This is a genomic window from Actinoplanes sp. NPDC051475 (assembly GCF_040689425.1).
In the GTDB taxonomy this organism is placed as follows: domain Bacteria; phylum Actinomycetota; class Actinomycetes; order Mycobacteriales; family Micromonosporaceae; genus Actinoplanes.
Window position 1 is genome coordinate 55,751 of the sequence record NZ_JBFAZZ010000005.1, and the last position, 230,686, is coordinate 286,436.

Sequence of the window (230,686 nt, forward strand, 5' to 3'; positions counted from 1 at the left end):
CGATGATGAGGCCGTCGAGCAGATGCCGCAGGGCCGCGCGGCGGTTCTCCGCGGCGCCGGGCAGCATCAGCGTGCCCACCAGCAGGGTCAGCGTGCCGAGCGCCATCGCGGCGGCGACGGCCTGGCCGAGGGTCCGGCGGTGGTCGCCCATCGCGTCGTGCGCGAACAGCGCGCTGAGCAGGCCGGCCAGGGCGGCGCCGGTGACCGCGGCACCCCCCGCGGCCAGGATCAGGTGGGCACGGCGGGCGGCGCCCGTGTGCCGGCGACCGGAGTTGCCCAGCAACGCCACGGCCGGGACCGCGACCACGAGGCTCGCCAGCCCGGCCAGCTCCACGCCGGACGGTGAGTGCACGGGAACACTCTGCCGCACCCGGATCATTTTCGGTATCCCGAGGGATGGGCAACCTGGATGCCGGTTCGCCCCCGGCCCTCACCGGCGGTGGCACTATGTAGTAATGCCTGAGCTGCGCTCCCGGACCTCGACCCACGGTCGGACTATGGCCGGCGCGCGCGCCCTGTGGCGCGCCACCGGCATGACCGACGACGATTTCGGCAAGCCCATCGTGGCGATCGCCAACAGTTTCACCCAGTTCGTACCCGGGCACGTGCACCTCAAGGACCTCGGCGGCCTCGTGGCCGACGCGATCGCCGAGGCGGGTGGCGTCGGCCGCGAGTTCAACACGATCGCCGTCGACGACGGCATCGCCATGGGCCACGGCGGCATGCTCTACTCGCTGCCCAGCCGCGAACTCATAGCCGACGCGGTCGAGTACATGGTCAACGCGCACTGCGCCGACGCCCTGGTCTGCATCTCGAACTGCGACAAGATCACCCCGGGCATGCTGATCGCCGCCCTACGGCTCAACATCCCGACGGTGTTCGTCTCCGGCGGCCCGATGGAGGCCGGCAAGACGGTCGCCATCGAGGGCATCGTGCACGAGAAGCTCGACCTGATCGACGCCATGTCGGCCAGCGCCAACGAGAACGTCACGGATGCGCAGCTCGACACCATCGAGCGCTCGGCCTGCCCGACCTGCGGCTCCTGCTCGGGCATGTTCACCGCCAACTCGATGAACTGCCTCACCGAGGCCATCGGCTTGGCCCTGCCGGGCAACGGCTCGACGCTGGCCACGCACGCCTCCCGCAAGGCGCTCTTCGAGCGGGCCGGGGCGCTGATCGTCGACATCGCGAAGCAGTACTACGAGAACGACGACACCAGCGTGCTGCCGCGCAGCATCGCCAGCCGGGACGCCTTCGAGAACGCGGTCGCCCTCGACGTGGCGATGGGCGGCTCCACCAACACGGTCCTGCACCTGCTGGCCGCGGCCCGCGAGGCCGAGCTCGACTTCAGCGTGGCGGACATCGACGCGGTCTCCCGCCGGGTGCCCTGCCTCAGCAAGGTCGCCCCCAACAGCGTCAAGTACCACATGGAGGACGTCCACCGGGCCGGCGGGATCCCCGCCCTGCTCGGCGAACTCCACCGCGGCGGCGCGCTGAAGACCGACGTGCGGGCCGTGCACTCCCCCGACCTGAGCAGCTGGCTCAACGCCTGGGACATCCGCAGCGGCTCGCCCACCCCGGAAGCCGTCGAGCTCTTCCACGCGGCGCCCGGTGGCGTACGCACCACGCAGCCGTTCTCGACCACCAACCGCTGGGCCACCCTCGACACCGATGCCGCCGAGGGCTGCATCCGCTCGGTCGAGCACGCGTACACGGCCGACGGCGGCCTCGCCATCCTCTTCGGCAACCTCGCCCCGGACGGCTGCGTCGTGAAAACCGCCGGCGTCTCCGAAGAGCTGTGGAAGTTCACCGGCCCGGCCCGCGTCTTCGAAAGCCAGGACGCGGCGGTCGACGGCATCCTCGGCAAACAGGTCGTCGAAGGCGACGTGGTGGTCATCCGCTACGAGGGCCCCCGAGGCGGCCCGGGCATGCAGGAAATGCTCTACCCGACGTCCTTCCTCAAGGGCCGCGGCCTCGGCAAGGCCTGCGCGCTGATCACCGATGGCCGCTTCTCCGGCGGCACCTCCGGCCTGTCGATCGGCCACGTCTCCCCGGAGGCGGCATCCGGCGGCCTGATCTCCCTGGTCCAGACCGGCGACGAGATCACCATCGACATCCCGGGCCGCTCGATCACGCTCAACGTTTCCGACGAGGAGCTCGCCCAGCGCCGCCACGAGGAGGAGCGCCGGCCGAAGCCGTACACGCCGGTGGATCGGGAGCGCCCGGTCTCGGCGGCCCTGCGGGCCTACGCCTCGATGGCCACCAGCGCCAGTGACGGGGCCTACCGGAAGGTTCCGGAGTAAGACCCTTTTCCAGGTACGCGCACACCCGACGACAGAAGCAACACCGGCCGGCCCGGTCACACACGGATCCCCGTGGGTGACCGGGCCGGTCGCTTGTCCGCCGGGCGAGGGGCCGGGCCGCCCGAGCACGCAAAGCCGGGTCGCCCGAGCGGGAAATCGTTCGATTCCGGCGAGGAACGCGGGCATGCTGACCGCATGAACACCAGCCACGCCGCCATGATGGGCCCCTCTGCGGGCTCTGTCGGCGTGTTCTAGACCGATCAGTCCCCGCTTCGGCGGGGCGACCGGTCGCAGCGGGGCGGAAAGAGGGGCCATGACCTTCTACGTCACCACCGCCATTCCGTACGTGAACGCGGCACCGCATCTGGGGCACGCGCTCGAGCTCGTGCAGGCCGACGTGCTCGCCCGGCAGCGGCGCGCACGAGGGCAGGACGTCCGCTTCCTCACCGGCACCGACGACAACGCGCTCAAGAACGTCGCCGCAGCCCGGAACGCCGGCGTGCCCGTACGGGACTTCGTCGCGGCGAACGGCGACCGGTTCGCCGCCTTGCGCGGGCCGCTCGAGCTCTCGTTCGACGACTTCATCCGCACGTCCGAGGCCCGCCATACGCAAGGCGTCGCGGACCTCTGGAAACGCTCACGCAACGACTTCTACCGCCGCGAGTACACGGGTCTCTACTGCGCCGGCTGCGAGCAGTTCCTGGACACAAACACATGCGCGGAACACGTGACGCCACCGGAGCGGGTCAGCGAGGAGAACTGGTTCTTCCGGCTGTCGCGCTACCAGAAGCGGATCCGGCAGGTCCTAGAGGACGGCGCCGTCCGCATCGAGCCTGCCGCACGGCGAAACGAGGTGCTGGCCTTCGTCCGGGCGGGTCTGCGGGACATCAGCGTCTCCCGATCCGCCGCCCGGGCCGAGGGCTGGGGCATATCAGTTCCCGGCGATCCGGATCAGGTCGTCTACGTGTGGTGGGACGCCCTCGCGAACTACGTGACCGCCCTCGACGAGGAGGCGTACCGGCGGTGGTGGGCCGGTCCCAGCGAGCGGGTGCACGTCATCGGCAAAGGAATCGTGCGGTTCCACGCCGTCTACTGGCTGGCGTTGCTGTTGTCCGCGGGTGAGCCCCTGCCGACCGCGATCCTCGTCCACGACTACCTGACCGTGGACGGCGCGAAGCTCTCGAAGAGCGCCGGCAACAGCGTCGACCCGGTGGACCTCGCCGACCGCTTCGGCGTCGACGCACTGCGGTGGTGGCTGCTGCGCGACGTCGCCACGCTGGGCGACACGGACTTCACGGTCGCCCGGCTGGTCCGCCGCCACGACCTCGATCTCGCCAACGGCGTCGGGAACCTCGTCAAACGTACGGTGAGCCTCGCGTACCGGGACGGCATCCGGCCCACGCCCCACCGCAGCGACCTGCCGCAACGCGTCGACCAGGCGCTGGACAAGGGTGACTTCCGGGCCGCCACCGAAGCCATCACCGACGAGGTCGCCCACGGCAACCGCCTCGTGGAGACGAAACAACCCTGGAAACTCACCGGGCCGCGCCGCACCGCGGTCGTGGGCGAACTGCTCGGCCGGTGTCAGATCATCGCGGCCGAACTCGAGCCGTTCCTGCCATCGGCCTCCCGACGGCTGCGCAACGAATTGGCGCTGGAGGGGCCGCCGCGTCCCGCCTTCGCCAGGCTGGGCGCGGCGGGATCGCTCACACCAGATCGTTGACGCAGCGCAGGACCGGCCGGGTCGTCAGCCCGGCCGGGTTCAGGCCGGTCGCGCCGCGTACCCGGAAGGTCGCCGATTCGCCCGGCAGGAGGGTTATGCCGGCCTCGTCGCTCTCGGCTGCCGGGTCGAGGCGGTCGGGCTGCAGGGTCAGGTCGCGGAGGATGGTCTGTGCCGTCACCGACACGTGGGTCTCGTCGCCCGCGGTCGTGACGGTCGCGTCGAACTTCGCGGGTGGCCAGGCGATGTCCTTGTCCTCGGCGAAGAACCACCACGCCCGCTGGTCCCCCGCCTCGGCGACCAGGACCTCGCCCGTGGCGTCGCCGACCGTCCCGACCTGCGTCGGGATCGGCAGCGTCGTGGCCGAGCCCGGTGCGACCGTCATGCCGAGCGGGGCTTGCGCTTTCACGACCCCGGCGAGGGTACGGCGGGCAACCGTCGCCGAGAGCGTCCACGGCTCGGACGAGTCGTTGACCGCCACGAGGGCCGGGACACCGTCGCGGGGTTGCACCGTCAGCAGACGGGGGGCGTAGGAGCGGCGGAGGGCGTACCAGAGGGGCTTCTTGTGGCCGTCGCCGTCGATTGCGGCCCAGGATGTGACGGGCCAGCAGTCGTTGAGCTGCCACATGATGGTGCCCATGCAGTGCGGACGGAGCGCGCGGAAGTGTTCGATGCCCAGGGACAGGGCTCGGGCCTGGTTGAGCTGTGTCAGGTAGTGCCAGTCGTCGAAGTCGCGGGGTGCGGGCAGGTGCGCGTCCAGGCCTCGCTGGAGCTTGGCGTCGCCGTCGGCGGCTTTCTGGTGGGCCCGCATGCCGGGTGAGTCGTGGGCGAGCGGCTCGTCCGACAGCGCCCGGCGCAGGGTGGCGTAGGCCGGCGGTGCCTGGTAGCCGAACTCGGCCACGAACCGCGGCCGGTAGTCGCGGTACTTCGTGTAGTCGTCGCTGTTCCAGACGTCCCAGATGTGCGTGGTGCCGTACGCGGGATCGTTGGGGTGCCTGTCCTCCCGCCCGGACCAGGGACTGCCGGGCCAGTAGAACCGGCTCGGGTCCTCCTCGGCGAGGATGCGGGGCAGCAGGTCGAAGTAGAAGCCGGCGCCCCACGTCTTTCCGTCGAGGTCCTGCTTCCAGCCCCAGTCCTCGTGGCCCCAGATGTTCTCGTTGTTGCCGGTCCACATCACCAGGCTCGGGTGCGGCGACAGCCGGACGACGTTCTCCCGGGCCTCGGCCGCCAGCTCGGCGGCGAACGGCTCCTCCTCCGGGTACGCGGCGCAGGCGAAGAGGAAGTCCTGCCCCACCAGCAGACCGAGGGAGTCGGCGAGGTCGTAGAAGTCCTCGGACTCGTAGCGGCCGCCGCCCCAGACGCGCAGGTAGGTGACGTTGGCGTCGATCGCCTCCCGGAACCGGGTGGTCAGCCGTTCCCGCGTGACCCGGTTCACGAACACGTCGTCGGGGATCCAGTTGACGCCGCGGACGAAGACCGGGACGTCGTTGACGACGAGGGTGAACGCGCTGCCGTCGGCGTCCGGCGTGGTGTCGACGCGTACCGAACGGAAGCCGACCTTGCTCGTCCAGGCGTCGAGCTGCTGCCCGTCGCCGCCGCGCAGGGTCACGTCGAGGTCGTGACGTGCCGGATCCCCGTACCCGATGGGCCACCAGAGCTCGGGATCCGCGACGGTGACCGTCATGACGGCCTGGTCGCCGTCGGTTGTGGTCTCCACCCGCTCGCCGGCGATCTCCGCGGCGACGGTGACCGGCCCGGGGGTGTCGCGCTCGATCCGGACACGGACCTCGACCGTGCCGGTGCCGCCGTCGACCGCCACCTGTGGCCGGACCTCAGCGAGGCGCGCCGCCGACCAGGTGTGCAGGCCGATCGGCTGCCAGATGCCCGCGGTGACCAGCGTCGGCCCCCAGTCCCAGCCGAAGTTGCACGCCATCTTGCGGATGAAGTGGAACGGCTCGGGATAGGCGTTGGGCCGGTCGCCGAGCCGGTCCCGCTGCGCCTCGGCATAGCTGTACGCGGACTCGAACCGCACCCGCAGCTCGTTGTCGCCGTCGCGCAGCGCCTCGCTGACGTCGTACCGGTAGCTCCGATGCATGTTGGCGGTGCGGCCCAGCTCGATGCCGTTGAGGGTGACCCTCGCGACCGTGTCGAGGCCGTCGCAGACGAGGTCCACCCGGCCCGGCTCCCGGTCGTGGTGGAAGGTGGCCACGTACTCCCAGTCGGTACGGCCGATCCAGGCGAGTTTCTTCTCGTTCTCGTCGAGGTACGGATCGTCGATGATCCCGGCGGCGAGCAGGTCGGTGTGCACACAGCCCGGCACGGTGGCGGCGACGCTTTCGACGTCGCCGCCCCTCACGGTCCAGCCCTCGTGCAACGGTCGGTACGAGGTCACGTGACTCCCTAAGACTTGACAGCACCTTCCATGATTCCCCGAACGATCTGCCGTCCGCCCAGCATCAGCAGGACCAGCAACGGAACGGTTGCCATGAAGGCACCCGCCAGCACCCGGCGGTAGATCACATAGTTGCCGCTGGCCAGGTCGGACAGGGCGACCATCGATGTCGGGAACTCCGTACCGTTCAGGGTGATCAGCGGCCACTGGAACTCGTTCCAGGTTGCCACGAAGGTGAGCAGTCCGAGCACCGCCAGCGCCGGGCGGATCGCAGGAACAACAATGCTCCAGTAGATGCGCAGCGTCAGCGCACCGTCCACGCGGGCCGATTCCACCAGCTCGTCAGGTACGGCGTGCAGGATGAACTGTCGCATGTAGAAGACGCCGAACGCGCTGACCAGGAACGGCGCGATGACGGCGAGCAGGGTGCCGTTCCAGCCGAGCTTGCCCATGAGGATGTAGAGCGCGACCACGCCGAGCTGGCTGGGCACGGTGAGGGTCAGGATCACGACGACCATCAGCGGGTCGCGGCCGCGGAAGCGCAGCTTGGCGAAGGCGAACCCGGCCAGCGAACAGAAGAACAGCGTCGACACGGTCACCACGCCCGCGACGATGAAGCTGTTGATCAGGGACGCGGTGAAGTAGACGTCCTGCATCGTGAAGACTTCGCGCAGGTTGGTCAGCAGCTGGTCGCCGGGCACCACGGACGGCGGGGTCTGCGCGACGGCCTCGTCGGTGCTGGTGGCGATGACGAACATCCAGTACAGCGGGAACGCGGAGACCGCGAGGAACGCCGACAGGGCCAGGTAGGTGCGCCAGGTTCCGCTGGTGTCCTGGGGTGCGCTTACGGTGGTCATCGCCGGCCTCCTCCGAGACGGTTGGTGGCGAAGGCGTTGAGGGCGGCGACGATCAAGATGATCAGGAACAGCGCCCACGACATCGCGGCCGCGTACCCGAGGTTGAGGTCCTTCCAGCCGACCTTGTAGATGAGCTGCGCGATCGTCTGCCACTGGCTGTCCGATCCGCCGGTCGCCGCGGCCGGGTTCTCCTCGAAGAGCATCGGCTCGTTGAAGAGCTGGAGCCCGCCGATGGTGGACAGCACCACGGTGAAGATCAGGACAGGCTGGATCATGGGTACGGTGATGCGCCACAACTGCCGCCAGGGGCCGGCACCGTCGACCGCGGCCGCCTCGTAGACGTCTTTCGGAATCGACTGCATGGCCGACAGGTAGAGCAGGGCGTTGTAGCCGATCCACTTCCAGTTGACCATCGTGGCGATGGCGATCCAGGCGCTCCACTTCTGTGCCCGCCAGTCCAGCGGCTCCCCGAGCAGCCAGTTCGCCAAGCCGTTGTCGCGGGAGAAGAACACCGCGAACACCAGCGTCGAGGCGGCGACCGGCGTCACGTACGGCACCAGCACGCCGACCCGCCACCAGGTCGTGGCCCGCAGCTTACGGTTGAGCAGGTTCGCCACCATCAGCGCGATCAGCAGCTGCGGCACGGTGGAGAGGATGAAGATGCCGAACGTGTTGCCCAGCGCGTTCCAGAAGTCCTCGTCGTGCAGCAACCGCTCGAAGTTGGCGAAGCCCGCCCACCCGTTGGCGTCCGGATCGTCGAGGCGCCACGTGCGCAGGGCGACGACGCCGTTGAAGACGATCGGGAAGAGCCCGAAGACGGCGAAGAGGATGAAGAACGGCGAGATGAGTACGTACGGCGTGCGCTTGGTGTCGAACCGGTAGAACCACAGCTTGCGCTTCGGCGGCGTTGCCGAAGCGCGCGGTTCCTTGGCCGGCCGGACGACCGGCGGGGCGTTGCGGGTGAGGGACACGGCGACTCCTTCCACCCGGGTGGCGGCCCGGCTCGGGCCGCCACCCGGTCACAGTCCGATCAGGAGCCGGCGACCTTCTGGGCCTCCTTGACCGCCTCCGGCCACGCCTTGTCCGGGGCTAGCGTGCCCTGCTGGACCCGCGTGATCACGTTCTCGACCGCGACCCGGGTAGGGCCGTTCTTCTTGCCGAGGTACTGCGGCTTCAGGTTCTCGGCGGTCGACGCGAAGATCTGCCCGGTGGGCGCGTTGCTCATGAACTCCTTCTTGTAGTCCAGGACCGCCGGGTCCTTGTAGAGCGCGGGCTGCGAGGGCAGGTTGCCGACGGTCTTGAAGACCTCGATCTGCTGCTGCGGCTGGATCATCCACTCGACGAACTTGTACGCCTCGTCGACGTTCTTGCCCTGCTTCGGGATGGTCCACCAGGAGCCGCCCCAGTTACCGCCGCCGCCGGGGATCGTGGCGATGTCCCACTTGCCCTTCTGCTCGGGCGCGGTGTCCTGGATGTGGCCGAGCATCCACGCCGGGCAGGCCAGCACGGCGAACTGGTCCTTCTTGAACCCCTGGTCCCAGTTGGGCTGGAAGCTGGCGAGGTTCGCGGAGAGCCCGGCCTGGATCGCCTTCATGCTGACGTCGAACGCGACCTTGGGGCCGCCGTCCATCTGCAGCTGCTCCTGCTCGTTGTAGAAGCCCTGCGGCTGCTGGGCGAGCACGGGGTTGAACATGTTGGTGCCGGAGTCGACGAACTTCTTGCCGGTCTTCGACACGTACGTCTTGCCGACGTTGATGAAGTCGTCCCAGGTCGTCCAGAGCTTGGAGACCTCGGCGCGGTCGGTCGGCAGGCCGGCCTTCTTGAACAGGTCGGTGCGGTAGCACATCGCCAGGCCGCCGACGTCGGTGCCGAGCCCGATCTGCTTGCCGTCGGCGGACTGCGACTGCTGCCACTTCCAGGGCAGGTACTTCGACTCGTACGAGCCGGCGCCCTTGTCGAGCAGGTTGACGAACTTGTCGGCCTGGCCACGGAACTGCACGACGAAGCCCTCGTCGACAGCGGAGATGTCCGGGGCGCCGCTGCCGGCCACGAGCTTCTTCTGCAGGTCCTCGTGCTGGGCGTTGTACTCGCCCGAGTTGAGCACGATCTTGATGTTGGGGTGGTCCTTCTCGTACGCGGCCTTGAGCTTGTCCAGGCCCATGTCGCCCCAGAAGTTGACCTTCAGCGTGACCTGGCCGTCGGCGGCTTTGTCGCTGCCGCCTTCGAGGCTCTGACCACTACAACCCGAGATCACCAGCGCGCCGGCGGCCACGAGCGCCGCGCCCCGCTTGCCGAACCGTGACATGACTCCTCCACCCGAGGGGAAACTGCGAGAGAATGTACTGAACCGGATAAGTGACGTGACCGTATGCCGCGTCACATCCACTGTCAATACCGTGTTACGAGTCGATGCCCTACGCCTTGCTGCCTGCGCAAATCGGGCAATCTCTGGCGCTGTCCTGCTGTGGGCTGGAACACTTAACCGATCAAGCGATCGGTCGTTGCGGCGGAAGTTTCGGAGCGAGGTAGCGTGAAAGCGCTCCACCAGGCATTTCTCCGGGAGTGGACCCGCGTGCGGCTCACTCCTTCAGGAGCGGTTCACTTTCACGGAGAAGTACCTCCACGGCGGCAGGGGAAGGCGAGGCAGTGAAGCGGCCCACGATCGCCGACATCGCCCGGCGGGCCGGCGTGTCCAAAGGGGCGGTGTCGTACGCCCTCAACGGCCAGCCCGGCGTCTCCGAGGCGACCCGGCAACGCATCGTCGCAATCGCCCGCGAGATCGGTTTCAACCCCAACAGCGCCGCCCGCGCCCTGTCCGGCGCCAGCGCCCGCGCCGTGGGGCTCACCCTGTGCCGGCCCGCGCGCATCCTCAGCATCGAGCCGTTCTTCATGGGCCTGATCAGCGGCTTCGAGCAGGAACTCGCGGCCCGGTCGTACGCGCTCACCCTCCAGGTCGTGGCCACCCCGCAGAACGAGACCGAGGTCTACCGCCGCTGGTGGGGCGAACGCCGCGTCGACGGCGTCTTCGTCACCGACCTGCGGGAGAACGACATCCGCATCCCGGTCCTCAACGAACTCCAGCTCCCGGCGGTGGTCATCGGCGGCCCCGGCGAAACCGGCAACGTCCCGCAGCTCTGGTCAGACGACGCCGGCGCAATCACCGAAGCGGTCCGCTACCTGATGGCGCTCGGTCACCGTCGCATCGCGCGGGTCGGTGGTCTGCCGGATCTGCTGCATACGCGTACGCGCACCAAGGCGTTCACCGAGGTCTGCGCGTCCCTGGGCCTGAGCGAGGCGGTCACGGTCCCCTCGGACTACACGGGCGAGGAGGGCGGCCGGGCGACCCGCCGGCTGCTGATCACCGCGGAGCGCCCGACGGCGATCATCTACGACAACGACGTGATGGCGGTGGCCGGGCTGTCGGTGGCCCAGGAGATGGGTCTGTCGGTGCCCGGGGATCTGTCGATCGTGGCGTGGGACGATTCGCCGTTGTGCTCGCTGGTCCATCCGCCACTGACGGCGTTGAGCAGAGATATCGCGGCGTACGGGGCGCACGCTGCCCGTCAGCTGCTGGCGGCTGTTGCGGGTGAGCCGGTGCAGGATGTTGAGGAGGGCACCGCGCATTTGACGCCGCGGGGCAGTACCGCTCCGCCACGCGAGTCCTGAGTCTTTCCTGCAGCCGGGGCGGCACCGCTCTCCCCGTGCGGCCCCGGCAGCACCCGCTCCCCGTGCGACCCCGGCACCGCTCCCCGTGCGACCCCGGGAGCACCGCTTCGCGCGCTCCACCGCCGCCCATGTCTGGCTCCCGGGCAAGCATCATCCGCCGCGGCGGTGCTCCCGGCCACCGCGCGGGCGCCGGTGGATCTGGCGTTGCCTTGGCAGGCCGCTCCGCTTCGGATGACTCCCCACCTCAGGCCCCGCACGATGGCGTTTCCGGTCATTGCCGGCTAGCCGCGCGTTGCCTCGGGAGTGAAGCGTGTGCCGCTCGGGCCGGTTATGCGGGATAGAGCCGAGCCATCGCCTGAATCGTGGCTGTCATGTGGGCGACGAGCTGCGCGGGGGCGAGAACCTGGACGTCCGCGCCGAGCCGGAGGAGGGCCGCGGTGGCATGCGTCAAATTCTCCAGCGGGATGGTGGCCTGGTGCCAGCCGTCCGCGCCGGCTGGGGTGAGGGTGCGCAGCGCCAGCCGTGCGGCCTTCGGGCCGAGGACGTCCCGCAGCGCGGCGACGCCGATCGAGGTGAGACGTACCGTGGCGACCTCGTCGGTGTCGGCCTCCTCATAGCGTTGGACGTGCGCCTGCCAGAACGCGACGAGGTCGAACCCGTCCGGCCGGGCGAATCGCTCGGGCAGCGGCCGTAGCTTCGTGATCCCGGAGACGCGGTAGGCGCGTGGCCGGCCATGCCCGGAGGCGATCAGATACCAGACGCCCGCCTTGAGGACCAGCCCCAGCGGCTGCAGCCGCCGGGTGACCTCACCGGGCCGGGGAGACCAGCGCCGGTACCGGACTTCGACGGCCTGGTCCTGCCAGAGCGCGTCAGCGACGGCGAGCAGATGCGGCACCACATCAGGCTCCCGATACCAGCCGGGAGCATCGAGGTGGAAGCGCTGCCGGATACGTGTCGACGCCTCCCGGTACGGGGTCGGCAGCGCGGCCATCAGCTTGAGCTCAGCAGCGGCCAGGTGAGCGCCCAGACCGAGTTCGGCGGCCGGTTGCGGCATACCGGTCAGGAACAACGACTCGGCCTCGCCGGCGGTCAGCCCGGTCAACCGGGTGCTGTAGCCGTCCATGAGCTGATATCCGCCGCTCGGGCCATGCTCGGCGTAGACAGGAACGCCCGCCGCGGAGAGGGCCTCGACGTCGCGGTAGACCGTCCGGGCGGTCACACCGAGTTCAACAGCCAGTTGCGCCGCGCTCATCCGGCCCCGGTTCTGCAGCAACAGGAGCAGAGACAGGAGTCGACTGGCACGCATCCGCGAGAGTTTGCCACCCCCTGACAGAAGTTGTCAGGGGTAGTCCTCCAAGATCAATGCATGAACGACTTCGACTTCCTCACCGGCTCGTGGAACGTGACCAACCGCCGGCTCAAAACCCTGTTCGCAGGCAGCGACGAGTGGGAGACCTTCCCCAGCACGACGACCTGCCAACCGATCTTCAACGGCGGCGGAAACACCGAGGAGATCGTCTTCCCGACGCTCGGCAGCCGCGGCTTCACCCTGCGCCTGTTCGGCATCGAGCGGCAGGAATGGTCGATCTACTGGGCGAGCAGCCGCACAGGCCTGCTCTACCCGCCGGTGGTGGGCACCTTCACCGACGGCCGCGGCGACTTCTACGGCGACGACACCTACGAGGACAAGCCGATCAAGGCACACTTCATCTGGTCCGACATCACACCGACCTCGGCCCGCTGGGAACAGGAATTCTCCGCCGACGGTGGGCAGACGTGGGAATCGAACTGGGTCATGGAGTACAGCCGCGCATGACTTGGCTCACGCGAAGCGCCAGGTCGCGCGGAGCGTGGGCTAGCGCGGAGCGTGGGCTGGCACGAAGCGCGAGGGTGGGCGCGCGGCGCGGAACGCGGAGACGCGTTTCGCGCCGAGGGCGGGTGCGCGCTCGCGCGAAGCGGAATCCGCTTAGCGCGGAGCAGAGGCCGGGCTCGGCGCGGAGTGCGCGCGCGAACCTGCCTCGCGCAGACCACGAACGCGGGTCTGGCCCGCAAAGGCCGGCTCCGCTCTCAGCCCGGCGGCCGCTCAACGGGCTTGTGTCCCACACCATCCGTTCGTGGGGGCTCAGGCCCGGTGCTGCGTCTGGCCGCCCCGCCGCCCGCACCTGTAAAAGCTCCCGGATGTACCTATGAACCTACGACCGATGGCTGTCCAGATAGGCCTCCATGCGCTCGGCCGGCGCGGGCCGGGCCAGTACGAAGCCTTGGCCGTAGTGGCAGCCGGCCTGGCGGGCGCGGTCGATGTGGTCCTGGGATTCGAGGCCCTTGGCGACGATTTCGAGGCCGAGCCGGCGACCGAGGCTGACCACGACGTCGATCACCGCCGGCGTCGTGCCCTGCTCTATGGGCTGGTTGACCAGTGACTGGTCCAGCTTGAGCATGTCGACCGGGAGGCGGCGCAGGTGGGCGAGTGACGCGTGGCCGGCGCCGAAGTCGTCGAGGGCGGCGCGGACGCCGAGTTTGCGCAGGCCTGCCAGCGAGGCCACGATCGCCGGTACGTCCTCCGCGATCCACGTCTCCTGGACCTCGACGACCAGGCGCTCCGGTTCGATGGCGTGCCGGCGCAGGGTTTCGGCGACGCGTTCGGGGAAGCGGGCCGTGAGCAGCTCGCGGGGAGCGACGTTCACGGAGAGCCAGAAATCGCTGCCGCCGGCGGTCCATCCGGCGAGGTGGCGGCAGGCCTGGTCGAGGACCCACTCGTCGAGCTCGGCTGCGCAGCCGACCGCGCGGGCGATCGGCAGGAGTTCCGCCGGCATGATCGTGCCGAGTTTCGGGTGGCGCCAGCGGAGCAGTGCCTCGACGCCGACCGGTTGGGTGTCGCGCAGGGAGACGACCGGTTGGAAGACCACGTCGAGCTCGCCGCGTTCTGCGGCGTCGAGCAGTTCGCGTTCGAGGTCCATGCGGCGGTGGAGTTGGATCTCGACGTCGGTGTCGTACCACTCGACGCGGTCCTTGCCGAGCTGGCGGGCGCGGCTGCGGGCGAGGTCGGCGTGGCGCAGGACCTCCTCGGAGTCCTTGCCGCCGGTGAGCTCTGCCAGGCCGACGCTGGTGTGCAGTTCGACGATCATGCCGGGCAGCTCGTACGGCTCCATCACCGAGGTGACGATCCGGGTGGCCAGCGCGTATGCCAGCACCGCGCCGTCCGGTGTGAGCACGGCGAACTCGTCACCGCCCAGTCGCGCCGCGACGTCGTCCTCGCCGAGCAGGCTCTTGATCCGGCGGCCCACCTCGATGAGTACGGCGTCTCCGGTCTCCCGGCCGCGGCTGTCGTTGATCTCGGCGAGTCCGTGCAGGTCGATGACGAGCAGGGTGCCCTGCTGGCCCGCGCGCCGCCGGAATTCCAGGAGGTCGCGCATGAGGGCGCGGCGGTTGGCGAGGCCGGTCAGCTGGTCGGTGTACGACAGGCGGTGCAGCGTGCGTTCCAGGTGGCGCCGTTCGCCCACGTCGCGGACGTGCACCACCAGTGCGGCCACCTCGGGGACCGAGCGCTGGTCGGCCACCGTGGACTCGGTGTCACGCCAGATGCCGTGGCCGTCGCGCAGCCGCGCGTTGATCAGGGCCGGTGGGCCGTCGGCGTGCTCGCCGGCGATCAGCGCCTCGATGCCGGCCCGGGCGCCCGGCACGTCGTCGGGGTGGATCAGTTCCAGGAACGTACGCCCGACCACCTGCGACTCGGCGAGCCCGAACAGGCGTGCGGCGGCCGGCGACTGCCACCGGATGGTCAGCCGCTCGTCGAGTACGAGCGTGAGGTCGGTGGCGCCCGCGACGAGCGACCGGAAGTGCGCCTCCTTGACCCGCAACTGGGCCGTGTAGCGGCGGATGTCGCTGACCACGAGCAGTTCGCGCATCGTCAGCACGGCGACCATGGAAACGCCGAGCACGATGGCGGTGGTGTTGAACGGGCCGACCACGACCAGGTGGATCAGAGCGGCCACGACGCCGACCCCGGCCGGCACAGCGAGCAGGGGGTAGCTGGACAGATACTGGTCCTGCTCCTTGGGCTCGAGGTGTTCCGGCAGGTTGCGCCGCGAGCCACCATCCGCCGCCAGCGTGAGCCCGGCGGCGATGACCAGGCCGAAGAGCGGCAGGAGCCGGCCCTCGACGCCGGAGATCTGCAGGTTGACCACCGTGCAGAGCGCGATGATCACGGTCATCACGCCGAAGCCGCAGCGCAGCGCCGCCGGCCGGTGCAGCCGGGCCCGCAGCACGATGACGGTGACGATCGAGACGCCGGCCGCGGCCAGCAGTGTGCTCGCCAGACCGGGCCAGGGTGAGCGGTGCATCGGGGTGATCAGGTACGCCGCGAAGCCGAGGCTGACGCCGAGCCCCAGCCCGTCGAACGCCCGCCGCAGCCGCACGGCGACCGTGGCCGCGGCCCCGGGCAGCATCATGGTGCCGAGCACGGCGAAGGCGCCGGTGACACCGACCCCGGCCGCCGCCCAGATGTCCGCGCCGGGCGGACCCAGCAGCTGCACGGCGCAGGTCAGCGCGGCGGCCACGGCGGACATGCCGATGAACCCGGCGCCCCGGCAGGCGGCGAAGGCTCCCTCGTCGTGGTGGATGGCCACGGCGGTGTGCCACAGCACGGCGGTGGCGAAGAGCGCCACGATCCCGACGCCGGCGATCAGCGCGGGAAGCGGTGGGACCAGCCCGGCGACTCCGGCGGCCAGCACGAGGCCACCGGCTGTCGGGGCGAGCAGGAACGTCACCCGGGTGCCGGCCCGGGTGGCGAGGCGTGCGGGGGGCGGCACAGCCACGTCGGCGGGATCCTCTACGGACGGTGTGGGGGTGGAGCACGGGAGCGGCGCAGGGGACGCAGCTTCCACAGCGGACAACGATCGTCCCCCGGACAGGTTACGTGCGGCCTGTCGTGCTTCGCATCCGCGGATCGTCGGGTATGGGGTCGCCGTCCCGGCGCGGATCACCGAACCGACCCGCGTGGATCTCCGAGCCGCCCCGGCACGGCTCACCCTCCGGCGACGGACGGCAGGACCTGAATCTCGGCTCCGGCCGGCACCGGCGTCTCCAACCCGCCCGAGCGCCGGCAATCCTCGCCGTCCACGTAGACGTTCACATAGCGCCGCAGCACCCCGCTCTCGTCCCGAATACGCCGCTCCAGCCGGGGCCACCGCTGTGCCACCTCCTCGAGAACAGCCCGCAGGCTCCCTTCGGCCGTCACCTCCAGCCGCGCCGCCCCGCCCGCTTCGGCGCGCAGCACGCCCGGGACCAGCACCGTGGGCATCAGACCTGCACCGCGCGTACGCAGAGGACGTCCGGCAGGTGAGAAGCCACCGTTGACCACGTCTCCCCCTCGTCCCGGCTGGCGAAGACGTCTCCGGCACGCGTACCGAAATAGACCCCGGCGGGTGCCGCGTTGTCCGCGCACATCGCGTCGCGCAGCACGACGGGGTAGTAACGCCCGTCCGGCAGTCCGGAGTGCAGCGGCTGCCAGACGGCGCCGGCGTCCGTCGACCGGAAGATCTGGCACGTCAGGTCGACCGGATGGCGCTCGCCGTCGCTGGCCAGCGGAAAGTTCCACACCGTGCCGCCGCGGGAGGGGTGCGCCACCATGGCGAAGCCGAAGTCGGTGGGCAGGGTGTCGGCGATCGACTGCCAGGAATCACCACCGTCGGTGGAGCGGTAGACCCCGTGGTGGTTCTGGGCGTAGTAGTGGTCGGGATCGGCGCCGTCGCGGGCCACCTTGTGCACGCACTGACCGAACTCGGGCCACGGGTCGGGCAGGAAGTACGCCTTGATGCCCTGGTTGGCCGGCGCCCAGGTCCTGCCGCCGTCGGAGGTGCGGTAGACGCCGCCGGTCGACATCGCGACCAGGATCCGCTCGGGGTCGTCGGGGTGCGGCAGGATGGTGTGCACCGCCTGCCCGCCGAAGCCGGCTCCCCAGTCCGGCCGGTGCGGGTGGTCCCACAGGCCTCGGACCAGGTCATAGGTCTGGCCGCCGTCCTCCGAGCGCCACAGCGCGGACGGCTGGGTGCCCGCGTAGACCACGCCGGGTTCGCCGGGGCCGGCGGGAACGATCTGCCACACCCGCTCGACCGCCGCGCCGGCGTCGGACGGGAAGGCGAGCGGTGCCGTGTCGGGCTCCTGCCAGCTTTCGCCGAGATCATCGCTGACGGCCACGCTCGGGCCGAAGTGGGAGCTGTGGACGCCGGCGAGCAGGCGCGGGGCCGGCCCGCGGGTGTCGAACGCGGCGGCGTAGACGGCTTGCCCGGGGAAGTGCGCAGAGCTGACCTGCCAGCTCTGCCTGTCGTCGTTGCTCGTGGCCAGGAACAGGCCTTTCTGGGTGCCGATGGCGAGCAGTTCGGTCATGGGGAGCAGTATGGCCGCCGGGTCCGACAAAAATCCTCGATCCGGCGGGTGCGAGGATGACGACCGTGAGTCGAAAGCCCGTCCTGCGCGTCCGCAAGCCCGGCGCCCTCCTCGTCGCGGCCTTGATCGCGTTCATCGGCACGGTGCCCTTCGCCGGGGCGCGCTGGCAGCTCGCGCCGATCCTGCTGATCCCCCTCGTCGTCCTGTTCTGGGCCTGGCGCGCCGGCACCGACGTCGATGCCGAAGGGCTCCGGGTCCGGGCGCTGGCCGGGTCGACGTTCGTACCGTGGTCGCGGGTGGCCGAGCTGGCCCCGGACCGGCGCGGGCGGATCTCGGCCCTGCTCACCGGCGGCAACGTCCTGCGCCTGACCGGCGTCACCACGGCGAATCTGGAGGCCGTGCTCCGGGCCGGCGGCCAGGAGGTCAGTAACCCCCCGACACCTGATTGATCAGCGGTTCCCCCGCCGCGAAGCGCCGGAGCTGGGCCCCTACCAGCCCGTACGCGCGCGGCAGCAGCCCCACGACGGACCCGGCGGTGTGCGGGGTGATGAACGCGCCGGGCAGCTGCCACAGCGGGTGGCCGCCGGGCAGCGGCTCCGGATCGGTGACGTCGAGGGCGGCCTCGATCCGCCCCGACGCCAGCTCGGCGACCAGCGCGTCGGTGTCCACGACCGGCCCGCGCGCGGCGTTGATCAGCAATGCTCCGTCCGGCATCGCGGCGAGGAAGGCCGCGTCCACCAGCCCGCGGGTCTCGTCGGTGAGCGGGACCACGACGACCACCACTTCCGCGTACGGGAGCAAGCGGGCCAGCTCGTCCACCCCGTGCACGTCTTCGGCCGGGCGGCCCGTACGCGCGACCCGGGTGACCGTCACGCGGAACGGCGCCATGTGTTCTTCGATGGCCCGTCCGATGGACCCGGCCCCCACGATGAGCACCCGTTTGCCGGTCAGCTCGGGGGTCGGCGTGTACTGCTTGGTAGCCCAGTCCTCACGCTCCTGGGCACGAGCGAAGGCGGGGAACCTTCGCAACACCCCGATCGCAGCCCCGAGGACCCATTCGGCCACCGGCTTGTCGTGTACGCCCCGGGCGTCGCACAGCTGAACACCGGGAGGTACGCGGTCGGTCCAGGCGTCCGCCCCGGCCGACAGCAGCTGGACCACCCGTACGCCCGGAAGCTTCGCGAGCTGATCGGCGGCGCGTACGGTCGCCAGGAACGGCGGCACCCAGAAGTCGACCTTCGCGGGGTCGGAAGGCCAGGTCGCGGCGTCTGTGCAGACCTCCACCCGGACGCCCGCCGGCAGCTCACCGAGCAGCTCACGGCCCGCTTCGTGAGCAATCCATACCATCACGTCACCAAACTAGTCGCGAGCCCAGAAGGCCGCCGGACCACGGCTACCCTGGGTCTGGTGAACGAGGAGGTCCTGTGATCAAGCGCCGTCGGCTGATCGTGCGCAAAGCGCGTTTACGGGCGAGCGCCCTGTCGCTCGGCGCTGTGCTGGCCCTGACCACCGCGTGCAGCTTCGGACCGCCGGACCCGGACGTCGCCGGTGAGCCGCCCAACCTGCCGACGCCATCGGTCTCCGCGAGCGCCCAGGGCGGCGGCGAGCGCGAGGTGGCGATCACCGTGCTGGCGAAGGGACTCGAGGTGCCGTGGGGCATGGCCTTCCTCCCCGACGGGTCCGCCCTGGTCACCGAGCGCGACACCGCCCGCATCCTGAAGGTCGGCCCGGAGTCGGATGCGGACGGCCTCAAGGTCACCGAGGTGCAGCGGCTCACCGAGGTCACCGCCGGCGGCGACGGCGGCCTGCTCGGCATCGCGGTCTCCCCGAAATACAAGACCGACGAGACGCTCTTCATCTACTACTCGACGCCCAAGGACAACCGCGTCGCGAAACTCAAGCTCAAGGGCGAGCCTCAGCCGATCCTGACCGGCATCCCGCACTCCCACGACGCCAACGGCGGCCAGCTCGCGTTCGGCCCGGACGGTCAGCTCTACGTGACGACCGGCGACGGCACGACCGGCACGCAGGCGCCCGACCCGAAGAGCCTGGGCGGCAAGATCCTGCGGATCACCACGGCCGGCAAGCCCGCCCCCGGCAACCCGGTCAAGGATTCCCCGGTCTGGTCGTCGGGCCACCGCAACGTGCAGGGCATCGCCTGGGACTCCGGCAAGCGGATGTACGCGAGCGAGTCCGGCCAGAAGACGACCGGCGAACTCAACCTGATCGCGAAGGGCAGGAACTACGGCTGGCCCACTGTCGAGGGCGAGGGCACCGACGCCAAGTTCACCAACCCGCTGGTGAGCTGGCCCGCCACGGAGTCGTCCTGCTCGGGGGTGGCGGTGCTGGAGCGCATGATCGCCACCGCCTGCCTGCAGGGCCGGCGGCTGTGGATGGTCGACGTCACCGGCAACGGCACCCTGATCGGCCAGCCGCAGGAGCTCCTGAAAGGCGAGTACGGCCGGCTCCGCGCACTCGCCGCCGCCCCGGACGGCTCGTTCTGGGTGACCACGTCCAACCAGGAGGAGGGCGGCGAGCCGGCGCCGGACGACGACCGCATCATTCGGCTGGTCTTCTCGGATGGGGGAGCCGGCCGCAGCTGACCGGCGTTCACCGTTTGACGACCGGCGCACGGGGGCAGGTGAGCCGTTGACCATGACAAACAAGATCTCTCAGCTGACGGCCGCGGCCGGCCGGGTGTGGAGCCACCCGTGGGGCCACCGCATCCGCATCTGGGCCGCCGTGGTGCTGGTGAGTCTTGCCGGCGTCGTGATCGGCACCATGCTGCTCGCACAGTCCCAGATCCCCGTCGGCCCGTTCCGCGCGGACATGTCGATCAGCCCGTCCATCCAGGGCGGCACCGAGGTCGACATCCCACCGCTGGGCTCGCTGCACCTCGACAGCCACGACGGCCCCATCCACCTCAAGGTCGCCCTGGGCTCGCTCGACCAGCAGCGCACCGAGGCCCTGATCGAGGACCCGACGGCCATCAGCGCGGCAGGCCAGTCGGCGGTCGACGACGTGACCAAGGGCGTGCTGAAGCTCGGCCTGCGCGCGCTGGGCGCGGCTATCGGATGCGCGCTCCTGCTGTCGGCGCTGATCTTCCGCAACGTCCGCCGGGTCGCCCAAGCGGGTGTGCTCGCCCTGGTCGTCACCGGCGGCAGCCTCGGCCTGGCCGTGGGCACGATCCGCCCCGACTCGATCAGCGAGCCGCGCTACGAGGGCCTGCTGGTGAACGCCCCGGCCGTGGTGGGTGACGCCCGCCGCATCGCCGACAACTACGGTCGCTACGCCGATCAGCTCGCACAGCTGGTCAGCAACGTGAGCCGCATCTACACCACGGTCTCGAGCCTGCCGGTGGAGCCGTCCGGCAACACCACCCGCATCCTGCACGTCTCCGACCTGCACTTGAACCCCACGTCCTGGAACGTCATCAAGACGGTGGTGAAGTCGTGGGACATCGACGCCGTGGTGGACACCGGCGACATCGTCGACTGGGGCAGCAGCGCCGAGACCACTTACGTCAACTCGATCGGCCAGCTCGGCGTCCCGTACATCTACGTCCGCGGCAACCACGACTCCTCGGCCATCCAGGCGGCGGTCGCCCGGCAGCGAAACGCCCAGGTCCTGGACAACTCGATCACCACCGTCAACGGCGTGACCATCGCGGGCATCGGCGACCCCGAATTCACACCGGACAAGAGCGAAACCCCGCCGGCGGCCGACGCGAACCCTGCCGACGTCCCGCTGCTGGCAAGCGGCCAGCGCCTCGCCACCACGATCAGCCAATCGAAGACCAGGGTGGGAGTCGCCATGGTCCACGACCCGGCAATGGCCCCACCCCTGTCGGGTGTCGTCCCGGTGGTCCTGGCCGGCCACACCCACAAGCGCGAGGTCTCGCTGCTGCCCCCACCCCCCACCACGACCGACGGCGCCTCGGCCTCCCCCGCGCCGTCCACCCCGTCGACCCAGCCCCCAGAAAAGACCCGCCTGCTGGTCGAAGGCTCCACGGGCGGCGCCGGCCTCCGCGGCCTGGAAAAGGAGGACCCCACGCCCCTCCAACTCTCGGTCCTGTACTTCGACGAGAACCAAACCCTCAAGGCCTACGACGACATCCAGCTCGGTGGCACAGGCCAGTCGAACGTGGAGATGCAGCGAAAGGTCATCGGTTTGGAGCCCGAACCCACGACGGACCCCTCGGTCTTCAACGGCGTCACGCCGGGCATCGTGCCGAGCCGCTGAAATTCTTCGACGGTACGGACACAGCACCGCACTGCCGCGACATGGCCAGCTCGCTGCCGTGCCCGGCCTTGTGCCGCCAGCATCCGGGCCGACCTGCCAGGCAAGCCCGCCTCGCCCGGCCACGTGCCGCCCGCATCCGGGCCGACCTGGCAAGCCCGCCGTGCAATGCACCCCCAGGGGTCCCGCCGAGCGGGCCGGTCGCAGATCGGAAAGCAGGCCCGGCTCATCGGCGGCGCTGGCGCACGACCTCGGGCACCCGCCGATCGCGCGCCGCGGGCGACAGCCGTCAGAGTTCCGGCGTTGCTCGGGGCCCGCACCGAGGGACCAGCACCGGCGGTGGAACCCGCGGCTGATGCCTTGCAACGCACGGCCGGGCGGCAGCGTGCCACCCGACCGTCGCTGCTGCTACTGCGACCGTCCGCCTCTGTTCTGCTGTGCGGGGCCCCCGTAGCCCCGGCCGCCTCCGTAGCCCTGACTCCCGTGGCCCGGAGCCCCGTAACCCGGAGCCCCGTAACCCGGACCCCCCTGGCTGTTGCCTCTGTAAGCCGCCGCCGAGCTGTACGGATTGGAATAGTCGGGAGGAGCGGGGTTGGCACTCTGGCGCGGTGTCGTGGTCGTCCGGGCACCCGCGGCGGCCTGGCCGTTCTGCGCGCTCTCGATCCGGTCCGTTGGGCTTTCGCTTCCCCGGACGTAAGCACGCTGGATATCCCGGTCCGAGTACTGGCCACTGCCGACTGCGTTGCGCACGGCCTCGGTGTCTCTCCCGTAGACCATGCCGCGCCGCCCGGGGAGACCTCCGGTCCGGAAGTCGAGGCCGGTTGCGCTTTGCGTCATGTACTCCGTCATACCCTCGACAGTGGAGTCGGTGAGACGACTGCCCGGCGCCTGAAGGCTCGGGTGCTCGACGCGATGAAAATTCTCGTGAGCCTGCGTGAACATGGTGTGGTTGTTCGGGTTCAAGTAGACGTCGCGTCCACCGATGGGACCGCGCGTGGTGATGGCCTCGACGTCTTGGGCCCGCTCGAATGCCTGCGCAGGGGCACCGCCACCGTGAGCCACCACTTGCGAAGCAAAGTCAGGATAGTCCGGTCGGTGAACCCTGCTGTCGTCGGCCAGCGCGGACTGATGCTCACCGGTATACATCCCGCTCTGCTGCAGGTAGTTGCTGACGACGTTCCGTGCGCGCTGGTTGTTCTGCTGCGGCGTCGGGCTCATCGCCAAGTCCGGTTCAGGGGACGGCGTCGACGCGGTCGGCCGCCGGCTGGAGAGATGGATCTTGTCGGACGCCGCGTTGCTGATCCGGATGTTCGTCCGATTGGCATCCTTCACCTGCATGGCTGCCCGGATTTCCCGTTTCCAGGCATCGTTCACCGTGAACGGCATCAGCACCGTGGTCTTGGAAGAGTCCGTGTTGCTGTGCACGTACTCGACCCGGACGCTTTGGTCGTTCCCGTAGGGCAGGTAAAGGTGCCCTCTTTGCGCTGGCATGGCACTCCTCTCGAAGGTCCCCATCCAACGGACGGATCTCCCCGGAGGTTCACGCGTACAAGAGGGGGCGTTCAGGATCATCGGCAGGGACGCGGCAAACAAGGTGGATACGGCGGAGGCGGTGGGGCGGGCGCCACGGCGGGCCGAACTCGAGACAGTGAGACACCCGCGGATGACATCATCGCGCCGCGCCGTGCGGTCAGGGAGTGCGTCGGGCGACCCTCAGTTCGGTCAGGTAACGCTTGACCACCTGTCCGCCGTGGACCCCGTCGATGAGTCCTGTTATGCAGTCCAGCAGCCCGCTCCGCTGAGCGTCCGGCAAGGCGCGGTGACCCGAGTACGTCAGCAGCACGTCGAGGTATTCCGCCGTGGAGTAGGGCTGCTCCCACTCGTACCGATGGAAGGTCGCGGGCCCGAAGCGCCTGGACTGAACCAGTTCTGTGTCGTCCTCCGGGATCGTGGAGGCCTCCTCGAGCCGGAGATCCGGCGGGGTCGCCGGGTCGAAACGCTCGTAGCAGTCCTGCGCCGCGGCGAAGAACGGGCCCGTGCCGCCGGCGATGTGGTGGGTGCTGACGGTGGCCAGAATGCCGCCGGGCCGCAGGGCGTCGGCCGACTTTGCCACTCGGACGGCGGGATCGATCCAGTGGAAGGCGGTCGCCGCGATGACCACGTCGAACGGTTGCTCGGGCAGCGGCCAGTTCTCGAAAGCGGCCGTGACCACCTCGACGGAGTCGAACCGGGCCAGGTTCCGGCGCGCCCCCGCTGCCATGGCGGCGCCGAGCTCCACCGCGACGATGTGGCAGCCGCGCTCGGCCAGTGGCACGGTTGCCTTGCCGGTGCCGCAGCCGATCTCCAGCACCCTGGCACCGGGCTCGGCGCCCGCGGCGGCCAGGTCGTCGAACAGCTGCTCGGGGTATCGCGGCCGGGCCCGGTCGTACCGTTCGGCGTCCTCGTTGAAGGTCGTCCGCAGTCTCACGTAGTCGGCGCTGTCGGTCACCCGGCGAGACTAGGGCGCACGCTGAAGAGTGCGAAGCCAATTACGGACGCCGCGCTCCCGCGCCGCCGGCCACGACGTGAGCGCAGCGTGGCCCCCGTCTGATCCACCCGCGCTTCGCGCGAGGCAGCCTAAAGCCAGGTCCGGGCGGCTCTTGCCGGTGGTCAGCTCAGGCGGGCGAGGATCAGCTCGCGGACTGTCTTGGCGTCGGCCTGGCCGCGGGTCGCTTTCATGACCGCTCCGACCAGGGCGCCCGCCGCTGCTACCTTGCCTTCGCGGATCTTGTCGGCGATGTCCGGGTTGGCGGCGATGGCTTCGTCGACCGCGGTCTGGAGGGCGCCGGTGTCCGAGACGACGCCGAGGCCTCGGGCACTCATCACCTCGGCCGGGTCGCCCTCGCCGGCCACGACGCCTTCGAGGACGGCACGGGCGAGCTTGTCGTTGAGCTTGCCCTCGTCGACCAGGGCCTGGAGCTGCGCGACCTGCGCCGGTGTGGCACCGACCTCGGCCAGGTCGACGCCGGTCTCGTTGGCGCGGCGGGCGAGCTCGCCCATCCACCACTTGCGGGCGCCGGCCGGGTTGGCACCGGCCGCGATGGTCTCCTCGATGAGCTCGACCGCGCCGGCGTTGGCTACCGACTGCATGTCGAGCTCGCTGATGCCCCAGTCCTCGCGAAGGCGGGCGCGCTTGGCGCTCGGGCGCTCCGGGAGGGCGGCCTTGAGCTCGGCGACCCAGGCGGGGTCCGGGGCGATCGGGACGAGGTCCGGCTCGGGGAAGTAGCGGTAGTCCGTGGCCTCCTCCTTGGAGCGGCCCGGGCGGGTGTCGCCGGTGTCCTCCTGGAAGTGGCGGGTCTCCTGGATGATCCGGCCGCCGTCGTCCAGGAGGCCGGCCTGGCGGATGATCTCGGACCGGACCGCGCGTTCGACCGAGCGCAGCGAGTTGACGTTCTTGGTCTCGGTGCGGGTGCCCCATTCCTCGCCGGGCTTGTTGAGCGAGGTGTTGACGTCGCACCGGAGCGAGCCCTGCTCCATGCGGACGTCGGAGACGCCGAGCGAGCGGATGATGTCCCGCAGCTCCGTCACGTAGGCGCGGGCGACCTCGGGGGCCTTCGCGCCGATGCCGGGTACGGGCTTGGTGACGATCTCGACGAGCGGGATGCCGGCGCGGTTGTAGTCCACGAGCGACTCGGTGGCGCCGTGGATGCGGCCGGTGGCGCCGCCGACGTGCAGCGTCTTGCCGGTGTCCTCCTCGAGGTGGACCCGCTCGATGCCGATGCGGACGGTCTCGCCGTCGATGTCGACGTCGACGTAGCCGTCGGTGCACAGGGGCTCGTCGTACTGGGAGGTCTGGAAGTTCTTGGGCATGTCCGGGTAGAAGTAGTTCTTGCGGGCCATGCGGCACCACGACGCGATGTCGCAGTTGAGCGCGAGGCCGATCCGGATGGTGGCCTCGATGCCGGCGCGGTTGGCGACCGGCAGGGCTCCGGGCAGGCCCAGGCAGACAGGGCACACCTGGGTGTTGGGCTCCGCGCCGAACTCCGTCGGGCAGCCGCAGAACATCTTCGTGTTCGTGCCGAGCTCGACGTGCGTCTCGAGGCCGATCACCGGCTCGTAGCGGGCGGTCGCGTCCTCGTACGAGGGCAGCACAGTCGTACTCATGCGGTGAACTCCAGGTGGCAGAGACATTCCGACGGGGACAAGCCTATTACGATCCGACGGCGTCCGGCCGGGCGCGGGGCCAGGCCGGAGAGCCGGTCAGAGCTCGGGCGGCGTGAGGGTGCCGACCGCCGACTCCAGCGCCGCGGCCACCCGGTACATCCGGTCGTCCGCCATCGTCGGAGCCATGATCTGGAAGCCGACCGGCAGCCCCTCGGACAGCCCGCACGGCACCGAGATGGCCGGCCCGCCGTACAGGTTGGTCGGGATCGTGAAGAGGTCGGCGAGATACATCTGGTACGGGTCGGAGGTGCGCGACCCGAACGGGAACGCCACGAACGGCGTCGTCGGCGAGATGAGCACGTCCACCCGCTCGAACGCCGAGGTGAAGTCCCGCGTGATGAGCGTGCGGACCTTCTGCGCCTGGCCGTAGTACGCGTCGTAGTAGCCGCTGGAGAGCGCGTACGTACCGAGGATGATGCGCCGCTTGACCTCGGGGCCGAAACCCTCGTCGCGGGTCAGCGACATGACCTCCTCGAGCGAGCGGCGGCCGTCGTCGCCGGAGCGCAGGCCGTAGCGGACGCCGTCGAAGCGGGCCAGGTTGGACGACGCCTCGCTGGGCGCGATCAGGTAGTAGGCCGGGAGCGCGTACTCGAAGTGGGGGCACGAGACCTCGACGACCTCGGCCCCGAGCTTGACCAGGGCCTCGACCGACTCGCGGAAGGCGGCGGCGACACCGGGCTCGGCACCGTCGCCCGCGAACTCCTTGACCAGGCCGAGCTTCACGCCGGTCAGGTCGCCGGTCGCGCCCAGGCGGGCCGCGGCGACGACGTCCGGCACGGGCTGCGGGATCGACGTCGAGTCGCGCTCATCGTGGCCGGCGATGACGGCGTGCAGCAGGGCCGCGTCCTCCACCGTACGGGCGCAGGGGCCCGGGGTGTCCAGCGAGGACGAGAAGGCGATGAGGCCGTAGCGGGAGGTGCCGCCGTACGTGGGCTTGGCGCCGACCGTGCCGGTCACCGCCCCGGGCTGACGGATCGAACCGCCGGTGTCGGTGCCGATGGCCAGCGGCGCCTCGTACGCCGCGAGCGACGCCGAGCTGCCGCCACCGGAGCCACCGGGGATGCGCCCGAGGTCCCACGGGTTGTTGGTGGGCCCGTACGCCGAGTATTCGGTGGAGGAGCCCATCGCGAACTCGTCCATGTTGGTCTTGCCGAGCATGACCGTGCCCGCGGCGCGGAGCCGTTCGACGATCGTCGCGTCGTACGGCGGGCGCCAACCCTCGAGGATCTTGGAGGCGGCGGTGGTGGGGACGCCCTTGGTGGCGATGACGTCCTTGACCGCGACGGGCACACCGGCCAGCGGTCCGAGCTCCTCGCCCCGGCCGCGGCGCGCGTCGACGTCGGCCGCGGCGGCGAGCGCGCCCTCCCGGTCGACGTGCAGGAACGCGTGGACGCGCTCGTCGACGGCGTCGATCCGGTCGAGGTGCGCCGTCGCGACCTCGACGGCGGAGACCTCGCCCGTGGCGATGAGGCCGGCGATCTGCTTCGCCGTCATCCTGGTGACGTCACTCACGGTGCTCAGGCCTCCTCGTCCAGGATGCGGGGCACGCGGAACCGGCCCTCGGCGGCATCGGGCGCGCCGGACAGCACCGCGTCCTGCGTGAGGCCGGGCCGCACGACATCGTCGCGGTAGACGTTGGTCAGCGGCACGGAGTGCGAGGTGGGCGGGATGTCCTCGGCGGCTACGTCACCGATCCGGGCGACCGACTGGAGGATGACGTCGAGCTGACCGGCGAACTTGTCCAGCTCCTCCTCGGTCACGGCGAGCCGCGACAGGCGCGCGAGATGCGCGACCTCTTCGCGGGAGATGGCGGCCATCGTGCCCCCTGGTTTCCGTCGGTGATGCTGACCGGGGAAGTCTATTTGCCGCCGCGAGGGGTTTGTCGGGCGGCTCCCCGGTCTGTGGACAAGGGGCGGGCGGTGGTGCGGTCTGTGGACAACCCGTCAGGTGGTCGCCAGCGGCTCTCGCCCGGGACGCAGCGGACGGTACCGAGCCAGCCACTCGTCGAAGTCCTCCGCCGGCATCGGGCGGGCGTGGAACCAGCCTTGAGCTGCGTGGCAGCCGTCGGCCGCGAGCAGGCGCCAGGTGCGCTCGTCCTCGACCCCCTCGGCCACCACGCGGAGCCCGAGCGAGCCGGCCAGCGCGATCACCGAGCGGACGATCGCGGCGTCGCCGGCGTGGGCGGCCATGCCCAGCACGAACGACCGGTCGATCTTCACCTCGGCCAGCGGCAGCCGGCGGAGGTGCTGCAGCGAGGAGTAGCCGGTGCCGAAGTCGTCCAGCGAGATCGCCACGCCGATCCGGTCCAGCCGGGTGATGGTGTCGAGGACCCGGTGCGGGTCGGCCATCAGCGCGCTCTCGGTGATCTCGAGCTGGAGGAGGTCGGCCGGCACGGCGTACCGGAGAAGAAGGTCGTGGATCTCCTCGGCGATGTCCGTCGCATGCAGGTCGCGCACGCTGACGTTGACCGAGGCCCGGACGGGGCGACCACCGTCCCGCCAGGCGGCGAGCCGGCCGATCACCTCGCGCAGCACCCGGCTGGTGAGCAGGCGCATGACGGGCGTCGGCTCCACCACGCGAAGCAGCTCCTCGGGACCGACCACGCCGCGCTCCGGATGCCGCCACCGCAGCAGGGCCTCCACGCCCACCACCTCGCCGGTCGCGATGGCGATCTGCGGCTGGTAAAAGAGCATCAGGCCTTGGGCCGGCTCCTGCCGCAGCGCATGCCGCAGGTCGGCGAGGAGCGTGAGATCGGGCGTGTGGTGCTCGGCGTCTCGCGTGTAGACGGCCACCTGGGCACCGCGTTGCTTGGCGTCGTACATCGCGGCCTCGGCCTGCCGGAGCAGCGAGGCACCGTCGCCGCCGCGCTCGGACTGCACGGCGATGCCGATGGACGCGCTCACATCGATCGCCAGACCGTCGAGCGCGAACGGCGAGTCCAAGGCGTCGGCCAGGTGCGCGGCGATCCGGCGGGCCGATCCCAACCCGTCGACCCGGGTCGCCAGCACCGCGAACTCGTCACCCCCGAGCCGAACCACAAGATCATGCGGGGGTACGACGGCAGCCAGGCGCTGTGCCACCTGGACGAGCAACCGGTCACCGTGGGCATGTCCGAGCGCGTCGTTGACCGTACGGAAGCGGTCCAGATCCAGAAGCAGCAGCGCGAGCCGCCGCTCGGGCCGATGCGCACCGGGGCCGGCGTCCCGCTCGGCGACCGATGCCTGGAGCGCACGCCGATTGGGCAGCCCGGTCAGCGCGTCGACGCGGGCGGCCCGCTCATACTCCCCCGCCGACCGGACCATGCGGTGCACAGCGTGCAATGCCAGCAGGACCAACGGTACGAGCGCGAGCCCCACCTGCGCGGCGGCCAGCACCACGGGCCCGAGGAGCAGCAGCGCGGCCGTGGCGAACAGCTCGAGTCCCCATCGCTGCACGTGTCGCGGCTTGCGGTCGCCACTGAGGACCCAGGCGGCGATCGCATCGAGCCCGTAGCGCGAGCCGATCCACGCGGCCGCGGCGGCCACCGTGACCAGCGCGTCGTCCCAGTCCGGCTCGGCGTCGAGGCGCAGCCCGGCCAGCCCGGCGACGAGCGCGGCCCCGGCGAGCGCGACCGCGTGCTGAACGGCGAGGTGCAGGGCCCGCCGCGGCGACTGACGCATCCGCATCCCGGCGACCGCCATGGCCGCGAGCTGCACCGCCAGCGCGGGCACGAGACCCCAGGCCAGCGCGATGCCGAAGGTGAAGCAGATCGACGGCAGGATGATGGAGCTGGCCCGCCGGTTCGCGACCACGTAAGGACGGGCGTCGACCGCGAGCGCCAAGGCCGCCATCACCCAGAAGGCGGTCGGCAGCACAGCGAAGGTGTCGGAGAAAAGCGCCCACAACATGGCGTCGACGACCACGGCCCCACCGACGGCGGCGACGGCACCCCGACGGGCCACGACGGCCCGGCGGACACCCGGCATGGAGCTGCGCTGCTCTGCGGCACCCATGCGACCTCCACGATGGCGTCGACCGACCGAGTCCTCCTCACCCTAGATCCATATCGACGGAACTACGCTAAACAGACTTGCCGTTATCAAATTGGCATAAGTCGCAGAAGCGGCATACCCCTGGGATTCACCCTTTGGAGATCCCCTTCTCCTCGGGTTTCTCCTTGCCGGACTCCTCGGGTTTCTCCTTGCCGGGCTCCTCGGCCATCTCGGCCACCGCACGGGCGGCGTCCGGACCCTCGGCCAGCAGCACGCCGAACGCGTCCTCGTCCAGCACCGGCACCTTCAACTGCAGCGCCTTGTCGTACTTGCTGCCGGGGTTGTCCCCCACCACCACGAACGCCGTCTTCTTCGACACCGAGCCGCTGACCTTGCCGCCCCGCGACGTCACCGCCTCGGTCGCCGCATCGCGCGAGTACGACGCCAGGGTCCCGGTCACCACGACGGTCAGCCCCTCCAGCGGCCGCGGCCCCTCGTCCTTGCGCTCGTCCGCCATCTGCACGCCGGCGTCCCGCCACTTCGTGACGATGTCGCGGTGCCAGTCGACGGCGAACCACTCCTGCAGGCTCTCGGCGATCGTCGGGCCGACGCCCTCCACGGCGGACAGCTCCTCGACCCGCCCCTCGGTCACGGCCGCCTCGATGGCGTCCATGGTGCCGAAATGGCGTGCCAGCGCCTGAGCAGCGGTCGGGCCGACGTGCCGGATCGACAGGGCGACGAGCACCCGCCACAGCGGCCGGTGCTTCACCTCCTCGAGGTTCTCGAGCAGCTTGGTCGCGTTGCTGCCGAGGCTGCCGTCCTTGTTGACGAAGAACGGCGCCCGCTGCAGGTCCTCGGCGGTGATCCGGAACAGGTCGCCCTCGTCGGCGATGATCTGCGACTCGAGCAGCGCCTGCCCCGCCTTGTAGCCGAGCACCTCGATGTCGAACGCCCCGCGCCCGGCCAGGTGGAACACCCGCTCCCGCAGCTGAGCGGGGCACGAGCGCGTGTTCGGGCAGCGGATGTCGACGTCGCTCTCCTTGGCGGGAGCCAGCGTGGTGCCACACGCGGGGCACTCGGTCGGCATCACGAACTGCCGGGCGTCGTCGGGCCGCAGGTCCATCACCGGCCCGAGCACCTCGGGGATGACGTCGCCGGCCTTGCGCAACACGACGGTGTCCCCGATCCACACCCCCTTGCGCTCCACCTCACGCGCGTTGTGCAACGTCGCCAGCGCCACGGTCGACCCCGCTACGCGCACGGGCTCCAGCACGGCGAAGGGCGTGACCCGCCCCGTCCTGCCGACATTGACGTCGATGTCGAGCAGCTTGGTGGTGACCTCCTCGGGCGGATATTTGTACGCGATGGCCCAGCGCGGCGCCCGGCTGGTGGAGCCGAGCCGCCCCTGGATCGCCACCGAGTCCACCTTGATGACCACCCCGTCGATCTCGTGCTCGACGTCGTGGCGGTGCTCGGCGTAATAGGCGATGTACTCCCGCACGCCCGCCATGTCGTCGACGAGCTTCCACCGTTCGCTGGTCGGCAGGCCCCAAGCCTTCAAAGCCTCGTACGCATGCGACTGGGACTGGGGCGTGAACCCCTTGCGCGCCCCGATCCCGTGCACGACCATGCGCAAGCCCCGGGTGGCGGTGATCCGGGGATCCTTCTGCCTCAGACTCCCGGCGGCGGCGTTGCGCGGATTGGCGAACGGCGCCTTCCCCTGCTCCACCAGAGACGCATTGAGATCGGCGAACGCGGAACCCGGGAAGTAGATCTCCCCGCGCACCTCGAGCAGGTCGGGCGGGTCATCGCCGGCGAGCCGCTCGGGGATCTCGCGGATCGTGCGGACGTTCGGCGTGACGTCCTCACCCGTGCGCCCGTCACCCCGTGTCGCACCGCGGACGAGCCGGCCCTTCTCGTACGTGAGATTGATCGCCAGTCCGTCGACCTTGAGCTCGCAGATGAACTGGACCGGCCCGCCGGCGTCACGCACCGTCCGCTCGGCCCACGCGCCGAGCTCGGCATCGTCGAAGACGTTGTCGAGCGACATCATCCGCTCGGCGTGCTCGACCGGGGTGAACTGGGTGGAGAAGGTGCCGCCGACGTTCTGGGTCGGCGAATCCGGGGTGCGCAGCGCCGGGAATTCCTCCTCCAGCGCCTCCAGCTCCCGCAGCAGCTTGTCGAACTCGGCGTCGGAGATCGTCGGCGAGTCGAGCACGTAGTAGCGATACTGGTGGCCGCGAACCTCGTCGCTCAGCTCCGCATGGCGCGAACTGGCCTCCGGCGTCGGCTCCGCCCCGGCGGCAGCGACCTGCTCGGCGGTGGGTCGCCCGGTGACGAGCTCCTCGGCCGCCGCGGCGTCGGCGGGCGACTCGGCATCTGGACTCTGCTTCTCGGGCACCGGTGACCTCCGTGTTCGTCTTTCAGGTGGCACGTTAGTCGGCCCCTCTGACAAAAAACGCCGACCCGCAGACGGTGGTTCTTCGAGGGTCGGGTGCGGGGGTCAGGCTCGCAAGCCGCCGCCTCCGGCCCCGCTCCCATCGCCGGTCGTGCCCGCCGGTGTCTCACGCGGAGCACGGTGGCGCGCCCGCGATCCACTGCGCCCGGTCGCGCACCCCGGAAGTCACGGGTACGGTCTGCCGATGGCTGACGGGCGATGGTGGCTGGTCGTGGCGCTGGTCACCGGAATCGTGGCGTTGGCCGCCGGGGTAGCGGCCGGGCTGGTGCGGCGGCGCGTACGCGGCACCCGCCCGTCGCGTGGCGACATCTGGTGGGCCGACGTGCCGTTCGCCCGCGGCCAGGGAGCCAAGCTCCGGCCCTGCCTGGTGCTGCTGAACCACCGCAACGGCATCGTGGTGTTGAAGATCACGAGCCAGGACAAGAGCCACCGCCGCGACCACGTACGCATCCCGACCCGCTCCTGGGACACCCGGGCCGAGCACGACTCGTACCTGAATCTGGGCGAACCGATCCTGGTCCGCCACACGGCATTCCACCGCCGGGCAGGCACAGCGGCGTGGTCCACCCGGCGTCAGGTCGCGGCGAGGCGCGGGCTGTCACGGGCGGACCTCACCCGGGTAGCGACGAGACAGCCCAGGAATCGGCGGGCACAGGGCGCAGGCCGCCGGTCCAGCACACGCTGAAGGATCGGCCGCGCCGGAGGTCAGCAGCGCCTCTGGACGGAGCCGACATCATCGGCCCGTGGGTTCGAGGCGTCGCCCTCCGGCTCACCAGACCAGGCAGAACGGGTGGCCGACCGGATCGGAGTACACCCGGAACTTTTCGCCGCCGCCGTCCAGACGCTTGGCGCCCGCCGCGAGGGCTCGCTGCTCCGCCTTCTCGATGTCGTCCACGCGGACGTCGAGGTGGAACTGCTGGGGGCGGTCGTGGTCGGGCCACTGCGGAGGGAGCAGGTCGGGGGCCTTCTGGAAGGCCAGGCTGGGCGCGTCGGAGTCGGTGCGGATGGTCACCCACTCGTCGTCCTCGTGGACGACGTGCATTCCGAGCAGTCCGGCATAGAAGCCGGCCAGGGCGAGAGGATCGGGGCAGTCGATGACGACGGTGTCGAGACGTCCAATCATGCCTGCATGATGCCTGCCGGGTACGACAGAAAAGTCCCGAACGATCAGACTTTCCGCCCGCCGACGGACCCCGCCCGGATCGCCGATCCACATCGGCCACGAGCCGGCCCAGGCATGCCACCGGGCAGGCATGCCACCGGGCAGCGGGCGAGGGCTAGCCGAGTGAGGCCGGACAGGCGAGGCCAGGCAAAGCCGACGCGAGACCGATACCCGGGCAACGAGGGCCGGGCCGATGAGCAGGGCGCGGCTCAGGCCTCTGCGAGCCGTCGCCCCGCCTCGCGGCAGGACTTCAGCACCGCGCGTACATATGCCGGCGTGGCACCGGCGAGGCCGCATGCCGGCGTCACCACGACCTGCTCCGGGAGCCTTGCCGCCGGGAAGCCGAGTTTGCTCCACAATCCGCGTACCTGATCGGCGACCTGGGCCGACGTCAGCGCGAGACCCGCGGACGGTGGCCGGGTCGGCGCGGCGCCGGCGAAGAGGCCGAGACCGGCCTCGATCGCTTCGCCCAGCGGGTCGAGATCCCTCAGCAGCGCCAGGTCCAGCGAGACGGCGGCGGCTTGTGCATCCCGAACGACCTGCAACGGTACGCCCGGAGCACAGCTGTGCACGATCACGGGCACCCCGACAGCCTCGACCACGGTCCGCAGAGCGGTCGCCGCGTCCGGGCCGTCGACGGCTCGGTAGGCGCTCAGCCCGCTCTCAGTCGGCACGTGTCCGGCAAGAACCGCCGCTAGGGCGGGCTCGTCGAGCTGCAGCAGCACACTCGCACCCGGCAGTCGCCTCTGCACGTCGGCGACGTGGCGGCGCAGCCCCTCCGCGAGCGAGTCGGTGACATCGCGCACGGCGCCGGGGTCGCGCAGCATCCGGCCGCCGATCGGCAGGTCGAGGGTCGCGGCCAGCGTCCACGGGCCGGGCGCCTGCACCTTGATGGGTCCGGTGTAGCGGTCGCCCTGCTCGGTCATCTGGTCCAGGTCGCGTTCTAGCAGGTCCGAGGTGCGCCGCAGGTCGCTGCCGGGCCGGGGCGCCATCTGCCACCTGCCGGCGTAGAGCTGCACGGGAAGCTCGACGAGGAACCCCGCACCGCGTCCGATCATGTCGGCGCCGGGGCCGCGTTCGGGCAGCTCGGGGAGGTGGGGCAGCTCGGGCAGCTCGCCGAAGACCAGCCGCTGCGCCTCGGCGACGTCGGTGCCGGGCAGCGAGCCGATGCCGGTCGCGGCCCCGGCGGGCCAGGGGAAGTCAGGCACCGCGCCGCACCGAATCGCCCGAAGCCACAGCCACCGCAGCGGCGCCGGAGGACTCCGAAGCGGCGTCCGAGGCCTTCGTCTGCGGAGAACCCGCCTCGTCCCGGTGGCCCGCGCTGATCGTGGCCGAGCCGAGCACGATGTCCCCGTCCGCATCACGGCGGTAGGCGACGATCGCCTGACCCGCGGCGACACCCCGCGCCGGCGTGCGGAGGCGGGCGGTGAGTCCGTTGGCGTCCACCGTCACCTCCGCCTCCACCACGTCGCCGTGCGCACGCAACTGGACGTCGCACTCCACCGCTGTCTGCTCGATGTGCCAGATGGGACGGTCGGCCGTCACCGTGTCGACGGCCAGGTCTTCCCTCGGGCCCACGGTGACCGTGTTGGTCTTCGGCGTGATGGACAGGACGTAGCGGGGACGGCCGTCTGGGGCTGGGACTCGCAGGTCGAGACCCTTGCGCTGACCCACCGTGTAGGCATATGCGCCCGCGTGCTGCCCGAGCACCGCGCCCGTGTGGCTGTCGACGATGTCTCCGGGGGCTTCGCCGAGGCGGTCGGCCAGGAAGCCGCGGGTGTCGCCGTCGGCGATGAAGCAGATGTCGTGCGAGTCGGGCTTGTCCGCGACGGCGAGGCCGCGGGCGGCCGCCTCCTCGCGCACCTGGGCCTTCGTCGAGTCGCCCAGGGGGAAGATCGCACGGTCGAGCTGGGCGCGGGTGAGGACGGCCAGTACGTACGACTGGTCCTTCCCCAGGTCGACGCTGCGCCGCAGTAGGCCGTCGGGGCCGAGGCGGGCGTGGTGGCCGGTGACCACGGCGTCGAAGCCGAGGGCGACCGCGCGGTCCAGGACCGCCGCGAATTTGATCTTCTCGTTGCAGCGCAGGCAGGGGTTCGGTGTGCGGCCGGCCGCGTACTCCGCGACGAAGTCGTCCACGACGTCCTCGTGGAACTGCTCGGCCATGTCCCACACGTAGAACGGGATTCCGATGACGTCGGCGGCACGGCGGGCGTCGCGGGAGTCCTCGAGGGTGCAGCAGCCCCGCGCCCCGGTTCGGAAGGTCTGGGGATTCCGCGACAGCGCCAGGTGCACGCCGGTCACGTCATGGCCGGCGTCCCGGGCGCGCGCGGCAGCGACGGCGGAGTCGACACCGCCGGACATTGCTGCAAGCACTCGCACGCCGGCAAGCCTATCCGCCGGCACCGACGATTCCCCACCGGCCGCCCGAACCCGCCGACGTGCACCGGCTCACCAAAGAAGCCGGCCCACCAAAGAAGCCGGCTCAGGAAAGAAGCCGGGCCAAGAAAGAAGCCGGCCCGAGAACTACGCCTGACGCGGGGTCTTCCAGGCGGTCGCCCGGCGAGCCCGCTCGACCGCCCCCGGCAGCGAGGCCAGCAACTCGTCCACATCCTTCGCCGTCGACGTGTGCCCCAGCGTGAAGCGCAGCGACGACCGGGCCCGATCGTCGTCGGCGCCCATCGCCAGCAGCACGTGCGAGGGCTGAGCGACCCCCGCGGAACACGCCGACCCGGTCGAGCATGAGATGCCCTGCGCGTCCAGGAGCAGCAGCAACGCGTCCCCTTCACACCCGGGGAAGGAGAAATGCGCGTTGCCCGGCAGCCGGTCGGCCGGGTCACCGTTGAAGACCGCATCCGGTACGGCCACCCGCACGCGCGCCACCAGGTCGTCCCGCAGGGTTGCGACGCGGGCCGCGTACTCCTGCTGGTTCTTGACCGCGGCCTCGACCGCGACGGCGAACGCCACCACTCCCGGGGTGTCCAGGGTGCCGGAGCGTACGTCTCGTTCCTGGCCGCCGCCGTGCAGCAGCGGTGTGGCGGCGACGTCGCGTCCCAGCAGCAGCGCGCCCACGCCGACCGGGCCGCCGAGCTTGTGGCCGCTGACGGTCATCGCCGCTGCCCCGCTTGCTGCGAAGTCGACGGGGACCTGGCCGACGGCCTGGACGGCGTCGGTGTGGAAGGGGATGCCGGCGGCCGCCGCGAGCGCCGCCAGCTCGGCGACCGGCTGGACGGTGCCCACCTCGTTGTTCGCCCACTGGACGCTGATGAGGGTGATCTCGTCGCCGTGCATCTCGATGGCCGCGGCCATCGTCGCCGGGTCGACCCGGCCGGCCTCGTCGACCGGGAGCCAGCCGACGATCGCGTTCTCGTGGGAGCCGAGCCAGTCGACCGAGTCCATGACGGCGTGGTGCTCCACTGCCGAGGCGACGACGCGGTTCCGCCGTGCGTCCGCGGTGCGGCGCGCCCAGTGGACGCCCTTCAGGGCCAGGTTGTCGCTCTCGGTGCCACCGCTGGTGAAGATCACCTCGGACGGGCGCGCCCCGAGCACCGCGGCGATCCGCTCGCGGGACTCTTCGACCAGCCGGCGGGCACTGCGGCCGGCAGCGTGCAGGGACGACGGGTTGCCGATCTGCCGGGCCGCTGCGACGTACGCGTCGAGCGCCTCGGCGAGCATCGGCGTGGTCGCCGCGTGATCCAGGTAGGCCATCGCCCTGAAGCTTATGCCTTGAGCCGTCAACCGATACGCCGCGCCCGGCAACCCGGAGCGGACGGGGCGGACGGACGACCCCCCGGCACCGGCACGGGGACGAGCGCACGGCCGTAGCGGCGTGAGCAAAGACATACGAAACGGCCCGGCGCGTGCACGCCGGGCCGTTCCTGAAATCGAGGGTGGATCACTTGCGCTTGCGGATCTCCTCGTCGGCCTGCGGCACGATCTTGAACAGGTCGCCGACCACGCCGAAGTCGGCCAGCTCGAAGATCGGGGCCTCGGGGTCCTTGTTGACCGCGACGATCGTCTTCGAGGTCTGCATGCCGGCCCGGTGCTGGATCGCGCCGGAGATGCCCAGGGCGACGTACAGCTGCGGGGAGACCGTCTTGCCGGTCTGGCCCACCTGGAACTGGTGCGGGTAGTAGCCCGAGTCGACCGCCGCGCGGGACGCGCCGACGGCGCCGCCGAGCAGGTCGGCCATCTCCTCGACCAGCTTGAAGTTGTCCGCGTTGCCGACGCCGCGGCCGCCGGAGACGACGATCGACGCCTCGGTGAGCTCGGGGCGGGAACCCTTCTGCTCGGCGACGCGTTCCACGACCTTGGTCAGCTTGTCCGCGTCCGTCGCCGTGACCGTCAGCTGCTCGACCTGCGGGGTGGCCGGCGCCGGGGCGGGGGTCAGCGAGTTCGGGCGGATGGTGACGATCGGCAGGCCGCGGGTGACCTTGGACTTGACGATCGTGGAGCCGGCGAAGACGACCTGCGTGGCAGTGCCGTCAGCGGCGACCTCCACCGCGTCGGTGAGCAGGCCGTTGTCCAGCTTGACCGCGAGGCGGCCGGCGATCTCCTTGCCCTCCTGGGTGGCGGCGAGCAGGACCGCCGCCGGCTGGACGCGCTTGACCAGCTCGGCGACCGCGGTGGCCTTGGGCGCCACCAGGTAGCCGTCGATCTCGTCGCCCTCGCCTGCGTAGATCTTGGTGGCGCCGTACTCGCCGAGCTTGCCGGCGAACTGCTCGGCGGCGCCCGCGCCGCCGAGCACGACAGCCGAGACGTCACCCAGCGTGCGGGCGATCGTCAGCATCTCGAGCGTGACCTTCTTGACGCCGGCAGCCTGCGAGGCCTCGACGACGACCAGTACTTCAGCCATGGTGGGGCCCCTTCTCAGACGAACTTCTCGGTGGCGAGGTACTCGACGAGCTGCACGCCGCCGTTGCCCTCGTCGGTGACCTTGGTGCCGGCGCTGCGCGGCGGGCGCTTGGCGAACTCGACCACGGCCGACGTCGCGCCGGCGGCGCCGACCTCGTCCGCCCCTACGCCGAGATCGGCGAGCGACAGACTCTGCACCGGCTTCTTCTTGGCCGCCATGATGCCCTTGAAGGAGGGGTAGCGCGGCTCGTTGATGGTGTCCCAGACGCTGACCACGGCCGGGGTGGCCGCGGTGACGACCTCGTAGCCCTCGTCGGTCTGGCGCTCGGCGGTCAGCTGCGAACCGTCGACGGTGAGCTTGCGGGCGCCGGTCAGGGCCGCGATGCCGAGGCGCTCGGCCAGCATGTGCGGCATGACCTGGACCCGGCCGTCGGTCGACTCGGCGCCGCAGATGATCAGGTCCGCGTTCAGCGTGCCGAGGGCAGCGGCGAGGACCTTCGAGGTCGCGACGGCACAGGACCCGCGCAGGGCGTCGTCCTGCACGTGGACCGCCTTGTCGGGACCCATCGACAGGGCCTTGCGGATCGACTCGGTGGCGCGCTCGGGGCCCATCGTCAGGACGGTCACCTCGCCACCGTGCGCCTCCTTGATCTTCAGCGCCTCCTCGATGGCGTACTCGTCCATCTCGTTGATGACGTTGTTCGCCGAGCCGCGCTCGACCGTGTTGTCGCTCGCGCTCAGGGTGCGCTCGGCACCGGAGTCGGGCACCTGCTTGACCAGTACGACGATGTTCATCGCGCTTCGACGACCCTCCTGTTTATGGACGCACGCCTGCAGCCGGTTCGCGTTTCCCTCGAATGTTACCCATCAGTAGCTTGAGCGTCCCCGCCACTGTGAGTGACTCACCTCACCACCGGTGTCGCGACATGTCCGGCGAAAACACTCTTCGCGGAACGGATCAAGCCCGCTAGACCCCCATCCTGCCCCACCGGCTGCGCTCGCCGGGCCCGGGGAGCCGTCCTTGTTCACCGCGTAGGTCGATAATCGGTCTCGTGCTCACCCAGTGGTTCGACCCCCAGAAGACCCCGATGGCGGGCGAGAAACCCGACTACCGGTTCTCGCTGGCCAACGAGCGCACCTTCCTGGCCTGGATCAGAACCGCACTCGCCCTGGTGGCCGGCGGCCTGGCGTGCGCACAGTTCCTTCCCCCGCTGCCGATCGACCACCTCCGGGAGGTCATCTCGGTGGCCCTGCTCCTGCTCGGCGGCGTGGTCGCGGTGCGGGCGGTGGACCACTGGGCGCGTACCGAGAAAGCCATGCGCCTGGGCACCGACCTGCCCCGGTCCCGCTTCCCCGCCGTCCTCGCGCTGATCGTGGCGGTCGGGGCGGTCCTCCTCGTCGTGGCCGTGCTGATCAAGGCGTGGCAGTGAGAGGCGTGAAGCATTGAGAGGCGTGCGGTGAGCGACCCCGGCGCCTCAGCGGAACGCACCCGGCTGGCCTGGCGGCGTACCGGACTGTCCGCGACCGCCGTCGCCCTGCTCGCCGCGCGCCCCGCCTTCGTGCCCGGCGCCGGGCTCGCGGTGACCCTGGGAGCGGGACTCGCGATGGCCGGCTGGGCCGCCCTCGTCGGGCTCGCCTACCGGCGGGCGCACGGGCTGAGCGCCTGGCCACCGCGCCCGGGCCGACGCACCGTGACCACGTACGCACTCGTCACCGCGGCCTTCGCCGTCCTGGGCACCGCGCTTGTCATGCTCTGATCGTCGCCGTTCCCGGTGCGGCGCGTCATCATTGCCTCATGGTCCGGTTGTTCGTCTTCCTGGCTGCGGTGCAGCTCGTCCTTCTGGTGCTCGCGCTCATCGGCTCGCTGTCCGCCGATCGGGTACGCAACATGCCACGCGCGCTGTGGGTCCTGGTGATCCTCGCCGTCCCCCTGCTGGGCCCGCTCGCGTACTTCCTCCTGGGCCGGCCGCTACCTCCTCCTCAGGAGGGCAGCCCCGTCCGCCGGACCGGCCGCCGCCCGTCCTCCCCGGACGACGATCCCGAGTTCCTCCGCTCGATGAACACCGAGCAGTCCCGCCGCGACCGCGAACTGCTCGCCCAGTGGGAACGCGACCTCGACAAGAACGACGAGAGCTAAGCCAGGTTCGAGGAGCGCGGGTACGCGTCCGCCGGGTCAGTGAGCACGTTGACCAGATACGGCACTCCTGAGTCGAACGCCCGCGTGAGGGCCGGGCCGAGGTCGGCGGCCTTCTGCACGGTCTCGCCCGCGCCGCCCAGCGCCCTGACCACGTCGTCGTAGCGCAGGCCGGGCTGGAGGTCGGCGGCCACGTCGTAGCCGTACATGGCCTGCATCGGGTGCTTCTCCAGTCCCCAGATGCCGTTGTTGCCGACGACGATCACGACGGGCAGGTTCTGCCGGACCAGCGACTCGGCGTCCATCAGGGAGAAACCGGCCGCGCCGTCGCCCATGAGCACGCAGATCTGGCGGTCCGGGTAGGTCACCCTCGCACCCATCGCGTAGCCCATGCCGGTGCCGAGGCAGCCGTACGGGCCCGGGTCGAGCCAGGTGCCGGGCCGGGCGGGCTCGAGGTAGCGGCCCGCGTACGAGACGAAGTCGCCGCCGTCGCCGATCGTGACGGCGTCCGGGGCGAGGACCTTGCGCAGTTCGCCGTACACGCGGGCGGGCCGGATCGGGTCGCTGTCGGCGGCCATGGCCTCGCCGTCGCGGGCCTTGCCGGCGTCCTCGGCGGCCCGCAGGCCGCTCACCCACTCGGCGTGGTCGGTGCGCTTGCCCCGGTGGTTCGCGATGGCGGTGAGGATCTGCCGCAGGTCACCGGCGGGAGAGACGGCCGCCTGCACGTGGGTGGCGCGCTGGCCCGGCGCGTCGACGATGTGCACCACCTGCGCCGGGTCGAACTCACCGAAGTTGAGCCGGAAGTCGAGCGGGGTGCCGATCACGGCGACGACGTCGGCCTCGCTGAGCGCAGGGCGGCGCGCCTTGGCGAAGGCGAGCGGGTGGCCGGGCGGCAGCGCACCCCGGCCCATGCCGTTGGCGAACACCGGGATCTGCAGCGCCTCGGCGGCGGCCCGCAGCTCGTCGATCGCGGCGCCACCCCAGACGTCGGAGCCGGCGATGATCACGGGCCGTTCGGCCTCGGCGAGCAGCGCGGCGGCGCGGGCCACCTCGTCGGGGTCGGCCTCGATCACCGGTACGGCCGGGGCGGCCGGCGCCTCGACGTCCTCACTGGAGAAGAGAACCTCGAGGGGCAGGTCGAGGAACGCCGGACCGCGGTGGGCGGTGAGCGCGGCGGTGAGCGCCTTGCCGACCTCCGCCGGGACCGCGTCGGTGCTGGTGACGGTGGCGGCGTACTTGGTGACGGGCGCGACGAGCGGGATGTGGTCGATCTCCTGGAGGCTGCCGGAGCCCCAGCGGAAGGCCGGCGCCCTGCCCCCCATCACCAGCACCGGGGAGGCGTTGAAGAAGGCGCTGGTGAGCCCGGAGATGCCGTTGGTCACGCCGGGGCCGGCGGTCAGCACGGCGAGGCCGGGGCGGCGCTGCAGCTTGGCGACCGCCTCGGCGGCGAAGACGGCGGACTGCTCGTGGCGCACGTCGTAGATCGGAAATCCGGCCTTGTGCGCGGCGTCGTAGATCGGGAAGACGTGACCGCCGGAGAGGGTGAACATCTCCGTGACCCCGTACGCCCGCAGTGCCGCCAGCGCGAGATCCCCGCCGTGTCCCTCAATCGTCTCCGCCATGCCGAGCACGCTACCGGCCGGGGCGGGCAACGTGAACCGGACTCACCCCAGGATGCGCTGCAGATCCTCGATCATCTCGCGCGCGCTCGACTGGACCGGCACCCCGGCGCTGGCGCTGTACGCCACCAGCAGCGCGGCGACCGGCGCGGTGACGAGCAGGATCACGCTGAGCACCACCTGCACCGCCCGCAAGGCCCGGCCGGTGCGCCGCCGCGGGCGAGTCACCGCCGCAGGCGCGGAAGGCGGGGGCGCCTGCCACTGCGCGGTGCGGGACGGCCGCTTCGTCGCGGTCGGCGGCGAGACCGGCCGTGACGACACACCCCGGGCGGGCGACACCGGGCGTGCCGGCGACACCGGCTGGACAGGTGGTGACACGGGATGCACGGCTGCGACCGTCGCGTCCGGGTCGGGCACCCAGTGGTGTTCCGCGTCGGGCCACGGGTCGACCGCCGGCGGCATGGCGCCGGTCAGCTCGCTTCGCGACGTCCGTACCGTCTCCATGTCGTCGATCGAGACCGGGCCCGCCGGCGTGCCGCCGGTTCGCGAGACCAGGCGCATCTCGGCCGTCGGACCCGGCGCCGCCGGCTCGGACGCCAGCAGCGCGGCGTCGGCCAGGATGCTGCCCTCGGCGACCACCAGCTCCGGCTGCTCGATCACCACGGGGGCCTCGCCCAGCGCCCGGTGCAGCAGCGTCGCGACGAGCGGGATCCGGCTCGCCCCGCCGACCAGGAACACCCCGGCCAGCCGCCCCTCGGCCAGCTTGGCCCAGCGCAGCAGGTCGCGGGTCACCTGGACGGTCTGGTCGAGGACCGGGCGGGCCAGTTCCTCCAGCTCCTCGCGGGTGACGTGCAGCTCGAGGTCGAGCAGCGGCACCATCACGTCCGCCGACTGGGTCCGCGAGAGCCGCTCCTTGGCGATCCGGGCGTCGTCCCACAGCTGCCGCTGGGCGCGGCGCTCCTCCAGCGTCGCGGGCTCGGTGAGCCGCTTCCAGGCCGCGGGATCCTCCCGGGCGCAGATCACGCCCAGGTGCTCCACCAGGGCCGCGTCGACGTCCAGCCCGCCGATGTCGTCACGGCCGTCCACCGCCATGACCTCGAAACCCTCGGCTGTACGGGCGACGACGCTGGCGTCGAACGTGCCGGCGCCGAAGTCGTGCACGACCACGACCGAGCCGATGGGTACGTCCCGGCCGAGCACCTCGGCGAAGTACGTGGCGGCGGCGACCGGCTCGGCGACCAGGCGTGCCCGTTCCAGCCCGGCCCGGGCGGCGGCCTCGGCGAGCAGCCCGCGCCGGGTGGCGCCCCAGGTGGCGGGGCAGGTCAGGGTCACGTCGGGGCGTACCGGGCCGACCGCGCGGTGCCATTCCTCGGCCACCCGGACCAGCACGGCGGCGACGAGGTCGACCACCGGCAGCTCCTGCTCCCCGAGCAGGACGAGACCGTCGTCGATCCGGCGCTTCGGGTTGGGCTCGAAGCGGGCCGGGTCCCGGCGGGCGCTGTGCACCGCGTCGCGGCCGACCACGAGCAGGCCGCCGGGTTCTGCGTACACGGCCGAGGGCAGCAGCGGGGAGCCGTCGACGAGGATCGGCCGGGCCCGGCCGTCGGGCCACCGGGCGACCGCGACGGTGTTCGAGGTGCCGAAGTCGACGCCGAGCGAGTGCCGACCCTGGTCGATGGACATGGCCGCCAGTGTAGGCGCTCGGCCGGCGGAGTTGATCAGTGCGGACGGGGATCAGACAGGGCGCCACCGCAGGTCGCCGTGGCGGTCCGGTTCGCAGCGCACGGCCCGGCCGCCCCGGGTGATGCCGATCGCACCCTTCTCGTCGCACGGCTCGCCGGCCACGGGAGCCGCGCCGGTCTCATCCGGCGGCCGCGGCGGCAGCATCGAGATCGGGGACGGCAGCGCGGCCGACGGCTTCGTCGCCGGCTTCGCCGGGAGGGTCGCGATCGTCTCCGGGGCGCCCGCGACGCGAGAGCGCGGCGGCGCGGACGATCGCGGTACCGGCCGCGCCGGCCGGGCGCTGCTCGAGACGAACGCCTTGCCGTGCCTGCGCGGCGCCCGGGAGGACCCTCGGGGCTGCGGCACGGTCGGCGCCGGCACGACGATCGGCGGACCGGCGATCGTGTCGGCGGCCCGCGCACGGGGCGGCGCCGCCCCGCCGTGATCGCCGAAGGTGACGAACCCGATGACCGCGCAGAGCAGCGCCTGCCCGGCCACGAGGACCACCGCGACGATCACGGAGCGGCGTACCGACGTCCCCCGCAGCCCCGGCATGGTCACAGAGGGGAACTTTATGGCAACAGATCGATATCCGCGAGATCCCTGTCGGGTTCGCGGCGGTCGCGTCAGCTGCCGGTGAAGCCGGGCTTGCGCTTCTCCACGAACGCCTTCGTGCCCTCCAGCCGGTCGTCGGTGGCGAACAGGCCGGCGAAGAGGTGGCTCTCCAGCGCGAGACCGGAGGCGAGATCCATGCTCAGGCCGCCGTCGATCGCCTGCTTGGCGGCGCGCAGGGCCAGTGCCGGGCCGGTGACGTACGGCTGGACGAGCTCCACCGCGGCGGCGTACACGTCGGCGGCGGGCACGACCCGGTCGGCCAGGCCGATCCGCAGCGCCTCCTCCGCATTCACCATCCGGCCGGAGAAGACCAGGTCCTTGGCCTTCGCGGGGCCGACGAGCCGGGCCAGCCGCTGGGTGCCGCCGGCGCCCGGGATGATGCCGAGCTTGATCTCCGGCTGGCCGAGCTTGGCGTCGTCGGCCACCACGCGCCAGTCGCAGGCCAGTGCCAGCTCGCAGCCGCCGCCCAGGGCGTATCCGGTGATCGCCGCGACGACCGGCTTCGGGATGCGCGCCACCGCGTCGAACGCGCTGGAGAGCGCCGCCGCCCGTACGGTCATCTCCTGGAACGTGGTGGTCGTGAACTCGGTGATGTCGGCGCCGGCGGCGAACACCTTCTCCCCGCCGTACACGATCACCGCCCGGACCTCGGGCCGCGCCGCCGCATCCTGGGCAGCCTCCCGGAGCTCCTCCTGCACCTGCGTGTTGAGGGCGTTCATCGGGGGTCGCCGGAGCCGGATGGTGCCGATGCCGTCGCCGATCTCCAGCTTCACGAACTCGCTCACGCGGACTGCCTCCTGATCGATCGTTCAAGTGCCGACAGCGTAAGGCTTGCGGCACTGGGTAAGTACCATTGCACGCGCGGAGGGAGGGATCATGGTCACCTACTACCGGGACCGCGACGTTCAGGTCACGTCGGCCGGAGTCCGGATCGGCGCCCGCGACTACCGGCTCGGCGACTTCGTCCGGGTCTGGCACGAGCGCGGACGCCGCCAGTGGAAGGCGGTCGCCGGCCGCGGCGTCCTCGGCCTGGCCATGATGACCCCGCTCGTCGTCGGCGCGCTGGGCGTGGTCGTCGCCCTGGTCATCGACGCGTCGATCGCCACCACGATCGCCCTGGTCGGCGGCAGCATCCTGATCGGCCTCGCCGCCGCGCCCCTCGCCGACGTGCTGCTCGAGTTCATCGACCGCTCCTACGACCGCGGCAGCCGCCGCCTGGAGATCTGGGCGGACGTGCGCGGCGACCGGACGCTGCTCGTACGCACGGAGGACGCGCAGCGCTTCGGTCAGATCTATCGCGCCCTGCAGCGGGCCCTCGACCACAGCGCCGTCGCCCGGTGAGGTCGGCCCGCGCCCTGGCCGGCCTGCTGGCCACCTCGGGGGTGCTGCATTTCGCTCAGCCCCGCCCGTTCGACAGCATCGTGCCGCGGTCCCTGCCCGGCAGCCCGCGCACGTGGACGTACCTCAGCGGCGCCGCCGAGCTCGCCGTCGCCGCGGCGGTCGCGCATCCGCGCACCCGCCGCCTGGGCGGGCTGGCCGCGGCCGGTCTGTTCGCCGCCGTGTTCCCGGCGAACGTCAAGATGGCGGTCGACTGGCGGCACGCCTCACCGGCCCGGCGGGCGGTCGCGTACGGCCGCCTGCCCCTTCAGGTCCCCCTCGTGATGTGGGGCCTGCGCGTGGCTCGTCAGGCGTAGCGCGCGTACAACGCGTCGATGTCGGCGCGGGCCGGCAGGGAGTTCGACGCCCCTACCTGGCGCACGCACGCGGCGCCCGCGGCGTTGGCCCAGCGCACCGCGGCGATCAGGTCCCGGCCCTCGCCCCAGGCCACCGCCAGCGCGCCGGTGAAGGCGTCGCCGGCCGCGGTGCTGTCGGCCACCTCCACGGAGAACGCCGGGATGCGCTCGTCGCCGCCGTCGCGGTCGGCGTACCAGGAGCCATTGCCGCCGAGCGTGAGCACCACCCGCGGCACGAGGGCGAGCAGAGCGGGCAGGGCGGGCTCCGGCGTACCGGTGATCGCCGTCGCCTCGCCCTCGTTGACGACCAGCAGGTCGACGGCCTCGAGCAGCTCCGGCGACAGCTCCCGGGCGGGTGCGGCGTTGAGGATCACCTTCGTGCCGCCCGCCTGGGCCGCGCGCGCCGCGGCGAGGACGGTGTCCGCGGGGATCTCCTGCTGGCACAGCAGCACGTCGCTGTCCGCGATGACCGCGGTCTCCGCCGCGCTCAAACCGGCGAAGGTGTTGTTCGCGCCGGGGCTCACGAGGATGGAGTTCTCGCCCGCGCGGTCGACCATGATGACCGCCACCCCGGACGAGCCGTAGCTGGTCCGCAGGTTCCCGGTGTCCACACCGGAGGCGTTGAGCCGGGCCTTGATGGTCACGCCGAAGGCGTCGGAGCCGATCGCGCCGAGCATCGTGCAGGCGCCGCCCGCCCGGGCGGCGGCGATCGCCTGGTTGGCGCCCTTGCCGCCCGGGGTCATCACGAAGTCGTCGCCCAGCACGGTCTCGCCCGGGCGGGGCAGCCGCTCGGCCAGTCCGACGAGGTCCATGTTGGCGCTGCCCGCGACGACGATGCGCGGTGGCGACAAGTCGGCCATGTCGTGCTCCTCAGGCCGCCCGGGCCGTGTACCGGTCCCCGGTGCGCTGCACCACGAGCGGCAGCCCGAACGTCTTCGACAAGTTGTCTGCGGTCATCGTCTCCCCGAGCAGACCCGCGGCGACGACGGTGCCCTCGCGCAGCAGCATCGCGTGCGTGAAGCCCGGCGGGATCTCCTCGACGTGGTGGGTCACCAGCACCATCGCCGGGGCGTCCGGATCCTCGGCGAGCTCGGACAGCCGGGCCAGCAGGTCCTCGCGGCCGCCGAGGTCGAGGCCCGCGGTGGGCTCGTCGAGCAGCATCAGCTCGGGGTCGGTCATCAGCGCGCGGGCGATCTGGGTGCGCTTGCGCTCGCCCTCGGACAGCGTGCCGAACTCGCGGTCGAGCAGCGCGCCCATGCCGAGCTGGTGCAGCAGCGCCCGCGCCCGCCGCTCGTCCTGCGGGTCGTAGCTCTCCCGCCACCGCCCCACGACCGACCACGCGGCGGTGACCACCACGTCGAGCACCCGCTCGGCCGGCGGCACCCGGTCGGCGAGCTGTCCGGTGGTGATGCCGACCCGGGTCCGCAGCTCGTTGATGTCCGTACGGCCGAGCCGCTCCCCCAGCACCCACGCCTCCCCGCGGGACGGGTGCATCCGCGCGGAGGCCAGGTTGAGCAGGGTGGTCTTGCCGGCGCCGTTCGGGCCCAGGATCACCCACCGCTCGTCCAGTTCGACCTGCCAGGAGAGGCCCCGCAGCAGGAAGTTGCCGCCGCGGATGACACTCACCCGGTCGAAGGAGATGACGGTGTCGTCGTCGGGGCGTGTGGGGGTCTCTGCCTCGGGCACGCGTCCATCCAACCACGCACGTGGAGAGCGGCCCGACGGCCCGCCGGGCTCAGCCCGTGGTGGAGCCGAAGACCTCGTCGCGGACGGCGTCGAGCGCGGTCAGCAGCGCGCCGTTCAGGACGGGCTCGACGGCGACCTCGCTGACCACCACCCTGGGCGCGACCAGGGTGATCGAGGCGACCTCCGCCTCGACCCGCTCGGCCAGCGCGGTGCCGCCGGCCTGGCTCACCTCGCCGGCCAGCACCACCAGCGGCGGGTCGAGCACGACGCAGGTGGCCGCGACGCCCAGCGCGAGCCGCCGGGCCAGCTCGTCCAGCACGGGCTCGCCCGCCGCCCCGGCCTCGGCGGCCTCCCGGACCACGTCGGCCGAATCGTTGCCGCGGAAGCCGTGCTGCCTGCCGATCGCCTTGGCGGCGTCGGAGGCGACCAGGGTCTGGAACGCGCCCTTCACGCCGCGCTTCGACGCGTTGTGCGGCACCTCGGCCCCGGCGACGGGCAGGTAGCCGATCTCGCCGGCGGCGCCGCTGCTGCCCTGGTGGAGCCGGCCGCCGATGACCGTGGCGAGGCCGACGCCGCGGCCGACCCAGATCAGCACGAAGTCGTCGACGCCCTTCGCGGCGCCGGTGTGCTGCTCAGCGATGGCGGCCAGGTTGACGTCGTTGCCGAACACCACCGGGATGCTGAGGTCCTTGCGCAGCTCGGCCAGCAGCCCGCGGTGCCACCGCGGGAGGTCGAAGGCGAAGGAGACCTCGCTCGTCTTCGGGTCGACCAGGCCGGGGGTGCCGAGCACGACGCGGCGGATCGAGGCGAGGTCGGTGCCCGCCTCGGTGGCGGCCTGCATCACGGCACTGTGCACGGCTCGTACGGGATCGTCGCTGTCCTGGGTGGATTGTTCGCTGCGTCCCACGATCTCGCCGGTGATGTCGGCGCACGCAGCGATCACCCGATCGGGCAGCACCTCGACGCCGATGACGTGCGCGCTGCCGGGGCTGACCGCGTAGAGCTGGGCGTTGGGCCCGCGCCCGCCGGCCTGCTCCCCCACGCGCCGCACCAGCCCGCGTTCCTCGAGCCGCTCGACCAGCTGCGACGCGGTGACCTTGCTGAGGCCGGTCAGCTCGCCGAGCTGCGCCCGGGTCAGCGGACCCTTGCTGAGCAACAGTTCCAGCGCGGCGCGGTCGTTGAGCGCACGCAGCAACCGGGGCGTGCCCGGAAGGCGGGTGGCGGCCATAACTACGTCCCCTAGTATTTAGGCTTGTTTCCTATAACGGTGTTCGCCCACATCACGTAGCCGCAGCGTAACGGGCGGCTTGCATACTGACCGCGTCGCGTGTCCGATCGACACCCAGCGATCATGGCAGCTCGCCGCGGTCCAAAACAGTGGCTGAACCGAGGAAGGAAACCATGGCGATCGACCCGGGCCTCCGCCGCCTGGCCCTCGGCACCCTGCTTGCGGCTTTTGCGGGGAATTCGGCGCCGGACTGGGCCGGTGCCCTGCTCGCCGAGGGCCTCGCCGGCCACACCCTCTTCGGCACCAACGTCACCGACGCCGACCAGGTCGTCCGGCTCACGGCAAGCTTGCGAAGCGCACGGGCGGACGCGCTGATCGCGATCGACGAGGAAGGCGGCGACGTCACCCGGCTCGCGCACCGCACCGGCAGCCCGTACCCGGGGAACGCCGCCCTGGGTGCGGTCGACGACCCCGAGCTCACCCGCGGGGTCTATGCCGCGATCGGCGCCGATCTGGCCGCCGCGGGCATCAACCTGGACCTTGCCCCCACGGTCGACGTCAACACCGCCGAAGACAATCCCGTCATCGGTACGCGGTCCTTCGGCGCCCAGCCCGCACTCGTGGCCCGGCACGCGGCCGCCGCGATCGAAGGGCTGCAGTCCACGGGCGTCGCCGCGTGCGCGAAACACTTCCCGGGCCACGGTGCCACGACCACCGACTCGCATCTGGCGCTGCCGACTGTCGACGTACCGATGAAGATCCTGCGGGAACGCGACCTGCCGCCGTTCGCCGCGGCGATCGCCGCCGGGGCCCGGTCGATCATGACCGCCCACATCCGGGTGCCGGCCCTGACCGGGGACGCCCCGGCCACCTTCAGCCGCGCGGCCCTGCACGACCTGCTCCGGCGCGAGTACGGCTTCGAAGGGGCGATCGTGACCGACGCACTGGAGATGAGAGGCGCACTCGGAGCGGCGGGCGGCATCGGAGCAGCGGCGGTGAGCGCGCTGGCGGCGGGCGCGGACCTGCTGTGCATCGGGGCCCGGGTCGATCACGAGCTGGTCGACCAGGTGGCTGCCGAGATCGTCGCCGGGGTGAGCGACGGCCGGCTCGCGCGGCGCCGGCTGGAGGACGCGGCGAAACGTACGGCGCAGTTGGCCGCCTGGACCCACCACCCGCCTCGGCAATCCGCCCACGACGCCGGCCTCGCCCACGACGCCGGCCTCGGCTACGTGGCCGCCCGGCGCGCGGTCCGGGTCGAGGGCTCGCTGGCGGACCTCACTGATCCGCTCGTCGTGCAGCTCGCGTCCGGTCACTCGATCGCCGAGGGGCGGGTGCCGTGGGGTCTGGCGCCGCATCTGAACGGCACGGAGTCGGTCACCGTCGTCGCGGCGGATACGTCGGCGGAACGGCTGGCGGAACGCGCCGGGGCTCGCCCGATCGTGGTCGTCGGGCGACACACCCACCGCAGTGAGTCGGCGCGCGCGCTGATCTCGGCACTGGCGGCGCGCCATACTGTTGCCGTGGTGGAGATGGGCTGGCCGTCGATGTGGCGGCCCGCCGGGGCACGGGCTTTCCTGATCACGTACGGCGCCAGCCACGCCAACGGCCGCGCGGCGGCGGAGGCGCTGGGACTGGTGCGCTGACCCCACCCACGAGCTGAGGCAGCGACGGGCCGCCACCCGCCGCTGCCTCTTTCTTTGTGCTCCACATCTCTCTTGAACACGTTCAACTCTCCCCCTACAGTGAGCACGACAGCAGTTGAACGTGTTCAAGAAAGGGTGGAGGCCCGATGGACCACAAGGTCTGGATGTATCTGGCGTACCTCATCATCAGCGTGGGGCTGACGATCTGGGTCGCGACGACTCTCTCCCGTAACGGGCTGGTGTTCCTCGAGGACGTCTTTGCGGACAGCCGCCTCGCCAAGGCGGTCAACCACCTCCTGGTGATGGGCTTCTACCTGCTCAACCTCGGTTATGTGGCGGTGGCGATGCGCTCCGGCGCCCGGATCCCGGACGCGGCGCGGGCCCTGGAGACGCTGTCGTTCAAGATCGGGTTCGTGCTGCTCGTGCTCGGGGGGCTGCATGTGCTGAACGTCGTGGTGCTGGGGCGCTACCGGCGGGGACGGCTGCGTCAGCAGCAGGCGATGCCGCCGCTGCCGCCGGCGGGGCGGCTGCCGATGTACCCGCCCGGGCCGGGACCGCAGGGCCCGTTCGGCGGGGCGGGCACGGCGCCCGGCGGCCCGGTCCCGACCGGCCCGATCCCCGGAGGTCCGGCCCAGGGCGGTCCGGCCCACGGCGGCCCGGCCCACGGCGGCCCGGCCCACGGCGGCCCGGCCCACGGCGGCCCGGTGCAGAAGGGTCCGGCCCAGGGCGGCGCCGGCAAGGCTCAGGCCGGCGGGAGTGACGGGACTCTGACGTGGCCCGGGCAGGGCATGGCCGGGCCGGTTCCGCCGCCGGCGCGGGCGTGAGCCAGGACGTCGATCCGGCCGGGTTCGGGGCCGGCCGGGTCGGGTCCCTCACGGTGCTCTACGACGAGGGCTGCCCGATCTGCCGGGCCGCTCACCGGTGGCTCGAGGGCCGGGCTCAGCTCGTACCGTTGATGTTCGTGCCGGCCGGGTCCGCGGAGGCCCGGACGCGCTTCCCCGGGCTGGACCACTCCGCCACGCTGCGGGATCTGACGGTCATCGCCGACAACGGCTTGGTCTACGTCTCCGACGGGGCCTGGCTGGCCTGCCTGTGGGCGTTGGCCGACTACCGCGGCATGGCGGACCGGCTGAGCACCCCGGCCCTGCTGCCGGCGGCCCGGCGGTTCATCGCGGCGGCGGCCGCCGTCCGGCAGTCCACGCGCGCGGAAGACTACGGTGACGGGTGTGACGACCGCTGCCGCTGACTCCGCCGCCGGGGAACCCGCGGCCCAGGACACGACGAGCGTGGGCGAGCGCCCACGGCGGGCTCGGGGCGAGCAGACCCGGCAGCTCATCCTCGAGACGGCGCTGCGGTTGTTCCGGGAGCGGGGCTACACCGAGACCACCATGCGGGCCGTCGCCAAGGAGGCCGGGGTCGCGGTCGGGAACGCCTATTACTACTTCGACTCCAAGGAACACCTGATCCAGGGTTTCTACGACCGGAACCAGGCCGCGCACCGGACCACCGCCGCGCCGGTGCTGGAGCGGGAGAAGGACTTCGCCGCGCGGTTGCGGGGGGTGCTGCATGCCGGGATCGATGTCAACGAGCCCTATCACTCGTTCGCCGCGACGTTCTTCAAGACCGCCGCGGAGCCGTCGTCGCCGTTGAGTCCCTTCTCGCGGGAGTCGTCGCCCGCGCGGGAGGCCGCCATCGCGATCTTCCGAGACGTGGTCGAGGGGTCGTCGGCCAAGATCGATCCGGAGCTGCGCAAGGAGCTGCCCGAGCTGCTGTGGCTGGGCTGGATGGGCGTGGTGCTCTTCTGGGTCTACGACCGCTCGCCCGGGCAGCGGCGCACCCGCCGGCTGATCGACGGCATCGTGCCGCTCATCGACCGGCTCGTCGGGCTGTCGCGGCTGCGCGTGCTCCGGCCCGCGCTGCGCCAGGTCCTGGCTCTCGTCGACTCGATCCGGCACGACGACTGATCACGCTCCGCATCGTCAGATCACTCACCGACGGTAATGTTCCTGTTGCCGCAACGGGTGCGGATCGCCGCCTATGTCGTGATCCTGCCTGGTCAGACGAATCCGTCGCCCGATATGGGGCCGACCGAACGGCTATTTCCCGTACGCTGCGCTTCCGCTGTCTGGCAATCATCACGTAGCGTCATGTCCGCAGGTGGATCTGGGGAATGCCGCCGCGGAGCCTCGGACCTCGGGACCGGTCCGGGTGCCTCGACGGCGGTACAGATGGTGAGCCGGGCGCCCCGGAAGCTTCGGGAGCGGCCGAAGGGAACAAGCGCCCGGCTCACACTGCGCCGGTCAGGCCACGGGGCTGAACCGGCGCAGCCGCAGGCTGTTCGCCACGACGAAGATCGAGCTCAGTGCCATCGCCGCGCCCGCGATCATCGGGTTGAGCAGGCCGGCCGCCGCCAGCGGCAGCGCCGCCACGTTGTAGGCGAACGCCCAGAACAGATTGCCGCGGATGATCTGCACGGTGCGGCGAGCCAGGCGTACGGCGTCGACCGCCGCCGTCAGGTCGTCGCGCATCAGCGTCAGGTCGGACGCCTCGATCGCCACGTCGGCGCCCGCTCCCATCGCCACGCCGAGGTCGGCCTGGGCGAGCGCGGCCGCGTCGTTCACCCCGTCGCCGACCATCGCCACCGAGCGGCCGTCCGCCTGGAGCTGCTTGACGGCGTCGACCTTGCCGGCCGGCAGAACGCCCGCGATCACCTCGGTGATCCCCACCTCCGCGGCGACCCGGTCCGCCACCGGCCGGGCGTCGCCGGTGACCAGCACCGGTTCCAGGCCGAGGCGGCGCAGGCGGGCGATGGCGGATGCGCTGGTCGGGCGTACGGCATCGGTCAGGGCCAACCGCCCCCACAGCGTGCCGTCGGCCCGGACCTCAATCCACGTCTGGGCGGTGTCGCCCGTGCCCCGGGAGATCTCGACCTTCGCGCCGCCGACCGTGCCGCGGACGCCGACGCCCGCCGTGGCATGGAAGTCCGTGACCGGTGGCAGCGGCCCGTGCTCGGCCGCCGCCCGGGCGATCGCCCGGCCCAGCGGATGCTCGGACGCGGCCTCGACCGCACCCGCGAGCCGCAGCACCTCATCGGCGTCGCACCCGGGCTCCGGCACGACGTCCGCGACCGTCATCACGCCGGTCGTCACCGTGCCGGTCTTGTCCAGCACGATGGTGTCGATCCGCCGCGTCGACTCCAGCGCCTCGACGCCGCGGATCAGGATCCCGAGCTGGGCGCCGCGGCCCGTGCCGACCAGCAGGGCCGTCGGCGTGGCCAGGCCGAGGGCGCAAGGGCAGGCGATGATGAGTACGGCCACAGCAGCCGTGAACGCCGCCGCGGCACCCCGCCCGGAGCCGAGCCAGTAACCCAGCGTGCCCGCCGCCAGGGTGATGACCACGGGCACGAAGACGCCGGAGATCCGGTCGGCGAGGCGTTGCACGGCCGCCTTGCCGTCCTGGGCCTCCTCGACCAGCCGGGCCATCTGGGCCAGCTGGGTGTCGGCACCGACCCGGGTGGCGCGGACGACGAGCCGGCCGCCGGCGTTGACCGTGCCACCGGCGACGGCGTCGCCCACTGTCACCTCCACCGGCACCGACTCGCCGGTGATCAGGCTTCGGTCGAGGGCCGAGGCGCCGTCGACCACCTCGCCGTCCGTGGCGACCTTCTCGCCCGGGCGTACCTGAAAGAGGTCTCCGGCCTGCAGCTGGTCCACCGGGATCTCGCGGCCGTCGGGAAGCGCCACCGAGCGGGCGCCGAGCTCGAGCAGCGACCGCAGGGCGTCTCCGGCGCGCCGCTTCGCCCGCGCCTCGGCGTAGCGGCCGGCGAGCAGGAACGTGGTCACGCCGGCCGCGGCCTCGAGATAGATCGCGTCACCGTCGGAACCCGCCCGCAGCTCGAACGGATGGGTCATGCCGGGCATGCCGGCGTCGCCGAGGAACAGCGCCCACACCGACCAGAGGAACGCAGCAAGGGTGCCCACCGAGACCAGGGTGTCCATGCTGGCGGCGCCGTGCCGCAGGTTGACCAGGGCGGAGCGGTGGAACGGCCACCCGCCCCACGCGACGACCGGCGCCGCGAGGGTCAGTGACAGCCACTGCCAGTAGTCGAACTGCCAGGCCGGGACCATCGCAAGCACCACGACCGGCACGGTGAGCGCGGCGGAGACGAGCAGCCGCGTCCGCAGCGGATCAGCCGGCGGCTCCCCGGGCGCTTCCGCGGCCCGCGGCTCGGTCGCGGTGTAGCCGGTCTTCTCGACCACGGCGATCAGGTCGGCGACGGTGAGGCCGGTCGGGACCGTGGCGCGCGCCTTCTCGGTCGCGTAGTTCACCGTGGCCGTGACGCCGTCGAGCCGGTTCAGCTTCTTCTCGATGCGGTTGGCGCAGGCCGCGCACGTCATGCCGCCGATCTCGAGCTCGATCTGCCGGGTCATGCGGACCATCATATACCCCTCGGGGGTACCTGCCGACTAGGGTGCGCGTCATGGAGATGCTCCGCCGGGCTCGCGTCGCCACCTCCGTGATCTTCGCCGTCCACGGCGCGGTGACCGGCACCTTTGCCGCCCGCGTGCCGTGGATCGCCGACCACGTCGGCACCGGCGCGGGCGGGCTCGGCGTGGCGCTGCTCATGCCCGGCATCGGCGCCCTGCTCGCGATGCCGCTCTCCGCCCGGCTCGCCCACCGGTACGACCTGCGCAGCCTCACCCGCGTCCTGATCTTGTGCTGGTGCGCCGCCCTTCTCCTGCCCGCGCTACCCACATCCATCGTGGTGCTGTGCCTGGTGCTCGTCGCGTACGGCGCGGCGGCCGGCGTCGCCGACGTGGCCATGAACGCGCAGGCCGTCGTCATCGAGGAGCGGTACGGCCGCTCGGTCATGTCCAGCTTCCACGGCTTCTGGAGCGTCGGCGGCCTGGCCGGCTCGGCGGTCGCCGCCCTGGCCGCCCGGGCGGGTCTCGACGCCCGCATCCACTTCCTCGTCGCGGCGGTGGCGCTGGCGGTGATCACGCTGGTCGCCTCCGCCTGGCTCCTGCCCCACCGGCCCGAGCCCGAAGTCGACGCCCCGCCCGCCTTCGCCCTGCCGTCGCGGGCCGTGCTGCCCATCGGCCTGGTGGCACTCTGCGCGGTGTTCGCCGAGGGCGCCGGCCTGGACTGGTCCGCGGTCTACGTCCGCGACCTGCTCGGCGACACGGCGAGCACCGCGGCGCTGACGGTGTCGGTGTTCTCGGTGAGCATGGCGCTGGCCCGCTTCGCGGGAGACCGGGTGATCCACCGCCTCGGTCCGGTCCCGACGGTCCGCCTCGCGGGTGCCGCCGCCAGCGCCGGCGCCCTGATCGTGGTGCTGGGCGGCCGTACGGTGCCCGTCATCCTGGGCTTCGGGCTGCTGGGCGTCGGCATCGCCGTCGTCGTGCCGCTGGTCTTCGCGACGGCCGGGCGGATCGGCGACCACCCGGGGCGCAGCCTGGCGGGAGTCGCCGGCATCGCGTACGGGAGCGGCCTGATCGCACCCGGGATCATCGGCGGCATCGCTCACCTGTCGTCGCTGACCGCGTCGTTCGCCCTGGTCACGGCGCTCACGGTGGCGATGGGTCTGGGCGCCGGCGTGCTGCGACCGGCTCCGGCCCCGGCCGTTCAGCAGGAGTGACCCGGCCCGGAATCGGACATCGCGGCCCGATGCCCTTCTAAGTTCGTTCTAGCGGGCGCTGAGGAGGCGGAGCGATGAGGGCAACGGCGATCGACAGGTCGGTGGCAGAGGCGATCGACGAGGGGCACGGCACACCGATCCTCGTGATCCACGGCGGCATGGGCGACAGTACCGCCTGGTCCCGGGTCACCGACCAGCTCAAAGACCGCTTCCGGACCGTACGGCTGCACCGCCGCCAGTACCGGCTCGACCTGCCCCGCCCTATCACCATGGCGGACGAGGTGGAGCACGTGGCCGCCATCACCGCGGAGCTCGACCGCCCGGTCCTGGTAGGGCACTCCTCGGGCGGGGTGCTCGCCCTCGAGGCGCTGCTCGCCGAGCCGGAGTCGTACGCGGGAGCCGTCCTCTACGAGCCCCCGGTGGTGATCGGCGAACCCCTCGGCGGCGACCAGGCGCGGGCGGCCCTCGACGACGGGAATCCGGGGAAGGCGCTGACCATCTTCCTGCGGGAGGTGGTGGGCCTGTCGCCGGCGGCCTCGACCCTGGCCGGCTTCGTCATGGGCCGCACCCACTACCGCGACCGGGTGATCAGGCAGCTCGACGACAGCGACGCGATCGATGCGCTGGGCAACCGCCTGCCGGTGTACGCGACGCTCGACGTGCCGATGCTGCTGATCGGCGGCGACCGGTCGCCACGGCATCTGAGTGAGCGCCTGGACGCGTTGGAGCGGGCGCTGCCCCGGACGCGGCGCCTGCTGATGCACGGGCAGGGGCACAACGCCGAACGGGAGGCCCCGGGCCGGCTGGCCGCCGCGATCGCGCGATTCATCGACGAGGACTTGGGGAAGCTCAGGCACGGCGGCACGACTTAGCCCGTCGACGGACGGCGTGCCTCGGAAACGCGACGGGTCTTCGCCGGCGGGCGCCGCGCAGCGATGGGCGCGGGCCGACGCGGACGTGATCGCCATGAACAGGCCGTCGGAGCATCCAGTGGCGCTGGGTCGTCCGATCAGCCGACCCCGACCGGCCGGCCATCGGGGGACGGTCATGATCGCCCTGCACCCGATCTGCAACCGTGCACGCTAAGTGTGAGGTCGGTTACAGCCGATTGTCCCCGGGGAGGCCTGGACCGGCGACAGGATGAGGACGGGGCGCATGGCTGCGGTAGCGACGGACGGTTCGGTGCGGGAAGCGGTCACCGCGGAGCCCGCCGCCGGCACGATTGCCGGGCCGCGCGCGTTCGTCGGAGCCGGCGTGATCGTTGCGGCGTACCTCGCCGTCGTGACCCTGCAGCCGTTCGGCGAACGGGGAATGACCGCCTTCGGCGACCTGTCGCTGGCCGTGGCGGCATTGTTCGCGGCCGTGGCGTCGTTCGTCATCCGGGCCCGGACCCGCGGGGCAGCCCGGCGCGGCTGGACGCTGATCGGCGCCGGCATGGTGTCCTGGACGCTCGGGCAGCTGGCCTGGAGCTACTACGAGGTGGCGCTGGAGGTCGAGTCGCCGTTCCCGTCCGTGGCCGACCTCGGCTACCTGGTGACCGTCCCGCTCGTGCTGGGCGGGATGGCCGCCCTCATCACGGCCCGGCGGGGCGCCCTGCGCACGCTCCTCGACGGGATGATCATCAGCGGTTCGCTGCTGTTCGTCAGCTGGGCCTTCGTGCTCGGGCCCATCATCCACATCGGCGGCAACACGCCGCTGGAGTGGGTGGTCGTGCTGGCCTACCCGATCGGCGACGTCGCCATGGCCAGCATGGCGCTCATCCTGCTCGGGCACGTCCATGCCCGGGAGCGCGGCGCGGTCGCGTTGATCGGCGTCGGGGCGCTCGGCCTCGCCATCGGGGACAGCTTCTTCGCGTACCTGGTCAACATCGACGCGTACACCGCCGGCGGCCTGCTCGACCTGGGATGGTTCGGCGGGTTCATCCTCATCGGGCTCGGTGCGCTACGGGCCCGCGCGGGCGAGGCCCGAGGCGACACCGACCTCCACGCGCCGCTGTGGGTGGCGCTGCCGTACGTGCCGCTGGCCATCGCCGTCTCCACCTCGGTCACCCTGACCCTCCTGCACGGCTGGATCGGGCCGTTCCTGTACCTGCTCGGGGTTGCGGTGCTGCTGTTGGTCGTCGTCCGGCAGCTGGTCAGCGTCCGGGACAACCTCGTACTCACCCGCCAGCTGCAGCATCTGGCGTTCCACGACCCACTGACCGGCCTGGCCAACCGGGCGCTGTTCCGGGACCACTCCGAGCTGGCGGTGGCCCGGCAGAGCCGTACCGGCGAAATCCTCGCCGTCGTCTACGTCGACCTCGACGGCTTCAAGCAGGTCAACGACCGGCTCGGCCACTCCGCCGGCGACGCGCTGCTGACCGCCGTCGCGAACCGGCTGCGCGACTGTGTACGCACGTGCGACACCCTGGCCCGGCTCGGCGGCGACGAGTTCGCCGTGCTCGCCGACCCGATCAGCAGGCCCGCAGACGCCGAGCACATCGCCCAGCGCATCGTCGAGGCGCTGCGCCGACCGTTCGACATCGACGGCCACCCGGCGGTCATCGGCGGCAGCGTCGGCATCGCCATCGGCCGCCCGGGTGGGGCGAACGCCGACGAGCTGCTCCGCCGCGCCGACCACGCCATGTACGAGGCGAAGGTCGACGGCAAGGGCCGCTACACCGTTTCCCCGGAGCCGCTCGCCGACGCCGCGGCCCGCGGCCTCTGAGAGCGCCGTCCGTCATTGGACTGATGGGGAAGGCGCTCCCTGCACCAGGGATTGCCCCGCCATGAGGCGCTTGGAGCGCGCTGCTATGGCCGAGCCGGCTCAGCGCCGGCCCGGCCCTGGGCTCACCCCGCGGCGGCGGACGTCTTCACCAGCGTGCGGATCTGCCGCAGCAGCACCGACAGCGCCGCGAGATCGGCCGGGGTCTCGTCCACGTTGCCCATGGCGTTGCCCGCCCGGGCGATCGACGCCGCGTTGACCTGCTCCCACTCCGAGACCCGGTCCTCCGGCGACTCCTCCGACGAGGTGGACTGCAGCACCTCCGCGGTGAGCGCCGCCAGTGCCGCATACAGGTCGTAGCGCAGCGCCATGCGGGCGAGTGTCTGCCAGCGGTCGCCGCGCGGGAGGCGGGAGATGTGGGACAGCAGGAGGTCGATGTGGAAGCGCTCCGAGAGGACGAAGTAGACGTCGGCCACCTCGGTCGCGTCCTTGCCCGTCGCCTTGGCCGTCTCCAGAATGTCCAGGACGCCGAAGCCGTAGACCACTCGGGCAACCCCACGGGCCAGGTCTTCGGGGATACCCTCACCGACCAGCGTCTCGACGAAGGTCTCGACCTCGCGGCGCTCGCCGCCCACGACGACCTGTTGCAGCTGCGGGAGCAGGGCGCCGATGCCGGGGCGCAGGTGCTCGATCTCGCCCGCCACGTCGATCGGCGAGCGGCGGTTGCTGACCAGCCAGCGGACCGCGCGGTCGAGCAGGCGGCGGGTCTCCAGGTAGACCAGCGTCTGCGAGGGGGTCGGCACCTCGTTGTCGAGCCGCTCCGCCGCCTCCCAGATGTCGCGCAGGCCGAACACGTCGCGGATCACCACGTACGCCCGGATGACGTCCGCCGCCGAGGCGCCGCTCTCCTCCATCGCGCGGAAGACGAACGACGTGCCGCCCCGGTTGACCACCTCGTTGACCAGGGCGGTCGAGATGATCTCGCGGCGCAGCCGGTGGCCGGCCATCCGTGCGGCGAACCGCTCGCGCAGCGGCGTCGGGAAGTAGCGGGCGAGCACCCCGTGGGTCCACTCCTCGTCGACGATGGCGTCGGCGAGGACCTGGCGTTCGAGCGAGATCTTCACGTACGCGAGCAGCACCGCGAACTCCGGCGGCGTCAAGCCCTCGCCGGCCTCGTACCGGACGGCGAGCTCCTTGTCGGTGGGCAGCGCCTCCAGCTCGCGGTTGAGCTGGCCGGCCTGCTCCATGTCGACCAGCATGCGGCGATGCACGGGCAGCAGCGAGTGCGCCTGCTGCCGAGCGTTGCCGAGCGCCGTGGCCTGCTCGTAGTTGTCCCGGAGCACCAGCGCCGCGACCTCGTCGGTCATCGCCGCGAGCAGCTCGTCCCGGTCGGGGACGGTCAGTTCGCCGTCCGTCACCGCCCCGCCGAGCAGGATCTTGATGTTGACCTCGTGGTCGGAGCAGTCCACGCCGGCGGTGTTGTCGATGAAGTCGGTGAAGATGCGGCCGCCGACCGTGTTGCCCTCGTCGTCGCGGGGGCCGCCGGTGCGGGCGTACTCGATGCGCCCGCGCTGGGTCAGGCCCAGGTTGCCGCCCTCACCGACCACCTTGGCCTGCAGGTCGCGGCCGTTGACCCGGATGGCGTCGTTGGCCTTGTCGCCGACGTCGGCGTGGGTCTCGGACGCCGCCTTCACGTAGGTGCCGATGCCGCCGTTCCACAGCAGGTCGACGGGCGCGACGAGGATGGCGCGCATCAGCTCCGGCGGGCTCACCGCCGTCGCCTCGCCCAGGCCGAGCGCCGCGCGCACCTGCGGCGACACCGGGATGGACTTGGCCGTCCGCGGGTAGACGCCGCCGCCCTCGCTGATCAGCGCCGGGTCGTAGTCGGCCCACGACGAGCGCGGCAGGTCGAAGAGCCGGCGGCGCTCGGCGAAGGAGGTCGCCGGGTCCGGATCGGGGTCGAGGAAGATGTGCCGGTGGTCGAACGCGGCCACCAGCCGGATGTGCTCGCTGAGCAGCATGCCGTTGCCGAAGACGTCGCCGGACATGTCGCCGACGCCGACCGCGGTGAAGTCCTGCGTCTGGGTGTCGGTGCCCAGGTCGCGGAAGTGCTTCTTGACCGACTCCCACGCGCCGCGCGCGGTGATGCCCATCTTCTTGTGGTCGTAGCCGGCCGAGCCCCCGGAGGCGAACGCGTCGCCGAGCCAGAACTCCTTGGCCACCGAGATCTCGTTGGCGATGTCGGAGAACGTCGCGGTGCCCTTGTCCGCCGCCACCACCAGGTATGGGTCGTCGGCGTCGTGCCGCACGACGTCACTGGGCGGGACGATCTTGCCGCTCAGGATGTTGTCCGTGACATCCAGCAGCGCGGTGATGAAGAGGCGGTAGCACTCCACCGCCTCGTCGCGGTCGCCCGGCTTCTGCTTGAGCACGAAGCCGCCCTTGGCGCCCACCGGCACGATCACCGCGTTCTTGACCATCTGCGCCTTGACCAGGCCGAGGACCTCGGTGCGGAAGTCCTCGCGCCGGTCGGACCAGCGCAGGCCGCCGCGCGCGACCGTGCCGAAGCGCAGGTGCACGCCCTCGAACCGCGGCGAGTAGACGAAGATCTCGAACTTCGGGCGAGGCTGCGGCAGGTCCGGGATCGCCTGCGGGTCCAGCTTGAACGCGACGTAGGACTTGGGTCGCGCGTCGCTGCCGCGCTGGAAGAAGCTGGTGCGCAGGGTCGCCTGTATGAGCGTCAGGTACGACCGCAGAATGCGGTCCTGGTCAAGGCTGTCCACGCCGTCGAGCAGACCGGTGATCTGCTCGACCAGGTCGGCGGAGCGACGGTCGCGCTCCTCCTCGCCGATCTCCAGCTTAGGGGCGAACCGTGCCTCGAAGAGCTGCAGGAGCAGGCGGGCGATCTCCGGGTAGGCGATGAAGGTCGACTCCACGTAGCGCTGGGAGAAGACGATGCCGGTCTGCCGCTGATATTTCGCGTACGCCCGGAGCACCACGACCTGCCGCCAGGTCAGCCCGGCGCGCAGCACCAGCTCGTTGAAGCCGTCGACCTCCGCCTCGTTCTGCCATGCGGCGGCGAAGGCGTTCTCCACCTGCGGACGTACCTCGGAGAGCTCCCGGTGCGCCGCCGGCGGCAGCAGGCCGAAGTCGTACAGGTAGACCGTGCCGTCGGAGCGGCGGATCTCGTACGGCCGCTCGTCGACGACCTTCACGCCGAGCGAGTGCAGCACCGGCAGGACCGCCGACAGCATCATCGGCTCGCCGTATCGGAAGACGTTGAACCGGACGTCGTGGTCGTCGGGCTCGGCGGCGCCGTCACGGTTGACCCGGCGCTTGCGGTACAGGTGCAGCTCGAGCTGGCCGGACTCTTCCAGCAGCTCCAGCTTGGCGATGTCCTGGACCGCTTCGTACGGCGTGTGCCCGTCCTTGTAGCTGTCGGGGAACGCGGCCGAGTAGCGGTGGAACAGCTCCTTGGCCGGCTCCTCACCGAGCTTGCGCTCCAGCACCAGCGAGAAGTCGTCGTCCCACATGCGGGTCGCGTCGGCGAGCATCTCCGCGAGGGCGTTCGGGTCCACGGCGCCCGGCGGGTCGGCCGGATCGGTGCGCACGATGAAGTGCACGCGGGCGAGCATCCGCTCGGTGACCCGGGTCGTGTAGTCGACGCCGACGCCGTTGAGCTCGCGCAGCAGGATCTCCTGCATGGCCTGGCGGTTGCCGGTGGTGAAGCGGTCCCGCGGCAGGTAGATCAGGCAGGAGATGAAGCGGCCGTAGCCGTCGCGGCGCAGGAACAACCGCAGCTGACGGCGGCCCGCCATGCGCAGCACGCCGATGACGGCCTCGTACAGGTCGTCGGTCTTGATCTGGAACAGCTCGTCGCGCGGATAGGTCTCGAGGATCTGCAGCAGGTCCTTGCCGGAGTGCCCGCGCGGGGACAGGCCGGAGCGGTCGAGCACCTCCATGACCTTGCGCCGCACCACCGGCAGCTCGCGCACGCTGGTGCGGTAGGCCGAGCTGGAGAACAGGCCCAGGAACCGGCGCTCGCCGCACACCTCGCCCTGGTCGTTGAAGACCTTCACGCCGATGTAGTCGAGGTAGGCCGAGCGGTGCACGGTGGCGCGCGAGTTGGCCTTGGTGATCACGAGCAGGCGCTTCTCCAGCGCGCGCTGGTGGGCCTCGGGCGCCATCGACGAGAGCTTGCGGGGCGTGCTCTGGTCGCCGCGCATGATGCCGAGCCCGCTGCCGGTCACCGCCGACAGCGTGTCCCGGTCGTCGCTGAGCTGGTATTCCCGGTAGCCGAGGAACGTGAAGTGGTCGTGCGCGAGCCACTTGAGCAGCTCGATGGAGTCGGTGACGTCCTTGTCCGGCACCGGCAGCTTGCGATCGGAACCGCGCGCCGCGGCCAGCTCGTCGGCGATGACGACGGCCCGCTGGCGCATCCGCGGCCAGTCGTCGACCGCGTCCCGTACGTCGGTCAGGATCCGGCGCAGCTCGTTGTGCAGCTGCTCGCGGGCCGCCTCGGTGCGTACCGGATCGATCTCGACCCGGATCCAGCTCTCCACCAGGTCGCCGTCGATCGCGTCATCGGGCTCGACGTCGGCCTCGACCTGCGCGAGCGCGCCCAGCGGCTCGCGGCGCACCACGATGAGCGGGTGCACCAGCAGGTGGACCTGGAGCTGGTGGGCGGTGAGCAGGGCGGTCACCGAGTCGACCAGGAACGGCATGTCGTCGGTGACGATCGAGATCACCGTGTGGCTCCGGCCCTCGCCCGGGGCGCTGATGTCGAGCTTCAGCTCCCCCGGCAGCCGGGTGGCGGCGAGCTCGCGGTGCTCGCGGGCGGCGGCGAACATCTCCGCCGGCGTGTAGCCGACCAGCTCCTCGTCCGGCGCGAAACGCCAGAACCGGCCGACCAGAGTCGCGGTGGCGTGGTCCTCACCCGCCAGGGCCACCGCGTCGGCGACCAGGCGCTCGGCGTTCGGCAACGGCTCGTCGAGCTCGTCGTCGGACGTACCCAGCCGGCCCGTCAGGGCCAGCCCGGGGCCAGGCCCGAAATCGAGCTCGGGATCGGATTCGGTAGCTGCCTCGTCGGTCACAGGCATGGCAGACGGCTCCCCTCACCCACGACATTGTGGGTTCGACGTGTCGGCACCAGCCTAGAGCCTGGCTCCGACGGGCCGGGCGGACCCGGGGTCCTCCGGGCGACGATCCGGCAACGAATTCGACACATCTCACGCAGGCCGGGTCATCGGAACGAGCCCCGGGAGGTTACCGTTCCGTACGTTTCCAGTTTCGTACCCGGGGAGGGGCCTTCCATGCACCCGAGCGGACGCGCTCGCCGAGCTGTCGCAACACTGGCCGGCCTCGCGCTCGCCGCCTCCGGCCTGGCGGCCTGCTCGGGTTCGGACGGGCCCGGCAAAACCCTGGACGCGTTCCTCGACGGCTGGCGCGGCGGCGACCTGAGCAAGGTCGGCTTCGTCACGGCGGCCGGTGGCAAGATCTCCGCCAACGACGTGTACGCCCAGCTCCAGGGCCTCGCCGGCGACCTCGCCAAGTCGTCCGTACTGCTGTCGAAGCAGAGCGACCCGAAGGCGACGGGCGACATCGCCTCGGCACCGATCAAGATCGACTGGACGCTGCCGGGCGGCGCCGCGTGGTCGTACGAGAGCACGGTCCGGCTGACGGAGAAGAACTCCGACGGCTGGCGCATCGTCTGGGAGCCGGCCGTGGTGCACCGCGAGCTGACCGAGGGCGACCGCCTCGAGCTGCGCCGCAAGACCGCCGACCGGGCCGACATCCTGGGCCCCGACGGCAAGCCGATCGTCACGAAGCGCGCGGTCACCGTGGTCGGCGTCAGCCCCGAGCGCGTCGAGGATCAGGACAAACTCCTCGAGTCCCTGATCAAGGAGCTGAAGAAGGTCGACGTCACCATCGATGTGAAGGACCTGACCACCCGCATCGAGGGCTCCAAGCCCGACGCGTTCGTCGACGTCGTCACCCTGCGCCAGGCCGACTTCGAAAAGGTGGCCGGCAAGGTACGCGCCCTCACCGGCACGGTGACCCGCGAGGAGCAGCGCGAGCTGGCTCCCACCCGGCCGTTCGCCCGCGCCACCATCGGCACGGTGGACCACGCCACCCGCGAGGACCTCGACGCCAACCCGGAGACGCTGGGCCGAGGCGACCAGGTCGGCCACGGCGGGCTGCAGGAGCGCTACGACGTCCAGCTGCGCGGCACGCCCGGGCAGTCCGTGGTCATCGCCCGCAAGACCCCGGACGACAAGATCGAGGACGCCCAGGTCTACAGCATCGAGCCGGTCGCCGGAAAGCCGATCAAGACGACGCTGGACGTCCGCACCCAGAACGCCGCGGACCGGGCCGTCGCGACCCAGAAGCAGCCCAGCGCCCTGGTCGCCGTGCGGATCAGCGACTCGTCGGTGGTGGCCGTGGCCAACGGTCCCGGCGGCGGCGGGGTCGACACCGCCATGACCGGCCAGGTCCCGGCCGGCTCGACCTTCAAGATGGTCTCCACGCTGGGCCTGCTGGACAAGAAGGCGGTCACCCTCGACGGGCGGGTCGACTGCCCGAAGACCAAGCAGGTCAGCGGCCGGACGTTCAAGAACTCCCACGACATGGAGCTCGGCTCGGTGCCGTTCCGCACCGACTTCGCCAAGTCCTGCAACACCGCGTTCGTCAACCTGGCCCCCACGCTGGGCGCTGACGGCCTCCAGGACGCGTCGGCGAAGCTCGGTCTGGGCGCCAAGTGGGACCTGGGCGCCGACTCGTTCAGCGGCAAGATCTCCCCGGCCGACAGCCCGACCGAGCTGGCGGCGGCGACCTTCGGCCAGGGCGCGACCGCGGTGAGCCCGCTCGCGATGGCGGGCGCGACGGCGGCGGTGGCCCGGGGGCAGTTCAAGCAGCCCCGGCTCGTGCTCGACCCGGCGCCGACCAACCCGGTCGCGGACGGCGCGAAGCTCGCGGACGACTCGGTCAAGCCCCTGCGGACGATGATGCGCGAGGTGGTCACCCGCGGCACCGGCACGGCGCTGCGGGACGTCCCGGGAGACCCGGTGTACGGCAAGACGGGCACGGCGGAGTTCGCCGACGGCTCCAAGGAGACGCACGCCTGGTTCGTGGGCTGGCAGGGCGACATCGCGTTCGCCGTGATGGTGCAGAAGGGCGGCGCCGGCGCGGAGGCAGCGGTCCCGATCGCCGAGCACTTCCTGACCGATCTCCGCCCGTGAGCGCTCAGGTGATGTCGGCGGGGGTCTCCGGGCCGAGCTCGAACGCCGGGCGCTGAGCCGGCAGGGAGAAGTCCTCCCCGTGCCGGGGTCGCAGCATGCCGGGCATGGTCGCCGGCAGCGGCTCGGAGTCGAGCAACGGCGCGGAGCCGAGCGGCCGCAACGGCAGATCGGCAGCCCCGTCCTCCACGAGCTCCGCATCGACGGCATCGTTCTCCCCGTTGGCGGCGTCGTTCTCCGCCTCGACGGGATCGCCGATCGCATCGACGGGGTCGTCCACCACATCGACCGGGTCGCCCGCTTCCTCGACCGGCTCGCCCTGGACGACGGCCACCTCGACCGGCTCGCGGCCGGCCTCGGCGGGACCGGCATCCACCGGCTCGCCCTCGACCGCCTCGATGCCGGCGTCGACCGGTTCCCCGCCGGAGTCCGAGAGATCGTCGTCGTCCGCCGGCTCCACGGGCCGAGCGTCCACCGCGGCCGACTGCTCGACGGCGAGCAGGGTCGTGGCCGGCACCGCGATCTGCTCCGCATCCCCGACCGCGGATGAGACACCGGCCGAGACACCGGCCGCCGCCACGGCAACGTCCGCCGAGGCCGCCGCTGCACGCCGGGCGACGAACCGGTCCTCGTGCTGGGCGGCCGGGGCGAGCTTGCCCGGCGCACCCGGAGCGAGCAGGTCGGCCCGGGCCGCCACTAGATCCGGCCGCACGTCCACCGTGTGCGCGGACTTCAGCCCCGCCACGATCGCCTCCGTGATGTCCTCCGCGTACGAGCCGTCGGGGTCGTAGTCGGGGTCGAAGACGGTGATCTCCACGCCCAGGCAGTGCGGCGACTCGACGAGGCCGGCCAGCAGCAGTTCCAGCTCCGGGAAGGCGATGCCGCCGGGCTCGGGCGCGTCCACCGCGGGCATGACCGCCGGGTCGAGCACGTCCACGTCGAGGTGCACCCAGTAGCCCGCGCAGTCGACGAGCTGCTCCCGGGCCCACTGGGCACTGCGGGCCGCGCCCTCCACGCGCAGGCTCGGGACCGGGCGGGTCACGATGCCGGCCGCCTGGAGGTCGAGGCGGTATTCGTCCTGGGCCCGGATGCCCATCACGACCACGTCGATGTCGCGGTAGTACGGCCGCCGGCCTTCGATCGCCGCCAGGTCGGGCTGGCCGCGGCCGGTCACCAGCGCGAGGTCCTCCCCCGCGGCCGCGCCGACGTACGAGGCGTTGCCGGGGTGGCGGAAGTCGGAGTGGCCGTCGACGAAGACGAGCCCGATGCGGCCGCCGACCGCCTCGCCCAGGCGGTGCATCGCCAGCGCCGAGCCGAGCACGATCGAGCAGTCGCCACCGAGGACGACCGGGAACTCGCCGTGGTCGATGATCGCGCCGATCCGGTCGGCCAGCCGGCGGGAGTAGAGCGCGATCTCGGCCGCGTGGCACACGCCGTCGCCGGGGCGCCAGTCGCCCGGGTCGTAGCGCGGCGGCGTCAGGCAGCCGGCGTCCCGGGCGTTGAGCCGGCGCAGCAGGCCCTGGTCGCGCAGGGCTCCAGGCGCCTTGGCGCAGCCCGGCACCGAGGTCTCGGTCGGCGGGCGCAGACCGAGGTTGGACGGCGCGTCGAGCACGGCTATGCGGCGCATGGAGCCCCCCGTACCTTGCCTAGAAGAGCGCGCGGGCGAGCGCGCGGCGGGCGCTCGCGACGGCCGGGTCGTCCGGGCCTGCGACGGCGAACAGCGACAGCAGGTGCTTGCGGACGGCGTCGCGGTCGTCCCCGGCGGACCGCTTCACGGCGGCGACCAGCCGCTCGTACGCCTCCGGGGCCTGTCCGCTGAGGACCTCGATGTCGGCGGCGAGCCGCTGCGCCTCGAGGTCGTCGGGGTCGGCGGCCCGGGCCATCACGGCGCCCGCGTCCACCCCGGTGACTCGGCGGTAGAGCTCCACCTGGGCGAGGCCCGACTCGGCGGCGTGGTCCTGCGGTGTCTCGGCGAGGATCTTCTTGTACGCCGCCTCGGCCGCGTCGAGGTCCCCGCTCATCAGGGCGTCGTCGGCCGCGTCCATCCGGGGGTCCTCGGGCGCGGCGACCTGGACGCCGCCGGCCTTGAGCACCGCGTCGACGTAGCGGCGCACCTCCACCTCGGGCAGTACGCCGGTGAAGCCCTCCACGAGCTGCCCGCCGACCAAGGCGACCACCATCGGGATGCCCTGGACGCGCAGCGCCTGGGCGAGCCGCGGGTTGGCGTCCACGTCGACCTTGCCGAGCACCCAGCTGCCGCCGCCCTCGGCGGCGAGCTTCTCCAGCACCGGGGAGAGCTGCTTGCAGGGCTCGCACCACTCGGCCCAGAAGTCGAGGATGACCGGGGTCGACATGGACAGCTGCAGCACCGTCGTCTGGAAGTTTGCTTCGGTCACGTCGATCACCGCGGCGGGGGCGCCGGCCGGGCTCGCGGGTGCCGCAAACGCGGGGGCCTCGGGCTCGGCCGGGCCGGCACCGGAGGCGGCCGGGCCGGAGGGCGCCGGCTTGCTCGCGGGGCGCAGCGCGCCGAGGTCGACCGCGCCGCGGGTGAAGATCGACGGAGTGGTCCGTGGGTCGCTCATGGTTATCTAGTCTCGCACGCAGTCCGGCCTGTCCGCCGCGCCGCCGGGCAGGCGATATCGGACGTCACAGACCCGGCGGCGGAGGGCGGCACCACGCCACGCCTCAGAAGCGGGCGGGCTCCCGATAGATGCCCCACTCGTCCTTGAGAACGCCGCAGATCTCGCCCAGCGTCGCCTCGGCCCGGGCGGCGTCGAGCATCGCGGGAATCATGTTCTCGTCGGTGCGGGCGGCCTCGACCAGGCGCGTCAGCGCCTGCTGGACGCGTACCGGATCGCGGTCGGCCTTGCGCTCACCCAGCTCGCGCTTCTGCGCGACCTCGACCTCGTGCGAGACCCGGAGGATCTCCAGATCCTTGGCGACCGTGCCGGTGTGCACGTTGACCCCGACGATCCGCTTCTCGTTCTTCTCCAGGGCCTGCTGGTAGGTGAACGCCGCCTCGGCGATGTTGGCGGTGAACCAGCCGTCCTCGATGCCGCGCAGGATGCCGGAGGTCATCGTGCCGTCGTGGCCGAGGTCACGGATCCGGGCGAAGATCTCCTCGGCTTCCGCCTCGATCCGGTCGGTGAGCGCCTCGACGTACCAGGAGCCGCCCAGCGGGTCGGCCACATTGGTCACGCCGGTCTCCTCCATGAGCACCTGCTGGGTGCGCAGGGCGATCTCGGCCGATTCGTCGGTGGGCAGCGCCAGCGTCTCGTCGAGGGCGTTGGTGTGCAGCGAGTTGGTGCCGCCGAGCACCGCAGCGAGGGCCTCGACGGCCGTACGCACGACGTTGTTCACCGGCTGCTGCGCGGTGAGCGACACCCCGGCGGTCTGCGTGTGGAACTTGAGCCAGAGCGCCTTCTCGCTGGTGGCGCCGTACTCGTCGCGCAGGTGCCGGGCCCAGATGCGGCGGGCGGCGCGGAACTTGGCGATCTCCTCGAAGAAGTCGACGTGCGCGTCGAAGAAGAAGCTCAGCCCGGGCGCGAACGTGTTGACGTCCAGGCCGCGGGACAGGCCGAGCTCGACGTACCCGAAACCGTCGGCGAGCGTGTACGCGAGCTCCTGCGCGGCGGTCGAGCCGGCCTCGCGGATGTGGTAGCCGGAGACCGACAACGGCTTGTAGCGCGGGATCTCGCGCGCGCAGTACTCCATCAGGTCGCCGATCAGGCGCAGGTGCGGCTCCGGGGCGAAGAGCCACTCCTTCTGCGCGATGTACTCCTTGAAGATGTCGGTCTGCAGCGTGCCGTCGAGCTTGCTCAGGTCGGCGCCCTGCCGCTCGGCCGCGACGAGGTACATCACGAAGACGGGGACGGCCGGGCCGGAGATCGTCATGCTGGTCGTGACGTCCTGCAGATTGATGCCGTCGAAGAGCACGTCCATGTCGGCGGCGGAGTCGATCGCGACGCCGCAGTGGCCGACCTCGCCCAGCGACTGCGGGTCGTCGGAGTCGCGGCCCATCAGCGTCGGCATGTCGAACGCCACGCTCAGCCCGCCGCCGCCGGCGGCCAGGATCATCTTGTAGCGCTCGTTGGTCTGCTGGGCGTTGCCGAACCCCGCGAACTGCCGGATGGTCCAGGTCCGCCCGCGGTATCCGGTGGGATAGAGGCCCCGGGTGTACGGGAATTCGCCCGGCCATGCGATCCGCTCGAAGTCGGTGACGGTGTCGCCCGGAGCCGGCCCGTAGACCGGATCGAGGCTCGTCCCGGAGAGCGTGGTGAAGTCGGCGTCCCGTTTGCGGGCGTCGTCGTAGCGCTTCTGCCAGCGCTCGCGACCGGCGGCGATGTCGGCTGCGTCCATGGCGCACATCGTATGCGCAAAGCTGAACGATCGCTAAGGGCCTGTCGAAGCTATGACGTTTTCAGGATCTTCACAGTGGTTCCTACCGATCGGTAGATATAACTGCGTGGCTAACCGCCGCGATCCCCACCGGTCAGGAGACCCAGTGAAACGATCTCTCGCCGCCGTCGGCTCCGCCCTCCTGCTGGGTGGCGTGCTGGCGGGTACCGGCGCCTCGGCCGCGCTCGCGGCCCCGGCGCCTGATCCGCTCAGCCCGTCCGCCCACCGCGCCGCGGTCAAGGCGAGCCTCGCCGACGCTTTCGCCGTGCTTGCCACGACGAAGGACGCCGACGGGACCACGCACGTGCGCTATGGCCGTACTTATGGGGGTCTGCGCGTCCTCGGCGGGGACTTCATCCTGCACGGTGCGAAGAACGGGGCCCTGCGCAGCGCGTCGGTGGGCCTGGCCGCGCCGCTCAGCCTGAGCACCACCCCGCAGCGCAGCGCCGCATCGGCCGCCTCCGCCGCGAAGGCGCGCTTCGCCGGCAAGGTCAGCCTGCTGAACCCGCCCGAGCTGGTCGTCGACGCGACGGCGGGCACCGGCACGCTGGCGTACGAGACCGTGGTCGAGGGCTTCGGCACGGACGGCCAGACGCCGTCGCGGCTGCACGTGGTCACCGACGCCACCTCCGGCAAGGTGCTGAGCTCCTGGGACACGGTCGAGACGGCGGCCGGCAGCGGCCGCAGCCTGTACTCCGGCACGGTCACGATCAACACCACGCAGGCCTCCACGAGCAGCTACAGCCTCAAGGACGCCACCCACGGCAACGGCACCACCTGCGACATGAACAACCGGACCTCCGGCACCTGCTCGCTGTTCACCGACGCCGACAACGTCTGGGGTACGGGCAGCACCAGCAGCCGCCAGTCCGCCGCGGTCGACGTGCACTACGGCGCCGCCAAGACGTACGACTACTACAACTCGACGTTCGGCCGGCGGGGCATCTTCAACAACGGCACCGGCGTGCCGTCGCGGGTGCACTACGGCAACGCGTACGTCAACGCGTTCTGGGACGGCTCGCAGATGACGTACGGCGACGGCTCCGGCAACTCCCACCCGCTCGTCTCCCTGGACGTGGCCGCGCACGAGATGTCGCACGGCGTCACCGAGCGCACCGCCAACCTGACCTACTCCGGTGAGTCCGGCGGCCTCAACGAGGCGACCTCGGACATCTTCGCCACGATGGTCGAGTTCTCCGCCGGCAACAGCACCGACGCGGGCGACTACCAGATCGGCGAGAAGATCAACATCAACGGCAACGGGACGCCGCTGCGCTACATGTACAACCCGTCGCTGGACGGCCGGGGCAGCCAGAACTGCTGGTCGACCAGCACGAAGAACGTCGACGTGCACTACTCCTCGGGCGTCGGCAACCACTTCTTCTTCGACCTGGCGGAGGGCACCGGCGCCACCGCGTACGGCACCTCGCCGGTCTGCAACTCGGCGCCGGCGGTCACCGGAGTCGGGCGCAGCAAGGCGGCGGCGATCTGGTACCGGGCGCTGACCACCTACTTCACCTCCAGCACCACGTACGCGAAGGCGCGCACGTACACGCTGTCGGCCGCGACCGACCTCTACGGCCGGTGCAGCACCGAGTACAAGGCCGTGCAGAAGGCATGGACCGCGGTCAACGTGGCAGGCACCGACGCCGCCTGCTGAGCGGCTGGTTACTCTCCCGTACGTGAGAATCGTGCGGATCGCGGGCCTGGTGGCCGTCATCGCCGGTGTGGTGCTGACGGCCGCCGGGCCCGCCACCGTGACCGGCCTGCTCCCCTACTTCACGATCCAGAGCAATGTCGCGTACGGCATCTTCGCAGCCTGGACCGCCTTGCGTGACCGCCCGTCCCGGCCCGCGCTCAAGGGCGCCGTCACCCTGTACGTGTCGATCACCGGCCTGGTCTACCACCTCGTGCTGGCGAACCCGGCCAGCGGCTTCTCGATGGGCCCGGTGCACCGCACGGTGGCCGAGGCGATCGGCAACCAGCTGCTGCACACGGTCGTCCCGCTCATCGCGATCGCGGACTGGCTGGTCCTCGACGAGCGCCGCCTCTTCCGCTGGCGGTACGCCGCGTACTGGCTGGCGTTCCCGCTCGGCTACCTCGCCTTCGCGCTGCTCCGCGGCCTGATCACGGACACGTATCCGTACCCGTTCATCGACGTCGACGACCTCGGCTACCGCGGGGTGGCGTTCAGCACGCTCTTCTTCGCGGTCGCGTTCTGGCTGCTCGGGCTGGCGTTCGTGGCCGTCGACCGGCTGCCTATCGCCGTTCCATCCCGGGGTTCACGACCTCGCGGATGATCAGCTGGACCGCGGCCACCATCGGGATCGCGATCAGCGCGCCCAGCACGCCGAAGAGCCCCACCCCCAGCAGCGCGGCCGTCACCGCCGCCACGTCGCTGACCTTCACCGAGCGCCGCATGACGTTCGGGTAGATCAGGTAGTTCTCCACCTGCTGGTAGACGATGAAGAAGACCAGGCAGACGATCCCGTTGGTCAGCGAGTCGGCGAAACCCACCAGGCTCACGATCACCGCGCCGAGGGTGGCGCCGATCTGCGGGATGAGGTCGCAGACCGCGACCACGACGGCGAGCGCGAACGGGTACCCGAGCCCGATGATCAGCGCCAGCACCCACGTGGAGATCCCGGCCAGCACGGCGATGGCGATGGCGCCCACCATGTACGCGCCGACCTTGGTGAGGATCTCGTCGGTCAGCAGCCGCACCCGGGTCCGCCGGGAGGCCGGGACCAGGGCGTACGCCCCCTCCTTGATCCGGTCGAACGCCGCCATGAAGTAGATGACCAGCACCAGCACGGTCAGCACGTTGAAGATCGTGCCGAACAGCAGCTTCGCGCCGCCGACGACACCGCCGAGCGCACTGGTCACCGTGCCGGGCCTGATCGCGCCCTGCACCTTGGTCAGGATGTCGTACCGCTGGATCAGCTCGTTGATCGTCTGATTGCGTTGCAGGCTCTGGATGAAGCCGGGGACGTTCTCGATCAGCTGCCCGGTCTGCGTGACCAGCGGCGGGATCAGCGCGAAGACACCGCCGCAGAGCAGCAGCACGACGGTCAGCGCCATCACCGTGACGGCCAGCCAGCGCGGCAGCCCCCAGCTGCGCAGCCGCACGATCGCCGGGTTCAGCCCGATGGCCAGGAACAGCGCGATGAAGATCAGCACCAGGATCGAGGCGGCGTTGCGCAGCCCCAGGAAGATCCCGTACGCGACCAGCACCCCGAGCCCGCCGAGCAGCCCGATGAGGAACGGGTTCCGCCGGTTCAGCGGCGGGCCGGGCGTGCCGTACTCGCCGCTGTAGTGAGCCTCCTCGGCCGCGTCCTCCGGGTGGTCCGACGGCGAGGAGACGACGGCGGTCGCGTCCTGCGGGCGGTCCGGCGGCGGGGAGTCGACGGCCGTCGCGGGTGCTGCGGCCGGATCTTGCGAGCCGGCGCGGTCGGCGGGCACCTCGTCCGGGCGGGGCTCGTCGGCCGTCACCTTTACCTCCACGCGCGAACAGGGAGGTCACCCGCGGCGACCGGACATCCCGGCGGGCAATTTATCGGTACGCGCGCATGCCCGCCACCCGCCGTGCCGCACCCGGGACGATGATCCACACCAGCTCCCGCACCCGCCGCGATCAGCGGCCAGCGTCCACCCGCCGGCTTGAGGCCGGCGTTCACCCGCCGGCTTGGGGCCGGCCGAGCTGACGCCGGCACGGCCGGTGTCAGTCGGCGTCGACGCCGACGCGGCTGCCGGGCCGGGCCGTCACCTTGGCCGAGGCGGTGATCTTGCCGGTGCTGCCGCCCGGTGCCGGGGACTTGTCCGCCGCCTGCTGCCCCGGCGGCGTCTTCCCCGGCGCGGGCTGCGGAGCGACCGCTGCCGTCCCCGTCGCCGATCCCGAACCGCCTTGCCCCGCCGCTACCGCTCCGGAAGCCGGCGCAGCCGCGCCGCCGCCGGTAGAACCACCAGGTGCGGGCGCAGGGGCAGGGGCGGTAGCCCCGCCGGGTGCCGGCGCAGTCCCGGTGGCCACAGCCGGGGGCTCGTCCTCGAGGTCGCTGTCGTCGGCCGGCGACGCGGCCGCCGCCAGCACCGCCGCCGAGGCCAGCTCGGCCACGCGCTTGGCCTCCCGCTGCACCTGCCGCCGAACCTCCGTGGCGTGGCGCTCGGCCGCCTCGCCCGCCCGCTTCGCCTCCGCGACCCGCTGGAGCTCGGTCTCGAGCTCGCGCTGCACCTCGGCCAGCCGCTGCTGCACCCGCTCGGTCTCGCGCTCTGCGGCCGCCGCGCGCTCGGTGGTGTCGGCGACCTTCTTCTCCGCCGCGGTGGCCTTGGCCTGGGCCGCTTCGAGGTCGCGGGCGGCCGCCGCGATCCGGTCCTGCTGGCCGGCGATCTCCTTGCGGACCGCGGTGGCCTGCTCGTCGGAGCGCCGCAGGACCTCCTCGGCGTACTTGTCGGCCTCGCTGCGCAGGTCGGAGCACTGCTTCTCGACGGCGGTGCGCATCTGGCCGAGTTCCTGGACGACCTCCTGGCGGCGCTGGCCGACCTCGCGCTCGATCTTCGCCCGCAGCTCCGTCACCTCGCGGTCGGTGTCGGCGCGCAGCTTCGCGATGTCGTGCTGCGCCTTGTCGCGCAGCGCCTTGATCTCCTGGTCGGCCTGCACGCGGGTGGACTTCGCGTAGCCGTCCGCCTCGGAGCGGATCCGCTGGACCTCCTGCGCGGTGCGGTCGGCGAGCTGCTGGGCCTCGGCGCGGGCCCGGGTGAGGGTGGACTCGGCCTCGGCGCGCATCTGCTCGGCCGACTGGCGGGTGGCGGCCAGCGACTTCTCGACCCCGGCGCGGCGGGCGACGTCGGCCTTCTCCTCCTCGGCGCGGCGGGCGGCGAGGGCGATCTCGAAGTCGCGGATGCCGTCGTGCGCGTGGGCCTCGGCCTCGGCGCGGATGCGCTCGGCCTCGGCGAGCCGCGCGGCGATGTCCTCGGTGGCGGAGCTCTTGATGTCCTCGGCGACCTCCTCGGCCTTCGCGAGGATCTCCTCGACCTTGGGGCCGAGGTGGCGGAAGGACACCTCCGCGCCCATGCCGGGCTGGCGGCGGGCCTGGGCCAGCTCCTGCTGAAGCCGGTCGATCTGGCCCATCATCGCCTGGTTCTGCAGCTGGGCGTTGTCCCGCTCGCTGATCAGTGTGGCGATCTCGGTCTCGGCCCGGGCGACGTACCGCTCGACCTGTTTCTTCTCGTAACCCCGCAGGGCGGTCTCGAAGCTGGGCTCCGGAGGCGTCTCTCCACCGAGGCCGAAGATTTCCCCGCCGTGCGACATGCTGTCCATCCTCACATACGTATCGTCCCGGAGCGGGTGGATAAACACCTGCCCGGCAGGACTGGTACGTCTGATTGCAGTTTGTCTGGGATCAGGCTACGCGCGGATGCAAATCGGGCCGCACCGGAGCACTCCGGCACGGCCCGTACAGGTCTCGCACACAGCCCACCCGGTCCTCTAACCGTGGCCCACCCGTCGGGGTGGCGCAACCGGGCGTCCGAGTGGCGAAAGACTCAACTCGTCTTCGCGGCCACCCCGGGCTTGTCCGCCTCGGCGTCACCTTCCGGCGCCCGCTGGGCGGGCGCGTCGGGCTTGGCGGCCTCGGCCTTCTGCGCGGTCTCGGCGGCCTTGGCCGCGGAGCCGACCGTCGGCACCAGGCCGGAGAGGCCCGAGAGCATCTGGCCGAGCTGGTTGGTGACCTGGTCCTTCTGCCGGGTCAGGTCTTCGACCTCGCGCTTGGCGGCCTGCGTGGTCAGCTCGGACTCCTGACGGGCCTCGATCAGCAGCCGCTGCGACTCGGTGCGGGCCTCGGTGACCATCTTGTCGGCGTGGGCGCGGGCCTTCTCGACCATCTCGACCGCGTTGCGCTCGGACTCGACCCGGCGGGTCTCGGCCCGCTGCTCGATCTCCTTGGCGCGGTCCTCCGCGGCGCGGGCCCGCTCCTCGGCCTCGGCCACCATCCGCTGGGTGGCGCTGACCTGGGCGGCGTGCCGCTCGGACTCCTCGCGCTCGGCCTTCTCGCGGCGTTCTGCTATCTCCAGCGCCAGGGCCTGGAGGTCCTTGTCGCGCTTGTCGCGGGCGTCGGTCAGCAGCTTGGTCGCCTCGGCGCGCTTCTCCTCGGCCTCCCGGGCCGCCTTCGCGCGCAACTGGGTGATCTCCCGCTCGGCGGTGGCCCGCAGCGAGGCCACCTCCCGCTCCACGGTCGACTTGAGCTCGGCGACCTCGTGCGCGGTGACCGTACGCAGCTGCTTGGTCTCGCGGTCGGCGTCGGAGCGCAGCGTGTCGGCCTCGCGCCGGGCCTGCACCCGGGCCTCGGCGGACTCGCGCTCGGCGTGCGTCCGGACCTGTCCCGCCTCGCGCTCCGCGGTCGCCTTCATGGCGGCCGCCTCGGCACGAGCCTTGTCCGTGATCTCCCGCGCCTCGAGCCGCGCCGCGGAGAGGATGCCCTCGGACTCCCGCTTGGCCTCGCTACGGTGGTCGTTCGCCTGTTCCTCAGCCAGCCGCAGGATCTGCTCGACCCGGGTGCCCAGCCCGGAGAGGGTCGGCCGGTTGTTCTCCTCGAGCAGCTTGTTGCTGTCGGCGAGCTTCTGCTCGAGCGCGTTCAGGCGCTGCTCCGCCTGCCGGAGGCGGCGCTGCGCGTCGTTCATCCGCTGCTCGGCCTCGCCGCGGGCCTGCTCGGACTGGTTCAGGGCGGCGACCAGCCGGCCGAGGTGGGCGTCCACCTGCCCGCGGTCGTATCCACGCAGGACGACGGTGAAGTCGTGCTGTGAATTTGCGGACTCGAAGAACGCGAGATTGGCATCCTGCTGCTGGGGCATTGCGACATACTGGCAGACCCCCCAGGGGGCTACGCAAGAGCGTACGGGCCGGGTATTCCGGCCTAAGATCACCTTCGCCCCGGTCGCTGAGGGGGTACGTCGGCCGTTCGGGTGGCGCCGTCCGAGCGATGCCAGCGGAGCGTTGTCGCGCCGCTACCTGCTGTGCAGCACGGGGCCGGAAGATCGTCTCATAGGGGCACCGCGCGGCGCCCCTCGATGCCGACGATCCTGCCAGTCCGCAGCGGCGGCGTCAGGACGTTTCACCCTCAAGGGGTACGAATCAGGCCGGCTCGACCAGCTCCACGAGCACCCCGCCGGCGTCCTTGGGGTGAACGAAGTTGATCCGCGAGCCGGCCGTACCGCGCCGCGGCTCGTCGTAGAGAAGCCGGAGTCCCCGGGCGCGCAGCGCGGCACTGGTCTCCTCGACGTCCCGGACCGTGTACGCGAGCTGCTGCAACCCCGGCCCGTTGCGGTCGAGGAACTTGGCGAGCGCGGAATCCGGACGAAGCGGGGCGAGCAGCTGGATGCGGGCGCCGGTGCCGTCCGGCTCGGCGGCCACCATCGCCTCCCGTACGCCCTGATCCTCGTTCGTCTCCTGATGCACGCAGCGCAGCCCGAAGGCGCGCTCGTAGAAAGCGAGCGCCTCGTCGAGGTCGGCGACGGCGATGCCGACGTGGTCGACGCGCAGGAGACCAACGGCCGGGAGCGAGTCCATGTCGGAGAGTGTGACATTCTCGCGGTTGTTCCCGCTGGGTCCCGTAGCGCTCATCCGGCTAGGCTAACCCTAACCATCGTTCAGGCGCTGCGGCCGGGTCACGAGGGGCGCTGTCTGTGCGCCTGCGCCCCCGTCGTAGCCAGTCGAAAGCGAAGATCCGTGACCAGTTCGGTGATCGTCAGCGGCGCCCGTACCCCCATGGGCCGCCTTCTCGGCAACCTCAAGAGCGTCCCGGCGACCGCCCTCGGCGGCTACGCGATCTCCGCGGCCCTCGAGCGCGGCGGGGTGAGCCCGGAGCAGGTGCAGTACGTGATCATGGGTCAGGTGCTCCAGGCGGGCGCCGGGCAGATCACCGCGCGGCAGGCCGCCGTCGCCGCCGGCATCCCGATGACCACCCCGGCGGTCACGGTCAACAAGGTGTGCCTCTCCGGCCTGGACGCCATCGCCCTGGCCGACCAGCTGATCCGCGCGGGCGAGTTCGACATCGTCGTGGCCGGCGGCATGGAGTCGATGACCAACGCTCCGCACCTGATGCTGGGCCAGCGCCAGGGCAAGAAGTACGGCGACATCCTGGTCCGTGACCACACCGCGTACGACGGCCTGATGGACCCGTGGGACGGCGTCTCCATGGGCGAGTCGACCGAGCGCAGCGGCGAGAACCTCGGCATCTCCCGCGCGGAGCAGGACGCCTTCGCCGCGCTCAGCCACCAGCGCGCGGCCGCGGCGCAGCGCGAGGGTCGCTTCGCCGAGGAGATCGTGCCGGTCAAGGCGGGCCTGCGCGACGTCGACGGGATGATCGACACCGACGAGGGCGTACGCCCCGACGCCACGGCGGAGTCGCTGGGCCAGCTGCGGCCGGCGTTCGCCAAGGACGGCACCATCACCGCCGGGAGCGCCTCGCCGATCTCCGACGGCGCCGCCGCGGTCGTGGTCATGAGCCGGGCCAAGGCCGAGGAGCTGGGCCTGACCTGGCTGGCCGAGATCGGCGCGCACGGCAACGTGGCGGGCCCGGACAACTCGCTGCAGGCCCAGCCGGCCAACGCGATCCGGCACGCGCTCGGCAAGGCCGGCCTGTCCGTCGGCGACCTCGACCTGATCGAGATGAACGAGGCGTTCGCCCAGGTGGTCATCCACTCGATGCGGGAGCTCAAGGTCAACGAGGACATCGTCAACGTCAACGGCGGGGCGATCGCTCTCGGGCACCCGATCGGCATGTCCGGCGCGCGGCTGGTGCTGACCCTGGCGCTCGAGCTGAAGCGCCGCGGCGGCGGCACCGGCGCGGCGGCCCTCTGCGGCGGCGGCGGGCAGGGCGATGCATTGATCATCAAGGTGCCCGGGGCATGATGGAGAGCATGCCGACGGACAACCCAGCATGAGACCCGGCCGGGACGTGCCGACGCTGGTCGCCCGGGCGCGCGAGGGCGACCCTCGGTCGGTGGCCCGGCTGATCAGCATGGTCGAGAACGGCGACCCGAAGCTCGCCGAGGTCGCCGCCGCCCTCGCCCCGTATTCGGGCCGCGCCCAGGTCGTCGGCCTCACCGGCTCGCCCGGGGTGGGCAAGTCGACCACCACCAACGAGCTGGTCCGCGCCCTGCGCCGGGCCGGCCACCGGGTGGGCGTGCTCGCCGTCGACCCGTCCAGCCCGTTCACCGGCGGCGCGATCCTCGGCGACCGGGTCCGGATGCAGGAGCACACCACCGACCCGGGCGTCTACATCCGGTCGATGTCCAGCCGCGGCCAGCTCGGCGGGCTCTCCGCGGCCACGCCGCAGGCGGTCCGGGTGCTCGAGGGCGCCGGCTGTGACGTCGTGCTCGTCGAGACCGTCGGGGTCGGCCAGGCCGAGGTGGAGATCGCCTCGCTGGCCGACACCACCCTGGTGCTGCTCGCGCCCGGGATGGGCGACGCCATCCAGGCGGTCAAGGCCGGCATCCTGGAGATCGCCGACGTCTTCGTGGTCAACAAGGCGGACCGACCGGGCGCCGACGCCACCTACCGCGACATCCAAGGGATGCTCGGCCTGGGTGAGCGGGCGCCCGGCGACTGGCGACCGCAGGTGGTGCGCGCGACCGCCGTCAAGGGCGAGGGCATCGACGACGTGGTCGCCGCGATCGGGAAGCACCGCGACTGGCTCGAGAGCTCCGGCACGTTGCGCCTTGCCCGGGAGAAGCGGGCCGCCGTCGAGGTCGAGGCGATCGCCCTGGGCACGCTGCGTGCCCGCATGGGAAACCTGCACGACGGTACGGCGCTCAGCAAGCTCGCGTCCCAGGTGGCCGACGGCGGGATCGACCCCTACGCGGCGGCCGACGCCCTACTGGCCGAACTCGGCGAGCGTCTCTGAGATCAGCGCCTCGTCCCAGGTCAGCCGCCCGGCGGCCAGGTCGTCGATCAGCGCGCGCAGCCAGGTGAGCTCGGCGCGCAGCATCGCCGCCCGGTATTCGTCCTCGATGAGGAACAGCCGGGGCAGGCCCGGCGGCGCCTGCCCGGCGATCCGGGCGAGCTTGTCGTCGAGGGCCGTGACCCGGCGCTCCAGCAGCGCTCGTACGTCCGCCGGCTCGAGGATCGCCAGGAACGCGAGCGCGACGGGGAACTCGGGGAACTCGCGCGCCGGCGTCGGCAGCATGTCCACCAGCCAGCGACGCAGCGTGTCCGCGCCTTCCTCGGTGATCTCGTAGACCGTCCGCTCCGGCCGTCCCGCCTCGCGCGCCGTGCCGCCGGGCCGGGCGAGCCCGTCCCGGACCAGCCGGTCCAGGGCCTGGTAGACGCTGTTGCGCTGGGCGACGTTGACCAGCTGGTCCTGCCCGCGCTCCTTGATCATCTGCTGCATCCGGTACGGGTGCATGGGCGCCTCGGCGAGCAGCGCCAGCAGGACCATCGCCAGCGGGGAGCGGCGCGGCGATGCGTTGGTCATGACCCACACCCTAAGGGCTTGCCGATTCATAGTCATAAGATGCATAGTCATTTCATGACTAGAAGCGTTATCATCGCGGGCGGCGGCATCGCCGGTACGGTCGCCGCCATCGCCCTGCACGACGGCGGGTTCGCGCCGGTGGTCCACGAGGCGCACGAACGCGGCGCCGACGAGCGCGGCGCGTTCGTCACCCTGGCGGTCAACGGCCTCAACGCCCTGCGCGACCTCGGCCTCGACCCCGGCGTGCTGCTGGCCGCCGGCTTCCCGACGCCGCGGATGGTGCTGCGGGGCGCGAGCGGACAGCCGCTCGCCGAGCTCCCCCTGGGCGGACCACTGCCCGACGGCACCACCACGACGACGATCCGCCGGGCCGACCTCTATGCCGCGCTGCGGACCGAGGCCGAGCGGCGGGGCATCCCGGTGGCCTACGGCAAGCGCCTGGTCCACGCCGCCACCGACGGGCCGGGAGTGTCCGTACGGTTCGCCGACAGCACCTCGGCAGGCGCGGACCTGCTCGTCGGCGCCGACGGACTGCACTCGCGGACCCGCCGGGCGCTCGACCCCGCCGCGCCCGCCCCTCGCTACCTCGGCCTGCTCAACGCCGGTGGGTTCACCGCGGGCCCGGTCGATCCGGCGCTGCGGCCCGCCCTGGGAGTCATGCAGATGGCGTTCGGGCGCCGGGCGTTCTTCGGCTGGGCGGCCGCTCCCGACGGCTCCGTGTGGTGGTTCGCGAACCCGCCCCGCCGTACGCCGGCCGAACCGGGCGAGTTCACGCCGGACCGGTGGCGGGCCCACCTTCTCGAGCTGCTCGCCGGTGAGGCGTTCCCGGCGGCCGCGCTGATCGAGGCGAGCACAGAGGTGATCGGCCCGTGGAACACCTGGGATGTGCCCCGGCTGCCGGTGTGGCACAGCGACCGCATCGTGCTGGTCGGTGACGCCGCTCACGCCGTCTCGCCGTCGTCCGGGCAGGGCGCCTCGATGGCGATCGAGGACGCGGTCACCCTCGGCCGCTGCCTCGCCCGCACCACCGACATGCCCGCCGCGCTCGCCGCGTACGAGGCCGCGCGGCGCAAGCGGGTGGAGAAGGTGGTGGCGTACGGCCGGCGCAGCAGCTCGACCAAGACCGCGGGCCCGGTCGGCGCCCGGATCCGCGACGCGATGATGCCCGTGGTGATGCGGATGCTCCATCGCAACGGCGACCCGCAGGCCTGGATCCTCGAGCATCGGGTCGCGTGAATTGCTCAACCCGGTGCTCCGCCCGCCGATGGTGGTTCTCGTTAGGTAGCAACTCGGGAGCGAGGTACCGATGAATCGGCGGCAGGCAGCGCACCCTTCGCGGCGCGCCGATCCGCTGACCGCGGGCCTGATCGTCCTCGTGCTCGCCGCGATCCTCGGCTTCGGGTCGGGCCGCTTTCCGGTCACCGCCCAGGTGTTCTCGTTCTGGACGCTCCTGATCGTGGTGCAAGGCAGCTTCGTCCGGTCCAGCCGGCGGGTCGCCCGGTTCATCCGCTCCGGCCCGGCGGCCACGCCTGCCGCCGCGGCGCGCACCCGGGCCCGCGGCAGGACATGGCGGTACTTCGCGGTCGCCGGGGCCGTGCTGGTGCTGGGCAACATCATCCAGCTCTGGACGGTGGTCCGGGACCCGCTCGCCCCCGAGTCGATCGTCGGCACGGACGCCCAGATCGCGTCGATCGCAGTGAGCATGATCCTGCTCGTCGCCGGCATGCTCCGCCATCCCATGGACGACATGGGTGGGGCCGAACGGCTCCGGATGCGCATCGACGTCGCGACCCTGATGGCCGCCGCGGTCACCTACGGGCTGTGGATCGCCGACCTGCCGTCTGGCCCGCACGACGCTGCCTGGGCCCTGGAGGCGACGGTCAGCCTGCTGGTCCAGCCCGGCCTGTTCCTGGTGGTCATCTTCGCGGTCCTCAAGGTCATCCTGAGCGGCTCGTCGCCGTTCACCCGTACTGCCGGCATCCTCAGCGGCGCGGCGGCCGTGCTGCAGGCGGTGTTCCAGGCCGTCCCCGTTCCCCTGTACGTCGAGCCGCCCACGAGGTCCTGGATGTTCGCGGCCAACGTGCTGACCAGCGCCCTCATCGCCATCGGCGCCCGGGTGCAGGAGCGCGACGTCCGGGCCGCCCCGGCGTCCGGCCGGCGCGAGGCGAAGCGGCCGTACAGCCTGCTCCCGTACGGCGCGCTGGCCGCGGTCTGGGCCCTCGCGATCATGGTCCTGGCGGTCGACGGGCTCTCCGGCCGCGGCTGGGTCATCGCGATCGGCGCGATGACCACGACCGTGCTGGTGATCGGCCGTCAGGTGGCCGCCTTCCGGCACGTCGCCGAACTGCTGCGGGAGCGCGACGAGCTGGCCGCACAGCTCACCGAGCTGGCCTTCTACGACGGGCTCACCAAACTCGCCAACCGCGGCCTGTTCATGCAGCGGCTCCAGGACGCCCTCGCCGCCGGCCCGGTCACGGTCTTCCTCATCGACCTCGACGACTTCAAGCCGGTCAACGACAGGTACGGCCACGCCACCGGCGACCAACTGCTCATCGAGGTCGGGCAGCGCCTGCGGGACTGCGTACGCGACGGCGAGACGGTCGCGCGGCTCGGCGGCGACGAATTCGCCGTACTGGTGGACGGGTCGTCCGCCGATCGGCGGGCCGAGGTGGCGGACGGCCTGGCGCGGGCACTGAGCGGCTCGGTCCGCCTCGCCGGCACGGAGGTGCCGCTGCGCGCGAGTATCGGCATGGCCACCGGAAGGCACGGGGTGCACAACCCGGACAGTCTGCTGCACGAGGCCGACATGGCGATGTACGCGGCCAAGAACCGCCACCGGCCCCTGATCGACAGTGACCTTGTGTAGCCACGACCTTGCTGGTCGTTGCGTGGCTCGTTTGCCAGGGTGGCGCAACGGACCTGCCTGGTAGCCTTGCCGCCCTCTGGCCTGGAGGAACACGCGATGCGCACGAAGTTGTCCGTCCTTGCCGCGGTCGGCCTGATAGCCCTCTGCGGCATGTCCGCCTGCACCGACGACAAGGGTGACACCGGCAGCTCCCCCGCCGGCGGCGTCCGCGCGGCGGGCAGCGGCAAGGTGGGCGTCATCCTTCCCGACACCACCACCTCGCAGCGGTGGGGCACCGACGACCCGAAGCTGCTGAAGGCGGCCTTCGACGCGGCGGAGGTGCCGGTCGACATCCAGAACGCCGAGGGCGACAAGGCCCAGTTCCAGCGCATCGCCGACAGCATGATCGCGGGCGGCGTCCGGGTGCTCATGACCGTCAACCTCGACTCCGCCACCGGCAAGGTCGTCCTCGACAAGGCCAAGGCGGCCGGGATCAAGACCGTCGACTACGACCGGCTGACGCTCAACGGCGGCGCGGACTACTACGTGAGCTTCGACAACGAGGCGGTCGGCAAGCTCCAGGGCAACGGCCTGGTGCAGTGCCTCAAGGAGAAGCGCTACGCAACTCCGCTGATCGCCGACCTCAACGGCTCGCCGACCGACAACAACGCCACCCTGTTCAAGGCGGGCTACGAGTCGGTCCTGCAGCCCCGGTACGACGACGGCCTGTACCTCAAAGGCCCCGACCAGTCGATCGCCGACTGGGACAACGACGAGGCCGCCGTGGTCTTCCGCGAGATGTGGAGCCAGACCGGCAAGAAGATCAACGGGGTGCTCGCGGCGAACGACGGCCTGGCCAACGCGGCCATCTCGGTCCTCAAGCAGGACAAGATGAACGGCAAGGTCCCGGTCACCGGCCAGGACGCCACCGTGCAGGGCCTGCAGAACATCCTCGCCGGCGACCAGTGCATGACCGTCTACAAGCAGATCAAGCAGGAGGCCGACGCGGCCGCCGCCCTGGCCATCAAGCTGTACAAGGGCGAGCAGCCCAAGCTCGGCGAGGACGACCGGGTGAAGGACCCCGAGTCGGGCTCCTACGTCCCGGCGGTGCTGCTGGCGCCGAAGCCGATCTTCCTGAAGGACGTCAACTCGGTGATCGCGGACGGCTTCGTCGAGAAGAAGGCGGTCTGCGCGGGCCGTTTCGCGCCGCTCTGCACCCAGAACGGCATCAAGTAGCCCTACGAGTCGGCAAGCGGCTTCGGGACGGGGACGTCCGCGAAGGCGGCGACCGTGCGGTCCGCGTACGCGTTCATGTCACCGGACTCGATCGGCCCGTCCCACTCGCGCGGCAGCGGCACCGACACGTCCGGGGCCACCCGGCGCACGATCTCGTCCAGGACCGTCTCGGCGTCCCCCACCCACAGGTGCTTGGCGCCGGGGACGCCGACCACCTCGGCCTGCGGGATCGCCCGGAAGCGCTCGACCGCCGCGTCCGGGCGCAGGTAGTCGTCGAACTCCGGGACGAGGGCGGTCACCGGCTTACCGGACTCCGCCCAGGCCGCCAGGTGTTCCGGCCCGGAGAAGCGCAGCGGCGGCGACAGCAGGATCGCGCCCGCGACGGCCGGGTCCAGCCCGTGCATGAGGGTCAGGTCGGTGCCGAAGGACCAGCCGAGCAGCCAGACGTTCGGCAGGTCGGCGAACTCCGCGTACTCGATCGCGGCGGCCACGTCGTACTTCTCGTCGACCGCCGACGAGAAGGCGCCCTGGCTGGTGCCGCGGACGCTCGACGTGCCACGGGTGTTGAAGCGCAGCACCGCGATGCCGGCCAGCGCGGGCAGCCGCCAGGCCGCCTTGCGGAAGACATGGCTGTCCATCATGCCGCCGTGGGTGGGCAGCGGGTGCAGGCAGACCAGCGTCGCGACCGGGTCGCGGTCGAGCGGCCGGGCCAGCTCCCCGACGAGCGTCAGCCCGTCGGCGGTCTGCAGGTCGATGTCCTCACGGCGAGCCGGCAGGACGGAATTCGCGCGAATCTGGTTGGTCACGTCCATGATCCTTACCCATAGCGGGGTGCGTTGCGCGAGCGCTCTACTGCCGGGCCACGGCGGTCACGGGCGCGCCAGCAGCCGGTGTGCCAGTGACGGCGGTCGGACGCGTCGCCACGATCATCGGCCGGCCACGCCACGACGTGCGCGACGCCGGGCTGGATGTCCTGGACACAGCCGGGGCACCGGTAGGTCTTGACCGCGGCCCCGCCGAAGATCGAGCGCACCATCCACTCGCCGTCCTGATACTGCTGGACCCCCTCGACACCCTTGCGAACCCGCTCGTCCGGCATGGCGGACGGCGCATCGCGTCGGGGACGGTTACGGCGGGGACTCACAATATCCAGCCTACGTGTGGGCCACAGCACCCCCGACGCGACCTAAACTCACGTTCATGACGGCTACGCGTACCCCCGGAATGCCCGTGGTCGAGGACGGCGTCCTCATCTCGACCAGCCCTGCGACCGGGGCGGAGGCCGGCCGGCTGCCGGTCGCCGACGCCGCCGCCGTGACCGCCGCGGTCGAGCGGGCCCGCACGGCCGGCGCCTGGTGGGCCGGGCTCGGCTTCGACGAGCGCAAGAACCGCATGCTGCGGTGGCGGGCGCTGCTCGCCGAGCGGATCGAGGAGCTGGCCGCGCTCACCCACACCGAGACCGGCAAGCCGGTCGCCGACGCGATCGTCGAGGCCAGCGCCGCGATCGAGCACACCGACTGGGCGGCCCGCAACGCCAAGCGGGTCCTCGGGCCGCGCCGGGTCAAGTCGCGCCTGCTGGTGGCCGAGCACGCCGGCCACCTCGAGTACCAGCCGTACGGCGTCATCGGCGTCATCGGCCCGTGGAACTACCCCATCCTCACGCCGCTGGGCCCGATCTCCGGCGCGCTCGCCGCGGGCAACGCCGTCGTGCTCAAGCCCAGCGAGTACACGCCCGCGGTGGGCCAGTGGCTGGTCGACACGTTCGCGGAGGTCGTACCCGAGCAGCCGGTGCTGCAGGCCGTGCACGGCCTCGGCGACGTCGGCGCCCTGCTCTGCCGCTCCGGCATCGGCAAGCTGGCCTTCACCGGCTCGACCGCCACCGGCAAGAAGGTCATGGCCGCCTGCGCGGAGACGCTCACGCCCGTCCTCATCGAGGCCGGCGGCAAGGACGCGCTGATCGTCGACGCCGACGCGGACGTCTCCGCGGCGGCCGAGGCCGCCGTCTGGGGGGCCATGACCAACGCCGGGCAGACCTGCATCGGCATCGAGCGCGTGTACGCCGTGGCGCCCGTCTACGACGCTTTCGTCGAGGCCGTGGTGGCCAAGGCCGGCAAGCTCAAGGTCGGCGAGGACATCGGCCCGATGACCATGCCCGGCCAGCTCGACGTGGTCCGGCGGCACATCGACGACGCGCTGGCGAGGGGCGGCAGGGCGGTGCTCGGCGGGGCGGACGGGGTGCAGCCGCCGTACGTGGCGCCGACCGTGCTCGTGGACGTACCGGAAGATTCTGCCGCTATCAGGGAGGAGACGTTCGGGCCGACGATGACGATCACCAAGGTCGCGGATGCGAACGAGGCGGTGGAGAAGGCCAACGCTCTGCCGTACGGGCTGGGCGGTGCGGTCTTCGGCAAGGCCAACGCGGTCCGGATCGCCCGGCGGCTCCGCACCGGCATGGTGGCGGTCAACTCGACGCTGAGCTTCGTCGGCATGGCCACCCTGCCGTTCGGCGGCGTCGGCGACTCCGGCTTCGGCCGGATCCACGGCGAGGACGGGCTGCGGGAGTTCGGCATCGCCAAGGCGATCACTGTGCGCCGGGCGCCCTCGCTGCTGCCGGCGATGACCTTCGAGCGCACCCCGGCCCAGGTGCAACGCATCGTCAAAGCGCTGAAGCTCCTGTACGGCCGCCGCCCCTGAACCCATTTGTTAGCGTCAACCGGTGGATCAACCCGCGATCGACGTCCGCGGCCTGTCGGTCAGTTACGGCTCGACGCCGGTGCTGGTGGACGTCGACCTGACCGTGCCGGTCGGCGCCGGCGTCTGCATCACCGGCGAGAACGGCATCGGCAAGTCCACGCTGCTGCGCTGCATCGCCGGCCTGCAACGGCCCGACGCGGGCGAGATCGAGGTCTTCGGCGGCCTGCCGGGCGCCACTCCGGAGTTCTGGCGGGCCGTCGTGACCACCGTGGAGCCGCCGACCTGGTATCCGGGCCTGACCGCGCGCGAGCACGCCGAGCTGGTGTGCCGCGCGCACGGCCTCGACCCCGCGGATGCCGGAGTGGACGACGCCCTCGACCGCTTCGGCATCGCCTCGCACGCGGACGCTATTCCGCCCTCGATGTCGTCGGGTCAGAAGCAGCGGCTCACCCTCGCCCTGGCCCTGCTGCGGCCGAGCCGGCTGATGGTCCTCGACGAGCCCGAGCAGCGCCTCGACCCGGAGGCCCGTACGGCGGTGGCGGCGCTGCTGGCCGCGTACCGGGAGGACGGCGGCACGATCCTGATGGCCAGCCACGACGACTCCTTCGCGGCGGCGGCCGGAACCGCCGTGACCGGCATGGCGGACCTGGTCACCGCATGACCACCGCGGTCAGCGTCGTCGGCGTCCGCCGCTGGGTACGCCGCACGCAGTCGGCCCACAAGGAACGCGGCGAGACGCTCGGCAACTTCTACTTCGCGCTGCTCTTCGTCGTGATCGTCGGCGGCATGGTGCACGAGCAGCTGGCGGCCGTCTTCTGGCCCGGCTCACCGCACGCCTCGGCGCTGGCCGGCACCGGCCTGGCGCTGGCCCTCACCGGCGGCCTCTACCTCGTCCTGCGCCGCCTCGGCCCGCTCGGGCTCAGCCGCCCGGCCGCGTCCTGGCTGCTCACCGCCCCGGTCAGCCGCCGCCGTCTGCTGCTGCCCTCCCTGGGGTGGGCAACGGTCGGCGCGGCCGCGGCGGGCGCTCTCGGCGGCTTCGCGATCCTGGGCCACACGGTCTCCCGCCCGCTGCCGGACGCGGCGGCCCGCCTGCCCGCGTTCGGCGCCCTGGTCGGCGGCATCCTGCTCCTGGTGGCGCTGGGCGCGCAGGCGGACCGCTGGTGGTCGGCCCGTTCGGACGACGTGGCGTACCTGCTGCTGGCCGCCGGCCTGGCCGCCCTGGTCGCGGACTCGGCCGGGGCCGCCGTCCCGATGTCCGCCGGCCGGCCCTCGACCGCGGTCGTCACCGCGAGCATGACCGCGCTCACCGTGCTCACGGCGGCGTTCTGGCTCGCCGCCGTTCACCGGCTGGAGCGGACACCTCACGACCGCATTCTCGAGGCGTCGAAGACCGCGGGAACACTCGCCGACTCGGCCTTCGGCGTGGAACCGTCCTTCGTGACCGAGATGGTGGAACGGCGCTACTGGGCCCGCCGCCGACTCCGGTCCCGCCGCCTGTCGGCGCGCCTTCCCGTCCTGACCGCGCAGGACCTGCTCATGCTCCGCCGCCGCCCGCGACGCCTGCTGTGGCTCGCCGGCGCCACCACGCTGCCGGCTCTGCTGGGACACGCGCCGCGCTGGATCCTCGCCGTGGCGGTCCTCGCCGGCGGCCTGTACGCGGGCGGGGTCACCACGGCGAGCCTGCGCACCGACGCGGGCAACCCGTGGATGCTGCGGATGCTGGGACTGAGCTCCCGCACGGCGATCCTGCAACGCCTCTGGATCCCCGGCGTTGTGGCCGCCCTCTGGTACGCCGCCGCGCTGACCCTGCTGCGCGTCCTCGGCGACCTGCCCGCGGGCCCGTGGTGGGCGCTCGGCCTCGGCCTGGGCCCGGTGGGTGCGGCGGCGGCGGTCCGCAAGGCGCGCACCGGCTTCGTGGACAACTCGCTGCTGTCGATGGACACGCCGATGGGCTCGGTGTCGACGGGCCCGCTGATCGCGGCGTTCGCCGGCTTCGACGTCCTGCTGCTCGGCCTGCCGACCCTGGTACAGATCGCCCGGGGAGACCCGCTGAGCTGGACGGGCGTCACGGTCCAGGCGGCCGTGGGAGTCTTCGGCGCCCGGGCCTACCTCAGCGGCACGACGGAGCCGGACCGCGTGGAGCTGAGCAAGTCCGTCTGATAGGCCGTGACATGCGAGGAGCAAGCGTGCCGGCGTCCACCCGGTAATTTGCAAGCAGCAAGAATCATTTTCGCACCGCGTTTTTCCTTCCTTCTGCAGTCAGCAGCCGTTCCGTTCCCTGAATGGCTCAGCACAGCGTGTGTCTGGCAGTTATGAACGTCGGCGTACTCCAAATGGGTGAAGGACGTCGATGGTCGTGGCGCCGACCGGGCATCATGGCAGCAAAGGATCGGTCTCGACCCGAGGATGCCCAGCAAGAGAAGGCAGGAACATGAGCGATGGGCTGGATTGATAGATTCGTAAATGGTCCGGGCGTCGACTCGATAGTCAATGAGTCGACCCGGGACACGTCCTTTTGGGTTGCGCTCAGAGGTCAGCCTGTCACCGTCACCACTCGGTCAGGAACCTCCGGGAAGTCACTGAGCGGCAATTTGGCCGGCATGGTACATCGGAGCAAGGATTCTGCCTTGGGGTACTGCGAGGAGGTTGCCGGAATCTTGGTCGAGGAAGCCGTCCAGAAGGACGGCACCGCAAATATCTATTTCGTGCCTGTCGACGAGATCGCGCTCGTTGGTATCCGGGTACTCAGAAGCTCGACCCGATAGCAGGCATTCCGAGCAAGCGATTGTAAACGATTTGGTGTCGGCGCTCAGAACAGGGTGAGTTCGTTGCGGTCCATGCCGCGCAGCTTGTCGTAGTCGACGACGACGCAGCGGATGCCGCGGTCGGTGGCCAGCACCCGGGCCTGCGGCTTGATCTCCTGGGCCGCGAACACGCCCTTCACCGGGGCCAGCAGCGGGTCCCGGTTCATCAGCTCCAGATAGCGGGTGAGCTGCTCCACCCCGTCGATCTCGCCGCGGCGCTTGATCTCGACCGCCACGGCGCCGCCGGCCGCGTCGCGGCAGAGCAGGTCGACCGGGCCGATGGCCGTCATGTATTCGCGGCGGACGAGGCACCAGCCCTCGCCGAAGGTCTCCGGGTGGGCGGCCAGGAGTTCCTGGAGGTGGGCCTCGACGCCGTCCTTGACCAGGCCCGGGTCGACGCCCAGGTCGTACGAGGTGTCCTGGAAGATCTCCTCGAGGGTGATCCGCAGTTCCTCACCGGCCTTGTTGACCACCTTCCAGACGCCCGGTGCCTCCTGGAGCTTGCAGGGCGGGCTCATCCAGTTGAGCGGCTTGTAGGCGCGGTCGTCGGCGTGGATCGACACCGACCCGTCGGCCTTGACCATCAGCAGGCGTACCGCCGGGGGGAGATGGGCGGAGAGACGGCCGACATAGTCCACGGAGCACTTCGCGATGACCAGACGCACCGCACGAGGGTAGCCTCCGCCTCCGGCGGGGCGAGCGCGGCGGTGCCATGCTGAGATCGTGCTCGAAGCCCTCACCGGTACGGGCCTGGCGGCGTCCGCCGGGCTGAACGCCTACATCCCCCTGCTCACGATGGGTCTGCTCGACCGGTACACCGACACGATCGATCTGCCCGGCGGCTGGCAGTGGCTCTCGAACGGGTGGGTGCTGGTCATCCTCGCGGTGCTGCTCGCGGTCGAGGTGGTCGCCGACAAGGTGCCCGTCGTCGACCACGTGAACGACGTCGTGCAGACCGTTGTCCGGCCGACCGCGGGGGGCCTGGCGTTCGGGGCCGGGTCGTCGTCCGAGACGGTCACCGTGGCGGACCCCGGCTCCTTCTTCGGATCGCATCAGTGGGTGCCCGTCGCCGCCGGTGTGGTGATCGCATTGTGCGTGCACGGCGTCAAGGCGGCTTCGCGGCCGGTGGTGAACGCTTCCACCGCCGGCATCGGTGCCCCGGTCGCCAGCACGGCGGAGGACTTCACCAGCGTCGTTCTGTCGCTGCTGGCGATCCTGTTGCCGGTTCTGGTCCTGCTCGGGCTGCTGCTGCTCGTGGCCGGCGCGGTGTGGGTGATCAGGCGGCGCCGGCGGCGCAGGAGGGAACGGCGGCCGCAAGAGGGTGTCGGTACGCAACGACTCTTTGGTTGACTGCCCCGGTGCCCGCGATCGCCGTACCCGTTTTCGCCCTGACCTGGTGGCTGGGGTGCTACCTCGTCGCCCGTGATCCGGCCCGCGTCGTCCTGTGGCGAGCCGCCGGCGCCCTCGGGTCGTACGCCGCCGCGGTGGCTGCCTGGAGCATCGCCCCGGCGTCCCCGGCGGCGAGGGTGCTGCTCTGCGTCCCGGCCCTGTGCTGGTCGGGCGTGGCGGCGGGACTGCTGCCGCGGGACGTGCCGGAGCGGCAGCAGGTCAACCGCGGCTGGGCCTACGCGTCGGCGCTGTTCCTCGTGCTCACCGCGCTGCTGCCCGGGGTCGGCAAGCTGGTCGCCCTGGCGCCGCTGGCCGGGGCGACGGTGCTGCTGCTGCGCTACCGCGACAAGGTCCGGCCGAGCTCCCTGCCGACCGCCCTGGCCGTCGCCGCCGCGCTGTACGCGGCCGGCCTGATCGTCGTGCTGGCCCCGATCGACCTCGGGTCGGCGGAGCTCGTGCTCGCCGCCATCGGCCTCGACCTGCTGTTGCTCGGTTTCCTGGTGGCCGTGGCGGACGCGACGGAGGCGGGCGAGCGGCTGGTGCCCGACCTGCGCCGGTCCCTGGTCACCGCGGTGGCGGCGACGCTGCTCTGCGGCGGGCCGGCCGCGCTGACCATGCTCGCCGCCCCGGGGCTGCGTACGGTCACCGTGCTGCAGTTCGTGCTGGTGGCGGTGGTGCTGGGGGCGGCCGGCCTGGCCGTGCCGCTGCGGGCCGGGCTGGACCGGCTGGCGTTCCTCCAGGACGAGCGGCTGCGGAAGGACCGCTCCGCGTTGCTGCTGGCGGCCGAGGCGCTCCCCCGCCGGCGGGAGCGGCACCGGATGATCGCGATGGACGAGGACGAGTTCCGCCGGCTGACCCGGCGGGCCCTCGACGACTTCGGCGACATCGGCCGGTTGCTGCGCAATCCGCTCGTCGACCTGCCCACGGTGGACCGGCGGCTGGACGCGCGCGGTCCGGGCGTGGCGGAGCAGCCGCTGGTCCGGGTGGCCGAGTTGCGGGCGGTGCTGGCGGAGCACGTCGCCAAGCTGCGGCCCGCGGCCGGGTTCGGCATCACCGACGAGTGGCGGTTCTACAACGCGCTCCACTACTGCTGCGTGCTGGGGCTCCGGCCGTACGACCGTTCGCCGCAGACCGAGGGCCTGAATCGGGACGCCCGCCGGGCCGTGGACTGGTTCCGCCGCCACGTGCCGCGCAGCACCCTGCGCCGCTGGACGGCCGAGGGCGCGGACCTGGTGGCCGCCCGGCTGTGGCGTGATCTCCTCAGCACGGACCCCCGGTGGTTGACCCGAGCCGGTGCCGGCCGTCCCGCCGCGGCCCGCCCGAGCCGGTGACCATTCGGATCCGACACGCCGCCCATAAAGTCGGCAACCACCCTAAAACAGTTAATATGCCCCCACGTGGATTCCGGGGGGTTGAGTGGGTAGCCACCGCAACGCGCTGGTCGCCGTCGTCCGGCAGGAGCTGGCCGAGGCGCGCGGCACCGCCCGGGCCGTGCTGGCCGCCGCCGAGTCGGCCCGCAACGAGGCCCAGCGCCGGAAGAAGCTGATCCGGGACGCGTACGCGACCTGCCTCGCCCAGCTCGCCGAGGCTCGCGACGCCGCGCGCCAGGACATCCTGCGCCGCACCCAGGCGGAGGCGAGCACGCTGACGCGCAACGTCGAATCGCTGGCCGCGCTCACCGCGTCCGGCGCGGCGGGCACCTCCTGGCGCTACTGGACCCCCATCGAGCCCGACCGGGTCGGACGCCCCGGGCTGCTGCGGATCGGGACGATCGCGTACGAGGCCGGTGAGGAGCGGCGGAAGCTGCCCGCCCTCGTGCCGTTCCTGGACCACGCACACGTCAACGTCCTCGGCGACCAGCCGGCGGCGGACGGCGTCATCTCCGGGCTGCTGCTGCGCGCGCTCGGCACGACCCGCCCCGGCGACGTCCGGCTCAGCGTCTACGACCCCGAGCAGCTCGGCGGAACGCTGGCCGCCTTCGCGCCGCTGGGCAACGCCGGCCTGCTGTCGTTCGTGAGCCCCGGCGGCCTCGGTGCCACCCTCGACGACCTGGTGGAGCACATCTGCCGGGTCAACGAGAGCGTGCTGGCCGGCGAGTACGCGTCCCTGGCCGACCTGACCGCCGCGACGCCCGGGCCCCGCCCCGAGCCGTGGCGGGTGGTGGTGCTGCTGCTCGACCCCGCGCGGGCCGGCGACCTGTCCGACGCCCAGCGGGCGCAGCTCGACCGGGTGGTGCGGACCGGCGTCGCTTGCGGCGTACACCTGGTGGTCCGGGGTCTGGACCTCGCGCCGCACCCGACGGTGGAGCACATCACCGTGCGCGGGGAATCCGCGAGCTGCGACACCACCGGCGCCCTCACGGTCAGCCTCGACGCGGCGCCCCCGGCGGAGCGGATCGCCGGCTTCTGCCGGACCACCGCCGAGCGGCTGCGCGAGGGCCCGCCGCCGGCGCGCTTCGCCGACCTCGAGCCGGAGAAGATCTGGACCGAGTCGTCCGCGCACGGCCTGGCCGCCCCGATCGGGGACAGCACCGACGGGTCGCTGGTCGAGGTGCCGCTCGGCGACGACCCGCCGCACGCGCTGATCGGCGGTCCGTCCGGGTCCGGCAAGACCAACCTGATCTACGCCTGGATCGGCTCCCTCGCCGCCCGGTACGGCCCCGAGGAGCTCGCTCTCTACCTGCTCGACTTCAAGGAGGGCGTGTCCTTCGCCCGGTTCGCGCCGGGGCCGCGGGATCCGAGCTGGCTGCCGCAGGTCCGGCTGGCCGGGATCAACGTCAACGGCGACCGCGAGTTCGGCCTGGCGATGCTCCGCCACCTGAGCGAGGAGTTGCGGTCGCGGGCCCAGGCGGCCAAACGGTACGAGGCCTCGAAGCTGGCCGAGCTGCGCGCCGAGGACCCGGGCGGGCACTGGCCCCGCATCGTCGCGGTCATCGACGAGTTCCAGGTGCTGCTCTCGGGCCGCGACCCGCTCGCCGACGAGGCGGTGACCCTGCTGGAGGACCTCGCCCGGCGCGGCCGCTCCCAGGGCATCCACCTGGTGCTGGCGAGCCAGGACGTGTCCGGCATCGAGGCGCTCTGGGGCCGCTCGGGCCTGATCGGGCAGTTCACGCTGCGGATCGCGCTGCCGAAGGCCCGGCGCATCCTGAGCGACACCAATCTCGCCGCCGCGGTGATTCCGCGCTTCCACGCGGTCGTCAACGCCGACTCCGGGGTCGCCGGGGCCAACCAGGTCGTCCGGCTGCCCGACGCGAGCGACCGGTCGGCGTGGCGGTCTCTGCAGCGCAAGCTGTGGCACGAGCGGCCGGACTCCTGCGTACCGCCGCGGTTGTTCGACGGTGACGCCGTGCCGCGGCTGCCGGAGGCGTACCGGCCCGCCGGGCGGGTGCCGGACAGCAGCGCCGACGTCGGATCGTCGCCCGGCGCGGTGCTGGGCGAGCGCATCGACGTCGCTGCGCGCCCCGCACGGCTGCGGCTCGGCCGGATGCCGGGACGCAACCTGGCCGTCCTCGGCACCCGCGTCGAGGAGGCGTGCGACGTGCTCGCTGCCGCCGCCCTGTCGCTGGCCGCCCAGGGACCCGCGCGCTTCAGCATCGCCTGCCTCGACCAGAGCGCCGAGCGCCCGGCCGCCCGGCTGGTCGCCGAGCTGCCGCAAGCCGACTGGTACGGGCCTGCCGACCTCGACGACCTGTTCGCCGCGTTCAGCCCGGACGGCATCCCGCACTACGTGCTCGGGTACGCGTTCGACGCGGCCGGGCCGGCGTACCGGGAACGGTTGCGCGCCCTGCTCGCCGACGGCCCGGAGCAGCGGATGCACGTGCTGGGCTGGTGGCGCTCGGTCGGCCGGCTGCGCGACGACCTCGGCGGCGTCGGCGCCCGGCTGGACACGATCGGCGCCTGGGTCGCCCTCGACGTGCAGGGGCCGGAGCTGAGCCCGCTCTCGCCCCAGCCCGGCGGGCCGCTGTGGTACCCGCGGCGGCGCCGGGCCCTGTTCTTCGACCGGTCGGTGCACCGCCATCCCGAAGTGATCATCCCGTACGAGGTGAACAGTGACCACACGTGACCGCGACTACCAGCTGATGATGTCCGCGCTGGCCGATGTCGCCCGGCGGCGCGACGCCGAACTGTCCCACGCCGAGGAGGCGTACCGGAGCAGTGCCGCCCAGGCGGCCGGCGAGCTCGCCCGGGCCGAGGGCGACGCGGCGGCCGCGGACCGCTGGGCGGGTGCGGCGGCGGCCCAGGTGCTCGACGTGGACCGGGAGGCCGCCCGGCTGTGGGACCAGCTGCGGCGGGCGCCGGGCATGCGGGTACGCGCGCTGGGCGAGGTGCCGGAACCGGCCGCGGTGGAGGCGCTGCCCCGGGTCGCGCTGGAACGCTCCCCCGGCTCGCAGGCCTTGGCACCGGCGCCGCGCCAGTCGGCCCGGACACTGCTCGCGCGGGCGGCCGAGCGGATCGACGTGACCGTACGCCCGGCGGAGCGCCGGTCCCTGCCCCGCTGGGCGCTGCCGCTGCTGCCCCTGCTCGGCGCCCTGGTGGCCGGGCTGACCGGGCTGCTCGCGGCCGGCCTGGTCACCGTCGGGAGTACGCCCATCCCCGGCGGAGCCGTGATCCGGGGCCTGGGCTGGCTGGCGTTCCTGGTGGCGCCGTCGGCGGGCGTACCGGTCGGCGCCGTGATCGCGCACCGGCGGCTGCGCTCGAAGCTGGACATCGGGGGCATCGGCCTGACCCTGCTCGGCGGCATGCTCGCGGCCACCCTCCTGTCGGTGACCTTCGCCGCGAGCCGGTGAGCTAAGTTCCCTCCATGAGGGACGCCGCGATCGAGGTACGGGGGCTCCGCAAGGTCTACGGCGACACGGTCGCTGTCGACGGCGTGGACCTGACCGTCGCCGCGGGCGAGATCTTCGCGCTGCTCGGACCGAACGGCGCGGGCAAGACCACCACCGTGGAGATCCTCGAGGGCTATCGCCGCCGGGACGCGGGCGACGTCCGGGTGCTCGGCGTCGACCCGGCCGTGGAGGACGCGGCCAAGCGGCGGTGGCGCACCCGCGTCGGCATCGTGCTGCAGGGCACCGGGGAGTTCGACGAGCTGACCGTCGGCGAGGTGGTCGGCCACTTCGCCCGCTTCTACCCCGACCCGGACGATCCGGCGGAGGTCATCGCGCGGGTCGGCCTCACCGGCAAGACCCGAGCGCGGACGCACACCCTCTCCGGCGGGCAGAAGCGGCGCCTGGACGTGGCGCTGGGCATCATCGGCCGGCCCGAGCTGCTGTTCCTCGACGAACCGACCACGGGCTTCGACCCGGAGGCCCGCCGTGAGTTCTGGACCCTGATCAAGGACCTGGCCGGCAGCGGTACGACCATCGTGCTGACCACGCACTACCTCGAGGAGGCGGAGACGCTCGCCGACCGGGTGGGGGTCATCGCGGCGGGCCGGCTCATCGCCGTGGACACGCCCCGGCGGCTCGGCAACCGGGAATCTGCGCTGGCGACCGTCTCCTGGCGTACCGCCGAGGGGTCCTGGGAAAGCACCCGGAGCGCGACGCCGACGGCCGTGGTGACCGACCTGGCCGCGCGCTTCGACGGCGAGGTCCCCGGCCTGACCGTGACTCGGCCGACTTTGGAGGACATCTACCTCGACATGATCGGAGCATCGTGACACTGGGTCTTCGTCAGGGGTTGCTGGAGATCCGGCAGTTCCTGCGCAGCCGCGAACAGGTCATGTTCACGCTGGCATTCCCGGCGATCCTGATCCTGGTGTTCGGCTCGATCTTCAAGGGCGAGATCGGCGACGGGGTGAAGTTCACCCAGTACTTCGTGACCGGCATGATCGCGACCGGGCTGATGACCGCCGGTTTCCAGGCCCTGGCCATCCAGATCCCGATGGAACGCGACCGCGGGGTGCTCAAGCGCCTGCTCGGCACGCCGATGCCGCGCTGGGTCTACTTCGCCGGCAAGGTCATCATGGTCGGGTTCGTCGCGGTGCTGGAGACGGTCATCCTGCTCACCGTGGCGACGCTGCTCTTCGGCCTGAACCTGCCGGACTCGGCCGGCAAGTGGCTGACGTTCCTCTGGGTCTCCGCGCTGGGCATCACGGCGTGCACGCTCTGCGGCGTCGCGTTCTCGTCGCTGGCCCGCACCGGACGCAGCGCCCCAGCGGTGGTCACCCCGGTCGCGCTGATCCTGCAGTTCATCTCCGGGGTGTTCTTCGTCTTCACCAGCCTGCCCGGCTGGATGCAGAACGTGGCGTCGGTCTTCCCGCTGAAGTGGATGTGCCAGGGGCTGCGCTCGGTGTTCCTGCCCGCGTCCTTCGGCCCGCGCGAGCCCGGCGGCTCGTACGACCTGCCCATGGTGGCGCTGGTGCTGGGGGCGTGGTGCTTGGTGGCCCTCGTCCTGTGTCTGACCACGTTCAGATGGACCACCAAGCGCGACGGCTGACTCAGACTTCGTACGTGTAGAAGCCCTTGCCGGTCTTGCGGCCCAGGTCGCCGGCGGTGACCATGCGCTGCAGCAGCTCCGGCGGGAAGAACTTCTCGTCCGCGGTGTCGCGGTAGATGTTGCTGGTGGCGTTGAGCATGACGTCCAGGCCGGTCAGGTCGATGGTGGCCAGCGGGCCCATGGCGTGGCCGAAGCCGAGCTTCATGACCGTGTCGAGGTCGGCCGCGGTGACCACGCCCGACTCGACCAGGCTGATCGCCTCGACCAGCAGCGCGGAGAAGAGCCGGTTGGAGACGAAGCCGGCCACGTCCCGCTTCACCTCGACGCAGGTCTTGCCGACCTCCTCGGCGAAGTTGCGCGCCGCCGCGAGCGTCTCGTCCGAGGTCTGGTAGCCGCGGACCAGCTCGACCAGCTTCATCATCGGTACGGGCGAGAAGAAGTGGATGCCGACCACGGCCTCCGGGCGCTCGGTGACCGCGGCGATCTGGGTGATCGGGATGGCGGAGGTGTTGGTGCCGAGCACGGCGCCGGGCTTGCAGATCTTGTCGAGGGCCCGGAAGACCTCGTGCTTGGCCTCGACCTTCTCGAAGATGGCCTCGACCACGACGTCGGCGTCGGCGGCCGCCTCCAGCTCGGTCGTGGTGGTGATCCGGGCGACGGTGGCGTCGGCGTCCTCCTGGGTGATCTTGCCCTTGGCGGCGAAGCGCCCGAGCGAGTCCCTGATCGCCGAGACGCCGCGCTTGAGCGAGGACTCGTCCAGGTCCCGCATGGTGACCTGCCATCCCGCCTGCGCCGCCACCTGGGCGATACCGGAACCCATCAGACCGGAGCCGATGACCGCGAGCCGACCCGCCATGTGTGCCTCACCTTCTCTGTGTCCCGCTCATCTTTGAGGGTGGTCCCAGACTAGCGGGCTCACTTAACGCAGGCTCAGGGCCTCTATCGGGGCAAATACCCGGAAAACGATTGCCCGCGATGCCAGACTGTGCGCATGCCACCAAGCGACGGCTGGTACCTCCTAGGGCCTTTCATAGCCGTCGCACTCGTCGGCTTCCTCGGCGCGCTCTTCTGGCGGATGGGCCTGCAGTGGACCCGGGCGGCCGATGACCCGCTCCGCGACCTCTACGCCGGCCTGGCCATCTTCGACCGCGGCGAGGACTACGGGCTGCTCTGCCCCGCCGCCGCCACGGACGACGCGATCATCGCCGAGGAGATCCGCGCCCTGCTCCGGGCCGCCGGCATCCGCTCGACGTCGGGCGTACGCCCCGACGGCCGCCTGCTCGTGCTGGTCTTCCCCGAGGAGGTCGAGGAGGCGCGGCGCCTGGTCGGGGGCTCACCCGCGCTCTGAGCGCTCAGAAGTCGTACGTCGGCTCGGTGACGACCGCGCGTTCCACGTCGACGCCGAGATTGGCCAGGTCCGCGACGAAGTCCGGGTAGCCGCGGTCGATGTGGTGCACCTCACCGACCTCGGTCACGCCGTCCGCGCACAGCCCCGCGATCACCAGGCCGGCGCCGGCCCGGATGTCGGTCGCCCGCACCGGAGCCCCGGAGAGCCGCTCCCGGCCGTTCGTCACGGCGTGGTGTCCATCGGTACGGATGTCCGCACCGAGCCGCACCATCTCGTTCACGAACATGAACCGGCCGTCGAAGATGTTCTCGGTGATCAGGGACGATCCCGAGCTGACCGCCGCCAGCCCCAGCGCCATCGGCAGCAGGTCGGTGGCGAAACCCGGGTACGGCAGCGTCACGATGTCGACGGCCTTCGGGCGGTCGTCCATGCGTACGCGGAAGCGGTTGTCGCCCGGCTCCACGACCCCGCCGGCCGACACCAGCTTGTCGAGCGCGATCTCCAGATACTCCGGGCGTACGCCGTGGACGGTCACGTCGCCGCGGGTCATCGCCGTGGCGAACGCCCACGTGCCGCCGACGATCCGGTCGCCGACGGTGGCGTGCCGTACCGGCTTCAGCGCGTCGACCCCCTCGATGGTGAGCGTCGACGTGCCGGCGCCGTCGATGTGGGCACCCATCTCGACCAGCATCTGGCAGATGTCGACGATCTCCGGCTCGCGGGCCGCGTTGTCGATCTCCGTGACGCCCTTGGCGAGCACGGCGGCCATCAGGATGTTCTCGGTCGCGCCGACGCTCGGGAAGTCCAGCCAGATCTTCGCGCCCCGCAGCCCCGCCGGTGCCGACGCGATGACGAAGCCGTGCTCGCCGGAGATCTCCGCGCCGAGCCGCGCCAGGCCGGTCACGTGCATGTCGAGCCCGCGGGAACCGATCATGTCGCCACCGGGCAGCGCCACCCGCACGTACCCCCGGCGCGCCAGCAGCGGCCCGAGCACGCAGATGGACGCGCGCAACCGGCGGACGAGGTCGTAGTCGGCCTCGCTGCCGGGCTCGGCCGGCACGTCGATGGTGGCCTCGCCGCCGTCGAACGACACGTCGCAGCCCAGCCGGCGGAGCACCTCGCCCATGATGGCGACGTCGGTGATCCGGGGAACGTTCGCCACGACGCTGCGCCCCTCGGCCAGCAGCGCGACGGCCATCAGCTTGAGCGCCGAGTTCTTGGCACCGCCCACCGTGACATCACCGGAGAGGCGTGCGCCGCCCTTGACCCTGATCACATCCACGCGGGCCATCGTATGGGGCGCGTCCAGACCACCTCCGTAGGGTGGGGGCCATGGCCGTGCATCTCACCCGCATTTACACCCGCACCGGCGACGCCGGCTCGACCCGCCTCGGCAACAACGAGGTGGCCGCCAAGACGGATCCGCGCATCGTCGCGTACGCCGACGTCGACGAGTGCAACGCCGCACTGGGAGTGGCGCTGGCGCTGGGCGCCCTGGCACCGGACATCCGGAGCGTGCTGACCACCGTGCAGAACGACCTTTTCGACGTGGGCGCCGACCTGTGCAATCCGCTGATGGAGGACCCGCCGTACCCGCCGCTGCGGATCAAGGAGTCGTACGTGACCCGCCTGGAGGGCTGGTGCGACGAGTACAACGAGCAGCTCCCGGCGCTGGACTCCTTCATCCTGCCGGGTGGTTCCGCCGGGGCGGCACTGCTGCACGTGGCCCGGACGGTGGCCCGGCGGGCGGAACGGTCGGCGTGGACGCTGGTCGCGGAGGACCCGGAGCGCACGGGACCGCTGCCGGCCAAGTACCTGAACCGGCTGTCGGACCTGCTGTTCATCCTGGCCCGCACGGCGAACGGCTCGGCGGGCGACGTGAAGTGGGTCCCGGGCGGTACGGCCTCCTAGGGCCGGCCCGGGCGGCCTCGGCGGCTCATCTGCCGGGGCCGTCTGCCGGGGCCGTCTGCCGCGCGGCGTTTCGACGCCTTCGGCGGCGGGGTCAGTTCTCGGCGGGGCGGGGGGTGATGGCCGGGCGAGGGGGCACGCTGCCCGGCTGCCCGGGCGGTCCCGCCTCGAGCCAGGACAGGAAGCCCGTCACCGTCGACTCCGCCATCGCGATCTCGATCTCGGTGTCCGGCAGGCGGCACAGCAGGATGACCCAGTGACCCGGCATGGTCAGCCGCTCGGGGCCCTCCGGCAGGCGGCGGCGCTGCACGTCCAGGGCGCGGCGGTCGAGCACGCGTTTGGGGCGGATGGCGAAGCTGAACATCCGGTGGAACCGCAGCTCGTCGCCGACGAACTGGCCGAGCCCCGCGGACCAGCCGCGGCCCCGGACCATGGTGGTGACCCGGACCTGGACACGGATGGTGCCGCCGCCCTGCATGAGCAGACGGCGGCGGAAGAAGAGGGCGAAGAGGACGACGACCAGCGCGCCGATGCAGATTCCGACGATCTCCAGAATCCGCATCGTGCGTCAGTGCGCGTCGGGGGTGGCGGGGGTCGCGCTCTCGGCGAGGACCGTCACGCCGTCCGCGTCGACGGAGAGGAAGCCACCGGCCACGTCGTAGGTGAGCTGCTCGCCGCCGGCGAGCTTGACGCGCACCTGGGAGGGCTCCTTGAGCAGGCCGAGGAGCGGCGAGTGGCCGGGCAGGACGCCGAGCTCACCCTCGGTGGTGCGCGCGACGACCATCTCGGCGTCGCCGGACCAGACCTTCTCCTCGACGGCGACGACCTGGACGTGCAACTGCTTGGCCACGCTGTCTCCCTGTAAGCCTGCGGAACCTTGCGATCCTTGGGTGAAGTCTAAACGGCCGGGTGACACAGCGTTGCCCCGGGTGGCGACCGCCACTCTCGGGCGTCAGAGCTTCTGCAGGAAGCTGGGGTTGTCCACGAGGAACGACGCGATCGAGTCGTCGTTGACCGAGGTGAAGAAGTCCTGGGCCGACGGATCGAGACCCTCGCCGATGTACGACCGGCCGTTGAACAACGAATTGCCCGGCAGCTTGACCAGGGTCATGTCGTCGGAGCGCAGGCCGCGCAGCGCCAGGCCCCAGTCGACCACGTTGTGCCCGTTGCCGTCGAAGATGAGCGCGTCGCCGGCGGCCCGCAGCACGTGGTCGAGCTTGATCGGGTTGGTCACGACGTCCTTGCTGAGCGCCTGCTCCGCCATGGCCTTGATGAACTGCTGCTGGTGGCGCTGGCGGTCGTAGTCGCTGCGGGGCAGGCCGTAGCGCTGCCGCACGTAGTCGAGCGCCTGCCAGCCCTCGAGGTGGTACGTGCCCTTCTTGTACTCGGCCTGGGGACCGATGTACGGGTGGTCGCACCTGTTGTCGGCGCACTCGGGGCGGCGGGGGCGCGGCTTGCCGTTGGGCTGGAGGTGTTCCGACTTCACGTTCTGGTCGATCGTCATGGTGACACCGTCCATGGCGTCGACGATGTCCTTGAAACCGTTGAAGTTGATGATCGCGCCCGCGTCGAAGTGCTTGATGCCGGTGAGCTGTCCGACCGTCTTGGCCAGCAGGTCGAAGCCCTGGGCGACGTCGTGCTTGCCGTTGCCGACGCTGCTGCCGTACGACATGGCGGCGTTGATCTTCGAGGTGCCGCCCTGGAAGCCGGTCTTGGGGAAGGGCGGGATCTCGACCCGCAGGTCACGCGGGATGGAGAAGAGGTACGCCTGCTTCAACCCCCGGGGGATGTGCACCACGATGATCGAGTCGGACAGCGGCGCGGTGGTCGCGTCGCGCGGGTCGATGCCGACGAGCAGGATGTTGAGCGGGCCCTTGATGTCGGAGACCGGCTGCTTGGCGGAGCCCTTCGCGGCGTTACCGAAGAGGTCCTTGGTCTCCACCGCGCCGGCGTAGCGCGCCACGAGTGCCTGGCTCGTGATCAGCGCGCCGCCACTGAGGACCATGAGCACACACCCGAAGATCGCGCACAGCCTCGCCCAGAGCGGCGACCGCCGCTTGGTTCTGGGTTTCCCGCTCTTCGCCACTCGCTCCCCAACCACCGTCGACGGGTCTCGTCCGCGACCGAAGGAGCCATGATCGCAGAGCTGTGCAACAGGCACCGTCAAGGGTATCCGAACAAGAGAAGAAACTTTCGCGTCCTGATACCCCGCCCGCGCCACCGGTGCACATCCGTGCCGGTGGCGACGCCCGGTACTGGCTGGCTAAACGGACATAACGGGCCGGAGGAAACGCGTAGGGCCGCCCCGACCTGTGTCGGAGCGGCCCTGGGGATCGCGTGTGGATCAGCCCTTCATCAGCTCGTGCGCGTTCTTCTCGAGGTCCTCGAGGCCACCGCACATGAAGAAGGCCTGCTCGGGGAACGAGTCGTACTCGCCCTCGCTGATCTTCTTGAACGCCTCGATGGTCTCCTTCAGCGGGACCGTCGAGCCGGGAACGCCGGTGAACTGCTCGGCGGCGTACGTGTTCTGCGAGAGGAAGCGCTCGATGCGGCGGGCCCGCTGCACCGTGATCTTGTCCTCCTCGGAGAGCTCGTCCATGCCGAGGATGGCGATGATGTCCTGCAGGTCCTTGTACTTCTGCAGGATCCGCTGCACCTCACGGGCGACCGCGTAGTGCTCGGCGCCGACGAACTCCGGCGCCAGGATCCGCGAGCTCGAGGCCAGCGGGTCCACGGCCGGGTAGATGCCCTTGTCGGAGATCGACCGCTCGAGGTTGGTGGTCGCGTCCAGGTGGGCGAACGTGGTCGCCGGGGCCGGGTCGGTGTAGTCGTCCGCGGGCACGTAGATCGCCTGCAGCGACGTGATCGCCTTGCCCCGGACCGAGGTGATGCGCTCCTGCAGCTCGCCCATCTCGTCGGCCAGCGTGGGCTGGTAACCCACGGCGGACGGCATGCGGCCGAGCAGGGTGGACACCTCGGAACCGGCCTGGGTGAACCGGAAGATGTTGTCGATGAAGAGCAGCACCTCCTGGTTCTGGACGTCCCGGAAGTACTCCGCCATGGTCAGGGCGGTCAGGGCGACGCGCAGGCGGGTACCCGGCGGCTCGTCCATCTGGCCGAAGACCAGGGCGGTCTTGTCGAGCACGCCACCCTCGGCCATCTCGAGGATGAGGTCGTTGCCCTCACGGGTGCGCTCACCCACGCCGGCGAAGACCGACGTACCGCCGAAGTTGCGGGCGACCCGGATGATCATCTCCTGGATGAGCACCGTCTTGCCCACGCCCGCCCCGCCGAACAGGCCGATCTTGCCACCGCGCACGTACGGCGCGAGCAGGTCGAGCACCTTGATGCCGGTCTCCAGCATCTCGGTCTTCGGCTCGAGGTCGGCGAACGCCGGGGGCTTGCGGTGGATCGGCCAGCGCTCGGTGATCTCCAGCGACGCGGGGTCGGCGTTGAGCACCTCGCCCAGGGCGTTGAAGACGTGGCCCTTGGTCACGTCACCGACGGGCACCGAGATCGGCGAGCCGGTGTCGCGCACCTCGGCGCCGCGGACCAGACCGTCGGTCGGCTGCATCGAGATGGCCCGGACCATGTTGCCGCCGAGGTGCTGGGCGATCTCGAGGGTCAGCGTCTTGGTGCCCTCGGAGAGGGTCACGTCGACGTGCAGCGCGTTGAAGATCGCGGGCATCGCGTCCCGCGGGAACTCCGCGTCGACGACCGGGCCGATGACCCGGACGACGCGGCCGATACCGGTCTCCGTCTTGGTGGGCTCAGCTACAGCAGTCATCACACATCACTTCCCGCTGCGGACAGCGCCTCGACGCCGCCGACGATTTCACTGATTTCCTGGGTGATCGCGGCCTGCCGCGCGGAGTTCATCTCGCGCGTGTACCGCTTGAGCAGGTCGTCGGCGTTGTCCGACGCGCTCTTCATCGCTCGGCGCCGCGACGCCGACTCGCTCGCCGCCGAGTCCAGCAACGCCGCGTAGATCCGCGTGTTGAGGTACTTCGGCAGCAGCGCGTTCAGCAGCTCCTCGGCCTCGGGCTCGAACTCGTAAGCCGGACGCAGGCCGGGCTCGCGCTCGCGCTCCTCGACCTGCATCGGCGCCAGAAAGCGCGCCTCCGCGGCCTGGGTCATGAGCGACTTGAACTGCGTGCTGACGATGTGCAGCTCGTCCACACCCTGGATGCCGTCCGGACCGTGGTGGTCGTCGCCGTCGTCCGCGCCGGCGACGAACGCCTCCAGCAGGGACTCACCGATGCGCCGGGCGTCCTCGAAGGAGGGACGCTCGGAGAAGCCGGTCCAGCTCGCCGCCACCGGCCGGTTGCGGAACCGGTAGTAGCCCACGCCCTTGCGGCCGACGATGTACAGCGCCACGTCCTTGCCGTCCGCCCGCAGCCGGGAGATCAGCTGCTCGGCGGTGCGGATCGCGTTGGCGTTGTAGGCGCCGGCCAGGCCGCGGTCGCTGGTGATCAGCAGGACGCCCGCGCGCCGCACCCGCTCACGCGGCTGCAGCAGCGGGTTGTCGACCGAGGCGTTGGAGGCCAGCGCCGTCAGCACCCGGGTGATCGCCTCCGAGTACGGCTTGGAGGCGGCGACCCGCTCCTGAGCCTTGGCGATCCGGCTGGTGGCCACGAGCTCCTGCGCCTTGGCGATCTTCTTGGTCGACCGGACGGTGCGGATGCGCCGCCGGAGGGCCTGTACCTGACCGGCCATGGCTTACTTCTCGCCCGAGGAGGGACGAACCTCACGGGTGACGGTCTCCCGGCTCTCCGTGCCCTCGGCGAGCGGCTCGGCCGGCGCGTCGTGCGGCCCGCCGGTGATCGCGCCCTGCTTGAACAGCGGCTTGAACTCCTTGACCGCGTTCTCGAGGGTCTCGACCTGCTCGTCGCTCAGCTGACCGTCCGCCTCGATGGCGGTGAAGGTCTCGCTGCGGTGCCGCTTGATCCAGTCGAGCAGCTCGGCCTCGAAGCGCTTGACGTCGACGACCGGGATGTCGTCGAGCTGGCCGGTGGTGCCGGCCCAGATGACGAGGATCTGCTCGGCCACCGAGAGCGGCGAGTACTGCGGCTGCTTGAGCAGCTCGACCAGGCGGACGCCCTTCTCGAGCTGGGCCCGCGACGCCTTGTCCAGGTCGGAGGCGAAGGCCGAGAAGGCCTCCAGCTCGCGGAACTGGGCCAGGTCGAGGCGCAGTCGGCCGGAGACCCGGCGCATGCCCTTGACCTGCGCGGAACCGCCCACTCGCGACACCGAGGTGCCGACGTTGATGGCCGGGCGCACACCCGAGGCGAACAGGTCGGCCTCGAGGAAGATCTGACCGTCGGTGATGGAGATGACGTTGGTCGGGATGTAGGCCGAGATGTCGTTGGCCTTCGTCTCGATCAGCGGCAGGCCGGTCATCGAGCCGCCACCCAGCTCGTCGGAGAGCTTCGCGCAACGCTCGAGGAGCCGGCTGTGCAAGTAGAAGACGTCGCCCGGGTAGGCCTCGCGGCCCGGCGGCCGGCGCAGCAGCAGCGAGACCGCCCGGTACGCCTCGGCCTGCTTGGTCAGGTCGTCGAAGACGATCAGGACGTGCTTGCCGGCGTACATCCAGTGCTGGCCGATGGCCGAGCCGGTGTAGGGCGCGATGTACTTGAAGCCGGCCGGGTCGGACGCCGGGGAGGCCACGATGGTCGTGTACTCCAGCGCGCCCTGGGCCTCGAGCGTGCCCCGGATGCTCGCGATGGTGGAGGCCTTCTGGCCGATCGCGACGTAGATGCAGCGAACCTGCTTCTGCGGGTCGCCGGACTCCCAGTTGGCGCGCTGGTTGATGATCGTGTCGAGCGCGACCGTGGTCTTACCGGTCTTGCGGTCGCCGATGATCAGCTGGCGCTGACCGCGGCCGATCGGCGTCATGGCGTCGATCGCCTTGATGCCGGTCTGCAGCGGCTGCTTGACGGGCTGGCGCGCCATGACGTTCGGCGCCTGCAGCTCGAGCTCGCGGAAGCCCTCGTCGGCGATCTCGCCGCGGTCGTCGATCGGGTTGCCCAGGGCGTCGACCACGCGGCCGAGGAAGGCGTCGCCGACCGGGACCGAGAGGACGCGGCCGGTCCGCTTGACCTTCTGGCCCTCTTCGATGCCGGCGAAGTCACCCAGGACCACGGCGCCGATCTCGCGGATGTCGAGGTTCAGGGCGACACCCAGGGTGCCGTCCTCGAACTCGAGCAGTTCGTTCGCCATCGCCGAGGGCAGGCCCTCGACGTGCGCGATACCGTCGCCCGCATCGGAGACGATGCCGACCTCCTCGCGGGAGACCTCGGGCGTGTAGGACGAGACGTAGCGCTCTAGCGCCCCCCGGATCTCGTCCGAGGAGATGGTCAGCTCGGCCATCCTCTGCCTTCTCTAGTCGGCTCGGGGCGTCGCCGCGCCCGAGGGCTTTCGGTAGCGTCGCCGCCGCCGAGGGGAAGTAACTATTTAGCGAACGCCTGCCGGGCTTCGTTGAGTCGCCGCAGGATCGTGCCGTCGTAGAGGTCGGAGCCGACACGGACGCTGAGGCCACCGATGATGCTCGGATCCACATCGACCTTCAGCGAGACCTGCCGACCGTAGATGTCGGACAACTTGGCGGCGAGCCGCTGCTCCTCGGCGTCGTCGAGCAGCTTGGCCGCCGTCACATACGCGACCTGGCGTTCCCGCTTCTCGGCGGTCAGCTCGACCAGCTTGCTCAGCGACGTCTCGAAGCTCCGGCCGCCGAACCCTTCGAGCGCGGCCCGGACAAGCTGCAAGGTTCCCGTCTGGGCCTTGCCCGTCAGCAGGTCTTCGACCAGCTTAGCCCTTCGGTCGACCGGCGCAGCGGGGTCACTGAGCGTGACGGAGAGCTGCGGGCTCCCCGAGACGACCTGCCCGAAGCGGAACAGCTCGTCCTCGATGTCGGCCAGCTTGCCGGCCTTGTCGGCGGCCGCCAGCGCGGTGTCGACCCCGAGCCGCTCCGCGGCGCCGAGCAGCTCGTTCGGCGCCGACCAGCGGCCGGACGCCAGCACCGCGACCGCGTCCACCGCGGCCGGGCCGACCTTGCCCGCGAGCAGCGAGCGGAGCAGCTCGCCCCGCTCGGCGCCCGAACGCGACGGGTCGGTCAGCGCACGCCGCAGCCGGGGCTGGCCGCGCAGCAGCCGTGCCACCGACAGGATCTCGTCGGCGGTGATGGCGATCTGCGCGGCGGTCGCCGTCTGCGTGTCCGCGGTCAGCTTCTCGACGGCGGCGGCGTACGACTCCCGGTTGACGGTCGCCATCAGCGTCCGCCCGTACCGGCGCCGAGCTCCGTGATGAACCGGTCGACGGTGCCCCGGCTGCGCGCCTCGTCGGCGAGCGATTCACCGACGATCTTGCTGGCCAGGTCCACGGCGAGCGTGCCCACCTCGGAGCGCAGGTCGCGCACGATGCTCTCGCGCTGGGCGGCGAGCTGCTCGCGACCGGCCGAGATGATGCGGTCGGACTCCTCCCGGGCCTTGGCGAGGACGTCCTGACGGATGCCCTCCGCGTCGGCACGGGCCTCGTCGCGGATCCGCGCGGCCTCGGTGCGGGCCTCGCCGAGCTGTGCCCGGTACTGCTCGAGCAGCTGGTTCGCCTCGGCCTGGGCGGCCTCGGCGCGCTTGATACCGCCCTCGATCGCGTCGACCCGCGCCGCGAACGTCTTCTCCATCTGCGGGAAGACGAACTTCATCAGGATGTAGCACAGCACGATGAACGCGATCGAGCCGACCACGATCTCCTGCCACACCGGGATGATCGGGTTGTGGGGCTTGGTCGTACCGGCCTCAGCGGCCAGATAGGTAAGGGAAAGCATGGACACCTCCTATCGAGGCTGAGGTCAGAGCTGGCCCTGCCAGATGAAGCCGAAGGCGATGCCCAGCAGGGCGAGCGCCTCGATGACGGCGAAGCCGATCCAGACGTACGGGAGGGTCAGGCGCGACGACTCCGGCTGGCGGGCCGTCGACTGGATGTAGGCCGAGAACACGAGACCCACGCCGATGCCGGGGCCGATCGCGGCGAGGCCGTAGCCGATGGCGGCGGTGCTGCCCTCAACGGCGGCAAGAACGTCTGCAACCATTACAGATTCCTCCTGGTATCTCGCGTGACTGTCACGCGGGACGACAAACGGGGTGTAGCTCTGACAGCTCTCAGTGCTCGTCGGCGAGCGCGCCCTGCACGTAGCTCGCGGTCAGCACCGTGAAGACGTACGCCTGCAGGCAGATGACCAGGAACTCCAGCAGCGTCAGCGCGATCGTCATCAGCCACGAGACGATCGAGAACGGCGCGAACCAGACGTTCGAGCTGATCATCGCGAAGCCGCCCAGCGTGAACACCAGCAGCAGCATGTGGCCGGCGAACATGTTCGCGAAGAGTCGGACCGCCAGCGAGAAGGGGCGGACCATGAAATTCGAGAAGAATTCGATCGGGATCAGCAGCGGGAGAATGAACCACGGTGCCGGCGGGATCAGCGCGGTCTTGAAGTACTTGGCGAACCCGTGATGCCGGATTCCCACGATGATGAACATGAAGTAGCTGATCACCGCGAGGAATGCCGGGAAGGCGATGTGCGAGTTCGGCGAGATCTGCACGAACGGCACGATGCCCCAGAAGTTGTTCAACAGAATGAAGAGGAACAACGTCGTCAGGTACGGCGCGAACGCCACGCCCTTCGGACCGATCATCTCGATTGCGATGTTGTTGCGCACGAAGCCGTACGCGCTCTCGGCCAGCCACTGCTTCTTGGTGGGCACGAGCTTGGGCTTCCGGTACGCGACCAGGAAGAAGAGGATGATGAGGGCGGCGGTGACCCAGACCAGGAACGTGATCTTGGTGAACCAATAGGAGTCGTGCGCGCCCCACCGCAGGATGCTGGGCAGATAGAAGTCCTCGACACTGGGCGGGAACTCCGCTGCGAGGACCGTCGACTGACCGATCACCGTAGCCCTTTCCTGTCAGGCGCCGAGACGGCGCACGATGAGGTAGACACCACCGCCGATACCGAGGACCGCGCCTAATCCGGCGAAGATCCCGCGAGTACCGACCCAGTGGTCGACCAGCCAGCCGATCCCGCCCCAGACCAACATGCCCGCGAAGAGGTAGGCGACCGCAGTCATGCCCATGCCCGTGTCGGGCGGGGGTGGACCGTCGTCACCGTGCGATTCGTTGGGAGGTTTCTGACCGGCCATGACGGCATGAAGATATCAGTCAGGAGGACGAAGCTAAGCGGGACCCCCCGCACAACCGCAGTTGTCCAGGCGTCAGGGGTCTCGCAACTCGCAGCCACGGTACTCCCCCTCCACCAGAACCGGACACCATTGCCGCCTTTCCGTCACCGATTCGGGGATCAAATCCCACGAAACTCCCGCTAGGCCGTCACGTGCGGTGACGCGGTCTGGCTACCCACCAGATCTGCACGGCCGTCCAGCCCATGACGCCGGCGACGACGCCCCAGCCGAGCGCCGCACGACCCGGCCACTCCGAGGAGATCACAAACGCGAGGATCACGCCGAGCAACGAGTACTTCACCACGTACGTGGTGAGTCCCAGCGGCATCAGCAGCGCCGGGCGCACGGTATCGGCCCAGGCCAGGACCAGGGTGGACATGGTGTAGCTGACGGTCACGATCGCCACGCCGGCCGCGGCCCCGAGGGCAGCCGCCGCACCCGCCGTGAGGAATCCCACCGACGCCGCGCACATCAGAAGCGCCACGGAGAAGGCGGTCAGCAGGGGCAGGTGCTCGACCCGCCAGCGGGGATCGGCGGGCAACGGCGGCAGATCCGGCAACGGGCGGTCATCGTCCTCGTCGTCCGCCCGCAGGGCCCACTCCGGAACGTCGGCGTCCCGCGGCCCGGGCACGACGTCGTCCCGGTGAGCTGCGCTCTGCTTCTCGGTCATACCGGCACCTCGGTGCCCGGGTACGCCGGGAACCGCCGCACCAGCTCGCCCACTTCGTCAGCGGTGTCCCGCAGCGTGCCCGCACCGGAGACCGTGCTCGGATCGGCGCGCACCGCCGCGGCGATCAGGCCGGCGATCTGGCGCATCTCCCCCTCGCGCATGCCCTGGGTCGTCACACCGGCCGTGCCGACCCGGATGCCGGAAGCCGTCATCGGCCGCTCGGGGTCGAACGGGATCGCGTTCTTGTTGAGAGTGATCCTTGCCCGGTCACAGCGCTCCTCGGCCTGGTGCCCGCTGACGCCCAGGTCACGCAGGTCGACCAGGGCCAGGTGGGTGTCCGTACCGCCGGAGACCGGCCGCATGCCCTCGCCGGCCAGCGCGGCCGCCAGCGTCTGGCAGTTGCGCACCACCTGGTGGGCGTACCCCTGGAAGCCCGGCATCGCGGCCTCCCGCAGCGCGACCGCCTTCGCGGCGACGGCGTGCATCAGCGGCCCGCCCTGGGTGAACGGGAAGACGGCCTTGTCGATGCGCGCGGCGAGATCCTCACGGCAGAGAATCATGCCGCCCCGCGGCCCGCGCAGCACCTTGTGGGTGGTGCACGACACCACGTCGGCATACGGTACGGGCGACGGCACCGCCCGCCCGGCGACCAGCCCGATGAAGTGCGCCGCGTCGACCATGAGGTAGGCGCCCACGTCGTCGGCGATGTCCCGGAACGCCTTGAAGTCGATCAGCCGCGGGTACGCGGTGGCGCCGCAGATGATCAGCTTGGGCCGGTGCGCCTGGGCGAGGTCGCGCACCTCGTCGTAGTCGATCAGCTCGGTGTCCGGGCGTACGTGGTAGCCGATGGTGTGGAACCACTTCCCGGAGAAGTTGACCTTGCTGCCGTGGGTGAGGTGCCCGCCGTGCGGCAGGTCCATGGCCAGCACGGTGTCGCCGGGCTGCACCAGGGCGGCGTACGCGGCCATGTTCGCCGACGCGCCGGAGTGCGGCTGGAGGTTGGCGTGGTCGGCGCCGAAGAGCTCCCGGGCCCGCGCGATGCCCAGCTCCTCGGCGCGGTCCACCTCGGCGCACCCGCCGTAGTAGCGCCGGCCGGGGTAGCCCTCCGCGTACTTGTTGGTCAGCGTGGAGCCCAGCGCGGCCAGCACCGCCGGGGAGGTGAAGTTCTCGCTCGCGATGAGCTGCAGCCCGCCACGCTGGCGGTCGAGTTCGCCCACGATCACCTCGGCGATCTCGGGATCCTCGCGCTGCAACGCGGCGAAGTCCGGACCCCAGAACGTGTCCATGGCGCGCTCCTCACGTCGGCGACGGCGCCGGAATACGAGCATATGGCTTATGGGGGCCCACCTGCGGGCACAGTGTGAGTTATGCGCTGTCTGGTGACCGGTGCCACGGGATATATCGGCGGCCGCCTCGCGCCCCGGCTGATGGCGGCCGGTCACGACGTACGGGCGTTGTCACGCAGTGCGGCCCGGCTCCGGGACGTGCCGTGGGCGCCCCGGGCCGAGGTCGTCGAGGGCGACCTGGCCGATCCGGTGTCGCTGGGTGCCGCCCTCGAGGGCGTCGACGTGGCGTACTTCCTGGTGCACTCGCTCGGTCAGCGCGACTTCGAGCGCCGGGACCGGCAGGCGGCCCAGAACTTCGCGCGGGCGGCGTACCAGAAGAAGGTTCGCAGGATCGTCTACCTGGGCGGCCCGGAGCCACCGGCGAGCGAGAAGCCCTCGGCCCACCTGCGGTCCCGGGCCGAAGTGGGCCGGATCCTGCTGGCCAGCGGCGTGCCGACGGCGGTGCTGCGGGCCCCGGTGATCATCGGATCCGGCTCCGCGTCCTTCGAGATGCTGCGCTATCTGACCGAGCGGCTGCCGGTCATGGTCACCCCGCGCTGGGTGCGCAACCGGATCCAGCCGATCGCCGTACGCGACGTGCTCCGCTACCTGGTCGCGGCGGCCGAGCTCCCGTCGGAGGTCAACCGGGGTTTCGACATCGGCGGCCCGGACGTGCTCACCTACGCGGAGATGATGCAGCGCTACGCCCGGGTGGCCGGCCTGCGCCGCCGCGTCATCGTGCCGCTGCGGCCGCTGAGCCCCTGGCTCTCCGCGCACTGGGTCGGCGGGATCACCCCGGTGCCCAACGCGATCGCCCGGCCGCTGGTCGGCAGCCTGATCCACGAGGCCGTCGCCCATGAACACGACATCGATTCATACGAGAAAGAACCGCCGCTGGGCTTCGACGAGGCGGTCCGGCTGGCGCTGGGCAAGATCCGCGACGCCGAGGTGGAGACGCGCTGGTCGAACGCGTCCGGTGGGGACGCGGACGCCGAGCCTCTGGCGAGCGACCCCGACTGGTCCGGCGGCACCATCTACACCGACGTGCGCTGCCGCGAGGTGCACGCGCCGGTGGACGCCCTGTGGCGGATCATCGAGGGGGTCGGCGGCGACAACGGCTGGTACTCCTTCCCGCTGGCCTGGTCGGTGCGCGGCTGGCTGGACCGCCTGGTCGGCGGCGTGGGCCTGCGGCGGGGCCGGCGCGACCGCCACCGCCTGTACGTCGGCGAGGCGCTGGACTGGTGGCGGGTCGAGGAGATCAAGCCCGGCGAGCTGCTACGCCTGCGTGCCGAGATGAAGGTGCCGGGGCGGGCCTGGCTCGAGATGTCCGCGACGCCCGGGCCGGACGGCACGAGCGTCTACCGCCAGCGCGCCCTGTTCGTGCCGCGCGGGCTGGCCGGGCACGCGTACTGGGCGAGCGTGGTGCCGTTCCACGGAATCGTCTTCAGCGGCATGGCCCGCAACATCGCCCGCGGCGCCGAAGCTACGCCGCGGCGCGGGTGAGCCGGTCGCGGATCGCGAGCCACTCCTCGGTGTCCGGCGGGGACTTCACCAGGATCGTGGCGACGCCGGCGTCGTCGAGGCGGTGCAGCGCGGCGTAGAGGTCAGCCGCGTACTCCCTGGGGTCGGCGCTGAGGATCTCCGCTCCGGGTACGTCCTCGGTCTCGTAGGTCAGCACCCCGACCGATCCGTCGAGAGCGGACGCGTCCACCTCGTCGGTGAGCACCACCTTGGCGCGCGGCGCATAGTGGCGCCGGCTCATGCCCGGCGAGGGCCGCGCCGAGCCGTCCGCCACGTCGTCGGGCAGGGCGATCGCGCCGGTCACCTCGCGGATCTCGCGCAGGCCGAGCGCGCCGGGGCGCAGCAGCCGGGGCACCGCGCCGGTCACGTCCAGCACCGTCGACTCGATGCCCCAGGACGCCGCGCCGCCGTCCAGCACCAGCGGTACGTCCGGCAGGCTGCGCAGCACGTGCTCGGCGGTCGTCGGCGAGATGCTCTCCGAGCGGTTGGCGCTCGGCGCGGCCAGTGGCAGTTCCACGGCCTCCAGCAGCCTCAGGGCGACCTCGTGCGCGGGCACGCGTACGGCGATCGTGCCGGTGTCGGCGCCGACGCCGGTCAGGTGCTCCGCGCGCCGCACGACCAGGGTCAGCGGACCCGGCCAGAACGCCGCGGCGAGCTCGTTCGCCGCCTCCGGCCACTCCGCGGCCAGTGCGCGGGCCGCCGCCACGTTCGCGACGTGCACGATCAGCGGGTTCCACGACGGGCGGTTCTTCAGCCTGTACACCTCCGCGATCGCCTGCTCCGAGAAGGCGTCGGCGCCCAGGCCGTACACGGTCTCGGTGGGGAAGGCGACGACGGAGCCGGCGCGCAGCATGTCGGCCGCGCGGCGGATCCCGGCGGCATCCGCGGTGACGATCACGCCGGCCTCGGCACTCCCGGTAGCAGGGCGTCGACCAGGACGTACATGGCCTCGTCGATGTCGTCGCCGATGCGCTGGAAGGTCTGGTCGCCGCGCCCCCACGGGTCGTCGAGGTCGTCGCCGGGCTGCGGTTCGTCCTCCCCGCGCCGGCGGTCGGCGGCCTCGACCAGCGCGGCGGCCCGGGCCGCGAACGCCTCGGGATCGGGGCCGGCCGGGGGCAACGCCGCGAGGTCGAGCTCGCGCAGCAGCCGCCCGAAGTGGCCGAGGACGAACGTCCGGCTTGCGGCATCGGGCGCCAGGGCGTGCACGTAGTCGCTCTGATCCGCGGTCGCGGTCAGGATGAGGTCGGCGTCGGCCAGGTGCGCGCTGGTGAGCTTCCGGGCGGTGAACCCGTCCACGTTGCCGCCGCGCAGGCGGATCTGCCGGGCCGCGGGCGGGTTCATCTCCTCGCCCTCGTGCCATCCGCCCGTGCCCGCGCTCGCGCTGCGCAGCAGGTCGCCGAGGCGGGCGTCGGGATCGAGCTTGACCAGCCGCTGCTGTGCCGCCATCACCAGCAGGCGCTCCGCCATCGGCGAACGGCAGATGTTGCCCATGCACACGTGCAGAACGGTGAACGGCGGCATCGTCAGGACCCCGCGGCAACGATGTCCGGCACGACGTCACGAAGCTTCCCGAACGGCACCGCGCCGTCCCGCAGCACCCGGGGCACGTCCCCGGTGACGTCGACGATCGTGCTCGGCGCCGGGTCGTGCGCCACGCCCGCCTCGAGGTAGACGCGGACCGCGTACTCCAGCTGGTCGCGGGCCTCCTCGGCGGTGACCGGCGCGGCCTGGCCCGCCTTGTTGGCGGTGGTGACGGCCATCGGCCCCACCTCGCGCAGCACCTCGAGCGCGACCGGGTGCAGCGGCATGCGGACGGCGACCCGGCCGCCGGTCTCCCCGAGATCCCACTGGAGGCTCGGCGAGTGCTCGACCAGGATCGTCAGGGCGCCCGGCCAGAACGCGTCGGCCAGCTCCCGGGCCGCCTTCGGCAGGGAGTAGACCAGGCCGTCGAGGGTGTGGCGGGAGCCGACCAGCACCGGCGGCGCCACCCGGCGGTCCACGCCGCGGGCGTTCTGCAGCGCGGTGACGGCGTGCGGCGTGAAGGCGTCCGCACCCACGCCGTAGACCGTGTCGGTGGGCAGGACCACGAGCTCGCCGCTCTTGATCGCCTCCACGGCGGCGGCGATGCCGCGATCGCGCTCGGCCACGGCACGGCAGTCGTAGAGCATCACGAGGTGAAGTCTGCCATGGTGCCCCGGGTGCCCGTCAGGCCCGCCGGGCGGTTGCGTACCGCGGGCGGCCCGCCAGGTCCTCGTGCCCGGTGACCTCGTCGAACCGGCCGTCGGCGCGCAGCAGGGCCGGGACGGCGTCGGCGTGCACGTCGTCGTGCTCGATGCCGACCACCCCGCCGGGCCGCAGCAGCGCCGCCGCCAGGGCGATCACCGGCCGGATCACAGTCAGGCCGTCCGCGCCGCCGAAGACCGCCTCGGCCGGGTCGTGCTCGGCCACCTCCGGCGGCACGGCGGTGCCCTCCGGCACGTACGGCGGGTTGCACAGCACCACGTCCACCTGTCCGCGCAGCTCGGAGAGCAGCTCCGGCTCGGTCACATCACCTGGCACCACCCGTACCGTGGAACGGGTTTCGGCATTGCGCCGCAGAAAGACCAGCGCCTCGGGTGAGCGTTCGACGGCCACGACCCGGGCCGGTTCGGCCTCGTCCGCGACGGAGAGCGCGATCGCGCCGGTGCCGCTGCACAGATCGACCACGGTGGCGCCCGGCGCGGTGTGCTCGATCCCCCACCCGGCCAGCAGTTCCGTCTCCGGCCGCGGCACGAAGACGCCCTCCCCGACGGCGAGCTCCAGATGCCGGAACGCGGCCGTGCCGAGCAGGTGCTGCAACGGGATCCGCCGCGCCCGGCGCTCCACCAGCTCCTCGAAGCGGCGCAGTTCCTCGGCGCGCACAGCGTCCACGAGCAGCAGCCGGCCGCGGCCGATCCCCAGCACGTGCGCGGCGAGCAGTTCCGCATCGACCCGCGGCGATTGCACCCCCGCCGCCGTGAGCCGGACCGTCCCCTTTGCCAGGGCAGGTGCCAACCGAGGACGGTCCGTCCCCTCGGAGGGGTGTTCGTGCGCGACTGTCACGGCATAATCATGGGACGTCGTGTTGCGACGGTGACCGGCCGGGTCGTCGATCGACGAGCGACGCCGGCAGGGAGGGACCTGAATGGCCGTGGCGGTTCCATGACGTGGCTGGACCAGCTCCCGGACTGTGTCGACGACCTGCGCCGGGCCGGCGACCTCCAGCAGGGTGGCCGGTCCGCCGAGGCGCTGGCCATCCTGGACAAGGTCCTCGAGGTCACCACCGACCCGCTCACCCGGGCGTACGCGCTGGTCCAGCGCTTCGGCGCGCTCATCAACCTGGGCCGGGTCGCCGAGTTCGCCACCTCCATGACCCTCGCCTCGAACGCCGTCCACGAGACCTCGGACCCGTACCTGCGCGGTCAGATGCACGCCTTCGCCGCGCTCGGCGCCCACCTGCAGAGCGCCCTCGACCGGGGCGTCACCCACCTGGTGCAGGCCGCCCGCGCCCTCGCGGCGGTGCCCGACGGCGACGGCGAGACCGCGTGGGGCTGGCACGACCTCGCGATGGCGTACTCGTACCTCGGCTTCCACGGCCATGCGCTCACCGCGATCGAGCAGGGCCGGCAGGTGGGCGCGGCCGCCGGCCTCGCGCCGGAGCTCTTCGCCGCCCCCGGCATCCGGCTGCGCAACGCGGTGGCCCTCGACCACCAGGGCGACACCGACGGCTGCCTGCGGGTGCTGCGCGACATCGACGCCGAGCTGACCCGCTACGTCGCCACCGGGGCCGACGCCCGGCTGCGGCCCAGCAGCCGGCCGGTCTACGGGTACGCCCTCGCCCGCCGCGCCGCCCTGGGCGAGAGCACCGACAGCGACATCGGCGACCTGTTCACCGCGGGCGGGGACAGCGTCCGCTCCCGGGACCTGCGGCACCTCGGTGGGGTGTGCCTGGACATCGCCGCCGGCCGGCCCGGCGAGGCGCTGCGCAAGCTCGACGCCGTACCGGTCTCCCAGGAGATCCTCGGGCCCGCCGAGCCTGCCCGCCTGCGCAGCATCTGCCACGCCGCAGCCGGCGACCACGAGGCCGCCCACCAGGCCGACCGGTACGCCTTCCGCCTCGCCGCCCAGCGCATCGACCGGCTCCGCGACGGCTACCTCGACGGCGTCGCGGCCCGCCTCGACGCGCAGGAGACCCACCGCGACGCCGGCCGCTACGGCGACGAGACCCTCACCGACCCGCTCACCGGCCTGCCCAACCGCCGGCAGCTCGAGCGGTACGTGTCGGCGATGCTGGCCCGCGGCGAACGGGCGGCGATCGGCGTCTGCGACCTGATCGGCTTCAGCGCGGTCAACGCCCGGCACGGCCGGCACTGCGGCGACCTGGTGCTCCAGCGCATCGCCGGGGTGCTGCACCGGGTGATGCGCCGCGGCGACTTCGTGGCCCGGTTCGCCGGCGACGAGTTCGTGGTGGTGCTGCCCGGCGCCGGCCCGACCCAGGCCGCCGAGGTGTCGCGCCGGATCAGCGCCGCCGCGGCCGGCGAGAACTGGCAGGTGCTGGTTCCGGGCACGCCGATCGGGCTGGCGGCGGGCTGGTCCGAAGTGGGCACCAACGCCCGCAGTCTCGGCGCCGCGCTGGCCGACGCGGCGGCTCACCGTACGCCCGCCTGACCCGTACATTCAGTGACATGACCGTCATCGAACTCGGGCTGGTCACCGATGACGGCAGTCCGCCGCCCGAACCGGCCCTGCGCCCGCTGCGCCACGGCGACCTGCGGCGGGTTCTGGTTGCGGCGGTCGCGGCGCTCTGCGTGCTGACGGTCACGGGTTCGGCGCGGCCCGAGCAGCACGGGCCCCGGCAGCTCTGGAGCGTGCCCTTCCGGGAGGGCGGCGACGTCTTCACCGTCGCCGGCGGCACGGTCTACGTGCTGAACACCTCGGGCAACAGCACCCTGAGCGCGTACGGGCTGCACACCGGCGCGGCTCTGTGGTCCAGCACGGAGCTGGGCGACGCGTCCTGGGTCGGCTCGATCGAGTCGGGCGTGATGCTGCTGCCCGCCGCCGACACCACCGTGCAGTTCGAGGACGAGCACGGCAGCGACGGCTTCCGCCAGTTCACCCGGGAGACCGTCGCGGTCGACGCCGCCACCGGCCGGCAGCTCTGGCGGCGCGCCGGCGAGTTCTCCGTCGCCACCGGCGGGCGTGTCCTGCTCATCGAGTGGAACGCTGACGGCAGCGCGGCCCGGACCCTGCACGTGATCGGCCTGCGCGACGGCACCCCGGTCTGGTCACGTCCGGCCGGCGGTGTCGAGACATGGGTGGCCCGTGGCACGCTGACGGGCGACACCGACCGCCTGCTCACCGTCACCCCCGAGGGCCGGGTGGCGGTGTACGACCTCGCCGACGGGCACCCGGTGACCACCGGCAAGGTGCCGTGGAAGGGAGAGAACCCGGGCGACGACTCGTACACGAACGTCTCCGTCGAGGGCCACACGTTCTACCTGGAGAGCGTCGACCGGGGGCAGGGGACGCTCACCGCGTACGACACCGAGACGTTGCACGAGAAGTGGCACACCGACGCGCGCTCGTACGGCGGCTTCTACCCCTGCGGCGCGGTCCTCTGCGTGAACGACGTCGAGGGCACCACCGGCTACGACAGGGACACCGGCGAGGTGCGCTGGCGTACGCCGGGCTCCACCAACGGCATCCCGCTGCGCGACGGCCGGCTCGTGGTCGCCGACGACGCCAACGGTTCCCGGCACTCCCTGATCGACGGCGCCACCGGCCGTCGCGTCGCCGACCTGGGCCACGCGAGCCTGGTGTGGGACTTCTCGTCGCCGGAGGACACGCCGTACCTGCTGAACCACACCCGGGAACCGGCGGGCCTGATGTCCGTCACCGAGCTCGACCAGCGCAGCGGTGAGGCCTTCCTGCGCGGCACGATCGAGCCGGTCCTGGACTACAGCTGCCAGAACACCGACGACGTGCTCGTCTGCGTCACCCCGCGAGGGCGGCTGACGGTCACGGACGTCGGCTGATCTCCGTCCCGCCCGCCAGGCGGGCGGCCCGGTCGGCCTCGGCGAGCGCGTCCAGCACGGCGTCGAGCTCGCCGCCGAGGGCCAGATCCAGGTTGTACGCGGTGTAGCCGATGCGGTGGTCGGTGATCCGGTTCTGCGGGAAGTTGTACGTGCGGATGCGCTCGGAGCGGTCGACCGTGCGTACCTGTGCCTTGCGGGCGTCGGACGCGGCGGCGTCGGCCTGCTCCTGGGCGGCGGCGAGCAGCCGGGCCCGCAGGATCCGCATGGCCTGCTCCCGGTTCTGGAGCTGGCTCTTCTCGTTCTGGCAGCTCACCACGATGCCGGTGGGCAGGTGCGTGATGCGGACGGCCGAGTCGGTGGTGTTGACCGACTGACCACCGGGCCCGGACGAGCGGAACACGTCGATCCGGATGTCGCCCGCATCGATCTGCACATCGACGTCCTCGGCCTCGGGCAGCACCAGCACGCCGGCGGCCGAGGTGTGGATGCGGCCCTGTGACTCGGTGACGGGCACCCGCTGTACGCGGTGCACCCCGCCCTCCCACTTCAGCCGCGACCAGACCCCGTGGCCGCCCTCGGGCAGGCCCTTCGTCTTCACCGCGACGGAGACGTCCTTGACGCCACCCAGGTCGGACTCCTGCGCGTCGATGACCTCGACCGTCCAGCCGCGGCGTTCCGCGTACCGGGTGTACATCCGCAGCAGGTCGCCGGCGAACAGCGCCGACTCCTGGCCGCCCTCGCCGGCCTTGATCTCGACGATGACGTCCTTCGCGTCGTGCGGGTCGCGCGGGATGAGCATCTCGCCGAGCTTCTCCTCCAGCGGAGGCAGCGCGGCGGCGACCGCCTCGACCTCCCCGGCGAAGGACGGGTCCTCCGCGGCCAGCTCCTTGGCGGCGGCCAGGTCGGCGCGCGCGGCCTCCAGCTCGGTATGGGCGGCATGGAGCGGCGCCAGCTCGGCGAAGCGCCGCCCGACCCGGCGCACCAGGGCCTGGTCGGAGTGGATGGAGGGATCCTCCATCTGCTTCTCGAGCTGCGCGTACTCGTCCAGCAGCGTGGTCAGCCGGTCGTTGCTCACAAGCTCTCCCAACATGCCGACGGCGCCCGGCCCCGCGCTAGCGGGAACCGGGCGCCGTCGAGGCAGTTACTTCTTCTTGCCGGCGTTGACCTTGGCGTACTTCGCCTGGAACTTGGCGACCCGGCCCGCGGTGTCCAGCACGCGCTGCTTGCCCGTGTAGAACGGGTGGCAGGCGCTGCAGGTCTCGACGCGGATCTCGCTGCCCTTGGCGGTGCTGCGGGTCGTGAACGTGCTGCCGCACGAGCAGACGACCTCGGTGGTCGTGTACTCCGGGTGGATTCCGCTCTTCATGTCTTCTCGGTCTCTCTCGATAAGCGGTCGCCGGGTCGCCGAGTGCTCAGGGCGTGAACCGGAACCTTTTGCTGGCCGATGAACCAGTCTGCCATGTCACAGAGCCTGATCGAAAATCAGGAGGCGTTTCCTGGTCCGTGGTCGATAACGTGAGCGGCCCTCAAGGCATTCCCACCCGGAAGGAAACGTGCCATGACGCTGCTCGCGGATGTCCTCGACCCGGTCGAACTGACCACGGCGGTCGAAAACGGGCACGTGCGGAAGCAGCGCCACCCGTCACGGCCGTACGTGATCTACAACTACACGGAGGCCTGCCAGTATGCCGGCGCCTGGACGCCGGTGACCCTGGCCTGCCGCGGCCTGATCGCGGACGAGTCGACCGGCGCGGTGCTCGCCCGGGTCCTGCCGAAGTTCTTCAACCACACCGAGTCGCACGCGCCCGTTCTCCGTCCGGAGGCGAAGGTCGCCGTGACGGACAAGGCGGACGGATCCATGGGCATCATCTACCCCGACGGCGACCAGCTCGCCGTCGCTACGCGGGGGTCGTTCGCGTCGGACCAGGCGGTGCACGCCACCCAGGTGCTTCGCACCCGGTACGCGGGCTTTGCGCCGCCGGCCGGGCTCACCGTGCTCGTAGAGATCATCTACCCGGGCAACCGGATCGTCGTGGACTACGGCGGCATGGACGACCTCGTGCTGCTCGGCGCGGTCGACATCGCCACCGGGCAGACGTTCGGGCCGGGCGGCGTGCCGGCCTGGCCGGGGCCGGTGGTGGACTCGTTCGCGTACGGGACCCTCGCCGAGGCGCTGGCCGCACCGCCCCGGGACGGCAAGGAGGGGTTGGTGGTGCACTTCCTCGACACCGACGAGCGAGTGAAGATCAAGTACGCCGAGTACGTCCGGCTGCACCGGCTCGTCACGGGGCTCTCCGCCCGTACCGTATGGGAGGTGCTGGCCACCGGCGGCGACCTGGACGCGCTGACGGCACCGCTTCCCGACGAGTTCCACGCGTGGGTCTCGGGCGTCGCGGCCGAGCTCGTGGCGGCCGTCGAGGAGATGGCCGAGCAGGTGGAGAAGGAGTTCGCGGCGATCGTGGGGAGCCTTCCCGACGGCTGGGGGCGGCGGGGGTTCGCGGCCCGGGCCGTGCGCAGCGTCCACCGGGGCGCGCTGTTCCTGCGGCTCGACGGCAAGGACTACCGTCCCGGCCTGTGGCAGCTCGCCCGTCCGGCGGGCGAGCTGACTGCGGGGAGCCAGGTGAGTGGGGAATGACCAGACTGCTGATCACGCGCGGGCTGCCCGCGTCGGGCAAGACCACGTTCGCGCGCAAGCTGCAGCCGCAGGTCGTCCGGGTGAACCGCGACGACCTGCGGCGGATGCTGCACGGCGAGCGCCTCTTCCACCAGCGGGCGGAGGCCCAGGTCACCCAGGCCCAGCGGGCGGCCGTCGAGGCGCTGCTGCGCGCGCACGGTGACGTGATCGTCGACGACACCAACCTGCGGGGCAAGACGGTGCGGGAGTGGGCGGAGCTCGCGGCCCGGTTCCAGGCGACGCTCGAGGTGCACGACTTCACCGACGTACCGGTGGAGGAGTGCATCCGCCGCGACGCCGAACGGCCGGAGGAGGAGCGGGTCGGCGAAGGCGCGATCCGCCGCATGCACGAGCGGTATCTGGCCGGGAAGAACCTTCCGCTGCCGGTCCCGTACGTCGATCCGGGCGGCCCCGGCATCGTCTACGAGCCGGATCCCGAGCTGCCCGAGGCCGTGCTCGTGGACATCGACGGCACGGTGGCGCTCATGCACGGCCGCAGCCCGTACGACTGGTCACGGGTCGGCTCGGACCTGCCGAACCCGGCGGTGATCGCGGCGGTCCGGGCGATGCACGCGGCCGGCCACGCCATCGTGTTCTGTTCCGGGCGGGATGCGGTCTGCCGGGCGGAGACCGAGGCCTGGCTGGACCTTTACGTGAATGTGCCGTACGAAGGACTCTTCATGCGGCCCGAGGGCGACTCGCGCAAGGACGCGATCGTCAAGCGGGAGATCTTCGAGCAGGAGATCCGGGACCGCTGGCGGGTCGTCGGGGTGTTCGACGACCGGCAGCAGGTCGTGCGCATGTGGCGGGCGCTGGGATTGACCGTCTTCCAGGTGGCGGAGGGGGACTTCTGATGAGCGGGCGGGTGGGCAAGTATCCGCGGACTTTCCACCTGCCCGACTCCCCCGGCGCCACCGCCGACGACAAGGTGCAGCACGACCTGTCCTGGTTGGACGGTGAACTCGTCGTGACCGAAAAACTCGACGGCGGCAACCTCACCTTCACCCGCGACGCCATGTACGCCCGCTCCCTCGACTCCGGCACCCACCCGTGGGACCGGCCGGCGAAGGCGTTGTGGGCGATGACGGCGTACCGGATCCCCGACGACTGGCGGGTCTGCGGCGAGTCGATGTGGGCGCGGCGCAGCATCGCGTACACGGATCTGCCGGGGGTCTTCATCGTCTTCGGCATCTGGGACGAGACCGACACGCTGCTCGGCTGGGACGACACCGTCGACTGGGCGAAGCGGCTGGAACTGCCGGTGGTGCCGGTGCTCTACCGCGGCGGCAGCCTGAGCGAGGCGCGGGCGGCGTGGGCGCGCCGGCACACCCAGGAGACGTCGGAGGGGTTCGTGGTGCGCAGCGCCGGTCGCATCCCGGCTGAGGAGTTCTCCCTCAAGCTCCTGAAATGGGTACGCCCGGAGCACGTACGCACCGAAGCGGCGTGGCGGCACCGCGACGACTTCCCGGTCAACGAGTTCGCCTAGCCCTTCGCGTACGGGCAGGTCTCCTCGCCGGGGTAGAAGTTCGGACGCAGGTCCATCTCCTGGTAATAGCGGTGGAAGACGGGCGTGAGCCCGCCGGAGATCGGCGGCACGATCCAGGTCCAGTCGGCCGGCACCGGGCGCCCGGCCTTCTCCTCGTTGCGCAGGTGGCTGATGAAGCGCTGCGACTCGGTGTGATGGTCGCTGATCCGCACGCCGGCCTTCTCGAACGACCAGAGCACCGCGCGGTTCAGTTCGACGAGCGCGCGGTCGCGCCACAGCGTCGATTCGTGGCTGGTGTCCAGGCCCATGCGGGCGGCGACGGCGGGCAGCATGTCGTAGCGGTCGGCGTCGGCGAGGTTGCGGGCGCCGATCTCGCTGCCCATGTACCAGCCGTTGAAGGGGGCCAGCGGGTAGTTCACGCCGCCGACGGTCAGCCGCATGGTGGAGATGGCGGGGACCGCGTGCCAGCGCAGGCCCAGTTCCGCGAACCAGCCGAATTCGGGATGGGTCAGGGGCACCTCGAGGATGGCGCGCTCGGGCAGCTCGTAGAGGCGTACGGGCTCGCCCGGCACCTCGACGGCCAGCGGCAGGATGTCGAACGCTTCGCCCTTGCCCTGCCAGCCGTGGCCCTGCATCCGCTCGGTGAAGTCGACGGTGCGCGGGTCGCCCACCACGCCGCCGTCCTCGGTGCGGTAGCCGGCGTAGCGGATGAGCTGCTCGTTCCACACCTTGGCGTACGGCTGGCCGGGCTGGGCCGCGGCGAAGATGCTGATGACCGGGCGGATCCTGCCGGCCTGCTGTCCCCCGCCGGCGGCCTGCAGGTGGTTCACGAGCAGGGAGAAGATCTCGTCGGCGGTACGCGCCCGGCGGCGGTCCAGGACGACGAGGCTGCGCCAGTACAGGCGGCCGATGCAGCGGCTCGAGTTGCGCCAGGCCATCTTGGCGCCGTACGTCAGTTCGTCGGTGGTGTGGACGTAGCTGCCGGTGGCGGCGATCTGGGCGCGCACGATGGCCAGCCGTGGCTCGACCGGCCCGAGGCGGGGGTTCTCCAGGTAGCACTGGCGGAGGAAGTCCTCGGCCTCACCCGGGTCGACCGGGGCGGCGGGGTCCCACGGCTCGGACGGATGGTCCCGGTAGCCAGGCACGATCATCGGGCGTCCTCCCCCAGATTGATTGAGTGATACAGGAGGTTCGCACGACCCCTGAGGAGCCGAAACGCACCCGATGTGCGACGAAGGGGCGGTCACCTTGCGGTGACCGCCCCTTTTCGGGTGCTTTTGACCTCTACCTAATCGACATCGAGAGGATTACTCATTCCCCCGGGGTCGACTTGGCGATCTGCATCAGGAACTCGATGTTCGTCCGGGACTGCTTGAGCCGGTCGAGCAGGAGGTCCAGCGCCGCCGACGATTCCAGCGAGCTCAGCACCTTGCGCAGCTTGTGGACGATCGCCAGCTCCTCCTTGCCGAGCAGGATCTCCTCCTTGCGGGTGCCGGACGGGTGGATGTCGATGGCCGGGAACGTGCGCCGGTCGGCGATCTTCCGGTCGAGCTTGAGCTCGGCGTTACCCGTGCCCTTGAACTCCTCGAAGATGACCGTGTCCATCATCGAGCCGGTCTCTACCAGCGCGGTTGCGAGAATGGTCAGCGAGCCGCCGTTCTCGATGTTGCGCGCCGCGCCCAGGAACCGCTTCGGCGGGTAGAGCGCCGTCGAGTCGATACCACCGGACATGATGCGGCCGGACGCCGGCGCCGCCAGGTTGTACGACCGGCCGAGCCGGGTCACCGAGTCGAGCAGCACGACCACGTCGTGACCCAGCTCGACCAGGCGCTTGGCCCGCTCGATGGCCAGCTCGGCGACCGTGGTGTGGTCCTGCGGCGGCCGGTCGAACGTGGCCGCGATGACCTCGCCCTTGACCGAGCGCTGCATGTCGGTGACCTCTTCGGGCCGCTCGTCGACCAGCACGACCATCAGGTGGCACTCGGGGTTGTTGTGCGTGATCGCGTTGGCGATCGCCTGGAGCACCATCGTCTTGCCGGCCTTCGGCGGCGAGACGATCAGGGCGCGCTGGCCCTTGCCGATCGGCATCACCAGGTCGATGACGCGCGTGGTCAGGATGTGCGGCTCGGACTCCAGCCGCAGACGCTCCTGCGGGTAGAGCGGGGTGAGCTTGTAGAACTCGGGACGGCGCCGGGCCTCCTCGGGCTCCATCCCGTTGATCGTGTCGAGGCGCACCAGCGGGTTGTACTTGTCCCGGCGCTGGTCGCTCCCGCTGTCGCGCGGCGCGGCCCGCACGGCACCGGTCACCGCGTCACCGCGGCGCAGGCCGTGCTTCTTCACCTGCGACATCGACACGTACACGTCGTTCGGGCCGGAGAGGTATCCGGTCGTACGCACGAACGCGTAGTTGTCGAGCACGTCGAGGATGCCGGCCACCGGCACGAGGACGTCGTCCTCGTTGACGTGCGGCTCGCGGCCGCCCTCACGGCCGGTCTCACGGCCGGTCTCACGGCCGCCGCCGCCCCCGCCCCCGCCGTCGCCGCCGTCGCGGTCCCGGCCACGGCGACGGTCCCGGAAACGACTGCGCCGGCTGCGCCGTCCGCCCTCGCCGCCGTCGTTGTCGTCCTCGTCGTGGCTGTCGTTGCGCGGACCGCGGTCGTTGCGGTCCCGATCGTTGCTGTTGCGGTCCCGGTCGCTGTTGTTGCGGTCCCGGTCGTTGCTGTTGCGGTCCCGGTCGTTGCGCTCGCCGTTCTCGGGACGCTGCTGGTTGCGCTGGCGGTCGCGGTTGCGGTCGCCACGCTCCGGGCGGTCGCCGCGGTCGCGCTCCGTGCGCTCGCCGGTGTCGGCGCCCTCGGTACGGGCGTCGCCCTGCTCGCGGGGCTCGCGCTCCGGGCGGTCCTGGCGGTCGCGACGGTTGCGGCGGCCCTGCTCCGGCTCGCCCTGCTCGGTCGCGGGGGCCTGCTCGGTCGCCGGAGCGCCGGCGGTCTGCACGACGGCCGGCGCCGAGGCGGGCTGCTGCTCGGCCGCGGGGGCCGACTCGGTGCGTACCGACTCGGTGCGTACCGGCTCGGTGCGGGCCGGCTCAGTGCGGGCCGGCTCAGTGCGGGCCGACTCAATGCGGGCCGGCTCGGTGCGGACCGGCTCGGTGCGGGCCGGCTCGGCCGGCGGCGCGGCGTCGACCGGAGCCGCCGTCTGCGCGCGAGACGCAGTCTCGCCCCGGCTCGACGAGCTGTTGGTGCGGCGCGCCCGGGGGGCCGACTCCGCGGCGGGGGCGGCGGCCCCGCCGTTCTGGCGCTCGGAGATCGCGGTGATCAGTTCACCCTTGCGCATCCGGGCGGTCCCGGAGATGCCGAGGGAGGCAGCGAGACTCTGCAGCTCGGGCAGCAGCATCGCGGACAGCCCGGTGCCGCCGCGGCGGCGCTTGGTGACAGCCGCGGTGGTGGCGCCGTCATCAGCGACGTCAGAAACACCCGACGTCACGTCGGTGGTGTCGCTCAATGGATTCCTTCCGTCGAAAAAGCCAAGACCACCCGGGTCTGCAGCAGCCTGGTGGCCGGGTGCCCTCGGAACCCGCTTCGCACCTGCGGCGCGGGAGTTTGCAGCACGGCAGCTCGACGGTTTCCCGACCCGTCCGACAATGACGGGTAGGTCTCGGCGAGTGCAGCGATCTGATGGCCTGCTGCCCGGCGTGTGCCTCGAAAGAGAATGAGACGAACCAGATCGGCACAAGTCTCGGGGGTGCGCGCCGAACCGCAGAGATCGCTTGCTTCGCGGCTGTGCTAGGTCTTGAGCGTAGTCAACTCTTGCGACCTGCGGCAACAGGGTCCCGCTCGGCGTGTTCCACCATACTCCCTCGGGCAAGGGCTCCGGTGGCATCCACGCCCAACGCCTGGGCGCGCCATGCTGTTCCCGGGTGGAAATCCGCAGGTACGGGGCTCAAAGCCAGCACGGTCGGCCCCGCACCACTGACCACAGCCGCCACGCCGAGCGACCGCAACGATGCGACAAGTGACGCCGTACCGGGCATCGCCTCGGCCCGGTAGCCCTGGTGCAGCCGGTCCTCGGTCGCCGCGAAGAGCAGTTCCGGCGCCGTGGTCAGCGCATGGACCAGCAGAGCGGCCCGCCCGGCGTTGAAAGAGGCGTCCGCGTGCGGCACGCTCGCCGGCAGAGCCGCCCGCGCCGTCGAGGTCAGGCCACGTTCCTGAGGGACAAAAAGCGTCGGATGTACGTCCGCAGCCGCCGCCAACCGCACGGCCCGCGCACCGGACCCCTCGGACCAGGCAATGGTGAACCCGCCGAGCAGGCACGGCGCGACGTTGTCGGGGTGGCCCTCGAGCTCGGCGGCGATCCGCAGCGCGTCCTCGTCCGAGATCTGCTCCTCGACCAGCCCGCGGGCCAGCTGAACGCCGCCGACGATGGCGGCCGAGGATGAACCCAGCCCGCGGGCCTGCGAGATCCGGTTGACGCACTCCACGGCGACCCCGGCCGGCCGGCCGCCCAGCTCGTCGAAGGTGCGCAGCATCGCCCGCACGACCAGGTGCGACTCGTCGCCCGGCAGCTCGCCGGCGCCCTCCCCGGTCACGGACACCGTGAACCCGTCGCCGGTGACCCGAGCGGACAGGTCGTCGTAGAGGGTGAGCGCCAGGCCCAGCGTGTCGAACCCCGGACCGAGATTGGCGCTGGTGGCCGGGGTCCGCACCCGCACCGGCTCGGAGACGAAGGTCAGGCCCATCGCCACATGCTAGGCCTAGATCATCGACGGCGCGTCACCCGGCGGACCCGCTTGATGTCGCACCCCTCGGCTACGGTCAACGGCCATGACCGTCGGATACCTGTTCTCGGGCGTCCTCACCCACCTGCCGGTGCTGGCCGTGCTGATCGCCGGCCTGGCCCTGGTGACGTCCCGGAAGGCCCGCCTGGGTCCCCGAAGCACCATGCTGGCCCGGCTCGGGCTGGCGGCGCTGGTCCTGGGCGAGCTCCTCGGCGCGGTGTGGTTCATCGTGTTTCCGCAGCTCATCCGCTCCCTCGACTACCGGCCGAGCACCTACGGCATGGTGACCTTCGGGGTGGGCCTCGTGCTGAGCACGCTGATGGCGGCGGGTGTGGGGCTGCTGATCGCGGCGGTGGTCACCCGGGCGCCCGGCGGTGGCGGGCCGTTCGAGCCCTCGCCATACGCGTTCCCGACTCCCGGGGCTCCGGGCTCTCAGCCGCCGGGCGGGCCGCCTCCGGGCTATCACGGTGCCCCCTAGACGGTCGGGGACTCGGCGCCGCGGGGACTGTCCCCGCTCGGCTCGCCCCCCGGCGTAACGTCCGCCAGGCTGCTCGGCGTGGCGTCGTCCAGTGACTGGTTACGGGTCGCGATCCGCCAGCCGATCGCGTAGACCAGCGTGATGAGGCCGCAGCTCGCCAGGATCACCCGCTCGTCGACGTGGTCGACGAACAGCGCCGCCCCGAGCTGACTGGCCGAGATGGCCAGCGTCGCGAGCATCATGTCCGTGGCGAAGACCCGGCCCCGGAGCCGGTCCGGCACCTCACCCTGCAGCGCGTAGTTCGACAGCACCCAGTTCGTGCCGCCCGCGAAGTGGGCCACGAAGACCAGCGCGAGCACGAGCGGGAACCACGGCGCCAGCGCGACGCCGAGGTAGCCGAGGCCGTAGAGGCTCATCGACAGGGCCAGGCCCGGCAGCAGCCACGAACGGTGGTTGAGCACCGGCCGCATCACGAGCGGCCCGACCAGCGCGCCGGCGCCGCGTACGGCGAAGAGCAGGCCCGCGCCCAGGGCGCCCACTCCGTACAGGCCCGCGAGCAGGGGAAAGACGGTCAGGACGCCGTTGCCCAGGCCGACCGCCGACTTCACCGTCACCAGGGCTCGGATGCGCGGACGGGCGCCGATGTACCGCAACGCCTCCACGAGGGCGTGCCACGTACGCGGCGGCGGCGCCGAGGGGTCTCGCGGGGCCTGGAGAGGACGCCGGATCGTGAACGTCAGGACCGCGGCGGTGAACAGGCTCGCCGCGGCCACGGCGAAGCTCACGTACGGCCCGGCGGCGCTGCTCACGATGCCGCCGAGGGACGCTCCGACGATGGTCATCGTGCCCCAGGCGGACCCGGCGACGGCGTTGGCCGCGGCGAGGTCTGCGGGATCCACCACGTTCGGCAGGGCGGCCGAGGCGGCCGGGGAGTAGAACGCCTTGGCGACGGCCACCGCGCCGATGGCGACCACGGCCAGCGGGGCGGTAGCCGCCGACCGGACGACGAAAAGCAGCAGCGTGGCGACCAGGGCCGCGACGTTCGCCGCGATGAGGATCGTGCGGCGGTCCAGCCGGTCGGCGACGGTGCCGGCGTACGGCAGCAGCACCGCGGTGATCCCGGTGTCGGCGGCGAGCACGAGCGCGCCCCAGACGCCGCTGCCGGTGAGTTCGGGCAGGAGCACGAGCAGCGGCACCATGACGAACCAGTCGGAGCCGAAGACCACGAGTTCGGCCGCGAACAGGCGCCGGAAGTCGCGGTTGGCCGTAAGGACCGAGAAGGGAGTCGCCACGTACGCAGAGAGTACCGGCCGCCCCCGCAGACGTGGGGACGGCCGGTGTCGCTTTCCGATCAGGCGGGCGGCGGGGTCGCCGGGCGGCGTGGCATCCGCAGGACCTCGAACTGGTCCGTGTAGCCCCGCAGCGCCCCGCTCTGCGATTCGGCGGTCGAGTGGGCCGGGTTGCCCGCCGGCTCACTCTCCGGGGCTTCGTGGGCCCCACCGCTCGAATCCGGCACCGAGTCGTCCGGCACCACGGCGTCCGGGCCGTCCGCGGCGTGCTTCGGCGTCCCCACCGCCCCGGCCGAGCCGGCCGCCGTGGCAAGATCGGCGGGCGTGGCCTCGCCCCCGGCGGCCTTCAGGGCCTTGCGGGCCCGCCGGCGCTCCCGGCGTTCGCGGCCCTTGAGCTTGGTGTTCTCCACCATCGTGTAGAGCACCGGCACCAGGACCAGCGTCAGCAGCGTGGAGCTCACCAGGCCGCCGATCACGACGATCGCCAGCGGCTGCGAGATGAAGCCGCCCTCGCCCGTCAGGCCCAGGGCCATCGGCAGCAGCGCGAAGATCGTCGCGATGGCCGTCATGAGGATGGGGCGCAGGCGGTGCCGGCCGCCCTCGACGACCGCCTCCTGGATGCCCATGCCCGCGACCCGGTAGTGGTTCACCAGGTCCATGAGCACGATCGCGTTCGTGACCACGATGCCGACCAGCATCAGCACGCCGATCAGGGCCGGTACGCCGAGCGGGGTGCCGGTGGCCAGGAGCAGGGCGATCGCGCCGGTGGCGGCGAACGGGATAGAAATGAGCAGCAGGAGCGGCTGGAGCAGGCTCCGGAACGTCGCCACCATGATCACGAAGACGATCGCGATGGCCGCCAGGACGGCCAGGCCGAGGTCGGCGAAGGCCTCAGCCTGGTCCTGGCTGACGCCCCCGATCGAGGCCGTGGCACCGCCGGGCAGGGTCAGCGCGTCGACCCGCTTGGTGAGGTCCTTGGTCGCGGCGCCGACGTTGGAGCCGGTGGCGGTGCCGGTGACCGTGACGCTGCGGTTGCCGTCGATCCGGGTGACCTCCTCCGGGCCGGCGACCTCCTTGACGTCGGCCACGGTGTCCAGCGGCACGGGACGGCCGCTCGGCGTGGTCACCGGGAGCTTGCGCAGCGCGGCGGCGTCCGACGGCGGGGCGCCGAGGGTGACGACGACGTCGCGGCTGGACCCGTCGACCGTGATCTGACCGGCCGGCGCCGAGCGGAACGAGCCGGCGACCGCCTGGGCGACCGCGGCCTCGGTCAGGCCGCGGCGGGCGGCCTCGGCGCGGTCCACCACGACGTCGAGGCGCGGCACGCTCGCCGCCAGCGAGGTCTTGACGTCCTTGACGCCCTGGGTGCCGGCCATCGCGTCCTGGACCTGCTTCGTCGCGGCCGTCAGGGTGTCCTGGTCGGCCGCCTGCACCACGACCGCCAGCTGGTCGGCGGCGAAGCCCGTACCGTTGTCCCCGCCGACGGTGACCTCGCCGACGTCCGACATGCCCTCGAACTGCTTGCGCAGTTCGTCGGAGATCTTGCTCGCGTCGGCGTCGGCCTTGAGCGCCACGTTGAAGCTGGCGCCGCTGGCCCCGCCGGAGTTCGCGAACGGGTTGAACTCGCCGTTGCCGACCGTGACCTGGTAGGTCTCGACGTCCTCGCGGGACGCGAGCACCGCCTCGACCTTCTTGGCGGCCTCGTTCGTCGCGGCGAGGCTGGTGCCGACCGGCAGGTCCTGGGAGACGGTGATGAAGTCCTGACCGGACTCGTCGAGGAAGTTCGTCTCGAGGCGGCTGGCCAGGCCCAGGGTGCCGATGAGCACCAGAACGCCGACCCCGACGGTGATCCAGCGGGTCGCGCGGCTGCGTGTCACCCAGCGGATGAGTGGCAGGTAGGTCCGCTGCAGCGGGCTGCGCAGCTCCTTCTCCTCGGCCGCGAGGCGCACGGCCTCGGACTCGCTGCCGCCGGCGGCGGGCCGCAGGAACCAGTACGCGAGCACCGGTACGACGGTCAGCGACACGAAGAGCGAGGCGACCAGCGCCACGGTGACGGTGATGGCGAACGGGGCGAACAGCTGGCCCACGAAGCCGCCGACGAGGGCGATCGGGGCGAAGACGGCCACCGTGGTCAGCGTGGAGGCGGTCACCGCGCCGGCGACCTCCTTCACGCCGGACATGATGGCGTGCACCTTGGCTTCGCCGTACCCGAGATGCCGTTTGATGTTCTCGAGCACCACGATCGAGTCGTCCACGACGCGGCCGACCGCGATGGTGAGCGCGCCGAGGGTGAGCAGGTTGAGCGAATAGTCGCCGATCCAGAGCCCGATGAGCGCGATCAGCACGGACAGCGGGATGGACACCGCGGTGACCAGCGTGGACCGAACCGACAGCAGGAACACCAGGATGACGATGACCGCCATGATCAGGCCGAGCAGGCCCTCGGTGGTGAGGCTCGCGATGGACCGCTCGACGAACGGCGCCTGGTCGGTGATGACGGTGAGCTTGGCGCCGGAGCTCGCTTCCAGGTCGGCGAGCTTGTCCCGTACGGCCTGAGAGATGGCCACGGCGTTGCCGTCGGGCGCGGCGGTGACCGCGAGACCCAGGCTCTCGACGCCGTCCGTACGCGTGAACGAGGTGGCCGTGGCGAGCTCGCTGGTGACCGCTGCGACGTCGCCGAGCTTGACCGGGCCCTTCCTGCCGGTGAGGTAGAGCGCGCGGAGCTGGTCGACCGTGCTGATCGGGCTGCCCACCTGGACGCTGAGTGAGCGGTCGCCGTCGGTGAGGGCGCCCGCCGGCACCGAGATGCCGTTGTTCTGCAGCAGGGTGGCGATCGCGCGCGGGTCGGCACCGGCGGCGGCCAGCTTGGCCGGGTCGGGCTTGATCACGACCTGCTCTTTGCGCGTGCCGGTGACCTGGACGTCGCGGACGCCCTCGATCTCGTTCAACTCGGGCACGACGTTGCGCTCGAGGCGCTGCGCGAGGTCGGACTCGCCGGAGCCGCCGGTGGCCGCGAGGACGATCGCCGGGATGTCGTCGGTGCCGCCGGCGAAGATGGTCGGCTCGACGCCGTCGGGCAGCGTGGGCTGGATCCGGTTGACCGAGGTGGTCAGCTGGTTGATGGCGTTGTCGAGGTCGGTGCCGAACTCGTACTGCACCAGGATCGTGGCCGAACCCTCACGGGTGGTCGACTGGATGGTGTCCAGGCCGTCGGCGCCCTTGACGGCGTCCTCGATCGGCTTGGTGACCTGCTCCTCCATGATCTCCGGGCTGGCGCCCGGCACGACCACGCCGATGAAGGCGCCGGGAAATTCCAGCGACGGCAGGAGCTGTTGCTTGAGGGATGGAATCGTGTAGATGCCGAAGCCCGCGATCACCACCGCGATGAGGGCCACCAGCCCTCGGTTGGCGAGACTGAGCCTGGTCAGGAATGACATGTGCTCCCCCGGGAAAGTTCGTCCAAGGCATATAGTTTGCCCCACGCGAACAAATGGTTTTCGCCGGGGTGAAGGCAGGAGGTGCGGTGGCCGGGAACGAACGACTCATCGCCGACATCATGGGCGCGCAACAGCAGCTCCAGCACCTGTTCGCGTACGACCGCTCGGATCCGCTCTTCGCGTCCCAGCTCACCATGCCGCAGCTGAAGATCTTGTTGCTTCTCTACAGATTGGGCGACACGTCGGGGCGGGAACTGGCCGGCCTGCTCGGGGTCAGCTTGGCGACGCTCAGCGGCATGGTGGACCGGCTGGTGGCCCACGATCTGGCGACCCGGGCGGAGGATCCGAGCGACCGCCGGGTGCGGCGCATCTCGCTCAGCCCGGCCGGCCGGGAGCTGATCTCCCGGATCATCACGGCGGGCGCGGACAAGCAGCTCAGACTGCTGAAGAAGCTGACGGACGACGAGCTTCTGACGGTACGCGACGCGATGGTGGCGCTGGTGCGCGTCGCCACCGAGGAATCGGCCGAGAACGCCTCAGGCGAGGTCGAGCGCTCGGGCAGCGGCGAGGACGTCGTTGTGGATGGTGGTCGGTGACGGCGCCGTGGAGATGGCCCACTCCGGGTCCTTGAGGCCGTGACCGGTGACCGTGCAGACCACCGTCGCGCCGGACGGGATCATGCCCGCCTCCGCCTGCTGGAGCAGCCCCGCCACGCTGGCCGCGCTGCCGAGTTCCACGAACACGCCGACCTCGCGGGCCAGCAGCCGGTACGCCGAGAGGATCTCCCGGTCGGTCACCGCGGAGATCAGGCCGCCGGAGTGGTCCCGGGCGTCCAGTGCCTTCGTCCAGCTCGCCGGGTTGCCGATGCGGATGGCGGTGGCGATGGTCGACGGCTCGGGCACCACCTTGCCGTTGACGATCGGGGCCGCGCCCGCGGCCTGGAAGCCGTACATCTTGGGCAGGACCTTGGAGTTGCCCGCCTCGTGGTCCTCCTGGTAGCCCATCCAGTACGCGGAGATGTTGCCCGCGTTGCCGACCGGCAGGCAGTGGATGTCCGGGGCGGTGCCGAGCGCCTCGACGATCTCGAAGGCGGCCGTCTTCTGGCCGTGCAGGCGGAAGATGTTGACCGAGTTGACCAGGGAGACCGGGAAGTCCTGGGACAGCTTCGAGGCGAGCGCGAGGCAGTCGTCGAAGTTGCCGTTGACCTGGAGCAGCTTGGCGCCGTGCACGAGGGCCTGGGCCAGTTTGCCGAGCGCGATCTTGCCCTGGGGCACCAGCACCGCGCAGGTCAGCCCGGCGCGGGCTGCGTACGCCGCCGCCGACGCGCTGGTGTTGCCGGTGGAGGCGCAGATGATCGCCTTGGAGCCCTCCTCGACCGCCTTGGAGACGGCCATGGTCATGCCGCGGTCCTTGAAGGAGCCGGTGGGGTTGGCGCCCTCGACCTTCAGGTAGACGTCGGCGCCGGTCCGGCGGGAGAGCACGGGAGCGGGCACGAGGGGTGTGTTGCCCTCGTGCAGCGTGACCACCGGGGTGGCCGCCGAGACCGGGAGCCGGTCACGGTACGCCTCGATCAGTCCCCGCCACATGGTCTTTCCTCTCCTCTGACTTGCTGAAGGATGCACCAAGCCGCCGAATGGCGAGACCAGACATCCACTATGCGGGACCGTGGGCCACGGCCTCCACGTTGTTGCCGTCCGGGTCGCGGACGAACGTGCCGTAATAGTGCTCGTGGTACTCGGGGTGGACCGCCGGCTCGTGCAGCACCTCGGCGCCCGCTTCGACCGCCGCCGCGAAGAACGCGTCCACCGCCGCCCGGTCGGCCGCCTTGAACGCGATGTGCGACTCGCGGAAGCCCTCCCCCGAGGTGAACTCGCCGATCCAGAAGTCCGGGAACGTGTCGCCGTACCCCAGGGCGACCTTGTAGTCCATCATCCGGCGCAGGCCGAGCGGAGCGAGGACCTTGTCGTAGAAGGCCGCGCTCGCGGCCAGGTCCGCGCACTGGAAACCGACGTGGTCCAGCATGATCAGGCCCCTCCCTCGACGCGGAGCACGCTCGCGATCGACCGTACGATGTCCAGCGAGCGCAGATCCTCCACGGTGGCCGCGAGATTGGCGTCCGGCGCGCCGTGCGTGACGATGACCAGCGTGGCGTCCTCGTCGCGGCCCGACTGGCGCACCGTCGCGATCGACACCTCGTGCTTGGCGAACACGCCGGCGACGGTCGCGAGCACGCCCTGACGGTCGGCTACGTCCAGGCTGATGTGGTAGCGGGTCATCGCCTCGCCGATCGGGCGGATCGGCAGGTGGGCGTACGCGCTCTCGCTCGGCGCGCGGGTGCCCGAGAGGCGGTTTCGCGCCGCCGCCACGATGTCGCCGAGCACCGCGCTGGCTGTGGGCGTACCCCCGGCTCCCCGGCCGTAGAACATCAGCTGCCCCGCGGCCTCGGCCTCGATGAAGACCGCGTTGAACGCGTCGCCGACGCCGGCCAGCGGGTGGCTGCGCGGGATCATCGCCGGGTGCACGCGCACGCTGACCGACTCGTTCCCGGCGGAGTCCGCGCCGCGCTCGGCGAGGCACAGCAGCTTGATCGTGCAGCCCATCTCCTTGGCGCTGGCCATGTCGGCCGCGGTCACGGCGGTCATGCCCTCGCGGAAGACGTCGGCCGCGGTCACCCGGGTGTGGAAGGCGAGGGAGGCCAGGATGGCGGCCTTCGCGGCGGCGTCGAAGCCCTCGACGTCGGCGGTCGGGTCGGCTTCCGCGTACCCGAGCTCGGTGGCCTCGTCCAGTGCATCGCCGAAGCCGGCTCCGCTGGCGTCCATCGACGACAGGATGAAGTTGGTGGTGCCGTTGACGATGCCGGTGACGCGAGTCACCCGGTCGCCGTGCAGCGACTCGCGCAGCGGGCGCAACAGCGGGATGGCGCCGGCGACCGAGGCCTCGTAATAGAGGTCCGCCCCGCCCTCAGCGGCGGCGTCGTGCAGCGTCGCGCCGTCCTCGGCGAGCAGGGCCTTGTTGGCCGTCACCACGCTCTTGCCGGTCCGCAGCGCCTCGGTCAGCCAGGAGCGGGCCGGCTCGATGCCGCCCACGACCTCGATCACCACGTCCACGTCGTCACGTTTGACCAGGCCGAGCGCGTCCGTCGTGAACATGGCCGGGTCCACCGGCAGGTTGCCCCGCTCGCGGCCCAGCCGGCGCACGGCGATGCCGACGAGCTCGAGCGGCGCCCCGATCCGGGCCGTCAGATCATCGGCCTGCTCGTGCAGGAGGCGGACGACCTCGCTGCCCACCGTGCCGCAGCCGAGCAGGGCCAGACGTACCGCAGGCTTACCAGAACTCATCCCACATCCAATGCGAGCAGATCTTCTTCGGTCTCCCGGCGGACGATCACCCGCGAGGCACCGTCACGGACGGCGACCACCGGCGGGCGGGGCACGTGGTTGTAGTTGCTGGCCATGCTCCGGCAGTACGCCCCCGTGCCGGGCACCGCGACAAGATCTCCGGGCTGCACGTCGGCGGGCAGGAATTCATCCTTCACGACGATGTCCCCGGATTCACAATGCTTTCCCACGACGCGGGCGAGCATCGGGGGCGCCGGCGAGGCCCGGCCGGCGAGTGTGGCCGAGTACGACGCGTCGTAGAGCGCCGTACGGATGTTGTCGCTCATCCCGCCGTCCACACTCACGTAGGTGCGGATGCCGTCGACGTTCTTGACCGTGCCCACCTCGTACAGGGTGAGGACGGCCGGTCCCACGATGGCCCGGCCCGGCTCGATCGAGAGCTTGGGCCGCCGCAGGTTCTCGGCGGCGCACTCGGCGTCGACGATCTTGTTGATCCGCTTGGCGAGGTCGGCGGCGGGCGACGGGTCGTCCTGGGTCGTGTACGCAATGCCGAAGCCGCCGCCGAGGTCCAGCTCCGCCAGCTCCACGCCGCGGGCGTCGCGGATCTGCGCCTGGAGCTCGAGCACCCGCCGGGCGGAAACCTCGAAGCCCGAGGTGTCGAAGATCTGCGAGCCGATGTGCGAGTGCAGGCCGCGCAGGTCGAGCACGCCCTCGTCGAGAACCCGGATCGCGGCCTCGAACGCGGCGCCGCCGGCCAGCGAGAAGCCGAACTTCTGATCCTCGTGCGCGGTGGCGATGAACTCGTGGGTGTGCGCCTCGACACCGACCGTCACGCGGATCAGCACCGCCGGCCGCTCGCCGGTCTCCTGGGCGAGCGCGGTCAGCCGGTCGATCTCCTGGAACGAGTCGAGGATGATCCGGCCGACCCCGGCGTCGAGCGCCCGGCGCAGCTCCGAGACCGACTTGTTGTTGCCGTGGAAGCCCATGCGCTCGGCCGGGAAGCCCGCGGCCAGGGCGACCGCCAGCTCACCTCCGGAGCAGACGTCGAGGAAGAGCCCCTCCTCGTCGATCACCTTGACGACGGCCTTGCACAGGAAGGACTTGCCCGCGTAGTAGACGTCCGCGCCGGCGAAGGCCGCCGCGAAATCACGGCAGCGCGCCCGCAGGTCGGCCTCGTCCAACAGGTACGCCGGGGTGCCGTGCTCCGCCGCCAGGTCGAGGACGCTCACCCCGCCGATCTCAAGAGCGCCTTCTCCGGTACGGGTGACCGTACGCGGCCACAGCGCCGGCACCAGCGCGTTCACGTCCTCGGGGAGGCGCAGCCACGCCGGACCCCGGTTGCCGATGTCGCCGTGCAGCGCCCCGGCCTCGTGTGCCCGCATGCCTTACATCCTCTCGGGTGCGGAGACGCCCAGCAGTCCCAAACCGTTCGCGATCACCGTTCGGGTGGCGTCGTTCAGCCACAGGCGGGCCCGGTGCAAGTCGTTGATCTCTTCGTCCCCCATCGGGGTCACCCGGCACTTGTCGAAGAACCGGTGATAGTCGCCCGCCAGGTCTTCCAGATACCGGGCTACCCGGTGCGGCTCCCGCAGCTCGGCCGCGCTGCCCACGACGGCCGGATACTCACCGATCGCCTTGAGCAGGTCGTTCTCCCTCTCGTGGACGAGCAGCTCGGGCTTGAAGTCGCCGGGCTCCCCGCGGCTCAGCCCCACCGTGGCCGCCTGCCGCGCGACGCTGGCCGACCGGGCGGCGACATATTGGACATAGTAGACGGGGTTGTCGCTTTTTGCCCGGGTCCACAGGTCGATGTCGATGTCGATGGGGGAATCGGACGAATAGCGGGCGAGGGCATAGCGCGTGGCGTCGACACCCAGAGCGTCGACGAAGTCCTCGAGCGTCACCACCGTGCCGGCGCGCTTGCTCATCCGCACCGGCTCGCCGTCGCGGACCAGGTTGACCAGCTGGCCGATGAGGATCTCGAGGGTGGCCGCCGGGTCGTCGCCGAAGCACGCCGCCATCGCCTTCATCCGGCCGATGTAGCCGTGGTGGTCGGCGCCCAGCATGATGACGACCCGGTCGAAGCCCCGCTTGCGCTTGTCCAGGTAGTACGCGCAGTCGGCGGCGAAGTACGTCCAGTCGCCGTCGGACTTGCGCAGCACCCGGTCCTTGTCATCGCCGAAGTCGGTCGTCCGCAGCCAGGTCGCGCCGTCGGAATCGTACACATGACCCTGCTCGCGCAACCGGTCCAGAGCCTCCTGGAGCTCGCCGCGGTCATGCAGGTCCTTCTCGTTGAAGTACGTGTCGAAGTGCACGCCGAACTCGTCCAGCGACTGCCGGATCTCAGCGAACATCAACTTCACGCCCTCGACCCGGAACGTCTCCAGCGCCTCGGGCTCGGCCATCGCCGTGACGCCCGGAACCTCGGCCCGGACCGCCTCGGCGATCTCGGCGATGTACGCACCGCCGTAGCCGTCCTCCGGCGCGGGCTCCCCCTTGGCAGCGGCCAGCAGGGACCGGGCGAACCGGTCGATCTGCGAGCCGGCGTCATTGAAGTAATACTCCGTGCCGACGTCGGCGCCCGACGCGCGCAGCAGCCGGGAGAGCGCGTCACCGACGGCGGCCCACCGGACACCACCGATGTGCACGGGGCCGGTGGGATTGGCGGAGACGAACTCCAGGTTGATGCGCTGACCGGCGAGGCGTTCGGTGTGGCCGTACTCCCGTCCCGCGAGCACCACGTCGCGCGCCAGCACACCGGCGGCCGCGGCGTCGAGCCGGATGTTCAGGAAGCCCGGGCCGGCGATCTCCACCGACTTGATCCCGGGGCGGCTGCTCAGCTCCTCGGCCAGCGCCGTGGCCAGCTCACGGGGCGCCACGCCGGCCTTCTTGCCGAGCTGCATGGCCATGGTCGAGGCGTAATCGCCGTGCTCGGGGTTACGGGGTCGCTCCACCGTCGCCGTCTCGGGCAGCAAGGTGACGTCGAGGCCACGCGTGACGAATACGGCACGCGCAGCTGTGAGTACGGTGGCAGCGAGGTCAGCTGGGGTCACTGAGCCATGCTATCCGGGTAGACTTTGGCGCCCGGCGGCGTACCGGGGCCTGCGCGCGGGCCCGGCCCGACCCATCCCCACGAATTGACGAGGCACGATGAGTATGAGCACACCGGGGCCCGAGCGGGTCCCGTCCACCGTGAAGGTCGACAAGACGTCGGGACAGGGCAAGCCGCCCGCCGCGGGGAAGAAGCCCCCGTCCCCGGGCAAGCCCGGCGGCCCGCGTCCGGCCGGCAAGGGCGGCGGCAAGGGCCGCAAGCCGATCACCCCGGTCAAGGTCAGCGGCGGCCGCAACTGGGGCCCGATCGCGGTGGCCGGCCTCGTGGTGCTCATCGCCATCGGCATCATCGGGTACGGCGTGTTCGCCTCGGTCAAGGGCAGCCGCTCCTGGGAGGACAAGGCGGCCGACATCGAGGGCATCGTCAACTACCGCGAGCAGAAGAACCCGAAGCTCGACTCGCAGGAGCACAAGGACGGCCCGCTGACGTACGAGACCAACCCGCCGGTGGGCGGCGCGCACAACTCCGTCTGGCAGAACTGCATGGGTGACGTCTACCCCGAGCCGATCGCCAACGAGCACGCGGTCCACAGCCTCGAGCACGGCGCCGTCTGGGTGACGTACAAGCAGGGCCTCGCCGCGGACCAGGTCGCCAAGCTCCAGGAGAAGGTTCAGGGCAAGGACTACATGCTCATGAGCCCGGTCGCCAACCTCGACAAGAACATCTCGCTGCAGGCGTGGGGCTACCAGCTCAAGGTCGACAACGCCGGCGACAAGCGCATCGACGAATTCATCAAGGACCTGCGGGTGAACGCCACCAAGGAGCCCGACGCGGCCTGCTCCGGCGGCAACACCACCACCGGCCCGGTCCAGGCGGCGGCTGCCGGTGCCGGAATGCCCCAGCAGGGCAACTGATGTCTGTGTCCACCGGCCCGGACGCGGCGGCCCCGGCCGCCGCGCCGGCCGACGGCACCACCCCCGCCGGCACCCGCGGGTCCGGCCCGGGCCGGCTGGCCCTGGTCCTGATCGTGGGCCTGCTGCTGGGCGCGGCGGTCGGCTTCCTGGGCGCCCGCCACCTCGGCAAGCCGGGCGACGACTCGCCCGAGGCGGGCTTCCTGCGCGACATGAGCACCCACCACGCCCAGGCGGTGGAGATGTCCATGATCGAGCATGCCAACTCGGCGAACCCGGAGATCGTCACCCTTTCCGGCGACATCGCCCTCACCCAGCACGGCCAGATCAGCACCATGAAGGCCTGGCTGCGCGACTGGAACCTGAGCCTCACCGGCACCCGCCCGGCGATGTCCTGGATGCCGGACGGGGCGGGCTCGGTCCGCAACGGCCTCATGCCGGGCATGGCGACCCCCGATCAGCTGGCGACCCTCCGTAAAGCCACGGGCAACGACCTCGACGTGCAGTACCTCACCCTGATGCGCCAGCACCACCTGGGCGGCATCCACATGGCCCAGGCGATCATCGAACTCTCCGACGACGAGAACGTCACGGGACTCGCCAAAACGATGGTCGCGGGCCAGCAAAGTGAGATCAATCTGATCGACGGGCTGCTCGCCAAGCTCAAGAACGGCTGAGGGGGTAACCCGTTCGGCGGGCCTGAGGAGGTCTGCTAGGCTTCCCCTCGCTGAGCCCCCGTAGCTCAGGGGATAGAGCGTCGCCCTCCGGAGGCGAAAGCGCAGGTTCGAATCCTGCCGGGGGCACGTCACAGAACTGCAACAACGCAGCGTGATTGATCGTGAGCTGCACATCAACGCCACCTTCACGCTTTGCTGATCAGCGTCCAGAGGCCCCAGTCATTCGGCTGGGCCTCTGTCATGCACGCTGCCGAAGTGGGCTTGGTTGCGGCGAGCCAGCAACCTGCGGCCGGTGGATTCGCGGCGGCGGCCGACCAGCCGGACATCCGTCGGCGCCGCCCTACGGGACCTTGGTCCGGCCAGCAGTTGGTCCCCCGGCACAGCGACTCGAAGACGTAAACGTCGATGCGGTCACCGCTGGGGTCGAGAGCGAGTGCCCGGGAAGCACAGATCGGCGCCCCAGCCAGCATCGACGAACCTTCCGTGCACTTGGCCCTCGAACCAGTGGCCGTCGAGCCCGTCGAGTTGGTGGTGGCTCGGACGGCCGGGCGCCAGGGTTCCGTACGCGGCGAAGCGATACCCAGCCGCAGCCGGGCCGACGCGGTGTTCGCCGTCGTCAGCCATCGTCGTCCTCCACCATGGTCGAGTCGTGTCGGTTCAGGGCCGCAGCGCGGCCGGCCGAGCGGGTACCAGGGCGGACGCGACGTGAGCTGAGAGGTCGGGCTCGTGATGAGAAATGCCGGCGGTCGGGGCTTTCGGGACTCGCCTCCAGGTGAACGTTGCCACGCCGAGGCAGGCGAGCAAGCCGAGCCCGACGGCGGCAATGCCGACCACCGGGGCGCTGAACGCGACGACCAGGCAGAAGGCGAAATAGCAGGGCAGGCTGCGGACGAGACCGCCGAGCGCGTGAATCCCGGCCGAGGCGCCGTCCCTGGCCACGGTGACCACGGTGAGCGTCGTGCACATCGTCGGGAAGGCGGCGATCGCTCCGGCGATGTCGGGGCCGGCGAGCCGACGGCTCACCACCGCGAAACCCACGACGACGGCCGCGCTCAGACAGGTCAGTGCGGTGCTCGACCAGTGGCGAGGCGCCGGCCGCCGCAGTTGTCCGGCGGGCATCAGCCGCGGCCCAGCCGCGAGGGCGCCTACCGCGACGCCGATCGAAAGCGCATCGGGCAGGTACCAGACGAGCACTGAGCAAACGAGGTAGGCCACGGCGCCGGCCCCGATACCGAACACGAGACCGCCCCGCCGCAGAACCCGAGCGAAAGCGACGCCGAAGGCCACCTGCGCAAGGAGGTGCGTGGCCGCGCTCAAGGCCATCGAGGCGGCCGCGTTCGGCGTCGTGTCGGCGGCGACGGCCACCACCGCCACGGCGAACGCCACCGGCAGGGCCGCGATCCAGCCGGCCGCCGCCGGACCGAGCCGCCGTTCGATCAGGGCGGCTGTCGCCATTACGGCCGGGGCGAGCAAGAGCGAGACGAAGACCATGGATTAAAGATCCCCGGCCCAACCCTTCGGGTCCAGCGCATGTTTTCGACGAGAAATCATGCAAGAATCCGAACGATGGAGCTGCGACGACTACGGCTGCTGGATCAGCTCGCTCGGCTCGGCACAGTCGCAGCGGTCGCCGACGCCCTGTCTTACAGCCCGTCGAGCGTGTCGGTCCAACTGGCCCAGCTCGAACGGGAAGCGGGCGTTCCATTGCTGCGCCGTGTCGGCCGCAACGTCGAGCTCACCCCGGCCGGGCGTCGACTGGCCTCCTACGCGGCAGACGCGCTCGCCGCCGACGAAGCCGTCCGCGCCGAACTATCCACCCTCGACGACACACCCGGCGGGCGCCTGCGCATGACCATCGTGCAGACACCCGCGCTCGCGCTCCTACCCGCAACACTGGAGGAACTCGCCTCCACCGCCCCGAACCTGCAGGTCGAGGTCCACCAACGCGAAACCACCCCAGCGCTGGAGGAGCTACGCTCGCGGGCCGTCGACCTCGTCGTCGGCATCGAATACGACCCGGTCCCGGTCGCGCGGCAACGCGACATCAACCGGCGGGACCTCATGCGCGAAGACGTCCTCCTCGCCGTACACCCCGACCACCCACTGTCCACGCCATCGCCCATCGCGCTGACCGCCTGCGAAGACGCCGCGTGGGCCACCGGCCACCGCGGCACCGGACTGGACGCGGTCCTGCGCAACGTCTGCAACCGGCTCGCCGGCTTCGAACCCCGCATCCAGCACCGAAGCGACGACGGACTCGTCCTAGGCGCCCTCGTCGCATCCCGGAGAGCCATCGCCCTCCTGCCCGCACTGTTGACCGCGGCGCTACCCCAGGTCGCCGCACACCCGCTCCGCGAAGGACGCCTCCAACGCACGATCTTCACCGCCACCCGCGTCGCCGCCGCGGACGCCCCGGCCGTCACCGCCGTGGAGAAGGCGCTGCGAGAAGCAGCCACCGCGATCGCGCAGGACCGCCGGGACATCGAAACCATGCCTTGAGACCATCCGAATGGGATCGTCTTTCCGGCCCGTCGCGAAGGTCAGGCGGTCGATCCGCCTGCCCACGCTGACGCTGACCAGGGCACCAACCTGCGCACTCAAGAAGGCGACGAACGTCGAGGTGAGCCGCGCAAAAAGCCAGGTCAACACCGCCATTGAGGCACTGATGAAGCGCAGGTCCATCTCCAGCCGGGGGCACGAGATCTCACCAGGACATTCGGGCCCGCTGAGCAGCGTAGATGCTGTCAGCGGCCCTATTCGTCTGTCCGGCTGTGTCCGGCCGTCTACGGTGATCTGTACCGAGGACGTACCGAAGCCCAGTACGGCGGACCGGCTGGCGTGGGACTAGCTTACCCGTGACTAGTGGCAGAGATTGGCGCAGCGACCTTCAGCGGGCGGGAAGACAACGCCGGGCCCGTTTGTGAAGCCGAGCCCGGCGGACGCATGTCGCAGGTAGTCCAGGTGTCCCCTTGGCGGAGTCAGCTCACCGAGCCGCTTGAGTGGGGCTTGGACGGGGTTTGCGCGTTGCGGTGGTGCTGTGCGCGGCTCGGACGGCTCGTGGGTGTAGGTGGTTCGCCGTAGGGCGGCGCCGTAGCTGTCGGATTGCTTGATCGTGATGGCGTCTGCGGGTACGGGTGAGGGCCAGGCTTGGATCAGGTAGTTCTCGGTCGGTTCGAAGGCGACGAGGTCGGTGCGGAGGTCTCGGCCTTTGGCATGGATCCGTACGCGATAGTTGCCGGGGCCGTGCGTAGTCAGCGCCGGCAGGTCTGGTGGGTTGTCCATGAGTGCTCGGACGATGACGTCTCCGGTGTCGGCGTAGAGGTCACCTTCACCGATCTCCTCCCAGTCGTCGAGCTCGGTGGTGGCCGGGGGCGTGGTTCGTGGTTCGACGGCGACGGTGACGAGGCCGCTGCTGGCGCCGACGTAGATGGTCATGCAGCCGGTGCTGAGGCTGAACAGGCCGTTGGCCGCCATGAGCGCTGGGATGAAGATGTAGTTGCGTTCCGCGACGAGGAACTGGTGTGCGTCGATGCTTGTCGCGGCCTCGAACTGCTGTGGTGCACCCACGCCGGCCAACCTATCGCTCGAAAGCTTTGTTCAGTGTGGTCCGCGCTTCGCGCGGGACAGGGTCAGGTCCAGGCCCAGTAGGCGTCGGCCTCGATGACGCGGTTTTGGACGTAGAAGGCGTTCAGGAAGCCGCCGGCGCTGGAGTTCTGCGTAGCGGGAATCATGCAGGCGCTCCACCCGGACGGTCCGGTCACTCCGGTGGGCAGTGCGGTGATCTGGCACCCGGGAACGTCCGACCGGTGCCGCCGCCGGGTCAGGGGCCGAGCTCAGAGCCCACGCTGGGGGGCGGGCTGGGGTGTATCCCGCCGGGCACCTGCGGCTCATCCGGCCTCAAAGCCGTTGACCAGTAAATAGCCGGTCGGCGGCTTTCTCATGTGTTCGGTCGTATCGGGCCGTCAATGCGTTCATCCCGATCAGGATGGCTTGACCTTGGTCAGGGCAGCCTCGGCGTAGCGCTCCCAGCGATCCTGGTTCTCCGCGCCGACGACGACCCACTCGCGCATCGGCCGGCTGCCACTGGGATCGAACAGCTGCGACCCGGAGAGCTGCAACGCCTCGGTGCGGACCGGCTCATCCAACTTGAAGACCACTCCGCCGTCGAAGGAGCCCATGAAGGCCTTGCCCGCGACCTTTGCGCAGGGCATGCCGAACATCGCTCCGGCCGTCACCTCCGGGTGGAGCTCGCGTACCTCGCCGAGTAGTTGTTCCCACTGCGGAGTGCTGGTCTTGCGTGATGACACGGTGCCCCCTCTATCCGATGCGCTGCTTGATCTCTCGACCGCGAATAGTGCCACTCGCTTCACTTCAGGTGCCGGTCGAAGAACCGGGCCCCGTCTTCCACCTCGAACCACGGGGTGCCGGTGTGCCCGCCCAGATTGGCGTGCAGCGTCTTCTCCTCGGCGCCGAAGGCTTCGAACAGGTCCAGGGCCAGCTTCCGGTCGTTTCCTTGGTCGTCCCACTGCAGCAGGAACAGCAGCGGAATGGTGACCTGCCGGGCCGCCTTGCGCAGGGCACCGGGCACGAATCCTCCGGCGAAGAAGACGGCGACCGAGATGCGGGGCTCGACTACCGCGAGCTGAATGCCGATGGCGGTCATTCCCGAGTACCCGACCGGGCCGCCGATCTCGGGCAGCGCAAGGAGGGCGTCCAGGGTGGCCTGCCATTCCGGGACCACCTTTTCGACCAGCGGGACGATGAGGGTCTCGAGGATCTCGTCGAGCGGCTCGCCGGCCTCCTTCGCCCGGCGCAGGTCGGCGCGGACCTGCTTGTCGGCGGCGGAGAGGGGGCGGTCGCCGTACCCGGGGGCGTCGATGGCGGCCACCGCGTAGCCGTACTCGGCCGCGGAGTGCCGGGACCGGGCCACCAGCCGCGCTTCCCGCTTGTGCAGGCCGCCGTTGTGGCCGACCAGGATCAGCGGGGCGGGAGCCGGTGCGGATCCGGGCGTCCACAGGATGCCGGGGATCTCGCCGAGGGTGAATTCGCGTTCGAGGACGCCGTCGTCGAGGCGCTGTTCCGAAGTGAATTGCATGGTCGTGCCTTTCGGGAGTGCTCGTGAACGGCGCTCCCGGACGACCTATCGTCCGACCGTGACCCCGGAGGGGAGCACCCATGTCGATACTGCGTTCACGGGTACCACCTCCTCGTTCTCCGGCACGGCCGCCGGAAAAGTAGCAGTGATCGCCGCCGTCTGCCACCAAGTCTGCGGAGACTCCGTCGGCCGGGCCTCGCAAACCGGGCCATGTTCACGCCACCGAGGCGACCGCGGTCGGAGCCGGGCCGCCGGATTCGACGCCCACTTCGCCGCCCCGCTCGACCCCGCCGCTCTCGACCGGCTCCTGCACGGCTGGACCGACGACCGGTGACGGCGTCGTCAAGACGGGCGCAGCTCGGCGGTGTCAGCCGGCGGCAGGGCGACCGGTGGCGATGACATCGCCGTGAACCGAGCCATCGCCCGCTCCGTCGCCCAGGCCAGGCGCTCCTGGCCCGGATGCCGGCCGACGGAACGGTAGTGCAACGACAACACGCCCATGACGCCGCCATGGTCGTCGCGCAACGGATAGGAATGCACCGCGCGGGAACCCGCGTCGAGCATCACCTGCAGGGTCGGCTTCCCCGCGAATATCGGGCTGGCGGTGACGTCGTCGATCATCACCGGGTCGCCGGTGTCCAGCGCGGCACCGCATGCCGACGCCACCGTCGCGTCGACTGTGGCGAAGTAGTCCAAAAACGTCTGCGAGAACCCACGATGGCAAGCGATCCGTAACGTTTTCCTGCGAGGGTCGTAGACCTGGAGATCGCAACCGTCGGCGACGCCCGCGGCAGCGATGATGACCGCCATGTGCAGCGTCGGTAGATCAACCAGGGTCAGAAAGTCCCCTGCGACCAGGGTGTCCGGCACCGTGAGCAGCCGCTCACGGAAACCGGCCAGCACCGCCCGACGGCTGACCCGCACTTCCGCGTCGATCACGCCCTGCTGTGCCCGGTGCAACGATTCCTCGAGGTCGGCCTTCCCCGACCGGCTCGCCGAAGCGGACCCCGGACCCGTCGAGTACTCCGACCGGTCCGTCATGGGCCACCACCTCGTCAGGGCGTCGAGAGCCGTCCAAATGAGGTTACTCAGGAACAAGGGCGGTGTGTACGTCCGACGCCTGCCATCCGTGTCGGCGCCGCTCCGACCAGCGCGTTCAGCGGCCCGGACCCGGGCGGCGCCGATAGGATCGGCGGGCGAGGGAGGCGTGATGGCAGTCGACGTACTAACCGAGACCGTGATCGCCCGGCAGCCGGCCGAGGTCGCCGCCTACGCGGCGGATCCCGGCAACGCTCCGCGCTGGTACGCCAACATCGCGTCGGTGGAGTGGGAGACCGCGCCGCCGCTGCGTGTGGGCAGCAAGCTGACATTTCAGGCACAGTTCCTCGGCCGCACCCTCCGATACACCTATGAGATCGTCGAGTACGAGCCCGGGGCGCGGCTGGTGATGCGCACCGCGCAGGGGCCGTTCCCGATGGAGACCACCTACACCTGGCAACCGGCCGAGGGCGGCGGCACCCGGATGACGCTGCGCAACCGTGGCGAGCCGTCCGGCTTCTCCCGGGTGACCGCGCCGGTCATGGCGACGGCTATGCGCCGTGCCAACCGCGCCGATCTGGCCCGGATCAAGGCCCTGCTCGAGACCACCTGACCGACACACTGGAGACGGAGTCGACGATGGACACCTGGCAGATGATCCGCTCGGAGCGGGCGGCGCTGGTCGAGGCACTGGCCGCCCTCCCGCCGTCGGCGTGGGACCAGCCGTCGTTGTGCCCCGGATGGACCGTCCGCGACGTCGTCGGCCACATCATCGCCACGGCGTCCATGACGCCGCCCCGCTTCTTCGGCAAGCTGATCGGCAGCGGCTTCCGGTTCGACGCGATGGTGGGCAAGGAGATCGCCGCCGTCACCTCGGGCCGCACCGATGCCGACCTCGTCCAGCTGCTGCGGGACCGGGTCGATGCGCGCACCGCACCGCCCGGGCCGACGCTGTCCTGGCTGGGCGAGACGATCGTGCACGGCGAGGACATCTTCCGCGCCCTCGGGGGCTACCGCGATCACCCGATCGCGCACCTGGTCGCGGTCGCCGACTTCTACAAGGGCAGCGACATGCTCATCGGCGCCAAGAGCCGCATCGGCGGGGTCACCCTCAGAGCCACCGACAGCGACTGGCGGCACGGTACCGGTCCGGAGGTTGCCGGGCCCATGGTCGCCCTGGTGATGGCGATGACCGGACGGTCCGTCGCCCTCGACGACCTCACCGGCGACGGCGTCGCCGTGCTCCGTGGCCGCTGAGTGGCACCTGTCACATGCATGGGGGTCGTTGATCCGGTCGGATAGGCTGCCGCCGTGCCGCTTCCCCGCCACCTGACGCTGCGCCACCAGAGGCTGGGGCGGCGGTCCACCGCCGGGTTGCTGATCGCCGCGCTCGCCGCCACCGCCCTGGGCTGCTCGCGGACCGGCGACGACGGCGACGACCGGGGCAACCTCGACGTGATGATCGACTCGCTGGTTGCCTCCCTGTCGCCGGACGGCCCCTATCGCGATCCGCGCAAGGCCGAGCGGCAAGCTGCCCGCCAGGCGGTGGGCCAGCTGATCGACGGGGGTACGGAGCCGCCCGCCAAGCTGCTGAGCGGCGTCGGCTTCCGGGCCGTTCACGGTGTGCAGGCGACCGACGGCCGGAAGTTCACGTTCTACCGGGCCGACGAGGACACCGGCTGGGGCGGGCTGCTCGTCGAGCCGTCCGTGCCGATCCGGTCGGTGGTCGAGGTGCCGCATCCGGCGTACGACCTGAATACCGAGAAGCTCGGGCTGGATCTCTTCCGCCGCCTACCGGGCAGCGCGATGCTGATCGCCGGCGCGCACCGTCAGGCCGAGGGCGACGACGCCGACGTCGCGCACAACGACCGGTCGATGTTCCACGTCTTCAGCGAGGAGTTCGCCGAGCGCGGCGTGCCTCAGCTGCAGCTGCACGGGTTCGCCGACCGCAGCCTGCCGGGTGCCGACGCCGTGGTGTCCACGGGTGCCGGCCCGGAGAACGAGTTGGCGGTACGGATCGCGCGCGAGCTCAAGGCCGAGGACGTACGGGTGTGCCGGGCCTGGGTGTCGCACTGCGTCGGCCTCGAGGGCACCACTAACGTGCAGGGTACGACCGCCGCCGAACACGGTGCCGAGTTCGTCCACCTGGAGCTGGGCTGGGGGCTGCGCCGCGACGAGAGCGGCCGGCAGCTGGTGCGGGACGCCGTCGTCGCCGCCTGGAACGGCTGAGCCGCCAGGCGGCGACGGGACGTCAGAGGCGGCGGGCGGTACGCAGCCGGATGGCCCAGAAGCCCGAACCGTCGAGGATGGATTCGCCGTGCAGGTCGCCCATCGTCGGGCCGTTCGCCTGGCTGCGGCTGGAGAGGAACCGGCGGTGGCCGCGGTCGTCGACGCCGAGGTAGAGGCCGGAGTGCTCGATGTGTTTGTTCTGCACCGGGCCCGCGTTGAACAGGAGGAGGTCACCGGGCAGGAGCCGGTCGATGTTCGCGGCTCGCTTGCCGGTGTTCGGCATCAGCTGGACGCCGGGCCCGAAGTCGGCGATCGCCCACGCCGAGCGCGGGAGTCCCGGCTCCTTGACGGTATGGGCGATCTCTTGCTGCCGCTTTTCACCGGGCTCGATGCCGACGCCGACGCCGAGCAGCGGATACCCGCTGCGGTAGCCGTAGACCATGCGGAGGAAGCCGGAGCAGTCCAGGCTCAGCCGGTGCGTCTCCGACGGCTTCTCCTTGACGCCGTCCGGGAACTCCCACGGGACGCCCAGGTAGTCGTAGAAGTCGGAGTTCTCCGCACGGCCGTCCGGGTCGATGTCGGAGAGCGGGCCGAACGAGGCGTCGCCGCTGTACTGCTTGCCCTCGGCGTCCTTCTTCGGCGGCGCGCCGTACATGTACTGCATGGCGATGCCGAGGATGTCCGGCGACTTGTCGACGAGCGCCTTGGTGAACCAGGTGGCGAACCACTCCTCGTTCGCGGCGGCCGCTGTCCACGGCTTCGGTGCCAGCCGCACCCACTCGGTCGTGATGATCTTGGCCGGGGTGAACCGGGGTTCCGCGATGGTTCGCTGCGGGCCCTGCAGGTGCGCGGTGCGGGCGCCGTCGGTCATCACCGCGACGAGCTTGCCCTGCTTGGTGAGGATCTCGGTGCGGTCCGGGTCGGACTTCCTGCGCAGCACGTACTGGGCGAGGAGGGCGGACGTCGTCTCCTTCCCCGCCTCGGCGGCGGCGCCGACGCTGATCTCGCGCTGGTGCGCGAGGGCGAGCCGGGAGCCGCCGAACACGACGGCGCCGGCGCCGAGCAGCAGGACGACGCCCGCCACGGCGAGGGGGGCGGAGGTGCGATGTGAGATGCGCATGCTCGGTCTGTCTCCAGGGTCAGGTCGCCGGGACGAAGCCGGCGACCACGCCGGTGATGGCGACCGCGTAGGTCAGGCCGGTCACCATCGTGGTCGCCAGGATCGTCGCCTTCGGCGGCTGGCGGACGAGCTGGTAGGCGATCAGGCCCGGGGCGACGAAGCCCAGGGTCTGGTGGGCGAAAAGCAACGGCAGGTCACGCTGCACGAGCACGAAGAGGGTGAGCTGCAGGAAGACGCTGAGCAGCACGATGGCCGCGAACAGCCGCTTGCCGTAGAGGATCACGAAGCGCTGCATGATGCGGGTCAGCACGTACGTCACCACGGTCATCACGAGCATCACGGCGGCCTGCGGCGGGTCCTCGATGAGGGCCAGGGCGATCCACCCCGGGGTGATCATGCCGCCCGGCGAGAGGTTCGTCGTGAGATAGCAGAGCAGCGCGAAGACCAACCCGATGCCGAGGCACGCGGTGGAGAGCTGCGCGCTGAGCTCGCCGCCCAAGATCATCGTAGGATTCCTGTCTGCCGTTGGGCGGGGATACGGGGTTCGTGCGCGTCGTGGGTCTCGTTCGACGTCCAGCCGGGGAGCGAACCGAGCTCGTGCAGCAGCACCTCGCCCTGGCCGTGGATGTTGCCCACGGCCACGATGGAACCGAGGTCCGGCACCGCCAGCAGCACCTCTTCGAGCAGGCGCTCCGGCGGCAGCTTGCCGCCGAGGTCGACGACTCGGGACTGGAGCTCGTCGGGCACGGCCGACTTGGCGCTGCGGGTCGGTTCGCCGATGAGGATCACCCGGTCCGGGGCGACCTCGCCGGCGAGCGTACCCATCTGGCCGTTGCGTTCGACCCGGTCCGGCCGGCAGTTGATCAACATGGCCAGCGGGCGCCCGATCAGCCGCTGGCTCTCCAGCTGCCGGATGTTCATCAGCGTGGACTCGGGGTCGTTCGCGGCGAAGACGTTCGCGAAGGCGATCCGCTTGGTGCCCTGGCGCACCCGGGACACCGACAGCACGCCCGGGTCGGGTGGCGCGTCCCACATGCCCTGCAGGGCGCTGGGCCGATCGACCCCGAGGAGTTCGGCGACGGCCAGGGCGATCGCGACGTTCTCCTTGAACGTGATCCAGCCGAACTGCCGCATCTCCTCGTCGTGCACCGACTCGGGATCGACGGCGATCAGCCGGCAGCGCCGCTTGTCCGCCTCCTCCTGGAGGATGTGCAGGCGCTCCTTCTCGGCCGTCACACAGATGCCGCCGACCGGCATGGAACGGCTCAGGGAGCGCGCCACGTCGTCCAGGGTCGGCCCCATCTCGGCCAGATGGTCCTCGCGCACGTTGCAGAGCACGCCGATGTCCGACTTGATGAGCTTGCTCTGATTGATCTCCTGCAGTGCCGGCATGACCGCCATGCACTCGATGACCAGCGCGTCCGGGTGGTAGACGGCCGCCCGGCGGACGATGCCGATCTGCTCCACCACGTTGGCGATGCCGAACTTGCGGTGCACGGGCTCCTCGGTGGCGTCCGGGAACACGAAGCGCGCGGCGGTGCCCGTGGTCTTGGCGATCACGCGGAGGTGGCCGCCGCGCAGCGCGCCGGCGCAGAGCCGGGTGATCGAGCTCTTGCCGCGGATGCCGTTGACCAGGACGCGGTGCGGGATGGTCTTCAGGTTGCGCTCATGGTTGCGCTGCTCGATCACGCCCGCGACCACCAGGGTCAGGCAGCACAGCGTGAAGACGGTGTAGAGGTACCACATGGCCGGCCCCTTCCTCAGCGCTCGCGCTGGTTCGGAATGCGGGGCCGGGGCAGCACCGCCGTGAAGTTCGCAGCGGAGCCGCGCAGCCGGGTCGCGCCGCCGAAGCGAGCCGACCCGGTGTGCCGGACCTGCCGGCAGATTTCCAGGCACATCGCGATGGCGCCGACGTCGTCGTGACGTTGCGGCGTCACGGGCTCGTCGAAGTCGCCCTGGACGATCCGGGCCGAGGCGTTGGCCAGCCGGCGCAGGGGCCGGACGAAGATGAAGTACATCCAGATCAGGGTGACCACGAGGATCGCCGTCACGGCCGCCGCCGTCAGCAGCGCCCAGCGCCGCTCCAGCATGCTCGGCAGTTGCAGGGTGTCGGCGTTGCGGTCCAGCACCACCACCCATTCCAGGTGAGCGACGTCCGGGTTGGTGACCGCCGCGCCGGCCACGAGGGCGGGCCGGCCGTCCACGTCCTTCGAGCGGGAGATGGTGTCGCCGGACAGCGCCGCGACCGCGGCCTCCCGCACGGTCGGGTCCCGCAGCGGCTGGAACGCGCGGTATCCCTGCGAGTCCAGGATGGTGCGCAGGTCGGGGTCGGCCACCACGGCCCGGCCGTCGGCGCTGCGCATCAGGCCGAGCAGGTAGTCGATGTCGAACTCGGCCACGAACGCCCGGCCGTCGTCGCGCACCTGGTACGCGTACACCACCGGCAGCCGGTTGACGGCGGGATCCAGCACCACGCCGCCCTGGCCGGGCAGCGGCTGGGCCGCGCGCAGCGACGGGCGGCCGGCCGAGGACTCCGGCTTGCCGTCGGCGGCGACCAGGTAGACCCCGCGCAGCCGGTGGTTGTCGGCCAGCGCCTCCTTGAGCGCCGCCACAGCCGGGTCACCGGCCGTCGTCGCCTGGGCGCGGCTGAGGTGTTCCACCGTCTGCAGTCCACTGCTCAGCGCGTTGCCCAGGGTGCTGCTGATCGCCTCGACCCTGCTCTCCTCGTCCCGGTTGAGCTGGACCGGCACGGTCGTACCCGGCTGGGTCACGGCCACCGCCACCCCGAAGGCCGGCCCGAGCAGCGCCACGAGCGCGGCGAGCAGGAGACCCTGCAGCACGGTCGGCCGCCACTTGTTGGCCCGCAGGCGGTTTCCGGACGAGACGGCCAACGCCTGCGCCACCTGGGACCCCTCGCGGACCCGCAGTGCGCGGCGGTCCTTGGTGATCGCCCCGCAGGCGTCCAGCTTGGCCTGGTGCAGGAGGTGTTGCAGCGGCTTGACCAGGGAGGCGCGCATGAGGGCGTACGCCAGAAGGGCCGTCAGCGCCACGACGAGCGCGAGCACCAGGCCGTGGAACAGCGAGGTGCCGGGGGTGACCTGGGCGACGATGACGGAGGCCACCACGAAGCCGGTGTCCCCCACCGGTGCGCCGGACACCACCAGCGCCTCGCCGGACCACTCTTTGACCCGTACGACCTCGCTGCGGCTGGAGTTGATGTGCGGTATGCCCTCGAACAGCTCCTTGCGGAGTCCGGCGGGGACGGCGTCGACGCCCTGGGCGAGGTAGGTGTCGCCGGCGCTGGTCAGCACGTACACCCCGTGCTTGCCGTCCGGGTTGAGCCGGAGGCTGCGCAGCAGCAACGGCTGGAGGCCGACGAGCATCCGGTCGTCGCCGATCGCGACAGCCCGGATGACCGCCGGGCCGTTGGTCGTCATGACCGCCGAGTTGCCCTCGGGCAGCGACCCGCCGGCGATCAGGTTGAGCGGCACGGCCTCGGCGCTGGCCGCGACGACCTTGCGGGTGCTGGGCTGGATGACCGCCACGCCGGCCCAGGACGCCTCGTCGCCGGTCAGCCGGGCGAGCGTCGCGGGGGCGGCGGGCGCCCCGCTACGCAGCACCTCCGCGGTCTGGTCGAACGCGTCGTCGGCGGCGATGAGGCTCAGCGTCAGGCTGCGCGAGACCTTGACCATGAGGTCCTGCTGGGAGTCGAGCACGGCGGTCGGCACGTCGTCGCGGTCGAACACCGCGAAACCCAGGACGGTGACCGCCACGACGAGGATGGTCGTCCACAGGTAGACCAGCGTCGGTGCCTGCGAGCCGGCGGGGAAGCCGGCCGTCGGCAGCTGCTGGGTGAGTGCCCGCCAGCGCCACGTGACGAGTTGGTCGGTGGAGAGGACGTGCGTCTCCGGCCCGTTCGGTGACGCCTCACGGATGTCAACCGCGGTCAATGCAGGCCCCCGCCCGATCTCGGGGAATGGAGGAATGCGGGTGATTTTCGGCCGGCTTCACTCCCCGATTGGTGCTGCCGGCATCCGCGATGCGCACGGGACTATAACAACGCCTGCCGTCGGCGTGGCACCTCGAAATATGCCGGTCGTGATGGTATGGGGCGGATTCAGAAGATTTTTGTTACCTCGAGGTAGCCCGGACCCTCAGCACGGTCCCCGCGCCGCCACGGTTCAGCACATGGCTTTCGATGCGCTCCACCGCGGCCTCGTAGATCCGCCGCCGACCTGCGGGAACGGCCGGATCGGCAAGGGCCTGCTCGAGATCGACGACGCGGATACCAGGGTTGAGGTCGATGAAGGTGGGCAGCGCCTCGACGGCGCGTACCTTCCAGCCGTCGTTCTGGTCGCCGGGCGAGAAAGTGACGCGCATCATGCTCCCCTCCCGGTTGCCGTTGACCGGCTGGGGGTCGCGGGAGAGGAAGTCGCCGAGTCCGTAAAGGACCCATTTGTCGCCGATGCGCTCGGCCGGCTGGACGACGTGCGCGCCGAAGCCGAAGACGATGTCCACGTCGTCCATGGTCGCGATCGCACGGGCGAGCTTCTGCTGGTCGACGTCCGGCTCGTGCTCCCCCTCGGAACCCCAGTCCACGCTCACCACGACGATCGAGGCACCGGCCTGCCGGGCGGCCCGGGCGTCGGCCTTGACCTCGTCCTCGGTGGCCTTGGCGACCGACCAGTCCCGCTCCGCCGGCAGCTTGCCGCCGTTCAGGGTGAGGGTGTAGCTCAGGTGCGCGACCTTCACGCCGTCGGCGGTGTAGAGCCGGGGCTGCTTCGACTGCCCCTTGCTCTTGTACGTGCCGGAATGCCCTACTTTGGCCCGTTCCAGCGCATCGACGGTGCGCGCCAGCCCCGCCGGACCCCGGTCGAATGCGTGCTCGGCGGCGGTCGCACAGCCGTCGAAGCCGGTGTCGGCGATGGCCTCGGCGATGCCGGCCGGTGCGTTGTAGCGCGGCGGCCCGGAGAACGGCCCCTCGGCGGCCAGCGGCGTGCCCAGGTGGCAGAGGGCCAGGTCGGCGGCGGAGACGGTCTTCCTCGCGCCGGACATCATCGGCGCGAAGTCGAAGCCGTTCCCGCCGCCGTCGCGGCGGGCCTGGTCCCAGACTTCCGGAGTGGGCAGGATCGCCCCGGCTGCCAGGATCGTCACCGTTTTGCCGGTCGCGGCCACGGGCTCGGCCACCGGCCGGACCTTGGCGGGCGGGTCGACCGGGTCGCCGAGCCGCCAGATACCGATCGAGCGGGCGGCGACCCCGGCCGCCGCCGCGACGACGACCAGGCCGAGGGAGGCCCGGAGGATCTTGCCGCCGAGGCCCGGTCCGGAGGAACTTTCAGTGCTGGACACGGCGGCAAGGATAGGCGACCCCGCAAGTTCGTCGATCGGCCGAGGGGTGGAGTCACACCGCACCGAGGGCGGACAGCTCCTTGATCTGATCCGGTGAGTAGCCGAGCCCGCACAGCACCTCGACGGTGTGCTCCCCGAGCGCCGGCACGGGACCTGTCGGCAGTTCGACGCCGGCGAACGTGAACGGCGGCAGCAGCCCCCGAACCTCGCCGGCCGGCGTGTGCACCGTTCGCCAGCGGTCCCGGGCGGCGAGCTGCGGGTGGGTCAGCAGGTCCGGTACGCCCTTGAGCAGAGCCGAGGCGACGTCGAGGGCATCCAGCCGTTTGATGATCTCCTCGGCCCCCAGTGTGGCCGTACGCCCGGCGACGAGCGCGTCGACGACCCTGCGATGGCGCACCCGCGCGACGTTGGTGGCCCACCCGGGGTCGTCCGCCAGCTCGGGCCGCTCGAGGAAGCCGGCGGCGAACCGGGACCATTCGCGGTCGTTCTGCACCCCGATCAGGACCTCCTGGTAGTCCGCGGTCGGGTAGGCGTCGTACGGGGCCACGCTGGGGTGGGACAGGCCCGCCCGCTGCGGCGCCTGCCCGGCGCACTGGGTGTAGTAGAGCTGGTATCCCATCCACTCGGCGGTCGCCTCGAACATCGAGATCTCGATGGCGCTGCCCTCGCCGGTGCCCGCCCGGCTGACGAGTGCCGCCAGCGTCGCGGAGAGCGCGTACATGCCCGCGGCGATGTCGGACGCCGGGATGCCCGCCTTCGCCGCCCGGTCGGGTGGGCCGGTGACCGATGCCAGGCCGGACTCGCACTGGACGAGCATGTCGTACGCGCGTTTGTTGCGGTACGGGCCGGTCGAGCCGTACCCGCTCATGTCCACCGTGACGAGGCCCGGATGCCGTGCCCGCAGTACGTCGGCGGCGAGTCCGAGCCGGTCGGCGGCACCGGGTGCGAGGTTCTGCACGAAGACGTCCGCGCCCACCAGCAGGTCGCCGAGGACCCGCCGCCCGTCGGCCTTCTTGAGGTCGAGGGTCACCGACTCCTTGCCGCGGTTCAGCCAGACGAAGTGGCTGGACAGGCCGCCGACGACATGGTCGTAGCGGCGGGCGAAGTCGCCGCCGTCGGGCCGCTCCACCTTGACCACCCGGGCGCCCAGGTCGGCCAGGTGCCGCGTGGCGATCGGCGCGGCGACCGCCTGTTCGAGCGCCACGACCGTGACGCCCCGCAGCGGCAGGCCGGTCACCTGGCGGTGGCCGTAGAGGTCGGCCCCTCGGTCCAGGTCCGTTCGATGAACGTCAGGCAGGCGGAACGACTGTCGGGGCCGGACACCACGTGCCAGCCCGCGGGCACGTCGGCGAATCCGGGCCAGAGGCAATACTGTCTCTCGTCGTTGCGGAGCACGAGGTGGTCGGACGCATCGGCCATGACAATCACGGTAGGTCGCACGCCCGGGGCGGACATCCCTTGGTCGAGTAGTGCGGCACCGGCCACTAAACTCACGGCGTGAACAAGGACGCTGTGGTGATTAACCGGATCGTCGAGGGCCTGCGCTGGCACGCGCTGGACGACGACGAGGTCGTGGGACGCGGCGATGCCCTGCGCCGGCCGGACGGGCGGGTGTTCCTCGGCATCGACTCCTGGCGGGACGAGGTCTTCGACCAGCTGGTCGCCACGATGCTGTCCGACCTTCCGGGAACCGTCTACACGGTGGTGGACGCGGACGACAGCGACGCTCAGCAGCGATGGCAGGGCGCCGGCTTCGTGGTGTGCCGGCAGGAGCGCGTGTACGCCGTCCCCACCGACCCGGACGTCACGGGACTCGGCCGGGTCGCACCCCCGCCCGGCGTGACGATCCTGCCCCTGGGACAGGCCGAGGAGAAGCCCCTCACCGAGCTCGACCGGGTGGTGCGCGAAGAGGTGAGCGCCACGGTCGGATGGCAGGCCATGCCCGTGGAGATGCTCGCCCGCCCGGACGGGAAGCTCGGAGTCGTCGACCCGTCGGCGTACGTGGTCGCGGTGCAGGACGGACAGTACATAGGACAGACGCGGGTCGCCGCGGTGCCCCGCCGGCACCGGTTGGGGCTGGTCGCCGTGCGGGCCGCGTACCGGCGTCGCGGGGTGGCCCGGGCGATGCTGGCCGAGATGCTCGGCTCGTTGCACCGTTCCGGGATCGAGTCGGTATCCCTCGAGGTGGACGACCGCAACGCCGCGGCGAGGGCGCTGTTCGAGGGCATCGGTGCGCAGCGGCTGGGCGGCGCCGTGGAGCTGCTGCACCGGTGAAACGACGGAACGGCCGGGCAGTCCGCCCGGCCGCGTCGTCGTCGCGATGTCAGTCGACGCGGACGGCCTCGCCGTCGACCCGTCGCGCCACCCACAGCCCGTCGCGCAGCGGCACGATCACGCTCTGGAAGGCCGGGTCGTTCGCCAGCGCCTCGTTCAGGTTGCGGACGCCGATCACCTGGTTGACCGTGTCGGCGTTGTCGGTCTCGAAGACCTTGCCACCGCAGAACGCGTTGTCGATGATCATGACGCCGCCGCCGGCCAGGTGCGACGTGCTGAGCTTCAGCAGCTCCAGGGCCAGAAACGCGTCGCTGCCGAAGTACCGGTGCTTCATGACGTCCTGGAAGATCAGGTCGAACGTGCCGAGCTGCGGGATGAGCTCGAACGCGTCACCGACCATCACCTGGATGCGGTCCGCGTAACCGGCCCGCGTGATGTAGTCCTGGGCGCGGGCGGCCCGCTCGGGATCGATCTCGATGCTCACGATCCGGCCGCCCGGCGGGAGCGCGTCGGCGAGCCACAGCGCTGAATAGCCGATGGCCGTACCGATGTCGAGGATGCGGGCACCGGGCCGGCAGTGCAGCCCGGCCAGCATGCGCAGGACGGCGCCCTCGAGGCGGCCGATGATCGGGATCTCCTCGGTCCGGGCGACGCTCTCCATCTCCGTCAGCACCGCGGACAGCTTCGGCGGCAGCGCGGACAGTCGGGCGGTCTCGGTCGCGAAGATCTCGCGGGGATCGGTACTGTCCTGCGGGACGATGGTCAGGGACGTTTGGTCCATCGAGGTTCTCCGATCGGCGGATAAGTGGGGTCGTGCGGTCACGTGGCTCGCGGGCGTCAGGATCGGCGGACCTCGACGGGGAGTTTGTTGACGCCGATCATGGCCCAGGGATTGCGGAGTTCGACGGGCGCGTCGTTCGCGATCCGGATGTCGCTGTACCGCTCCATCAGGATGCGCAGCGCGACCTTCACCTCGAGCCGGGCCAGCGGTGCGCCAAGGCAGAAGTGGATGCCGTGCCCGAAGGTCAGGTGCGGGTTGGGCTTGCGGGAGATGTCGAACCGGTTCGGGTCGGCGAAGACCTCCGGGTCACGGTTGGCGGTGGTCAGCCACACCAGGACGGCCTCGCCGGCCTTGATCTTCTGGCCGCCGAGTTCGGTGTCGCAGGTCGCCGTCCGGCCGAGACGCGGGAACGGTGGCCGGAAACGCATCGACTCCTCGATGGCCGACGGCACGAGCGTCAGGTCGGACCGCAGCTGAGTCATCGCCTCGGGGTTCTCGTCGAGGGCGAGGACGGTGTTACCCAGTGTGGAGGTCGCCGTGACGTGGCCGGCGAGCAGCAGCAGGCCGATGAAGCCCACGATCTCCTCGTCGTCGAGCCGCTCCCCGTCCACCTCGACGGCCATCAGCTTGCTCGTGAGGTCGTCACCGCGATGGGCGCGAATCCTGCGGACGTGCTCGAGGATGTGCGCGTTCAGCTCGCCGAGGATCGGGGCGACGTTCTGGACCGCCTTCTCGCCGAGCCTCTGCATCGACTCCTCGGGGTCGGTGTTGTGCCGCTCGAAGAACGTGTCGGACCAGCGCCGGACAACGGCCTGGTCGGATGCGGGAAAGCCGAGCAGCTCGGCGATCACGATGAACGGGAGCGGGTACGCGAGCTCCTCGATGAGGTCGAACCGGTCGCCGGCGGCGTCCGCCTTGTCGAGCATCTCCCGGGTCACCTCCTCGATGCGCGGCTCGAGGCTGGCGATGACCTTGGGCGTGAACGCCTGGCTGACCAGAGTCCGCAGCTTGCGGTGCTCCGGCTCGTCCATCCGGACGAAGTTGCCCTTCTTGAAGAGGTCGAAGTCCTTCTGCTTCGGAGCCAGCGCGGCGACGTCTGAAGAGAAGGTCGCCGGATCCCGCAGGACCTGGTCGACGTCGTGGTACCCCAGCACCTGCCAGGCCTGGATCTTGTCGTCGTAGTGCACCATTCCGCGCTCGCGCAGCCCGTCGAGGTAGGCGAGAAAGTTGGGCAATGACCGCTGGCTCTGGGTCAAGGTCAAAAAGATCACTTCCCTCGTACGGCCATTGAATGGCACTGTTCTCGGCCGTCACGGTAGATCGGGGAGAGACGGGACCGGCATCCCTCACTCTGCTAGTGACGCCGGTGCGGCCGGCGCACCGTCAACATGCGGGATGGTGCCCCTTCGCGGCGGCGGCCACGATGACCCACCATGGACGGCTTCGAGCTTTACGACCTGGGACGCAAGCTGATGAAGATCGGCGAGGACGCCATCCCCGACCCGACGGGCATCAACCGGCTCCCCGTCGGAGTCCGCCACGTCATGACCGACGTCTTCTCCCACCCGGGGACGTCGGTCGCGGAGATCACCGAACGCACCGGCTTTCCGGCCGGCCACATCGAGGCGTCCGTCGCCACCCTGCGGGACGCCGGCGCGCTGGCGACCACATTGGACCCGGCCGACCCCGGACGGACGCTGGTGCGCCCGGTCCCCCGCCACGGCGCCGCCGACCGGGCCGCCGCGACGGTCGACGGCCGGCTGGCCGAGGCGGCCGGGATCCAGGAGCCCGACCAGCTCAAGGACATGGTCACCACGCTGGAGATGCTGGCGCGGCGGCTCAGCCGCAGGCTGACACCGGAGCACTTCAACGCCCAGTACTCCGGGACGCCGCCCTGGGACACCGGCCGCCCGCAGCCGGCGCTGCTCCGGCTCGCCGAATCGGGCGCCCTGCGCGGCCGGGTCCTCGAGGCGGGTTGCGGCACCGGTGAGCACGCGCTCATGGCGGCGGCCCTCGGCCTCCCGACCGTCGGCGTCGACCCGGCCTCGGCGGCCATCGCCATCGCGCAGCGCAAGGCCGAGGAGCGCGGGCTGTCGGCGCGATTCCTCGTCGGCAGCGCGTTCAACCTGGGCGAGCTCGGCGAACAGTTCGACACCGCGCTCGACTCCGGACTGTTCCACGTGTTCAGCGACGAGGAGCGGGCCCGCTACGTCGACAGCCTCTCCACCGTGATGACACCGGACGCCCGGTTGTTCCTGCTCTGCTTCAGCGACCGCCAGCCGCCCGGCAACGGGCCGCGACGGGTCGGCCAGGACGAGATCCGCACGAGCTTCGCCGACGGATGGCGCGTCGACGCGATCGAGCCGGCGACGATGGACAACAACAACAATCCCGAGGGCGTCAAGGCCTGGCTCGCGACCATCACCCGCATCTGACCGCCGAGAGTTGAGGCCATGAAACAGCTTGATCCGCAGGATTTCCTCGCCCTTGACGACGAACTGGACGACGCCGAACGGAATGTGCGGGACACCGTTCGCGCTTACGCCACGAGGGAATTCCTGCCGCAGGTTAACGAGTGGTACGCGCGCGGAGAACTGCCTCGTGACATCGCCAAGGAACTCGGCGCACTGGGCCTTTTCGGAATGCAGCTGACCGGCTACGGCTGCGCCGGCGCCTCCCCCGCGGCCTACGGCGTGGTGTGCCGTGAACTGGAAGCGGTGGACTCCGGGTTGCGCAGCCTCGTGTCGGTGCAGGGATCGCTGGCCATGTTCGCGATCCACCGGTGGGGCACCGAGGAACAGCGGCAGGAGTGGCTGCCGAGGCTGGCGGCCGGTGAGTCGCTCGGGTGTTTCGGGCTGACCGAGCCCAGCTCCGGCTCCGACCCCGGCTCGATGCGTACGGTCGCCCGCCGCGACGGCGACGACTGGGTGCTGAACGGGTCCAAGACGTGGATCACCAACGGCACCACCGCGGACGTCGCCGTCATCTGGGCCGGGACCGAGGACGGCATCCGAGGATTCCTGGTCCCCACCGGGACACCCGGCTACTCCGCCACCGCGATCACCGACAAGCTCTCGCTGCGCGCCTCCCTCAGCACCGACATCTTCCTGGAGGACGTCCGCGTGCCGTCGTCCGCGGTCCTGGCGCCGGGGCCCGGGCTGGGACCGGCGCTGTCCTGCCTGAACGAGGCGCGCTTCGGCATCGTCTGGGGCGTGATCGGCGCGGCTCGTACGTGCTACGCCACGGCGCTGGACTACACCGGCAAGCGCGAACAGTTCGGCCGTCCCCTCGCCGGTTTCCAGCTCTCGCAACGCAAGCTGGCCCACATGGTCGTGGAGCTCACCCATGCGAGCCTGACCGCGCTGCGGCTGGCCCGGCTCAAGAAGGCCGGCAGGCTGGCACCCGAGCAGATCAGCCTCGGCAAGCTCGCCAACGCGCGCTCGGCGATCGAGGTGGCTCGCAGCGCCCGTACGATGCTCGGCGCCGGCGGCCTGACCCTCGCGCACCCGGTGATGCGGCACATGACCAACCTCGAGGCCGTCCTCACGGTCGAGGGCACCGATGAGGTCCACGAGCTGGTCATCGGCCGGACGGTGACCGGCATCCCGGCCTTCCGCTGACCGTCGGATCCCCGATCCCGCCGCCGTTGGCGTGTTCACCCGCGGCGGGATCGGCTATCGTTGCGCTTGCACTCGCCGGTATCTGACGGCGACAGACCTCAGGAGGTGAGACCCATCAACGCTGCAACGGTCGGGACTCACTTCCGGAAGGTCCGTCTTGAACGACACGCTCGTGCACGCCGCCTGCGCGGCAACTGAAACTTCTTCCCGCACTCCTCTCGGCGCCCTGTTCGGCTCCGTCGTCGCGACGCTGCGCGCCGCCGGCTGTGTGTTCGCCGCGGAGGAGGCCGAGCTGATCCTCGACGCCGCCGAACGTGCGGCCGATCCCTCTCGCTGTGCGGAGCTCGTCGACGCCATGGTGGCACGGCGCTGCGCCGGCGAACCGCTGGAGCACATCGTCGGCTGGGCCGCGTTCTGCGGGCTGCGGATCGCCGTCGCGCCGGGGGTGTTCGTGCCGCGGCGCCGCACCGAGTTCCTCGCGGAGCAGGCCGTCCAGGTCGGCGGGGACGCGTCGGTGATCGTGGAGCTGTGCTGCGGTGCGGCGCCGGTGGCCGCGGCCCTGGCCGTACGGTTGCCGCGGGCCGAGATCCACGCCGTCGACATCGACCCCCTGCAGACCGCGTACGCGCGCCGCAACCTGGCGCTGTTCGCGAGCCGGGCGCACGTCCACGAAGGTGACCTCTACAACGGGCTCCCGCAGGGTTTGCGCGGCCGCGTCGACCTGATCGTGGCCAACGCTCCCTACGTTCCCACCGCGGACATCGGCACCCTGCCGACCGAGGCCCGCGAGTACGAGCCGCACCTGAGCTTCGACGGCGGCTCGGACGGCCTCGCGGTGCAGCGCCGGGTCGCCGCCGGCGCCGCGGAATGGCTGGCTCCCGGCGGCCACGTGCTCGTCGAGACCAGCGCCCATCAGGGCGTGCTCAGCCGGGGCGTGTTCACCGCCGCCGGACTGGACGCGTGGGCGGCCTCGTGCGCGGACCTCGAGGCCACCGTGGCCGTCGGGCGGCGGCTTCAGTCGACGGCGAGCTCGCCGAGGGCCTGCCGGGCGGCACGCATCGCCTGCTCGTGTCCCGGGTAGATACCACGGTCGGCGACCAGCGAGGCAATCTCCCATGCCTGGTCGCTGTTCAACCGTGGGTCGCACGCGGTCTCGTACCGCGCGCCGAGATCGTGCTCGACGACCTCGCCACCGACGCACTCGGTGACGTCGTCGCCGGTCATCTCGAGGTGCACGCCGCCCGGGAAGGTGCCGAGTCCGCTGTGGACGTCGAGGTAGCCCATCAGCTCGTCCATGATCCGTTCGACGTGGCGCGTCTTGTGGCCGGTGGCCGAGGTGACGGTGTTGCCGTGCATGGGATCGCACTGCCACACCACCTCGTGCCCCGAGGCGGAGACCTTTTCGACGATCGGCGGCAGCACCTCCCGTACGCGCCGTGCTCCCATGCGGCAGATCAACGTCAGCCGGCCGGGCACGCGGTGCGGGTCGAGGCGCCGCGCGTACTCGACGGCCTCTTCGGGAGTGGTGCGGGGGCCGAGCTTCACGCCGACGGGGTTGGCCACCAGCTCGGCGAAGGCGATGTGCGCCCCGTCCAGGTCGCGGGTCCGCTCGCCGATCCAGAGAAAATGGCCGGAGCCACTGTACGGGTGCCGCCCGGCGAACGGCCCCCGGCGCAGCAACGCCCGCTCGTAGTCGAGGACCAGCGCCTCATGGGCGGTGAACACCTCGCCGCCGCCCGACAGGCGGAGGACGTCGATCGCCGCCGCCGACGCACCGTACGCGCGCAGCATCCGATCCGGATCCGGCTCGCGCACGGCGGGGTCGGCTGCGAAGCCGTTGATCATGTCTCCGCGGTAGACCGGCAGGCCGTCCGCGTCGGTGAGCGCCGAGCGCGGCTTCGCGAACTGCCCGGCCATCCGGGCCAGGCTCACGATCGGCAGTCCCGATCGGCGGCCCAGCTCGGCCGCCATCGCCGTGAGCAGGCCGAGATTGCCTCGCAGGTGTGCCTCGGTGTTGCCGGCGAACGTCTCGGCGCAGTCGCCGCCCTGGAGCACGAACGCCTCGCCCCGGGCCACCGCCGCCAGGCGCGCCGACAGCATGTCGATCTCGTCGGGGCGTACCAGTGGCGGCATGCCGCGCAGCACCGCACGGACCCTCCGGACGTGCGCCGCGTCGCGCCATCCGGGCAGCTGCGCCGCCGGACGGGTGCCGGCGACGGCGACCCGCAGCGCACAACAGCGCAGGGAGTTACCGGCCGGGGCGATCGACCCCGAGGACATCACGTGTCGAGGCTAGGGTGGCCCGTCCATCGCGGCCATCCTCAACGTTTGTAGGCCTTTCCGCGAAGGGTCGGCGGGCGCCTCCAACGCCGTTAAACTCCGCCACCATGAGGACCGCCACTGCCATCGATCCGGTCGAATCCGCTGGTGAGGTCGCCGATACCCCTGACCCGCGCACCACGGCGGGCAAGTTGGCCGACCTCCTCGATCGCATCGACAGCGCGCTGCATCAGGGCAGCGCGGCGGCGGTCGCCCGCCAGCACGCGAGCGGCCGGCGGACGGCGCGCGAACGGATCGACGCACTGCTCGACCCCGGTTCGTTCATGGAGCTCGACGGGCTGGCCCGGCACCGCTCCGCCGTCCCGGCGATGGCGGCGCGCCGGCCGTACGGCGACGGTGTCGTGGCCGGCACCGGCACGATCGACGGCCGCGCGGTCGCCGTGTACAGCCAGGACGCCACCGTGTTCGGCGGGGCCCTCGGCGAGGTGCACGGGGAGAAGATCGCCAAGATCATGGACCTGGCGCTCAAGATCGGCTGCCCGCTCGTCGGCATCAACGACGGCGGCGGCGCCCGGATCCAGGAGGGCGTCAGCACGATGGGGCAGTACGGCGGGATCTTCTACCGCAACGTGCGCTGCTCCGGGGTCGTACCACAGATCTCGCTGGTCATGGGGCCGTGCGCGGGCGGTGCGGTGTACTCGCCGGCGATGACCGACTTCATCGTCATGGTCGACCGGACCAGCCACATGTTCCTCACCGGGCCGGAGGTCATCAAGACCGTCACCGGCGAGCAGGTCGACCTCGAGGGGCTCGGTGGCGGAAACCTGCACAACTCGCGGTCCGGGGTGGCGCACTACCTGGCGTCCGATGAGGACGATGCGCTGGACTACGTCCGGCACCTCCTGGACTACCTGCCGAGCAACAACCTCTCGGAGCCGAAGGCCTACCCCGGCCTGGACACCGGCACGCTCACGGCGGCCGACCTCGAGCTCGACACGATCATCCCCGACTCGCCGCATCAGGCGTACGACATGCACGAGGTGATCACCCGCGTTCTCGACGACGGCGAGTTCCTCGAGGTCCAGCAGATGTTCGCGCGCAACATCATCGTCGGGTTCGGACGGGTGGACGGCCGCAGCGTGGGAGTCGTGGCCAACCAGCCGCTGCATCTCGCCGGCTGTCTGAACATCGACGCCTCCGCGAAGGCGGCGCGGTTCATCCGTACGTGTGACGCCTTCGGCATTCCGGTGCTGACCTTCGTGGACGTTCCCGGCTTCCTGCCCGGCACCGACCAGGAGTGGGGCGGCATCATCCGGCACGGCGCCAAACTGATCTACGCCTACGCGGAGGCGGTCGTCCCGATGGTCACGGTGACCACGCGGAAGGCGTACGGCGGCTCGTACGGTGCCATGGGTTCCAAGCACCTCGGCGTCGACATCAACCTGGCCTGGCCGACCGCGCAGATCGCCGTGACCGGCGCCTCGGGGGCGGTCAGCATCCTCAACCGCCGCGAGCTGGCCGCGCTGGAGGGCGACGAACTGGCCGCGCGACGTGCTCAGCTCATCCAGGAGTACGAGGATTCCGCCAGCCCCTACCTCGCGGCCGACCGCGGCTACGTCGACGCCGTCATCCGGCCCGCGCACACCCGCAGGCAGGTCGCGACCGCCCTGCGCCTGCTGGCGACCAAGCGGGTCGACGGCCCGCCGCGCCGGCACGGGAACATTCCGCTCTGAGCCACCGATTGCGCTGTCAAGTCGAGGGATAGTGGCGCCTCGATCGGCTTCGTATCGTGAGGCGAAGCGCGATCACCTGACCGCGGGACGCCGTCCGGGATTGCTTTCCATCGGGTCGTCCGAACATGACGGCAGGTAAAAGGAATCCTCCCCACGGTGGGTTGCCGAGCTGCTCGGAAATTGCTCATCGCTGCGGGCCGGAGGCAGACAGAAGGAGCACAGCAGAATGAGTCCCCGACCCGCACCGGTCTTTCCGGACTGGCCGCAATTCGACGACACGGAACGCCGAGCCCTCGATCGTGCGCTGAGCCAGGGCCAGTGGTGGCGCATGGGCGGCACAGAGGTGGAGACCTTCGAGCAGGAGTTCGCCGACCACCACGGCGCCCCGCACGCGCTGGCCGTGACGAACGGCACGCATGCCCTGGAGCTCGCATTGCAGGCGATGGGCGCGGGACCGGGCACGGAGGTCATCGTCCCCGGGTTCACCTTCATCTCGTCCTCGCAGGCCGCACAGCGCATCGGCGCGGTCGCCGTCCCGGTGGACGTCGATCCCGACACGTACAACATCGACGTGGCCGCCGTCGCGGCCGCCATCACCCCGCGGACGCGAGTGATCATGCCGGTCCACATGGCCGGGCTCATGGCCGACATGGACGCGCTGGACAAGGTCGCCGCCGACGCCGGCGTGCAGGTGCTGCAGGACGCGGCCCACGCGCACGGCGCCCGGTGGCAGGGCAAGCGGGTCGGTGAGCTGGGTTCCGTCGCGGCGTTCAGCTTCCAGAACGGCAAGCTGATGACCGCGGGCGAGGGCGGCGCGGTGCTCTTCCCGGACGAGGAGCGGTACGAGCAGGCATTCCTGCGGCACTCCTGCGGGCGCCCCCGTACCGACCGCCGGTACCACCACCAGGTGGCCGGCACGAACATGCGGATGAACGAGTTCTCGGCCGCCGTGCTGCGCGCCCAGCTGACCCGCCTCGACGCCCAGATCGCGGTACGCGAGCAGCGGTGGCGCCACCTCTCCGCGCTGCTGGCCCGCATTCCCGGCGTACGGCCGCAGGGCGACGACCCGCGGGCCGACCGGAACCCGCACTACATGGCGATGTTCCGGCTTCCCGCCTGGTCCGAGGAGCGGCGCAACCTGCTCGTCGATCGGCTGGTCGAGGCGGGCATCCCGGCGTTCGCCGCCTTCCGCGCGATCTACCGCACCGCCGCGTTCTGGGAGACCGGTGCCCCCGACGAGACGGTCGACGCGGTCGCCGAGCGCTGTCCCAACGTCGACGCGATCAGCCAGGACTGCGTGTGGCTGCACCACCGGACGTTGCTCGCCTCCGAACAGGACCTCACCGACACGGCAGCCATCGTGGCCGAACTGGTGGCCGCCGTATGACGATCCGCACGGTGCTGATCGGGCTGGGCTGGTCGGGCCGGGAGATCTGGCTCCCCCGGGTGCTGGCCCGCGACGACTACGAGGTGGTGGCCGCGGTCGATCCCGACCCGGCCAGGCGGAAGGCGTTCACCGCCGCGACCGGCCGTCCGGCTTTCGCCGAGGTCGACGGGACGCTCGCCGCGGACGCCGACCTGGCGTTGGTGGCCGTCCCCAATCACCTGCACGCGCCGATCGCGCGGAGCCTCCTCGAGCGGGGCCTCGCCACCTTCGTCGAGAAACCGGTCTGCCTCTCCACGAGCGAGGCGAACGCGCTGGCCGCCGCCGAGCGGAAGGGCGCCGGGCCTCTGCTGGCCGGCAGCGCCTCCCGCTACCGGGGCGACGTGGTGGAGCTGGCCAAGCTGGTGCCCGGGCTGGGCCGCCTGCGCAACGTCGATCTGGCGTGGGAGCGGGCCCGCGGAGTGCCTCAGGCCCGGGGCTGGTTCACCAACCGGGCGCAGGCCGGCGGCGGCGTGCTCGTCGACCTCGGCTGGCACCTGCTCGACGTGCTGGAGGAGATCGTCGGCCCGGTGAGCTTCGACCAGGTCACCGCCACCGCCTCCGACGACCATGTCAACGATCCCCGCTGGTCGGCGGCCTGGCGCCACGATCTGCCGGCTCCCGACATCCAGGTCGACGTCGAGGACACCGTACGCGGATTCCTGGTCGCCGACACCGGGCTGTCGGTGGGGCTGCGCGCCAGCTGGGCCACCCACTCGGCCACCCATGACGTGACCACGATCCGCGTCGAGGGAAGCGAGGGGACCGCGACGCTGCGCACCACGTTCGGGTTCAGCCCGAACCGCGAGCCACGGCCCCGGATCGTCACCGTCCGCCGGGGACAGGTGGGTGAGGTCGCCGTACCGGTCGAGCCGATCGGGATCGAGTACGACCGGCAGCTCGACGACATCCAGCGCCGCCTGTCCGATCCGTCGTCACCGGGCTGCGCCATCGCGGGCGTACGCAGGATCGTCGCGACCATCGAGGCGATGTACGCCTCCGCCGCGCGCCCTGCAATTCCGGTCGGGTCGATCGCGACCGCGGCGGTGACCTCGTGACGGGCGGCCCGGTGCGCAACGTGGTGGTCTTCGACCTCGACGGCGTGCTCGTGGACAGCCACGAGACGATGGGCAGGGCCTTCACCGTGGCGTACGCCGAGGTGGTCGGCGACGGGCCCGCTCCCTTCGCCGAGTATCAGACCTATCAGGGCCTGTACTTCCCGGAGATCATGCGCCGGATGGGTCTGCCCCTCGAGATGGAGGAGCCGTTCGTCCGGGAGAGCTACCGGCTCGCGGACCAGGTCCCGGTCGTCGACGGCGTGGTGGATCTGCTGGAGGAGCTCCGGGTCCGGGGTTTCCGGCTGGCCGTGGCCACCGGCAAGGCCGGCCCACGGGCCCGTTCCCTGCTGACGACCCTGAGCCTGATCGAATACTTCGACCACGTGGTCGGCTCCGACGAGGTCGCCCACCCGAAACCCGCCCCGGACATCGTGCTGCGGGCGCTGAGCCTGCTCGGCGGGCAGCCGGAGGCGGCCGTCATGGTCGGCGACGCCCCGGCCGACATCCGCAGCGCCCGGGGAGCCGGGGTGACCGCCGTGGCGGCGACATGGGCGACCGTGGACGAGGAGGAACTGATCGGGTGCGGCCCCGACCTCGTGATCCACTCTCCCAAGGACCTCCTGCAGGTGTGCCCGCCGATCCCGGTACGAGGTCACGGGTGACTGCTCGGGTCGTGCCACTCGGCCGGGCGCCCCAGCAGGACGCGACCTGGCTCGGTCTCGACCTGGGAGGCACCAAGGTCGCCCTGCGCGCGGAGACGGAGGACGGCGGCCTGGTTCGCGAACACCTCTTCCGGTGGCGGGGGCGCAGCCTCGAGTCGGATCTCGCGCAGCTCGCGGCGGAGGTGTCGCTCTTCCGGCGCCAGATTCCCGGGGGATTCGCCGGGGTCGGTGTCGCACTGCCGGCCACCGTGGGCGGCGACGGGCTCATCACGTCCTGGCCGAACCGCCCCGAGTGGCTCGGCCTGGACGTGCCGCAGACGCTTCACGCACTGTTCGGGGACACCCCCGTACGGTGGGCCGACGACGGCGACCTGGGCGCGCTGGCCGAGGCACGAGCGGCGAACTGTGACGACGTCCTCTACGTCGGGGTCGGCACGGGCGTCGGCGGCGGCCTGGTCGCCGGCGGCGCCCTGGTGCCGGGGCTGTACCGCGGCTCCTTCGAGATCGGCCACCTGGTGACCGACGCGGACGGTCCGATGTGCCGGTGCGGTCGCCGTGGGTGCCTGCAGGCCACGGCCTCCGGGCCGGCCACCCTGGCGCGAGCGGCCCGCCTGCGCGGTGCGGAGGTCGACTACGACGACCTCCAGAAGGGTCTCATCGCGGATGAGGAGTGGGCCGTGCAGTCCGTGGACCGCTCCTGTCATCGGCTCGCCGTGGCGATCACCGGCGTCCGGGAGCTGCTGCATCCCAGCCTGGTCGTCGTGGGCGGAGGCTTCGCCGAGGGGCTGCCCAGCTTCACGGAGAACGTCGCGCGGCACATGGCGACCCTGGCCCGGTCCGGCGTGCCCGCTCCCCTGGTGAAGTCCTCACTCATCGGCGGCCTCTCGACGCTGCACGGTGCGGTGGTCCTGGCCCGTCTGATGCGCGCCTGATTGTCAAAGAAAGGGGGGCGGCGCCTGCTGGCGCCGCCCCCTTTTGCTGCCTGCTCAGACCAGGTCGGCGTCGAGCCGTCCGATGAGGTAGCCGGTGAGCGCCGCCGGCGTCGGATTGTTGAAGACCACCGCCGGGGTCAGCGCCGTACCGGTGTGGCTGCTGAGCCGCCGGGTGAGTTCGAGCGCCATCAGCGAGTCCAGGCCGACCTCGAAGAGGCCGCGCTGCGGCTCGACCGGTTCGTCCGGGCTGAGGCCCAGGACGTCGGCGAGCTGCACCTGCACCAGATCCAGCACCGTCTTCTCCCGGTCCGCGCCGGTCTGGGTGCTCAGCAACTCCGCCCACCGGCTGGTCGTCTCTTGACCGGCCGGCGCCGCGGACGCGGACCGCCTGCGGCCACGGACCAGCCCGCGAAGCAGCGGGGGTACGGCACGGCCGGGTGCGGGAGTCCCCCACCGCTCGGGATGGCCGGGAACGGCGAACCGCTCGCCGGACGTCAGGGCCGCTTCCCCATCGATCACCAGTACCGGGGCATGGCCGTGCTGACGGGAGGCTATTGCCCGCGCGTACCCGTCGGCCGCGCCGGTGGCCGCCTGATGGGCCGGACCGATCAGCCCGGCCGCCGAGGTGATCACCGCGAAGAACACGCCGTGCTCCTCGGCCAGCTCCGCCACGTGCCGCAGCGATGCGGCACGCGCGTCGAGCACGGCGCCGAGCCGCTCCGCATCCAGCTCGGCGATCGGGGTCTCGTCCGGCAGACCCGCGGCGTGCACGACACCGGTCAGCGGATGGCCGGGCGAGATCCCGCGCAGCAGGCGCTGCACCGCGTCCCGGTCCCCCGCGTCGCAGGCCACGACTGTCGCCGTCGCACCGAGCGCGGCGAGTTCGGCGACGAGTGCTGCGGCGCCCTCCGCGTCGGCGCCGCGCCGAGACGCGAGCACCAGGCGGCGGACGCCCTGCTCGGCAGCCAGGTGCCGGGCCACGCGGGCCCCAGCCCGGCCGGTGCCGCCGACGATCAGCACGGTGCCCTCGGGATCGAGCGCCGCCACGGCCGGTTGCGCCACGGGAACCGGCACCAGCCGCGGGCGGTGCAGACGACCTCCGCGAAGCGCGGCCTGGGTGACCCCCGCGGGGAGCACTTGGCCGGGGCCGGCGGGCGCGTCGTCGTCCACGAGGATGAGCCGGTCGGGGTACTCGGCCTGGATGGCGGAGATCATTCCCCACACGGCCGCGGCCGCCGGGTCGAGGGTCTCGGCGGCGTCGATCGCGACCGCGTTACGGGTCCGCACGATCAGCGGGCGCGGCGCCAGGTCGGGCTCGTCGAGCCAGGTCTGGACGACGGCGAGCACGCGACGGCAGGCGGCCGTGGGATCCTCGCCGACCCCCACGTCGAGCCGGGCGACCGCCGTGTCCAGAACGGACGGATCCGCGCCCAGGTCGAAGACATCGTCCTCACTGTCGACACGCACGGCCTCCAAGCGATCGGCGGCCGGCTCGGCGGCCACCCATGCGATCCGCAGCGCGTCGGCGGCGCGCCGCTGCGCTTCGTGCGAGAGCGGCCGGGCCATGATCCGTCCCGCGGTGAGCACCGGCAGGCCGAGATGGTCGGCCGCCGTCATGGCGAGGCCGCCGCCGTCCGGGCGCAGCCGGACCCGCAGCATCGCGGCACCGGCCGCGTGCAGCTCGACGTTCCGCCACACCGCCGGCGTCTCCTGCACCGCCGCGGTGGCCGCCTCCAGCAGCAGGGGATGAATCCCGAAGCCGCCGGCTTCCTCGCGCAGTTCCTCCGGCAGGGCCAGCTCGAGGAAGGTCTCCTCACCGCGCCGCCACGCCGCGCGCACGCATTGACCGCCCAGACCGGCCGCATCAAGGGAATCGGCATCCACCGGCGGCCAGACATCCAGGTCCGTCCCGGGCACGGCCACGGCGGTCGGTGACAGCATGCCCTTGGCGTGCGGCGTCCATACGGTACGTCCACCGTCGGCCGGAGCCGGCGCGGACCGAACAGTCACCGGCCGCCTTCCGGACGCGTCAGCGCCGCCGACGGATACCTGGACGCGTACCGCCGCACCGGCGTCGAGCCGCAACGGCTCGACGAGCTCGAACTCGTCCAGGGTGCCGCAGTCCCGCTCGTCGCCGGCCCGGATGGCGAGCTCGACCCACACCGAACCCGGCACCTCAGCGATCCAGGGCCGGTCATGCGCCGAGAGCCGCGCGACGGCAAGTACGCCGTCCGAGTCGGGCAGGTCCATCACCGTGGTGAACAGCGGGTGGTCGGTGGCGGCCAGCCCCAGCGCCGAGTGGTCGACCGCGGCGCTACCGCGCAGCCAGTACCGCTGGTGGTCGAAGGGCTGGGTGGGCAGGTCCCGGCACAGCTCGCGCCAGTGGGAAGCGTCGATCGGGGCGGCCGCGGACCAGTCGACCGGCAGGCCGACCGCGTAAGCCTCGGCCAGCGCCGTCAGCATCCGTCGCCGGCCGCCCTGGTCGCGGCGCAGCGTACCGATGACCGCGGTCTGCCATCCGGCGTCCTCGATCACGTCGAGGATGGACGGGACGAGACCGGGATGCGGCGACACCTCGACGACCGCGCGCACGTCGGCGGCGATCGCGCGGACGGCCGCGTCCAGCTCGACCGGCCGGCGCAGGTTCCGGAACCAGTAGCCGGCGTCGAGGATCTCGTCGGGGCCGATCCACCGGCGGTCGACGGTGGAGTAGAACCGGCAGGGTCCGACCAGCCCGTGCGCCGGCCGCCTCCCGACTCCGTCCAGCTCGGCCAGCATCGGACGCTCCAGCTCATCCATCAGGAACGAGTGGGATGCGTAGTCCGCCTTGAGCCTGCGGAACCAGATGCCCTGCTCGGTCGCCATGGCCGCGAACTGCTCGATGGCCTCGACCTCGCCGGAGACGCCGACCGTCGCGGGACCGTTGACCGCCGCGATCTCGAGCCGGCCCTCGTAGCCGGCCAGCAGTTCCTCCATCCGGGCCCGTCCGACGCCGACGACCAGCATTCCCCCGGTGGGCGGCAGCCCCGCGGCCAGCCGCGAGCGCACCACGCTGATCCGCAGCGCGTCGCTGACCGAGAGCAACCCGGCGACGCACGCCGCGGCGACCTCGCCCTGCGACGAACCGACCACCACCTCGGGCGCCACCCCGGCGCGGGCCCAGAGCTGGGCCAGGCCGGTCATGACGACGAATCCGGCGGGCTGGATGACGTCGATGCGGGACAGGTCGTTGCCGCCGCCGAGTGCCTCCTCCAGCTTCCAGTCACAGTCGTACTCGTTCAGCAGGTCCTGGCACTTCTGCACCCAGGCCCGGAACTCGGGCGAGTCCGCCATGAGCTCGCGGCCCATGCCGACCCATCCACCGCCCTGACCGGGGAAGACGAACGCCGCACCGGTGCCCGGCCCGGACCGTCCGGTGACCACGTCGTCCTGGATCTCGCCGGCCGCGAGGGCGCGCAGCCGTCCGGCCAGCTCCTCGCGGTCGGTGGCGAGCACGGTGGCCCGCACCTGCTGCGTCGCCCGGCCGTACGCGAGTGCGGCGGCCAGGCGTGGCAGTGGCGCCGTACTGTGCTCGACGGCGTCGGCCAGCCGCGTGGCGACCGCGGCGAGCCGGCCGGCGTCACCGGCCGACAGGACGAACGGCAGCAGCTGATCGCCGTCGGTGGTCGCCACGATGTCGGCCTGCCGCGGCGCCTCCTCGAGGATGAGGTGCGCGTTCGTGCCGCTCGCCCCGAAGGCGGACACCCCGGCGCGGCGCGGCTGACCGGGGCGGGCCGGCCACGGCCGGGCCTCCGTCAGCAGCTCAATGGTTCCGCTGGACCAGTCGACCTCCGGGGTCGGCGCATCCACGTGCAGGGTCGCGGGCAGCGTCCGGTGCCGCAGGGCGAGCACCATCTTGATCACGCTGGTGACGCCCGCCGCCGCCTGGGTGTGGCCGACGTTGGTCTTGACCGAGCCCAGCCACAACGGCCGCTCCGGGTCACGCACGCCGTACGTCGCCAGCAGCGCCTGCGCCTCGATCGGGTCACCCAGCCGCGTGCCCGTCCCGTGCGCCTCGACGGCGTCCACGTCCGCGGGTGCAAGCCCGGCGACCGTGAGCGCCCGCCGGATCACCCGTTGCTGGGCGAGCCCGTTCGGGGCGGTGAGCCCGTTCGAGGCGCCGTCCTGGTTGACGGCCGAGCCGCGGACGATCGCACCGACGTGGTGGTCCTGCGCCTCGGCGTCGGGCAGGCGCTCGAGCAGGACCACGCCGACGCCCTCGGCGTTGCCGGTGCCGTCCGCCGACGCCGCGAAGGCCTTGCACCGGCCGTCGGTCGCCAGGCCGCCGTTCTTGGCGAACTCGACGTAGGCGCCGGGCGTCGCCATGACCGTGACGCCGCCGACCACCGCCAGCGAGCACTCGCCGTTGCGCAGGGCCTGGATGGCCAGGTGCATAGCGACCAGCGACGAGGAGCACGCGGTGTCGACCGACACGGCCGGCCCGGTGAATCCGTACGCATAGGACACCCGCCCGGACGCCACGGAGACCGCGCCGCCGGTGCCGCGCAGGCCGTCGGTCTGCGCGTCGCCGCCGAACATTCCGTAGCCCTGGCCCATGACGCCGACGAACACGCCGACGTCCGTACCGCGCAGGGCGGCCGGGTCCAGGCCCGCGTCCTCGAACGCCTCCCACACGACCTCGAGCAGCAGGCGCTGCTGCGGGTCCATGGCCATCGCCTCGCGCGGCGAGATGCCGAAGAAGCCGGCGTCGAACTCGGCCGCGTCGGTCAGGAATCCGCCGGCGCTCACCGGAACCGTGGACAGGTCCCAGCCGCGGTCGGTGGGCAGCGGCGAGAGGCCCTCGCCGCCGCCGGCCAGCAGGTCCCAGAACTCGTCAGGGCCGTGCACGCCGCCCGGCAGCCGGCAGCCGACCCCGACGACGGCGATCGGGGTGGTGGGGTTCGACGCCACCGGTGCCGCGGACTCGGTGGGAGCCTCGCCGCCGGTGAGCCGCTCGCGCAGGAAGCGTGCCAGCTCCCGCGGGGTCGGGTAGTCGTACACGAGGGTCGCCGGCATGGCGAAGCCCGCCGCGGCGCTGAGCCGGTTGCGCAGCTCGACCGCACCGAGCGAGTCCATCCCCGCGGACTGGAAGGCCGAGTCCGGCGCGATGTCGCCGCCCGAGGCGTACCCGAGGATGACGGCCACCCGGGACCGGACCAGCGCCAGCAGGCTCTTCTCCTGCTCCGCCTCGGACAGTCCGGCGAGGGAGCGCGCCAGATCGCCGGCGGCTTCTCCGCCGGCACGCCGGCGCACCCGGACCAGGTCACGCAGCAGCGGCTGGACCGATCCGCCGGCGGCCGCGTCGGCCCGTGCGGCGGCGAGATCCAGCTTGATCGGTACGAGCAGCGCCTCGCCACCGTCCACCGCTGCGTCGAAGAGCGCGAGACCCTCCTCCGGCAGCAGCGGCGACACGCCGGCGCGACTCATCCGGGCCCGGTCCGCGGCGCCCAGGTTGCCGGTGATGCCGCCGTCCTGGTCCCACAGGCCCCAGGCGAGCGAGACGCCCGGCAGGCCGCTCGCGCGCCGGGCGGTCATGAGCCCGTCCAGGTAGGCGTTCGCCGCGGCGTAGTTGCCCTGCCCCGTGGAGCCGAGCAGCCCGGCCGCGGAGGAGAACGCGACGAACGCGGCGAGATCGCGATCGCGGGTCAGCTCGTCCAGGTGGCGTGCGGCGTCCGCCTTCGGGCCGAGAACCGTGGCGAACCGATCCGGCGTCATCGCGGCGATGAGGCCGTCGTCGAGGACGCCGGCGGTGTGCACGACGGCGGTCAGCGGGTGGTCGTCCGGGATTCCGGCGATCAGCCCGGCCACGGCGTCGCGGTCCGCGACGTCGCAGGCGGCCACGGAGGCCGCCGCGCCCAGCTCGGCCAGGTCGGCCACGAGCGCGCCGGCGCCCTCCGCCGCAGGTCCACGCCGGCTGACCAGCAGCAAGTGCCGGACACCACGGGTACGCACGAGGTGACGCGCAACGAGCGCGCCGAGCGAGCCCGTGCCGCCGGTGATCAGGACCGTGCCCTCGGAGTCCCACTCTGCGGGCTCTGCAACCGGGGTGTCCGCGGGCGCCAGCCGAGGAGTCAGGAAGCCCGTGGCCCTGGCAGCGACCTGCGGCTCGTCGAGGGCCAGTGCCGTCGCGACCGCGAGCTCGGTGTCCACGTCTGCGGCCACGTCGAGCAGGAGCACCCGGCCCGGCATCTCCGCTTGGAACGCACGGACCAGGCCCCACACGGCGGCCGAGGACACGTCGGTGACGGTGTCCGCCGCGCCCCGGGTCACGACGACGAGCCGGGTCTCTGCCGGAGCGTCGAGCTGCCATGCCTGGAGCATGGCGAGGACGTCGCCGAGCAACGGTTGCGGAAGGCGGCCGGTCGGCACCTCGTACACCGCGGCGTCGGGGGCGCCGGTGAGTGCGGCCAGGCCGGCGGCGTCTTCCACGCTGACCGTCGTGGGTCGCTCCTGCGGCAGGTCCGGCATGACCGCCGCCTGCCAGGCCACCCTGTACATGGCGTCCGCGACGGGGTTCGCGCCCAGGTCCTCGGGGCGGATCGGCGCGGAGGCGAACGACCGTACGGACAGGACCGGCAGGCCCGCCTCGTCGGTCGCCGCGATGCTCCACCGGCCGTCGTCGAGCGACGTGAGGCGGGCCCGCAGCCGGGTGGCGCCCGTGGCGTGCAGAGCGACGTCGTCCCAGCGTGCGGGGACCGTACCCGGGGGCGTCACCGTACGCGTCAGCGCGTCGAGCAGGACCGGGTCGAGACCGAACGCGCCGGCGTCGCCGGGCAGTGCCACCTCGACGAAGGTGTGCTCGCCGCGGCGCCAGATCTCGTGCAGCCCGGCGATCTCCGGATCCGTCTCGGCCCGCTCGGCGCCGGCCGGCGGCCAGGGCTCGCCCGACCGTGGTTCCGCGGCGGCGGTGCTGCCCGTCCACAAGGTGCCCTCGGCGTGCCGGATCCAGGCCTCGCTGCCGTCGCGCACGCCGTAGATCGCGAGCGGACGGCTGCCGTCGGCGGTGGCCGCACCGACCACGACCTCCACGCGCACCGCGGCGCCGGACGGTACGGCGAGCGGCGTCGCGTACGTCAGCTCGCGGACCGCGCCGCAGCCCACCTCGTCGCCGACCCGGATCGCCAGGTCAACGAGCGCCGCGGCCGGCACCACCACGACGTCGTGGATCCGGTGCTCGGCCAGCCACGGATGGGTGGTGAGCGCCAGGCGTGCCGTACCGATCAGACCGCCGGTGTCCGGGGCGGCGACGATGGCCGACAGCAGCGGATGGTCGACGTCCACCTGCCCGAGGGCGGCCGCGTTGACCGTGCCGGTGCCGGACTTGAGCCAGTAGTGCTTGCGGTCGAAGGCGTACGTCGGCAGCGCCACGACGGGTGCGCCGGCGGGCACGAGGGCCTGCCAATCCATCGGCACGCCGCGCACGAAGAGCGTGGCGAGCGCGGTGATCAGGGTGTGCGGCTCGGCCTGCTGGTCGCGCAGGACGGGCACACACATCGTCTCGTGCTCGGATCCCGCCGCCGTCTCCAGCACCGCGGCGGACAGGCCGGCGCCGGGCCCGAGCTCGACGAACAGCCTTCCGCCCTGCTCGATCGCGGCGCTGACGCCGTCGGCGAAGCGCACCGTGCGCCGCACGTGCTCGACCCAGTAGCCCGGGTCGGTCAGGTCGCCGTCCTGGTGGGCGACGATGCGGATTTTGGCCGGATTCCAGGTGACCCCGGCGATCGCCGCCCGGAAGTCGTCGAGCATCGGATCCATCCGGGCCGAGTGGAACGCGTGCGAGACCGGCAGCCGGTGCACCTTGCGACCCTGGGCCCGCAGCGTCTCGATGGCGGCGAGCACGCCCTCCTCGTCGCCGGAGAGCACGACGGACGAGGGCTGGTTCACCGCCGCGAGGCAGACGCCCGCCCCGAGGAACGGGCGCACCTCGTCCTCGGTGGCGGCCACCGCGGCCATCGCGCCGCCGGCGGGCAGCGCCTGCATGAGCCGGCCCCGGGCGGCCACCACGGTCGCCGCGTCCGCCAGCGACAGCATGCCGGCGACGTGCGCCGCGGCGAGCTCGCCGATCGAGTGGCCGAGCAGCAGGCGGGGTCGTACGCCCCACGACTCGACGAGCCGGAACAGCGCCACTTCGACCGCGAACAGGGCCGCCTGGGTGTAGACCGTCTGGTTCAGCGAGGCGCTCTCGGAGGCGAACACCACGTCCCGAACGGGCGCGTCGACGGCGCCCCCGAGACGCTCGTCGAGGAGTGCGCACGCTTCGTCGAAGGCTGCCGCGTACACGGGGAAGCGTTGATAGAGGGCGCGGCCCATGCCGGCCCGCTGGGCACCCTGGCCGGGGAAGACGAACACCAGCGACGCCGCGGCGCCGGAGGACACGGCACCGATGGCCGTACCCGGGGCGGCCTCGTCCGCGGCCAGCGCGTCCAGCCCGGCGAGCAGGGCGTCACGGTCAGCCGCGGCGACGACCGCCCGGTGCGCCAGGAGGGCGCGGTTGGCGACGAGCGTGCGCGCCGTACCGGAAAGGGAGACGCCGTCCGCCACCGCGGCCCGCAGCCGCTGCACCTGGCCGGTGAGGGCCGCCTCGCTCTGTGCCGACACCACGAACGGCAGGACGTCGCCGGGCTCGGCCGGAGCCTCGGACACGGCCGGGGCCTCCGCCGGAACCTGCTCCAGGATGAGGTGGGCGTTGGTGCCGCTGATGCCGAAGGAGGAGATGCCCACCCGGCGCGGCCGGTCCACCTCGGGCCACGACCGGCCCTCGGTCAGCAGCTCCACCGCCCCCTCGGACCAGTCGACGTGCGGAGTGGGCTCGTCGACGAAGAGCGTGGGCGGCAGCTCCCCGTGCCGGATCGCCTCCGCCATCTTGATGACCGCGGTGACGCCGGCAGCCGCCTGCGTGTGGCCCAGGTTGGACTTCACCGAGCCGAGCCACAGCGGCCGGTCGTCCGGCCGGCCCTGCCCGTAGGTGGCGATGATCGCCTGGGCCTCGCTCGGGTCGCCGAGGGTGGTGCCGGTGCCGTGCGCCTCCACCGCGTCGACGTCGCCCGGGGCGATGCCGGAAGCGGCGAGCGCGGCGCGGATGACGCGCTGCTGGGCGAGGCTGTTCGGGGCGGTGAGGCCGTTGGACGCCCCGTCCTGGTTGATGGCGGAGCCGCGGATCACCGCCAGCGGCCGGCGCCCGTTGCGGCGGGCCACGGAAAGCCGCTCCAGCACGACCACGCCGACGCCCTCGGAGAGCACGGTGCCGTCGGCCGCGGCGGCGAACGCCTTGCACCGGCCGTCCGCGGCGAGGCCCCGGGCCCGCGAGAAGCCGGTCAGGCCGACCGGGGAGCCCATGACGGCGACGCCTCCGGCGAGGGCCATCTCGCACTCGCCCTGGCGTAGCGCCTGGGCCGCCAGGTGGATCGCCACGAGGGACGAGGAGCACGCGGTGTCCACGGTCATCGCCGGGCCCTCGAGGCCGAACACGTACGACACCCGGCCGGAGGCGACGCTGCCGGCCGTCGCGGTGGTGGTGAAGCCCTCGAACTCGGCCGGTACGTCCGCCAGGTCGCCGAGGTAGTCGTGGATGGACATGCCCGTGTACACGCCGACGGGGCTGCCGCGCAGCGCGGACGGGTCGATACCCGCCGTCTCGAGCGCCTGCCACGTGGTCTCCAGCAGCAGCCGCTGCTGCGGGTCCATGGCCGTCGCCTCCCGCGGTGAGATGCCGAAGAGAGCCGCGTCGAAGTAGCCGGCGTCGTGCAGGAAGCCGGCCTGGCGGGCGTACGTCGTACCGGCGTTGTCGGGGTCGTCGTCGAAGAGGCGGTCGACATCCCAGCCGCGGTCGTCGGGCAGCCCGGACATGCCGTCACGGCCCGCGGCGACGAGATCCCAGAGCTCAGCGGCCGTGGTGACCCCGCCGGGCAGGCGGCACGCCATACCGACGATCACCACCGGGTCGTCGCCGACCGGTGCCGTGCCGACGGCCGGCAGAGCGGGCGCGGGGGTGCTCCCGGCAGACCCGCGGACCTTCTCGAGCAGGAATTCGGCGAGCTGCCGGGGCGTCGGATAGTCGAAGATCAGGGTCGCCGGGAGCTTGACCGCGGTCGCCGCGGTCAGCCGGTTGCGCAGCTCCACCGCGGTCAGCGAGTCGAATCCGATGTCGCCGAAGCGGCTGCCGTCGCTGGAGGGGTCCAGCTCGGCCAGGCCGAGGACGGTCGAGACCTCGGCGCGTACGACCTCGAGCACCAGTTCCGTCTGTGCCTCGGGGGCGAGCCCGGCGAGGCGGCGGCCCAATGCGCCCTTCGCGCCGTCGGCGCCGGCCTGCGCCGCGCGCCGCGGCGGACGGACCAGTGACCGGAACAGCGCGGGAACGGTGCCGTCCGTGCCCGCCTCGGCCCGGACCGCGCCCAGATCCAGACCGATCGGCACGAGCAGCGGGTTGGCCGCCGCGATGCCCGCGTCGAAGCTGGCGAGCGCCTCGGGCGTCGGCATCGGGCGTACGCCGCCCCGGCTCATCCGGGTCCGGTCGACCTCGGCCAGCCCGCCGGTCATGCCGGTGGCCGGGCTCCACAGTCCCCACGCCAGCGACACGGCGGGCAGGCCCGCGGCGGCTCGGGCGGACACGACCGCGTCGGCGTACGCGTTGGCCGCCGCGTAGTTGCCCTGGCCGGCGGAGCCGAAGACGCTCGCGGCGGAGGAGAACACGGCAAAGACCTCGGGCGCATGTTCGCGAGTCAAGGCGTCCAGCAGGCGCAGAGCCTCGGCCTTCGGCGTGAAGACGCGGGCCATGCGCTGCGGATCGAGGCCGGCGATGACGCTGTCGTCCAGCACCCCGGCGGCGTGGATGACGCCCGTCAGCGGGTGGTCCGCGGGGATGGCGTCGAGCAGCGCGGCGAGCGCGGCGCGGTCGGTGACGTCGCACGCGGCCACCTCGACCGACGCGCCCAGCTCGGTCAGCTCGTCGACGAGCGGGCCCACGCCCTCGGCCGCCGCGCCGCGCCGGCCGGCCAGGATCAGCCTGCGGACGCCGTGCTCGCGGACCAGGTGCCGGGCCAGGACGGCGCCGAGCACGCCGGTGCCGCCGGTGATGAGCACGGTGCCCGCCTCGGCGAATCCCGGCGCGGCGACCGGCTCGGTCAGCCGCGCACGGCCGAGGCGCGGGGCCAGGACGGCGTCCGCCCGGACCGCGACCTGTGGCTCCCCGGCGGCGAGCGCGGTCACGAGCGAGCGCTCGCGGTCGGCGCCGGGCTCGACGTCGACGAGGGTGAACCGGCCCGGGTGCTCGGCCTGCGCCGAGCGCAGCAGCCCCCAGACCGCGGCACCGACCGGGTCGAGGACCTCGCCGGAGGCCGGCACCGCGCCACGGGTGGTCACGACCAGCGGCACCGACGCCAGCACCGGCTCCTCCAGCCAGGCCTGGAGCACCCCGAGGACCCGGTTCAGCACCGGCAGCGGCTCGGCGTCCCGGTCGCCGGCGAGGTCCAGGATCGCGAGGTCCGGCAGCGGATCGCCGAGGTCCTCGGCCATCGCCAGCCGCACGACGTCGCCCGAGGTCTCCACGACCATCGGGTTCGCCGGTGGCGTCGCGACGCCCGAGGGCAGGCGCGTCCAGTCGACCTGCCACAGCGATTCCGGCACCTGCCGGCCCGACCGTGCGGGCAGGTCCGCGATCGGAAGCGAGACCAGGGATTCCATGGTCAGCACCAGCGCGCCGGCCTCGTCCGCGGCGTCGAAGGACAACGCGTCGGGGCCGCAGGGCGCGACCCGGACGCGGAGGGCACCGGCACCGGCCGCGTGCAACCGGACGCCGTTCCAGGCGAACGGCAGGACGTTGCTGTCGTCGGCGCGCCGGTGGAAGGCGTTGGCGTGCAGGGCGGCGTCGAACAGCGCGGGGTGGATCCCGAACTGGTCCACCTCGTCCAGGTAGTCGGCCGGCAGCGCGGCTTCGGCGAAGATCTCCTCGCCGCGCCGCCAGACCGCGGTCAGGCCGGCGAAGGCCAGCGTGTACGCGTACCCGCGGTCGGTGAGGTTGTCGTAGAAGTCGTCGATCGCCTCGCGGACGGCGCCCGGCGGCGGCCACTGTCCGAAGTCGAAGCCGCTGCCGGAGGTCTCGGCGTACGAGTCCGACAGCAGGCCGGCGGCGTGACGCGTCCAGCCCCCGTCGCCGCGAGAGCTGTGCACCTCGACCGGCCGGCGCCCGGAGGCGTCCCGGCCGCCGACCGCGACCTGGAGCCGGATGGCCTCGTCGGCGGCGAGCACGAGCGGCGCCTCGATCACCAGCTCGTCCAGCACCCCGTAGCCGAACTCGTCGCCGACCCGGATCGCCAGGTCGACGTACGCCGTGCCGGGCACGAGCACGTTGTCCTGGATCCGGTGGCCGGCCAGCCAGGGGTGGGTAGCCAGCGACAGCCGCGACGTGCACACCAGGCCGTCCGTCTGCGGCAGCTCCACCACCGCGCCGAGCAGGGGGTGGTCGCTGGTCGTCTGCCCGAGCGACTCGGCGCCCGCGGCGGTGCCCGGCATGGTGATCCAGTACCGCTGGTGGTCGAACGGGTACGTCGGCAGCTCGACCCGCGCGGACGCCGGCCCGGACGGCACGAGGGCGGACCAGTCCACCGCCACGCCGCGGACGAAGGCCTCGGCCGCCGAGGTGGCGAGCCGGGCGGGCCCGTCCTCGTCCCGGCGGATCGAGCCGACGGCGAGCACGTCCGCGTCCAGCTCCACCCCGATCTCGGTGATCGACGGCACCAGGACGGGGTGGGCGCCGAGCTCGATGAAGATCCGGTGGTCCTGCGCGATCAGGTCGCGGACCGCGGGCTCGAAACGGACCGTCTGGCGCAGGTTGCGATACCAGTACGCGGCGTCCAGCGCGTCGTCGTCCAGCCACCTCGCCTCGACCGTCGAGTAGAACGGGATCTGCGGCACCGGCCGGGCCAGCCCGGCGAGGTCCGCGTGCAGGGCGGTCCGCAGGTTCTCGACGTAGTGGCTGTGCGACGCGTAGTCGACGGGGATCCGGCGGTACCGGATCTCGCCGTCCTTGACCTGCGCGGCCAGCTCGTCGAGGGCGGCACCCTCGCCGGCCACGACCACGGCCGAGGGCCCGTTGAGCGCCGCGACCTGGAGCCGGTCGCCCCAGGGTTCGATCAGCGCGCGTACGGCGTCCTCCGGCAGCCCGATCGACGCCATGCCGCCGCCGGGAGGAAGCAGCTTCGCGATCGCCTGGCTGCGCAGGGTCACCACGCGGGCGGCGTCGGCCAGGGACAGCGCACCCGCGACGCAGGCCGCTGCGATCTCGCCCTGGGAGTGGCCGACGACCGCGTCCGGCACCACGCCGAGCGATTCCCAGACCGCCGCCAGAGCGACCATCATGGCGAAGCAGGCCGGCTGCAGGACGTCGACGCGGTCCAGGTCGGCGCCCTCGCCGCGGAGGACGTCCACGAGCGACCAGTCCACCCACGGCTCGAAGGCCTCCTGGCATTCCGCGATCCGGGCGGCGAAGACCGGCGACGTTTCCAGCAGCTGCCGGCCCATGCCGACCCACTGCGTGCCCTGCCCGGGGAAGACGAAGACCGTCTTGCCGGGCCCGGTCGCCTCGGTCGCCCCGGCGACGGTGCCGGGCCCGGTGCGGCCCTCGGCCAGCAGCTCGAGCCCTGCGCGCAGCTCGTCCCGCGTCCGCGCGACGACCACCGCGCGCCGGTTCATCACCGCGCGCTCGGTCGCCAGGGCGCGGGCCAGATCACCGAGCGGGGTGTACGCCGCCACGGTCTCGCCGAGTCGCCGGCTCAGGCCGGCCAGCGCGGTGGCGGTCTTGGCGGAGACGATGAAGGGCAGCGCCGTGTCCGGCTCGGCGGCGGGGGCCGCGATCTCGCCCTCGACCGCCGGGGCCTCCTCGAGGATCATGTGGACGTTGGTGCCGCTGGCGCCGAACGACGAGATGCCGCAGCGGCCCGGCTGTCCGGTCTCGGGCCAGGCCCGTCCCTCGGTCAGCAGTTCGACCGTTCCCGGCGACCAGTCGACCTGCGGGTTCGGGGCGTCGACGTGCAGCGTGGCCGGCAGATACCGGTGCTGCAGCGAGAGCACCGTCTTGATCACGGCGGCCACGCCCGAGGCGCCCTGGGTGTGGCCGAGGATCGACTTGACGGAGCCGAGCAGCAGCGGGCGCTTCGGGTCGCGGCCGCGGCCGTACGTCGCGAACAGCGCCTGCGCCTCGATCGGGTCGCCGAGCGTGGTCCCGGTGCCGTGCGCCTCGACGGCGTCGACCTCGTCCGCGGACAGGCCGGCGGCGGTCAGCGCGCTGCGGATGACGCGCTGCTGCGCGGGCCCGTTGGGGGCGGTCAGCCCGTTGGACGCGCCGTCCTGGTTGACGGCGGAGCCGCGGATCACGGCGAGCACGCGGTGCCCGTTGCGCTGGGCGTCGGAGAGCCGCTCGAGCAGCACCACGCCGACGCCTTCGGCCCAGCTGCTGCCGTCCGCGGCGGCTGCGAACGACTTGCACCGACCGTCGAAGGCGAGACCGCGCTGGCGGGCGAACCCGACGAAGCCGCCGGGGGTGGCCATCACGGTGGCCCCGCCGGCGAGCGCCATCGTGCACTCGCCCCGGCGCAGCGCCTGCGTCGCCAGGTGGATCGCGACCATCGACGACGAGCACATGGTGTCGACCGTGACCGCGCCGCCCTCGAGCCCGAGGCAGTACGCCACCCGGCCGGACGCGATGCCACCGGCGCTGCCGAGCGCCCGCTCCAGGCTGAGGAAGTCCTCCGCGCCGGCGAGGTCCGGTGCGTAGTCCTGGTGCACGATTCCCGCGTACACGCTGGTGGTGGTGCCGCGCAGGCTGTCCGGGTCGATCCCGGCGCGTTCGATCGTCTCCCAGCAGACCTCGAGCAGCTGCCGCTGCTGGGGGTCCATCGCCGTCGCCTCCTGCGGGGAGATCCCGAAGAAGCGCGCGTCGAAGTCGGCCGCGTCGTGCAGGAACGCGCCCTGGTTCACGTACGTCGTGCCGGGCGTGTCCGGGTCCGGGTCGTAGAGCCGCTCGAGGTCCCAGCCGCGGTCGCCGGGGAACGGCGTGTACACGTCGGTGCCCTCGGACACGACCTTCCAGAAGTCCTCAGGTCCCGCGATCCCGCCGGCGAAGCGACACCCCACCGAGACGATGGCGATCGGTTCCGAGGCCGCGGCCAGCAGCTGACTGTTCTTCTTCTTCAGCCGCGCAGTCTCTTTGACCGACTCACGCAGAGCCCTGATGAGATCCTGTTCCGACGTACTCATGGCGCCGACGTTAGATTTCCGGGTCGCCGGCCGGATCCCTCAGCCTGACGGCGATGAGCAATCAGTACGCGTGAAGCCGCTCGCGCAGCCCGTCCACGAGCCCGTCCAGGCCACCCGGACCGGCCGTCCCGTACACGTGGAAGTCCGGTCGCACGAGAACCGAGGACGCGCCCCGCTCACGCAGGTAGGCGCCGTACACCCCGTCCACGTCGTGCACGCCTGCCGCCCCGAGGTGGACGACCTTCGCGTCGATCCCGGCCAGGAAGTCGCGGTGCTTCTCTCCCAGCGCCTCCGCTGCCTCGGTGGTCACCAGGACGAATCCGCGTCCGATCAGGTCGTCGAACCGTCCGGTGACACCGCCGGCCTCGATCCGGCCCGCGGCCATCACCTCGCCGCCGCCCCGGCCCTCGGCGACGGGCTGGACCAGGCCGGCGGTCAGCGGCGTCGCCTCGGGCGGCGTCGTCGTGCGACCGCCCCCGTTGGCGCGCATCGCGGCGTCGCGGTCGGCCGCGCCGGACGGATCCGTCACGCAGATGACCCGGCCGAGCTTGACCGAGGCGAGGATGGCGGCCTTGGTATGGCTGCGCCGCTCGACCGTGTAGGTGTCGAGCAGCCGCTCGTCGGCGCGGCCGGCCAGGACCAGATCGAGCTTCCACGCGAGGTTGCTGACGTCGCGGATGCCCGAGCACATGCCCTGCCCGGCGAACGGCGGCATGAGATGCGCCGCGTCGCCGGCGAGGAAGACCCGGCCCACCCGCCACTGGTCCGACCACCGGGCCTGGGACCGGTAGGTGCCGCTGCGCAACAGCGTCGCCGTCTCCGGGGTGACCCCGTGCGGCGCGAGCAGCCGCCACGCCGTCTCCTCGCGGCCGAGCTCGGCCGAGGACTCGCCCGGTAGCCGCATGAACTCCCAGCGTCGCCGGCCGGGTCCGCTGCCCACGAGGGTCGTGGGCCGCGCCGGATCGCACAGCTGCACGTTGGTGGGGACGAAGTCGCGCGGTTCGTGCAGCCGTACGTCGCACAGCAGCCACTCGTAGGAGAAACCGAGGTCGGTGCCGGAGACGCCGGCGAGCTCGCGGACGACGCTGTTGGCGCCGTCGCACCCGACCAGCCATCCGGCCTCGAAGGTGTGGGTCGCGCCGCTCTCGTCCTCGGCGACGGCCGTGACGCCGGTGCCGGTCTGGCTGATGCCGACGACCGACAGGCCGCGACGGACGTCCACAGTGGGTTCGGTCACCAGCGCCGCGCCGAGCAACTCCTCCAGCGAGGGCTGGTGCATCGTGTTCGCGTCCGGCCATCCGTAGCGCCCGTTGTCGCTGAAGGCGATGTCCAGCAGCACGTGTCCGTCGACGCCGCGCCACTGGTAGCCGGTCGCGGGCTCCGATATCCGCGGCAGTCCCGCGCCCACGCCCGCCGCTGCGAGGAGCCGGGCGGTCTCGCCGTCGAAGCTGGTGGCCCGGGGCAGCGCGAAGACCTCGCGATGCCGTTCGAGCACCGTGACCCGCCGGCCCTTGCGCGCCAGCAGGTTCGCGAGCACGGCACCGCTCGGACCGCAGCCGACCACGATGACGTCCATGCCCGGGACCCTACAAATGCGGCGGGGGACCCCACTATCCCTCGACCTGACAGTAGGCGGGGCGCCCGTCGACGCCACTACCAACGTGAGGGATCCCGGGCCGGCGCGTACGGAATCTACCGTTGCCGCCAAGCGCTCGCGGCCACCCGTCGGTCGCGCCCGACGAGCTGCATAGGAGACGACCGTTGCAGGGGCCCGATCACTACGTTCGCCAGATCCTCAGCCGTCTCGACGCAGACCCCGACGCGATCCCCGTCCTGCTGCGTGACGAGCCCTTCTCGGCCGCACGGGTCGCTGACGCCGTCCGGGCGACGGCCGCGTCGATGCGCAGGGCCGGCGTCGGCCCCGGCGACGCGGTGGCCGTGCTGACGAGTCCCAACACGCCGGCCACCCTGATCTATCGCTACGCGGCGAACCTCGTCGGCGCGACGGCCATCCACATCCGCGGGGTCAACGCCGCCGACCCGCGGGACGAGCTGCGGCTGCGTACCCAGGCGGACATCCTGGCCGACGTCCGGCCGGTGCTGCTGGCGGTGGACCGCGACAACGTCGACCGGGGGCGCACCCTGCGGTCCGCGTCGGGGCGGCCGATGAAGCTGGCCTCGATCGGGGGGCACGGCGGCGACGTCCTCGACGTGCTGGCGTGCGCGTCGACGGAGTTCGACGATGCGACCGCCGAGCAGGCGGACGTCGCCGTGGTGACGTTCACCAGCGGCTCGTCGGGCCGGCCCAAGGGGGTCAGCTGGACGTTCGCCGTGAAGAGCGACATGGTCGCGACCGCGGCCGCCGGCGAGCGTGCGGTCTGCCTCGTCACCGCGCCGCTGACCCATTCGAGCGGCTTCTCGGCGGACGACACCATCATCGCCGGCGGCACCGTCGTGCTGCACCACGGCTTCGACCCTGAGGCGGTGCTGCGGGCCGTCGGCCGGCACCGCGTCACCCGGCTGGTGCTGGGCTCACCGCAGGTGTACGCCCTCACCGAGCACCCGGCGTTCGACCACAGCGACGTGTCGAGCCTGCGAGAGGTCTTCTACACCGGAAGCCCGGCCGCGCCCGAACGGCTGGCCGCCGCCGCCAAGGCTCTCGGTCCGGTGCTGTACCAGGTCTACGGCACCAGCGAGACGGGCATGATCAGCCTGCTCACCCCGCAGGACCACCTGGATCCGGACCGGCGGCGCACGGTCGGCCGGGCCCCCGGGAACGTGCAGATCACGATCCGCGATCCGCGGGACCCGGCGCGGATCCTGCCGCCGGACACCCCGGGCGAGATCTGTGCCATCAGCCCCTGGGCGATGACCCAGTACTGGCACGATCCGGACCAGACCGCGCAGGCACTGCGCGACGGGTGGTTCCACACCGGCGACATCGGCCGGCTCGACGAGTCGGGATACCTGACCCTCGACGGCCGGCTGGGCGGCGTCCTCAAGGGCGACGGGGTCAAGATCTACCCGGAGGCCGTGGAGCGCGTGCTCCTGGAACATGCGGACGTGGCCGAGGCCGCGGTGTTCGGGCTCGAGGACGCGGACCGGTTCGAGCGGGTCCACGCGGTGGTGACGCCCGCGGCCGGCTGCACTCCCCGGCCCGCCGGCCTCCGAGCCCATGTCGCGGAGGCGCTGGGTGAGCGCCACGCGCCCGTCGAGATCGAGGTGCGTGCCGAGCTGCCCCTGCTGGGAGCGGCGAAGCCGGACCGCGGGTCGCTGCGCCGGCAGGCCGTCGCCGCGCGGTTCTGGCGGTCGTCGCTGGCCGACGTCGAGGACGCCTCGCGACTGCAGGACATGCTGTCCGCGCCGGTCGAGACCGGCTCGGCCGTTCCAGCACAGGCCCGGATCGACGCCGCCGACGAGACTGCGCTGCGCGGGCTGTGGGCAGTCCTGCTCCGGCTGCTGGGTGCGGGTTCTCCGGTCATCTTCGGTACGCGCGGATCCCTCGCCGGCCCCGAGGACGACCAGGAGGTTCGCCCGCTCGTGGTGACCGCCGAACCCGGCGACACGATCCTGTCGGTGCTCGAGACGACCCGTCAGGCCACGAACGCGTCGGCCGACCACGCCGTGCTCGGGCCCGAGGGCCGGGCGCTGATCGACGGCGCCGCCGACACGCTGTACGACACCACGGTCACGTTCGGATCCCCTTCGGTTCCCGGCTTGCCGACGCCGCCCGCGGCCGAGCTCCGGGTCGACCGGGACGGCGACGGTCTCATGGTCGCCCTGCACACCGACCCGGCCCGGATCGGGGCGGACACGGCGCAGTGCCTGCTCGACATGTTCGTCCGGCTGCTCGACGTGTCCGTGGACCGCCTTCTCGCGCAGGTCGACCTCGTGGACCCGGAACCGAACGAGGCCGAGGCCGCCCCCCAGCCCGCCGCCACCCTCGGAGAGCTGTGGAAGCGGACGGTGGACAGCCGTGGCGACCACCCGGCCGTGGACGAGGCGGGCGCGACGATCTCGTACGCCGATCTCGACCGCCGTGCCGGACGCCTCGCGGCGATGCTGGCCGAGGCGGGCGCGGCGCCGGGACGGCTGGTGGCCCTCGCGCTGCCCCGATCGCTCGACATGATCACGGCGGTGCTGGCGACGGCGCGGACCGGTGCCGCGTTCGTCCCGGTCGACCCGGGCTATCCGCGGGACCGGATCGCGTCCATGCTGGACGACAGCGATCCCCAGGTGGTGTGCAGCCTGGCCACCCTCGACCTGCCGGCGACGGATGCCCGGCCGCGCATCCTGCTGGACGACGAGGCGGTCCGGGCCCGGCTCGGCGAGCACGCCGGCGGGGATCCCCGGGTGCGCCCGGCGCTGGAGGACCTCGCGTACGTCATCTACACCTCGGGCACGACCGGACGGCCGAAGGGCGTCGCCGTCACCCACGCCGGGCTGGCCAACCTCGCGGCGACGAAGCGGGAGGGGTTGGGCCTCGACGCCGACGCACGGCTGCTGCAGTTCGCGTCGCCGAGCTTCGACGCGTTCGTCGCCGAGCTGATGGGTGCTTTCACCGCTGGGGCCACTGTGGTCGTACCGCCGCCCGGGCCGCTCGCCGGAGATCCGCTGACGGCGGTGCTGCGGGACCAGCGGATCACCCACGCCATCCTCCCGCCGGTGGCGCTCGGCAGCATGGATCCGCAGGACGTGCCCGGGCTTCGCGGCCTGATCACCGCCGGTGAGGAGTGCCCGGCCGAGCTGGCCGCGCGTTGGTCCGCCGGGCGCCGGATGGTCAACGCGTACGGACCCACCGAGGTCACCGTGTGCGCGACTCAGAGCGCGCCGCTCGCCGGCCGTGACCGTCCCGTGATCGGGGTGCCGATCGCCGGCGCCCGCGCCTACGTGCTCGGTCCCGGGCTGCGACCGGTGCCGCCGGGAGTCCGCGGTGAGCTTTACGTCGCGGGGTCGGGCATCGCTCGCGGCTACCTGAACCGGCCGGCCCTGACCGCCGAACGCTTCCTGGCGGACCCGTACGGACCTCCCGGCAGCCGGATGTACCGCACCGGCGACATCGCCTCCTGGCGGGCCGACGGCAGCCTGGACTTCCACGGCCGGGCCGACGACCAGGTCAAGCTCCGAGGCTTCCGCATCGAGCCCGGTGAGGTGGCGGCGGTGCTGGAGGAACTGCCCGCGGTCGCCCGAGCCGTGGTGCGGGTCCGCGAGGACGGCGCCGGTCGCTTCCGGCTGGTCGCCTGGGTCGTGCCGGGCGACGCGGTCGCGCCCACCCGGGACGAGCTTCGCGAGCACGCCGCCCGCCGGTTGCCGGAGCACATGGTGCCCACCGGGTTCGTCCTCCTCGAGGCCCTGCCGGTGACGCCGAACGGGAAGCTGGACGTGGCCGCGCTGCCGGAGGTGCCGGACCAGGAGGCACCAGGCGACCAGGCGACGACGACGCGGGCCCCGCAGACCCCCGCCGAACACGCGTTGTGCGCCATCTACCAGGACCTTCTCCGGACCGCCGAGATCGGCCTCGACAGCAACTTCTTCGCCCTCGGCGGCGACAGCATGATGGCGATCTCCCTGATCCGCCGCGCCCGCCAGGCCGGCTTCGCCATCTCGCCCAAGGAGATCGTCGACAACCCCACGGTCGGTGCCCTGGCCGCGATCGCGACACCGCTCTAGTCCCGTCCGTACCGACTCATCGCGGAAGGCCGCAGCTCATGATCCGTCCGATCGTCAGCCCCGACGACCTCGACTCGCTGGACCTCGCCGACCCGGTGCTGCACTGCGAGAACGACCTCTCCGAAGTATGGCGCCGCCTTCGCGAGGAGCGGCCGTACTACTGGCATCCCCCGCGCGGCGACCAACCCGGCTTCTGGGTCTTCACGCGCTACGCCGACGCGATGTCGGTCTACCGCAACAAGGAGATCTTCACGACCGAGGGCGGCAACGCGCTGCCGACGCTCCTCACCGGCGGTGACTCGGCGTCCGGGTCCATGCTGGCGGTGACCGACGGCGCCAAGCACACGCAGCTGCGCAACGTGTTGAACGCGGCGTTCTCCCCCCGGCGCCTCAAGCTCATCCGCGACGCCATCCGGCTCACCATCGACGACCTGATCATGGCCGCGATCGACCGGGGCGAGTGCGACTTCGTCCGCGACGTGTCGGCGAACATCCCGCTGGGCGCGATCTGCGGCCTGATGGACGTGCCGGAGGCCGACCGCCGCTACCTGCTCGGGCTCACCTCGCACACGTGGAGTTCCGACTACAAGGACGCCCCGCCCGAGGAGAGCTGGCAGGCCAAGACCGAGATCCTGCTGTACTTCGCCGACCTGGCACACACCCGGCGTGGCAACAACGACGCCGACGACGTCGTCAGCCTGCTCGCGAACTGCCACGTCGGCGGCGAGCCGCTGAGCGACGCGGACCTGATGTCCAACTGCTACGGGCTCATGATCGGTGGGGACGAGACCGGACGGCACGCGATCTCCGGCGGCCTCCAGGCCCTGATCGAGTGGCCGGATCAGTGGCGGGCGCTCAAGGAGGGCACCGTCGGCCTGGACACCGCGGCGAACGAAGTGCTGCGCTGGACCGTGCCCTCGCTGCACGGCGGGCGCATGGCCACCGGTGACACCCTGGTGAACGGCCACCCGGTGAAGAAGGGCGACATCGTCAGCGTCTGGATCTCGTCGGCCAACCGGGATCCCGAGGTCTTCGCGGACCCGGACCGCTTCGCCCTGGACCGTACGCCGAACAAGCACCTGACGTTCGCCTTCGGCTCACACATCTGCCTCGGCCACACGCTGGCTCGCATCGAGGTGGAGGAGGTCCTCGACTCGTTGCGGACGCTGGTGTCGTCCGCGGAGCAGTCCGGGCCGGAGAGCTGGATCTACTCCAGCATCCTGCACGGGATGAGCGCGCTGCCGGCCGTCCTGAAGCCCGAGCCGAACGCGCGGATCATCCGATGAGCCGCCCCTCATGAGCCGCGTCGCGATGGTGACCGGGTCGGCCCGGGGTATCGGGGCGGTGGTGGCCGAGCAGCTCGCCCGGGACGGCACCGGCGTCGCCGTCATCGACATCGACCTGGCCACCGCGGAGGCGACCGCCGCCGGCATCGAGCGGGCCGGCGGCCGGGCCATCGCGGTCGGGGCCGACGTGAGCGACGCCGACGCGGTGCAGGAGGCGGTCGCCGAGGTCGCCGACCGCCTGGGACCGCCCGGCATCCTGGTCAACAACGCCGGCACCACCCGGGACAACCTGCTGTTCAACCTGTCGCCGCTGGACTGGGACGTGGTCGTGGGAGTCAACCTGCGGGGAACGTTCCTGATGACGCAGGCGGTCGTCGACCACATGATCAAGCTGGGCGGCGGCCGCGTGATCAACGTGTCGAGCATCGCGGCGGTCGGCAACGTCGGTCAGGCCAACTACTCGGCGGCGAAGGCCGGCATCGAGGGTCTCACCAAGACGCTGGCCATGGAGCTCGGTCCGCTGAACATCACCGTGAACGCCGTGGCACCCGGCTACGTCGCCACCGAGATGACGGCGGCGCTCGCGGCGCGCGCCGGCCGCGGCGTCGCGGAGCACCAGGCCGAGGCCGCGGCACGGATCCCGTTGCGCCGCATCGGTCAGCCGGTCGACGTCGCCAACGTCGTGAGCTTCCTGGCCGGCGACCACGCGTCCTACGTGTCCGGCCAGGTCATCCACGTGGCCGGCGGACCCGTCTGCTGACCGTGGCCGAGCCGTCCCTGTACGCCGTGAGCGACCTCCACGTCAATCACGAGGAGAACCGGGCCTTCGTCGCCGACCGGTTGTATCCGCAGGCCCCGGGTGACTGGCTCCTGGTGGCCGGCGACGTGGGCGACTTCATGGCGGACGTCGAGTGGGCGCTGTCCCTGCTCGCCGACCGCTTCGCGCAGGTGGTGTGGGTCCCGGGGAACCACGAGTTGTGGACCCCGCCCACGGATCCGGACCAGTCGCGGGGCCAGCAACGCTACGAGCGCCTGGTCGCCATGTGCCGGCGCAGGGGAATCCTCACGCCTGAGGACCCGTACGCCACGTGGCAAGGTCCCGGGGGTCCGGTCGTGGTCGCTCCCCTGTTCCTTCTCTACGACTATTCGTTCCGCGCGCCGGGCACCCGTACCAAAGAGGAATCGCTGGCCCGCGCCGACGAGGCCGGCATCATGTGCAGTGACGAATATCTGCTGGATCCCCAACCGTTCGCGAGCGTCGACGCGTGGTGCGCGTTCCGCCTGCGGCACACGCTGGCGCGGCTGAAGGACCATCAGGCGGGCCCGCGAATGGTTCTGGTCAACCATTTTCCGCTGAACCGCCGTCCCACCGAGACGTTGCGGCACCCGGAGTTCGCCCAGTGGTGCGGCACCGAGGCGACCTCCGACTGGCACGTCCGGTTCCCGGTCGAGGCGGCGGTCTACGGCCACCTCCACATTCCGCGAACGACCTGGTACGACGGCGTCCGGTTCGAGGACGTCTCGTTCGGATATCCCGCGGAACGCCGCCGATGGCCGGCCGGGCGGACGGTGCTGCGCCGGGTCCTTCCGCAGGACTCCTAGAACCCGAAGTAGGCGCGGTACAGATCCATCTGGTTCACCAGCATCGGTTCGCCGGGGAGAACGGGATGACCGAGCTCGGCCGCCCTCCGGAGCAGCTCCGTCTCGCGCGGCTTCATGATGATGTCGGCGACGAACGTGTCCGGCCGCAACTCCGCCGGGTCGAACGGCAACGGATCCTCGGGGCGCATACCCAGCGGCGTGGCGTTGACGACACCATCGGCCGCACCCAGCTCCGTCCCGACAGTGATCCTTCCGGGCCAGTACGCACTCAGGCGCTCGGCGACCTTCTTGGCACGCGCTTCTTCGACATCGTGCAGGCTCAGGTGGCCGACGCCGGCCGTCAGCAGAGCCGGGGCGATCGCGGACCCCGCCCCACCGGTTCCGACGAGAGCCACGTGCAGGCCGTCCGGAGGATGACCCGCCTGGACGAGCCCGGCGACGAACCCGGCACCGTCGAAGTTGTCCGCGTGCCAGGAGCCGTCGTCCAGGCGCCGCAGGGCGTTGGCGGCACCGGCGAGCTCCGCCGCTTCGCTGCGGACATCGGCGTACCGCAGCACCTCGGCCTTGTGCGGCACGGTCACCAGGAGTCCGGCCAGGTTCCCCGTCGCCTGCAGGCCGCGTACGACCGTGCCGAGGTCGTCGCGGCGGACGTGCACCGGAACCACCACGACGTCGACGCCGTCCCCGGCGAGCAGCCGGTTCAGCAGGGCGGGCGCCCGTACCTGAACGACCGGATCGCCGAGCACCGCCACCAGGCGGGTCCGTCCCGTGATCGTCGTCATCGGATCTCCTTCGGCTGCCGGCGTGACGTGCCAGGGCCAGTAGACGCCACGGCCGCGTCCGCCGAACACTGTCAGGCCGGGTAGTTGTCCCCGCAACGGCGGCCGGACGAGCATGGTTGCCCATGACCACAGTCCTTCTGCTCAACGGGCCCAATCTCGGGATCCTCGGCGAGCGCGAGCCGGAGATCTACGGCCACGACACCCTGGACGACATCGCGGGATTCGTCGCCGACGAGGTGGCCGGCGCCGGCTGGAAGGTGGTCTCGATCCAGGACGACTGCGAGGGCGAGCTCGTCCGGGCGGTACACGCACACCGCTCCTCCACCGTCGGCGCGATCGTCAATCCCGGCGCGCTGATGATGGCGGGATGGAGTTTGCGCGACGCTCTCGCGGCCTATCCGGCACCGTGGATCGAAGTGCACCTCAGCAATGTCTGGGCCCGGGAACAGTTCCGGCACGAGTCGGTCATCGCTCCGCTGGCGAGCGGCGTGATCGTGGGTTTCGGTTCTCTCGGTTATCGCCTGGCCGCCCGGGCACTGCTTCGCCTATCCGAGTGAGGGATGTGGCGCGGACCGGTCGCTCATAGCCTGCTCGGATGGCGTCTGCGCAATCCACGACGTGGCTCCGTCGCTTCGCACCGGCATCCGACGCGACCATGTCCCTCGTCTGCCTGCCGCATGCCGGCGGGTCGGCCAGTTTCTACTTTCCTGTGTCGCGAGCGCTCGCGCCGGCGATCGACGTGGTCGCCGTCCAGTATCCCGGCCGGCAGGACCGTCGCCACGAGCCGAACATCGACAGCCTCACCGAGCTGGCCGATCGGATAGTGGACGCGCTGAGCCCGTCGGACGGCCGCCCCTTCGCCCTGTTCGGACACAGCATGGGCGCGGTGCTGGCGTACGAGGTCGCGCTGCGCCTGACCGCCGCCGGGCTGCCCGCGCCGTCGCGGCTCTTCCTCTCCGGGCGGCGGGCGCCGTCACGCCACCGGGACGACCGGGTCCACCTCATGTCGGACCGCGACATCCTGGCCCAGATCCGCCGGCTGAACGGGACCGAGGCGGCGGCGCTCGACGACCCGGACATTCGCGACATGATTCTGCCCGTGATGCGCAGCGATTATCGGGCGGTAGAAACCTATAGGCACGATTCGTCCCGCGTCCTGGCGTGTCCCGTCACGGTGCTCACCGGGGACCGCGACCCGCTGGTGACCATTGAGGAAGCCCGCGCATGGGAAGAACACACGAGCGGCACGACCGAGCTGGTCGTGCTTCCCGGGGGCCATTTCTATCTGGTGGAGCAGAGCGAGCGGGTATTGGACCTGATCCGCCGGCGACTTGCCGCCCCGGTCGCGCTCTGAGTCGATACCCGTCTAGCCTCCTCGCCGTCAACAGTCCTGTCGACTGGTGTCCGGAAATAGAATGAATGGTCGCTCCACTGTCCACTGGCTGACACCCTCGGGAGGTATCAGCCGGATCGTGCCGGCCCGGAACCAGCGGCAAAAAGCCTGGTCGGAGGCGCTGGCGAGGGCCACCGGCAGAGAACGTTCAGAATGCATTCCAGTGCCCGTTCCAGTGACCGTTCCAGTGGCGTCACACTACCCTCGAGTACCACTCCAGATCGGCATTGACATCGATACATCACCCTGTCAACGTGAGTGATGCGTGCGCCTTGGTGATCCTTGGTAGCTTGGCTCCTGGACCCGCACGCCCCATGAAGAACGACGTAGTCGGCAGTCTGCGTTCTGGTGTTCCACGATTCAAGAATTACTGTCAAACGGGGGTTTGATCTTGATCGAGCGACGGCGTGACCAGCTCGTCCGCGACAATGCCGGGGCATACTTACCGGCTAATTGCATCATCACCGGAATTCTGGCGCAGGCGCGTGCGAGTTGGCAGTCGGGAGACCTCGGGGCAGGGATCTCCTACGCGAAAGCGGCGGCCCTTGCACACTGCGACCGGTGCCGCCGGCCCTGCGCCCTCTACGCCCGCCTGCAACAGGCACTGCTCTTCGCCTCGATCCGGCAGATCGACGGGGCGCGGCAGATCGTCGACGACGTGACGGCCAACCCGGCGATCCACGACGACCCGAGAGTCGCCGCCATCACCATGCTGGTGCGGGCGAAGATCACGTTCGCCGGCGGCGATCTCGTCGAGGCGGCAGCACAGGCGGAGGCCGGGCTGCAGCTGGCGAACGAGGTGGGCCTGACCGCCTGGACGCCGCTGGGCAACCTGATCCTGGCGACCACGGCATTGCGGCGGGGCGAGCTCTCGACCAGCCTGCATTACGCGAACAAGCTCAAGGAAGATGCGATCTTCGGGCGCGAGATGCTGAACGCCAGCCAGTCCGCCTGGATCGTCATCCAGGTCGCCGAGGCGGAGAAGGGGCGCGAGCAGGCTGCGTTGCTCGCCGGCGAGCTGCTCGAGTCGGAGGCGGCCACCCGGTCGCTGCTCACCGACGAGCCCGCGGCGATTCCGTGGCTGGTGCGACTCATGATCAGCCAGAATCGGCCCGATCTGGCCGCGTACGGCGTCCACCTCTGCGACAAGGTCGCGAACGAGAATCCCGACGTCCCGGAGATCGGTGCCACCGCACTGCACGCGGCCGGGCTGCTGCACGGCGACATCGACCTGCTCCGCCGGGCCGCCGAGATCCACATCGACCCGTGGGCGCGGGCGCTGGCGGTGGAGGACATCGGCCTGCTCCTCATCCAGGACGGCGTGGGCTGCCCCGAGGCCGTGGAGAACCTCGAGCTCGCCATGCGCTCGTACGCGGAGATGGGTTCGCTGCGCGACTCCTCCCGCGTCCGGAGCAAGCTGCGGTGCATCAACGCGAATTCCCAGTCGCAGGCGCGATTCTGGCCGTCCAGCCGCATCCCGGGCCTGACCGACACCGAGTACGCGGTGGCCAAGCTCGTCTCGAACGGTCTCACCAACGGACAGGCCGCGGATCAGATGTTCCTGTCCCGGCACACCGTGGCCTTCCACCTCCGCAAGATCTTCCAGAAGATCGGCGTCAAGTCCCGTCTGGAGCTGGCGGTGCTCTGGAACGAGCTGAGCGCGGACGCGGGCGAATCCGACCCGCCGACCACCCGGGACCACGAGCTGACGAGGCTCCGTCCCCGCCAACTGCGCGCGGGGTAGCCGGCCGGTCAGCCGGCCACGAGGTCGGCCAAAGGCCGGCGAGGCATCCCATCCAGAACCGACGTGACGACGGGCCCGGGAACGCCGCGAACCAATTCGGCGCCCCCGGGCCCGTCCAGCGTGAAGGCCAGGCCGTCCACCGCCTTCTTGTCCCGCCGCATGTGTCCGACGAGGTCCGCGGTCTCGATGCCGGCGGGTACGGCGGTGGGCAGACCGTAGTGCTCCACGACCTCCCGATGCTCCTCCACCCGCCGCTCGTCGATCCGCCCGAGCGCGCCGGCGAGGCGGCCCGCGAAGACGGTTCCGATGGCGACCGCCTCGCCGTGCCGTAACGAGAATCCCGTGGCGATCTCCAGCGCGTGCCCCAGCGTGTGCCCGTAATTGAGCACGTGCCGCAGGCCTGTGTCGCGTTCGTCCGCCGCCACGACACGGGCCTTGAGCGCGACGCTCGCCTCGATCTGCTCGAGCAGGGACAGCCCCCGCAGCTCACCGGCCCCGATGAAGTGGCACCGGGCGATCTCCCCGAAACCGCTGCGCAGCTCGCGGCCGGGCAGGGTCGAGAGGTAGTCGGTGTCGCACAGCACGGCGCTGGGCTGCCAGTACGCCCCGATCAGGTTCTTGCCGGCCGGCAGGTTGACCGCGGTCTTGCCGCCGACACTCGCATCGACCTGGGCGAGCAGCGACGTCGGCAGGTGCACCACGGCCACGCCCCGGTGGTAGAGCGCGGCCGCCAGACCGACGACGTCCGTGGTGGTGCCGCCGCCGCAGGAGACGACCGCGTCATGCCGGGTCAGCCCGAACCGTGCGAACTCACGGCACAATGCCTCCACGGTTGCGAGGGTCTTCGCGGGCTCGCCGTCCTGAGCCGGAACGAACGCCGTCTCCACCCCGGTGTCCGGCACCCATTCCCGCGGCCGGGCGGAGACGACAACGGTACGGCTCGCGCCCAGCTTCGCGATGATCGAGGCGAGCGCGGACCGTACGCCCGCACCGATGTGCACGTCGTAGGAACGGGCGCCCAGCCGTACCGGGACTCGTCTCTCCACCGCTTCGCCTTTCACGCAACGTCGTCCAGGGAACCGAGCGCCCGCTCGATCAGGCTGCTGACGTCGAGCGCGTCGATGAGCTCGTCGTCGACGGCTTCCGGGGCCGGTTCCTCGTCATCCGTCCCGGCTGCCGCCTCGCCGTCGGCCAGTCCGAGCAGTACGTCCAGGACGCCGGCCTCCTTGAACCGCTCGAACGGCACCGAGGCGAGGATCCGCCGCACGTCGTCCTCGCGGGCGTTCAGGTCCTCGTCGGCCCCGAGCAGCTCCGAGCGCAGATAGCCGACCAACGCCTGTGGCGTCGGATAGTCGAAGATCAGGGTCGCCGGCAGCCGCAGCCCGGTGGCGGTGATCAGGCTGTTGCGGAAGTTGACGGCCGCCAGGGAGTCGAACCCGACCTCCTGGAACGCCTGGGCCGGACCGATGCCGTCGGCGCTGCCGTGCCCGAGGACGGCGGACGCCTGGCTGCGGACCAGCCGGAGCAGGATCCGTTCCTGCTCCGCCTCCGCCGCCGCCCGCAGCGAGCCCACCAGCGACGACGCGGTGTCCCCGGCGTCGCCGGACGGCTGAGCCGCCTCGATCGCCGCGGCCGCCTCCGGCAGGTCGGCGAAGAGCGGGCTGGCGCGGACCGAGGTGAACGGGGGGATGAAGGCGCTCCAGTCCATGTCCGCGACGACCACCGACGCCTCGTCGCCCTGGGCCACCCGGGCCAGCGCGGCCAGCGCCGTCTCGGTGGTCATGGGGATGACGCCGCGCCGCCGCAGCTGCGTCAGCGTCGCCTCGTCCATCGCCTCGGACAACGCACCCCAGGCGATCGACATCGCGGGGATCCCCTGCGCCCGCAGCCGGTCCGCCAACGCGTCGAGAACGGCGTTGGCCGCCCCGGCCGTCGCCTGCCCGCCGCCGCCCCAGATGCCGGCGATGGAGGAGAAGACGACGAACGCGTCGAGCGGCACGCCGGCCAGCACCTCGCCCAGCCAGACGGCGATGTCCACCTTGGCGCGGAAGACGTCGGCGACATCCGCCTCGCCGGTGTCGTCGAGTGCGCTGGTCTGCGCCACGTCGGCGGCATGGACGACCGCGGTCACCGGCCCCCGCAGGATGAGGTCGGCGAGCGCCTCCCGGTCGGAGTCCTCGCACGACTCGACGGTGGTCGGGAGGCCAGCCTCCGCCAATCGGTCCCGCAGAGCCTGGATGCTGCCGTCGGGCGTACGCGCGCCGGTGGTGACGACCAGCCGCTCGGCCCCGGCCTGGGAGAGCCACAGCGAGACGTGCTGCCCGAGCCCCTCCGCGCCGCCGGTCACGAGAACCGTTCCGCGCGGGCGCCACTGCCGGTCGCCGACGGACTCGGCACCGGGCTTGCGGCGCAGGCGGCGGACGTACACGCCGGAGCGCCGGATCGCCAGCTGGTCCTCGCCGGACGCCGCGTTCAGGACGCCGAGCAGGTGCCGGACGGCCCGGGCGTCCGGCTCGGCGGGGAGGTCGATCAGGCCGCCCCAGCGGTCGAGTCGCTCGAGCGCCGCGGCCCGGCCGAGGCCCCAGAGCGCGGCCTGGGCCGGCGCCGCGAGGGCATCCCGGATGCCCACGTTCACCGCGCCCTGGGTCAGGCACCACAGCGGCGCGGTGACACCGGCCGCGGCCAGCTGCTGGACAAGCGTGAGGGTCGACATCGTGAGCGCCGCGGCGTTCCCGCCGTCGACGGCGAGCAGCGACAGGACTCCCGACAGGTCGTGTGCAGCCAGAACGCTCGCGAGTTCGGACCGGTCCAGGCCGGCTGACACCTCGAGCGTCACGAGGTCGAGGCCGTTGCTCCGCAACGTCTCGGGCAGGGTGCTGCCGGGGCCGGGAACGATCACCAGCCACTTCCCCGACGGTACGCCCAGAGCATCGCGCTGCAACGGCACCCAGTCGACGGCGTACCGCAGCTTCTCCGTCGTCGACCGGTCCTGGCAGGTCTTCCGCCAGCCGGCGATGGCGGGCAGTACGGTGCTCAGGGCTTCGCTCTGGTCGCCGGACAACTGCAGCAGCTCGGCCAGGGCGGCGGGGTCGTCGATCGCGTTCCAGAAGCCGGCGTCGGCGCCGGTGGCCGTCTGCTCGTCGGCGTCCGTCTCAGCCTCCGCCAACCAGTAGTGCTGGCGCTCGAAGGCATACGTGGGCAGCTCGGCCGCAGGTTCCGCGCCGGCGGGCAGGACCGACGCCCAGTCCACCGGAACTCCCCCGACGAACAGCCGCGCGGCCGACGCAAGGAAACTCGACGACCCGTCGGCGTCGCGGCGCAGGGTGCCCGTGACGATGGGCCGTACGGCACTCTGCCGGCCGTCGTCCACCGCATCGGTGATCGGCTGCATCAGCACGGGGTGGGCGCTGACCTCCAGGAAAACTCCGAAGCCCTCGCCCAGCAGGGTGGCGACCGCGGGCCCGAACCCGACGGGCCGCCGCAGGTTGCGATACCAGTACGCGCCGTCGAGCAGCTCACCGCTGCCGAGCCAGCCGCCGGTCACGGTCGAGTAGAACGGCACCCGGGGAGCCTCGGCGTCGATCCCGGCCAGCGTCTTCGCCAGCACATCCTCGATGTCCTCGACGTGATGGGTGTGCGAGGCGTAGTCCACGGGCACCAGCCGGGTCTTGACGCCGTCGGTCGCCAGCGACTCCAGGGCCTCGGTCAGCGACTCCCGGTCGCCCGCGATCACGACGGCGGTCGGCCCGTTCACCACGGCGAGTTCGAGCCGGCCGCCCCAGGCCGCCAGCCGGTCGCGCACCTCGTCGGCGCCGAGCAGCACCGACGCCATCCCGCCCCGGCCCGACAAGGTGGCCGCGATCGCCTGGCTGCGCAGCGCGACGATCCGGGCCGCGTCCGCCAGCGACAGCGCCCCCGCCACGCACGCGGCGGCGATCTCACCCTGCGAATGGCCCACCACGGCGTCGGGCCGGACACCGGTCGACTCCCAGAGCGCGGCGAGCCCGACCATCATGGCGAAGCTGGCCGGCTGGACGACGTCCACGCGCTCCAGCGTCTCCTCGTCCACCTCGCCGCGCAGGACGTCCACCAGCGACCAGTCCACCCAGGGCCGCAACGCCCGCGCACACTCGTCGATCCGCTCCCGGAAGACGCGCGAGGTCGCCAGCAACGCCCGGCCCATGCCGGTCCACTGCGCGCCCTGGCCGGGGAAGACGAAGACGAGCTTGCCGGGCGCCCCGGATCCCACGACGGTCCCCGTGGTCAGCTGCGGCGCGATCTCCCCGCGAGCCAGGGCGTTCAAGCCGGCCAGTGCCTCGGCGCGGGATCCGGCCAGGACGACGGCGCGCTCGGACAGCGTCGCCCGATTCCGTACCAGCGCTGTCGCCGTCGCCGTCAGCGCGGGTTCTTCGGCACAACCCAGGAAGGCCGTCAGCCGCGCGGCCTGAGCGGTCAGAGACCGGCCGGTCTTGGCGGAGATCACCAACGGTACGGCGCTCGCCGCGGCATCGATCGACGGCTCGGGAAGCGGCGACGCTACGGCGGCACGACCCTCGTCGCACGAGGCCTCCTCGAGGATCAGGTGTGCGTTCGTACCGCTGGCTCCGAAGGCGGAGACGGCGGCCCGGCGGGGACGCCCGGTGTCCGGCCACTCCTGCGCCTCGGTCAGCAGCTGCACCGTGCCGGACGACCAGTCGACCTGGGACGTGGGTTCCTCGACGTGCATCGTCGGCGGCAGCACGCCGTGGCGCAGTGCCTCCACCATCTTGATCACGCCGGCCACGCCCGCGGCGGCCTGGGTGTGCCCGATGTTCGACTTCAGCGACCCGAGCCAGAGCGGCCGCTGCGGATCCCGGCCCTTCCCGTACGTCGCGAGAAGCGCCTGCGCCTCGATCGGGTCGCCCAGCATCGTGCCGGTCCCGTGCGCCTCCACGGCGTCCACGTCCGCCGGGCCCAGGTGTGCCGACGCGAGCGCCCGCCGGATCACCCGTTGCTGCGACGGGCCGTTCGGTGCGGTCAGCCCGTTCGAGGCGCCGTCCTGGTTGACGGCCGAGCCGCGGACCACGGCCAGCACGTGGTGGCCACGCTCCCGGGCCACCGAGAGCCGCTCCAGGAGCACGACGCCGACACCCTCGGACCATCCGGTGCCGTCCGCCGTCGCCGAGAAGGCCTTGCACCGTCCGTCGGCGGAGAGCCCGCGCTGGCGGGAGAACTCGAGGAACGCGTCCGGGCTGGACATCACCGTGGCGCCGCCGGCCAGGGCCATCGTGCACTCGCCGCGCCGCAATGCCTGGGCGGCCAGGTGGATCGCCACCAGCGAGGACGAGCAGGCGGTGTCGACGGTCACGGCCGGGCCCTCGAAGCCGAACACGTACGCGATCCGCCCGGAGGCGACACTCGGCGACGTGCCGGTCATGACGTACCCCTGGACCTCGTCGGGGATCCGGTTCAGCCGGGTCGCGTAGTCGTGGTGCACGATCCCGGCGAACACGCCGACCTCGTCGCCCCGGGCGGACAGGGGGTCGATGCCCGCGCGTTCCAGGGCCTCCCACGACGCCTCCAGCAGCAGCCGCTGCTGCGGGTCCATCGCCAGCGCCTCGCGCGGGGATATCCCGAACAGGCCCGCGTCGAACTGCGCCGCGTCGTGCAGGAAGCCACCCGAGCGGGTGTAGCTGGTGCCGGGGTGCGCGGGATCCGGGTGGTACAGCCGGTCGACGTCCCAGCCCCGGTCGACCGGGAAGTCCGAGATCGCGTCCCGCTGCTCGGCGACGAGCCGCCACAGCTCCTCGGGAGTCTCCACGCCCCCGGGCAGCCGGACGCTCATGCCGATGATCGCGATGGGCTCGTCGAGGTCGGCGGCAGGCGCCGGGGTCGTGTCCCTCGCGGTCGTGTCCTCCCCGGAAAGCTCGCCCATCAGGTACGCCGCCAGCACCCGCGGCGTCGGGTAGTCGAAGACCGCCGTCGCGGGCAGGTCCACGCCGGTGAGGTCGTGCAGCCGGTTCCGCAGCCGCACCCCGCCGAGCGAGTCGAATCCGAGGTTCTTGAACGACTGGTCGTCGTCGAACAGTTCGAGGTCGATCTCCCGGTGCCCCAGGACGACCGCCGAGGACTCCCGGATCATGTCGAGGAGCACGCGTTCCCGCTCCAGCCCGGAGCGGTCCGCCAGTCGTACGGGAGCAGCCTCCCGCTCGACGGCATGCCCGACCTGCGTTTCCACCTGATCGACCCAGTACCGCCGGTGCTGGAAGGCGTACGTGGGCAGTTCGGTCGCGAGGACCGCGGCGGAGTCGGCGGCCCGGCAGACCACGGCGGGCCAGTCCAGCGCCACCCCACGGACGTGCAGTTCGCCCAGCGCGGCGACGACGTCGGCCTCCTCCACGCCGTCCTTGCGAAGCGTGGCAACGCCTTGCGAGGCGGACGCGCCCAGGGTCTCGGCCGCCATGGCGGTGAGGACGCCGCCGGGACCCAGCTCCAGGAAGGTCGTCACCCCGTGATCGCGCAGGGTGGCCACCACGTCCCCGAACCGCACCGCCGCCCGGACCTGCTGCACCCAGTAGTCGGCGGTCGCGAACCCCTGCTCGGCCTGCGGCCGCCCGGTGACGGCGGAGACCGCGGGCACGACGCCCGACCGGTACGTCAGCTTCTCGGCGACCGCGCGGAAATCGGCGAGCATGGGCCGTACCAGCGGCGAGTGGAAGGCGTGACTCACCGGTAGCTTGCGGGTCTTGCGACCGAGCTTCACGAGGTCCTCCGTCACCCACCGCACGGCCGCCTCGTCTCCGGAGAGCACCAGCGACCGGGCGCTGTTGACCGCGGCGACGTCGATGACGCCCGGCGCGTCCTCCAGCAGCGGCGCGACCTCGCCCTCGGTGGCCTGGACGGCGACCATCGCGCCGCCGCCCGGCAGCGCCTGCATCAGCCGGGCCCGGGCGGCGACCAGCTCCCCGGCCTCGGCCAGGTCGAGCACCCCGCTGATGTGCGCGGCGGTGATCTCACCGATGGAGTGCCCGGCGACGAAGTCGGGGCGCACCCCCCACGAGGCGAAGAGGCGGTACAGCGCGGTCTCCACCGCGAAGAGCCCGGCCTGGGTGTACATGGTCTGGTCGATCAGGTCGCCGAGGTCGGAGCCGGCCTCGGCGAACACGACGTCCGGCAGCGGCGCCGCGTCGTGACCCACCCAGTGCTTCTCCACGGCCCGGCACGCGTCGGCGAACGCCTCGGCGAAGACCGGGAACCTCGCCGCCAGGTCGCGGCCCATTCCGGCCCATTGGCTGCCTTGCCCGGTGAAGAGTACGGCCAGCTTGCCGTCGGTGGGCGTACCGGCGATGGCAGCAGCCGAGCCGCTTTCCAGTGCCCGCAGCTCGCCGACGAGGTCGTCGCGATCCCGCACGACCAGCACGGCGCGCCGGTCGAGGTGGGCCCGGGCGGAGGCCAGCGCGAGCGCGGCGTCGGCGACGGCGACCTCGGGCCGGGACTCCAGGAAGCCCGCGAGCCGTCCGGCCTGGGCCCGCAATGCGGAGGGCGTACGCCCGGACAGCGGCACCGGCACCCAGCCGTCACCGCCGGGCTGCTCCGACGCGACCGGCTCCGCCTGGTCCCCGGCCTGCTCGATGATGACGTGGGCGTTGGTGCCGCCGATGCCGAAGGACGACACGCCCGCCCGGCGCGGATGCCCGTTGCGGGGCCAGTCCCGGGCCTCGGCCAGGAGCTGGACGGCACCCGCCGACCAGTCCACGTGGGTCGAGGGCCGGTCGACGTGCAGCGTCCTCGGCAGGACGCCGTGCCGCATCGCCTGCACCATCTTGATCACGCCTGCCACGCCGGCCGCGGCCTGGGTGTGACCGAGGTTCGACTTCACCGAACCCAGCCACAGTGGACGGTCGGCGAGACGGTCGGCGCCGTACGTCTCCAGCAGCGCGTGGGCCTCGATCGGGTCGCCGAGCGTGGTGCCCGTGCCGTGTCCCTCCACGGCGTCGACCTCGTCGGGACGAAGGCCGGCGACGGTGAGGGCCCTACGGATGACGCGTTGCTGCGACGGGCCGTTCGGAGCGGTCAGGCCGTTCGACGCACCGTCCTGGTTCACGGCCGTGCCACGGACCACGGCCAGCACGCGGTGTCCCCGCCGCCGCGCCTGGGACAGCGGCTCGACGAGCAACAGCCCGACGCCCTCGGACCAGCCGGTGCCGTCCGCAGCGTCGGCGAAGGCCTTGCAGCGGCCGTCGGGTGCGAGCCCGCGCTGGCGGGAGAACTCGACGAAGGTCTCCACGGTGCCCATCACCATCACACCGCCGGCGAGCGCCATCGAGCACTCGCCGTTGCGCAGCGCCTGCACGGCCAGGTGCAGCGCGACAAGCGAGGAGGAGCAGGCGGTGTCGACGGTGATCGCCGGTCCCTCGAGGCCCAGGTGGTAGGCGACGCGACCGGAGATCACGCTGCCGGAACCGCCGGTCAGCCGGAAGCCCTCGACGTCGGAGGCGTAGTGCGTACGTACGGTCCAGTCGTGGCTGTTGACCCCCACGAACACGCCGACGTCCTGCCCGGACAGGCCCGAGGGGTCGATGCCGGCCCGCTCGAACAGCTCCCAGGAGGTCTCCATCAGCAGTCGCTGCTGCGGGTCCATCGCGAGCGCCTCGTTCGGGGAGATGCCGAAGAAGGCCGCGTCGAATCCGGCGGCGTCGTCGAGGAAGGCGCCGTGCTTGACGTACGTCGTACCCGGGTGGTCGGGGTCGGGGTCGAACACCCGCTCGACGTCCCAGCCGCGGTCCGTGGGGAACTCGGTGACCGTGTCGGTCTCCGCCGTGAGGACCCGCCACAGGTCCTCGGGGCTCTGCACGCCGCCGGGGAACCGGCAGCTCATGGAGACGATGGCCATCGGCTCGTCGGCCGCCGCCGCGGTCTCCTCGGCCCGCCGGGGCGTCGCCGCCCCGGCGATCTTGGCGTGCAGGTGCCCTGCCAGCGCCTTCGGCCGGGGATAGTCGAAGATCATCGCCGGGGACAGGGTCAGCCCGGTCGCCGCGGCGAGCCGGTTGCGCAGTTCGAGGGCGGTGAGCGAGTCGAAGCCCGACTCCTTGAACGTCCGGTCGACGCGGACGGCGTCCGCATCCGGGTGACCGAGGACGAGGGCGCACTCCCGGCGTACCAGCTCGATCAGGGCCTCGATCTGCTGTTCCGCCGTCGGCAGCGCCTTGATCCGCTCGGTCGGCGACGACGGCGCGGGCCGGGCGGCGGCCCGGGCGATCGGCCGCCTGGCCGGGACGAGACCGCGCAGAACCGGCGGAATCCGGGTGTCGTCGGCGGAGCGAAGCGCGGTCAGGTCGAATCCGGCGGCGACGAACGCGGCGTCGGCGTCGGGCCGGAGCGCCCGGTCGAACAGCGCCATAGCGTCGCCGTCGGTCAGGCCCACCATGCCGATGCCGCGGTTGCGCCGGAGATCGGCCTGGCCGAGATGGCGGGTCAAGCCACTGACATGGTCCCAGTAACCCCAGGCCAGAGACACGGCCGGCAGGCCGGCGCGCCGCCGTTCCCGGGCCAGCGCGTCCAGCGCCGCGTTGGCCGCGGCATAGTTGCCCTGGCCGGGATTGCCGAGCACGCCGGCGGCCGAGGAGTACAGCACGAAGGCGGCGAGATCGAGGCCCCGCGTCAGCTCGTGCAGGTGCAGGGCGGCGTCGAGCTTCGGCCGGAACACGGTATCGAACCGCTCGGCGGTCAGGGCGGTGACGACCGCGTCGTCCAGGACGCCCGCGGTGTGGACGACGGCTGTCAGCGGGCGCTCTGCCCCTATCGACTCGAGCAGTGCGGCTAGTTGGTCCCGCTCCGACACGTCGACGGTGGCGAGGCGGACACTCGCGCCGAGCGCGACCAGCTCGTCGTGCAGTTCGGCGGCGCCTGCCGCGGCCGGGCCGCGACGGCTGGCCAGGACGAGATGCCGCACCCCGTGCTCGGTGACGAGATGTCGTGCGGTGACCGCCGCCAGCGTTCCCGTGCCGCCGGTGATCAGCACGGTGCCGTCGGGATCCAGCGGCCTGGCCTCGGGTGCCGTCGCGGTTGCGTCAACCCGGGCCAGCCGCGGAACCTGCGTCCGGCCGTCGCGCAGCCGCAGCTGCGGTTCGCCGCTCAGCGCGGCCGCGATCACCGTCGGCGCGGCCCGGGCGGCGTCGTCGGTCTCGACCAGGATCAGCCGGCCCGGGTGCTCCGACTGCGCCGACCGCACCAGACCCCACACGGCGGCGGAGGCCACGCCTGCTTCCTCCGGCGTTACGACCACCAGGCGGGCGTCGTCCTGAGCCGGCCGGGCGACGAACGCCTGGAGCACGCCGAGAACCGTGGCCGCCACGGCAGCCGGGTCCCCCGCCGAGGTGTCGACCTCGTGAATCAGCAGGTCCGCGCTCGCGCCGGCGAGGTCCTCGACACCGGCGACGTAGCGGGCGGTGGGGTGGGCGGCGGAGGCGCCCGCCTGGTGGTCGACCCAGTCGACGCGGAACAAGCCGGCCGGGGAGTCGCTGCCGCTGACCCGTTCGGCGGGCCCGGTGGCGACGGCTTCCACGGCCAGCACCGGCTGCCCGGTCGGATCGCTCAGCTGGAGGCGAAACGAGGTGTCGACGGCCGCCGAGCGTACGTCCACCGTGGAGGCTCCGGACGCCAGCAGCTGGACGCCTCGCCACCTCGTGGGCCGCAGGTCCGGTGGGATCGCCGTACGGACCGCCGCGTCGAGCAGCAGCGGGTGGATCCCGTAGTTATGCGCCTCGGCCAGCGCCGCTTCGTCGAGAACGACCTCGACCGCGGCTCCGGACGGCAGTGCCTGAGTCGCGGCGGCGGCCGGAATCAGAGTGCCGGTGGCGTGCCGCGTCCATTCGTCGGATCCCGCGGCGCAGGAGTGGATCTCGATCGGCCGCCGGCCGGCGGCGTCGGGCCGCCCGGCGACGATCCGGACGTCCCGGCCGCCCTGCCGCGGCAACGCGACGGGCCGGTCGACGGTCAACTCGTCGACGACCGGGGCGCCGACCTCGTCACCCACCCGCAGCGCCAGCTCCACCAGGGCCGCCTCGGGCACCGCGACGGTGTCACCGGCCGCCGTGCCGGAGGCGAGCCACGGAAGCCCCGCCGCCGACCAGCGGGCCGTCGCCACGAGCCCGCCGGCATCGGGAAGCCGGAGGAACGCGCCGAGCAGCGGATGCCCGGCCTGGGCCAGACCCAGCCGCGAAGCGTCGGCGACGGACGCGGGCCGGAGCCAGAAACGCCGCCGCTCGAAGGGGTACGTCGGCAGATCGATCCACTCGCCACCGTCGGCGGCCGGAGTCATGCCGCGCCAATCCACCGGCACACCCCGGACGAACAACTCGGCCATGGACAGTGCCATGCGCCGCAGGCCGCCGTCGCTGCGCCGCAGCGATCCGCCCACGACCGCGTCCACGTGCGCCTCGTCGATGATCCCGGCGACCGGCTGCACGAGCACGGGATGGGCGCTGACCTCGATGAACGTGTGGTAGCCGCGATCCAGGAGCCCGGCGACGGCCGGCCCGAAGCGAACTGGCCGGCGCAGGTTCTGGTACCAGTACTCGCCGTCCAGCACGCCGGCGTCCTCGACCGGGTTCAGGGTGACGGTGGAGTGGAACGGCACCGCCGGGGCTCCCGGCCGCAAGCCCGCCAGCGCGGCCGCCAGGTCGTCGCGGATGATCTCCACTTGGCTGCTGTGCGAGGCGTAGTCGACCGCCACGCGCCGCACCTCGACGCCGTCGCGGGTCAGCTCTTCCAGCGCCTCGTCGAGCGCCTCCGACTCGCCGGACAGGACCACCGAGGAGGGGCCGTTGACCGCCGCGACCTGGACCCGGCCGGCCCATTTCGCCAGCCGGGCCGCCGCCGTGGCGGCCTCCAGCCGGGCCGAGGCCATGCCGCCCCGTCCGGACAGCGTGCCCGCGATCGCCTGGCTGCGTACCGCCACGACTCGCATGGCGTCCTCGAGCGAGAGGGCACCGGACACGTACGCCGCGGCGATCTCGCCCTGCGAGTGGCCCACCACCGCATCCGGCCGTACGCCCGCCGACGCCCACACCGCGGCGAGGCCCACCATCATCGTGAAGCTCGCCACCTGGACGACATCGACGCGTAGCAGCAGTTCCGGGTCGGCCTCCCCGCGCAGGACGTCGAGCAGTGACCAGTCGACCCACCGGTCCGCGAGGCGCGCGCACTCGGCGGCGAGCTGCGCGAACGCCGGCGAGGTGTCGAGCAGCTCGCGGCCCATCCCGATCCACTGCGCCCCCTGCCCGGGGAAGATGAGGACGACGCCCGACGGCGCGTCCGAACCGGTGACGGCGCCGCGCACCACGACGGGGCTGGGCTCGTCCCCGGCCAGCGCGCGAAGACCGGCGAGGGCCTCGTCCCGGGAGCCGGCCAGCACGACCGCGCGCTCGTTCATGACCGCGCGCCGGGCCGTCAGGCCCCCCGCGACGTCCGCCCACGACGACTCGTCGGCGGCCGCCACGACGCCGGCCAGCCGGTCCGCCTGCCGCCGCAACGCCTCGGGGCTGCGGGCCGTCACGACGAACGGCACGACCCGCGGCGGCGCCGAGTGGCGGGCGGCCGGCCGCGGCGGCGCTTCCTCCAGGATCACGTGCGCGTTCGTCCCGCTCAGGCCGAAGCTGGAGACGCCCGCGCGGCGGGGGCGACCCCGGTCGGGCCAGGGCCTGCTCTCGGTCAGCAGCGTCACCGCGCCGGCCGACCAGTCGACCCGCGACGTGGGCTCGTCCACGTTGAGCGTCGCGGGCAGGACGGCGTGCCGGAGCGACTCGACCATCTTGATCACGCCGACGATGCCGGCCGCGGCCTGGGTGTGGCCGATGTTGGACTTGAGCGAGCCGAGCCACAGCGGCTGGTCCTGGTCGCGGTCCTGGCCGTACGTGGCCAGCAGCGCCTCGGCCTCGATGGGGTCGCCGAGAACGGTCCCCGTCCCGTGCCCCTCGACCGCGTCGACGTCCGCCGCGCCCAGCCCCGCCGACCGCAGCGCCTGCTGGATGACCCGCTGCTGGGCCCGGCCGCTGGGTGCGGTGAGACCGTTGGAGGCGCCGTCCTGGTTGACGGCGGATCCGCGCAGCACGGCCAGGATGCGGTGCCCGTGCCGGCGGGCGTCGCTCAGGCGTTCGAGGACCACCACACCGGCGCCCTCCGCCCAACCGGTGCCGTCGGCGGCCGAGGCGTACGACTTGCACGTGCCGTCGCCGGCCAGGGCGCGCTGCCGGGAGAACTCGACGAACGTCCGTGGGGTGGCCATCACCGTGGCACCACCGGCCAGCGCCAGCGAACACTCGCCCTGGCGGAGAGCCTGGGCGGCCAGGTGCACGGAGACGAGGGACGACGAACATGCCGTGTCCACGGTGACCGCCGGCCCCTGGAAGCCGAACACATAGGAGACCCGGCCCGACGCGACGCTTGAGGCGGTGCCGGTCGTGACGAAGGCCTCGAGTTCCTCGGGTACGGCGCCCGTGCTGCCGTAACCCTGGTCCATCACGCCGGAGAAGACGCCGACATCCGTACCCCGCAACGTCGTCGCGTCGATGCCCGCGTGCTCGAGCGCCTCCCACGAGGTCTCCAGCAGCAGCCGCTGCTGGGGGTCCATGGCGAGCGCCTCACGCGGGGAGATGCCGAAGAAGTCGGCGTCGAACTCGGCGGCTCCCTCGAGGAACCCGCCCCGGTCGACGTACGAGGTTCCGGCCCGGTCGGCATCGGAGTCGAACAGCTGCTCGAGATCCCAGCCGCGGTCGGCCGGGAACGGCGCCGACGCCCCCCGCCCCTCGCTGACCAGGCGCCACAGGTCGTCCGGCCCGGCGATCCCGCCCGGCAGCCGGCAGGCCATCCCGACGATGGCCACCGCCTCGTCCGGCTCGGCCACGGTCTCGGTCCCGGCGGTCGACGGAGCGTCGCCGATCAACGTGGCATGGAGGTACGCGGCCAGCGCCCGCGGCGTCGGGTGATCGAAGGCCACTCCCGTCGAGAGCTTCAAGCCGGTCCTCGCCACCAGCAGGTTGCGCAACTGGACGATCGCCGCCGAGGTGAAACCGAGGTCGCGGAAGGAGCGGTCGGCGGGGACCCGGCCGGACTCGGGCCGGCCCAGCGCCGCCGTGGTCTCGCCCTGGACCAGGGCCTCGAGCCTGGCGATCCGGGCGTGACTGTCCAGGCGGGACAGCTCCGCGCGCAGCGACGCCGTCGTCGCCGCGTCGGGGCGGTTCTGGACGGACGGTTCCTCCGGCAGGCGCAGGCGCGCCGCGAGCAGCGGCGGTGAGTGCGGATCCGCCAAGAGCATGTCGACCGCGTCCAGCCCGTCGCGCTCGGGTCCGCACCAGGCCAGAAACGATCCCCGCAGCCCACGTCGCCGGCGCTCGTGGACGACCACTTCCACCATGGCCGCCGCGATCGCCCGGTCGGGATCCGCCGGTGCATCGACGACTTCATGGGAATCCGCGATCGCGATGAACGTGGTCCGCTCGGATGCGGCAGCCGCGCTCAACTTACGGACCAGGCCCGGGCCGCCGTCGACGACGATCACCGCGGACAGCACGGCGCCGGCTTCCAGTTCAGCCAGGGAGTCTGCGAGCACCAGCCGCGCGGCCGGGTAGACGGCACCCAGGTGGCGTGCCACTGCCGCGCCGCGCGCGGTGTCCGTACCCGTCACCACCACCATGCCGTCGCCGCCGTGCCACGCATCCCGCATCGGACGGTCGACCACTGGCCGCCGGATCAGCCGGGCCGGCGATCCGGCAGCTGTTTCCGGGACCCGCTCGACGCTCATGACCCCGTCATGACGACCGCTCGCCGTGTACCGCAGCAGGGCCGGTCGATCGGCCAGCAGGCGCCGCTGGATCTTTCCCGACGCGGTCCGCGGAATGCCGGTGACCTCGTAGACCTCCTCGGGGGCTTTGAATGCGGACAGCTTCCGCCGGCACCGCTCGATCAGGGCGCTCATCTCGACGCCGGACGCGTCCGGGACCACGTAGGCGACGGGCACCTCACCCAGCACCTCGTGCGGCCGCCCGGCCACGCCGACGTCCGCCACCCCCGGGACGTCCCGGAGCACCGCTTCGATCTCCTCGGGATGGACGTTCTCCCCGCCCCGGATGATGAGGTCCGTGATCCGCCCGCGGATCGTGAAGTAGCCGGCGGTGTCCCGCCGGGCCAGGTCGCCGGTGTGGTACCAGCCGTCGCGCAGCGCCGCCGCCGTCGCCTCGGGCTTGCCGTGGTAGCCGGCCATGACGTTCGGACCGCGGACCCACACCTCGCCGTCGACCCCGTCGGGTACGTCCTGACCCGTCTCCGGGTCGACGATGCGCACGTCCACGCCGGGCACCGGAAGGCCGCAGGAGCCGTCGACGCGTACGCCTCCGGGCGGGTTCATCGTGATCGCGCCGCACGTCTCCGTGCTGCCGTACGCGTCGACGAGCGGCACCCCGAAGCTCTCGCGGAACGAGCGGCACAGCTCGGGCCCGGCGACGGCTCCCCCGACCAGCCCGATCCGCAGATCCGGCAGCGAGAAGGCGTCGCGCTGCCTCGCCTGCACGAGATGGTGGTACGTGGTGGGCACACCGGCCAGGAACGTGGCGCGGGTTTCGCGCAGCGCCGTCAGGACGTCCTCGGCGGACGGACTCTCCATGATGCGCGCGGTGGCGCCGACGACGGTCACCGACAGCACGCACGCGATGTGGGAGAGGCTGTGGAACAGCGGCAGCGGCCACAGCACGCGGTCGCTCGCCGACAGCGCCGGAATGGGTACGTAGCTCGCCGCGACCGAGTAGAGGCAGTTGCGCTGGCTGGACAGCACGCCCTTGGGTTCGCCCGTGGTCCCGGACGTGTAGAACATCCAGGCCACCTCGTCCAGGCCGAGGGCGTCCGGGGCGGTGTCGGCGGGTTCGGTCCGCACGAGCGCGTCGTACGACTCCCCCGTCACCACCAGCCGGGCATCCGAGCGGGGGAAGTCCGGCGCGTGCACGGGATCGGTGATGATGACGCCCGCGCCGCTGTCCGCCACGAAGTAGGCCAGTTCGGCGGGCGTGGAGGCCGGGTTGACCGGTACGCCCACAGCACCGGCGCGGACGATCGCCAGGTAGCTCTCGACCATGTCCACACCGTTGCGCAGACAGATCATCACCCGGTCCCCGCGCCGCACGCCGAGGGTCACCAGGTGCCCCGCCAGCCGGCGTGTACGCAGCTCCAAGTCGCGATACGTCACCGCGCGCGCGTCGTCCTCGAACGCGACCTTGTCGCCGAAGCTGTCCGCGTTCTCCCGCAGTACGACGGGAAGGGATTTGATCACGTCAGTACGCACATTCGAACCCACCTGCGCCACGCTAAAGCGGCGCCATGGGGAGAACATCCCTCAGCTTGATAAAAGAAAACGGGCGGTGAGACCACAGCCGACGCTGTCGTCTCACCGCCCGGAAAAGGGACGGTGGTGCTACCGCCTCATGCGCCGCTGCGCATGCGCCGTCCGGCTTCGAAGAAGGCCCGCAGGGGTGCCACAGCGTGCTCCCCGGCGTCGGCCTTGATCGCGGCGGCCAGCGCGTTCAGCTGGACCCCGGCGATGCCCTTGGCGAAGGGGTCGGTGATCGTCGGGACGAGCTGACCACTCTCCTCGTCCTCGACGTCGGCGAGCTTGTCGCCGGCCTCGCTGAGGACGACCCACGGTCCGCTGATGACGTGGGCGTGGGTGTCGTGCAGCACCCGGCCGAGATCGGTCAGGGCGTTGCGTCCCAGGCCGCGTCCGGGCGTGGCGACCATGGTGAGCACGCACTTGCCGTGCAACGCGGCGTTGGCCATGGGGCGCGACGCCCAGTCGATCGCGTTCTTGACCACACCGGGGATCGAGCCGTTGTACTCGGGCGAGACGATGATGAGTCCGTCCGCCTCGCTGATCGCGGAGCGCCACCGGTTGACCGGGTCCGGGCCGCCGCTACGCAGGTCCAAGTCCTGGTTGTACAGGGGCAGATCGCCGAGGCCGTCGAAGGCGTCGATCTGCATGCCCTCCGGGGCCAGCGGCTGCAGTGCCGCCAGGAGTCGGGTGTTGAACGACTCCTTGCGGAGCGAACCGGAAACGCCGAGAATCCGCAAGCTACCACTCACATTCTTCAGGTGATCGGGTCTGCTGTACCAATGATCGGAACACCGGCGAAAGTCAAGATCCTCTTTTCCGCCCGTGCTCTCCAGTGATTATCGTAGTAAATGCGTTGTGGGCCGCATCCGTCAGGTTGACAGTCTTGCCCGCGACCGACCCCGAATCCCTTGCCCGGCCTGCATTCCCGTCCCTAGCCTGGCCGCCGTGACGATGCATACGGTCGAGTCCACGCTGGCCACGGTCCGGGCGGGAGTCCTCGACCCGGGTGCGGTGTCGGTTGCCAAGATCGAGCCCGGCGACGAGGTGCTCTATCCCGACACCTGGACGAACTGGCAGAACCAGCTGCGGTACGGCATGCCTGCGGCGGACCGCGCCCGGCTGCGCCAGGAGTACCCGGGCTGCCCCTTCCAACTGATCGGCCCGGTCGAGGTCGTCGGCGCCGAGCCCGGCGACGTCGTCGAGTGCCGGCTGGTCGAGCTCCGGTTGCACGACTGGGGCGCCAACGCCTTCCCGACCCGGGCGGGCGCGCTGCCGTACGACTTCGACAAGCCGTACTTCCACGACTTCCGCTTCGACGAGACCCGCACCCGGGCCGAGTACGTGCACGGGATCACCCTGCCGCTCGACCCGTTCGCCGGCATCATCGCGGTCGAACCGGAAGGCGACGAGCAGGTCAGCGGGCTGATCGCCGGCGACCACGGCGGCAACCTGGCCCTTCCCGAGCTCACCGCGGGATCGTCACTGTTCCTCCCGGTGGCCAAGCCGGGTGCCCGGATCTGGATCGGCGACGTGCACGCCCTGCAGGGCGACGGGCTGGTCGATCAGACGGCGCTCAAGTCCACGGCCGAGCGACTGCGGATGCGCTACGACCTGTACAAGGGAGTGGGCCTGACGCGGCCGCTCGCCGAGACCGGCACCCACTGGGTCGGCATCGGACTGGCCGACAGCCTCGAGGCCGCGCTGGTGGACTGCCTGCGCGGGCTGATCGGCTGGTTCAGCACCGCGTCCGGGGTCAGCCGGGCGGAGGCGCACGCGCTCTGCAGCATGGCGGCGAGCTTCCGGATCACCCAGTACGCGGACCAGACCGAGGCCCACCACGTCGACGTACCCATGCCGCCCAAGGGCGTGCACGGACTGCTGCGCAAGGACATCTTCCCGGCCGACATCCGGGCCCGCGTCGACCGCTGGCTCCGCCCCGGATCGTGATCCGGACGCAATTCCCCTTCGCAATTCCCGGACCGGCGAGGGTGCTGTCAAGGTGAGGGATGGGGGCTGGGAGCGGCGGCGTTTAGCCTCCGTTCAGGCTCTCGACAACCCCTTTGATCGAGCTCCTTTTCCGTCCCGAACGAGGAGACGAAACCGGTCCATGAGTACGACGCACGAGAATTACGTCCGGCAGTTGCTCGCCCAATTCGACGCCGATCCTGATCGCGCCGCGGTGATCAGCCGCGACGTCACCTTCACCGCCGGGGAGCTGGCTGCGGCCACCCGCCGGGCGGCGGGGGCGATGCGCCGGGAAGGCATCGCCCGCGGTGACGTGGTCGGCATCCTCACCGAGCCGAACACCGCCGCGACGCTGATCCTGCGCTGGGCGGCCAATCTGCTGGGCGCGACCGCCGCATACGTGCGCGGCATGAACGCCGTCAGTCCCGACGATGAGCTGCGGTTCGAGCAGCAGCGCGCCATCGTCGCGGACGTCGGCGCCCGCATGCTGGCGGTCGACGTGGAGAACGCCGAGCGGGCCCGCGACCTGCTCACCGCCGCACCGGCGAAGCCGGTCCTCGCCGTGCTCGGCCCGACGGGCCCGGACACCGTCGATCTGACCACCGGTTCCGAAGGGGACGGTGCAACCGATCCGGAGATCACCGACGACGACCTCGCGATGATCACGCAGACCAGCGGTTCCAGCGGCCGCCCCAAGGGCGTCTGCTGGACCTTCGGGATCAAGAACGACATGGCCACCTCGGCCCTCGCCCGCAGCGGACGGGTGAGCCTGCTGATCACCGCGCCGCTGACCCACTCCAGCGGCTTCGGCGCCGACGACACGCTCATCACCGGCGGCCTGGTCGTGCTCCACCACGGTTTCGACGCGGGTGCCGTGCTCCGGACGGTGGCCCGTCATCGCATCGGGCGGCTCATCCTCGGCACGCCGCAGGTCTACGCGCTGGCCACGCATCCCGACCGGCCGGGCACCGACCTGTCGAGCCTGACCGAGATCATCTACACCGGCAGCCCGGCGGCACCCCTGCGGCTGCAGGAGGCCCTCGAGATCTTCGGTCCGATCCTGTTGCAGGTGTACGGCACCACCGAGACCGGCGTGATCAGCATGCTGCCGCCGGACGACCACCACGACCTCGGCCGGTGCGCCACGGTCGGCCGCCCTCTGAACCCGGCCGCGCTGAGCATCCGCGACCCGGAGACCGGCGCCCCCGTGGCACCCGGCGAGGTCGGTGAGGTGTGTGCCGTCCCCCGCTGGCTGATGGCCGGCTACTGGCACGAGCCGGAGCTGACGGCGCAGATCATCCGGGACGGCTGGGTCCGTACGGGCGACCTCGCGCGCCTCGACGCCGACGGATACCTCCACCTCAGTGGACGGCTCGCGGACATGATGAAGGTCAAGGGGATCCGGATCCACCCCGAAGCCGTCGAGCGCGTCCTCAACCAGGCTCCGGGAGTGTCCCAGGCCGCCGTGTGCGGCGTGGAGAACGCCGACCGCGTGGAACAGATCTACGCCGCGGTCGTACCCCGGCCCGGCGTCGACGTCGACGTCGAGGACCTGCGCCGCCACGTGTCCGAGGCGCTGACCGAGAACCACGTCCCGAGCGTGATCGACCTGTGCCGGGAGCTGCCGGTGGTCGGCCCCGGCAAGCCCGACCGCGCCCAGCTGCGGGCCCGGGCCCACGACGCCTTCGGCCGGGACGTCTCCCGGGTCTAGAGAACCATGGAGGTTCGCGTGAACCGTACCGCCACCCGGCACACCGACCACGTCCCCGCTCACCTGCGCCGGGAGTGGGCCGCCGCGGGCTTCTACCCGGACCGGGACCTGTACTCCCTGTTCCGCGGCCACGCCGAGCGGAATCCCGATGCGCCCGCCGTGCTGGACGCCGAGGGTGCCTTCAGCTACGCCGAACTCGACGAGCTGACCCGGCGCCTGGCCGCCGGGCTGGCGCAGTTCGGCATCGGCGCCGGCGACGTCGTGGCGGTGCAGCTGCCCAGCGGCCGCCTGGCCTGCGCCGTGGACCTCGCCGTCGCCGCCGTCGGCGCGATCGTCCTGCCGTTCCCCCTGGGCCGGGGCGACCGCGACGCGGAGAGCCTGCTCCGCCGGTCCGAGGCCGTCGCGGTGATCACCGTCGACGACCACCACGGCTATCCCTGCGCCGCGCGCATCCGCGAGCACTCCGGCTCCCTTCCCGCCCTGCGCGCCGTCATCGTCGTCGGCGACCAGCAGGTGCAGGGCTGCGTGCCGATCAACGCGCTGCTCGCCGCGAACGCCCACGAGTTCGTCCCCCAGGCGATCGATCCCGACGGGCCGGTACGGATCCTGGTCACCTCCGGGTCCGAGGCGGAGCCGAAGATGGTGCTCTACTCCCACAACGCGCTGGCGGGCGGGCGCGGCGCCATGATGGCCGGGCTGCACGACGGACCCGGGCCGATGCGTAACTTCTTCCTCGTCCCGCTGGCGTCGGCCTTCGGTTCCAGCGGCACCCCGGTCACCCTCGCCGCCCTCGGCGCGACCCTGGTGCTGAGGCCGGCCTTCGACGCGGCCGCCACCCTCGAGGCGATCGCCCGGGACCGCCCCACCCACCTGCTGGGCGTACCGACCATGCTGCGCATGCTGCTGGACTGCCCGGCGATCCACGACACCGACCTGAGCAGCGTGCGAGCCGTCGTGCTCGGCGGCTCCGCGCTCGACCCGGACACCGCGCGACGCGCCCGCGAGGTTCTCGGCTGCGCCGTCGTGACGCTGTACGGCTCGGCCGACGGCGTCTCGTGCAACAGCGGTCTCGGCGGCTACGACGGCAGCGTCGGCCGCCCCGACCCCGCCGTCGTGGACATTCGCGTCGCCGGACCGGACGGTGCCACGGCGCCGCCCGGCACGATCGGTGAGGTCGTGGCGCGCGGTCCCATGTCGCCGATGTGCTACGTCAACTCTCCCGATCTGGACCGCTCTCTGCGTACCCCCGACGGCTGGACCCTGACCGGCGACCTCGGGGTCATCGACGCCCAGGGCCGGCTCACGCTCGTCGGCCGGCGCAAGGACGTGGTCATCCGCGGCGGCCTCAACATCAGCCCGGCGGAGGTCGAGTCGGTGCTGATCACCCACCCCGCCGTCCGCGACGTCGCCTGCGTGCCGGTCCCGGATCCGCTGTACGGCGAACGCGTCTGCGCCTGCGTCGCCACGACGGCGGAGCTGACCCTGGCCGACGTGACGGCGCACCTCGCGGCGTCCGGAATGGAGCCTCGCAAGTTTCCGGAACGGTTGCTGGTGCTGCCGGTCCTCCCCCTCGGCCCGGCCGGGAAGGTGGACCGGCAGGCACTCCGCGTGCAAGCCGCCGGCGAGCGGAACGACACCGTCTGCATGAGGGAGGAAGCCAGACCATGACCCAGCCGATCTCGTACCTTCAGCACTGGGATCGCACCGAACCCTTCGATCCGCCCGAGGTGCTGCACAAGCTGACCCGTACCCGGCCGTTGACGCGCATGGAGTATCCGGACGGGCACATCGGCTGGCTGGCGACGAGCCACGACCTCGCGCGGGAAGTGCTCAGCAGCCAGGCGTTCAGCCACCGGTTCCACACGACGCACGCCCCGGTCACCAAGAAGGGCGAGCTCTTCCCGTCCGTACCGATCGTCCCCGGTGGATTCATCCACATGGACCCGCCGGACCACACCCGCTACCGCAACCTGCTGAGCAGCGAATTCGGTACGCGCGTCATGGAGGCCTACGCCCCTCGCATCACCGAGCTGGCCGCGGCGCAGCTGGCCGAGCTGCGGCAGAAGGGCTCACCGGTCGATCTCCTGCCGCACTACATCCGGCCGCTCTCGCTCCACGTGCTGTGCGACGTGCTCGGCGTCCCGTTCGTGGGCAGTTCCATCCTGGCCGCGCTGACCGACGGGGCGAACGACGACGAGACCAGCCTCGAGGACGAACGAGCGGCCGGGACGCAGGCCTTCCTCTACCTCCTCGACCTCGTCCGCACGGCCCGGGTCACACCGGGCGAGAACATCATCGGCCGGCTCGCCGCGGTGCAGGATCTGACCGACCGCGAGATCACGAACATGCTGCTGATCGTGTTCGCGGCGGGCTTCGCCAGCTGCGAGGGCGCTCTCGCGTCGTCGTTGCTGGCGCTGCTCCACCACCGGGACCAGCTGGACGCGGTCCGTACGGCCGCGGAGACCGGCGGCGCGAAGGGCGTCGAGGGCGCCGTCGAGGAACTGCTGCGCTACACGACGGTGAACCAGTTCCAGATCTTCCGCACCGCGCTTGCCGACGTCGAGCTCGGCGGCGAGCTCATCCGCGAGGGTGACACCGTGACGGTCGCGCTGCCGGCCGCCAACCGGGACCCGGGCAAGTTCGCGTGTCCCGATCGGCTCGACGTGAGTCAGGACGCCTCCGGCCACCTGGCCTTCGGCTACGGCGTCCACGCGTGCGTCGGCCAGCGTCTGGGCCGGCTCGTTCTCGCCGAGGCGCTGTCCACGCTGCTGCTGGAGCTGCCCGGCCTGGCTCTGGACGTACCGGTGGAGAAGGTGCCGGTGCGCCTGCGTACGCCGGTGCTCGGTCTGCTGCGGCTCCCGGTCCGGTACTGACGCCGAGCGTGGTCGGCCGGAGGTCCTCCGGCCGACCACCTGCTCAGCGCTGCGGCGCGCGGTCCGCGCACTCCAGCAACGAATTCCGGATGTGGTCGTGGATCGCGTCCATCTGCTCGGTCGAGAAGCACTGCCTGCTGTACGGCATCTCGAGGCTGAACCGGCCGTAGATGGTCGTCGGCGAGGCGAGCAACGGGCCCTCCCCGGCGTCCGGGATCCACCGGCTGGACAGCGGGAACTTGGTCATGTCGACGATCTCCAGCCCCTGCGGGGACGGCGGACCGGCGATCTTTCCGACGTTCGCGAGCACCAGGCTGGTCGGCCACAGCTGGGGGTGCTTGAGGAGCCGGTCCAGCGCCTGCATCTCCATCGCGGCGTCACCGCGCTGGATCCCGGCACGCAGCTCGGTGGTGAAGCGGTGGCCGAGCTTCACCAGGTCGGCGTCGGCGGGCACGTCCAGCAGGTCGCGGAACCACGACACCATCGGCACCATCGCCTCGCGGCTGATCGGCTGCGTCACCAGGTCCCGCAGGTCGACCGTGCAGAAGGCGGAAAGCCGGTGGTCGGCCTTCTCGGCGGGCAGGCTGTTGCGCACGGCCGCGAGGAGCGCCGCGGCGACCAGCCCGTTGACCGACACCCCGGAGTCCTTGGCGAAGGCGAGCAGGCCGTCGGTCTCGGACTCGGTCAGCCAGAGCCGGCGCGAGGTCATGACGCCGTCGGCGGGCACGTCCGCCGCGGACTGCGCCGCCAGGTAGGGCAGGGCGCCGACCGGCGCGCCCTCGGCCCGCTTCAACCGCTCCTGCAGGTACGCGTCCAGCTCGGCGTCGGTGCGCGGCGGGAGTACGTCGTCGAGGGCCGGATGCCATTCCTGGGACTCGGCCGACGGCGGCGCGTACGTGCCGGTCTGGATGTCGATGTAGCGCTGCCAGACCCGGTAGCAGAACGAGGTCGAGCTGCGCCCGTCACAGATCGCGTGATCGACGCCGAAGATCACCGTGTCCTCGTCGGCGCCGGTCAGCAGCACGGCACGCGCGAGCGGGCCGCCGAGATGCAGCGGAGTGTTGTACTCCTGCAGCTGCGCGCCGGGCTCGTTCGGCCGTACGCGCAGACGCGGCAACTCGTCCGGCGCCAGCAGGCTGAGGTAGAAGTCCTTCCCGTCCTTCTCGATCCGGCTGCGCAACGACCGCTGTTCCGCCAGCACCGCGGTGAACGCCGCGTCCAGCAGATCCGGGTCGACGCCGCCGCGGACCACACAGATCGACAACGCCTGCGTTCTGATCTCGCCGACGTACATCCGTTCCGACCGGGCAATTTTCCGGCGCATGCATTTTCCTCCCCTGTCGATTTCGTTCGAGGTTTACGGTTCAGCCGATGTCGCCGGACAGAATGGCGGCCCGGAGCGCGTGCCATTCGCCGTCGTCGACGATCGTGCGGGCTTTCTCGATGCCGGCGCGCACGGTCAGGTAGCGCCGGCCCTTCAGCACCACCTGGCCGTCGGGCACCGCCCGGCTGTAGAGCTCGGTGCCGCCCTCCCCGGCGGCCGCCAGCGCGGCGTTCACCGCTTTCTGGGCCGGAGCCCATTCGGTCCGGTCCCGGGCCTTCGGCGTGAACCGGAAGACCGTGCTCCACTGCCCGAGCTTGGGCCGGCGTCGCAGCAGGACACCGTCGCCGTCGTCGACCAGGCCGTAGCGGCAGCCGTACTGCGTCTGGTCCCTCCCGGCCGTGTCGAGACGCAGCGGCTCGATGAAGGAAGGCCCTGCATATCCGATGTCCACCAGCCACGCGACGCCGTCCACCCGGGCCAGGATGAGCATGTGCTCGACCTCGACGCCGTACGTCTCCAGCCCCTCCGCCGTGGTGCCGGCGATCAGGTCGGCGTCGAAGCCGATGTCGCGCAGCAGCCGCAGGAACAGCCGGGTCATCTGGACGCAGCCGCCGCCGTTGCCCGCCGCGACCACGGAGTCGAAGGTCGCGTCCTCGTCGAGGTCGACCAGCTCGACGGTGTCGCCGCTGTTCGCCGGTACGGCCAGCGATCCCGCACTGCTGAACGGAATCGTTTCCATGTGCCGTTTGTGCAGGGTCACGAGGGTCGGCAGGTCGGGAACCGGACTGTCGATTCCCAGCCGGCGCAGGTAAACATCGATGCCGTACATCCGCAAAAGCGTATGGGGGCCGCTCGCCACGAGGCATCCCTCACATTGACAGCACCGCGCCGAGTCCATTGTCGATCGTCGAATCGGTGGATAGCCTCCACCGCATGAAGGCGATCGTGTATTCGTCGGCCGGCAGCCGCGACGTGCTGGAATTCGTCGACCGGCAGGTACCCGAGCCGGGTTCCGGCGAGGTCCGGGTCCGGGTGGTCATCTCCGGCGTCAACCAGGCCGACTGGAAGTCCCGCCAGTACGGCCACCGCAACGGCGCACTGATGTTCCCCGAGGTGATCCCGCACCACGACGGCAGCGGCGTGATCGACGCCGTCGGAGCCGGGGTCGATCAGGACCGGGTCGGCGAGCGGGTGTGGCTCTGGGAGGCGGCCTGGCGTCGCCCGCACGGGACGGCCGCGGAATACGTCGTCGTGCCGGCCCGCCAAGCGGTCCCGCTGCCGGCGGACGTCTCGTTCGAGGTCGGCGCCAGCCTCGGCATCCCGGCGATCGCGGCCCACCGCTGCCTGCTGGCCGTGCAGGACGGTCCCGAGCGGCTCGGCCCCGGCGCCTTGAACGGGCGTACTGTGCTGGTCGCGGGCGGCGCCGGAGCCGTCGGGCACGCCGCGATCCAGCTCGCCACCTGGTCCGGCGCGACCGTGATCGCGACGGTCAGCAGCGCCGAGAAGGCGAAACTGGCCGAGGCCGCCGGCGCCGTACACACCGTCGACTACCGGGCGGACACAGCCGTGGCGGACGTTCGCGCCGCCGCGCCCCAGGGAGTCGACCTCATCGTCGAGGTCGCGCCGAGCGCGAACATCGACCTCGACACCGAGCTGCTGGCCCCGAACGCCACCGTCGCCGCGTACGGCACGGAGGGCGACGGCAAGCTCACGTTCCCCACCCGGCTGGTGATCGGGCGCAACGTACGGTTCCAGTTCGTGCTGGTGCTGACCATGCCGGCGGCGTACAAGGACCTCGCGGTGGCCGACATCACCGAGGCCGCGGCGGCGGGTGCGCTGACCGTCGGCGAGGATGCCGGGCTGCCGTTGGCACGCTTCCCGCTCCAGCGGACCGCCGACGCTCACGACGCCGTGCAGGCGGGCGGCGTCGGCAAGGTCCTGGTGGACGTCGCCTAGCGGCGCGTCACTGAGCGGGAGCGATCTCGAGGTCGGTCGCGGTGGCATCGGCGGCCCGGACGGCGTCGTCGTGCTCCGCCATGACCTCCTGCCGGCCCGTCTCCTCGCGCAGGATCGCGCAGTTCAGCCACACGTCCGGGATGGCGAACGCGTCGACCAGCGTGCGCGCGTACGGCCGCAGCTCCCGCATCAGGTCGTTGATCATCGCGGTGACCGCCTTCGACCGGGCCGGCGTGAGGCGGCCGTGCTCGAGGAACCAGCCCCGGTCTGCCTCGATGGTGCTCAGGGCGTAGAGGTCGCACACCCGCGACAGCAGCGCCCGCGCGGCCGGGTCGGTCGCGCGCTCGATGCCGGCGACGAACGCCTCCAGCACCACCCGGTCGATGTGCGCCTCGGCGGCCTTGATGACGTGGTCCTGCACGTCGTTGAAGATGGCGAACGGCTGGTCCTTCTTGGTGGCCGCACCCCGGCGCAGCCGCCGGATCACGCCGTCCAGGACGTGCCGCTCCCGGTCCTCGATCATCTTCAGGTGCCAGCCGCGGTCGGTGAGGGCGACCTGGTCGTCGCGGCCCGGTACGGCCTTCACGAGACGCTCGACGAGCGATCGGGCCGCGGTGCGCTCCAGCACCATCTCGCGGACCTGGTCGGCGACGAACGCCGCCCGGCCCCAGCCGTCGAGGGAGCCGAACGCGTCCCGGTACCCGGTGAGCAGCCCCTTGGCGACCAGCTGGAGCAGCACGGTGTTGTCGCCCTCGAAGGTGGTGAAGACGTCGGTGTCGGCCTTGAGCGCGGGCAGCCGGTTCTCGGCCAGGTATCCCGCGCCGCCGCAGGCCTCGCGGCACATCTGGATGGTGCTGGTGGCGTGCCAGGTCTGCGCGGCCTTGAGCCCCGCGGCGCGGGACTCGAGCTCGCGCTGGCGGTGGTCGTCCACCGGTCCGCCGGCCGTCTGCACCTCGTGCAGGACGGCGACCAGTTCCTCCTGCGCGAAGTGCAGCGCGTACGTGGTGGCCAGCGCCGGAAGCAGCTTGCGCTGGTGGGCGAGGTAGTCGTTGAGCACGACCTCGCGCTCGGCGTCGGGGGCGGTGAACTGGCGGCGGGTGTCGCCGTACCGGATCGCGATGGTCAGGGCGTTCTTCACCGCCGAGGACGCCGCGCCGCCGATGGTGACCCGGCCGCGGACCAGGGTGCCCAGCATGGTGAAGAAGCGGCGGGTGTCGTTCTCGATGGGACTGGTGTACGTGCCGTCCGCGGCGACCTGGCCGTAGCGGTCCAGCAACATCTCCCGGGGCACCGTGACGTGGTCGAACGAGAGCCGGCCGTTGTCGACGCCGAGGAGCCCGGCCTTGGGTCCGGCGTCGCCGATGGTGACCCCCGGCATGGGCTTGCCGTCCGCGTCACGGATCGGCACCAGCCAGGCGTGCACGCCGTGCCGGCCGCTCGGGGTGACGAGCTGGGCGAACACGACCGCCACCCGGCCGTCCCTGGCGGCGTTGCCGATGTAGTCCTTGCGGGCCGCCTCGTGCGGCGTGTGCAGGTCGAACGTCTCCGTCGCCGGGTCGTAGGTGCAGGTCGTCCGCAGCTGCTGCACGTCGGAGCCGTGGCCGGTCTCGGTCATGGCGAAGCAGCCCATGACGTCGGCGGTCATGATGTCGCGCAGGTAGGCGTCGTGGTGCCGCCGGGTGCCCAGGGCCAGCACGGCACCGCCGAAAAGGCCCCACTGCACGCCGGCCTTCACCAGCAGCGAGAGGTCGAGGTGGGCCAGCATCTCGCCGGCCACCACGGCGCCGCCGGGGTCGAAGCTGCCGCCGTACTCCGTCGGGAAGGCCATCGAAACGCCGAGGTCGGTCGGGAGCGCGCCGAGCAGCCGGGTGACGCGCTCGCGGGCCTGCTCGCCGGTCTCGCCGTACACGGCGGTGAACCGGTCGCCGGCGAGCTCCGTGCGCGCCGCCCGCCGAATGTGCGCCCACCGGCCGTCCAGCACGTCCTGCAGCCGGGCGGGGTCGACGGAGCCGGGCACGGAACTGGTCATGGTTCCTCGCTTCGCTGCTGACCGGTGGTGGGTACACCCTGTACCCGCATGTGGGTACAGACTGTACCAGCTAGAGTGGCCGGGTGAACGAAGCGGCCACGAGGCGGGACACCATCGCCGCGCGCCGGGCCGGCCGGGGCGCGGACGAGCGCGCCCGCCGCCGCGAGCAGATCGTGCACGCCGCCGTACGCGCGATCGAGGAGCACGGCAGCGGCGCCGGCCTCGGCGCGGTCGCGGATCAGGCCGGCCTCCCGCGGCCGCACGTCTACCGGCACTTCGCCAGCAAGGACGACCTGGACCAGGAGGTCGCCCGGTTCGCCGCACGCCTGCTCAGCGCCTGGATCCGCCCCGCACTGACTGCGAGCGGCACCCCGCCGAAAGTCGTGCACGGCATCATCGGCCGGGTCCTGGAATGGGCGGTCGACCATCCCAACCTGTACCGCTTCCGGGCCCGGCTCGGACAGTTCGCGGCCGTTCCGGAGCTCAGCCGCGCCGGGGTGGCCTACCTGCGCGCCGCGGGCTACGACATGCGGCCGCCGGCACACGTCGTCGCCGGCGTCATCGGCATGGTGGACGCGAGCATCCTGTGGTGGCTGGACCACCCGGAGGAGATGGACATCGCCGCTCTCACCGATCGGCTCGCCGCCCAGGTCTGGCTGATCCTGGCGGACCTGCTCGACCACATCGGCCGCCCGCTCGACCCGGCGAACGAGCTCACCCCGGTCGACGACGCCGGTCGCTAGTCGTTGAGCTGAGCGCGCCGGATCTCCGCGAGCGTCTCCACCATGACCTCGGTCATCGGGCGCTCGCCCCGGAGATGGGCGAGCAGCAGCGCCGCGTGCAGGCCCAGCGCGTCCGGCTTCGGCGCGGGCGAGCCGTCGTCCTCCCACACCCCGAGCGCGCCCGCCAGCAGGTAGAGCACCACCTGCGGATCAACCTCGGGGCACCAGGGGGCGGCCGAACGCACGGTCTGCTCCAGCACCGCGCGCACGTCGCCGGCGTCGAGGCCGTCCGGGTGGGCGGATTCGAGCAGGAGGCGCACCGCCGTACCGAGAATCAGTCCTGCCTGGACCTGATCCTGCGCGCCCAGCTCGGCCACCGCCTCCGTGAGCGCAGCCCCGTCGCGCTCGTGTGCCGCGCGCACCGCCGCCGCGGTGGCGGCGGCGATCGGGCGGGCCGGGGCGGGCAGGTCGCGCCACTGATCGGTCATGGGACGACGCTAACCCCGAGGTCCGACAGAACCTTCTCCGGGAACCTGTCGATGTTGTCGACGACCCAGCGGCGCAGCCGGGCCAGCGGCTCGCAGGCGTCGCGGCCGAGCGGGGTCAGCGAGTATTCGACGTGCAGCGGCACGGCCGGAAACACCGTACGGTCGATCAGCCCGTGCTCCTCCAGGCGCCGAAGTGTGGCGGTGAGCACTTTCGGGCTGACCCCGTCGAGCTTCGCGCGCACCTCCCCGAAGCGGCGCGGGCCGTTCTCCAGGGCGCCGAGGGCGAGCGCGCTCCACTTGTTGGCCAGCAGATCCAGCATGTGCCGGCACGGGCACGACGCGTCGTAGACCCTTGACGGTAACTAGGGCGTACCGAATAGCGTCGCCGGCATGGCTGAACTCATGCGAGCGGTGGGCTACCGCGAAGACTTCCTGGACCTTGAACTCCCGGTGCCGGAACCGGGAGAGCACGATCTGCTCGTCCGGGTCCGGGCCGTCTCGGTCAACCCGGTGGATGTGAAGGTACGGGCGGGAAGCGGCGAGCCCAAGATCCTCGGTTACGACGCGGCCGGCGTCGTCGAACGCGTCGGCCCGGCCGTCACCCTGTTCCGCCCCGGCGACGAGGTCTGGTACGCCGGCTCGATCGCGCGCCCCGGCACCAACTCCGAACTGCACCTCGTCGACGAGCGGATCGTCGGCCCCAAGCCCGCGTCCCTCGACTTCGCCCAGGCCGCGGCACTCCCGCTGACCGCCCTGACGGCCTGGGAGGCGCTCTTCGACCGGCTGCGGCTGACCGCCACCAGCACCGGCACCCTGCTCGTCCTCGGCGCCGCCGGCGGCGTCGGCTCCATCCTGGTCCAGCTGGCCCGGCAGCTCACCGACCTTGAAGTCATCGGTACGGCCTCCCGCCCGGAGTCCCACCGGTACGTCCTCGACCGGGGCGCCCACCGCGTCGTCAACCACCGCGAGGACCTGGCGGCGGCGCTGCCCGACGGCGTCGACCACGTGTTCAGCCCGCACTCGGCCGGAATGGTGGAAACCTTCGCGCGGATCGTCCGGCCCTTCGGCGCCGTGGTGGCGATCAACGAACCGCCGCACCTGGACCTGCGCCCGCTCAAGTCCAAGAGCATCGCGTGGCACTGGGAGCTGATGTTCACCCGTGCCCTGTACGACCCCACGAGCACCTCCCAGCACGAGATCCTCACGCAGGTCGCGGAGCTGGTCGACAAGGGAGTCCTGCACACCACGCTCACCGAGCGGATCGACGGGATCAACGCCGCCAACCTGCGCCGGGCGCACGCCGCGGTGG

General features: G+C 71.7%; 176 protein-coding genes, 1 tRNA gene and 1 pseudogene (2 of these 178 cut by a window edge). 77 read left to right on the top strand and 101 right to left on the bottom strand.

Annotation, left to right across the window (positions count from 1 at the left end):
* On the bottom strand, positions 1-379 hold the beginning of the coding sequence (locus tag AB0368_RS12065) for a bifunctional diguanylate cyclase/phosphodiesterase (RefSeq protein WP_366153862.1). The gene continues 2,027 nt to the left of window position 1, outside the view; 379 of the gene's 2,406 nt are visible here — the first part of the coding sequence; the start codon lies at positions 377-379; its stop codon lies beyond the left edge, outside the window.
* A gap of 76 nt (positions 380-455) precedes the next feature.
* Between AB0368_RS12065 and ilvD the strand changes: the two genes are divergently transcribed.
* Positions 456-2,303, top strand: a complete 1,848-nt coding sequence (ilvD, locus tag AB0368_RS12070; protein WP_366153863.1) for a dihydroxy-acid dehydratase — start codon at positions 456-458, stop codon at positions 2,301-2,303.
* 313 nt (positions 2,304-2,616) lie between these two features.
* Complete coding sequence (locus AB0368_RS12075) at positions 2,617-4,026, top strand: methionine--tRNA ligase (protein ID WP_366153864.1); 1,410 nt, start codon at positions 2,617-2,619, stop codon at positions 4,024-4,026.
* Here the strand turns inward: AB0368_RS12075 and AB0368_RS12080 are convergent.
* Genes AB0368_RS12080 through AB0368_RS12095 form a run of 4 tightly spaced genes read right to left on the bottom strand, consistent with a single transcriptional unit; the run spans position 4,010 to position 9,577 of the window.
* Positions 4,010-6,415 (bottom strand): glycoside hydrolase family 2 protein, encoded by a 2,406-nt coding sequence (locus tag AB0368_RS12080; protein WP_366153865.1) that lies wholly within the window; start codon positions 6,413-6,415, stop codon positions 4,010-4,012. The genes AB0368_RS12075 and AB0368_RS12080 overlap by 17 nt on opposite strands.
* Before the next feature lie 8 nt (positions 6,416-6,423).
* Positions 6,424-7,272 (bottom strand): carbohydrate ABC transporter permease, encoded by an 849-nt coding sequence (locus AB0368_RS12085; protein WP_366153866.1) that lies wholly within the window; start codon positions 7,270-7,272, stop codon positions 6,424-6,426.
* Positions 7,269-8,243, bottom strand: a complete 975-nt coding sequence (locus AB0368_RS12090) for a sugar ABC transporter permease (protein ID WP_366153867.1) — start codon at positions 8,241-8,243, stop codon at positions 7,269-7,271. The genes AB0368_RS12085 and AB0368_RS12090 overlap by 4 nt, the downstream gene beginning before the upstream one ends.
* 59 nt (positions 8,244-8,302) lie before the next feature.
* Positions 8,303-9,577: an extracellular solute-binding protein gene (locus tag AB0368_RS12095; RefSeq protein WP_366153868.1), complete on the bottom strand. Its 1,275-nt coding sequence runs from the start codon at positions 9,575-9,577 to the stop codon at positions 8,303-8,305.
* 341 nt (positions 9,578-9,918) lie between these two features.
* On the opposite strand from AB0368_RS12095, the gene AB0368_RS12100 reads away from it, so the two are divergent.
* Complete coding sequence (locus AB0368_RS12100; RefSeq protein ID WP_366153869.1) at positions 9,919-10,938, top strand: LacI family DNA-binding transcriptional regulator; 1,020 nt, start codon at positions 9,919-9,921, stop codon at positions 10,936-10,938.
* 328 nt (positions 10,939-11,266) lie between these two features.
* Here AB0368_RS12100 and AB0368_RS12105 read toward each other — a convergent pair whose 3' ends face one another.
* The gene (locus AB0368_RS12105; protein WP_366153870.1) at positions 11,267-12,244 is read right to left on the bottom strand and encodes a WYL domain-containing protein; all 978 of its coding nucleotides are present in this window, start codon (positions 12,242-12,244) and stop codon (positions 11,267-11,269) included.
* Between the two features lie 60 nt (positions 12,245-12,304).
* Here AB0368_RS12105 and AB0368_RS12110 point away from each other — a divergent pair, with 60 nt between their 5' ends.
* Positions 12,305-12,754, top strand: a complete 450-nt coding sequence (locus AB0368_RS12110; protein WP_366153871.1) for a hypothetical protein — start codon at positions 12,305-12,307, stop codon at positions 12,752-12,754.
* A 376-nt stretch (positions 12,755-13,130) separates the two neighbouring features.
* Here AB0368_RS12110 and AB0368_RS12115 read toward each other — a convergent pair whose 3' ends face one another.
* From AB0368_RS12115 to AB0368_RS12125, 3 genes are all read right to left on the bottom strand, one after another.
* Positions 13,131-15,752 (bottom strand): EAL domain-containing protein, encoded by a 2,622-nt coding sequence (locus tag AB0368_RS12115; protein ID WP_366153872.1) that lies wholly within the window; start codon positions 15,750-15,752, stop codon positions 13,131-13,133.
* Between the two features lie 209 nt (positions 15,753-15,961).
* Positions 15,962-16,237, bottom strand: a complete 276-nt coding sequence (locus AB0368_RS12120; protein ID WP_366153873.1) for a MoaD/ThiS family protein — start codon at positions 16,235-16,237, stop codon at positions 15,962-15,964.
* A complete protein-coding gene (locus tag AB0368_RS12125) occupies positions 16,237-17,322 on the bottom strand; it encodes an exo-alpha-sialidase (RefSeq protein WP_366153874.1) in 1,086 nt (361 codons plus the stop codon). The genes AB0368_RS12120 and AB0368_RS12125 overlap by 1 nt, the downstream gene beginning before the upstream one ends.
* 65 nt (positions 17,323-17,387) lie before the next feature.
* Here AB0368_RS12125 and AB0368_RS12130 point away from each other — a divergent pair, with 65 nt between their 5' ends.
* Entirely contained in the window at positions 17,388-17,771 is a 384-nt protein-coding gene (locus tag AB0368_RS12130; RefSeq protein WP_366153875.1) for a PH domain-containing protein, read from the top strand.
* Here AB0368_RS12130 and AB0368_RS12135 read toward each other — a convergent pair.
* Positions 17,746-18,672 (bottom strand): 2-hydroxyacid dehydrogenase, encoded by a 927-nt coding sequence (locus AB0368_RS12135; RefSeq protein WP_366153876.1) that lies wholly within the window; start codon positions 18,670-18,672, stop codon positions 17,746-17,748. The genes AB0368_RS12130 and AB0368_RS12135 overlap by 26 nt on opposite strands.
* Before the next feature lie 74 nt (positions 18,673-18,746).
* On the opposite strand from AB0368_RS12135, the gene AB0368_RS12140 reads away from it, so the two are divergent.
* Positions 18,747-19,925: a PQQ-dependent sugar dehydrogenase gene (locus tag AB0368_RS12140; protein ID WP_366153877.1), complete on the top strand. Its 1,179-nt coding sequence runs from the start codon at positions 18,747-18,749 to the stop codon at positions 19,923-19,925.
* Between the two features lie 52 nt (positions 19,926-19,977).
* Positions 19,978-21,564, top strand: coding sequence for a metallophosphoesterase (locus tag AB0368_RS12145; RefSeq protein ID WP_366153878.1), 1,587 nt, complete (start codon positions 19,978-19,980; stop codon positions 21,562-21,564).
* Positions 21,565-21,969: 405 nt separating this feature from the next.
* Here the strand turns inward: AB0368_RS12145 and AB0368_RS12150 are convergent, their stop codons facing one another.
* The 7 genes from AB0368_RS12150 to ligA all read right to left on the bottom strand — a co-directional run bounded on the left by AB0368_RS12150 (position 21,970) and on the right by ligA (position 32,136).
* Complete coding sequence (locus AB0368_RS12150; protein WP_366153879.1) at positions 21,970-23,052, bottom strand: hypothetical protein; 1,083 nt, start codon at positions 23,050-23,052, stop codon at positions 21,970-21,972.
* Between the two features lie 199 nt (positions 23,053-23,251).
* Complete coding sequence (locus AB0368_RS12155) at positions 23,252-24,049, bottom strand: class I SAM-dependent methyltransferase (RefSeq protein WP_366153880.1); 798 nt, start codon at positions 24,047-24,049, stop codon at positions 23,252-23,254.
* A gap of 161 nt (positions 24,050-24,210) precedes the next feature.
* Positions 24,211-25,704: an Asp-tRNA(Asn)/Glu-tRNA(Gln) amidotransferase subunit GatB gene (gene gatB, locus AB0368_RS12160; RefSeq protein ID WP_366153881.1), complete on the bottom strand. Its 1,494-nt coding sequence runs from the start codon at positions 25,702-25,704 to the stop codon at positions 24,211-24,213.
* A gap of 96 nt (positions 25,705-25,800) precedes the next feature.
* On the bottom strand, positions 25,801-27,276 hold the full coding sequence (gatA, locus tag AB0368_RS12165) for an Asp-tRNA(Asn)/Glu-tRNA(Gln) amidotransferase subunit GatA (RefSeq protein ID WP_366153882.1): 1,476 nt from the start codon (positions 27,274-27,276) through the stop codon (positions 25,801-25,803).
* Between the two features lie 5 nt (positions 27,277-27,281).
* Positions 27,282-27,581, bottom strand: coding sequence for an Asp-tRNA(Asn)/Glu-tRNA(Gln) amidotransferase subunit GatC (gene gatC / locus AB0368_RS12170; RefSeq protein ID WP_366153883.1), 300 nt, complete (start codon positions 27,579-27,581; stop codon positions 27,282-27,284).
* Positions 27,582-27,707: 126 nt separating this feature from the next.
* Positions 27,708-29,756, bottom strand: coding sequence for an EAL domain-containing protein (locus tag AB0368_RS12175; RefSeq protein WP_366153884.1), 2,049 nt, complete (start codon positions 29,754-29,756; stop codon positions 27,708-27,710).
* A gap of 127 nt (positions 29,757-29,883) precedes the next feature.
* A complete protein-coding gene (ligA, locus tag AB0368_RS12180; RefSeq protein WP_366153885.1) occupies positions 29,884-32,136 on the bottom strand; it encodes an NAD-dependent DNA ligase LigA in 2,253 nt (750 codons plus the stop codon).
* Positions 32,137-32,377: 241 nt separating this feature from the next.
* Between ligA and AB0368_RS12185 the strand changes: the two genes are divergently transcribed.
* Positions 32,378-32,878: a type II toxin-antitoxin system PemK/MazF family toxin gene (locus AB0368_RS12185; protein WP_366153886.1), complete on the top strand. Its 501-nt coding sequence runs from the start codon at positions 32,378-32,380 to the stop codon at positions 32,876-32,878.
* A gap of 84 nt (positions 32,879-32,962) precedes the next feature.
* Here the strand turns inward: AB0368_RS12185 and AB0368_RS12190 are convergent, their stop codons facing one another.
* From AB0368_RS12190 to AB0368_RS12215, 6 genes are all read right to left on the bottom strand, one after another.
* On the bottom strand, positions 32,963-33,316 hold the full coding sequence (locus AB0368_RS12190) for a VOC family protein (RefSeq protein WP_366153887.1): 354 nt from the start codon (positions 33,314-33,316) through the stop codon (positions 32,963-32,965).
* 248 nt (positions 33,317-33,564) lie between these two features.
* Positions 33,565-34,563, bottom strand: a complete 999-nt coding sequence (locus tag AB0368_RS12195; protein ID WP_366153888.1) for a methionine synthase — start codon at positions 34,561-34,563, stop codon at positions 33,565-33,567.
* Positions 34,556-35,734 (bottom strand): tRNA 2-thiouridine(34) synthase MnmA, encoded by a 1,179-nt coding sequence (gene mnmA / locus AB0368_RS12200; RefSeq protein WP_366153889.1) that lies wholly within the window; start codon positions 35,732-35,734, stop codon positions 34,556-34,558. The genes AB0368_RS12195 and mnmA overlap by 8 nt, the downstream gene beginning before the upstream one ends.
* A gap of 144 nt (positions 35,735-35,878) precedes the next feature.
* Complete coding sequence (locus AB0368_RS12205; protein WP_366153890.1) at positions 35,879-37,060, bottom strand: cysteine desulfurase family protein; 1,182 nt, start codon at positions 37,058-37,060, stop codon at positions 35,879-35,881.
* Positions 37,061-37,247: 187 nt separating this feature from the next.
* Positions 37,248-38,207 carry an electron transfer flavoprotein subunit alpha/FixB family protein gene (locus AB0368_RS12210; RefSeq protein WP_366153891.1) on the bottom strand — a complete coding sequence of 320 codons (960 nt, stop codon included), beginning with the start codon at positions 38,205-38,207 and terminating at the stop codon, positions 37,248-37,250.
* Between the two features lie 14 nt (positions 38,208-38,221).
* Positions 38,222-39,001, bottom strand: a complete 780-nt coding sequence (locus AB0368_RS12215; protein ID WP_366153892.1) for an electron transfer flavoprotein subunit beta/FixA family protein — start codon at positions 38,999-39,001, stop codon at positions 38,222-38,224.
* A gap of 293 nt (positions 39,002-39,294) precedes the next feature.
* Between AB0368_RS12215 and AB0368_RS12220 the strand changes: the two genes are divergently transcribed.
* The 3 genes from AB0368_RS12220 to AB0368_RS12230 are packed head-to-tail and all read left to right on the top strand — an operon-like array spanning position 39,295 to position 40,343.
* A complete protein-coding gene (locus tag AB0368_RS12220) occupies positions 39,295-39,636 on the top strand; it encodes a DUF202 domain-containing protein (RefSeq protein ID WP_366154174.1) in 342 nt (113 codons plus the stop codon).
* A 27-nt stretch (positions 39,637-39,663) separates the two neighbouring features.
* Positions 39,664-39,963 carry a DUF202 domain-containing protein gene (locus tag AB0368_RS12225; RefSeq protein ID WP_366153893.1) on the top strand — a complete coding sequence of 100 codons (300 nt, stop codon included), beginning with the start codon at positions 39,664-39,666 and terminating at the stop codon, positions 39,961-39,963.
* Positions 39,964-40,001: 38 nt separating this feature from the next.
* Entirely contained in the window at positions 40,002-40,343 is a 342-nt protein-coding gene (locus AB0368_RS12230; RefSeq protein ID WP_366153894.1) for a PLD nuclease N-terminal domain-containing protein, read from the top strand.
* On the opposite strand, the gene AB0368_RS12235 is transcribed toward AB0368_RS12230, so the two are convergent.
* From AB0368_RS12235 to AB0368_RS12250, 4 genes are all read right to left on the bottom strand, one after another.
* Positions 40,340-41,962 (bottom strand): acetolactate synthase, encoded by a 1,623-nt coding sequence (locus AB0368_RS12235; RefSeq protein WP_366153895.1) that lies wholly within the window; start codon positions 41,960-41,962, stop codon positions 40,340-40,342. The two genes, AB0368_RS12230 and AB0368_RS12235, sit on opposite strands and share 4 nt — an antisense overlap.
* 42 nt (positions 41,963-42,004) lie before the next feature.
* Complete coding sequence (locus tag AB0368_RS12240; protein WP_366153896.1) at positions 42,005-43,642, bottom strand: Hsp70 family protein; 1,638 nt, start codon at positions 43,640-43,642, stop codon at positions 42,005-42,007.
* Positions 43,643-43,693: 51 nt separating this feature from the next.
* A complete protein-coding gene (locus tag AB0368_RS12245; RefSeq protein ID WP_366153897.1) occupies positions 43,694-44,242 on the bottom strand; it encodes a hypothetical protein in 549 nt (182 codons plus the stop codon).
* Between the two features lie 65 nt (positions 44,243-44,307).
* On the bottom strand, positions 44,308-45,081 hold the full coding sequence (locus AB0368_RS12250; RefSeq protein ID WP_366153898.1) for an enoyl-CoA hydratase-related protein: 774 nt from the start codon (positions 45,079-45,081) through the stop codon (positions 44,308-44,310).
* Positions 45,082-45,172: 91 nt separating this feature from the next.
* On the opposite strand from AB0368_RS12250, the gene AB0368_RS12255 reads away from it, so the two are divergent.
* Positions 45,173-45,637, top strand: coding sequence for a DUF6232 family protein (locus tag AB0368_RS12255; RefSeq protein ID WP_366153899.1), 465 nt, complete (start codon positions 45,173-45,175; stop codon positions 45,635-45,637).
* Complete coding sequence (locus AB0368_RS12260; RefSeq protein WP_366153900.1) at positions 45,634-45,990, top strand: MauE/DoxX family redox-associated membrane protein; 357 nt, start codon at positions 45,634-45,636, stop codon at positions 45,988-45,990. Before AB0368_RS12255 ends, AB0368_RS12260 begins: the two co-directional genes overlap by 4 nt.
* On the opposite strand, the gene AB0368_RS12265 is transcribed toward AB0368_RS12260, so the two are convergent.
* Genes AB0368_RS12265 through AB0368_RS12275 form a run of 3 tightly spaced genes read right to left on the bottom strand, consistent with a single transcriptional unit; the run spans position 45,981 to position 48,943 of the window.
* Positions 45,981-46,880: a ribokinase gene (locus tag AB0368_RS12265; RefSeq protein WP_366154175.1), complete on the bottom strand. Its 900-nt coding sequence runs from the start codon at positions 46,878-46,880 to the stop codon at positions 45,981-45,983. The two genes, AB0368_RS12260 and AB0368_RS12265, sit on opposite strands and share 10 nt — an antisense overlap.
* 19 nt (positions 46,881-46,899) lie before the next feature.
* Positions 46,900-47,715 (bottom strand): ABC transporter ATP-binding protein, encoded by an 816-nt coding sequence (locus AB0368_RS12270; protein ID WP_366153901.1) that lies wholly within the window; start codon positions 47,713-47,715, stop codon positions 46,900-46,902.
* A gap of 49 nt (positions 47,716-47,764) precedes the next feature.
* The gene (locus AB0368_RS12275) at positions 47,765-48,943 is read right to left on the bottom strand and encodes an ROK family transcriptional regulator (RefSeq protein WP_366153902.1); all 1,179 of its coding nucleotides are present in this window, start codon (positions 48,941-48,943) and stop codon (positions 47,765-47,767) included.
* Between the two features lie 173 nt (positions 48,944-49,116).
* Here AB0368_RS12275 and AB0368_RS12280 point away from each other — a divergent pair, with 173 nt between their 5' ends.
* The 4 genes from AB0368_RS12280 (at position 49,117) to AB0368_RS12295 (ending at position 52,550) form a co-directional block, all read left to right on the top strand.
* A complete protein-coding gene (locus AB0368_RS12280; RefSeq protein ID WP_366153903.1) occupies positions 49,117-50,586 on the top strand; it encodes a glycoside hydrolase family 3 N-terminal domain-containing protein in 1,470 nt (489 codons plus the stop codon).
* A gap of 146 nt (positions 50,587-50,732) precedes the next feature.
* The gene (locus tag AB0368_RS12285; protein WP_366153904.1) at positions 50,733-51,410 is read left to right on the top strand and encodes a hypothetical protein; all 678 of its coding nucleotides are present in this window, start codon (positions 50,733-50,735) and stop codon (positions 51,408-51,410) included.
* Positions 51,407-51,832, top strand: a complete 426-nt coding sequence (locus AB0368_RS12290; RefSeq protein WP_366153905.1) for a DCC1-like thiol-disulfide oxidoreductase family protein — start codon at positions 51,407-51,409, stop codon at positions 51,830-51,832. The genes AB0368_RS12285 and AB0368_RS12290 overlap by 4 nt, the downstream gene beginning before the upstream one ends.
* Positions 51,813-52,550 (top strand): TetR family transcriptional regulator, encoded by a 738-nt coding sequence (locus AB0368_RS12295; RefSeq protein WP_366153906.1) that lies wholly within the window; start codon positions 51,813-51,815, stop codon positions 52,548-52,550. Before AB0368_RS12290 ends, AB0368_RS12295 begins: the two co-directional genes overlap by 20 nt.
* A 336-nt stretch (positions 52,551-52,886) precedes the next feature.
* Here AB0368_RS12295 and AB0368_RS12300 read toward each other — a convergent pair whose 3' ends face one another.
* Positions 52,887-55,016 (bottom strand): heavy metal translocating P-type ATPase, encoded by a 2,130-nt coding sequence (locus AB0368_RS12300; protein ID WP_366153907.1) that lies wholly within the window; start codon positions 55,014-55,016, stop codon positions 52,887-52,889.
* 50 nt (positions 55,017-55,066) lie between these two features.
* Here AB0368_RS12300 and AB0368_RS12305 point away from each other — a divergent pair, with 50 nt between their 5' ends.
* The 3 genes from AB0368_RS12305 (at position 55,067) to AB0368_RS12315 (ending at position 58,930) form a co-directional block, all read left to right on the top strand.
* On the top strand, positions 55,067-56,224 hold the full coding sequence (locus AB0368_RS12305) for an MFS transporter (RefSeq protein ID WP_366153908.1): 1,158 nt from the start codon (positions 55,067-55,069) through the stop codon (positions 56,222-56,224).
* 74 nt (positions 56,225-56,298) lie between these two features.
* Positions 56,299-57,096, top strand: coding sequence for an alpha/beta hydrolase (locus AB0368_RS12310; protein WP_366153909.1), 798 nt, complete (start codon positions 56,299-56,301; stop codon positions 57,094-57,096).
* A gap of 283 nt (positions 57,097-57,379) precedes the next feature.
* On the top strand, positions 57,380-58,930 hold the full coding sequence (locus AB0368_RS12315; RefSeq protein ID WP_366153910.1) for a GGDEF domain-containing protein: 1,551 nt from the start codon (positions 57,380-57,382) through the stop codon (positions 58,928-58,930).
* 122 nt (positions 58,931-59,052) lie between these two features.
* Here the strand turns inward: AB0368_RS12315 and AB0368_RS12320 are convergent, their stop codons facing one another.
* On the bottom strand, positions 59,053-64,026 hold the full coding sequence (locus tag AB0368_RS12320) for an NAD-glutamate dehydrogenase (protein WP_366153911.1): 4,974 nt from the start codon (positions 64,024-64,026) through the stop codon (positions 59,053-59,055).
* 213 nt (positions 64,027-64,239) lie between these two features.
* Between AB0368_RS12320 and AB0368_RS12325 the strand changes: the two genes are divergently transcribed.
* A complete protein-coding gene (locus AB0368_RS12325) occupies positions 64,240-66,165 on the top strand; it encodes a penicillin-binding transpeptidase domain-containing protein (protein ID WP_366153912.1) in 1,926 nt (641 codons plus the stop codon).
* Between the two features lie 730 nt (positions 66,166-66,895).
* Here AB0368_RS12325 and AB0368_RS12330 read toward each other — a convergent pair.
* The 3 genes and pseudogenes from AB0368_RS12330 to AB0368_RS12340 form a co-directional block, all read right to left on the bottom strand.
* Positions 66,896-67,789: pseudogene (locus AB0368_RS12330) on the bottom strand (arginase family protein); the annotation flags it as partial.
* Positions 67,790-67,808: 19 nt separating this feature from the next.
* Complete coding sequence (locus AB0368_RS12335) at positions 67,809-68,744, bottom strand: tetratricopeptide repeat protein (RefSeq protein ID WP_366153913.1); 936 nt, start codon at positions 68,742-68,744, stop codon at positions 67,809-67,811.
* Positions 68,745-68,847: 103 nt separating this feature from the next.
* The gene (locus AB0368_RS12340; protein ID WP_366153914.1) at positions 68,848-70,521 is read right to left on the bottom strand and encodes a methylmalonyl-CoA mutase family protein; all 1,674 of its coding nucleotides are present in this window, start codon (positions 70,519-70,521) and stop codon (positions 68,848-68,850) included.
* 145 nt (positions 70,522-70,666) lie between these two features.
* Between AB0368_RS12340 and AB0368_RS12345 the strand changes: the two genes are divergently transcribed.
* Both AB0368_RS12345 and AB0368_RS12350 read left to right on the top strand, forming a co-directional pair.
* Entirely contained in the window at positions 70,667-72,220 is a 1,554-nt protein-coding gene (locus AB0368_RS12345; protein WP_366153915.1) for a M4 family metallopeptidase, read from the top strand.
* A 22-nt stretch (positions 72,221-72,242) separates the two neighbouring features.
* Entirely contained in the window at positions 72,243-72,860 is a 618-nt protein-coding gene (locus AB0368_RS12350; RefSeq protein ID WP_366153916.1) for a Pr6Pr family membrane protein, read from the top strand.
* On the opposite strand, the gene AB0368_RS12355 is transcribed toward AB0368_RS12350, so the two are convergent.
* From AB0368_RS12355 to mce, 4 genes are all read right to left on the bottom strand, one after another.
* Positions 72,820-74,052, bottom strand: coding sequence for an AI-2E family transporter (locus AB0368_RS12355; RefSeq protein WP_366153917.1), 1,233 nt, complete (start codon positions 74,050-74,052; stop codon positions 72,820-72,822). The genes AB0368_RS12350 and AB0368_RS12355 overlap by 41 nt on opposite strands.
* A 229-nt stretch (positions 74,053-74,281) precedes the next feature.
* The gene (locus tag AB0368_RS12360) at positions 74,282-75,874 is read right to left on the bottom strand and encodes a Laminin subunit beta-1 (protein WP_366154176.1); all 1,593 of its coding nucleotides are present in this window, start codon (positions 75,872-75,874) and stop codon (positions 74,282-74,284) included.
* A gap of 224 nt (positions 75,875-76,098) precedes the next feature.
* A complete protein-coding gene (locus AB0368_RS12365) occupies positions 76,099-77,403 on the bottom strand; it encodes a DivIVA domain-containing protein (RefSeq protein ID WP_366153918.1) in 1,305 nt (434 codons plus the stop codon).
* 280 nt (positions 77,404-77,683) lie between these two features.
* Complete coding sequence (gene mce / locus AB0368_RS12370; RefSeq protein WP_366154177.1) at positions 77,684-78,118, bottom strand: methylmalonyl-CoA epimerase; 435 nt, start codon at positions 78,116-78,118, stop codon at positions 77,684-77,686.
* A gap of 159 nt (positions 78,119-78,277) precedes the next feature.
* Here mce and AB0368_RS12375 point away from each other — a divergent pair, with 159 nt between their 5' ends.
* Positions 78,278-79,462 (top strand): acetyl-CoA C-acetyltransferase, encoded by a 1,185-nt coding sequence (locus AB0368_RS12375; protein ID WP_366153919.1) that lies wholly within the window; start codon positions 78,278-78,280, stop codon positions 79,460-79,462.
* Positions 79,463-79,490: 28 nt separating this feature from the next.
* Positions 79,491-80,456 (top strand): methylmalonyl Co-A mutase-associated GTPase MeaB, encoded by a 966-nt coding sequence (meaB, locus tag AB0368_RS12380; protein WP_366153920.1) that lies wholly within the window; start codon positions 79,491-79,493, stop codon positions 80,454-80,456.
* Here the strand turns inward: meaB and AB0368_RS12385 are convergent.
* The gene (locus AB0368_RS12385) at positions 80,427-81,026 is read right to left on the bottom strand and encodes a PadR family transcriptional regulator (RefSeq protein WP_366153921.1); all 600 of its coding nucleotides are present in this window, start codon (positions 81,024-81,026) and stop codon (positions 80,427-80,429) included. The two genes, meaB and AB0368_RS12385, sit on opposite strands and share 30 nt — an antisense overlap.
* A gap of 54 nt (positions 81,027-81,080) precedes the next feature.
* Here AB0368_RS12385 and AB0368_RS12390 point away from each other — a divergent pair, with 54 nt between their 5' ends.
* From AB0368_RS12390 to AB0368_RS12400, 3 genes are all read left to right on the top strand, one after another.
* Positions 81,081-82,262, top strand: a complete 1,182-nt coding sequence (locus AB0368_RS12390) for an NAD(P)/FAD-dependent oxidoreductase (protein ID WP_366153922.1) — start codon at positions 81,081-81,083, stop codon at positions 82,260-82,262.
* A gap of 70 nt (positions 82,263-82,332) precedes the next feature.
* Entirely contained in the window at positions 82,333-83,892 is a 1,560-nt protein-coding gene (locus AB0368_RS12395) for a GGDEF domain-containing protein (RefSeq protein WP_366153923.1), read from the top strand.
* Positions 83,893-83,988: 96 nt separating this feature from the next.
* Positions 83,989-85,107 carry a substrate-binding domain-containing protein gene (locus AB0368_RS12400; RefSeq protein ID WP_366153924.1) on the top strand — a complete coding sequence of 373 codons (1,119 nt, stop codon included), beginning with the start codon at positions 83,989-83,991 and terminating at the stop codon, positions 85,105-85,107.
* Between the two features lie 2 nt (positions 85,108-85,109).
* On the opposite strand, the gene AB0368_RS12405 is transcribed toward AB0368_RS12400, so the two are convergent.
* Complete coding sequence (locus AB0368_RS12405; RefSeq protein ID WP_366153925.1) at positions 85,110-85,913, bottom strand: alpha/beta hydrolase; 804 nt, start codon at positions 85,911-85,913, stop codon at positions 85,110-85,112.
* 11 nt (positions 85,914-85,924) lie between these two features.
* Positions 85,925-86,206: a hypothetical protein gene (locus tag AB0368_RS12410; protein ID WP_366154178.1), complete on the bottom strand. Its 282-nt coding sequence runs from the start codon at positions 86,204-86,206 to the stop codon at positions 85,925-85,927.
* Positions 86,207-86,307: 101 nt separating this feature from the next.
* On the opposite strand from AB0368_RS12410, the gene AB0368_RS12415 reads away from it, so the two are divergent.
* The 3 genes from AB0368_RS12415 to AB0368_RS12425 are packed head-to-tail and all read left to right on the top strand — an operon-like array spanning position 86,308 to position 89,961.
* Positions 86,308-87,801: an aldehyde dehydrogenase family protein gene (locus tag AB0368_RS12415; protein WP_366153926.1), complete on the top strand. Its 1,494-nt coding sequence runs from the start codon at positions 86,308-86,310 to the stop codon at positions 87,799-87,801.
* A 22-nt stretch (positions 87,802-87,823) separates the two neighbouring features.
* The gene (locus AB0368_RS12420) at positions 87,824-88,462 is read left to right on the top strand and encodes an ATP-binding cassette domain-containing protein (RefSeq protein ID WP_366153927.1); all 639 of its coding nucleotides are present in this window, start codon (positions 87,824-87,826) and stop codon (positions 88,460-88,462) included.
* Positions 88,459-89,961, top strand: coding sequence for a DUF6297 family protein (locus tag AB0368_RS12425; protein WP_366153928.1), 1,503 nt, complete (start codon positions 88,459-88,461; stop codon positions 89,959-89,961). The genes AB0368_RS12420 and AB0368_RS12425 overlap by 4 nt, the downstream gene beginning before the upstream one ends.
* Positions 89,962-90,610: 649 nt before the next feature.
* Here the strand turns inward: AB0368_RS12425 and nucS are convergent.
* The gene (nucS, locus tag AB0368_RS12430) at positions 90,611-91,270 is read right to left on the bottom strand and encodes an endonuclease NucS (protein WP_366153929.1); all 660 of its coding nucleotides are present in this window, start codon (positions 91,268-91,270) and stop codon (positions 90,611-90,613) included.
* A gap of 58 nt (positions 91,271-91,328) precedes the next feature.
* On the opposite strand from nucS, the gene AB0368_RS12435 reads away from it, so the two are divergent.
* The 6 genes from AB0368_RS12435 (at position 91,329) to AB0368_RS12460 (ending at position 98,428) form a co-directional block, all read left to right on the top strand.
* Positions 91,329-91,955 carry a DUF4126 domain-containing protein gene (locus AB0368_RS12435; protein WP_366153930.1) on the top strand — a complete coding sequence of 209 codons (627 nt, stop codon included), beginning with the start codon at positions 91,329-91,331 and terminating at the stop codon, positions 91,953-91,955.
* Between the two features lie 8 nt (positions 91,956-91,963).
* On the top strand, positions 91,964-93,325 hold the full coding sequence (locus AB0368_RS12440; protein WP_366153931.1) for a hypothetical protein: 1,362 nt from the start codon (positions 91,964-91,966) through the stop codon (positions 93,323-93,325).
* An 85-nt stretch (positions 93,326-93,410) separates the two neighbouring features.
* Positions 93,411-96,056 carry an FtsK/SpoIIIE domain-containing protein gene (locus tag AB0368_RS12445; protein WP_366153932.1) on the top strand — a complete coding sequence of 882 codons (2,646 nt, stop codon included), beginning with the start codon at positions 93,411-93,413 and terminating at the stop codon, positions 96,054-96,056.
* Positions 96,043-96,780, top strand: coding sequence for a hypothetical protein (locus tag AB0368_RS12450; protein ID WP_366153933.1), 738 nt, complete (start codon positions 96,043-96,045; stop codon positions 96,778-96,780). Before AB0368_RS12445 ends, AB0368_RS12450 begins: the two co-directional genes overlap by 14 nt.
* 14 nt (positions 96,781-96,794) lie before the next feature.
* Positions 96,795-97,649: an ABC transporter ATP-binding protein gene (locus tag AB0368_RS12455; RefSeq protein WP_366153934.1), complete on the top strand. Its 855-nt coding sequence runs from the start codon at positions 96,795-96,797 to the stop codon at positions 97,647-97,649.
* Entirely contained in the window at positions 97,646-98,428 is a 783-nt protein-coding gene (locus tag AB0368_RS12460) for an ABC transporter permease (RefSeq protein WP_366153935.1), read from the top strand. The genes AB0368_RS12455 and AB0368_RS12460 overlap by 4 nt, the downstream gene beginning before the upstream one ends.
* Before the next feature lies 1 nt (position 98,429).
* On the opposite strand, the gene AB0368_RS12465 is transcribed toward AB0368_RS12460, so the two are convergent.
* Positions 98,430-99,284 carry a 3-hydroxyacyl-CoA dehydrogenase family protein gene (locus AB0368_RS12465; RefSeq protein WP_366153936.1) on the bottom strand — a complete coding sequence of 285 codons (855 nt, stop codon included), beginning with the start codon at positions 99,282-99,284 and terminating at the stop codon, positions 98,430-98,432.
* Positions 99,285-99,419: 135 nt separating this feature from the next.
* On the opposite strand from AB0368_RS12465, the gene AB0368_RS12470 reads away from it, so the two are divergent.
* Positions 99,420-99,776 (top strand): hypothetical protein, encoded by a 357-nt coding sequence (locus tag AB0368_RS12470; protein ID WP_366153937.1) that lies wholly within the window; start codon positions 99,420-99,422, stop codon positions 99,774-99,776.
* 4 nt (positions 99,777-99,780) lie between these two features.
* Here the strand turns inward: AB0368_RS12470 and murA are convergent, their stop codons facing one another.
* The gene (gene murA, locus AB0368_RS12475; protein ID WP_366153938.1) at positions 99,781-101,067 is read right to left on the bottom strand and encodes a UDP-N-acetylglucosamine 1-carboxyvinyltransferase; all 1,287 of its coding nucleotides are present in this window, start codon (positions 101,065-101,067) and stop codon (positions 99,781-99,783) included.
* Positions 101,068-101,108: 41 nt separating this feature from the next.
* Between murA and AB0368_RS12480 the strand changes: the two genes are divergently transcribed.
* A complete protein-coding gene (locus AB0368_RS12480) occupies positions 101,109-101,687 on the top strand; it encodes a cob(I)yrinic acid a,c-diamide adenosyltransferase (RefSeq protein WP_366153939.1) in 579 nt (192 codons plus the stop codon).
* A gap of 91 nt (positions 101,688-101,778) precedes the next feature.
* Here AB0368_RS12480 and AB0368_RS12485 read toward each other — a convergent pair whose 3' ends face one another.
* From AB0368_RS12485 to glyA, 13 genes are all read right to left on the bottom strand, one after another.
* On the bottom strand, positions 101,779-102,246 hold the full coding sequence (locus tag AB0368_RS12485) for a DUF2550 domain-containing protein (protein WP_366153940.1): 468 nt from the start codon (positions 102,244-102,246) through the stop codon (positions 101,779-101,781).
* Between the two features lie 6 nt (positions 102,247-102,252).
* Entirely contained in the window at positions 102,253-102,534 is a 282-nt protein-coding gene (locus AB0368_RS12490) for a F0F1 ATP synthase subunit epsilon (RefSeq protein WP_366153941.1), read from the bottom strand.
* Between the two features lie 102 nt (positions 102,535-102,636).
* A complete protein-coding gene (locus tag AB0368_RS12495; protein ID WP_366153942.1) occupies positions 102,637-103,689 on the bottom strand; it encodes an LCP family protein in 1,053 nt (350 codons plus the stop codon).
* Between the two features lie 339 nt (positions 103,690-104,028).
* A complete protein-coding gene (gene atpD, locus AB0368_RS12500; protein WP_366153943.1) occupies positions 104,029-105,474 on the bottom strand; it encodes a F0F1 ATP synthase subunit beta in 1,446 nt (481 codons plus the stop codon).
* A complete protein-coding gene (locus AB0368_RS12505; RefSeq protein ID WP_366153944.1) occupies positions 105,471-106,400 on the bottom strand; it encodes a F0F1 ATP synthase subunit gamma in 930 nt (309 codons plus the stop codon). The genes atpD and AB0368_RS12505 overlap by 4 nt, the downstream gene beginning before the upstream one ends.
* Positions 106,401-106,403: 3 nt before the next feature.
* Positions 106,404-108,053, bottom strand: a complete 1,650-nt coding sequence (atpA, locus tag AB0368_RS12510) for a F0F1 ATP synthase subunit alpha (protein ID WP_366153945.1) — start codon at positions 108,051-108,053, stop codon at positions 106,404-106,406.
* A gap of 80 nt (positions 108,054-108,133) precedes the next feature.
* Entirely contained in the window at positions 108,134-108,955 is an 822-nt protein-coding gene (locus AB0368_RS12515; protein WP_366154179.1) for a F0F1 ATP synthase subunit delta, read from the bottom strand.
* Complete coding sequence (locus AB0368_RS12520) at positions 108,952-109,506, bottom strand: F0F1 ATP synthase subunit B (protein ID WP_366153946.1); 555 nt, start codon at positions 109,504-109,506, stop codon at positions 108,952-108,954. Before AB0368_RS12520 ends, AB0368_RS12515 begins: the two co-directional genes overlap by 4 nt.
* 24 nt (positions 109,507-109,530) lie before the next feature.
* Positions 109,531-109,770, bottom strand: coding sequence for an ATP synthase F0 subunit C (locus AB0368_RS12525; protein ID WP_199511694.1), 240 nt, complete (start codon positions 109,768-109,770; stop codon positions 109,531-109,533).
* Between the two features lie 70 nt (positions 109,771-109,840).
* Positions 109,841-110,629, bottom strand: coding sequence for a F0F1 ATP synthase subunit A (gene atpB, locus AB0368_RS12530; RefSeq protein ID WP_366153947.1), 789 nt, complete (start codon positions 110,627-110,629; stop codon positions 109,841-109,843).
* Between the two features lie 15 nt (positions 110,630-110,644).
* Positions 110,645-110,806, bottom strand: a complete 162-nt coding sequence (locus AB0368_RS12535) for a hypothetical protein (protein WP_366153948.1) — start codon at positions 110,804-110,806, stop codon at positions 110,645-110,647.
* A gap of 259 nt (positions 110,807-111,065) precedes the next feature.
* Positions 111,066-111,509, bottom strand: a complete 444-nt coding sequence (locus tag AB0368_RS12540; protein WP_366154180.1) for a hypothetical protein — start codon at positions 111,507-111,509, stop codon at positions 111,066-111,068.
* Positions 111,510-111,583: 74 nt separating this feature from the next.
* A complete protein-coding gene (gene glyA / locus AB0368_RS12545) occupies positions 111,584-112,873 on the bottom strand; it encodes a serine hydroxymethyltransferase (protein ID WP_366153949.1) in 1,290 nt (429 codons plus the stop codon).
* Between the two features lie 81 nt (positions 112,874-112,954).
* Here glyA and AB0368_RS12550 point away from each other — a divergent pair, with 81 nt between their 5' ends.
* A complete protein-coding gene (locus tag AB0368_RS12550; protein ID WP_366153950.1) occupies positions 112,955-114,415 on the top strand; it encodes an SDR family oxidoreductase in 1,461 nt (486 codons plus the stop codon).
* Here the strand turns inward: AB0368_RS12550 and AB0368_RS12555 are convergent.
* The 4 genes from AB0368_RS12555 to prmC are packed head-to-tail and all read right to left on the bottom strand — an operon-like array spanning position 114,396 to position 117,466.
* A complete protein-coding gene (locus tag AB0368_RS12555; protein ID WP_366153951.1) occupies positions 114,396-115,331 on the bottom strand; it encodes an L-threonylcarbamoyladenylate synthase in 936 nt (311 codons plus the stop codon). The two genes, AB0368_RS12550 and AB0368_RS12555, sit on opposite strands and share 20 nt — an antisense overlap.
* Complete coding sequence (locus AB0368_RS12560) at positions 115,328-115,954, bottom strand: phosphotyrosine protein phosphatase (RefSeq protein WP_366153952.1); 627 nt, start codon at positions 115,952-115,954, stop codon at positions 115,328-115,330. The genes AB0368_RS12555 and AB0368_RS12560 overlap by 4 nt, the downstream gene beginning before the upstream one ends.
* A 2-nt stretch (positions 115,955-115,956) precedes the next feature.
* Positions 115,957-116,601, bottom strand: a complete 645-nt coding sequence (locus AB0368_RS12565) for an L-threonylcarbamoyladenylate synthase (RefSeq protein ID WP_366154181.1) — start codon at positions 116,599-116,601, stop codon at positions 115,957-115,959.
* Between the two features lie 37 nt (positions 116,602-116,638).
* The gene (gene prmC / locus AB0368_RS12570; protein WP_366153953.1) at positions 116,639-117,466 is read right to left on the bottom strand and encodes a peptide chain release factor N(5)-glutamine methyltransferase; all 828 of its coding nucleotides are present in this window, start codon (positions 117,464-117,466) and stop codon (positions 116,639-116,641) included.
* A gap of 147 nt (positions 117,467-117,613) precedes the next feature.
* Here prmC and AB0368_RS12575 point away from each other — a divergent pair, with 147 nt between their 5' ends.
* Both AB0368_RS12575 and AB0368_RS12580 read left to right on the top strand, forming a co-directional pair.
* Positions 117,614-119,119, top strand: a complete 1,506-nt coding sequence (locus AB0368_RS12575) for a GGDEF domain-containing protein (RefSeq protein WP_366153954.1) — start codon at positions 117,614-117,616, stop codon at positions 119,117-119,119.
* Positions 119,120-119,136: 17 nt separating this feature from the next.
* A complete protein-coding gene (locus AB0368_RS12580) occupies positions 119,137-120,486 on the top strand; it encodes a PQQ-binding-like beta-propeller repeat protein (protein WP_366153955.1) in 1,350 nt (449 codons plus the stop codon).
* Here AB0368_RS12580 and prfA read toward each other — a convergent pair.
* Both prfA and rpmE read right to left on the bottom strand, forming a co-directional pair.
* Positions 120,470-121,561: a peptide chain release factor 1 gene (prfA, locus tag AB0368_RS12585; RefSeq protein WP_366153956.1), complete on the bottom strand. Its 1,092-nt coding sequence runs from the start codon at positions 121,559-121,561 to the stop codon at positions 120,470-120,472. The genes AB0368_RS12580 and prfA overlap by 17 nt on opposite strands.
* A gap of 66 nt (positions 121,562-121,627) precedes the next feature.
* Positions 121,628-121,852, bottom strand: a complete 225-nt coding sequence (gene rpmE, locus AB0368_RS12590; RefSeq protein WP_366153957.1) for a 50S ribosomal protein L31 — start codon at positions 121,850-121,852, stop codon at positions 121,628-121,630.
* Positions 121,853-122,044: 192 nt separating this feature from the next.
* On the opposite strand from rpmE, the gene AB0368_RS12595 reads away from it, so the two are divergent.
* Genes AB0368_RS12595 through AB0368_RS12605 form a run of 3 tightly spaced genes read left to right on the top strand, consistent with a single transcriptional unit; the run spans position 122,045 to position 124,646 of the window.
* Entirely contained in the window at positions 122,045-123,121 is a 1,077-nt protein-coding gene (locus AB0368_RS12595) for an RNA ligase (RefSeq protein ID WP_366153958.1), read from the top strand.
* Positions 123,118-124,014, top strand: a complete 897-nt coding sequence (locus AB0368_RS12600) for an AAA family ATPase (RefSeq protein ID WP_366153959.1) — start codon at positions 123,118-123,120, stop codon at positions 124,012-124,014. The genes AB0368_RS12595 and AB0368_RS12600 overlap by 4 nt, the downstream gene beginning before the upstream one ends.
* Positions 124,014-124,646, top strand: coding sequence for an RNA ligase family protein (locus AB0368_RS12605; protein WP_366153960.1), 633 nt, complete (start codon positions 124,014-124,016; stop codon positions 124,644-124,646). Before AB0368_RS12600 ends, AB0368_RS12605 begins: the two co-directional genes overlap by 1 nt.
* On the opposite strand, the gene AB0368_RS12610 is transcribed toward AB0368_RS12605, so the two are convergent.
* From AB0368_RS12610 to thrB, 3 genes are all read right to left on the bottom strand, one after another.
* Positions 124,643-125,797, bottom strand: coding sequence for a nitric oxide synthase oxygenase (locus AB0368_RS12610; protein WP_366153961.1), 1,155 nt, complete (start codon positions 125,795-125,797; stop codon positions 124,643-124,645). The genes AB0368_RS12605 and AB0368_RS12610 overlap by 4 nt on opposite strands.
* A 160-nt stretch (positions 125,798-125,957) precedes the next feature.
* Positions 125,958-128,144, bottom strand: a complete 2,187-nt coding sequence (gene rho, locus AB0368_RS12615; RefSeq protein WP_366153962.1) for a transcription termination factor Rho — start codon at positions 128,142-128,144, stop codon at positions 125,958-125,960.
* Between the two features lie 298 nt (positions 128,145-128,442).
* A complete protein-coding gene (gene thrB / locus AB0368_RS12620; protein ID WP_366153963.1) occupies positions 128,443-129,378 on the bottom strand; it encodes a homoserine kinase in 936 nt (311 codons plus the stop codon).
* Positions 129,379-129,463: 85 nt separating this feature from the next.
* On the opposite strand from thrB, the gene AB0368_RS12625 reads away from it, so the two are divergent.
* Positions 129,464-129,895 (top strand): hypothetical protein, encoded by a 432-nt coding sequence (locus tag AB0368_RS12625; protein ID WP_366153964.1) that lies wholly within the window; start codon positions 129,464-129,466, stop codon positions 129,893-129,895.
* Here the strand turns inward: AB0368_RS12625 and AB0368_RS12630 are convergent.
* Together AB0368_RS12630 and AB0368_RS12635 are read right to left on the bottom strand one after the other, a co-directional pair.
* Positions 129,892-131,187, bottom strand: a complete 1,296-nt coding sequence (locus AB0368_RS12630) for an MFS transporter (RefSeq protein ID WP_366153965.1) — start codon at positions 131,185-131,187, stop codon at positions 129,892-129,894. The two genes, AB0368_RS12625 and AB0368_RS12630, sit on opposite strands and share 4 nt — an antisense overlap.
* A 59-nt stretch (positions 131,188-131,246) precedes the next feature.
* Positions 131,247-134,621: an efflux RND transporter permease subunit gene (locus AB0368_RS12635; protein ID WP_366153966.1), complete on the bottom strand. Its 3,375-nt coding sequence runs from the start codon at positions 134,619-134,621 to the stop codon at positions 131,247-131,249.
* A gap of 86 nt (positions 134,622-134,707) precedes the next feature.
* Between AB0368_RS12635 and AB0368_RS12640 the strand changes: the two genes are divergently transcribed.
* On the top strand, positions 134,708-135,217 hold the full coding sequence (locus AB0368_RS12640; RefSeq protein ID WP_366153967.1) for a MarR family transcriptional regulator: 510 nt from the start codon (positions 134,708-134,710) through the stop codon (positions 135,215-135,217).
* On the opposite strand, the gene thrC is transcribed toward AB0368_RS12640, so the two are convergent.
* From thrC to argS, 5 genes are all read right to left on the bottom strand, one after another.
* On the bottom strand, positions 135,158-136,207 hold the full coding sequence (gene thrC / locus AB0368_RS12645) for a threonine synthase (protein ID WP_366153968.1): 1,050 nt from the start codon (positions 136,205-136,207) through the stop codon (positions 135,158-135,160). The two genes, AB0368_RS12640 and thrC, sit on opposite strands and share 60 nt — an antisense overlap.
* A 67-nt stretch (positions 136,208-136,274) precedes the next feature.
* The gene (locus AB0368_RS12650; protein ID WP_366153969.1) at positions 136,275-136,643 is read right to left on the bottom strand and encodes a VOC family protein; all 369 of its coding nucleotides are present in this window, start codon (positions 136,641-136,643) and stop codon (positions 136,275-136,277) included.
* A 2-nt stretch (positions 136,644-136,645) separates the two neighbouring features.
* Positions 136,646-137,959, bottom strand: coding sequence for a homoserine dehydrogenase (locus AB0368_RS12655; protein ID WP_366153970.1), 1,314 nt, complete (start codon positions 137,957-137,959; stop codon positions 136,646-136,648).
* The gene (gene lysA / locus AB0368_RS12660; protein WP_366153971.1) at positions 137,956-139,341 is read right to left on the bottom strand and encodes a diaminopimelate decarboxylase; all 1,386 of its coding nucleotides are present in this window, start codon (positions 139,339-139,341) and stop codon (positions 137,956-137,958) included. The genes AB0368_RS12655 and lysA overlap by 4 nt, the downstream gene beginning before the upstream one ends.
* A 3-nt stretch (positions 139,342-139,344) precedes the next feature.
* Positions 139,345-141,009, bottom strand: coding sequence for an arginine--tRNA ligase (gene argS, locus AB0368_RS12665; RefSeq protein WP_366153972.1), 1,665 nt, complete (start codon positions 141,007-141,009; stop codon positions 139,345-139,347).
* A gap of 97 nt (positions 141,010-141,106) precedes the next feature.
* On the opposite strand from argS, the gene AB0368_RS12670 reads away from it, so the two are divergent.
* The 3 genes from AB0368_RS12670 (at position 141,107) to AB0368_RS12680 (ending at position 142,722) form a co-directional block, all read left to right on the top strand.
* On the top strand, positions 141,107-141,922 hold the full coding sequence (locus AB0368_RS12670; protein ID WP_366153973.1) for a DUF3105 domain-containing protein: 816 nt from the start codon (positions 141,107-141,109) through the stop codon (positions 141,920-141,922).
* Positions 141,922-142,596 (top strand): DUF305 domain-containing protein, encoded by a 675-nt coding sequence (locus AB0368_RS12675; protein ID WP_366153974.1) that lies wholly within the window; start codon positions 141,922-141,924, stop codon positions 142,594-142,596. The genes AB0368_RS12670 and AB0368_RS12675 overlap by 1 nt, the downstream gene beginning before the upstream one ends.
* 54 nt (positions 142,597-142,650) lie before the next feature.
* Positions 142,651-142,722, top strand: a tRNA-Arg gene (locus AB0368_RS12680).
* A 531-nt stretch (positions 142,723-143,253) separates the two neighbouring features.
* On the opposite strand, the gene AB0368_RS12685 is transcribed toward AB0368_RS12680, so the two are convergent.
* Positions 143,254-144,069, bottom strand: a complete 816-nt coding sequence (locus AB0368_RS12685) for a hypothetical protein (RefSeq protein WP_366153975.1) — start codon at positions 144,067-144,069, stop codon at positions 143,254-143,256.
* Positions 144,070-144,162: 93 nt separating this feature from the next.
* Here AB0368_RS12685 and AB0368_RS12690 point away from each other — a divergent pair, with 93 nt between their 5' ends.
* Positions 144,163-145,095: a LysR family transcriptional regulator gene (locus AB0368_RS12690; RefSeq protein ID WP_366153976.1), complete on the top strand. Its 933-nt coding sequence runs from the start codon at positions 144,163-144,165 to the stop codon at positions 145,093-145,095.
* Between the two features lie 360 nt (positions 145,096-145,455).
* Here AB0368_RS12690 and AB0368_RS12695 read toward each other — a convergent pair whose 3' ends face one another.
* The 5 genes from AB0368_RS12695 to AB0368_RS12715 form a co-directional block, all read right to left on the bottom strand.
* A complete protein-coding gene (locus tag AB0368_RS12695) occupies positions 145,456-146,163 on the bottom strand; it encodes a hypothetical protein (RefSeq protein WP_366153977.1) in 708 nt (235 codons plus the stop codon).
* A gap of 413 nt (positions 146,164-146,576) precedes the next feature.
* Positions 146,577-146,903, bottom strand: a complete 327-nt coding sequence (locus AB0368_RS12700) for a hypothetical protein (protein WP_366153978.1) — start codon at positions 146,901-146,903, stop codon at positions 146,577-146,579.
* Positions 146,904-146,962: 59 nt separating this feature from the next.
* Positions 146,963-147,691, bottom strand: a complete 729-nt coding sequence (locus AB0368_RS12705) for an alpha/beta hydrolase (RefSeq protein ID WP_366153979.1) — start codon at positions 147,689-147,691, stop codon at positions 146,963-146,965.
* A 214-nt stretch (positions 147,692-147,905) separates the two neighbouring features.
* Entirely contained in the window at positions 147,906-148,037 is a 132-nt protein-coding gene (locus tag AB0368_RS12710; RefSeq protein ID WP_366153980.1) for a hypothetical protein, read from the bottom strand.
* Positions 148,034-148,630: a GAF domain-containing protein gene (locus tag AB0368_RS12715; RefSeq protein WP_366153981.1), complete on the bottom strand. Its 597-nt coding sequence runs from the start codon at positions 148,628-148,630 to the stop codon at positions 148,034-148,036. The genes AB0368_RS12710 and AB0368_RS12715 overlap by 4 nt, the downstream gene beginning before the upstream one ends.
* A gap of 271 nt (positions 148,631-148,901) precedes the next feature.
* Here AB0368_RS12715 and AB0368_RS12720 point away from each other — a divergent pair, with 271 nt between their 5' ends.
* The 3 genes from AB0368_RS12720 to AB0368_RS12730 are packed head-to-tail and all read left to right on the top strand — an operon-like array spanning position 148,902 to position 150,958.
* Entirely contained in the window at positions 148,902-149,342 is a 441-nt protein-coding gene (locus AB0368_RS12720; protein ID WP_366153982.1) for an SRPBCC family protein, read from the top strand.
* A 26-nt stretch (positions 149,343-149,368) separates the two neighbouring features.
* Entirely contained in the window at positions 149,369-149,986 is a 618-nt protein-coding gene (locus tag AB0368_RS12725) for a maleylpyruvate isomerase family mycothiol-dependent enzyme (protein WP_366153983.1), read from the top strand.
* A 54-nt stretch (positions 149,987-150,040) separates the two neighbouring features.
* The gene (locus AB0368_RS12730) at positions 150,041-150,958 is read left to right on the top strand and encodes a hypothetical protein (protein WP_366153984.1); all 918 of its coding nucleotides are present in this window, start codon (positions 150,041-150,043) and stop codon (positions 150,956-150,958) included.
* Positions 150,959-150,980: 22 nt separating this feature from the next.
* On the opposite strand, the gene AB0368_RS12735 is transcribed toward AB0368_RS12730, so the two are convergent.
* The 7 genes from AB0368_RS12735 to AB0368_RS12765 form a co-directional block, all read right to left on the bottom strand.
* Positions 150,981-152,078, bottom strand: a complete 1,098-nt coding sequence (locus tag AB0368_RS12735; protein ID WP_366153985.1) for an NlpC/P60 family protein — start codon at positions 152,076-152,078, stop codon at positions 150,981-150,983.
* Positions 152,079-152,097: 19 nt separating this feature from the next.
* Positions 152,098-152,583 carry a poly-gamma-glutamate biosynthesis protein PgsC/CapC gene (locus AB0368_RS12740; protein ID WP_366153986.1) on the bottom strand — a complete coding sequence of 162 codons (486 nt, stop codon included), beginning with the start codon at positions 152,581-152,583 and terminating at the stop codon, positions 152,098-152,100.
* Positions 152,580-153,824 (bottom strand): poly-gamma-glutamate synthase PgsB, encoded by a 1,245-nt coding sequence (pgsB, locus tag AB0368_RS12745; protein ID WP_366153987.1) that lies wholly within the window; start codon positions 153,822-153,824, stop codon positions 152,580-152,582. The genes AB0368_RS12740 and pgsB overlap by 4 nt, the downstream gene beginning before the upstream one ends.
* 14 nt (positions 153,825-153,838) lie before the next feature.
* A complete protein-coding gene (locus AB0368_RS12750; protein WP_366153988.1) occupies positions 153,839-156,028 on the bottom strand; it encodes a HAMP domain-containing protein in 2,190 nt (729 codons plus the stop codon).
* A gap of 181 nt (positions 156,029-156,209) precedes the next feature.
* A complete protein-coding gene (locus AB0368_RS12755; RefSeq protein WP_366153989.1) occupies positions 156,210-157,427 on the bottom strand; it encodes a CapA family protein in 1,218 nt (405 codons plus the stop codon).
* Positions 157,428-157,479: 52 nt separating this feature from the next.
* Positions 157,480-158,664 carry a CaiB/BaiF CoA-transferase family protein gene (locus AB0368_RS12760; RefSeq protein WP_366153990.1) on the bottom strand — a complete coding sequence of 395 codons (1,185 nt, stop codon included), beginning with the start codon at positions 158,662-158,664 and terminating at the stop codon, positions 157,480-157,482.
* Positions 158,661-158,846: an MbtH family protein gene (locus tag AB0368_RS12765; protein ID WP_366153991.1), complete on the bottom strand. Its 186-nt coding sequence runs from the start codon at positions 158,844-158,846 to the stop codon at positions 158,661-158,663. The genes AB0368_RS12760 and AB0368_RS12765 overlap by 4 nt, the downstream gene beginning before the upstream one ends.
* Before the next feature lie 78 nt (positions 158,847-158,924).
* On the opposite strand from AB0368_RS12765, the gene AB0368_RS12770 reads away from it, so the two are divergent.
* The gene (locus tag AB0368_RS12770; protein ID WP_366153992.1) at positions 158,925-159,701 is read left to right on the top strand and encodes a GNAT family N-acetyltransferase; all 777 of its coding nucleotides are present in this window, start codon (positions 158,925-158,927) and stop codon (positions 159,699-159,701) included.
* Positions 159,702-159,750: 49 nt separating this feature from the next.
* Here AB0368_RS12770 and AB0368_RS12775 read toward each other — a convergent pair whose 3' ends face one another.
* Positions 159,751-160,482 (bottom strand): O-methyltransferase, encoded by a 732-nt coding sequence (locus tag AB0368_RS12775; protein ID WP_366153993.1) that lies wholly within the window; start codon positions 160,480-160,482, stop codon positions 159,751-159,753.
* Positions 160,483-160,538: 56 nt separating this feature from the next.
* Entirely contained in the window at positions 160,539-161,738 is a 1,200-nt protein-coding gene (locus AB0368_RS12780) for a cytochrome P450 (protein ID WP_366153994.1), read from the bottom strand.
* Between the two features lie 177 nt (positions 161,739-161,915).
* On the opposite strand from AB0368_RS12780, the gene AB0368_RS12785 reads away from it, so the two are divergent.
* The 3 genes from AB0368_RS12785 (at position 161,916) to AB0368_RS12795 (ending at position 165,183) form a co-directional block, all read left to right on the top strand.
* Complete coding sequence (locus tag AB0368_RS12785) at positions 161,916-162,917, top strand: methyltransferase domain-containing protein (RefSeq protein WP_366153995.1); 1,002 nt, start codon at positions 161,916-161,918, stop codon at positions 162,915-162,917.
* 18 nt (positions 162,918-162,935) lie between these two features.
* Positions 162,936-164,102: an acyl-CoA dehydrogenase family protein gene (locus tag AB0368_RS12790; RefSeq protein ID WP_366153996.1), complete on the top strand. Its 1,167-nt coding sequence runs from the start codon at positions 162,936-162,938 to the stop codon at positions 164,100-164,102.
* A 157-nt stretch (positions 164,103-164,259) separates the two neighbouring features.
* Complete coding sequence (locus AB0368_RS12795) at positions 164,260-165,183, top strand: putative protein N(5)-glutamine methyltransferase (protein WP_366153997.1); 924 nt, start codon at positions 164,260-164,262, stop codon at positions 165,181-165,183.
* Here the strand turns inward: AB0368_RS12795 and AB0368_RS12800 are convergent.
* Positions 165,117-166,382, bottom strand: coding sequence for a 3-deoxy-7-phosphoheptulonate synthase class II (locus AB0368_RS12800; RefSeq protein ID WP_366154182.1), 1,266 nt, complete (start codon positions 166,380-166,382; stop codon positions 165,117-165,119). The two genes, AB0368_RS12795 and AB0368_RS12800, sit on opposite strands and share 67 nt — an antisense overlap.
* 107 nt (positions 166,383-166,489) lie before the next feature.
* Here AB0368_RS12800 and AB0368_RS12805 point away from each other — a divergent pair, with 107 nt between their 5' ends.
* The 5 genes from AB0368_RS12805 (at position 166,490) to AB0368_RS12825 (ending at position 172,190) form a co-directional block, all read left to right on the top strand.
* Entirely contained in the window at positions 166,490-168,115 is a 1,626-nt protein-coding gene (locus AB0368_RS12805) for an acyl-CoA carboxylase subunit beta (protein ID WP_366153998.1), read from the top strand.
* A 226-nt stretch (positions 168,116-168,341) separates the two neighbouring features.
* Positions 168,342-169,502 (top strand): DegT/DnrJ/EryC1/StrS family aminotransferase, encoded by a 1,161-nt coding sequence (locus AB0368_RS12810; protein WP_366153999.1) that lies wholly within the window; start codon positions 168,342-168,344, stop codon positions 169,500-169,502.
* On the top strand, positions 169,499-170,596 hold the full coding sequence (locus tag AB0368_RS12815) for a Gfo/Idh/MocA family oxidoreductase (protein ID WP_366154000.1): 1,098 nt from the start codon (positions 169,499-169,501) through the stop codon (positions 170,594-170,596). The genes AB0368_RS12810 and AB0368_RS12815 overlap by 4 nt, the downstream gene beginning before the upstream one ends.
* Positions 170,593-171,258 (top strand): HAD-IA family hydrolase, encoded by a 666-nt coding sequence (locus tag AB0368_RS12820; protein ID WP_366154001.1) that lies wholly within the window; start codon positions 170,593-170,595, stop codon positions 171,256-171,258. Before AB0368_RS12815 ends, AB0368_RS12820 begins: the two co-directional genes overlap by 4 nt.
* The gene (locus tag AB0368_RS12825) at positions 171,255-172,190 is read left to right on the top strand and encodes an ROK family protein (RefSeq protein WP_366154002.1); all 936 of its coding nucleotides are present in this window, start codon (positions 171,255-171,257) and stop codon (positions 172,188-172,190) included. Before AB0368_RS12820 ends, AB0368_RS12825 begins: the two co-directional genes overlap by 4 nt.
* Before the next feature lie 54 nt (positions 172,191-172,244).
* Here the strand turns inward: AB0368_RS12825 and AB0368_RS12830 are convergent, their stop codons facing one another.
* Together AB0368_RS12830 and AB0368_RS12835 are read right to left on the bottom strand one after the other, a co-directional pair.
* Entirely contained in the window at positions 172,245-187,478 is a 15,234-nt protein-coding gene (locus AB0368_RS12830) for a type I polyketide synthase (RefSeq protein ID WP_366154003.1), read from the bottom strand.
* 61 nt (positions 187,479-187,539) lie between these two features.
* Positions 187,540-189,054: a bifunctional 3-(3-hydroxy-phenyl)propionate/3-hydroxycinnamic acid hydroxylase gene (locus AB0368_RS12835; RefSeq protein WP_366154004.1), complete on the bottom strand. Its 1,515-nt coding sequence runs from the start codon at positions 189,052-189,054 to the stop codon at positions 187,540-187,542.
* 185 nt (positions 189,055-189,239) lie between these two features.
* Between AB0368_RS12835 and AB0368_RS12840 the strand changes: the two genes are divergently transcribed.
* From AB0368_RS12840 to AB0368_RS12855, 4 genes are read left to right on the top strand one after another with little or no spacing between them, the layout of a single operon-like run.
* Positions 189,240-193,148 carry an amino acid adenylation domain-containing protein gene (locus AB0368_RS12840; protein WP_366154005.1) on the top strand — a complete coding sequence of 1,303 codons (3,909 nt, stop codon included), beginning with the start codon at positions 189,240-189,242 and terminating at the stop codon, positions 193,146-193,148.
* A gap of 38 nt (positions 193,149-193,186) precedes the next feature.
* Positions 193,187-194,434 carry a cytochrome P450 gene (locus tag AB0368_RS12845; RefSeq protein WP_366154006.1) on the top strand — a complete coding sequence of 416 codons (1,248 nt, stop codon included), beginning with the start codon at positions 193,187-193,189 and terminating at the stop codon, positions 194,432-194,434.
* Between the two features lie 10 nt (positions 194,435-194,444).
* Positions 194,445-195,194, top strand: a complete 750-nt coding sequence (gene fabG / locus AB0368_RS12850) for a 3-oxoacyl-ACP reductase FabG (RefSeq protein ID WP_366154007.1) — start codon at positions 194,445-194,447, stop codon at positions 195,192-195,194.
* Complete coding sequence (locus tag AB0368_RS12855; protein ID WP_366154183.1) at positions 195,188-196,036, top strand: metallophosphoesterase; 849 nt, start codon at positions 195,188-195,190, stop codon at positions 196,034-196,036. Before fabG ends, AB0368_RS12855 begins: the two co-directional genes overlap by 7 nt.
* Here the strand turns inward: AB0368_RS12855 and AB0368_RS12860 are convergent.
* On the bottom strand, positions 196,033-196,818 hold the full coding sequence (locus AB0368_RS12860) for a shikimate dehydrogenase (protein WP_366154008.1): 786 nt from the start codon (positions 196,816-196,818) through the stop codon (positions 196,033-196,035). The genes AB0368_RS12855 and AB0368_RS12860 overlap by 4 nt on opposite strands.
* Before the next feature lie 122 nt (positions 196,819-196,940).
* On the opposite strand from AB0368_RS12860, the gene AB0368_RS12865 reads away from it, so the two are divergent.
* The 3 genes from AB0368_RS12865 to AB0368_RS12875 all read left to right on the top strand — a co-directional run bounded on the left by AB0368_RS12865 (position 196,941) and on the right by AB0368_RS12875 (position 199,955).
* Positions 196,941-197,375, top strand: a complete 435-nt coding sequence (locus AB0368_RS12865) for a type II 3-dehydroquinate dehydratase (protein WP_366154009.1) — start codon at positions 196,941-196,943, stop codon at positions 197,373-197,375.
* Positions 197,376-197,413: 38 nt separating this feature from the next.
* The gene (locus AB0368_RS12870) at positions 197,414-198,172 is read left to right on the top strand and encodes an alpha/beta fold hydrolase (protein WP_366154010.1); all 759 of its coding nucleotides are present in this window, start codon (positions 197,414-197,416) and stop codon (positions 198,170-198,172) included.
* A gap of 430 nt (positions 198,173-198,602) precedes the next feature.
* Positions 198,603-199,955: a helix-turn-helix transcriptional regulator gene (locus AB0368_RS12875; RefSeq protein ID WP_366154011.1), complete on the top strand. Its 1,353-nt coding sequence runs from the start codon at positions 198,603-198,605 to the stop codon at positions 199,953-199,955.
* A gap of 8 nt (positions 199,956-199,963) precedes the next feature.
* Here AB0368_RS12875 and AB0368_RS12880 read toward each other — a convergent pair whose 3' ends face one another.
* From AB0368_RS12880 to AB0368_RS12890, 3 genes are all read right to left on the bottom strand, one after another.
* Positions 199,964-201,001 carry a 3-dehydroquinate synthase family protein gene (locus AB0368_RS12880; protein ID WP_366154012.1) on the bottom strand — a complete coding sequence of 346 codons (1,038 nt, stop codon included), beginning with the start codon at positions 200,999-201,001 and terminating at the stop codon, positions 199,964-199,966.
* Positions 201,002-201,012: 11 nt separating this feature from the next.
* Positions 201,013-216,276 carry a type I polyketide synthase gene (locus AB0368_RS12885; RefSeq protein ID WP_366154013.1) on the bottom strand — a complete coding sequence of 5,088 codons (15,264 nt, stop codon included), beginning with the start codon at positions 216,274-216,276 and terminating at the stop codon, positions 201,013-201,015.
* A 125-nt stretch (positions 216,277-216,401) separates the two neighbouring features.
* Positions 216,402-217,058 carry an NAD(P)H-dependent oxidoreductase gene (locus AB0368_RS12890; protein ID WP_366154014.1) on the bottom strand — a complete coding sequence of 219 codons (657 nt, stop codon included), beginning with the start codon at positions 217,056-217,058 and terminating at the stop codon, positions 216,402-216,404.
* Positions 217,059-217,260: 202 nt separating this feature from the next.
* Here AB0368_RS12890 and AB0368_RS12895 point away from each other — a divergent pair, with 202 nt between their 5' ends.
* The 4 genes from AB0368_RS12895 to AB0368_RS12910 all read left to right on the top strand — a co-directional run bounded on the left by AB0368_RS12895 (position 217,261) and on the right by AB0368_RS12910 (position 222,858).
* Positions 217,261-218,256: an acetamidase/formamidase family protein gene (locus AB0368_RS12895; protein ID WP_366154184.1), complete on the top strand. Its 996-nt coding sequence runs from the start codon at positions 217,261-217,263 to the stop codon at positions 218,254-218,256.
* A gap of 160 nt (positions 218,257-218,416) precedes the next feature.
* Complete coding sequence (locus AB0368_RS12900) at positions 218,417-219,985, top strand: AMP-binding protein (RefSeq protein ID WP_366154015.1); 1,569 nt, start codon at positions 218,417-218,419, stop codon at positions 219,983-219,985.
* Between the two features lie 18 nt (positions 219,986-220,003).
* Complete coding sequence (locus AB0368_RS12905) at positions 220,004-221,653, top strand: class I adenylate-forming enzyme family protein (RefSeq protein ID WP_366154016.1); 1,650 nt, start codon at positions 220,004-220,006, stop codon at positions 221,651-221,653.
* A complete protein-coding gene (locus tag AB0368_RS12910) occupies positions 221,650-222,858 on the top strand; it encodes a cytochrome P450 (RefSeq protein WP_366154017.1) in 1,209 nt (402 codons plus the stop codon). Before AB0368_RS12905 ends, AB0368_RS12910 begins: the two co-directional genes overlap by 4 nt.
* 43 nt (positions 222,859-222,901) lie before the next feature.
* Here AB0368_RS12910 and AB0368_RS12915 read toward each other — a convergent pair whose 3' ends face one another.
* Both AB0368_RS12915 and AB0368_RS12920 read right to left on the bottom strand, forming a co-directional pair.
* Positions 222,902-224,182 carry a hypothetical protein gene (locus AB0368_RS12915; RefSeq protein ID WP_366154018.1) on the bottom strand — a complete coding sequence of 427 codons (1,281 nt, stop codon included), beginning with the start codon at positions 224,180-224,182 and terminating at the stop codon, positions 222,902-222,904.
* 40 nt (positions 224,183-224,222) lie between these two features.
* The gene (locus AB0368_RS12920; RefSeq protein WP_366154019.1) at positions 224,223-225,011 is read right to left on the bottom strand and encodes an arylamine N-acetyltransferase; all 789 of its coding nucleotides are present in this window, start codon (positions 225,009-225,011) and stop codon (positions 224,223-224,225) included.
* 104 nt (positions 225,012-225,115) lie between these two features.
* On the opposite strand from AB0368_RS12920, the gene AB0368_RS12925 reads away from it, so the two are divergent.
* On the top strand, positions 225,116-226,138 hold the full coding sequence (locus AB0368_RS12925) for an NADPH:quinone reductase (protein WP_366154020.1): 1,023 nt from the start codon (positions 225,116-225,118) through the stop codon (positions 226,136-226,138).
* Between the two features lie 7 nt (positions 226,139-226,145).
* Here AB0368_RS12925 and AB0368_RS12930 read toward each other — a convergent pair whose 3' ends face one another.
* Positions 226,146-228,167, bottom strand: coding sequence for an acyl-CoA dehydrogenase (locus AB0368_RS12930; RefSeq protein WP_366154021.1), 2,022 nt, complete (start codon positions 228,165-228,167; stop codon positions 226,146-226,148).
* A gap of 83 nt (positions 228,168-228,250) precedes the next feature.
* Between AB0368_RS12930 and AB0368_RS12935 the strand changes: the two genes are divergently transcribed.
* Positions 228,251-228,910, top strand: coding sequence for a helix-turn-helix domain-containing protein (locus AB0368_RS12935; RefSeq protein ID WP_366154022.1), 660 nt, complete (start codon positions 228,251-228,253; stop codon positions 228,908-228,910).
* Here the strand turns inward: AB0368_RS12935 and AB0368_RS12940 are convergent.
* Both AB0368_RS12940 and AB0368_RS12945 read right to left on the bottom strand, forming a co-directional pair.
* Positions 228,907-229,377, bottom strand: a complete 471-nt coding sequence (locus tag AB0368_RS12940; protein WP_366154023.1) for a hypothetical protein — start codon at positions 229,375-229,377, stop codon at positions 228,907-228,909. The genes AB0368_RS12935 and AB0368_RS12940 overlap by 4 nt on opposite strands.
* Positions 229,374-229,697 carry a helix-turn-helix domain-containing protein gene (locus AB0368_RS12945; protein ID WP_366154024.1) on the bottom strand — a complete coding sequence of 108 codons (324 nt, stop codon included), beginning with the start codon at positions 229,695-229,697 and terminating at the stop codon, positions 229,374-229,376. The genes AB0368_RS12940 and AB0368_RS12945 overlap by 4 nt, the downstream gene beginning before the upstream one ends.
* Positions 229,698-229,767: 70 nt before the next feature.
* On the opposite strand from AB0368_RS12945, the gene AB0368_RS12950 reads away from it, so the two are divergent.
* Positions 229,768-230,686 carry the 5' portion of a zinc-binding alcohol dehydrogenase family protein gene (locus AB0368_RS12950; protein WP_366154025.1) on the top strand. Its footprint extends 44 nt past the window's final position, so only the first 919 of its 963 coding nucleotides appear in the window; its start codon is at positions 229,768-229,770; its stop codon lies beyond the right edge, outside the window.

Excerpts from the sequence above, each read along its gene's own strand:
- ilvD (WP_366153863.1), top strand. The coding sequence starts at position 456 with ATGCCTGAGCTGCGCTCCCGGACCTCGACCCACGGTCGGACTATGGCC.
- AB0368_RS12075 (WP_366153864.1), top strand. The coding sequence starts at position 2,617 with ATGACCTTCTACGTCACCACCGCCATTCCGTACGTGAACGCGGCACCG.
- AB0368_RS12085 (WP_366153866.1), bottom strand. The coding sequence starts at position 7,272 with ATGACCACCGTAAGCGCACCCCAGGACACCAGCGGAACCTGGCGCACC.
- AB0368_RS12095 (WP_366153868.1), bottom strand. The coding sequence starts at position 9,577 with ATGTCACGGTTCGGCAAGCGGGGCGCGGCGCTCGTGGCCGCCGGCGCG.
- AB0368_RS12105 (WP_366153870.1), bottom strand. The coding sequence starts at position 12,244 with ATGCGTGCCAGTCGACTCCTGTCTCTGCTCCTGTTGCTGCAGAACCGG.
- AB0368_RS12110 (WP_366153871.1), top strand. The coding sequence starts at position 12,305 with ATGAACGACTTCGACTTCCTCACCGGCTCGTGGAACGTGACCAACCGC.
- AB0368_RS12120 (WP_366153873.1), bottom strand. The coding sequence starts at position 16,237 with ATGCCCACGGTGCTGGTCCCGGGCGTGCTGCGCGCCGAAGCGGGCGGG.
- AB0368_RS12125 (WP_366153874.1), bottom strand. The coding sequence starts at position 17,322 with ATGACCGAACTGCTCGCCATCGGCACCCAGAAAGGCCTGTTCCTGGCC.
- AB0368_RS12145 (WP_366153878.1), top strand. The coding sequence starts at position 19,978 with ATGACAAACAAGATCTCTCAGCTGACGGCCGCGGCCGGCCGGGTGTGG.
- AB0368_RS12150 (WP_366153879.1), bottom strand. The coding sequence starts at position 23,052 with ATGCCAGCGCAAAGAGGGCACCTTTACCTGCCCTACGGGAACGACCAA.
- gatB (WP_366153881.1), bottom strand. The coding sequence starts at position 25,704 with ATGAGTACGACTGTGCTGCCCTCGTACGAGGACGCGACCGCCCGCTAC.
- gatC (WP_366153883.1), bottom strand. The coding sequence starts at position 27,581 with ATGGCCGCCATCTCCCGCGAAGAGGTCGCGCATCTCGCGCGCCTGTCG.
- AB0368_RS12175 (WP_366153884.1), bottom strand. The coding sequence starts at position 29,756 with ATGGGTGCCGCAGAGCAGCGCAGCTCCATGCCGGGTGTCCGCCGGGCC.
- AB0368_RS12185 (WP_366153886.1), top strand. The coding sequence starts at position 32,378 with ATGGCTGACGGGCGATGGTGGCTGGTCGTGGCGCTGGTCACCGGAATC.
- AB0368_RS12190 (WP_366153887.1), bottom strand. The coding sequence starts at position 33,316 with ATGATTGGACGTCTCGACACCGTCGTCATCGACTGCCCCGATCCTCTC.
- AB0368_RS12205 (WP_366153890.1), bottom strand. The coding sequence starts at position 37,060 with ATGGCCTACCTGGATCACGCGGCGACCACGCCGATGCTCGCCGAGGCG.
- AB0368_RS12210 (WP_366153891.1), bottom strand. The coding sequence starts at position 38,207 with ATGGCTGAAGTACTGGTCGTCGTCGAGGCCTCGCAGGCTGCCGGCGTC.
- AB0368_RS12215 (WP_366153892.1), bottom strand. The coding sequence starts at position 39,001 with ATGAACATCGTCGTACTGGTCAAGCAGGTGCCCGACTCCGGTGCCGAG.
- AB0368_RS12220 (WP_366154174.1), top strand. The coding sequence starts at position 39,295 with ATGGCGGGCGAGAAACCCGACTACCGGTTCTCGCTGGCCAACGAGCGC.
- AB0368_RS12230 (WP_366153894.1), top strand. The coding sequence starts at position 40,002 with ATGGTCCGGTTGTTCGTCTTCCTGGCTGCGGTGCAGCTCGTCCTTCTG.
- AB0368_RS12235 (WP_366153895.1), bottom strand. The coding sequence starts at position 41,962 with ATGGCGGAGACGATTGAGGGACACGGCGGGGATCTCGCGCTGGCGGCA.
- AB0368_RS12240 (WP_366153896.1), bottom strand. The coding sequence starts at position 43,642 with ATGTCCATCGACCAGGGTCGGCACTCGCTCGGCGTCGACTTCGGCACC.
- AB0368_RS12255 (WP_366153899.1), top strand. The coding sequence starts at position 45,173 with ATGGTCACCTACTACCGGGACCGCGACGTTCAGGTCACGTCGGCCGGA.
- AB0368_RS12275 (WP_366153902.1), bottom strand. The coding sequence starts at position 48,943 with ATGGCCGCCACCCGCCTTCCGGGCACGCCCCGGTTGCTGCGTGCGCTC.
- AB0368_RS12280 (WP_366153903.1), top strand. The coding sequence starts at position 49,117 with ATGGCGATCGACCCGGGCCTCCGCCGCCTGGCCCTCGGCACCCTGCTT.
- AB0368_RS12285 (WP_366153904.1), top strand. The coding sequence starts at position 50,733 with ATGGACCACAAGGTCTGGATGTATCTGGCGTACCTCATCATCAGCGTG.
- AB0368_RS12300 (WP_366153907.1), bottom strand. The coding sequence starts at position 55,016 with ATGACCCGGCAGATCGAGCTCGAGATCGGCGGCATGACGTGCGCGGCC.
- AB0368_RS12305 (WP_366153908.1), top strand. The coding sequence starts at position 55,067 with ATGGAGATGCTCCGCCGGGCTCGCGTCGCCACCTCCGTGATCTTCGCC.
- AB0368_RS12310 (WP_366153909.1), top strand. The coding sequence starts at position 56,299 with ATGAGGGCAACGGCGATCGACAGGTCGGTGGCAGAGGCGATCGACGAG.
- AB0368_RS12315 (WP_366153910.1), top strand. The coding sequence starts at position 57,380 with ATGGCTGCGGTAGCGACGGACGGTTCGGTGCGGGAAGCGGTCACCGCG.
- AB0368_RS12320 (WP_366153911.1), bottom strand. The coding sequence starts at position 64,026 with ATGCCTGTGACCGACGAGGCAGCTACCGAATCCGATCCCGAGCTCGAT.
- AB0368_RS12325 (WP_366153912.1), top strand. The coding sequence starts at position 64,240 with ATGCACCCGAGCGGACGCGCTCGCCGAGCTGTCGCAACACTGGCCGGC.
- AB0368_RS12335 (WP_366153913.1), bottom strand. The coding sequence starts at position 68,744 with ATGAGCGACCCACGGACCACTCCGTCGATCTTCACCCGCGGCGCGGTC.
- AB0368_RS12340 (WP_366153914.1), bottom strand. The coding sequence starts at position 70,521 with ATGGACGCAGCCGACATCGCCGCCGGTCGCGAGCGCTGGCAGAAGCGC.
- AB0368_RS12360 (WP_366154176.1), bottom strand. The coding sequence starts at position 75,874 with ATGGACAGCATGTCGCACGGCGGGGAAATCTTCGGCCTCGGTGGAGAG.
- AB0368_RS12365 (WP_366153918.1), bottom strand. The coding sequence starts at position 77,403 with ATGCCCCAGCAGCAGGATGCCAATCTCGCGTTCTTCGAGTCCGCAAAT.
- mce (WP_366154177.1), bottom strand. The coding sequence starts at position 78,118 with ATGGACTCGCTCCCGGCCGTTGGTCTCCTGCGCGTCGACCACGTCGGC.
- meaB (WP_366153920.1), top strand. The coding sequence starts at position 79,491 with ATGAGACCCGGCCGGGACGTGCCGACGCTGGTCGCCCGGGCGCGCGAG.
- AB0368_RS12385 (WP_366153921.1), bottom strand. The coding sequence starts at position 81,026 with ATGACCAACGCATCGCCGCGCCGCTCCCCGCTGGCGATGGTCCTGCTG.
- AB0368_RS12390 (WP_366153922.1), top strand. The coding sequence starts at position 81,081 with ATGACTAGAAGCGTTATCATCGCGGGCGGCGGCATCGCCGGTACGGTC.
- AB0368_RS12395 (WP_366153923.1), top strand. The coding sequence starts at position 82,333 with ATGAATCGGCGGCAGGCAGCGCACCCTTCGCGGCGCGCCGATCCGCTG.
- AB0368_RS12400 (WP_366153924.1), top strand. The coding sequence starts at position 83,989 with ATGCGCACGAAGTTGTCCGTCCTTGCCGCGGTCGGCCTGATAGCCCTC.
- AB0368_RS12410 (WP_366154178.1), bottom strand. The coding sequence starts at position 86,206 with ATGCCGGACGAGCGGGTTCGCAAGGGTGTCGAGGGGGTCCAGCAGTAT.
- AB0368_RS12415 (WP_366153926.1), top strand. The coding sequence starts at position 86,308 with ATGACGGCTACGCGTACCCCCGGAATGCCCGTGGTCGAGGACGGCGTC.
- AB0368_RS12425 (WP_366153928.1), top strand. The coding sequence starts at position 88,459 with ATGACCACCGCGGTCAGCGTCGTCGGCGTCCGCCGCTGGGTACGCCGC.
- AB0368_RS12455 (WP_366153934.1), top strand. The coding sequence starts at position 96,795 with ATGAGGGACGCCGCGATCGAGGTACGGGGGCTCCGCAAGGTCTACGGC.
- AB0368_RS12465 (WP_366153936.1), bottom strand. The coding sequence starts at position 99,284 with ATGGCGGGTCGGCTCGCGGTCATCGGCTCCGGTCTGATGGGTTCCGGT.
- AB0368_RS12470 (WP_366153937.1), top strand. The coding sequence starts at position 99,420 with ATGCCACCAAGCGACGGCTGGTACCTCCTAGGGCCTTTCATAGCCGTC.
- murA (WP_366153938.1), bottom strand. The coding sequence starts at position 101,067 with ATGGCCCGCGTGGATGTGATCAGGGTCAAGGGCGGCGCACGCCTCTCC.
- AB0368_RS12480 (WP_366153939.1), top strand. The coding sequence starts at position 101,109 with ATGGCCGTGCATCTCACCCGCATTTACACCCGCACCGGCGACGCCGGC.
- AB0368_RS12485 (WP_366153940.1), bottom strand. The coding sequence starts at position 102,246 with ATGCGGATTCTGGAGATCGTCGGAATCTGCATCGGCGCGCTGGTCGTC.
- AB0368_RS12495 (WP_366153942.1), bottom strand. The coding sequence starts at position 103,689 with ATGGTCCTCAGTGGCGGCGCGCTGATCACGAGCCAGGCACTCGTGGCG.
- AB0368_RS12505 (WP_366153944.1), bottom strand. The coding sequence starts at position 106,400 with ATGGCCGGTCAGGTACAGGCCCTCCGGCGGCGCATCCGCACCGTCCGG.
- atpA (WP_366153945.1), bottom strand. The coding sequence starts at position 108,053 with ATGGCCGAGCTGACCATCTCCTCGGACGAGATCCGGGGGGCGCTAGAG.
- AB0368_RS12520 (WP_366153946.1), bottom strand. The coding sequence starts at position 109,506 with ATGCTTTCCCTTACCTATCTGGCCGCTGAGGCCGGTACGACCAAGCCC.
- AB0368_RS12525 (WP_199511694.1), bottom strand. The coding sequence starts at position 109,770 with ATGGTTGCAGACGTTCTTGCCGCCGTTGAGGGCAGCACCGCCGCCATC.
- AB0368_RS12535 (WP_366153948.1), bottom strand. The coding sequence starts at position 110,806 with ATGACTGCGGTCGCCTACCTCTTCGCGGGCATGTTGGTCTGGGGCGGG.
- glyA (WP_366153949.1), bottom strand. The coding sequence starts at position 112,873 with ATGGACACGTTCTGGGGTCCGGACTTCGCCGCGTTGCAGCGCGAGGAT.
- AB0368_RS12550 (WP_366153950.1), top strand. The coding sequence starts at position 112,955 with ATGCGCTGTCTGGTGACCGGTGCCACGGGATATATCGGCGGCCGCCTC.
- AB0368_RS12560 (WP_366153952.1), bottom strand. The coding sequence starts at position 115,954 with ATGCCGCCGTTCACCGTTCTGCACGTGTGCATGGGCAACATCTGCCGT.
- AB0368_RS12565 (WP_366154181.1), bottom strand. The coding sequence starts at position 116,601 with ATGCTCTACGACTGCCGTGCCGTGGCCGAGCGCGATCGCGGCATCGCC.
- AB0368_RS12575 (WP_366153954.1), top strand. The coding sequence starts at position 117,614 with ATGACGTGGCTGGACCAGCTCCCGGACTGTGTCGACGACCTGCGCCGG.
- AB0368_RS12580 (WP_366153955.1), top strand. The coding sequence starts at position 119,137 with ATGACCGTCATCGAACTCGGGCTGGTCACCGATGACGGCAGTCCGCCG.
- rpmE (WP_366153957.1), bottom strand. The coding sequence starts at position 121,852 with ATGAAGAGCGGAATCCACCCGGAGTACACGACCACCGAGGTCGTCTGC.
- AB0368_RS12595 (WP_366153958.1), top strand. The coding sequence starts at position 122,045 with ATGACGCTGCTCGCGGATGTCCTCGACCCGGTCGAACTGACCACGGCG.
- AB0368_RS12600 (WP_366153959.1), top strand. The coding sequence starts at position 123,118 with ATGACCAGACTGCTGATCACGCGCGGGCTGCCCGCGTCGGGCAAGACC.
- AB0368_RS12605 (WP_366153960.1), top strand. The coding sequence starts at position 124,014 with ATGAGCGGGCGGGTGGGCAAGTATCCGCGGACTTTCCACCTGCCCGAC.
- AB0368_RS12610 (WP_366153961.1), bottom strand. The coding sequence starts at position 125,797 with ATGATCGTGCCTGGCTACCGGGACCATCCGTCCGAGCCGTGGGACCCC.
- thrB (WP_366153963.1), bottom strand. The coding sequence starts at position 129,378 with ATGGGCCTGACCTTCGTCTCCGAGCCGGTGCGGGTGCGGACCCCGGCC.
- AB0368_RS12625 (WP_366153964.1), top strand. The coding sequence starts at position 129,464 with ATGACCGTCGGATACCTGTTCTCGGGCGTCCTCACCCACCTGCCGGTG.
- AB0368_RS12635 (WP_366153966.1), bottom strand. The coding sequence starts at position 134,621 with ATGTCATTCCTGACCAGGCTCAGTCTCGCCAACCGAGGGCTGGTGGCC.
- thrC (WP_366153968.1), bottom strand. The coding sequence starts at position 136,207 with ATGTGGCGGGGACTGATCGAGGCGTACCGTGACCGGCTCCCGGTCTCG.
- AB0368_RS12650 (WP_366153969.1), bottom strand. The coding sequence starts at position 136,643 with ATGCTGGACCACGTCGGTTTCCAGTGCGCGGACCTGGCCGCGAGCGCG.
- AB0368_RS12655 (WP_366153970.1), bottom strand. The coding sequence starts at position 137,959 with ATGAGTTCTGGTAAGCCTGCGGTACGTCTGGCCCTGCTCGGCTGCGGC.
- lysA (WP_366153971.1), bottom strand. The coding sequence starts at position 139,341 with ATGCGGGCACACGAGGCCGGGGCGCTGCACGGCGACATCGGCAACCGG.
- AB0368_RS12670 (WP_366153973.1), top strand. The coding sequence starts at position 141,107 with ATGAGTATGAGCACACCGGGGCCCGAGCGGGTCCCGTCCACCGTGAAG.
- AB0368_RS12675 (WP_366153974.1), top strand. The coding sequence starts at position 141,922 with ATGTCTGTGTCCACCGGCCCGGACGCGGCGGCCCCGGCCGCCGCGCCG.
- AB0368_RS12690 (WP_366153976.1), top strand. The coding sequence starts at position 144,163 with ATGGAGCTGCGACGACTACGGCTGCTGGATCAGCTCGCTCGGCTCGGC.
- AB0368_RS12705 (WP_366153979.1), bottom strand. The coding sequence starts at position 147,691 with ATGCAATTCACTTCGGAACAGCGCCTCGACGACGGCGTCCTCGAACGC.
- AB0368_RS12720 (WP_366153982.1), top strand. The coding sequence starts at position 148,902 with ATGGCAGTCGACGTACTAACCGAGACCGTGATCGCCCGGCAGCCGGCC.
- AB0368_RS12725 (WP_366153983.1), top strand. The coding sequence starts at position 149,369 with ATGGACACCTGGCAGATGATCCGCTCGGAGCGGGCGGCGCTGGTCGAG.
- AB0368_RS12735 (WP_366153985.1), bottom strand. The coding sequence starts at position 152,078 with ATGCGCATCTCACATCGCACCTCCGCCCCCCTCGCCGTGGCGGGCGTC.
- AB0368_RS12740 (WP_366153986.1), bottom strand. The coding sequence starts at position 152,583 with ATGATCTTGGGCGGCGAGCTCAGCGCGCAGCTCTCCACCGCGTGCCTC.
- pgsB (WP_366153987.1), bottom strand. The coding sequence starts at position 153,824 with ATGTGGTACCTCTACACCGTCTTCACGCTGTGCTGCCTGACCCTGGTG.
- AB0368_RS12765 (WP_366153991.1), bottom strand. The coding sequence starts at position 158,846 with ATGGCCGATGCGTCCGACCACCTCGTGCTCCGCAACGACGAGAGACAG.
- AB0368_RS12775 (WP_366153993.1), bottom strand. The coding sequence starts at position 160,482 with ATGGACCAAACGTCCCTGACCATCGTCCCGCAGGACAGTACCGATCCC.
- AB0368_RS12785 (WP_366153995.1), top strand. The coding sequence starts at position 161,916 with ATGGACGGCTTCGAGCTTTACGACCTGGGACGCAAGCTGATGAAGATC.
- AB0368_RS12790 (WP_366153996.1), top strand. The coding sequence starts at position 162,936 with ATGAAACAGCTTGATCCGCAGGATTTCCTCGCCCTTGACGACGAACTG.
- AB0368_RS12800 (WP_366154182.1), bottom strand. The coding sequence starts at position 166,382 with ATGTCCTCGGGGTCGATCGCCCCGGCCGGTAACTCCCTGCGCTGTTGT.
- AB0368_RS12805 (WP_366153998.1), top strand. The coding sequence starts at position 166,490 with ATGAGGACCGCCACTGCCATCGATCCGGTCGAATCCGCTGGTGAGGTC.
- AB0368_RS12810 (WP_366153999.1), top strand. The coding sequence starts at position 168,342 with ATGAGTCCCCGACCCGCACCGGTCTTTCCGGACTGGCCGCAATTCGAC.
- AB0368_RS12815 (WP_366154000.1), top strand. The coding sequence starts at position 169,499 with ATGACGATCCGCACGGTGCTGATCGGGCTGGGCTGGTCGGGCCGGGAG.
- AB0368_RS12830 (WP_366154003.1), bottom strand. The coding sequence starts at position 187,478 with ATGAGTACGTCGGAACAGGATCTCATCAGGGCTCTGCGTGAGTCGGTC.
- AB0368_RS12835 (WP_366154004.1), bottom strand. The coding sequence starts at position 189,054 with ATGGACGTCATCGTGGTCGGCTGCGGTCCGAGCGGTGCCGTGCTCGCG.
- AB0368_RS12845 (WP_366154006.1), top strand. The coding sequence starts at position 193,187 with ATGATCCGTCCGATCGTCAGCCCCGACGACCTCGACTCGCTGGACCTC.
- fabG (WP_366154007.1), top strand. The coding sequence starts at position 194,445 with ATGAGCCGCGTCGCGATGGTGACCGGGTCGGCCCGGGGTATCGGGGCG.
- AB0368_RS12860 (WP_366154008.1), bottom strand. The coding sequence starts at position 196,818 with ATGACGACGATCACGGGACGGACCCGCCTGGTGGCGGTGCTCGGCGAT.
- AB0368_RS12865 (WP_366154009.1), top strand. The coding sequence starts at position 196,941 with ATGACCACAGTCCTTCTGCTCAACGGGCCCAATCTCGGGATCCTCGGC.
- AB0368_RS12870 (WP_366154010.1), top strand. The coding sequence starts at position 197,414 with ATGGCGTCTGCGCAATCCACGACGTGGCTCCGTCGCTTCGCACCGGCA.
- AB0368_RS12895 (WP_366154184.1), top strand. The coding sequence starts at position 217,261 with ATGCATACGGTCGAGTCCACGCTGGCCACGGTCCGGGCGGGAGTCCTC.
- AB0368_RS12900 (WP_366154015.1), top strand. The coding sequence starts at position 218,417 with ATGAGTACGACGCACGAGAATTACGTCCGGCAGTTGCTCGCCCAATTC.
- AB0368_RS12910 (WP_366154017.1), top strand. The coding sequence starts at position 221,650 with ATGACCCAGCCGATCTCGTACCTTCAGCACTGGGATCGCACCGAACCC.
- AB0368_RS12915 (WP_366154018.1), bottom strand. The coding sequence starts at position 224,182 with ATGCGCCGGAAAATTGCCCGGTCGGAACGGATGTACGTCGGCGAGATC.
- AB0368_RS12920 (WP_366154019.1), bottom strand. The coding sequence starts at position 225,011 with ATGTACGGCATCGATGTTTACCTGCGCCGGCTGGGAATCGACAGTCCG.
- AB0368_RS12925 (WP_366154020.1), top strand. The coding sequence starts at position 225,116 with ATGAAGGCGATCGTGTATTCGTCGGCCGGCAGCCGCGACGTGCTGGAA.
- AB0368_RS12930 (WP_366154021.1), bottom strand. The coding sequence starts at position 228,167 with ATGACCAGTTCCGTGCCCGGCTCCGTCGACCCCGCCCGGCTGCAGGAC.
- AB0368_RS12940 (WP_366154023.1), bottom strand. The coding sequence starts at position 229,377 with ATGACCGATCAGTGGCGCGACCTGCCCGCCCCGGCCCGCCCGATCGCC.
- AB0368_RS12945 (WP_366154024.1), bottom strand. The coding sequence starts at position 229,697 with ATGCTGGATCTGCTGGCCAACAAGTGGAGCGCGCTCGCCCTCGGCGCC.